The sequence below is a fragment of the Streptomyces coeruleorubidus genome (assembly GCF_008705135.1).
GTDB classification, from domain to species: domain Bacteria; phylum Actinomycetota; class Actinomycetes; order Streptomycetales; family Streptomycetaceae; genus Streptomyces; species Streptomyces coeruleofuscus.
In genome coordinates this window covers 1,431,721-1,649,787 of record NZ_CP023694.1, presented here as the reverse complement: position 1 = coordinate 1,649,787, position 218,067 = coordinate 1,431,721, and the positions used below count along the sequence as shown (strand labels likewise).

Below are 218,067 nucleotides of genomic sequence, written 5' to 3'. Positions count from 1 at the left end.
CGAACGGCACGGCAAGGAACCCACCCTCGCCGACCTCGCCCAGCGGCACGGCCGTTACTTCGGCAGCGCCACCGACAACCCCGAGCTCGTCGACGAGCCGTACAAGGCCCTGCTCGGCAGCGAGTTCGACCAGATCACGCCCGGCAACGGCATGAAGTGGTACGCGACCGAACCCCAGCAGGGCGTGTTCGACTTCTCCCAGGGCGACGAGATCGTGAACCTCGCCCGTGCCAACCGGCAGAAGGTGCGCGGGCATACCCTCGTCTGGCACAGCCAGTTGCCCGCGTGGCTCACCGAGCGGGAGTGGACGGCCCGGGAGCTGCGGGCCGTGCTGAAGAAGCACGTGCAGGCCGAGGTTCGGCACTACCGGGGCAAGGTGTTCGCCTGGGACGTCGTCAACGAGGCGTTCAACGAGGACGGTACGTACCGCGAGTCGGTCTTCTACAAGACGCTCGGGCCCGGTTACATCGCCGACGCGCTGCGCTGGGCGCACCAGGCCGATCCGCGCGTCAAGCTGTACCTCAACGACTACAACATCGAAGCGATCGGCCCGAAGAGCGACGCGTACTACAAGCTGGCCAAGGAACTGAAGGCCAAGGGCGTCCCGCTGCACGGCATCGGCCTCCAGGCCCATCTGGCCCTCCAGTACGGCTATCCGACGACCCTGGAGGACAACCTCCGCCGCTTCTCCCGGCTCGGCCTCGACACATCGCTCACCGAGGTCGACATACGGATGCAGCTCCCCGCGACCGAGGAGAAGCTGGCCCAGCAGGCCGAGTGGTACCGGGATCTGACCGAGGCCTGCCTGGAAGTGCGCCGCTGTGTCGGCATCACCCTGTGGGACTACACGGACAAGTACTCGTGGATCCCGGCGTTCTTCCCTGGCGAGGGCGCGGCCCTGCCGTGGGACGAGCAGCTGGCCCCCAAGCCGGCGTACTTCGCGCTCCGTGAGGCACTCGGGGGGAGGTAGGGGGGTGGATGGCGCTCCGGTGTGTGGGCGGAGCGGGGCGCCATCCTGAGCGTGCCGGGGCGAGTCGACCTGGCTGGGGCCACACCGCGCCGCTTCGGCGGCCGAGCGGCGGCAGGCCGCGTCGCAGCCTCGGGGCACGCCCGGCGGGAAGGCCGCGGCTGCGCTGCGCCAACCGGGGGGAAGGCCGCGCCGTGCCGAGGGAGGCTGGGCGTCGTGGGGAGTGTCGGGTCGGTGGAGCCGGCCGTGGCTCGCTTGAATCACGCCTTGCCGCATTCCGCACGGTCGGGTGAGTCCGTCAGGTCCGCCCCGCCGGAGGCGCCGTGCTGGACCGGATCACCAGGTCCGTGCCCAGTTCCACCCGCGGTGAGTCGGGCTGTTGGTCTCGGGTGAGTCGGAGGACCGTGCGGGCGGCCAGTTTGCCCATGTCGGCCAGGGGCTGTCGGACCGTGGTCAGCGGTGGAGCCGACCAGCGGACTTCCGGAAGGTCGTCGAAACCGACCACGCTCATGTCCTGCGGCACCCGCAGCCCGCGTCGGCGCAGTGCCTCGATCGCGCCGAGCGCCATCTGGTCGCTGGCCGCGAACACGGCGGTCGGCGGCTCGGGCAGGCCGAGCAGCGTCTCGCAGGCGGTGAAGCCGGACTCGGGGCGGAAGTCGCCGGGGACGACGAGGGACTCGTCCATCCCGATGCCGGCGCCCTCCAGCGCCGCGCGGTAGCCGTCCAGCCGGGCCCGGGAGCACAACAGCCGCGGCGGCCCGGCGATCAGGCCGATCCGGCGGTGGCCGAGGGACAGCAGGTGCTCGGTGGCCGCCATGCCGCCCGACCAGTTGGCGGCACCGATGGTGGGTGCCTCCAGGGCGGGCGAGCCCGCCGGGTCGACGACGACGAGCGGGACGCCGAGAATGCGCAGTTCCTCATGGAGCGTCGGCTCCAGGGCCGAGGTGACGAGGATGACGCCGTCGGAGGCTCGGGCCCGGAGGTTGCGCATCCACTCGCGGGCGTCGCCCGAACGCCCGTGGATGGCCGACACCACCGTGCCGACCCCGGCCGCGTGCGCGACCTCCTCGACCCCGCGGATGATCTCGACGGCCCAGGGGCTGTCGAGGTTGTTGAAGACCAGGTCGAGCAGGGCGGCACGGGTTCCGGGGGCCGCGGGGCGCTTGCGGTAGCCGTGGCGGCGCAGCAGGTCCTCGACGCGGGCCCGGGTCTGCGGCGACACGTCGGACCGGCCGTTGACGACACGGGACACGGTCGGTACGGACACGCCGGCCTGCCGGGCGATCTCCGTGATCGTGACCTTGCCCGCGGACTCGGCCTCACCTGCTGCCACTTGCCCCACCTCCGTCGACGGGTGACCCCGAAACTTCCAGGAGTCTTCCGGAAAACGGGCATCCGTGGGAAGGCTGTGCGAGGGCATGAACGGGACGTCGCGGGAGGTGACGGGGAGTGACAGCTCCCGGACACGCGTCGGGGCCGGTTCGCAGAGTGTCCTGCGGCCGGCCCCTCATGTCTACGGGCGGTACGTCACGCCGCCCGGCGGCCTCAGGCGGCCGTCATCACCTGGCTTGAGGCCAGCGGACGGTGCGGGTCGATGACCCGGCCGTCCGGCAGGAGCTCGCCGGTGTCCTCGAAGAGCACCACGCCGTTGCACAGCAGGCTCCAACCCTGCTCCGGGTGGTGCGCCACGAGACGGGCGGATTCCCGGTCGGCGGATTCGGCTGACGGGCACGGAGTCTGGTGCTGGCACATGGGTGGGATCTCTCGCTGTGTCGTGATGGATGGGATGGCTGAGTCGGCTGTCGTGTCTGTTCCGCGGCTAGAAGTGTCGTTCATGGCCGCCCCCCGTTGTGATAAGTCGTCGGAACCCAGTGTTGCCCTACGGGCGTCGATCCGCAGGGATTTCGCGGCACGGCTTCTCACAGGTTCATGACGCATCACCCGCGCGGACGGTTCAGCCCAACTGGGCTGTCACTTCGGATGGTTCGTAGTGGCCGAATGGGGCTAGTCCGATCGAGCAGGTGGTCCATTTCGGCTCGTACGAGCTATTGGGTGCTCGTAAGAGCGGGCTCATGAGTGCGCTCCTACGAGCGAACTCATGGTGTGCTCGCACGAGCGAACTCATAGTGTGCTCGTTCATCGGCAAAAAGGGGCGACCCCGCCGCCGGGAATTCGGCGACGGGGCGCGGAGATCTTCGGTGTGCGGCGCTTCAGGCGGGTGAGCCGAGCAGTCGCGTGGGAGTCACCCGGTGGGTCAGCACCGGAAGCAGTTCGGCGACACGGTGCGGGCGATGGGCCGCGATGCCGGGAGGTGCGGGGGCCAGCGGGACGAGCAGGTCGGTGGCGGCGGGATGGCCGGTGGCGCCGTCGGCGGTGCAGTCCTCGTGCAGCCAGAGCGTCAGCATGTACAGGCTGGGTACGGACAGCAGGCGGGGCTGGTACGGCTGCGGCATCGTCTCGGCCTGGCGCAGGGCGCGCTCGGTGGAGGTGATGTACGGGCCCTCGAAGAAGCGGGAGAAGGCCCAGCCGTCGGGAGTCAGCATGGTCTCCGCCGCGGCCACCGCGCGGTCGCCGATGCGGATCAGGAAGCGCCACCCGGCCAGCCGGGTGGCCGACACGCCCTCTGCCGTGACCCGGTCGAGGACGTGGACGGGCAGGGGGAGCTCGGGAGTGGCGGGTCCCTGGGCGCGGAGCAGGGAGGGAGTTCGGGCCTCGCGAACCGCGGTGGGAGAGGAGAGCGCAGTGAGGACGGAACGGAGTGCGGGCGCGGGAGCCGGCGGGACATGCAGCGGCATGGTGGGTCGCCTCTCATTCAAAGGCACGGCGGCACGAGGGCGGGGGCGGACGGCGCTGTCAGCTCACGGGGGTCAGAGAGGCAGGGGCCAGGGTCTCAAGAACGAGAGGGGGGTGGGGTCCGCCGAACATCGCCTCGACGGCGTGACCCATCGACCGTGGGCGCCAACCTTCTGCCTTGTTCGCGGAGTTTATACGACACGGGTTCAGACTGTGTTTCGTCTAGCCGTTTCCGGTGAGTAGAACAAGGGTACATTCGGTCGGCGATACGCGAGAATTATCCCGATTCCACGCGGGGTGCGCGGCGATGACCTCGGCGAATGCCTCCGCGGCGGTCGGCCCATTCTCGTTGGCGTTTTTCACGAGTGCGCACTACCCGAAACCCCGGCCTCTGTGTCATGCCGAGTGAATGTGCCACCGGTCATACGTGACCAGCGTAGCGGTCGGCGGGTCCCTCCGGGACGTTATCGATCGCTTTCGCTGGGCATCCTCCACCTGACCGGGACCCCGGCGGCCGGATCTTCGGCCCCGCACCATCCGAGGAGGGACGCTTCGATGGGGGAGAAGGTCGTGGCAGGCCGGTTCGACCTGTCCGATCGCCAGCGCTACCGTGACAAGCTCCGTCGGTGTCTGACGGGCTTGGAGCGACTCCTGGCGGAGAAGCGGTTCGATCGCCCCAAGAACCTCATGGGGCTGGAGATCGAGTTGAATCTCGCGGGCACCGACGGCATGCCGAAAATGTTGAACGCGCAAGTCCTCGAACGTATCGCGAGTCGTGATTTCCAAACAGAACTCGCCATGTTCAACCTGGAAGTCAACATTCCCCCACACCGCTTGGGTGACCGGGTATTCGACCGGCTCGCCGAGGAACTCCGTACGTCACTGGCATATGCCGACCGGAAAGCCGGCGAGGTCGACGCGGGAATCGTGATGATCGGTATTCTGCCGACCCTCGACCGGGACGACCTGGTGTCGTCGAACCTCTCCGACGTCGACCGCTACACCCTCCTCAACGACCAGATCGTGGCCGCCCGCGGCGAGGAGTTCACCCTCGACATCGCCGGCGTGGAACACCTGAGCTGCACGTCCAAGTCCATCGCGCCGGAGGCCGCCTGCACCTCCGTGCAACTGCACCTCCAGGTCACGCCTGCCCGCTTCGCCGACGTGTGGAACGCGGCCCAGGCGGTCGCCGCCGCGCAGATCGCCGTCGGCGCCAACTCGCCCTTCCTCTTCGGCCGAGAGCTGTGGCGCGAGTCGCGGCCCCCGCTGTTCCAGCAGTCCACCGACACCCGCCCGCCCGAACTCCAGGCCCAGGGCGTCCGGCCGAGGACCTGGTTCGGTGAGCGCTGGATCAGCTCGGCGTACGACCTGTTCGAGGAGAACCTGCGCTACTACCCGGCGCTGCTGCCGATCTGTGACGACGAGGACCCGCTGGAGGTGCTCGACCAGGGCGGAGTCCCGAGTCTCGCCGAGCTCGTCCTGCACAACGGGACGGTCTACCGCTGGAACCGCCCGGTCTACGGCATCGCCGACGGCGTCCCCCACCTGCGCGTGGAGAACCGCGTCCTGCCCGCCGGACCCACCGTCATCGACGTCGTGGCCAACGCCGCCTTCTACTACGGCCTCGTCCGCGCCCTCGCCGAGGAGGCCCGGCCGGTGTGGTCCCGGCTGCCGTTCGAGGCGGCCGCAGCCAACTTCGACGCCGCCTGCAAGGACGGCATCGACGCCCGCTTCACCTGGCCCCGGCGCGGCCGCTACGGCGGGACCGCGCAGGTCGACGCGGTGAGCCTGGTCCGCGACGAGCTGCTGCCGCTCGCCGAGGCCGGGCTGGACGCGTGGGGCGTGGAGCCGGCCGACCGCGATCTGTACCTGGGTGTGATCGAGGAGCGGTGCCGGCGCAGGGTGAACGGGGCGAGCTGGCAGGCCGCGACCTTCCACAAGGCGCTGGACGCGGGCCACCCGAGGGACGCCGCGCTGGCGGCCACGACCCGGCGCTACCGGGAGCTGATGCACAAGGGGGAGCCGGTGCACACCTGGCCTGTGGGGTCGCCGGAGCCGGTGCCGTTGGGCTGATGCGCCGCCGGGCCGATCTCCTGCTGCCCTCATACTGATCCGACAGGTCGGTGAAGTGGAGGCAGGTGTGCAGGCGGAGGCGGGCCCGGGGGCCGACGATTCCATTCCCCAGCAGCGGCTCTCGCGGCGGATGCTCCGCAACGAGACGCTGCTCGTGCTGGCGCTCTCGCTGGGTGCGAGCGGGGTCTCCGCCCTGATCAGCTTCATCGGCTCGGTCACCAAGCCCGGCGGACTGAAGGACCAGGCGGCCACCCTGAACGCCTCGGCCGCGCCCGGCCGTCCCTGGCTCGACCTGGCCTGGCAGCTCTTCGGGATCACCACCGCGCTCGTGCCCGTCGCACTCGTCGCGCACTTCCTGCTGCGCGAGGGCGCGGGCCTGCGCAGCATCGGCTTCGACCGCACCCGGCCCTGGCCCGACCTCGGCCGCGGGGCGGCGATCGCGGCGGTCATCGGCAGCACCGGAATCGCCTTCTACCTGGCCGCCCGGGGCTTCGGCTTCAACCTCACCGTGGTGCCCGAGGCGCTGCCCGACGTGTGGTGGAAGTACCCCGTGCTGATCCTCTCGGCGATCCAGAACGCGGTGCTGGAGGAAGTCATCGTCGTCGGCTACCTGCTGCGCCGACTGGACCGGCTGGGGTGGACACCGATGGCCGCGCTGGTGGGCAGCTCGGTCCTGCGCGGCTCGTACCACCTCTACCAGGGCATCGGCGGCTTCATCGGCAACATGGTCATGGGCGTGGTGTTCGTCTACCTGTACCGCCGCTGGGGGCGAGTGGGCCCGCTGGTGGTGGCCCACTCGCTGCTCGACATCGGTGCCTTCGTGGGGTACGCCCTGCTGGCGGGCAAGGTCGGCTGGCTGCCGACGGCGTGAGGGACCTGGGAAGGGGGCGTCTCAGGCCAGCAGCTCGCCCTCGATGACGGTGACAGCCCGGCCGGTCAGCAGGGTGCGGTCACCGCGCAGCTCCGTGCGGACGCGGCCGGAGCGGGGTGAGGCCTGGAGGCCGGTGAGGCGGGGGCTGCCGAGGCGCGCGGACCAGAACGGGGCGAGCGCGGTGTGGGCGCTGCCGGTCACCGGGTCCTCGTCGATGCCGACGTTCGGGAAGAAACAGCGCGAGACGAAGTCGTAGCCCCGGTCGGGGTCGTCCGCGCGAGCCGTGGCGATGACACCGCGCTCGGAGTGGGCGGCGAGGGCCCTGAGGTCGGGGCGGAGGCCGTGCACCGTCTTCTCGTCGGCGACCTCGACCAGCAGGTCGCCGACGTTCGGGCCGGTGTCGAGGACGGTGAGCGGCTCGGTGCCCAGGGCCTCGGCGAGGCCGTCCGGCGGGTCGACCCGGGTGAGCGGAGCCGTGGGGAAGTCCAGCGTCACGGAGCCGTCTCCGGCGGGAGTGGCCACGAGGACGCCGCTGCGGGTGGCGAACCGTACCGGGCCCTCGTGGGTGCCGGTGGTGTGCAGGACGTGGGCGGTGGCCAGGGTCGCGTGACCGCACATCGCGACCTCCGTGGCCGGCGTGAACCAGCGCAGCGCCCAGTCGGCCTCGCCGCCCTCGGGGAGGGGACGGGCGAAGGCCGTCTCGGAGTGGTTGACCTCCAAGGCGATGTTCTGGAGTCGGGTGTCGTCCTGGAAGGCGTCCGCGTCGTTCAGGAGAACGACCCCGGCCGGGTTTCCGGAGAAGGGGCGATCGGTGAAGGCGTCGACGATGTGAATCCGCATGCCTGGACGTTAGAGGTCCGCCGAAGCGGCAGGCCAAGGCCAATTCGCGAGTACTGGCCCGGTTTCCCGCCGTTCTCATGGTGAGTGTGGCCCCGGTCCGGGCCTTGCCATCCGAACACTACCGATATATCGTTGAGGCATCGCGACAGATCAACGATGGAATGGAGAGTGTTGGCGATGCATACTCACGGATTTGAGCACGGACATGGCCACGGCGGACCGCGTCACGGCGGCCGGGGCGCCTTCGAGGGGCTGCGTGCGGCCTTCGGGCCGTTCGGGCCGGGCGGCCCCGGCTGGGGCGGGCCCGGTGGCCCGGGCTTCGGTCCCGGGCCCTGGGGCGGACGAGGGCGCGGCGGGCCGAGGGGGCGGGCGCGGCGCGGTGACGTACGGGCCTCGATCCTGGCCCTGCTGAAGGACCGGCCGATGCACGGCTACGAGATGATCCAGGAGATCGCCGAGCGCAGCGGCGGGGCGTGGAAGCCCAGTCCCGGCTCGGTGTACCCCACCCTCCAGTTGCTGGAGGACGAGGGCCTGATCGCGAGTGAGTCCGAGGGCGGCAAGAAGTTGTTCTCGCTCACCGAGGCGGGTCGCACCGCGGCCGAAGAGGGGCCCGAGGCGCCCTGGGAAGAGGCCTCCCGCGGAGTCGACTGGGAGGCTCTCGGCGAGATCCGCCAGGCCGGCTTCGGTCTCATGGAGGCCTTCGGTCAGGTCTGGAAGACCGGCAGCAAGGAGCAGCGGGAGAAGGCGCTCGGCGTCATCAATGAAGCCCGCAAGAAGCTGTATCTGATCCTCGCCGACGAGGACTGACGAGGACTGACGAGGACTGACGAGCGCTGACGCGGACTGACGAGGGCTTACGAAGACTGAGCGATCGAGCGTCGTCCGAGTGCGGTGCCCGCAGGCGCCCCGTGGAGTGATCCACGGGGCGCCTCGGCCTGTGCCGGGTGTGTGCCGCCGGGGATGTCGCCGGTGCCCGGGGTGTCAGGTCACCAGGCCGTCCAGCTTGCGCAGCGACTCGTTGAGGGCGGCCGTGGCCGAGTCCTTGAGTCTGCCCGCCATCAGCGACACCGTCGCGCCCGTGAACGCGCCGTCGATGCGCACCGTCGTCGCGTCGCCGTCGGGTGTGAGGGTGTAGCGCGTCGCGACGGTCACGCCCATCGGGCCCTTGCCGCGGATGGCGAGCACCCGGGCCGGTTCCAGTGTCTCGACGGTCCACTCCACCTCGGCCGGGAAGTTCATGAGCCGCATGTTCTCCTGGAACGCGGCACCCACTTCGAGGGGCTCGGGGCCTCCCGACGGGAAGCTCGTGTGGGTCGCGTTCCACTCGCCGTACCTGGACCAGTCCGTGAGTGTGACCCACACCTTCTCGGCCGGCGCCCCGATGCGTGACTCCGCGCTCACTTCGGCCATGCGACCACCTCTTCGCGTCGGGCTGGGATGTCGCGGAACGTAGCCGCGACGGCCGCAATGTTCAATACTGATGAACCGTCAGCCATTTCGGGGTGTCCGGTGAAACAGCCTGATGTCCTCCGTAAGGAGGAGATTCCGGCCTGCGGTGTCCACTTTCCGTGGGACGCGAAGATGCTCCGCTCCGGGGATGACCCGGGCCGCCGGGACTGATGGGGTAGGGGTGTGCAATCCCGTATCCCCCGCCAGTCGGCGCATGAGCACGGCATCCACCGCGCGGAGAACGATGCCAGGCTCAGTGACGAGCTGGCATCGGTGGTCACCGGTGCCCGCCGGAGAGCGGTCAGGGACGCGGACCGGCAGATCGACACCGCCCATCTGCTCCACTCGCTGCTGGAGTCCGACCCCGAGGCGCGTGCCGTCGTCGGCGAGGGGCCGCAGATCGCGCGGCTGCTCGGCTACCTCGTCCAGCGCAGCATCGGATACGGCCTGCGCTGGCAGAGCGGCGTCGAGGACTCCGGCGCCGTCCCCATGGTGACGGAGACCGCGGGCTTCTCGCCGCTGGCCGCGGCCTCGATGGAGTACGCCTGCGAACGTGCCGAGCGACACGGGGGACCGGCCCGCGGTGTCGATCTGCTCACCGCGATCGTCGTCGACTCGCAGTCGCGCGCGGTCGAGGTGCTCCGGCGTGCCGGGATCGACCCGCACGCGGTGCTCGCCCGGCTCGACGGCTGGTCCGAGCGGCCTCAGGAAGGTCTCGACCGGTCCGAGGAGTGCGCTGACCGGTCTCAGGAGTGCGTGAGTGGTGGCGAAGGCGCTTACTGACCGGTCCCTCGCGGAGCCGCTCCTCGTGTCCGGACAGTAGGACAGGTGCCATAAGGGGTGACGCTCCTGTCATGGCCTGTCATCATGTGCCGGTGCGTACGTCTGACAGCAGCCCCAGCAGTCCCAGCAGCCCCAGGCACGGCAAGGGTGTGGGCCTCGGCCTCGCGCTCCTGTCCGCGGTCGCCTTCGGCGGATCCGGTGTCGCGGCCAAGCCGCTGATCGAGGCGGGCCTGGACCCGCTGCACGTGGTGTGGCTGCGCGTGGCGGGGGCGGCCCTGGTGATGCTGCCGCTCGCCGTGCGCCACCGCGCGCTGCTGCGCCGCCGGCCCGGACTGCTCATCGGGTTCGGGCTGCTGGCCGTCGCCGGTGTCCAGGCCTGCTACTTCGCCGCGCTCTCCCGTATCCCCGTCGGGGTGGCGCTGCTCATCGAGTACCTGGCGCCCGCCCTCGTGCTGGGCTGGGTGCGGTTCGTGCAGCGGCGGCCAGTGACGCGAGCCGCGGCGGTCGGTGTCGTCCTTGCCGTCGGCGGTCTCGCGTGCGTCGTCGAGGTGTGGTCGGGGCTCGGCTTCGATGCCCTGGGACTGCTGCTCGCACTCGGCGCGGCCTGCTGCCAGGTCGGCTACTTCGTCCTCTCCGACCAGGGCAGTGACGCCGGGGACGAGGCGCCCGACCCGCTCGGCGTCATCGCCTACGGCCTGCTCGTCGGCGCGGCCGTGCTGACCGTCGTCGCCCGGCCCTGGAACATGGACTGGTCCGTGCTCACGGGCACCGCGCGCATGGACGGCAGGCCCGTCGCCGCGTTCGCCCTGCTGGCCTGGATCGTCCTCGTCGCCACGGTCGTCGCGTACGTCACCGGCGTGCTCGCCGTGCGGCGGCTCTCCCCGCAGGTCGCCGGTGTCGTGGCCTGTCTCGAAGCGGTCATCGCCACCGTCCTGGCCTGGATCCTGCTGGGCGAGCACCTGTCGGCGCCGCAGCTCGCCGGTGGCGTGATCGTGCTGGTGGGCGCGTTCATCGCACAGTCCTCGACGCCCTCGAAGGGCTCCGGGCAGCCGGTGGCGAGCGGCGGCCCGGAAAGGAAGTTGTCCCGGCCCGGCAGGGCCGCATAAGGTGCCGATCATGCCTTCGAACGCACTCGTTCTTCCGCCTCCGGCCGCCTGAGGCGGGCCCTCCGGAAACCGCGCCCGGCATGTCACCGCCGGGCCGAACGGTGCTGCCCGCAGACGAAGTCCGCGGACCCCGCTGATCGACGTGATCCGGGGCCCTTCCCGAACTTCCGCGCACCAGCCGCCGCCGCTCCCGCGCGGCGCGCCGTGCGCGTCTGCGGAGAGAACACGTGTCGAACACTGCCTCCGGCCTGCCCGTAGGGCGAGGCCTCCTCTATCTGATCGTCGCCGGTGTCGCCTGGGGCACCGCGGGCGCGGCCGCCTCACTGGTCTACCAGGCCAGTGACATGGGCCCCGTCGCCCTCTCCTTCTGGCGCTGCGCCACCGGACTCGTGCTGCTGCTCGCCGTCCGGCTCGTCCGGCCGCGCGCCCGGGCCGCCGTACGGGAGCCGCTGAGCCGCCGGACGCTGCGCGCCGGCGTCACCGGAATCGGGCTCGCGGTGTTCCAGACGGCCTACTTCGCGGCCGTCTCCGCCACCGGCCTCGCCGTCGCCACGGTCGTCACCCTGGGCGCCGGACCGGTGCTCATCGCGCTCGGCGCCCGGCTGACGCTCGCCGAGCGCCTCGGCCGGGGCGGAGCCGCCGCGGTCGCGGGCGCGCTCACCGGGCTCGCGGTCCTCGTCCTCGGCGGCGGGGGCACGACCGTGCGCCCGTGGGGTGTGCTGCTCGCGCTGCTGTCCGCGGCCGGGTACAGCGTGATGACGCTGCTCATCCGCCGGTGGGGCCGCGGCGGCGAGGCCGACGCCTCCCGGACGACCGTCGGGGCCTTCGCCGTCACGAGCCTGTGCCTGTTGCCGTTCGCCCTGTCCGAGGGGCTGCTGCCGCACACCGAGGACCCCGGCCGGGTCCTGGTCGTGCTGGCGTACGTCGCCGCCGTCCCCACGGCCCTCGCCTACGGCCTCTACTTCGCGGGCGCGGCCGTCGTACGGTCGGCCACCGTCTCGGTGATCATGCTGCTGGAGCCGGTGAGCGCGGCGGTGCTCGCCGTCGTACTGCTCGGTGAGCACCTCACGGCGGCGACGCTGGCCGGGACGTTGCTGATGCTGGGCTCGGTGGCGGGGCTCGCGGTGGGCGAGGCGCGCGGCGTAAGGGCCAAGGAGCCGGTGATGCTCGTGTGACTACCGGGCGGGGAGCTGCGGCCGGTTGCGCGGCTCCCCGCGCCCCTTACCGTGCCCTCAAGTAGTCGGGCAGCTCGGTGCCGGCGGCGAGGTCCGGGTCGGCGATCGGAGTGCCGTAGGTCTTCCGCACCGGGACCACACCGGCCCAGTGCGGCAGGCCGAGGTCCTCCGGTTCGTCGTTCACGCCGCCGGTGCGGAGCTTGGCGGAGACCTCGTCCAGGTCGAGGCGGAGCACCGCGGTGGCGGCCAGCTCCTTCTTGCTGGCCGGTCGCGAGTCGGCGGAACGGCCCGGCACGACGTGGTCGACCAGGGCGTCCAGGGCCTGCCGCTTCTCCTCGGGGTCCGTCACGTCGTGCGCGACGCCGTGCACCACCACGGAACGGTAGTTGATCGAGTGGTGGAAGGCCGAGCGGGCGAGGACCAGCCCGTCGACGTGCGTGACGGTCAGGCAGACCGGGAGACCCGGATCGGCCTGGCCGGCCGCCCGCAGCGGACGCGAGCCCGTCGAACCGTGCACATAGAGCCGCTCGCCGACCCGGGCGTACAGCGTGGGCAGCACGACCGGGGCGCCGTCGCGGACGAAGCCCAGATGGCAGACGTAGGCCTCGTCGAGTATCGAGTGCACCAGTTCCCTGTCGTACGAGGCCCGGTCCGGCGCGCGGGTGGGGACGGTGCGGTCGGTGGGGGCGTAGGCGGCGGGTTGCGACGGCGTGGTCCCCTGCATGGCGCTCTCCATTGCACTAGTGCATACTTGGGTTTGTGCTAGGAGAGTATCGGATCAGCGGGCGTCGCGCAGCGGACATTTCCGCGAGCATCGAGCGGGCGGTGGGGAGCGGTGAGCTGCGTCCCGGTCAACTGCTGCCGCCCATGCGGGAATTGGCGGAGCGGCTGGGAGTGAATCCCAACACGGTCGCGGCCGCGTACCGGACTCTGCGCGAGCGTGGGGTCATCGAGACCGCGGGCCGGCGCGGCAGCCGCGTGCGGCCCGCTCCGGCCACGACCGGGCGGGACCACATCAGGGTCGACGTCCCCGAAGGCGTGCGCGACGTGTCCAGCGGCAATCCGGATCCGGCGCTGCTGCCGGCCCTCGCGGCGGCGTTCGCGGCGGCGGCCGCCGAGGGCGACCGTGCTCCGGTCCTGTACGGCGAGGCGCCCGTGGATCCCGAGCTGGCCCGGATCGCCCGGGACGGGTTCGACGCCGACGGGGTGCCGGAAGGGCCGCTCGCCGTGGTCTCCGGAGCGCTCGACGCCGTGGAGCGGGTCCTGGCGGCCCACCTCAAGCCCGGCGACACCGTTGCCGTCGAGGATCCCGGCTGGAGCCGGACCCTGGACCTCGTCCCGGCGCTCGGGTTGCGGACCGTCCCCGTCGGCCTCGACGACGAGGGGCCGTACGCCGATGACGTACGGCGGGCGCTGGAGTCCGGGGCGCGTGCCCTGATCGTCACGGACCGGGCGCAGAACCCGACCGGCGCGGCGGTGAGCGCCGCACGCGCGCGTGCCCTGCGGTCCGTGCTCCGGGAGTACCCGGAGACCCTGCTCATCGAGGACGACCACGGGCACGGCATCGTCGACGTGCCCCTCCACCCGCTGGCCGGGGCCACCCGGCACTGGGCGTTCGTGCGCTCGGCCGCCAAGGCCTACGGACCCGATCTGCGCCTCGCCCTGCTCACCGGGGACGCCGTCACCGTCGACCGGGTGCACGGCCGGCAGCGGCTCGGGCCCGGCTGGGTGAGCCGGCTGATGCAGCGGGCGCTGGTGCGGCTGTGGGCCGACGGGGCGGTGGACACGCGCGCGGTGGCGGCGGCGTACGGGAGGCGCCGGGACGCGCTGATCGGCGCGCTCGGCCGGCGCGGTGTCGTGGCGCAGGGGCGCAGCGGCATGAACGTGTGGCTGCCCGTGCCCGACGAGACCGGCGCCGTCGCCCGGCTGCTGCACGCGGGCTGGGCCGTCGCCCCCGGCGCGCGCTTCCGGCTGAGCGCACCGCCCGGCATCCGGGTCACCGTTTCGACGCTCGCCGGGGACGAGACAGAGGCGCTGGCGGACGCGATCGCCTCGGCCCTGGGGCCGGCGCCGGCGCGGAGTTACGTCTGAGGCTCCGGGTTGGGGCGTCCTTGGACCGGCTGGGTGGGCGCGTTCGTGGACCGGCTGGGTGTGGGGCGTTCGTGCACCGGCCACGCGTACGCCGGACGCCCCGGCCCGCCCCTACGCCCGCCCCCTACGCCCGGACCTTCGGCCGGACCTGCGTAAGTGCCGCGCCGATCAGGACGATCACCGCCCCGACCGGTGTCGACCAGGTGAGCGACTCGCCCAGGAGCGCGACGCCCGCGGCCGTGGCGATGACCGGGATGAAGTACGTGACCATCTGGGCGGTCGTCGGCCCGACCTCGGCGACCAGGCCGTACTGGAGGAGGACGGCGAGGCCCGTGCCGAGTGCGCCCAGGGCGGCGATCGCCAGCAGCGGCCCGACCGACAGGTTGGTGGGCAGGTTGGTGAACAGCGGGGTGACGACGGCCAGTTGGGCCGTGGCGAGCAGCAGCTGCGCGCCGGTCATCGACAGGTGCGAGTGGCTGGTGCCGGCCAGGGTGCGGCGGACGTAGATCCAGCCGATCGGGTAGCTGAGGGAGGCCAGCAGGGCCAGTGCCGTGCCGGTGGCGTCCAGGCCGTGGAAGCCCTGCCAGGCGCCCAGCACCGTGAGCACTCCGAGGAAGCCGAGCCCGAGTCCGGCGACCCGCACCCGGGTCGGGCGGTCCTCCGACAGGGCGACCAGGGACAGTGCCATGCCCCACAACGGCGACGTCGCGTTGCAGATGCCCGCCAGCGTGGACGGGATGGTCAGCTCGGCGTACGCGAACAGCGAGAACGGCAGGGCGTTGAGCAGGAACGCGGCGACCGTCAGATGCCCCCAGGTGCGCGCCCCGCGCGGCAGCCGCTCGCGGCGGACCGCCATCGCCGCGGCCAGTACCGCCGTACCGAACACCAGTCGTCCGAGCGTGACCTGGAACGGCGCGTACCCCTCGGTGCCCACCTTGATGAGGAGGAAGCTGAAGCCCCAGATCAAAGACAGGGCGGCGAAGCGGAGACGCCAGTCGAGGCGGCGACGGGGGTGGTCGCCCGAGGGGGTGGCGACCCGGCCGGGGGTGGTGACGGTGCTCATGGAAACCACGATGGCGGGCAAGAACCTCGTAGCACAATCGAGATTTCGCGACCGGTATTGCGTAGCATTGCTTACATGTTGAACCTGGAGCGCCTGCGCACCCTCGACGCCCTCGCCCGGCACGGCTCGGTCAGCGGCGCGGCCGAGGGGCTGCACATCACGACGTCCGCCGTCTCCCAGCAGATGTCCAAGCTGGAGCGGGAGGTCGGGCAGCAGCTCCTCGCCAAGAACGGCCGGGGCGTGCGGCTCACCGACGCGGGCCGGCTGCTCGCCGAGCACGCCGCGCGCATCCTGTCCCAGGTCGAGCTCGCCCAGTCCGACCTGGAGGCGCAGCGGGGACAGGTCGTCGGCGAGCTGAGACTCTCGGCGTTCCCGACGGCCGCCCGCGGCCTGTTCCCGCTCGCGCTGTCCGCACTGCGCGAGCGGCATCCCGCGCTCCGGCTGCGCTCCTGCGAGCTGGAACCGGAGGCCGCCCTCGCCGGGGTCGTGCGCGGCGACCTCGACCTCGCCGTGGTCCTCGACTGGTACAACAAGCCGATGGCGCTGCCCGACGGCCTGGTCAAGGCGCCGATCATGGACGACCCCGCCGATGTGGCCATGCCCGCGGACCACCGGCTCGCCGGGCGTGACGAGGTGGACCTCGCGGAGTTCGCCGACGACGAGTGGATCACCTGGGGCGAGGGCGAGTTCTGCCACGAGTGGCTGATGTACACGCTCCGCTCGCAGGGCATCGAGCCGCTCGTGGGCCACCGCGCCGCCGAGACCCACACCCAGCTCGCGCTGGTCGCCGCGGGGCTCGGCGTGTGTGTCGCCCCGCTGCTCGGCCGCCGTCCCGTGCCTGCGGGGGTCGTGACCGTCCCCGTCAGACAGCGGGTCCGGCGGCACGTGTACGTGGTCTGGCGCGCGGACGCCGACCGCCGCCCGTCGATCCGGGCCGCGGTGAAGGCCCTCCAGGCGGCGGGGGAGAGCCTCGGCTGAGCCCGGGCCCCGGCGCTACTGCGCCCCCAGCTTGCGGAAGTCCCAGGAGACGATCTTCTGCGGCGTCAGCCGCATCCAGGCGTGCCGGCCGTCGTGCGGCATCTCCTCCAGGCCGAAGTTCTTCCGGGCGAACAGCGTCTCCGGGACGTCGAGTTCGGCGCGCAGCTCGCCCGTGCGCGGTATCTCGCCCACGAACTCGACGGTGCCCGACAGTTCGACGCCGCGCAGCTCGTCGTACTCCTCGCCGGTGTCGACCACGATCGCCACCCGCGGGTCGCGCCGCAGGTCGGTCCACCGCTTGCTGCGCACGACCGAGTACAGCCACATCGAGGTGCCGTCCCAGGCGAACCACAGCGTGCTCACGTGCGGGGCGCCGTCGGCCGACACCGTGGCGACCCGGCAGGTGCGTTGTGTGGTGAGGAAATCGTCCAGCTCGCCCGGCGTCATCATGATCTTCCGGCCCCGGCGCTGCTGAGTGACGGTCATGCTCCCCCTCTTTCTTCTCTCACGTCGTGTCAGAGGAGATCCTCTGACATCACGTCAGAAAAGGATGGGTTCTCTTCCGTCCATGCGCAATGGTGGTTACGCTCACGCGCCCAGCCGCCGGCGCCCAGGGGGAACCGTGCCCGCGCACGCAGAGCTCAGCGAACTCCTCGATCCGCGGACCACCGTGCTGCTCACCGTCGAGTGCCAGGAGGGCGTCGTCGGAGCGGACAGCGCCCTGCCCGAACTCGCCGAGGAGGCCCGCGCCGGCGGGGTGCTCGCCAACGTCGCCCGGCTGGTGGCCGCCGCCCACGAAGGCGGCGTCCAGGTCGTCCACGCCATCGCCGAGCGCCGCCCCGACGGCCGCGGGGCCAGCCGCAACGCCCGCCTGTTCCGGGCCGCCGAACGCCTGCCCGTCCAGCAGCTGTCCGGCACGCCGGCGGTGCGGGTCGCGGCCCCGATCGAGGTCGCCGACGAGGACCTCGTCGTACGGCGCCTGCACGGGCTGTCGCCCCTCCAGGGCACCGACGTCGACCCGCTGCTGCGCAACCTCGGCTGCCGCACGCTGATCGTCACCGGGGTCTCGGCCAACGTGGCCGTTCCCAACGCCGTGTTCGACGCCGTGAACCGCGGCTACACCGCCGTCGTCCCGGCGGACGCCATCGCGGGAGTCCCGTCCGACTACACCCGCTCGGTGATCCGCCACACCCTCGCGTTGGTCGCCACGGTCGCGACCACGGACGAGGTGCTGGCGTGTCTCGCGCCCCCGGGCGGGGTCAGGCGAGCGTGATCGAATCGCCTTCCACGCTGATCTGCTTGGCCGCCAGCGGTTCGACCGCCGGCCCCTTCTTCACACTGCCGTCCAGGACGGAGAACTGGCTGCCGTGGCAGGTGCAGGAGATGATGTCGTCCTTGAGGTCCACCATCGGACAGTCCCGGTGGGTGCAGATCGTCGAGAAAGCCTTGTAGTCGCCCGCGGTCGGCTGCGAGACAACGACCTTCTCGTCCTTGAAGATCTTGCCGCTTCCCTCGGGGATGTCGGCGGTCTTCGCGAGGGCCGCACCACCGGCTCCCGCTCCGGTGGACGAGCCGCCCCCTTCGTTCGTCGCGCCGGCACCCTGTTCGGTGGACGGATCGGACGGCTCGTCCTCCGATCCGCACGCCGTCAGCGCCACGGTGAGCCCTGCCGCGCCCACCGCCGCCACGAGGGTGCGGCGGCTCGGTCCCGACTTCGGCTGAACTGATTCGCTGGTCATGCTGACGTTCCTTCCGGGGATTCGTGATCTGCCGAGAGGTACGGCCCCTGGGGACCGGCTGTTCAGACGATGTCGGAATCCTGACTGGTTCGCGGAAGGACATGGGTAAAGCTGAGCTGTCGGTTCGCTGTCGGGTTCCGGGGCGTCGTCGCGAGCCTGTCGCCGATCGCCCCGTTGTCGAACCAGTGGGCGCGGGTGTCTTCGCCGTGCGCCGATTCGCCGTGCGCCGATTCGGCGTGTGCCGATCAGGAGCTCATGCCGTTCCTAGGTGACTGCGCCTCCAGGGGCGGTGTGCGTCCGCAGGGCGTCGGCGGCACTCCGGCGAGCTTGCGGCGCACACGGAGGGTTACTCGTCGCGCACCGGCACTCATCGGACGCACAGGAAGGGCACAGCCACGATGCCACGTACGCACGTACCCGAATCGTTACCCGCACCTCTGCCTCACGAAGGACGTGACCGCGGATGACCCCTTGGAAATCACTGGCAGTCGCGGCTGCGGGGCTCACCGCCGGAGCCGTCGTCGTCATGCGGCGCTCGGAGGCGCGTCCGGACGACCCGGCCGCCGCCGACCGCTGGCTGACCGTGACGATCAACCGTGCACCGGGTGACATCCAGCCCGACAAGCTGCCGTCGCCGCTGGGGGAGTACGGCGACCGGATCGAGACGCGGATCACCCCCGCACCCGGCGACCGGGGCACCGAACTGGCCGTACGCCTGAAGGAAGCCCAGGACGTCGCGGGTTCCCTGCCCGCACGGCTCCACGCCGTCCTGCCTCAGTCGCGCCGCATGGGTTTCGGCGTCCTTGCGGGTGGCCGTATAGAGGATGCCCGGGGTGCTTGCTCCGGCCGACCAGCGTGAGACGGCGTCCCGTTTGGCGGCGTCGTCGGTGAACGTGCGAACCGCCAGGTGGATGTTGGGCCGGTCGGTTCCGGCTGTCACGACATGGGCGTCGCGCATGCGCAGGTTCTCGACGATGTCGGCCCGCACCGGGGCCGCGGCCGTCGCCGTCAGAGCGAGCACCGGCGGACGGCCCAGGCGTTCGGCGACCTCGCCCAGGCCCAGGTAGTCGGGGCGGAAGTCATGTCCCCACGCGGAGACGCAGTGGGCCTCGTCGACGACGAACAGCGAGGGGCCCAGCTCACGCAGCCGCTTCAGCACACTGTCCTTGGCCAGTTGCTCCGGGGAAAGGAACAGGTACTCGGCATCGCCCTCCCGGACGGCCCGCCAGCCTCTGTCGGTGGCCGACTCGGGCTGCGCGGAGTTCACGGCCACGGCGTCCGGTGCCGCGCTCTCCCGCAGTCCGGTGACCTGGTCGCGCTGCAAGGCGATCAGCGGCGACACCACGACCGCGGGGCCGCCGAGCACGACGGTCGGTACCTGGTAGATCGCCGACTTGCCGGAGCCGGTGGGCATGACGACCAGCACGTCACGGCCATCGAGCAGGGCCCTCATCGCCTCCGTCTGCTCGGGCCCCAGGTCGCTCCACCCGAAGCGCTCCCGCGCGACGCGGCGCAGCTCCGCGATCCGGTCGTGCCCGCCCGCGTCCGCCCCGGCCTTGGGGCTCCCCGTGCGCCGGGTCATGGCACGAAGCCTCCTTCACGGCCCCGAGACCCTCTCGCGAGCGCGGCCCGGGTACCCCGCGGTGGCTGCCGCGATGCGGGAGGCTCCCCGCCGTTCGGCCCCGTGCGGTCGCGGCCGCCCTGCGCCCAGGGACAACCTGGGACAAGGCCCGGCCGAGCCGATGGCCCGGGCCGACGCGCTGCGGCACTGATCTCCAGGAGGATTCCTTGACCGACGCCATGCCGCACATGGACGAAGCAGGCGAGAACGACGACGTCGTGGCACTGCTGACGCAACAGCACAACCACATCCGTGACCTCTTCGCCGAGGTCGAGAATGCCGCTGCCGGCAACCGGGCGGAGCCGTTCCGCAGACTCGTCCGCATGCTGGCCGTCCACGAGACGGCCGAGGAAGAGGTGGTCCACCCCGCGGCCGGCCGTCTCTTCCAGGACGGTGAGCGGGTGGTCGACGACCGTCTCGAGGAGGAGCGGGCCGCGAAGGAGAAGCTGAGCCGGCTCGACGACATGAACCCCGACGACCCCGAGTTCCTGCCCGCCTTTCGGGAGCTGCGCGCGGACGTGCTCCAGCACGCGGCCTCCGAGGAACAGTACGAGTTCCCCCGGCTCCGCGAGAACGCCGGGGCGCAGCAGCTCGCCATGCTGGCCACGGCTGTCCGGGCCGCCGAGGCCATGGCACCCACCCGCCCGCATCCGGGAGCCGAGACCCCGGCGGAGAACATCGCCGTCGGCCCCATGGCAGCCGTGGTCGACCGGACCCGCGACGCCGTCCGCAAGGCGATGGGCAAGGACAGCTGACAGTTCCCGCCGATCCGCCTGCCGGCGGCTCCGGCGCCGAGCCCGGCGACGCGTGGCCCCGGTCCAGGGGCGGGCGGCGCAGATCGGCGTAGGGAAGACCCCGGCGGCCGGTGCCGGCACCTCGGAGCAGCCGTGCCGTACGGAATGGGTGGAGGCGGAGCTACCGGGTACCCGCCAGACCATGCTCAAGCGCGCACTGTGGCAGGGACTGCTCGCCGGTACCGCCGGAGGGGTCGTGATGACCCTCGGCGAGAAGATCGAGCAGGCCGTCACCGGCCGGCCCGACTCCCATGTGCCCGCGCGGGTGTTGCAGCGGCTGACGGGCATGCCCGAACGGCCCGGCACACAGCCACTGCCGGTGAACTGGGCCATGCACTACGGCCAGGCCGCCCTCCTCGGAGTGCTGCGCTCGGTCATGTCCCAGGCCGGACTGCGCGGACCGGTCGCATCCGCCAAGTTCACCGTCGTCCGCCTCACCAACGACCAGATCCTGGAGAACGCGACCGGCGTCGGCGCGCCACCGCCGACCTGGCCCCGCACGGAGCTCGTCGTGGACATCCTGCACAAGGCGGTCTACGCCTTCACCACCGGCGCCGTCGCCGACGCCCTCGCCGCCCGCAGCGGCCCCGGCCCCGGGCAGCGCCACGCGGCCGTCCGCCCCGGCCGCCACGCCCACGTCGGCCCCCTGCCCCGCTGGCACGCCTACGGCGCGTGACCCCGGCAGGGCGCATGGGCACCCTGGTCGAGGAGACTCGCCTGTCCTGCCTGTCCTGCGGTTCGCGCGGGCGTCACACGGCCGTCAGCGTGCGCTCACTCGGCACCCGCACGTCCCGTACGGCGAAGCCGCTGCGCACCCGCGCAGGTATGCGCCGCAGGGAGATGCGCAGGTCCTGCTCGGGAACGGTGTAGTCGAGGCCGGCCAAGCGGAGCGCGAGGGCTTCGAGGAGCCCGATGGTGAGGCCCTCGCCGGGGCAGCGGTGGCCGGTGCGCGGTTCGCCACCGCCCTGCGGGATGAGTTCGTCGCGCTCGACCGCGTGCTCGAGGAACCGCTCCGGGCGGAAGACGTAGGGATCGCCCCACAGCTCCTCGTCGTGGTTCTGTCCGAAGACATCGAGCAGCACCATCGCGCCGGCCGGCACCGACACGCCTCGCCAGGACAGGTCCCGCACGGCGAGGCCGCCGAGGAACGGCGCGAACGGGTAGAAGCGGCGCACCTCGTGCACGAACGCGGCGGTGTAGGCGGTGTCGCCACCGCGCAACCGTTCGCGCTGGTTCGGCTGAAGATGCAGCGCGTGCGCCGTGTAGGCGACGAACCAGCAGACGGCGACGGTGGGCCGGATGACGTTCAGCAGCTCGACGGCCGCCGTGTGCGCAGGGAGCGGTTCACCGGTCGCCTCGCGGTGCCGGCACACCGCGGCGAGCACCGACCCCTCGGGCGCGGCGGCCCTGCCCGAGCGGACATCCTCGACCAGCCGGGTGAAGCGCTCCTCCTGCCGGTTGCGGGCACGCCGGGCCCGCCAGTGCCGTGGCCCGGCGGTCGCGAAGCCGTCGACCATGGAGACCAGGTCGCGGGCGAGACGCTCCGTCTCCCCGGCGCCCTCGTCGAGCGGGACGCCCGCCCAGCGGCACACACCGCGGGTGAGCACCACGCTCGCCGCGTCGAACAGCACGGCCTGTCCGGCCCTGTTCCACTCCCGTACCGCGTCGTCCCAGACGGGATGACGTGCTCGACGAGACCGGCGATCCGGTCGGCTTGCAGCAGCGGCAGGAAGAACTCCTTGCGGGCGCGGTGGGCGTCACCGTCGAGCGTGTGGACGGCGTCGTGGCCGAACAGGGTGCTCAGGACGGGGCCGGGGAGGGCACCGCCGCGCCGCACGTTGTGTTCGTCGTAGAAGAACCGCACCGCCTCCGGTCCCCGCACGGCGAGCGCGGGTTTGCCCATCACACGGGTGCGTGCCACGCCGTCGGGGTGCTCGCCCAGCAGGCCGGGCAGCCAGGAGTAGCCCTGGACGAGAGCAGGCAGAGAACGATCGATCACGGGCGACCTCCGTAAGTCCATGGCCGCCGGGTGCCCGCGCTCCGGGCCGGGACACCTGCGGTCGTCAGACCTCGCCTCGGGGACCTTCAACTGACGCCCGCCGCCGCGCTGGAAGCCGAAGTCGACCGATGCACAGCCGAGTCGGCCGCCGACACCGACGAGGCCGGGCGTCGCCAGGTGGCCGCGAGCCGCCCAAGGCCGGCGACGTGGCTCGGGCACCGCGCCCGCGATCACCCTTGGTTACTATGCTCACTTCATGCCAGAGGCCGGCAGCAGGTCGACGGGCGATTCCCGCTGCTACCCCCCTCACATGGCGGTCGTGGATTGCAAGGTTGAAGAGATGGGTGGCCTGCGAAATGCTGAAAGAGGTCACCGCGACCCGCTACATCACGCCCCTGCGTGAGGGCGGTTCGCTGCCGGGACTCGTCGAGGCCGACGACTTCGGGACGTACGTCCTGAAGTTCACCGGCGCGGGACAGGGGCGCAAGACGCTCGTCGCCGAGGTGGTGTGCGGGGAACTCGCCCGCCGGCTGGGGCTGCGGGTGCCACGCCTGGTCACGGTCGAGCTCGACGCGGAGCTGGGGCTCGGCGAACCCGACCAGGAGGTGCAGGGCCTGCTCAGGTCCAGCGGCGGCACCAACCTCGGCATGGACTTCCTCTCCGGCGCGCTCGGCTTCGACCCGCTCGCCTTCGCGGTGGCTCCCGAGGAGGCCGGGCGGATCGTCTGGTTCGACGCGCTGGTCAACAACGTCGACCGGTCCTGGCGCAATCCCAACCTGCTGATGTGGCGGGGCGAGCTGTGGCTCGTCGACCACGGGGCGACCATGATCTGGCACCACAACTGGCCCGGCGCGGAGGCCTCCGCGGCCCGCCCGTACGACGCCTCCGAGCATGCCCTGGCGCCCTTCGCGCCCGATGTCGCCGCCGCGGCGGCCGAGTTGGCGCCCCGGGTGACCGAAGAACTGCTCGCCGACGTCACCGCGCAGATCCCGGACGCCTGGCTGGCGGGCGAGCCCGGCTTCGACACCCCGGACGACCTGAGGCGGGCCTACACGCGACCGCTGCTCGCACGGGCCGCCGCCATCCACGACCGCATCCTGGGGATCAAGTGAGCGACCGGCACATCATCAAGGGCGGGACGCGCGACCGCCAGATCTACGAGTACGCCGTCCTGCGCGTCGTCCCGCGCGTCGAGCGCGGCGAGTGCATCAACGCCGGGGTGCTCGTCTACTGCCGCGCCGAGTCCTACGTCGGCGCCCGCACCCACCTCGACGAGGCCCGCCTGCTGGCCCTCGACCCCGAGGCGGACGTGGCCGGGGTCCGCGCCGCGCTCCGGGCCGTGGAGGGCATGTGCGCGGGCGGCCCCGCGGCCGGCCAGGCAGCCGACGACACCCCCGGCCGCCGCTTCCGCTGGCTCGTCGCCCCCCGCTCGACGATCGTCCAGCCCGGCCCCGTCCACACCGGCCTGACCACCGACCCGGCGGCGGAGACGGAGCGGTTGCTGGGCCTGCTGGTGAAGTGACACCCGTCGCGCCCGGGCGTCAGCTCCGGCTGCGCTTCACGACGTAGCCGGCAGCGAGCGTGGCGCCGCCGACGAAGGCCAGACCGACACCGACGTCCCAGGCGCTCGGCCCCGAGGCGACCGCGCCCCCGAGTCCGCCCCTCACGCCTCGGGACGGAGCGGTGGTGGGCGTGGGGGTGACCGGGGAAGGTGTGCTCGCCGGACCGGTGGGGGAGATGACACCGGTGCCGCGGCGGGGCAGTACCTCGCATGCGATGCCGTCGTCCGGGCCCTGGTCCTCGTCCAGACGGTTCGGGTCACTCGGGTCCGCGTCGAAGACGGCCTGCGCGTCCTCCTGGAAGGCGAAGTCGCGGCAGTCGCGGTCGGGCTGGGCAAGAGCGGGGTCGGCCAACGGCACGATCGCGGCGATCGCGAACAGCGTGCCTGTGACACCGGTGCAACGGCGCATGGGGGCGCCTCCTTTCCGGCCACGAGTGGCCGCCCTTCGACGCTAGGTGCGCCGGACGGCGGCGGCGCGAAGCCGTAGGCCGATCGGGTGTCCGTGCGAGCCGCGCGGGGCATGGTGGCCCAGGGTGATGGATCACATGCCCCGCCTGGCCGTTGACACCGCGTGCCAGGGCTTCTAGCGTCACCTCCACTGAAGGTACTAAGCGGTCGCTCATCTGAGGAGAAGCAGCCATGTCCACCACTGAGCAGCGGGTCGCCGTCGTCACCGGTGCCGCGCGCGGGATCGGCGCCGCCACCGCCGTACGACTGGCCGCCGAGGGCCGCGCGGTCGCCGTGCTCGACCTCGACGAGGCGGCCTGCAAGGACACCGTCGAGAAGATCACCGCCGCCGGCGGCAAGGCCATCGCGGTCGGCTGTGACGTCTCGGACGAGGCGCAGGTCGAGGCGGCCGTCGCGCGGATCGCCGAGGAGCTCGGCGCGCCGACGATCCTGGTCAACAACGCCGGTGTGCTGCGCGACAACCTGCTGTTCAAGATGAGCGTCTCCGACTGGGACACGGTCATGAACGTGCACCTGCGCGGCGCCTTCCTGATGTCCAAGGCCTGCCAGAAGCACATGGTGGACGCGGGCTTCGGCCGGATCGTCAACCTGTCGTCGTCCTCGGCGCTGGGCAACCGCGGCCAGGTGAACTACTCGGCGGCCAAGGCGGGCCTCCAGGGCTTCACCAAGACCCTCGCCAAGGAGCTCGGCAAGTTCGGCGTCACCGCCAACTCCGTCGCCCCCGGCTTCATCGCCACCGAGATGACCAAGGCCACCGCCGACCGCGTCGGCATGGGCTTCGAGGACTTCAAGGCCGCCGCCGCCACCCAGATCCCGGTGGCGCGCGTCGGTGAGCCCGAGGACATCGCCAACGCCATCGCCTTCTTCACGGGCGAGGCGGCCGGGTTTGTCTCCGGCCAGGTGCTGTACGTGGCCGGCGGACCGCTCGACTAAGGGACGGCAGACATGACTTCCGTGGAACTCTCCGGCAAGGCCGCCCTCGTCACGGGCGCCAGCCGCGGCATCGGCTACGGCGTTGCGGAGGCGTTCGTCGCCCGCGGCGACCGTGTGTGCATCACCGGCCGCAACGAGGACGCCCTCAAGGAGGCCGTCGAGCGGCTCGGCCCCGACCGCGTGATCTACGCGGTGGGCAAGGCGCACGACGAGGCCCACCAGGCCGCCGCCGTCGAGCGCACGATGGAGGCCTTCGGCCGCGTCGACTACCTGGTCAACAACGCCGGCACGAACCCGGTGTTCGGCCCGATCGCCGATCTGGACCTGAACGTCGCCCGCAAGGTCTTCGAGACCAACGTGGTCTCGGCGCTGGGCTTCGCCCAGAGGACCTGGCACGCCTGGCAGAAGGACAACGGCGGCGCGATCGTCAACATCGCCTCCGTCGCCGGCCTCTCGCCCTCGCCGTTCATCGGCGCGTACGGCGTCAGCAAGGCGGCGATGATCAACCTGACCGTGCAGCTCGCGCACGAGTTCGCGCCCAAGGTCCGGGTCAACGCGATCGCCCCGGCCGTCGTGAAGACCAAGTTCGCCACGGCCCTGTACGAGGGCCGGGAGGAGGAGGCCGCGGCTGCCTACCCGCTCGGCCGGCTCGGCGTGCCCTCCGACATCGGCGGCGCGGCCGCGTTCCTCACCTCCGGGCAGTCCGACTGGGTCACCGGCCAGACGCTCGTCGTGGACGGCGGGATCTTCCTCAACGCCGGCACGGGCTGACGCCTCCGCGAACGCGGTTCGGTACGGGCGCCCCTTCGCGCAAGGGGCGCCCGTGCGGGCGTAAAGGCGCGGCAAACGGCGATGACAACGTAGTCAAAGGTTTATCGATCAAGGAGTGATGTCCCGGGGCGGGTCAGCGGGCGCGGCACTGCGGTATGGTCTGCCGACCCTTGGTATGGCAGATCGAGGAGCGTGCGCGTGTTCAACCGGAACCGATGCCTGCGGCGGGTGGCGGCCATCGCGTCCATATCGTCCCTGGTCGCTGGATGCGGCGTGCTGTCGTCCGACACTCCGGAGGACGAAGGGCCGATCGTCGTGGGCACCACCAGTGCCCCCAGCACGCTCGACCCTGCCGCGTCGTGGGACAGCTCCTGGGAGCTGTTCCGGAACGTCTACCAGACGCTCCTGAGCTATCAGACGGGCGCGAGCGAGCCTCAGCCGGACGCAGCCGAGCAGTGCGGCTTCAGCGACTCCTCGAACCAGGTGTACCGCTGCGAACTGCGCGAGGGCCTGAAGTTCTCCAACGGCGACGCGCTCGACGCACGGGCCGTGAAGCACTCGTTCGACCGGATTCGCAAGATCAACGTCAATGGCGGCCCCGCGGGTCTGCTCGGCAGCCTCGAACGGGTCCAGGCGCCGAACGACCGCGAGGTGATCTTCCACCTCAACAAGCCCGACGCGACCTTCCCCTTCGTGCTCGCCACCCCCGCCATGTCGATCGTCTCCCCGGCCGCCTATCCGGAGAACTCCCTGCGCAAGGGCGGCGACGTCGTCGGCTCCGGGCCGTACACCCTCGACTCGTACGACGACGGCAAGGAAGCCGTCCTCGTCCGCAACGACGGCTACAAGGGCTTCGCCGAGCGCCGGAACGACGCGGTGACCATCCGCTACTTCCAGGACTCCGGCGCCATGGTCAAGGCCCTGCGGGACGAGCAGATCGACGTGACCTACCGCGGTCTGGCCGCCGGTGACGTCGTCGATCTCCAGAGCAAGACCTCCAACGAGGAGGAGATCCAGCTCGTCGAGGGCACCGGCACCGACATCAACTACCTGGTGTTCAACCCGAAGGACTCCTGGGCGAACCGCAAGGCCGTACGCCAGGCCATCGCACAGGTCGTCGACCGGGCGGCGATCGCCCACAAGGTCTACAAGGACACTGTCGACCCGCTCTACTCGATGGTCCCCAAGGGCCTCACCGGTCACACGACGGGCTTCTTCGACGACTACGGCGACCCGGACGTCGGCAAGGCCCGCAAGATCCTCACCAAGGCGGGCATCAACCAGCGGGTCCCGCTCACCTTGTGGTACACGAGCGACCGCTACGGCTCCGAGACGGCCGCGGAGTTCAAGGAGCTGGAGCGCCAGCTCGAGGACTCCGGCCTGTTCGCGATCACCCTCAAGAGCCGCCCCTGGAAGACGTACGTCGAGGGCTACCAGAAGGGCGAGTACCCGGTGTTCGGGCGTGGCTGGTTCCCCGACTTCCCGGACGCCGAGAACTTCATCGCGCCGTTCGTCGGCGAGCAGAACGCCCTCGGCACGCCCTACCCGGCGCCCGAGATCACCGGCGATCTGCTGCCCCGGTCGCGCCGCGAGAGCGACCGCGCGAACGTGGAGAAGGAGTTCGAGGAGGCTCAGCGGATCCTCGTGGACGACGCGCGGCTGCTGCCGCTGTGGCAGGGCAGGCAGTACGTGGCGGCGAGCCGGGACATCTCGGGCGCGGAGCGGGCCATGGACCCGTCGACGATCATGATGATGTGGGAGCTGCACCGCAAGACCGCCTGGTAGGCGGGGCGGGCACCGGGCTCTCCCGGCACGTTGTCAGTGGTCGCCTGTAGGTTCTGTGGCCTGGAAGTGACCGCACATCGTGAGGACGTTGACGTGACCGACATCTCCATGCTGCCCGAGTCCTGGCGCGGGGTTCTGGGTGACGAGCTTCAGCAGCCCTACTTCAAGGAGCTGACGGAGTTCGTCGAGGAGGAGCGGGCGAGGGGTCCCGTCCATCCGCCGCGCGAGGAGGTCTTCGCCGCGCTGGACGCCACGCCGTACGAGCGGGTCAAGGTCCTGGTCCTGGGTCAGGACCCGTACCACGGCGAGGGACAGGGGCACGGGCTGTGCTTCTCGGTCCGGCCCGGTGTGCGGATCCCGCCGTCCCTGCGCAACATCTACAAGGAGATGCACGAGGAGCTGGGCGCCCCGATCCCGGACAACGGCTATCTGATGCCGTGGGCCGAGCAGGGCGTCCTGCTGCTCAACGCGGTGCTCACGGTCCGCGGCGGCGAGGCCAACTCGCACAAGGGCCGGGGCTGGGAGAGGTTCACCGACGCGGTCATCCGCGCGGTGGCCGGCCGGCCCGACCCGGCGGTGTTCGTGCTGTGGGGGAACTACGCGCAGAAGAAGCTCCCGCTGATCGACGAGTCACGGCACGTGGTGGTCAAGGGCGCGCACCCGTCGCCCCTGTCGGCGAAGAAGTTCCTCGGCTCCCGTCCGTTCACGCAGATCAACGCGGCGGTGGCGGCACAGGGGCACGAGCCGATCGACTGGACGATTCCGAACCTGGGCTGACGGCGGCCGACGCTCCGGCGACGTACGGAGCGGCCTCAGCTGGATCCTCCCGGCGTGCGGTTAGCGTCGGGGGGAACAGCGGGCGAGTGGTGCGGAGGGCGTGGTCGTGGAGCGACAGGGACAGGCGGCGCCGGATGCCGTGCCGACGCGGATCGGGCAGGTCGTCATGCTGCACCACGCCGGGGACCGGGAGGAGGCCCGGCAGCGCTTCCTGGACCTGTGGGCGGAGATCGGGGAGCACGGCGACCCGCTGCACCGCTGCACCCTCGCCCACTACCTGGCCGACACGCAGGACGATCCCGGCGACGAACTGGCCTGGGACCTGCGCGCGTTGAGGGCGGCGGAGGAGATCACCGACGCCGGGACGCCCTCGGGAGAGGAGGCGCTCGCGGTGCGCGCGTTCTACCCCTCCCTGCACCTGAACCTGGCCGCCGACTACGACAGACTCGGCCACCGCGACGCCGCCCGCGCACATCTGCGGCGGGCCCGGGGAGCGGCCGCCGCCCTCACCGACGATCCCTACGGCGAGGGCGTCCGGGCGGCCATCAGACGGCTGGAGTCCCGGCTGGGCGAGGGCGGCGGGGGGATGTGGACACCGCCGAGGCAGCGGCCGTAGCGCCCGCAGTGGTGCACGGCGGCGCTCGTGGCCGCCCTCGTCGTGCCGGCCCGGGTCGGCGTCCCGCCCGCGCCGGGCCGGACGCGGTTCAACGCCCGTAGGTGTCGCGGCAGATGGTCGCCTCCGGGCTGTCCGCCCGCCACCCCCCGTATCGCCTGCCCAGCGCGCACACGTCCGTGTTGTCCGGGACGTTCTCGCGGACGTTCTGACGTACCGACTCCGAGACGTCGGGCAGGTCGGTGTGGGGACGTCGTGGGCTGCGCGGGGCCGGCTCGCGGCGTTCCGGACGGGCGGGGCGCGGGCGGACGTCGCGGGTGCCGGGCGGCGGCCGCATCCGCTCCGGCGAGGCCGCCGGGGGTGTGGCCGGGCGGGACGCGGCGGCTGTCGGCTCCGGGCGGCGGGACTCCTCGATGAGTTGCAGGGCCTCCCGGGCCGGTGCCTGCACGATCTGTGTCTCCGTCCGTTCCCCCGGCTGCGGCGCCGACGGCCGGGACGGGGCCGCCGGCGGCCCGGGAACGGGGGGATGCCGGACCGTCGTACAGCCGGTGAGGGCCGAGACAGCCACGGTCACCAGGAGCGTCGCTGTGGTCGTCGTTCGATGCACCCGCGTCACTCTGGTGTGTCCGGCCCGCGGCAGGGCGGCGGACAGTGGCAGGATGCCCCGCACGGGTGATCTCGCGCCCCGTACGGAGGCAGTCGGCCCGCCCGGGGTGACGTCAGTCGCCGGTCGAGCCGTCGATGCGCTCGCGGATCAGGTCGGCGTGGCCGTTGTGCCGCGCGTACTCCTCGATCATGTGGGTGTAGATCCACCGCAGGTTGAACCGCTCGCCGGTGCGGCGGTGCTTGCCCTCGGAGATGTCGTCCAGGCCGAAGCGGGCGGCGTTGCTCCGGGCGGTCTCGATCTCGGCCTGCCAGGCGGCGTGCGCCTCCGCGTAGGTGTCCGCCTCGGTCAGGTGGAACTCGCCGTCCAGGTCCTCGTCGCTGAAGTAGAGGGGCGCCGCGTCCTCGTTCGTCAGCACCCGGCGGAACCAGCTCCGCTCCACGTCCGCCATGTGCCGCACCAGTCCCAGCAGGGACAACTCCGAGGGCTCCACGGCGGCGGACCTGAGCTGCTCGTCGCTCAGGCCTTCGCACTTCCACGCGAGGGTCTGCCGGTGGAACTCCAGCCAGCCCTCCAGCATGGTGCGTTCGTCGGCGGTCGTGGCAGGCATACGGCGTTCGGTTGTCATGCCCGCATCCTTTCCCAGCGCGCCCTGCCGCACCACGGCTTTTTCAGGCCCCGAGCATCCCGTCCAGCAGCTCCCGCAGCCCGGCCCGCACCTCCTCCAGGCTCGGCGCTTCGGCACCGAACGACCCCGCCACGCAGCTGAACATCAGCCCGTCCGCCCAGGCGATGAGCGACAGTGTGTGCCTGGCCGGATCCGTCGAGCCCATTCCCGTGACGAGGGCGGCGAGCTGGTCCCGGAAGCGGGCGCCCGTCGCGTCGAAGTACGCCCGCAGTTCGGGGCGGCGCGTGGCCTCCAGGGCCAGTTCGTAGCGGGCGACGGTCAGTTCGCGGTTGCGGGTCAGGGCGCGGTGCGTGGCCAGGGCCAGCGCGTCCGCCAGCAAGGCGGACCCGGCCCGGGGATCCGGCATCTCGTGCAGCGCCAGCACCCGCGCCTCGCGGTCGGCCAGGCGCCGCACCGCCAGTTCCAGCAGGGCCTGGCGGGTCCGCGCGAGGTTCGACGTGGAGCCCTGGGGGAGTCCGGCTGCCTCGTCGACGGCCCGGTGCGTGAGGCCCCGCATCCCCCGCTCGGCGAGCAGGGCGAGGGCGGTGTCGGCGACGAGGTCGGAGCGGGAGGGGCCGGCGGTGCGTACGGACATGGAGTTCACGCTACCCGTCTCACTACGGCTGTAGTAACGTCGAAGGTGACTACAGGTGTAGTTCCAGACCGGACGGCAGGTCCGGTCGCCGGTTCGAGGAGGAGCCATGACACAGGCGAGGCGAGCTGTCGTGATCGGCGGCGGAATCGGGGGCCTGACCGCGGCGGCCGCGCTGCACCGGCGCGGCTGGCAGGTCACCGTGCTGGAGCGCGCCCACTCACTGGAACCGGTCGGCGCCGCCATCTCCCTGGCTCCCAACTCCCTGCGCGCACTGGACGTCATCGGCCTCGGTGACGAGATCCGGGACCTCGCCGCCTGGGCGGGGGACGGCGGGCTGCGCACGCCCTCCGGACGGTGGCTGGCACGCTCCTCCGCCGACGCCGCAGCCGAGCGCTTCGGCGGCCCGCTCGTGCTGCTGCACCGCGCCACCCTCGTCGAGCACCTGGCCGCACAGCTCCCACCGGACGCCGTCCGCACGGCCGCCGCCGCGACGCTCGCCGACAGCGGCGGCCCCGACCGGCCCGCCCGCGTCACCACCGCGGACGGCGAGCTGGAGGCCGACCTGGTGGTGGGCGCCGACGGCATCCGGTCCGCCGTACGCCGCGCGCTCTTCCCCGGCCACCCGGGGCCCGTCTACTCCGGGTTCACCACCTGGCGGGTCGTGATCCCCGTCCCCGGCGTCGGCTTCGCCTCGCACGAGACCTGGGGCCGGGGCCGCATCTGGGGCACGCACCCGCTCAAGGACGGCCGCGTCTACGCCTACGCCGCCGCCGTGACACCCGCCGGAGGCCGCGCGCCCGACGACGAGAAGGCGGAGTTGCTGCGCCGCTTCGGCGACTGGCACGACCCGGTCCCCGCCGTGCTCGCCGCCGCCCGCCCCGAGGACGTACTGCGGCACGACGTCCACCACATCGCCGAACCCCTGCCCGCCTACCACCGCGGCCGGGCCGCCCTGGTCGGCGACGCCGCGCACGCCATGCCCCCGACCCTCGGCCAGGGCGGCAACCAGGCCATCGAGGACGCGATCGTCCTCGCCCACCACTGCGACGACCTCCCCGCCTACACCGCCGCCCGGCTGCCCCGTACGACCGCCGTCGCACGCCAGGCCGTGCGGGTCGCCCGCCTCAACCTCATGACCAGCCGCGCGGGGATCGCCGTACGCGACACCGCCATGGCCGCGCTCTCGAAGGCCGGACCCGCCCTGTTCCTGCGGGGCTTCGACGGCATCGCCGACTGGCGGCCTCCTCGGGGCACCGCCCGCTCGAGCGAAGCCGTCAGTGGGGGACGCCGTATGCTCCGAGCAGACCCCGGCAGGCAACCGCTAGAGGAGAACACCCCGTGAAGGTCGGCTGCATCGGACTCGGCGACATCGCGCAGAAGGCCTACCTTCCGGTGCTCGCCTTCCAGCCCGGGGTGGAGCTGCACCTCCAGACCCGCACGCCCGCCACGCTCGCCCGGGTCGCCGACGGCCTCCACGTCCCGCCGGAACGGCGGCACACCACCCTCGAATCGCTCCTCGCACCAGGCCTCGACGCCGCCTTCGTGCACGCGCCCACGATCGTGCACCCGGAGATCGTGACCCGGCTGCTGGAGGCGGGCGTACCGACGTACGTCGACAAGCCGCTCGCCTACGAACTCGACGCGTCCGCACGGCTCGTGGCGCTCGCCGAGGAGCGGGACGTGAGCCTCGCCGTCGGCTTCAACCGGCGTCAAGCCCCCGGCTACACGCAGTGCGCCGACCATCCGCGCGAGCTGATCCTGATGCAGAAGAACCGCATCGGGCTCCCGGAGGAGCCGCGCACGATGATCCTCGACGACTTCATCCATGTCGTCGACACCCTGCGGTTCCTGGTACCCGGCGAGATCGACGACGTCAGCGTGCGCGCCCGTGTCCGGGACGGCCTGCTGCACCACGTCGTGCTCCAGCTCGCCGGGGACGGCTTCACCGCGCTCGGCGTGATGAACCGGCTCAGCGGTTCGGCCGAGGAGATCCTGGAGGTGTCCGGGCAGGACACCAAGCGTCAGGTGATCAACCTCGCCGAGGTCGTCGACCACAAGGGGCAGCCGACCGTGCGGCGGCGCGGCGACTGGGTGCCGGTGGCCCGGCAGCGCGGGATCGAGCAGGCGGTGCTGGCGTTCCTGGACGCGGTGCGGGCGGGCAAGGTGCTCAGCGCCCGGGACGCGCTGGAGACCCATGAGCTGTGCGAACGGGTGGTACGCGCGGTTCAGGAGCAGAGCGCCTGAGCCGCAGCGTCCGTACGCCCTCGCCGGCGGCCCAGGCGGCGAGGATCAGCATGGCCGCGTGCACGGTCCAGTCGCCGAGGCGCACGTACGGCGTGGTGCCGTGGGCGAGCGGGATCTCGTAGACCTGCGTGGCGGACGCGTCCGTCCCGAGCCACGAGCCGACGCGCTCACCGCTCGGGCCGTAGACGGCGGAGACACCCGTCAGCGTCGCGTGCACCATCGGGCGGCCGGTCTCGGCGGCGCGCAGCGCGGCGAGCGACGCGTGCTGCTCGGGCGCCCAGCTCCGCTGGAACGTGGACGTCGACGACTGGCCGATCAGCACGTCGACGCCCTCCCGGGTGAGGTGGCGGGTCATGTCGGGGAAGGCCGTCTCGAAGCACACCATCGGGCCGACGCGCAGGTCGTCCCCCACGTTCATCACGACCGGCTGGGAGCCGCGCCTGCGGTCCTCGCCCGCCGCCTTGCCGACGGAGGAGGCCCAGCCGAGCAGGGAGCGGGCCGGGACGTACTCGCCGAAGGGGACGAGCCGCATCTTGTCGTAGCGCTCGCCCGTGAGACCGTCGGGCCCGGCCAGGACGGAGCTCTTGTAGATGCCGGGCTTGTCGGAGCGCCGGGCGTCCACGTTGACCAGGATGTCGGCGCCCGTCGCGCGGGACAGGCCGGCGAGCCGCCGGGCGAGGTCGGGCCGGTCCCCGAGGTCGAAGCCGACGCTGCTCTCGCCCCACACGATCAGGTCGAGGTCCTGTCCGGCGAGCCGGCGGGTGAGCTGCTCCTCGCGGGCGAACCGGCGGTCCGCGCTGTCCGGGCCGCCGACGACGCCCGGCTGTACCACGGCGATCCTGACCTGGCCGTCGACGGCGGGGCGGGGCGAGAGGGTCCAGGCGGCGGAGGTGGCGGCGGCCGTGGCGACGAGACCGGCCACGGCGGGCACGCGGGCCTGACGGACCGCGACGAGGACGGCGACCGCGACGTTGACGGCCACGACCAGGAAGCTGAGCAGCCACACCCCGCCGACCGAGGCCAGCCGCAGCGCCGGCTCGGCCTGCCACTGACTGGAGCCGAGCATGCCCCAGGGGCCGCCGAGGCCCTGCCAGGAGCGGACCAGCTCGGCGGCCAGCCAGCCGGACGGCAGGACGAGGAGAGCGGCCGCGATCCGCCGCCGCGAGGGCACGCCTGCCAGCAGCCGGTGGGCGAGCCATCCCCACAGGGCCCACAGGGCGCCGAGCAGCGCGGCGAGGACGAACGTGAACACGTGCAGGAAGGGCAGCAGCCAGTGGTGCATGGCCAGCATGAAGCCGAAGCCGCCGCACCAGCCGTCGTACGCCGCCCGTTTCCCGGTCGGCGCGGTGCGCACCAGCAGGATCCAGGGGACCAGGGCGACGTAGGCGCACCACCACAGGGACGGGGCGGGATAGGCGAGTACGGGAAGGGCGCCCGCGATCACGGCGGCGACCGAGCGCCGCCAAGGGGAGGCGAGCCAGTGGCCGAGCGTCTTCATAGGCGCCTCCTACCCCGTGGTGCCTCCAGTGTGCGCCCTGCGGACGATCTAGGGGGCGTTTTGAGAGTCCAAAGCACTGCCCAGCACAGAGGACGCCGGGTCAGTTGACCACAGGTGCCGTCCGCCGCTCGGGAAGGCGCCGCCACTTCTCCCGTACGACCACCTCGCTCAGCCGCCAGCCGTCGATCGTGCGCCGCAGCGCGAAGGCGTACCGGCCGCCGCACACGAAGTCGGGCGCGGGCCCTTCGGTGGCCATGGGGTTGACGTAGTCGGCCTGGACCCGGGCCGTGTCGCCGGTGTCCTGCTCCCAGACGCCGAAGCGCACCCGCCGGTTGACGATCAGGTGCTGTCGCACCGGGAACAGCCGCATGCTCTCCGCGAGCCACGCGGCGACCGCCGCGGCCTCCCCCTCGATGCCGCCGGCCGAGCGGTAGTCAGCCCGGCCCTGAGGGGCGAACAGTCCCCGGTACGCCTCCCAGTCACCGTCGTCGACCGCCATCGCGTAGTCGGTGATCACTTCGTCGACGGCCAGCCGGTCCCTCACGGTGGCGAGCTCCACACGCTGCGTCATCGGCTCAGTGTTGGGCATCGGAAGAGCGCAGCCAAGGGGTGCGCGTGATATTCGGTGGCCGGGGAGGGGTGCGGGGGATCACCCTGTCCTCCGTGAACGATCAGAACGAACCGAGATTCCGGATACGCGCCCGCCACACCGAGTCCACGATCACCGTCTACCAGGCCTACCGCCCGGAGATCGGCGGCCCCGCCGCCCGCCACGGCCGGTTCCCGTCGTCCTGGAAGCGCGACCGCATGACGTGGATCAAGCCGTCGTTCCTGTGGATGATGTACCGCTGCGGCTGGGGCACCAAGGAGGGCCAGGAAACGGTCCTGGCGGTCGAGATCAGCAGCGAGGGCTTTCTGTGGGCCCTGCACAACGCCTGCCTGTCCCATCATGTCCCCGCCCTGCACGGCGACCGGGCCGACTGGAAGCGGCAGTTGAGGCAGGCGCCGGCGCGGGTGCAGTGGGATCCGGAGCGGGATCTGCGTCTCGATCCGCTGCCGCACCGTTCGCTCCAGCTCGGGCTCGCGGGGGAGGCGGCGGCGCGGTACGCCGACGAGTGGATCGTGGGGATCGAGGACGTCACGCCGCTCGCTACGGAGGTCCATGCGCTGGTACGGGCGGGTCGACTCGATGCGGCCGCCGGGCTGTTGCCCGAGGAGCGGCCGTACCCCGTCGAGGACGAGGTGCTGGCGCGTCTGCGCGCCTAGGGGGTGCGGGCAGGGAGGACTCAGGCCGCCTTGACGACGGCGCCGCGGATCGCGGCCGCCCACTCGACGACCAGCAGCTCGTACTCCGCGCGCTCCTCGGCCGACAGGGTGCCGCCCGTGCGCCGCCAGAGCGCACGGATCTCCTCGTTGACCTCGGCAGCGGACCGCACGGAACCAGGGGTCAGGGAATCGGGGGACATGCGGACAAGCCTAGGGGCAGCCACTGACAGGCTGCCACCGGACGGCTGCCCCGGCCTTATGCGGTTGGTCACGAGACGCGGGTCACAGACCCGCCGGGTCAGCCCGCCGACTCGGCGGCGTGCGGGCTCAGCGCACCCATGCTGACCAGGACGATGATGACGATGCCCAGCGCGATGCGGTAGTAGACGAACGGCATGAAGCTCTTGGTCGAGATGAACTTCATGAACCAGGCGATCACCGCGTAGCCGACCGCGAAGGCGATGACCGTCGCGAAGATCGTCGGCCCCCACGAGACATGGCCGCCCTCCGTCGCGTCCTTGAGCTCGAACAGGCCGGAGGCGAGCACGGCGGGGATCGCGAGCAGGAAGGAGTAGCGGGCCGCGGCCTCGCGCTTGTAGCCCATGAACAGGCCGCCGCTGATGGTGGCGCCGGAGCGGGAGACGCCCGGGACGAGCGCCATGGCCTGGCAGACGCCGTAGATCAGGCCGTCCCGTACGCCCAGGTCCTCCAGGGCCTTGCGCTGCTTGGGAGCGCGGTGCCGGCCGCTTTTCTCGTCCCGTGCCGCGAGCCGGTCGGCGACGCCCAGGACGATGCCCATGCCGATCAGCATCGTCGCGGTGATCCGCAGGTCGCGGAACGGCCCCTCGATCTGGTCCTTCAGCGTCACGCCGAGCACACCGATCGGGATCGATCCGACGATGACCAGCCAGCCCATCCGCGCGTCGGGGTCGCTGCGCAGCTCCTTGTTCGTGAGCGAGCGCGTCCACGCCGAGATGATCCGCCCGATGTCCTTGCGGAAGTAGATCAGCACGGCGGCCTCGGTGCCGATCTGGGTGATCGCCGTGAAGGCCGCGCCGGGGTCCTTCCAGTCCAAGAAGGCCGCCGTCAGCCGCAGGTGCGCGCTGGAGGAGACGGGGAGGAACTCGGTCAGCCCCTGGACGAGTCCGAGGATGAGTGATTCGAACCAAGACATGAGGTAGCGGAGTCCAAGTGCCGATCGTGGAACGGACGACGGGCACGCCGGGCCGCCGGGTGCGATCGACCGGGGGATCAGGTGTGCCGAGGGGGAAGCGTAGCGCCCCCGGATGACCGCTTGGACACAGGGGTTTGACAGGTGCCCCGCGGCAGGGCGGAATCAGGCCGCTGTCGGCCCGGTCACCGTCCAGCCCGGCGCCTGGGGGTGGGCCCTGAGGTCCTCGTGGCGCACCTCGTCGCCGCAGGCCCGGCAGGTGACGACCGGGGCGAGCGCCCGGCCGCAGGAGTGCTCCACGACCATCGGACGGTCGCCGTCCGTCCGCAGATGGCGGTCGCCCCAGGCCATGAGGGTCATCAGCACCGGCTCCAGTTCCAGCCCGGCCCGGGTCGGCCGGTACTCGAAGCGCTGCGGGCGCTCGCTGTAGAGCTGCTTGACCAGGATCCCGGCGTCGACCAGCCGGCGCAGCCGCGCGGCGAGGATGTCGCGCGGAGCGCCGATGTTGCGCACCAGCTGGTCGAACCGGCCGTTGCCGAGACACACCTCCCGCAGCACGAGCAGGGAGTACTTCTCGCCCACCAGGGCCAGGGTGTCGGCGATGGAGCAGGGGCGCGGGTCTTTGCTGGCGGCCATGAAGCTCAGTCTAGGAGAGGGTTGGAATTTCCAACCCGGCGGGCTACGGTGAGTTTGGATTTCCTACTCGCCGGTAGTCGTGGAGGCCACACCATGCGTGACGCAGTCGTCGTCGAAGCCGTACGCACCCCGATCGGCAAGGGCAAGCCGAACGGCGCCCTCGCGCACGTCCACCCCGTGGAGCTCCTCGCCCACACCCTGCGCACCCTCGTCGAACGCTCCGGCGTCGACCCGTCGCTGATCGACGACGTCATCGGCGGCACCGTCGACCAGGTCGGCGAGCAGGCCATGAACACCACCCGCTACGCCGCCCTGTCCGCGGGCTTCCCGGAGTCGGTGCCCGCGACCACCGTGGACCGCCAGTGCGGCTCCTCCCAGCAGGCCGTGCACTTCGCGGCGCAGGGCGTCCTCTCGGGCGCGTACGACCTCGTCGTGGCCTGCGGGGTCGAGTCGATGAGCCGGGTGCCGATGTGGTCGAACGTGCCCGCGGGCAAGGACCCCTTCGGGCCCGGGATCGCCGAGCGCTACCCCGAGGGGCTCGTCCCGCAGGGCATCAGCGCCGAGCTCATCGCCGCCAAGTGGTCGATCGGCCGCGAGCAGATGGACGACTTCGCCGTCTCCTCGCACCGGAAGGCCGCGGCCGCCTGGGACGGCGGGCTCTTCGACGCCGAGGTCGCGCCCCTGGAGGGCGTCGCGCGCGACGAGTGCGTACGGCCCGGCAGCACCACCGAGATCCTCGCCGGCCTCAAGCCCGCCTACCACGACCCCGGCTTCGCCGAACGCTTCCCGCAGATCGAGTGGAACGTCACGGCGGGCAACGCGAGCCCGGTCAACGACGGGGCCTCCGCGGTTCTCATCACCTCCAGCGAGACCGCGGCCCGTCTCGGCCTGCGCCCGCTCGCCCGGCTGCACAGCTTCGCCGTCACCGGCTCCGACCCGCTGCTGATGCTCACGGGCGTCGTCCCGGCGACCGAGAAGGTGCTGCGCAGGGCGTCGCTGACCCTGGACGACATCGACCTGTTCGAAGTCAACGAGGCGTTCGCGGCCGTCGTACTGGCCTGGCAGCAGGAGACCGGCGCCGACCTCGCCCGGGTCAACGTGCACGGCGGCGCCATCGCGCTCGGCCACCCGCTCGGCGCGAGCGGCACCCGGCTGACGACGACGCTGGTGCACGCGATGCGCGAACGGGGCGCCCGGTACGCGCTCCAGACCATGTGCGAGGCGGGCGGGCTCGCCAACGCCATGGTGCTGGAACGAGTGTGAGCCGGGCCGGTGTAACGCTTCGTCAGAGCTGCCGCAGGCGGTGCCGCTTGCGCCAGGCCACCACCACGCCCGCCAGCGCGGGCAGGGCGATGCAGGCCAGGGCGATCAGGAAGGCGGGAGAGGTCGGGGTGGAGGCGCGGGCGCCGGCGACGACGTAGGCGGCGGTGTTCGGGATCGAGCCGAGGCCCGTGGCCAGCAGGAACGGCAGCAGGCCCATGCGGGAGACCGAGGCGCAGTAGTTCGACGCCCAGAACGGCACACCGGGGAACAGCCGCACCACCAGCATCGAGCGGAAGCCGTGCCGGCTGAGCTGGCCGTCCGCGGCCTTCAGCCAGCGCCCGCGCAGCAGCGGCCGCAGGGCGTCCTGGCCCAGCGCCCGCCCCAGGCAGAAGGCGATCCCGGCACCGAGCACCGTGCCCGCCAGCGCCACGCCGGTGCCCACCTGCGAACCGAACAGGGCCCCCGCCGCGAGGTTCAGCAGCGGCCTCGGCACGAACGCCACGGTGCACACGCCGTACGCCACCGCGAACACCACGGCCGCCATGGCTCCGCCGAGCTGTGGCGGCCAGCCCTGTGTGAGCAGCCGCTGCGGCTCGAACAGCAGGACCCCGCAGGCACCGGCGGCGAGCAGTGCGACGAGCAGGGACAGCCGCGACCACGGAGAGAGCAGAACTCTGGTGCAGCGAGCGGCGAAACCGGTGGGCGGGACGGGCGAGGCGGTCGTTGCCGAGGGGACGGCGACGGCGAGCTCCGCGGTGCTGGCCCGGGGAGAGGCCGTGGCGGTGCCCCCAGAGCGGGTGGTGGCATCGAGCATCCGGTGACACTAACCGACAAATGTGTGTGATCGCCGTATGGTTCGTCTCACGAGCGTCACAGGTGCCCGGGCGCAACCCCCGGCGCGGACCCCCGGGGCGGGCCCGCCGGGCGGGCCCGAAAACCATTCGACGTGCGGTAAAGCGTCGGCAATGATCTGTCCCATGTTCCGGCACGCCTTCACCCTCGCAGCATCCGTGGTCACGGATGCCCCGAAGGCTGCCGTCGCCGCTCTCACGGCCGTTGCCGACGGCGCCCGAAGCTGACCCTCTCCGGTTCCTCCGGCGGACCCCGCAAGGGGAGGGTCGGGAAGTCCTCGGGGTCCCACTCCATGACTAGACGCTTCGAGGTACAGCCATGTCCAAGACGGCCTACGTCCGCACGAAACCGCATCTCAACATCGGCACGATGGGTCATGTCGACCACGGCAAGACCACCCTCACGGCCGCCATCACCAAGGTCCTCGCCGAGCGCGGCACCGGCACGTTCGTGCCGTTCGACCGGATCGACCGGGCACCCGAGGAGGCGGCGCGCGGCATCACCATCAACATCGCGCACGTCGAGTACGAGACCGACACGCGGCACTACGCGCACGTCGACATGCCGGGCCACGCCGACTACGTCAAGAACATGGTCACCGGCGCCGCGCAACTGGACGGGGCGATCCTCGTCGTCTCCGCGCTCGACGGGATCATGCCGCAGACCGCCGAACACGTGCTGCTCGCCCGGCAGGTGGGCGTCGACCACATCGTGGTAGCCCTCAACAAGGCCGACGCGGGGGACGAGGAGCTGACCGACCTGGTCGAGCTGGAGGTGCGCGACCTGCTCACCGCGCACGGCTACGGCGGTGACTCCGTACCCGTGGTGCGCGTCTCGGGACTGAAGGCGCTGGAGGGGGACCCGCGCTGGACGGCCTCGATCGAGGCGCTGCTCGACGCGGTGGACACGTATGTGCCGATGCCGGAGCGGTATCTGGACGCGCCGTTCCTGCTGTCCGTGGAGAACGTGCTGACCATCACCGGCCGGGGGACCGTGGTGACCGGTGCCGTGGAGCGGGGCACGGTGCGGGTCGGGGACAAGGTCGAGGTGCTCGGGGCGGACCTGGAGACCGTGGTGACCGGGCTGGAGACCTTCGGCAGGCCGATGGAGGAGGCGCAGGCGGGGGACAACGTGGCGTTGCTGCTGCGGGGGGTTCCCCGGGATGCGGTCCGGCGGGGGCACGTGGTGGCCGCGCCGGGGAGTGTGGTGCCCAGTCGCCGCTTCACGGCCCAGGTGTATGTGCTGTCCGCGCGTGAGGGCGGGCGTACGACGGCCGTCTCCAGCGGGTACCGGCCGCAGTTCTACATCCGCACGGCGGATGTGGTGGGGGACGTCGACCTCGGCGAGGTGGCTGTGGCCCGGCCCGGGGACACGGTGGTCATGACCGTGGAGCTGGGGCGGGAGATGCCGTTGGAGCCGGGGCTCGGGTTCGCCATTCGTGAAGGTGGCAGGACTGTGGGGGCGGGGACCGTGACCGTGGTGGGTTGAGGTGGTGGGGGACTGCGGGCCGCAGAGGGCTGGTCGCGCAGTTCCCCGCGCCCCTGGGGGCGTTGTCCCCACGCACAATGGAGGGGTGAAGGACTCCATTCCCATCGCCCGATCCGTCGAACACGGGTTCGCCAAGCTCATGCCCGACATCGACCGGGAGCGGGCCTGGTTGCTCACCGTCGACGGGGCGCCGCAGTCGTACGTCGATCTGGACGATCCCACGCACCTGGAGTTCGAGTACGCGCGGCGGCTCGGGCGCGTGCTGGACGTCGTGGGTGAGCCGGGGCGTGCGCTGGATGTCGTGCATCTCGGGGGTGGGGCGCTCACGCTGCCCCGGTACGTGGCCGTGACCCGGCCGGGGTCCCGGCAGGACGTCGTCGAGGCCGATCGGGGGCTGCTGGAGCTGGTGGCCGAGCAACTGCCGTTGCCACAAGGGGCCAGGGTCGCGCTGCACGCGGCGGACGCCCGGGAGTGGCTGGAGAACGCCGCCGGGGACTCGGCCGACGTGATCGTCGCCGATGTGTTCGGCGGCTCGCGGGTTCCGGCGCATCTCACGTCCGTCGCCCATGTCCGGCAGGCCGCGCGGGTCCTGCGGGGGAGTGGGGCCTACCTCGCCAACCTCCCCGATGCGGCGCCGTTCGACTTCCTGCGGTCGCAACTCGCCACCCTGGCCACCGCCTTCGAGGAACTCGTGCTGATCGCCGAGCCGGGCGTGCTGCGTGGGCGGCGCTTCGGGAACGCGGTGCTCGTGGCCGGGCACGAGCCTGTCGACGTCGCCGCCCTGGCCCGGCTCATGGCCGCCGACGCGTTCCCGGCCCGGGTCGAACACGGCGCCGTGCTGCGGGAATTCGTCGGGGACGCGCGGGCGGTGCGGGACGAGGACGCCGTGCCGTCACCGGTGCCCCCCGACGGGGCGTTCGGTATCGGCTGACGCTTGTTCCGTGCCGCCCCGGGCCACCGGTGTGGCGGGAGACGACACGGGCCGGCGGGGGCTCCGGGCGGAGGCGGTTCCGGATGGGCGGGGAATGTCACCGGCCGGCCTTCGCCGCCGGGAGCCCGTCCTGCCGAACCGTTTGCGCGGCGTCCCGAGAGTCCGGTGAGCCGGGCCCGCCTCCTGCCGGGGCGGGCCCGTTCGGCTTCCGGGTCAGCCTCCGGTCGGCTCCCCGTGCAGCCGGACCGTGCTGAGGATCTTCATAATGGTCTCCTTGGGCACCTCGCCCTTGACGCCCTTGGCCCCGTAGAAACTCCACGCGACGAAGTCGCCCGCCGAGTTCTTGAAGCCGAACGTGACCGCCTTGCCGTCGCTCGCGCACTTGCCCTTGTCGGGCGTGTTCTCCGACCACGCCCAGGCGACGCTGCCCTTCACGCCAGCGGCGGTGGTGTAGGGCTTGGCCTTGTCCTCGGTCTTGACGCTCTTCTTGTCAGGCTGCGTGTAACCGCCGAACACCCACCAGGCCACCTGGTTGAGCGCGACCTCATCGGTGTTCTTGGCGCCGTCCGCACCCTTGGTGCCCGCTCCGGCCAGGGACTCGGTCTCGGTCCTGCCGTCCTTGTTCTCGTCGCTCGTGCACCACTCGGACTTGTAGAACGCCGGCGCCGACATGACGATGAGCGGCTTGGCGTCGTCGGACTTCTCGTCCTCGAAGCCGACGGACGACGTCGGGGAGGCGATCTCCCAGTCCGCCGGGACGTCGAAGGCCGTGCCCCACTTGGGGTTGATCACGACCTTCCAGCCCTTGACCGTGGCCTTCTCCTCCTCGCCGCCGCGGGGGTTGTCGCCCGTGGCGGGTGCGCTCGGCTCAGCGGACGGGCTCGCGGGCGCTGTGTTCTTCTTGCTTCCGCCCTTGCCGCCGTCCGCCGTGTCGTCCTTGTCGCCGCCCAGCACCAGGAAGCCGGTGACACCGGCCGCCACGACGACCGCCGTGGCGGCGATGATAGCGACCAGCTTGGTCCGGTTGCCGCCGCCACCGCCCTGCGGGGGCTGCGGCGCGCCGGCCTGCCCGGGGGCACCCCACTGCGGCTGCTGTCCGTAGGGGTTGGGCTGCTGCGGATAGCCCGGCTGCTGATACGGATTCGGCTGCTGGTACCCCGGCTGCTGATACGGGTTGTTCGCTTGCGGGTTCTGCTCGCCCCCGGGCGGCTGCTGTCCTGGCCACATGGGCAGCCACCCTAGCCGCGCTCCGGACACGATTCGGTCACCGCCCGTGGACGGAGACGTAGCAACCCGGGAACGGACCGGCGCGGACGGCGGAGGCGGGAACCGGTGCGGCGGTCGTCACACGGGCCTGGTCACCCGTCTCTACTCGTGAGTAACATGCGGCCATGAGCGCAGACCAGATGTCCATCGGCGAGATGCTCGCCGCCACGGTGCCCATGGCCCGGACCCTGAACCTCGAGTTCCTCGAGACGACGCCGGAGCGGGCGGTGGTGTCCCTGCCGGACCAGGGCGAGTACCACAACCACGTGGGCGGGCCGCACGCCGGGGCGATGTTCACACTCGGCGAGTCCGCGAGCGGGGCGATCGTGCTGGCCGCGTTCGGGGACCAGCTCTCGCGTGCCGTGCCGCTGGCCGTCAGTGCCGAGATCTCCTACAAGAAGCTGGCGATGGGGGCGGTCACCGCCACCGCGACCCTCGGTCGTCCGGCCGCCGACGTCGTCGCGGACCTGGACGCCGGTGAGCGTCCCGAGTTCCCGGTCGCCATCGCCATCCAGAGGGCCGATGGTGCGGTGACCGGTGAGATGACCGTCGTGTGGACGCTGCGTCCCAACGGCTGACGGTTTGACCTTGAAGAATGCTGCTCCCTGACGCTCGCGCCAGCCCGTCAGGGAGCATTCAGGGAGATCTTTTAGGAATCGCCCGCGAACCACGCGTCCATGGCCGCCCGGCCGCGGCCGTCCGCCTCGGGCATCATGTGCGCGTAGATCTTCAGCGTGATCGAAGGATCCGAGTGGCCCATCCACTTGGACACCGACACCACCGACTCACGCGCATGCAACTGCACCGAGGCGAAGGTGTGCCGAAGGGCATGGAACCCGTCCTCCGGCGCCGCCGCGTACTTGGTGTTGCCGCGAGCCCTACGCGCCCTCTCCTCGTCTGTGCGCGCAGCCTTCGGCGGCGGAGGGGGGATCACCCCCGCCTCAACGAGGGCCCGCTTCCACGGGCCCTCGTTGAACACGCCCCGGCGCAGAGCGCCTTTCTGGCGTTCGCCCGTCACCAGCAGCCGATGCGTCTGCGGGGCCCGCTCGGCGGTTTGCTTCGCGTTCTCCGGCGTCGCCGGGTCACCCCAGGGCAGTGTCACCGCCACGGGAGGGAACCGTTCGGCGTGCTCCGCGATCCGCTCAGCCAGATGCTTGGGCAGAGGCACCGTTCGCGTCTTCCCGCCCTTCGGCAGGGAGTAGACCAAGCGGCTTCTGACGATGCGAACCTGACGGCGCACATGGATGACATCAGCGTCGGTGTCGACGTCGTCAACGGACAGACCCAACACCTCGCCCTGCCGGAGGCCGGCGCCGACGCCGAGGTCCACCATCACTCTGAAGCGTTCATCCAGCCCCTCGCGCACAGCCATGACGCGCTCCCTGGTCCATGCCCGCGCCTTGCGTTCGGGCTTGGAAGGCGGCCTGACGGTCTTGGCCAGGCAAGGGTTGCGCGGGATGCGCTCGTCATCGACAGCCGCCTCCAGGATGGACGACAGAGTCCCCCAGGATTCGATGATCGTGGCTGGCCCGTACCGTTCATCCAGGTCGGCGAGGTACTTGCGGAGTTGCGGGACCTTGATGGCGTTCAGGTGAAGGGCGCCGAGGTAGGGCACGATCCGGTTGTCGATGCGGCTCTTGACGGTCTGTAGCGTGCCAGGGTCGCCGGTCTTGGTCGGCCAGTACTCCTGAGCGATGTACTCAGCCAGCGGGATGTCGCCGTCACGGTGGTCAACGAACTCACCGCGGAGGAGCTCAGTCTGGACCTTGGCCTTCCACGTCTCGGCGTCGGCCTTCCGGTCGAAGGACCGTTTACGGACGCCGGGGATGCCGCAGACCCGGTACCTCTTGCACTTCTCGTATAGGTCAGTCTTGACCCGCGTGGGCCGCTTCTTCGGGTCCTCCGGGTCGGGTGGCCCCTTCTTGTACCAGCGGTCCTCGATGTACCCGGGCAACGTGGCCCCCGTTCACTTACACGTGGCTCATGGGTGGCGGAGAGTTGTCAATGATCTCACCGCCGAACAGTTGGAACCAGCGACCTCCGTCAAGTTGGTCCTTGGTGACGGGGTTCATGGCGGCAGCGAACTGCTCGACGGTTTGGCCGGCGCCGATGTAGACGCGCACGACGCCCCTGCCTTCTCCTATGCCGACGCCGTCGGGTACGTCGTCCTTCAGGATGTAGCGGATGCGGAGCGGGCAGCCGGGCGTGGCGCGGGAGACGATCTCATCTCCGTACAGTTGGAACCAGTGGCCGGCCGCCATGAACTCATCGATCTCTATGTTGAGTTGCCGAACCACGTCGGCGAGGGGCTCGTTCTTGTCGAGGCGGACGCGTATCCGCCCCCTGTCTTCGTCGATCTTCGCCAGTCTTCCCGGCGGCAGGTCTTCGACGGCTTCGTAGGCCACGTCGAGCATGCGTCCTCCCCAGGTGCAACGGTGCACTCCGAGCCAGAACGGCCAGAAGTGCACTGTTGGTGAAGCCTACGTCTACAGGGAGTCGCCGACAATCGGTCGTGGAAATATCTACTTGTGGACATTGCCGATCGGTTTGCAGGGAGCTTCTGGCTATTCGGCTACTCGCCGGCCTCTCGCCGCGCCCGCTCCTCCGCCTCGATCATGTAGCGCCAGCGGCGCAAGTCCTCTGGGCTCTTGCCGGCCAGGTGCCCGACGATGATGCGAACCTCGGCGTCGTACCCCGCCAACTCTGTCGCCTCGTACTGGAGCCACTGTTCCGCTGCGGCCTCCCGGACGCGGTTGGCCGGCTTGCCGAGTGCGTGGGCGATGGCGGTGAGTTGCTTGGCGGAGGGAGGGTTCGCTGGCGGGTTCTTCACGATCCGTTGCAGGTACGCCTTCGAGACGGATTCGCCCGTGTTGCCCTTGTTGGCCCGGTCGGCGATGCGTTGGTAGGAGTCGCCCTTGTCGAGTGCTTCCTGGATGAGCTGGGAGAGCGCGCCGATAGGCGACGACTGCTCGGCCGCGCCTTGGTCAGGGGCGGGGGCCGCTGCCGTCATGTCCTCTTCCTCTCGCGTCACTTTCGCACCGACTGTCTCTGGTTGGTGTTGGAGGGCGCCGGAAAAATAGCAGGTCACCCTGTACAACCTTCCCGCCTCGGAGACGGAGCGTCTACAGAAGCATGCTATCCAGCCACAACCTTTGCCAATACCGGTCGGTCACCTCGTCCGGATTGGTAGACGATTCGTCTCTGTCGTGCTTAACTCGTCTCATCAAGGCCGCTCCGCATCCGGGGGAACCATTGAGTCGTAGATACACGCTGAAGAGCGCCCAGATATTCAAGTGGGTCATGAAAAACCCAGGTCGGGGCGCCCCCTACGGATACGACAGCCTGGCCGAGGCCAGCGGCTGCGGGTCCGGCCTCATCGAAAAGCTCGCCACCGGGCGACAGAAGACCGCCGACATGGAAGACGCCCACTCCCTCGTGGAGGCCCTCGGTGTCGCCGTGCTGGTCCTCTTCGCGCCCAGCGCGTCTCCAGAACTGGACGACGCGTCTCCCGAAGAGCCCCCCACCAAGAAGGAGTAAAGACGTGTACAGGAAGGGTCCCAAGCCCAAGCCCCCGAAGGGCTGCCTCTGGATCGAGGGCGCCGCCGAATACCTCGGCCTCGAGCCCAACACGCTCCGCAAGTGGCGCCTCACCGGCAAGGACAAGGCCCAGGGCATGCCCAGCTTCAAGGTCGGCGGATACGTCGCCTACAAGGTGTCCGACCTGGACGCCTACCTCGAAGGCCAGTACCAGGCCGCAGTCGCCCCCGACGCCGACCGCGTCCACGAGTCCCGCCCGCCGGAGCCGCGCATGTCGCGCAGGCCGGCCCGCGCCGCCGCCTGAGCGGCAAAGAGGCCGCCCCCCGAACGGCCAAGCACGGGGAACGGCCTTGATCCACACCACCAGAACGCAGAGAACAGGAGCGTGGACCTTGTCCACCATCTTCCCATCCACCCCGCCGCTGGTCATCGAGCCGCTCCCGGCCCGGGTGCGTAGCTTCGCCGCCCGGCACATGCCGAAGCACGTCCTCAAGGCCGAGTGCCTCATGGACGTTGCCCGCCGCGAACTGCGCCGCCCCTGTGACCCGCTGTCCGTCGAGGACATGGGCGACCGCGAGGACGTCATCGCGATGCACCGTGCCGCCGACAAGGTCGTTTCGTCGAACCCGGAGCGCATGGGCTCCTACCTGAGGAGCCTCTCGTGACCGACTACCCCGAGATCGCGGCCCGCTTCGCCCGCGACACCGCCAAGCACGAGATGACCGTCCTCCTCGACGACGGCCTGTACCGGCACCTGCGGTTCATGAACCCGAAGAACAGCGAGTACTGGTTCGAGATCGTCACCTGGCCCGGGTCCCTGGCCGTGCGCGGCGACGTCGGCGACGGCTACGTCTTCACCCGCCTGAACGACATGTTCGAGTTCTTCCGCAGCGACCGCCGGTGGGGAATCAACCCGCACTACTGGGCCGAGAAGCTCGGCGGCGGCCGGCGCTCGGTGAAGGAGTACTCCGAGGCGCGGCTGCGGCAGCTGGTCGTCGAGCGCTTCGTCGAGGACGCCCGCTACAACGGCGTCCCGGCTGGAACCGGCAAAGCGCTCCGCACCTGGGTGCTCAACGAGGACCTGAGCGATGAACATCAGGCGCGCAACGTCATGGAGGACTTCGCCCACCTCGGCTACGAGTTCCGCGACGACGTGTGGGAGTGGGACTTCCACGATTACGACGACAGCTTCCTGTGGTGCTGCTACGCGATCCAGTGGGGCATCGCCCAGTACGACACCGCCCGGAAGGCGGTGGCCGCGTGAACGCCGACGAGTTCAACGCCCTGTACGAGGTCGGCACTCCGGTGGTCGCCTACCCGAGCATCCGCCCGGAGCACCCGGTGGCGGTCGCCTACCAGCAGCGCGTAAGGGACGGCCGTTGCTTCGGGACCACGGATCCGTGCCGACGGCTGGTGACCAGGACCCGCACCCCGGCATGGACGCTGGGGCATGCCGCACCGGTCGTGTCCGTCGACGGCTACGCGGGCGGCATCATCCTGGAGCACGTCGACGTGATCTCGGAGGACGAGTTCGCGAAGGCCCGCGCCGAGGAGACGGCCGCCGCTGTGGCCGCCCAGGGTGCGCTGCCGGTGCCGGTCGGCGACCAGCCCCAGCCGCTCGACGACCAGCGGCTCGCGGAGATCGCGGCCCGCGTCGACGCCGCCAGTCAGGGTCCGTGGAAGGTGTGCGAGGACTACAGCGACGTCCTCGACGGCGACGGCCACCAGATCGTCAGCCACTTCCACGACGCCGACGGCCAGTTCACCGCCCACGCCCGCCAGGACGTCCCCGCCCTGCTGGCCGAAGTCCAGCGGCTCAACGCGGAACTGGCCAAGTACGTCGGCAACGAGCCGACGCTGGCTGAGGAGATGGAGTACCTCTCCCGCTGCCTCAACGCTGTGCGTGACCTCTGCGACGCCACCGAGAAGCAGGCCACCAAGTGGGAGAACCCCCTGCCTGTACCCGAGTGGGTCGAGCAGGTCCGTGCCGCCACCGACGGCGTGCGTCCTGACGACCCGAACGACAACCGGCACCGCATCTTCGTCGACGGCAAGGGCAACGGCTGGATCTCCGTCTGCAGCGACGAGGGCACCGAATGGGTAGTCCCGATCCAGCCCGCAGCGCACGTCGAGCAGGACGTCAAGGACATCGCTGACGAGACCGGCTCCTTGCGCGAGATCGGCAGGTGCTGGTGATGGCCACCGTCGCCGATCCCCGCCCGCTGGCGGACCTGGAGCAGGACGCTCTCGCCCGCGTCGAGGAGGAGTTCGCGCGTCGCGCCCGAGGCGCTCGCCCGTGGACGCCCGCCGAGTACGTCGACCGCATCGAGCAGGTCCACGTCCGCTACAACCACCGCCGCCAGTGGCTGCGCACCCACGAACAGGAGACGGCCTCATGAGCACGTACCTGCACGACGGGATCGTCTTCGACCTGAACGTCCCGCACCTCGACGTCACCGGCGTCGAATGGCGCTGGATCGGCGTCCGCACCGAGACGGGCGAGCCGCTGATGCAGGCCATGCCGGACAGCTCGACCCCGATCCCGCTGCCCGACGTGTACGCCATGCACGGGCCCCTCATCCCCGCCCCCCGACCCACCACCGCCGCCATGTACCGGCGAGTCCTGGAGGCGTCGTGACGATCACCGACCTGATCCCCGCCCTGAAGGGCCACGGCCGGCGCCGCGCCGTCGACGAGGTGGAGCGGCTGCGGGAGCGCGAGCAGCAGCTGGAGACCGCGCTCGGCGCAGCGGGTGACGAGGTGGCGCTGCTGCGCTGGGACCTCACCGTCGCCCACGAGCAGCTCGTCGAAACGCAAGAGCTCGTGGTCACCCAGCTGGCGAACCTCGACGACCTGCGCGCCGAGAACGACCAGCTCGCCGAGGAGAACACCGCGTTGAAGACCCGCTTCGGCGCCCAGCTCGCCGCCGAGGCGAACGCCCACCGGATCACCGTGCCGCGCGGAGTGCGCCCGATCGACGGGCCCGAGGACCAGGCGACGGAGCCGATCGACGTCCGCCCCTTGTGGGACGCCCTCGACATCCGGCCCGTCACCGACCCGGGCCGCATCGCCTGACCCATCTCCCATAGCGGCCGCGTCGAGCGACCCCCAGCGCTCCGCGGCACACAAGGCGGCTCGCCCCGCACCCACCCCCCTGGCCGGGGCGAGCCGCCGCCAATCAGCACACCCGAAAGCAGGAGACATGAGCACCGAAACCACCGCAATCCCGGCCGAGGTGGCCGCGCACGTCCTGTCCCACTTCGGCCGCGGCGGCTACCCGGCCGGCGACTGGTCCGAGTCCCTCATCACCCTCATCGACCGTGCCGACATGATCAACCGGGCCAAGCTCCTCGCCGCGTTCCCCGACTACGGGGCCGCGGTCCTGCTCGCCAAGTACGACGAGGAGGGCATCGACAAGCTCAAGCGGGCCGCCCGGCTGGTCTGCATCCGCTGCGGCGACGAGGACGGCCCGTTCGCTGGGGCGCCCCGCCAGCCGCTGTGTGAGCCGTGCGCCCGCCCGATGCCCCTGGACGGCGTCGCATGACCGCGGCGGTCGAGGTTCAGCCCGGCCTGTACGACATCGACGCCGAGCTCTACCACAGCGACCCGATCCCCGGCGGCAGCCTGTCCTCCACCGGCGCCCGCCGCCTCGCCGACTGCCCCGCCCGCTTCAAGCACTTCCTCGACCACCCCGAGCCCTACAAGCCCGAGTTCGAGTTCGGCACGGCGGCGCACACCGTGATCCTCGGCAACGGCCCCGAGCTCGTGGTCGTCGACGAGAAGCGCTGGGACACCAACGAGACCAAGGCCCGCGTCGCCGCCATACGGGCGGCCGGCAAGGTGCCTCTCAAGCCCGAGGCGCGGCAGCGGATCGACGATATGGCCGAGGCTCTCGCGTCCCACCCCGAGGCGTCCGACCTGCTCACCCCGGGCAGCGGCCTCGCCGAACAGTCGATCTTCTGGGAAGAGGACGACATCTGGCGGCGCAGCCGCATCGACTGGCTCCGCCCCGAAGAGATCGTCGACTACAAGTCCGCCCGGTCCGTGCACCCCGACTACCTGCAAAAGGCCGTGCAGGACTACGGCTACCACCAACAGGACGACTTCTACCGGCGCGGCGCCATCCACCTCGGCCTCATCCCGCCGGACGGCTCGTTCAAGTTCATCTTCCAGGAGAAGCAGCCGCCCTACCTGGTGACCGTCGTCGAACTCGACTTCCCCGCCCGCGTCATCGGCGGCGAACTCAACGACCGCGCCTTCTGGACCTACGCCATGTGCCGACAGGCCGGCCACTGGCCCGCCTACAGCGAAGGCATCACCTACCTCTCGCTCCCCCCGTGGGTGGAGCGCAAGTACGCCCAGGAGAACTCGTGACCCAGCTTCCCCCGCCCGTCCGCACGGGCCGCCCGGCCGCCGAGCAGAACGGCGCCCCCAACCAGTTCGCCTTCCGCCCCGCCTCCAAGGCCGGCCGCAAAGCCCGCCTGTCCATCCAGGGCCTGTCCGGCTCCGGCAAGACCTGGACCGGACTCGGCATCTCCCACGGCCTGTCCGAGGGCCGCAAGTTCGCTGTCATCGACACCGAGAAGGGGGCGGCCAGCCTCTACGCCGGGATCGGCGGCATCCAGTTCGACACGCTGGCCATGGACCGCTACGACCCCCGCGACCTCGCCCGCGCCCTCGACGCCGCCGCCCAGGCCGGCTACCCGACCGTGTTCGTCGACAGCCTCTCCCACTTCTGGAAGGGCACCGACGGCACCCTCGACCAGGTCGAGAAGGCCAGCAGCCGGTACGGCGGCAACAAGTTCGCCGGCTGGAAAGACGGCACTCCCCTCCAGAACGACATGGTCGCCGCGATCCTCGCCTACCCCGGCCACGTCGTCGCCTCGATGCGCTCCTACACCGAGTGGGTCCTGGAGAACGGCAAGCCCAAGCAGGTCGGCACCCGGCCCGAGCAGCGCAAGGGCATCGAGTACGAGTTCGACGTCGCCGTCGCGATGGACATCGACAACCGGCTCGAAGTCCTCAAGTCCCGCTGCCCCGGCCTGAACCGCAAGGTCATCGACCGCCCCAACGGGGCCCGCGACATCGCCGCCCCGCTCCTCGCCTGGCTCGCCGCCGAGCCCGAGACCACCACCGAGCAGTAGCCCGCACACGCCGAAGCCGCCCCGCGGGCAGTGCGGGGCGGTCTCCAACCCGACAAGGAAACCACGCCATGAAGGCACTCACCGTTCGCCAGCCCTGGGCCGGAGCCATCGCCCACCAGACGAAGTGCGTCGAGAACCGCTCCTGGAAGCTACCCACCAAGCATGAGGGCGCCCGCATCCTCATCCACGCCGGAGCCCAGCCCGACCGCCACGCGCAGGTGTATGGCGACCACCTCGACGTGTACTCCGCGGTCGTCGCCGTCGCCACCATCGCAGGCTGCCACTTCGACAACGGCAACCAGGTCTGCTGCAGCTACTGGGCCCAGCCCAACCTCTACCACTGGGAGCTCGCCGACGTCGTCACCCTGCCGGAGCCGGTGCCCGCCAAGGGCGCGCTCGGCTTCTGGACGCCAGCCGAGGACTTGCTGGCTGCCGTCGAGCAGCAGCTCCAGGCGGTGACCCGATGACACAGCAGCTGCAGATCCCGATGGAGCCGCCGCAGGGCACGGTGTCCCCGGCCGCCGCCGAGGCCGCCAAGCAGGACGGCATCGCCCGCGCCACCGCGAACACCCCGCCCGACTGGGCGACCGCCTGCCGCGCCGCGATAGAGCTCATGGCCCGCCGCGGCGCTCCGTTCCAGGCCGCCGACCTCATCGCCGAGGGCCTCGTCGACGAACCCGACCACCCCGCCCGCTGGGGGGCCGCGTTCATGGCCGCCGCGAAGGCTGGGGTCATCGAGCACGCCGGCGTCGTCCAGTCCGCCCGCGCCACCGTCCACCGCAGCCTCTGCCGCCAGTGGACCGGCACCGCCGCCTACCGGACGGCGGTCGCCTCGTGAGCCTCGCCTGGATCGTGCCCGCCGTCCTCGCCCCCGGCGCCGTCATGGCCGCCCGCAGCCTCTGGCGCGAGCGCCGCCACCTCCCCGCCGCGGCCGACAACCTGCCGCCCGCCGACACCACCGACCTGTGGACCTGCCGCCGCATCAACGCACTGCCCACCGCCACCCGGAAGGAGAAGCCGTGACCACCGCCGTCCGCGAAGCCCCCCACCACCGCAACCTCACCTGCGTCAAGGAGTACCGCTGCCGGCGGCCTGCCTGCCTCCGGCGTTCCGCCGACTACGACCGCAACCGCAACCGGCTCGTCGCCTACGGCCGCTGGCAGCCCCTCGTCGACGCCGAACCCGTCCGCCAGCACATTCGAATGCTGTCCAGCTATGGCATCGGCTGGCAGCGCGTGTGCCGCCTCGCCGGTGTCGCCAACGGCTGCATCTCCAAGATCCTGTACGGTGCCCCGCACGAAGGCCGCGGCCCCACCAAGCGGGTCCGCACCACCACGGCTGACAAGATCCTCGCCGTCAAGCCGTCTCTCGACCACGTCGCACCCAGCGCCCGCGTCGACGGCACCGGCACCCGACGCCGCCTCCAGGCCCTCGTCGCCAACGGCTGGCCGCAGATGCGCCTGGGCCGCGAGCTCGGCATCAAGCACCACCGGCTGATCTGGGATCAGGTCCGCAAGGACGTGGTTTCCGGCGACACCGCGCGCAAGGTGCGCGACCTGTATGAGCGGCTGTGGAACGTGGACCCGGCGACCCGCGGCGTCAGCCTGCGATACATCGCGCAGGCCAAGCAGATCGCCGTCACCAACGGCTGGGCGCCGCCCGCCGCCTGGGACGACGACTACATCGACAGCCCCGCCGCCGCGCCCGACCTCGGCGAGCACGTCGACCGGTACACGGCCATCGCCGAAGACGCCCGCTGGCTCATGAGCACCCAGGGTTACACCGTGGCGCAGGCCGCCCACCGGCTCGGCATCACCAAGGACCACCTCTACCGCGCCTTCTCGCAGCGGCCTGAGACGAACGAGGCGGTGGCCGCATGAACGGGACCCGTGTCGGCGCCGGCAACCGCGGGCGCCTCTACGCCTCCACCACCGACACCTTCGACGAGCAGGCCGACCTCGACTACATCGCCATCGAGTACGCCCTCAACGGCGAGCCGGTGAAGCTCACCGTCGCCGAGAAGATCCATGCAGCGCGGATCCTCGACGGCCGCGGTTACAGCGACAAGGCCATCGGCGAACGAGTCCGCTCCGACACTTCCACCATCGCCAGCTGGCGCGACAACGGGTGGAAGCCCGGCGGCACCCACCCCAAAGCCCGGAAGCGGGAACCGCGGCCGGAGCCGAAGTGCGGTGAGCCGCGCATGTACCGGCGTCACCTGAGGAACGGCGAGGCCCCCTGCGACGCCTGCCGCGCGGCCAACGCCGCCGCCGACCGCCGCTACCGCCTCACCGGCAGCCAGAAGGCCGCCGCGTGACCGGCCGCTGCCGGCCGCGCGCCGGACCCTGACCCGCCACACCCCGACCGTCCGTCCGTGACTGCCAGGAAGAAGAAGCCCGATGCCTTCTCGGTTCGAGTTTGAGCGCGCCATCAGGCGCAGCGGTCTGCCGCCTCTGGCGCGACTGCTTGCCCTGACGGTCGCCACCTGGGCCGACACCGAGACCGGTCGCATCGCCATCCGCCACCAGCCGGCCCAGTCGGTGCTGCTTGAGGCCACCGGGCTGTCGAAGTCCGCATTCCTCTCGCACCGAAAGACCCTGCTGGAGGAGGGCTGGCTTCAGTGCAAGTCCCCGGAGCGGATCAAGGCCCAGAAGGAGCATGCCCAGAATGTCTATTCCATTCACATTCCGGACGGTAAGGCTGGGTCGCCTGGCGACCTAGCTAAAACGGACAAGCCCGGTAAGTCCGACAAGGCTAGGTCGCCAGGCGACCTAGCCAAGCCCGACAAGTCGGACACGGCTGGGTCGCCAGGCGACCGTGCCCAAGAGGGCGAAGTCGGATATGCCCCGGTAAGGCTAGGTCGCCAGGCGACCACAAGAGTCTTTCCTTCCTCTAGTACCTCCTCCTCACCTACCGGGGACGGAGAGCAGGCAGGCAACGAGGAACGGATCCCAGACGCCTTCGCCTACTGCCAGCCCCTCATCAAGGCCATGACCGACGCAGGGCTCGTCGTCTCCTGGCAGATGACCGCTGACGACTGGCAGTGCGTCGCCCGAATCCAACAGCGGGCCGGCGTCGACCAGATGGTCAAGTTCGCCCTCGGCGCCAAGTCGCGCAGCCCCATCCGCTTCGCCAAGTTCTACCTCCGCGCCGGCTGGCTGGGACTCCCGCCCAAGAGCACCAAGCCAGCCCCGCAGCCCAAGCACCTCCGAGTCCTGCCCGACTGGTGCAAGGACCCGGACTGCGACGAGATCACCCGCATGCGCCAGGTCGAGGACGCCAACGGCCTCCGCTCCCTGCGCCCCTGCCCCGAATGCCACCCGAACCGTAAGGACTCCGCAGCGTGAATGACTTCGACCAGCCCGACGACTTCGAGCGCACCCCGCCCTGCGACGTCGAAGCCGAACAGGCCGTGCTCGGCAGCATGCTCCTGTCGCAGCACTGCATCGACCGGATCATCGCCGCCGTCGAACCGGGCGCGTTCTACCGGCCCGCACACCAGACCATCTTCACCGCCATCTGCGACCTGTACGGCCGCAGCCGCACCCCCAAGGTCGACCCCATCACCGTCGGCGAGGAACTCGCCCGCACCGGCGACCTCAACAAGGTCGGCGGCAGCACCTACCTTCACCACCTTGTTGCGGCCGTCCCCACCACCGCGCACGCCGAGAAGTACGCCGAGATCGTCCGCGACAAGGCCATGCTCCGCGCCGTCATCGAAGCCGCCACCCGGGCCGCCGCCCGTGCATACACCCAGCAAGACGAGGCCACCGAAATCCTCGACGACGCCATGGCCGAACTCCAAGGCGCCGCCACAGGGGCCTCCCCCCTCGAGGTGAAGCTGTCCGTCGGTGACCGATGGGCCGCGTTTCTCGACGAACTCGAAGCGGGCAAGGACCCCAACGCGCTCGACACCCCTTGGCACGACCTCAACGACGTCGTTGAACTCAAGCCCGGCCAGCTCGTCACTGTCGGCGCTGCAACCGGCGGCGGCAAGTCCCTGTTCGGCATGAACCTCGCCACCCACGTCGCCCTCACCCGCTGCCGGCCCGTCCTCGTCGCCTCCATGGAGATGGGCGGCAGTGAACTGATGGCGCGACTGACCGCAGCCGAAGCCAGCGTCGACCTCGACCGGCTCATCCGCCGCAAGCTCACCGACCACGACTGGGCCAAGGTCATCAAGGTCTCTGACCGGATGCAGAACGCCAGCAACTTCATCCTCGACGACTCGCCGAACCTCACCCTGTCGAAGATCCGGGCCAGGCTCCGGTGGATGGCCAGCCACGGCCAGCCCGCCGCCATGGTCGTCGCCGACTACCTCCAGCTCATGACACCCGAAGGCACAGGCAGTAACGCCAACCGGGCACAGGAAGTCGCCACGATCAGCCGCGGCCTGAAGCTCATGGCGATGGAGTTCGAGATTCCCGTCATCGCGCTCGCCCAGTTCAACCGCAACGCCGCCGGACGGCCCCCGCTCGTCACCGATTTCAAGGACTCCTCGGCGATCGAGCAGGACTCGAACGTGATCGTCCTCATGCACCGGCCGCCGCAGCCCGACCCGGACAACCCGGAGACGAAAGACCTCCCGGACCGCACCGGCGAGATCGACCTGATCGTCGCGAAGAACCGAAACGGCATCTCCGGCCGGATCATCCCGCTCGTCTTCCAAGGCCACTACGGCCGCCTGCAGTCCATGGACCGCGGCTACTGACAAGGAGAACTCGTGATCACCTGGTCCGAACTCACTGACGCCGAACCGCGGCTGCTCGACCTGGAGAAGGAAGTGCGCGCCGAGGCGGCCCGGGCGGACAGCGACCCCACGTGGTCGTTCTCGATCTACTGGTCGTACACCCTGCGCCCTGCCATCAAGCCCCTCGTGGGATGGGAGCGGGACACCGGCGCCCACCCCCGCCTCGAAAGCGAAGAGGCCTGGCACGCGGCGATCAGCTACCTGATCGGCCTGCTGCCCGAGGAGCAGGGGCTGATGGCGTCATGACTGAGCTGAGCATCGAGGAGGTGGCCGAGCTCCGGAAGGACCCCGCCAGCTTCCGTGAGTACCTCCGCCACATCACCGGACGGAAGGTCGAGGCCCCGTCACCTGCCCAGCCGGCCAAGGCCGAGCAGCCCAAGCCGAAGTACCACATCCCGCGCCTCGGGGCCTGGCCGTGCGGCACCGCCGCCTCCGGACCCACACCGCCGCCCTGCAACGACTGCCGCATCCCCGCCAGCCGTGTGGAGCACCAGCCCCAGGAAGGAACCGCCGCATGACCCGCCGCCGCAAGCCCACCGTCCGCGTTTTCCACCGCCCCGGCGGCTGGGTGCTGCCCGACTACACCGACCTCGCGGACTGCACCACCAACTTCCACCGCGAGCAGGACGGCCGCCCGCCGTGCACGGACACCGCCGTGTGGAAGGTCGTCGCAGACCACGGCCTGCACCTCAGCATCGGCTTCTACTGCGACGCCGACCTGCCCGACGAGCACCGACGCCCCGCCGCCTGATGTCCGCCGCCTGCCCCCGCCACGACAGCGCCCACCACACCGACACGAAAGGCACCCGATGACGAGCCCCCTGTCCGCCGCGATCAGCCTGTGCTCAGGCTCCGGCCAGCTCGACGAAGCCGTCCGCGAGGCGACCGGCGCCCGCACCGTCGTGTACGCCGAGAACGACCCGCACGCCTCCGCCGTGATGGCCGCCCGATTCCCGGGCGTCCGGAACCTGGGCAGCATCGACGCGATCAACTACCGGGAGACCGCCGAGCAGTTCCCCGACCTGGACACGCTGATCGCCGGATGGCCGTGCCAGGGCATCAGCCACAACGGCCACCGCCTCGGCCTCGACGACCCCCGCTCCGGACTGTGGCGCAGCGTCGCCCACGCCATCTCCGCCATCCGGCCGGCCCGCGTCTTCCTGGAGAACGTCGCCGCCCTGAAGACTCGCGGCCTGCCCACCGTCGCCGCGAACCTCAACGAGCTCGGCTACGACCTCTACTGGACGATCACCAAGGCGTCGGCGATCGGCGCCCCCCACACCAGGCCCCGGTTCATCGGCTACGCCATCCCCGGCACGGGCGTGACGATCGAGGTGCCGGCGCCGCCCGCCCTGTACCCGCCGCTGCCGATGCTTCCCACCCCGAAGGCCACCGACGGCCCGAACGGCGGCCCCAACCAGCGCGACGGCAAGGGCGTGTACTACCTGCCCGGTGTCGCCGTCCGCCTCGACGAGAACTGGAACTCGGCCGAGCTCGGCGTGGACTACGGGCCGGCGGTCCGCCGCTGGGCCGAGATCACCGGTCGCCCGGCTCCGTCGCCGGTCGCGCCGGACGCGCGCGGCAACCTGCGGGTCAGCCCGGCCGCCTACGAGTGGTTGATGGGCTGGCCCACCGGATGGATTACTGACGTGCCCGGGATTCCGCGCACCGAGCTGCTGCGGATCGCCGGCAACGGGGTCATCCCTCAGCAGACCGCCGCTGGCCACCGCCACCTCATGACCGCCGCGCACGCGCTCGACGCGATCCCGGCGTGACCACGCCGCAGCCCGGCCGCGCTGTTACCGCGGCCGGGCCTGTGCCCAGCGTCCCACACCACCCACCCCCGCCCGCACAGCCACCAGGAGCAGCCAATGACCCAGCCCGACTTCACCAGCCCCATCGCAGGCCGCGTCGAGGTCCGCGACCCCTGCCCGTGGTGCCCCGACCGGCCGATGGTGCCGCGCAGCCTGATGGACGGGCACGTCGCGCGGGTGCACCCCGAGGTGCAGACGGTGGAACCGCCCGCCGACCGGGCCGCGATGGCTGAGGCGCTGCTGCTGCACTTCACTGCCGAAGCCCACCGCCGCAAGTGGGCCTACGGCCGGGGCGTCGACGACGACGGCGTGCCGATCAAGTCGGAGGCGTTCGACGCGCTGCACCGACTCGGCGAGGAGATGCGCGTCGAGCTGGAGAAACTGCGCCGCCTGGCCGACGAGGCGCAGCCCGGCACCGAGGCGGAGGCTCCGTCCTCGAAGGGGGCGCCAGAAAGGTCGGAAGAGGACGACTGCGACGACTGCGGGCGTGCTCTATGCCGCGACTGCGACACGCACTACTGCATTGGGCCCTGCCAGTGCGGAACAGGAGCGCACACCTGCACCTGCGCATGCGCCGAGTACCAAGACGGTCTCGCCGCCGCCGCGGAGGCGCAGCCCGGCACCGAGGCGACCTCCGCCCCGGCGGCCAAGCCGTGCCCACCCGGCTGCGTCGCCTGCGCCACTGACGAATCCCATGACCCGCAGCCCAACGCCGAGCCGCAGCAGGACGGGGCGCAGTCGTGACCCGCCCGCCGATCCGTTGGATCCCCGACGACGGCTCCGCCCAGATCCTCGCCGCCTACGCCCGCCGCCGCGAACCGTTGCGGTCCGTCCTGCGCCGCGCGCTGCGGCTGTTGGCCCACGCCGACGGGGTGCTCGACGGGCGCGGCCGGGTCCGGGGGAGGCGGTGATGGCCGTACCCAGCAGCAACCCGCGCGGCGAGCACACGCCCCGGCCCGGCGTCCTGTGGACGACGACCGTCGGATGGTCCGGCGAGGAGGTCGTCGACGACGACGCGGAGCCGCCCCGACCGAACCGGGCCACACGGCGGGCGGCGAAACGGCAGGGCCGCAGCAAGCCGCAACAGGCCCGAGAAAAGCCCTCAGCGCCCGTCTGCGGGCCTGAAACGCCGTCGGCGACTCCACGGCCGCAACAGCCCCAGACAGACGCTCAGAGCCGCCACACAGTCGATCCCGCCCACCGGAGCCCGGAATGACCTACCGACTCAGCATCAACGAGATCACCAGCGACCAACTCGACGCCCTCTACCAGCAGCTCGAAGCCCGCGAATCCGCCATCGCCACCTACCGGGCCCAACTCCGACTCGAGCAGGCGCGCATCGCCCGCGTCCGCCGCCTCATCGACGAACACCCCGTCGCCGTCGGCACCCACCTCCTCGAGGAAGCCCTCGACGAGCCGCCCGTCCACAACGCCGGCCCCAGCCTCCGCGAAGCCGCCGCCAACGACCGGCTCTGGCCGCTTGAGAAGCACGGCGAGTAGCCGAACACCACCCCGCCCGACCGCACCGCCCGCACAAGGAGCCCGCCATGCTCGACGCGCCGCAGTCCTACCCGTGCGCCGTCTGTGACCGCCCCTCCGTTCCCCGCGTCCACCCCGGCTGCCAGGACCGCATCAAGGAGAACCTCGACGCCCTGCCCAGCCTCTACCGGCAGCTCGCCGAAGCTCTCGTCCCCGGCCGGCGCGGCGGCGACGGACGCACCGCCACCCGATCCGCGCCCCTGCCCTGCTCGATCGAGGCACTCGACCTCCGGGCCCGCGGCGGAATCGAAGGCGTACTCGCCAGCTGGGCAGCCGACTTCTACGAGCGGGAAGGCTGGACCCTCCCGCAGTACGGCAGCGTCGAATCCGCCGTCAGTGGCTACTCCGGGATCCTCGTCATCAACCTGCGGCTCCTGTGCGACGAGCACCCGGCGATACGAGAACTCGCCGACGAAGTGCGCCAGGTGGCAGGCCAGGCCCGCCGCGTCATCACCGGCGAAGCACCGCCCCGGAAGGTCCCCGTCGCCTGCCCGTGCGGCCGGGTCCTGCGCGTCACCCTCGACACCCCCGGCGAACGCTGCGGCTGCGGCCAGCAGTACGGGCACGACGAACTGTTCCGGCTGCCGTTGGCGGAGAGGCGGGCGGCGTGAGCACCCATCTGCTCGACGTCCCCGAGCTCTACCAGCGCCTCGACACGTCACGACGCGATCAGGGCTTCACCTGGAAGCAGTTGGCCGTAGCCGTCGACCTGTCCCCATCCACGTTCTCCCGCATGGCCGACGGCAACCGGCCCGACGCCGACGCTCTCGTCTCCCTCCTCGTCTGGCTCGACCTGGACATCAACTACGTGATCAAACCGAAAGGCAGCGCATGAAACTCCCCGCCCTTGCCTGGCGCACCATCCACCGCACACAGAACCGGTGGTGGGACCTGCGCGCCACCCTCGCCGGCTACTGCAACGACCGGCCCGTCAAGACGGGCGTCCCTGGTGAGACCAACGGCTACGCGCATTGGCGCTGCGCTCTGAAGCGCGGCCATGACGGTCTGCACCGCTACCGCAACGCTGTCTGGCTGTCCGGATGCCGCGTCGACCACGAGCCGGTCGACATGCCGCCCGGGCAGCCGTGGGAGCGAGCCGCCACCCCGACGATCCGGCAGGCCCGCAACGCCCGCCGCTGGCACGAGGAGCAGGCCGTCGCCCGGCGCGCAAGACTCCGGGAACAAGGACTGCTGCCATGACGAAGGGCCCCGGCCGCGAGTGCGGTCGGGGCCCTTCTGTGTGTCCGCCTACGCGGCTTCCTCGACCACCGGCGGCTCGGCCGGCTTCCGCCCGTTCAGCACCTGCCGCACCCACCCCTCCGACAGCCCGAGCCGCGCCGCCATCTCCGCCACCGGCACCCCGCGCCCGGACGCCGCCCGCAACGCCGCATTCCGCCGCTGCTGCCACCGCTCCCGCGCCACCCGCCCCGCCACCGTCCGGTGCAGGAATACCGCCAGCCGTAACAGCGCCCGCCCCGCCACGTCATCCAACCTGCGTCGCACTCCAGCCCCCTGTCAGTGCACGGTCATTCGACCCGTACAACGGTCAACGGCGCACGATGGCGGCACAAGGGCGTGAACGCGGCGCAAACCGGAACTGCAGCTACAGATTCGGCTGCTCTCCCAGAGCCGCCTCAACGGCCGCCACGAACTTCGTGTACGTGTCCCGCTGCTGCCACGTAAACAGGATCGTGCGCGGGTTCCCCGCCGGCTGCTGCTTCGGCGTCATCGAGAGGCTCCGCAACGCGCCGGGATCCTCCGCCGTCATCAGATGCACGTGGCCGTTCACCAGCCGCGTCGGCGCCACTTGGTGCACCTTCAGCACGTCCGCCAGCAGCACCGTGCCGCTCCGGTTCCCGCCCAGCCGCGCAATCGGTGATCGCTTGAACTCCACACGATCCGGATACAGCAGCGCAGTCGCCATGTAGCCCTTGAAGGCGAGCGGCCCCGACTCGGGCGCGGGCTTCGAAAGATCCATGACGGCAGTCTGAACGCAGGGACGACGCGACGAAAGCAGAACAGCCGAAACCCCGCCCGACATGCGGGCGGGGCTCCAGGGACGGTGCGTCAGGCGCGCGACACCTCCAGCGGCGCCGGCACCGGCGGGGCATCCAGGCCGAAGCCCTCCGCCAGGAGCATCCGCGCCGCCGTGTCCCGCTCGAACACCGACCGGCCGGTGGGCATCGACAGGATGCGGAAGCCGTCACGGTCCACTACGAACGCACCGTAGAACCCGGCGTCCGTGATCGAGGAGTCGACCAGCTCGACGTCGAGTTCGGCGAGCAGGTGGGGGAGTGGCGCACTCAACAGGTGATCTGTCGACAAAGCGGGGCGCGCTAATACGGGCGTGCCGCTACTCTGCATGGGTAGCTCCATCCTTCACAGGGGTTGGATTGCTGATCGGCGAGTGACAGCTCGCCGTTAGAACGGGCCGGGTGTTGACGCACCCGGCCGTTCGCTTTTCTAGCGGGTTCTCGCCGCGGCCGCTGAGCGATCTTGGCAAGATCGAAAACGCATCAATAGTTGCGCTAGGGTGGATTTTCGCAGGTAGAACAGGTAGTCACCTGCGGCGCTGCGGGTTTCCGTCCGTGGTTTCGGGACCCCAGTCGGGTTGAAGTGGACCGCCAGGGATGTCCAAAACTCGTCAGTGCGGCAGCACCTCGTCGAGGTACTCCTGCACCGGCCCGAACAGGCCGTAGGGCACCAGACCGGGGATCTCCCCATGCCGCACCCAAGCCACCGTGTCGAGCTCCTCCTCGTCGGCGACGCGAGCTGTGCCCTCGACGACCTCGCAGGCCGTGTACGCCATGAACTTCCCGGACTTCGGATGCACGCGGTCACCGATGTACTTCACGGCCTTCACCGTCAGGCCGGTCTCCTCGAGCGTCTCCCGCACCGCGGCCTGCTCCGCCGTCTCGCCCTCCTCGACGCCGCCAGCCGGGAACTGCCAGCTGAGTTCGCCCTCCTTCACGCGGCGCCGCACCATCAGGACACGCTCGCCGTCCGTGATGATCGCGGCAGACACGTCGGGCTTCGTCGTCTCGGTGGTCATACGGTTGCCTCCAGAGCTTCGAGGATCGGCGGGTAAATGCGGTCGGTGGGGATGAAGCGGCTGAGCTCACTTATCGGAGCCCACACCACGGCGACGTTCTCGGAGGAATCCCCGTTGACTGCCTCGCCGTGCACGTAGTCGCAAATGAAGTAGTCGCACATTGCGCGCGTATAGGGGTGGAGTCGTTCACCCAGGTGTTCGCGGACGGTGCAGTGGACCCCGGTTTCGTCCAGGGTTTCCCGCACGGCGACCTTCGACGCTGAGCCGCCCGGCTTGACGATGCCGGCCGGGAACTGCCAGGCGATGTCGTCGCCGTCCTGCCTGCACACGAGTAGCACGTCACCGCCTCGACGGACCACGGCGATAGCCACTCGCAGTGCTTGCGCCTCCGGCTGCGGCGTTGCTTTCCGCGACAATCGGATGAACTCCCGGCGCACCGCATCACCTGCCATTCCATAAGTCGTGTCCAGGATGCGCTGCGTCTCGGGCTGGGGCACCATCCTCGGGTTTGCGCGCCACGAGGCGACGCTGCGAACCGAGACCCCGAGCTTTCCCGCGAACTCTTCCTGGGTCATTTCGAATGCGTCTTGGAGCCGGGCGGCTTTCTCCCCGGTCCACCGCTGCTGAACGTCCTCCACTATCGGCTCCTCGGCCGCCTTTGTGGGCCCTCTCGTAGCGGGTCTGCATGGGCCTGCATGCCCCGCTTCAGATCACTGCATGGTGCTGCAGTAGGTCTTCATGGTCTGGGCGCGCCCACACGCGAAGACTCGATCCCATGCAGCCACGGTCACTCACCCTTGCCGTACTGGAAGGCGCGCTGGAACGACACGTCTCCCATGGACTTGCCGATCTCCTTCCACGTCTTCCCCTCGTCGCGGAAGCCCATGGCGATCTCCTGGCGTTGCCGACGTCGCCAAAGTTCCAGCTCGCTATCGAGGAACTCGGCCAGCTCGAGGTACTTGGCCCAGCGCTCGTCGAGGTCCGTGATCGCGCGCAGCTGCTCGTCGTAGCGAGTGAAGGGAGCGTCGGGGGAGTCGGCCATGACGCGAGAGTACGGGCGATCCGACGGCCACTCAAGCCTCAGCTAGAAACGTTGGGTTGGGCGCTTGACTCGCCGTCGGGAGGCCTCTACGGTCTTACCAAGTCTTCAAGGTGCCACCTAGAAGACGGCGCAACCGCTGTCCACTCTCACCGGGCCCAGCCCGCGGATAGCGCACAAACGAAGAGCGGGCCGGACAACACGACTCTCACCTCGTGCGCCGGCCCTAACCACCAGGTTCTGTAGAGGAGACCCTGTGGCTACCCAGATCGTACCGGCGCCCGTGAGCGCCGAGCACACCCCGGTCGCCCCGCTGTCGCCGGCCGCCGCCGAGGCGCTGGCCAAGCTGGAGCGCGCGTTCCTGCCGGTGTCGCTGGTTCGTGCGGTGACCCGCTACGAGATTGCGGTCGAGTACAGGGACCGCCTGTCCGAGCGCCGCGCCACCACGTGGACGGCTGCCGAGTTCGGTTCGTTCTTCGATTGCGGCCCGATCTTTGAGGAGTCGCTTCGGGCTCTGGAGGCGGCGGGGCGCCTGGACCTGATCGCCCCGGCGCGAATCGCTTCCCGCTATCGGCGTGCTGCGTCGACCTGCCGCTCGCTGGCCGCTTCCGCCGACTTCGACGGCTGCCTGGCGGCGCAGGACGAGATGGCGATGTGCCGCTGCCAGCTCGCCGACGCCGGCCGCCTGGACCTGATCGAGGCCGCGTCGTGAGCGCCCCCGAGATCCTCGACCACTTCCCGGCCGGTAGCCCGCGCGGCAGCTGGCCGGCGGAGGAGCGGGCCGCCGAGCTCCGCTCCCAGGGTCAGCCCGTCACGGTCGTGATGGATCTGCCGTCGGACCGGTTCCTCGTTGTCCGTGAGAGCGGTGAGCGGTCGTGAGCGCCGACCTTGCTCGCCTGACCGCGGCGCAGGCGAAGGCCGATGCGGTGGTCCGCCAGGTCGGCGAACTCCCTGGGGCTGGTCCGCTGCTGCGGGTGTCCGTCACCGATGTGGAGACCGGGCAGCGCCTCGCGACCTGCTTCGTCAACTACGAGCCCGAGCCGACCCCGCTGCGTCTCGTCCGTGAGGGTGGTGGAGACCGGTGAGCCAGTGCGACCGCTGCGGCGGCTGGTTCGGCTTCTCCTGGACTTGCAGCGCATGCCAGGCGCTCGCCAGCTACCTGGCTGGCCGTCTGCGGAACGCCACCCGCTAACCCCCTGATCCGCCGCGGGTGGCGGTGTCCGCCCCCGTCCCGCCGCCCGCGGCTTCCCACCCCATCTCATCCCGGCATGACCACCCGAGGAGATCAGCCATGCCTTCTTCCGCCCAGACCGTGCAGCCCACGACCACCGCCTACCACTGGGTCATGTCGGTTCAGACGCCGGACGGTCGGTTCAACACGCGCAGCGCCATCGTCGACGTCCCCGGCGGAGTCACCCGCCAGCAGGTCTTCGAGTTCGTCTACAAGCAGTTCGCCGAGGAGTACGGCGCGACGCTCGTGGTCCTGTTCTTCGACCTTCAGCCCAACCAGCTCTGACCCACCCCCTTTCCCACCCCACCTGACCAGTGAGGAACCACCGTCATGTCTACGCCCACCCTGTTCGACGCCGACATCGCCGCCACAGAGCTCGGTAAGAAGCGCCGCGCACTCATGCCGGTCGACGCGCAGATCGTCGACTCCTACCGCGCGGCCCGGTCCGACGGCGACCGTGAGCAGATGCGTCTGCTCCGCCGGAACGCTGCCGCCCTCGACCCGCAGCTGCTGGCCGAGCTGGACGGCTTCGACTACCCGGCCGCCGCCTGATGTCCGCCGACCGCTGCGCCCAGTGCGAGGAGCACGCCGAGCTCCACAAGGGCAACTGGCTGGGGCTCGGGGCGCAGAACGAGCCGTGCCCACCGCGCGAGGACCACGCCCGGAACGGCTGCCCCGACAAGCGCAAGAAGAAGTCCATCTGGTGGTGATCGCTCACCGCCACAGCCCCGGCATCCAGCCGTGAGGGCGCGGGGTCGACTCCCGCCCGGGGCGCCGACCAGACCCCCGCCGTCCATCCCGACCCTGTGTGAGGTCGTCATGTCCCGTTATGTCCGCTGGCTGTTGTTGGCCGGCTTCTTGATCGTCGTCGGTCTGTGGCCGTCGGCTGCCGCCCCGATCGGTCTGGCCGCCACCGGCGCGGCCGTGATCGTCGGCCTGATCCCCGGCCAGGTGCTCGCCCTGGCCGCCGTCGCTGCCTGGTGGAAGCACCGGCCCGTACCCACCCGCACCGCCACCGCCTGAACCCGAAGGGATTGATACCCGTGACCGCCACGTCGATCGAGCACGTCAACGGCCATGACCGCGGCTTCGACCCGGTCGCGCTGGCCCAGGCGGAGGCGATCCGGACCCGCGCCGACGCCGAAGCTGAAGCAGCCCGCATCAAGGCTGAGGGCGAGGCCGAAGCCGAGAAGATCAAGGCCGCCGAGGAGGCCGAGAAGCTCCGCCTGGAGAACGAGCGCAAGCGTCTGCGCCTGGAGAAGGACCAGGTCGACCACAACGCCTACGTCGCCAAGAAGGAGGCCGAGGCCGCCAAGTCGCGCGCCGAGAAGGAGAAGGCGGAGCAGGCCGCCGCCGATGAGGAGGCCGCGGAGGCGCAGCGGGTCGCCGAGCAGGAGCGGTCGGAGCGCTGGTGGAAGTGGGGTGCGCGCGGCATCTACGCCGTCGGCCTGATCATCGCCGCGCCCGTGCAGTTCATGCACTTCTGGGATCCGAAGCGCCCGTTCCTCATCGCTGCGCCGGCGCTGCTGGAGGGCCTGGCCCTGGTGCTGGCGTTCGGTGCAGCGTGGGCTGTGGCTCATCGGCGGGACGTCGCCCCGTACCGCATTGGCATCATGATCTCCGCAGCCATCGCCGCAGCGATCAACCTGCACGGCGGCATGACCAAGCCGGAGATCGGCTTCAACGCCGGCCTCATCGGCGCCATCGCCTCCCTCGGCGGCCCGATCGTCCTGATGGCCTATGAGCACGGCATCGCGCAGAAGGCCGACGGCATTCCGTCGTTCCGTGAGCGCCGGGCGGCCGAGCGTGCCCGGCGCGAGGCGGAGGCCGCGCGGGAGAAGGCGCGCGTCGAGAAGCAGGCCGCCGAGGCTCGGGCCGCCGCGGAGAAGGCTGCCGCGCAGGCCCGCGCCGAGGAGGAGCAGCGTCGCCGCGACGAGGACCGCAAAGCGAGCCACGACGAGGTGTGGAAGGTCGCCGACTCGATGCGTTCCGCGCGCGGCTCGCAGTACGTCACCGAGCAGATCTGGGCCGAGGCCTGGTACCGCGTTACCGGCTGCAAGACGGTCGGCATCACCCCGGAGATCGAGGCCAAGTCGCGTGCCGCGCAGACCCGCATGAAGGTCGCCACCGACGTTCCGATAATCGGTGACTTCGCGCAGGTCGAATCCCAAAAGGGTCCCCGCGCCAAGAAGGGCCCGGACGCCCCCGACGGGCGCCGCAACAACGGCGGTACTCCGCCCGTCCGTCGGGCCGGCGAGACCGCCCCCATCCACCCTGTCGCCCGCGCCCAGGCGCGCCTCGAGCAGAAGAAGGACTGACCCGCCATGGCCACCCCCACCACTGACCGCCGGACCGTGGCGGTGCCCCTCCAGCCGACCACGGTCGGCCCCGTCGAGACGGTCGTCGACAAGCGGCCCGCCACCCCCCAGCGGCAGCTGCCCGCGTGGGTCCACTCGAAGGCGGCGATCGTCCGCCGTACCGCCCGCACGGTGGGCCACCACCCGACGGTCGTGTGGATCGGATGGTCGGCGCGCGGCTGGTGGCACATCGCCCGTATCGAGCACGACAAGATGGTCGGCGACTACCCGCAGATGATCCGCACCGCCCGCGCTCAGGTGAAGGCCGCGCGCGGCGACATGGGCAAGGAAGCCGGGGCTGAGGCGGTCGTGCAGCGGCGCACCCAGCAGCTCAGGGACCGCCGGCGCCGCTACCTGATCACCCGCGGCGCTGTCGCAGCCCCCGTGGCGGGCGCCGCTTCCTACGGTGCGTTCGAGGGTGGCCTGTGGGTGACGGTGCTGTACGCGATGGCCGCGGTGACGGTCGGCGTATGGAAGGGCCGGCCGCGCGGTGTCGACCCGGGCAAGGTCGAGGTTCTGCAGCAGGATGGGGACCCGTTCCCGATCGCTGACGCCCGTAACCGCACCGAAGCCGCCGAGTGCGTGCGCCGCGCGCTCGCCTCCGAGGGCATCCAGGTGAAGGAGGTGGAGGCCAACCGCCGCTACGAGTGGGGGTGGGAGGTCACCGTCCGTCTCGCCAAAGGCAAGCCGGCCGACATCGTCACCAAGGCTGCCGACCTGGAGACGCCGCTCGATCTGCCGGAGAACGGGCTGCTGCCGCAGCCGGTGCGCGAGTCCCGCGGCCGGGTGATCCTGCGCCTCGTGCAGTCGGATCCGTTCGCGAACATGCCGGGCGCGCCCGAGCGGAAGCCCAACAGCCGCCGCATGCGCGACAAGCAGATCCTCGCCCACCGCATGGACGGGAAGACGTTCGAGGCGTCCCTGCTGGGTATCCACGGCATCGTCGTCGCCTCGTCCGGCGGCGGGAAGTCCGTGATCCTGCGGACGATGGCCGACGCGTTGACCGCCTGCTCCGACGTTCTGGTCGGTGACCTCGACCCGGGTGGCAACGGTCTCGATCCGCTCGCCGAAGCTCTCGGGGTCCGGGCGATCGGCGACGACAACATGGGGCAGATCGAGGCGATCCTCGACCAGGCCCTGCGGATCGCAAAGGCCCGCCCGACCCTGTTCGCGAAGCTCGGCATGAAGGCGAACTGGGAGCCCAGCCCGGAGCGGCCGGCGATCGTGCTCTTCATCGACGAGTACCCGCAGCTGTCGGACCGGGCCAAGGAACTCGCCGTGAAGATCCTGCAGACTGGCCGGAAGTCCCGCGTGCAACTCATCCTCGCAGCGCAGGAGGCGACGAAGGACGCCATCGGCAAGGCCATCGCCGACTCGATCGCTCTGAAGGTCGTCGGCCCGTCCCGGCATCAGGACATCGTGCAGGTCTTCGGTACCGGTGCCGGCGGTGAGGGATGGCGGCCGGACCGGCTCGACCCTGCGGAGGGTAACGCCGTGGGTGACGATCTGCGGGACGCCTCCCAGGCGTACATCCGCGGCTGCGGCTCCCGCGAGCCGCTGAAGCACAAGTTCCTGTTCCTGGACGAGCAGGACGGCATGCGGCGGGCGCGTGAGCGGGCCGCGGCCGGCCGACCGACGGTCGACGCCGAGTCGCTGGCCGCCGCGGGCCTGGACCACTTCGGCGCCACCGAGGCGGACCGGCTCCGCTCCGACCTGCCGAAGATCGTGATGATGGTGCGGGGCGCGTTCGCTGCGGCCGACGACCCGGACTTCCTGCCCACCAGCCAGGTCCTCGACTACCTCGCCCAGCACGCCCCGGAAGCCTGGGAGCTCGACGCTCTCGCCGGGGCCAAGCAGCTCTCCGCCGAGCTGAAGAGGGCCGTCGACTGGCTCAGCCTCGACGTGGCCGTGTCCACCGTCCAGGTTACCGGGGGAACGCGGGGCTACCGCCTCGACACGATCAAGCAGATCACCGGCGAGAGCCTCGCTCAGGCAGCCTGAACGACCGCAACGCCACCGTGACGCCGCAGGTCAGGACCGTGACGCCAACCGGTACGGACCGGGATTCCAGCCCCGGGACCGTGATGCCGTACCGGTCCATCACGGAAGCCCTCACAGTCCTGACCTGCACTGTCACGGACCATCACGGACCCTGTACCGGTCAGAAAGCGAAGGAGATCCCGATATGGGCATTGAGGTGAAGATCGTTGAGATGACGGTCGACGGACAGCCCAAGACCTGCCCCGACTGCGCCATTTCGATGTTCAGCCTCGACGGACGCGGGATCTTCGACTTCTTCCCCGCATGGGGCAACTGCGACAGCGGCCACAGCTGGGAAGACCCCCTCATCACCGTCGGCGACCTGAAGAAGATCAAGGCCGCGTCAACCGGCCGCCAACGCGCCGAAGACGACGACGTGTTCGAGATCGAGGTCGGCGGAGCGGTCCTCGCCGGGACCCTGCACCCCGAGGTGATCCTCGACGACCTGAAGCGCGCGGGCGGAATCTACTGGACCCGGATCATCAAGCCCGCCGCCCGGCGCCGCAAGAACAAGGCCGTCCGCGCCATCACCCGCCCGATCAGGCGGACGGCCCGCAACGGCGTCGCGACCGTCAAGGCCGGTGCGCTGGAGGCTGCGTGGACCGTCCAGGCCGGCGGCTACGAGCCCGACCCGGACTACACGCCCGAGCCGATCAACCCCTGCCCCGCGTGCGAGGGCAGAGGCCACCACGCCATCGAGTCCCGCCTGCACGACACCACCCGCATCCGCTGCGCCGTCTGCCACGGCACCGGCGAAATCGACTAGGAGGCCCTATGCCCCGCACCTATCGCTGGAAGGCCGCCGTCAGCGACGGCCGGCACCACGACGGCGAATCCGTCGGCACCGTCCGCGCCGGCAGCGAAGCCGAAGCCCGCCGCCTCGTCGCCGACTGGGTCCGTGAAGACGGCGCCCGCAAGAACCGCAGTTGGACCGCCACCCACATCGAACTCAGCTGAAGGAGACCACCCGCCATGACCGCCCCGACCCCCAACCTGCCGCTGGTGCAGGCCACCCACGACGCAGTCGAGGCGGCCGACAACAGCCAGCAACTCCAGATCATCAACGCGATTCTGCAGGCCCAGGCCATCGCCCAGGCCATTCAGCCGCAGCAGCCGCACACCTGCCAGCACCAGCACAAGCAGCCGGCCAACGTCGGGAAGTGGATCGGCATCAGCTGCGCCGTCTGCGTCGGATCCATCGGGCTCGCCCTCGGCTTCCTCGCCGTAGCTATCGCCGCCGTGTGCGGCACCACCTGCCTGCTCGTGCTCCGGTCCATGTGGCGGCAGTACATGGGGGAGAAGCGATGACCATCCCCGTCTGGTGGCCGAAGGTGCTGGCCGCGACTCGCCTTCGTCGTATGGCGGCCGGGATGCTCCTCGACCACGCCTCGCCGTCCGTCCACGGCGGCACGCTGCGGCTGGCGTTCGTCCGGGCCGACATCGCCGCGGCGTGGCGGGACAGCGGGGCGCAGGCCGCGCTCGAAGGGGCGATGCAGGCCGCCGACATCGAGTTGGCCGTAGAGAGCGTAGAACAGCCCGTTGTCAGCGGCCGTTGAGACGATGATGAAGAGCCTGGGAGGTTGAATGCCGCAGCCCCGCGGTGCGCGTATCGGCGTGCACGATCCGTACCGAATGAAAGGATCCGTCAACGTAGGCCGCAGGATTCCGCACGCCGACAAAGTGCCCGCCGACGAACCGAACCGAACCGACATCCTCATCACCCTCCACCGCTTCGAGCTCGCCGGCGTTGAGATCGACGACCGAGCCGTCGAGATAGCGACCAAGCTGACGCGGTGGCACATCGCGAACGCAGAGAAGCGCGATCGGATCAACGCGGAGGAAGTGGCCGCACGAGTGGCCGCAGCAGCGGAGCGCGAGTGCTGGGTGTACTACATCCGCTGCGGGCGCCTCATAAAGATCGGCATGACGACGAACCTCGCCAGTCGCTTCTCATCGATCCGACCCAACGAGGTACTCGCCATCGAGGAGGGTGGCCTGGAGCGAGAGGTCGCGATGCACCAGCGCTTCGCCGAGCTGCGGGCAGGAGGCGAATACTTCCATCCGGGGCCCGCCCTGCAGCAGCACATCCTGGCCCTACGCGACGAACTGGGAGCGCCGAACTGGACCGCATCCGTCGTCCCTGACGGCGACGACTGGTTCCCCGGCGACTCTTCCGTATCGGCCGCCACTTGACATATCGATCTGACCGAAGCGATCATCTGCTCAGATAGCCTTCGTGCGCTTTGAGGCCCGCCACACTGGTGGGCCTCTCGCCATTTCCGGGGGAGGTGCCCATGCTCCCCGGCTACGTCTCCGCCGCGGACGCCGCCTACTACGCCGGTGTGCCCGTCGGCACGATCTGGCGGTGGGCCTCCGAGGGCCGCATCAGCAAGACGGGCAGGGGTAAGGGCGCGGGCTACCTCGTGTTCGATCTGCCGAAGGCGCGCCGCGACGAGTACACGCGCGAGCTGCTGGAGCCAGGCAAGCCGCCGCCCCTGCCCGCTGGCGTCCGCGCCGCCTGATCGTCCCGTCGTCCGTGCCCGGTCCCCGGACGGCGGGGCCCTCAACGTCCGGGAGGTTCCAATGCCACTGCCTCCCGGACTCTCTACGGTCACGGTCAGCGGCACGTACAAGCGGCCCGACGGGACCGCGTACAAGGGCCGGATCGTCTTCCAGCCCGAGCCGGACGTCCTCACCTCTGCGACGCACGGCACGCTCGTCATCGGCGACGTCGAGGTGGTCCTCGACAACGACGGGGCGTTCAGCGTCAGCCTGCTGGCGACCGATGACCCGGATGTGACGCCGAGCGGGTGGACGTACCGGGTGACGGAACGCTGGTACGACACCCCGGGCCGCTCCTATCCGCTGTCCCTGCCCGCCGCGGCCCCGGTGGTCGACATCGCCGATGTGGCGCCGACCGCGCCGGCGGAGGGTGAGTACGTCGTCGTCACCGGACCTCCCGGCCCGGCCGGGCCGCAGGGGCCCGAGGGTCCGGAAGGGGCGAAGGGCGACCCGGGCGACCCGGCCACGAATCTGGTCCAGAGCGTGAACGGGGAGCAGGGCGTCGTCGTCCTGTCCGCGGCGGACGTTGAGGCGGACCCGGCTGGCAGTGCCACCACCGCCGTCACCGCACACACGACCGCTGCGGATCCGCATGGCGACCGGTCCTGGGCCGACGCGAAGTTCGCGCTCGGCAGCACGGTCACCGCGATCGACGGCTATCTGAACGACGCACTCAACCGGGTCGCAGCGGTCGAGCAGGGCACGGCCTGGTTGTCCGCGCTCAACGTGTCGGGCAACGCGCAGGTGACGGGGCGGCTCACGGCGGCCGGCTGGACGCTGCCGATGCTGGCGCCCACGGGACGTCGGCCGCGATGGCGGGCGGCGTCCTGGCGGCAGATCTTCGCGGCGGGCCACGGCTGGACGGCGTCCGGCTCGGGCGTCGGCAGCTCGAATCCGAACGACACGACGACCTTCTCCAAGGGCAGCCAGTCGTTCGCGATGACCACCACGGGCACGGCAGCGGTCGGGAACATCCGCCGCTACGGTGCCCCGGCGTTCGACCTCACCGGCAAGGCGCTGCGGCTCACCTTCCGCGTGGCCGACGTGTCGAAGCTCAACCAGATCAACTTCCTGATCGGCTCCTCGACCCTCGCCAACTCGTACTCGTGGCGGGTGTTCACCTACGCCTCCACCGCGCAGAACCAAGTCCAATCCGGCGAGTGGGTGACGGTCACGCTCCAGTGGGCCGGGGTGCGTTCGCCGACCGGCACGTACACGATCGGCCCAACCGGCGTCCCCTCCAACACGGGCTCCTTCACGGACATGGCGTTCCAGGTCGTCGACAACGGCACCGGCCCCGCGACCGTGAACCTGCAGTCGGTGGAGATCATCGACGCGACGTCGACGGTGTTCCCGACCGGCGCTGTGAGCATCACGTTCGACGACTGCTACGCGTCGGTGTGGGGGAATGCCCGGCCGAAGATGGACTCGCTCGGCTACCGAGGCACCATCTACACGATCGCGGACGTCGTCGACACCACCGGCGTGTACCTCACCAAGGCTCAGATGCGGGCCATGCAGGACCACTCCGGGTGGGAGATCGCCGGGCACGCCTACACGGCCGCCGCCCACAACGCCAAATACACGACGCTGTCGACGCAGGCCGTGCTGGATGAACTGCGGAACCTGCGCGCCTGGATGGTCACCAACGGCTTCACGTCCGAGCATTTCGCCTACCCGGGCGGGTGGTTCGGTCCCACCGTCGACGGTGATCCGATCGACCTGCTGACGAGCCGCTACTTCACCACCGGCCGCGGCATCAGCTCGGCCGACAACGCGGGCGAGACGTTCCCCGCGGGAATGTCGTACCGGATGCGGTCCATCTCCGGCATCGGCTCCATGGCGGGCGGCGCCTCCCCGGCGCACCCGACGACGATGCTCGCGGCCGGGGGGCCGCTGGACCGCTGTGCGTCGACTGGCCAGTGGCTGATCTTGACCTTCCACGAGATCGTGACCGGCACGGCAGCGAACACGAACCAGTGCAGCCTCACCGACTTCAACACGATCATGGACGGGATCAACACCCGCGGCATCCCCGTCCTGCCGGTCTCCGACGCCATGCGCTACTACAGCTGAAGGGGGCCGCATGGCCGACAACCTGAGCAACACCGCCGAGAACCGGGCCCTCGACTTCATCCTCGGCCTGTCCGTGACCGCCCCCACCACCCCGCTGAAGGTCGCACTGGTGACCGCGAACGGCGACGACACCACGGCGGGCACGGAGGTGACCGGCGGTTCCTACGCGCGGCAGAACCTCAGCGTCGCGGCCGCCGTCGCCGGGGCCACCAGCAACAGTGCCGACCTCGTCTGGACCGGCATGCCGGCCGCCACGGTGGTCGGCGTGGAGATCTGGGACTCGGCCGGGACGCCGGTGCGGCTCTGGTACGGGCCGCTATCCGCCTCCCGCACTGTGGCGGCTGGGGATGAACTCCGGCTGCCCGCGGGGTCTCTGACGCTCGCTCTGCAGTAGGGAGGCGTTCGTGCCCTCCCTCTCGACGCTGGTCGACAATTTCAACGACGGTGTGATCGGGCCCGTCTGGGGCAACAGTTACGGCGGCGTCACCGAGACGGGTGGTCAGGCCCGGGTCCCGTGCACCACGGGGTTCGCCGGCTACCAGACGGCGTACAGCTGGACGATGGCCGGCGCGAGCTTCTTCGTGAAGATCCCGACCGTGCCGACGGCGGGCGCGGCGACGGAGTGCTACTGCGGTGTCCTCGTCAACTCGCCGACCGCCGGAACACGCATCGGGTTCACGATCAACGCCGTCGCCGGGTTGTTGCGCTGCAAGAACGATGTCGGCTACTTCGATGCTGGTGTCGTCGAGATCGCCTATGATCCGGTCGCGATGGCGTTCCTGCGGCTCCGTGAGGATGCTGGGACGGTCTACTGGGACACGAGCCCCGACGGCACGACGTGGACCAACCGGCGCAGCCTCGCCACCCCCGCCTGGGTCGCGGCCGAGATCGATACGTGCGCGCTCGACATGTCCGCTCACCGCAACGCCGGGACCGCCGACGTTGCGGCTTACGACCTGTTCAACACGCTCGCCAACGGCGCTGTTCATACGGGCAGCGCGGCGCTCGCCGCGGACAGTGCCCTCACGTCGGCTGCCCTGGTCGCCGCCCATGCGAGCAGCGACCTGAGCGTCGACAGCGAACTCACCGCCGCACCTATCCTGTCCGCGCACGAGGCGGTCGCCCTGTCCGCCCAGTCGACGCTCACCGCCGACGCGGCCAGTTCCGAGATCCCGGAGGTGGCTGGGTTGGCAGCTGGTGTTTTCGACCTTCGCATCGAGCAGGGTGCCACCTACGTGCAATCGTTCCGGGTGGCTGATGTGCCCGGCTTCGCCTGGACCGGCTGGACCGCCCGGGCCCAGATCCGATCGGCTGCGGCCTCCGACAACGGTGAGCTGCTGCTCGACCTCACCGACTACCTGACGGTCATTGGGGACACGGTGCGGCTCGCCCTCCCCGCCGCCGTGACCGAGACCCTCACCCGCAATGGGCTGTGGGACCTGGAGATGGTCAGCGGCTCCACGGTGGTGCGGCTCCTTCAGGGCAGGGTGGTCATGTCGCTGGAGGTGACCCGGTGAGGATCGAAGTCACGGGCGAAGCCTTCGATGATGCCATCGAGGTCACCACCGGTCAGCAGGCCCGCATCGTCGAGGTGTCGGCAGGGCTCGTGTCCAGCATCAACGGGCGGACCGGTGATGTGGCCGGCCTGGCGGAGACGGCGGAGGTGTCCACGATCGCCGCGGCGGTCGCCGGCCCCGTCGCCGACGAGGCGGCGGATGCCGCGGTCGCCGCGCACGTTGAAGCCGTCGACCCGCACGGCGACCGGGCGTGGGCGTCCGGCCAGTTCCTACCCAAGGCGGGCGGTGCGCTCACCGGCGGCATCACGACGAACCTCACGGCCCGTTCGGCGTTCCTGAAGACGACGTCGCCGACCGAGCACGCGGTCACGATCTACCAGGCGTCCACCACCGGCGTCGACGTGGCCGCCGCCCTGAACCTGATCTCCGACAACCGCGAGACGTCGGCGGTCTACATCTCCGGTCACGAGACGCTGCCCCGCGGCACCGTAAAGATCACGCACACGAACGGCGGCAGCGGCGCCACCGACGACACCAGCGCCTCCGCCCTGTCGATCGACCTGCGCCGCGGCACCGCCGCAGGAACGGCAGCGCAGGGCATCTTCCTCACGGCTACGGACGGCGGCACCACCGGGCGTCTGTTGACCCTCCGCAACGGCGGGGCGAACCTGTTCACCGTCCCGGCCGCCGGCTCCGTCTACACGGCGACCGGCGCCTTCGGCGAGCAGCTCCCGGTCAACCACGGCCTGACCGGCTGGACCTACGACCCGGTCATCGCCACCACGGGCTCGCTGCTGACGAACGGTACCGTCTACCTCAGCAAGATCCACGTGCCGGACGACACAGCCATCACGAAGATCTACTGGTGGGTGACCACAGCGGGCGCCACGCCGACCGCCGGGCAGAACTGGGTCGGCCTCTACAGCCCCGCAGGATCCCGCCTCGCCACCACGGGCGTCGACGCGTCGATCGCCAGCACCGGGCTGAAGACCACCACCATTGCCAGCACCAGCGTCGCCGCAGGCTCGTTCGTCTGGGTGGCGATGGTGTTCAACGCGACCACCGCACCGACCATCGCCCGGGCCAGCGGCAGCGGCGGCCTTGCCACTGCCGTCAACGCTGGGCTCACCTCCGGTGTTTACCGCTTCGCGACCAACGGCACCGCCCAGACCACGCTGCCCGCGTCCATCGCCCCCGGGTCCAACACCGCCGCCGGTTTCGCCGGCCCCTGGGCCGCTATCGGGCCCTGACGCCAGACTCAACCCGCATCTGGAAGGCCCGCGCCATGGCCGACGAGAAGACCGACCCGATCACCGAGGCCCGCCAGCTGGTCGCCGAGGACGAGCAGCGGAAGACCGACGACTGCCTCGCCGAGCTCGAAGCCGTCCTCGCCAAGTACGGGCGGAAACTGCAGATCACCCAACCGCAGATCACCATCGTCCCCGCGTAGGAGACCGCCATGCCCCGCACGAACATCGCCACAACGCAGGCGACCCGCTCTGGCACGGTGCTCCCGGCCGCCACCGCGGGTGACGTCACCAACGGCAACAGCACCGCCAACGACGGGCGCGTCGTGCTCATCGTCCGCAACACCGGCGCCTCGTCGCGGACCATCACGTTCCAGACCAACGTCTCCGTCGACGGCCTCACCGCGCCCGTGCGCAGCGAGACCATCCCCGCAGGAGAGACGCAGGTCTTCGGGCCGTTCAGCCCCAACGACTACGGCACCGTCCTCGCATACAACGTCGACAACGCCGAGCTCACCGTCCAGGCGCTGAGGGTCTAGTCCTGGAACGAGCCGTCCCTACGGCGCTGGTGGCGGCCCATCATGTGCTTGCACTGAGGGCAGCACTTCAGGAACACAGGCTTGATCAGCCAGGCCAGGCAGATGAAGTACAGCGTGTGACGCCCCATGCGAGCGATCCACGACATCGTGCACGTCTTACAGTCACGGCATCCACTGGCCATGCCATCCCCCTATCTCGCGCGCGCCCCATGCGCACGGGGCAACGATCAGACCATTGATCAGTCACGCGCGCGCGGATGTGACACAGACGTGACCATGGGGGGAGCGTGCCAGTAGCACCACCTACTCGATGCGGGGCCATGGGATGCCATGAGCTGGCCACCAAGCGAGGACGATGCGACGAGCATCAGCCCGAGCCATGGCGAGGCCGGCCCTCACCCCAAGAGCGCTACGGCATGAGCAGCGGCACCATGCGGGCACTCAAGCGCCAGGTCATGGCCAGAGATCACGGCTGCTGCTACGTCTGCGGAGGCGAAGGGGCCGACGAACTCGAACACAAGATCCCCGTGAGTCAAGGTGGGGCAGCTCGCGACCTCAACAACCTCGGCATGATCCATTCCGAGCCTTGCCATCGCGAGAAGACCGCGCGCGAAGCCGCAGAAGGATCAAGAAAGGCGCGCGAAAAGAAGCTCGAAAGATCATGATCACGCGGGCGCGCGCACACGGGTAGGGGAGTAAAAATCACGGCGAAAAAATCTTGGGGGACCGCCGCGGCCAGAACGGAAGACGCGCGCTCAGATCGCTGACAGGGGGTCTGACATGGGAAGGACTGCCGCTCCGGCCGGCCTCAAGTTGATCACCGGGCGCTCGCCGGGCCGGGATTCGGGCGGCCGGAAGGTCGAACCCGGCCCGGCGTTCAAGCGGGTGCCGCCGGCGGCACCGGACTGGCTGTCCGATGAGGCTGCGGCCGAGTGGGAGCGGGTCATCCCCGAGCTGTCGCGCCTGGATCTGGTGAAGGAGCAGGACCGGGCGGCGCTGGCAGCGTACTGCGAGGCGTGGGCGACGTTCGTTGAGGCGACTCGCGTCGTGCAGGAGGAGGGCCTCGTCATCGAGGCGAGGCAGGGGAAGCTGGCGCACCCGTGCGTGGCGATCGCCCGGAACGCCGGCCGCGAGATGAGGAGCTGGGCCGCCCACTTCGGGCTGACTCCGTCGACGGAGCAGGCCCTGGCCCGGGGTGGGGGCGACGATGGGGACGAGGCGAACCCGTTCGCAGGTTCTGGCTGACCTGGGGATCAGTCCTGAGGTCGGCTGGTACATGAAGGCGCGGGGTATTCCGCTGCCGGACTGCCCGCCGAAGGTGCAGACGCCGAATCCGGGTGAGGCGCCGGGTGCGGTGTTCGATCCGGGCCGCGTGGACCGCGTCCTGAAGTCGTTTCACCTACTCAGGCACACGCAGGGCAAGTGGGCCGGGAAACCCCTGGATCCGGATCCGTGGCAGGTGGCCTACATCATCGCCCCGGTGTTCGGCTGGGTCCGCTGGGACGACGAGGCTGAGGGCTACGTGCGGATCGTCCGCAAGCTGTACGTCGACGTGCCGCGCCGTAACGGCAAGACCACCCTCTCAGGCGGCATCGCCGTGTACCTGATGGCCGCGGACAGTGAGCCCGGGGCTCAGGTCTATGCAGCGGCGACCAGCGAGAAGCAGGCGCGCTACACCTTCGACCCGATCAAGACGATCGCCGAGCGCGCCCCAGCCCTGAAGGGCAACGTCAAGGCCTACACGAAGAAGATCACGCATCCGGCGAGCGGCAGCTACTTCACGGTGGTGTCCTCGGTCGCCGAGGCCATGCACGGGGCGAACGTTCACGGCGGAATCATCGACGAGCTGCACGTCCACAAGACCGCGGACCTGGTGGAGACGATCGAGACTGGCACTGGCTCTCGCCGTCAGCCGCTCGTTGTGATCATCACGACGGCGGACGACGGCAAGCAAGAGTCGATCTACGACCGGAAGCGGCAGTACGTCGAGCAGCTGGCCCGAGGCGTCCTTCACGACCCGGACACCTACGGCGTGGTCTGGGGAGCGGACGAGGACGACGACCCTTACGCCGAGAGCACCTGGCGCAAGGCCAACCCGGGCTTCGGAGTGAGCCCGAGTGCCGCCTACCTGCGCGGTGCCGCCGCGGAGGCCCAGCAGAGCCCCGCGGACTTGGCGAAGTTCCTGCGGCTGCACTTGGGGATCCGCACGAAGCAGTCCACGCGGTTCCTGACCATGCAGGCGTGGGACAACAACGCCGGGCTCGTCGACGAGGAGGCTCTGGCCGGCCGGGACACGTGGGGCGGGCTCGACCTGGCATCCACTTCGGACCTCTGTGCGTTGTGCTGGCTGTTCCCGGATGACGAGACGGGCACGCTGGATGCTCTGTGGCGGTTCTGGACCCCTGAGGACAACCTGAAGGCGCTGGATAAGCGGACGGCGGGTGCGGCGTCGAGGTGGGTGCGTGAGGGATGGCTAACGGCGACGCCGGGCAACGTCGCTGACTACGACTGGATCCGGGAGCAGATCCGCCGGGACCGGGACACGTTCAAGGTGCGCAGCATCGGCTACGACCCGTGGAACGCGAGCCAGTTGACGAACGATCTGGTGTCCGAGCGGGCGCCGATGGTGAAGGTCAGGCAGGGTTTCGCAACGATGTCGCCGGTCCTGAAGGAGATTCAGCGGCTGGTGCTGCAAGGCACCCCGGAGGCGCCGGCGCTGCGGCACGGCGGGCACCCGGTGGTCCGTTGGTGCGTGGACAACCTCGCGGTGGCGATGGATCCGGCGGGCAACGTCAAGCCCGACAAGGCGAACAGCGGCGACAAGATCGATGGCGTGTCGGCCCTGGCCACGGCCATGTCCGAGATCGTCGCCAGGCCCCCGCGCCGGAAGTCCCGGTACGCGGAAGAGGACGAGATCATGGTCGTGTAGCGGCCGGGGGAGGTCGCGATGTTCGCGTGGCGCCGTACAGCAGTCCGTAAGCGGGTCGTCGTCAACCTGGCGGACAAGGCGTTCAGCGGGATCCTGTGGGCGAAGCGCGGCCCGCTGCTGGTGCTCCGCGATGTCGAGCTCCTCGAGGCCGGCCGCTCTCCGCAGCCGGTCGACGGTGAGGTCGTCATCGAGCGCGCCAAGGTGGAGTTCACCCAGGTGCTCGCGGGCGGGGGTGGCTGATGGCGTTCGTGGTCAGCTCCGGGCAGCTCGCGACCACGGGAGCCGGTGTCACGCCGATGTTCTCCGCGATGCCGATCCCGGCCGCCCCGTGGGAGTACGAGGCGATCTGGCGGACGCAGCCCCAGGTGCGCACGGTCATCTCGTTCCTGGCGAGGAACATCGCCCAGGTCGGCATCCACACCTTCCGGCGCATCAGCGACACCGATCGGGAGCGCCTCACCGAGCATCCGCTTGCCGAGCTGCTCGCCGAGCCGCTGCCCGGTATGACGCAGTACCGGTTCATCGAGCGCATGGTGTCGGACTACGCCCTCTACGACGACTTCTACGCGATCAAGCTGCGGATGAGGGGCAGGCGGGCGTTGCTGCCGGTCCCTCCGACGCTGATCCGGCCGGCCGAGGGCAACTGGATCGCCCCGAAGTACTACGAGACCGCGGGCGGCCGTGAGTTCGGCCCTGATGAGGTCGTGCACATCCACGGCTACACGCCAGAGACGCTCACGCACGGCACATCGCCGATCGAGTCGCTACGGGATGTGCTCCTGGAGTCGACGGAGGCGGCCAAGCAGCGAGTGGCGATGTGGAAGGGCGGGGCACGCCATACGGGCGTCCTGGTGCGTCCTCCGGATGCTCCCGAGTGGGGGCCGGGGGAGAAGGCGCGCTTCCGTGAGATGTGGCGGAGCTTTACTCAGGGCGGTGGCGGCGAGGGTGGAACGCCGATCCTTGAGGACGGCATGGAGTACAAGCCGGTCGGCTTCGACCCGAAGCAGGCGCAGTACATCGAGGCGCGCAAGCTGACCCGCGAGGAGGTCAGTGCGGCGTACTTCATCCCGCCGCCGCTGATCGGAATCCTCGACCACGCCACCTACTCCAACATCAAGGAGCAGCACCGGCATCTGTACCAGGACACCCTGGGCCCCTACCTGACGATGTTCGCACAGGAGATCCAGGCGCAGATCCTGCCGGACCTGCCGGACAGCCGGGACGTGTACTGCGAGTTCAACATCGACGCGAAGATGCGCGGCAGCTTCGAGGAGCAGGCCGTTGCGGCGTCGACGGCGACCGGCCGGCCGTGGATGACGGTCAACGAGACGCGCGCGCGGAACAACCTTCCGGCGATCGAGGGCGGCGACGAGCTGATCGTGCCGATGAACGTCACGGAGGGCGGTCTGGCGTCGCCGCGGGACACGGCGCCGGAGCCTGACGCGGTCCCAAAAGCGTTGGCCCGGCGGGTAGCTACCAAGGCCGGGCCATCAACGGTCGAGTCCTCGCCGGATGAGCTGCGTGAGGAGTTCGCGCAGGCGCTCGCCGAGCTGACGGACGAGGAGTTCACCGCCCTGGTGGGCTCCGGTCCGGGCAGTGCTGAGGCGGTGCGGTCCTGGTGGGAGTCTGGGCGGGCTGGCCGTCTGGCCAGGTTCTCCAAGCTGATCGCGGACTACATCCTCCGGTTCGGGCGCGTGGGCGCACGCGCGGTGCTGGACGAGTTCAACCCGTCCGGGGATGGCTGGGCGGCGGACGTGATGGAGCCGTGGCTGCTGGCTGCTGCGCTGCATCACGCCGAACTGCACGACGCTGCTGGCGAGCAGGCGGCTGTCGAGGCTGCGGAGGTGCCGCCCGAGGAAGGCGGTGTCGCGGCGGCGCTCGTGCTCGCGGGCGGGCTGTGGGCGGCTGCCGCCCTGACGCGCAGCGAGACGGCGGCGACGGAGGCCCTGTCGTTCGGCGGCCACGACGCCGCGGAGGCGTCGGGGCTGGGCTTCAAGGTGTGGCAGACCACCAGCAGCAACCCGCGAGCCCAGCATGCCGCCATGAACGGGGAGAAGGTCCCGCTGGGCGGGGTGTTCTCGAACGGCTTGCGCTGGCCCGGCGACAGCACGGGTGACGCAGACGAGACGGCGAACTGCCGGTGCCTTTTGACGTATTCGAATTCGGAGTGACCATGCGGATCAAGAGCTGCCCGGTGCGGATCAAGGCCGCGGGCACCCACGAGGGCACCGACGAGGGCGTGTTCGAAGCCATCGTCGCCGCCTACAACGTCGACAGCGTTGGCGACAAGATCTCCCCCGGGGCGTTCGCCGAGACTCTTGCCGAATGGAAGGGCCGCGGCGATCCCATCCCCGTCCTGTGGTCGCACATGAGCCATGACCCGGAGTACCACATCGGTGAGGTGCTGGAGGCTGAGGAGAGGCCCGAGGGACTGTGGGTGAGAGCCCGCATCGACACCGAGCCGGGTACCAAGGCCGCCCAGGTGTACCGGCTGCTTAAGGGCCGCAGGGTGACCCAGTTCAGCTTCGCCTACGACATCGACGAGGGCTCGTGGGTGGAGCAGAAGGACGGCCCCGGCTACTACGAGCTGCGCAAGCTGAAGCTCTACGAGGTCGGCCCGACGCTGATCGGCGCCAACCAGGCCACCGAGCTCATCGACGTGAAGAGCGCGGTCGACATGCTTCCTGACCTGAACAAGGTGCAGGAGACGCTCGAGACTCTGAAGGCCGGCAGGACGCTGTCGTCCCAGAACGAGCAGCGGGTGCGCGACATCGCGCGCCTGGCAAAGGAGCTGCTGGACTCCCTCCCTTCCAGCGCTGATGAATCGCAGGACGCCGAGAAGGCCACGCCTGCCCCGCTCGCTGACGCCTCGCCCCAGGAAGCCCCTGAGGCCAAGGCGGACCAGCCCGCCGGGCCGAGCCCCGCCTCGCTCCGTCTGCACGCCGACCTCGCCGCCCTTGAGGCGGAGGTCTCCACGCTTACGGACTGAGGAGAGCCGTGAACAAGATTGAGGAGCTGAAGGACCAGCTCAAGCACCACCTGCTGCAGGCGCAGGCCATCGCGGCGAAGGCCGACGACGAGGGCCGCGACTTCACCGACGACGAGCGCGGCCAGGTCAAGCAGCACATGGACCAGGCGCAGGAGGCCAAGGCCGGCCTGGAGAAGGCCAAGGCGTCGGCCACGATGCGGCAGGCGCTCGCCGATCTCGGTGACGAGATCCAGGTCGAGGAGAAGTCGGCCGGTGAGCGCCTTACCCCGTCGGGCCTGATCGTGCCTGAGGCCAAGGCGTCGCTGGGTGAAACCTTCGTCAAGTCGGCGGAGTTCCAGGGCCTGATGGCGTCCGCCCCGAACGGCGTGTTCGGCAAGGACCACCGGGTGCAGTCCCGCCCGGTCGGCTACAAGGCGCTGGTCACCGGCGGTTCGGACACCTCGGGTGGCGCGTTCGTCACCAACCAGATGATGGGCCTGCAGGTCGGTCAGCTGGCGTTCCAGCGTCCGCTCAGGCTGCGGGACGTGGTCACCAACCTGACCACGACCAGCGACACGATCGAGTACGTGCGGCAGACGTCGCAGACGAACAACGCTGCGCCGGTCCCGGAGTCCACCACCACGGCTGACCCCGGCACCATGAATGCCGCGAACGGCGTCAAGCCGGAGTCGGCGCTGGCGTGGGCGAAGGTCACCACCCCGGTCCGGACGATCGCGCACTGGATCCCGCTGACGAAGCGGGCCCTGTCCGACGCCGCCCAGGTCCGCTCGATCATCGACGCCTTCCTTCGCTACGGGCTGGAGGAGGAGCTCGAGGACCAGATGGTGTCCGGTGACGGCACGGGCGAGAACCTCGAGGGCCTCTCGAACGTCTCGGGCGTGCAGGCGCAGGCCTGGGACACCAACCTGCTCACCACCACCCGCAAGGCCCGCACCAAGGTGCGCCTCGTGGGTCGAAGCACGCCGAACGCGTACCTGCTCAACCCGGCCGACCTGGAGGCCATCGACCTCCTCCAGGACAACGAGGCCCGCTTCTACTTCGGCGGGCCGCAGGGCCTGGGCAGCGCTGGAACCCTGTGGGGTCTGCCGGTCATCGAGACCGAGGCCGTCCCGGCGGGCACCGGCTATGTCGGCGACTTCCGCAAGGCGGTGCTGTGGGACCGCGAGCAGGCGTCCATCACCATCAGCGACAGCCACGCCAACTTCTTCATCCGGAACATGGTGGCGATCCTCGCGGAGATGAGGGCTGCCTTCGGCGTCATCCAGCCCAACGCGTTCGTCGAGATCGACCTGACTGCCTGATCGGAGGGCCTGACATGGCGTACCTGAATCCTGGCGCTGGCGCCACTCGTGAGGGTAAGCAGGCTGCGGCCGTTGCCGACATCCCGACTCCGGGAACGGCGACGGCCACCGACTGCGCCAACAAGATCAACGCCCTGCTGGCGGCTCTGCGAGCGGCCGGGCTGATGAAGTCCTCGTAGTGCTGGTCAACTCACGGACGGTCCGAGGCCGCTGCCCGATGTGCGGCGCCGCTCACGCCGCATGCGGCACGGCCTCGGACTCCACTCCCGTCGATGAACGAATGGAGGTGGCCGCCGTGGGCGGACCGCTGAAGAAGTACGAGGTCACCACACCGTCCGGCGTGAAGACCACGATGAAGCTCAACGAGGACGACGCCAAGCGGCTCGGCGTCCTCGACACACCCGAGCAGGACAGCACCGAGGAGGCTGCCGAGGAGCCGGAGCAGCCTCAGGCGAAGGCGCGCACCACCAGGAACAAGAGCCGTACCGCGGCCGACAAGGGCGGTGCGGGCGGTGGCGACGACTGACTACCTCGCCGACCCGGCCGACCTTGCCGTCTGGCTGGGCGTACCAGCCGACGACGCGAAGCTACTGCAGGCCTTGGGGGCGGCGTCCAGCCGCTTCCGGGGCGCGGTACGTCACCACGTATCGCTCGTGGCCGGCGACACGGTCACGCTGGACGGCAACGGCAAGGAGTCGCTGCTGCTGCCGGCGGCGCCGGTCACCTCGGTCGCGTCGGTCACGCTGGACGGCGAGCTGCTCGTCTACGACACCGACTACCGGTGGTCGACGGACGGGTTCCTGAGGCGGGTCGGCCGCTACTGGCCGGACAAGCTGCGTTGCGTCGAGGTGGTCTACAGCCACGGCTACGCGCAGATCCCGGAGGACATCGCCGAGGTCGTCATCGACCAGGCGCGCGCCCAGTACACGGTGCGGCCGGGCCTCACGTCGATGACCGTGGGAGGCCAGTCCGTCGGCTTCGGCGCTCAGGCGTCGATCGGGGTCACCTCGCAGTGGACGACGATGGTGGAGAAGTACCGGATCAACCACGGTGATGCACCGTGAGTCTGTTCTTCCACCAGCAGTTCGTGCGCGTGCGGGCGCCTCTGGTCGAGGACCGCTACCACAACAAGAAGCGCGACTGGGGCAACGCCGAGCGCATCACCATTACCGGCGTGAACATCCAGCCCGCCGGGGTCCCGGTCCGGTCGGAGGAAGATACCGACGACCGGCAGACCACCGTCACCGCCTGGAACCTGCAGACCCCTGAGGGCAGGGACTTGGATCTGCTGGAGACGGATCGGATCGAGGTTGACGGGATGACGCTGGAGGTCGAGGGCAAGGTGGGCCGCTGGCCGGACCCGTTCGGTCCGGGCGTCCATCACGTCGAGGCTCGACTGAAGGAGGTCGACTGATGGCCCGTGCTCGCGTCGTCTTCGACCGCCGCGTGTTCCGGCAGATCGCCTCCAGCCCCGAGATGGCGTCCTATCTGCTGTCGATCGCCGAGCGTGGCAAGGCTATTGCCGATGCCCTGGCACCCACCTACAGCGGCCCTACCTGGGGTACAGAGGTCCGCTCCCAGGACTACAAGCGGTCGCTGGAGGCGAAGCTCGTCCGCAACAACTTCGGCTGGCGGAGCGAGATCGCCGCGAACGTCGCCTACGCCGTGCAGGTCGAGTTCGGCACCGGCCGCCCGTACACGTCGCAGGAGCGCCCCCAGGAGGGCCATTCACCGAAGTGGCGGGTCCTGGGCCGCGCGCTGGAAGCGATGAGGAGCTGATATGCCCCGAATCAAGCTGGCCAACTGGTACGGCGACCACAAGCCGGGCGACGAGATCGACGTCGACGAGGTGCTGCTGAAGGCACTGCGCCGCGACGGGGTCGTTGCCGAAGTCCTCGAGCCGCCTGTCGAACCGGCACCCACGCCGCAGCAGCAGAGGCCCGCTCAGCCTGAACCGGCCGTCGAACAGAGGGCGGAGCCGGCGGCCGAGACGGGCCGCAAACGGCGATGATGCTGCCCATCGCGCCGATGCCGGACGTCGAGCTGGTCGCCATCGACCTGCTGGCGGAGGTGCTCGACGACTCGGTGACGGTCGGCAGCGAGTGGCCCGAGGATCTGGCGCAGCACCTCCCCGTCGTGGCGGTCAGCCTCGGACCGAGTGGCGGCTCCGCCATCAAGGCCGTGACCGCCAACCGCGGCCTGGACATCGACGTCCTCGCACCCACGAAGGGCGAAGCCCGCGATCTGGCAGCCCTCGTTTCCGCCCACCTGATCGCCGCCCAGGGCACAAAGCGCCCTGGCGCCCAGATCTACGGCGTCGACGAGACCAGTTTCATCTGGCTGCCGGACCCGGTGACGAACATCCCCCGCTACGTGCTCGTGATGAGCATGGTGGTCCGCCCCGCGTAGCAGCACCCAACCCGCACCCCATCACCCATTCACCCGTCGGCGTCTGGCCGTGCGGGTCCTCGCTATGCCTGGAGGCATCCCGTGGCGAACGACGCCGACAACGTGAGGGTCGGTCTCAACGGCTCCATCTACATCGCCCCGAAGGGCACGACAGCCCCGGCCGACCTGACCACCGCGTGGCCTGCGGGCTGGGTGGATCTCGGCTACCTGTCCGAGGACGGCGTGGAGATGTCGTACTCGACGGACACCGAGGACATCAACGCCTGGCAGTCCCTGTCGCCGGTGCGGAAGGTCCTGACAGGCGTCGATATGACGCTGGGCTTCACCGCGATCGAGCTGAAGACGGCGACCATGACGCTGTACTTCCCGAGCGCCACGATGACGGACGTGTCCGGCACCGTGCACAAGCTGTCCATCCCGGCGGCGCCGGAGCCGGACGAGCGGGCGATCGGCCTGGAGTGGGTCGACGGCGACATCACCAACCGTCTGATCATCGCCCGCGGCGAGGTCACCGACCGCGAGTCCATCACCTTCGCCCGCTCGGGCGCGGTCGGCCTCGGCATGACCGTCTCCGCATACGCCGACACCGCACCCGAGATCGCGGTGTGGCTGTCCGACGACCCGGCCTGGTCCGCGGCGTAACCCATCTCCCGGCAGGCGTGCCATGCGGGTCGCGCCTGCCGGGCCCCAACCCGCTACACCCGCGAGGAGAAGCACCATGGCCACCACCAAGAAGCCTGCCGGGCGTGAAGTCGTCTCACTCGACACGCTGGCGAAGCAGAAGAGGGACGCGCTCCCCGAGCCGGTGACGTTCGAGCTGCACGGGGTGGAGTTCACCCTGGAGCCGTTCAACTCCCTGCCGATGGACGTGCAGGAGCGAATGCGCGGCCCGGAAGACTACCTCTCCATCCTGCGCACCGCGCTGAGCGAGGAGAAGGTCAAGGAGATGATCGGCGCCGGGTACACGCTGCTCGACCTCAACCTCGTGGCTGAGGAGTGGATCCGGAGGTCCGGGATCGAGCCGGGGGAATTGGGGGCCTCCTCCGCTTCCTAGCGGAGTACGGGGAGGCCGTCGAGTGGGACATGGCCCGGTACTGGCCAGGCCGGTCCCTGCTGGATCTCTGGCGCGGAACGCTCAGTTGGCGTGAGCTGCGGGTGTTCCTGCGCTACCTGCCGACCGACTCGGCAACAGCGCGGGCCGTGCGGGGTGCTACGGCCGAGGAAGAGGCGTGGACGCTGGACCGGCAGTTGCTGGCGAGCGTCGTGGACGCGGTTCGTGAGAACACGTTCGCCACGGTCAAGTTGGGCGGCGACCCGAAGAAGACAGGCCGCCTGAAGCCGCCGAAGCCCATTCCCCGGCCGGGCGTCGAAGAGCCCAAGAACACGAATGTCATCCGCTTCGGTGGCCGCCACGGCTCCGGGGCGAAACAGCTGGCGAAGGTCTTCGGGAGGCCCGCCGCGAACCAGTAACAGGAGGTCGCGGTGGCTGCTGGCGGTGTGCTCGTCGGGCGGGGCTACGTCTCCATCCGGCCGGAGTTCGAGGGCGACTGGTCCCGGAGCGTGTCGGCCCGCGCATCCAGTGCGGGCAAGTCCGGGGCTGGCGCCTTCAGCAAGGCTTTCGGTGCCGGGCTGAAGGGCCTTGGGGCGCTGGCTGGTGTGGCGATCGGGGCGAACCTGTCGGCCGCCGCCGCAGGCGCGGCACTCCTCGCCCCCGCCCTGACCACTGCCGGAGCAGCGGCCGGCGCGCTGAAGCTCGGCCTGTCGGGCGTGGGGGAGGCGTTCAAGGCCGCGTTCGCCGACTCCAGCGCGGACGCCAAGGCCGCCGCCTCCGCGACGAAGGCCGTCGAATCGGCGCAGCGCGGCCTGGCGAACGCGCAGCGTGCGCTCGCGGACGCGCGCGTGCAGGCGGCCGAGCGCGTGCGCGAGGCACAGAAGGCCGTCGCCGACGCCGAGCAGAACCTGGCCCGGGTCGTCGAGGACTCGGCGCAGCGGCAGCGTGACGCTCAGCAGTCCGTCCGCGACGCCGAGCGTGACCTGAGGGACGCGCAACACGACGCCCGCGAGGCGCAGACGTCACTTACTGATGCCCGGGTTGAGGCCACCCGGGCGCTGCAGGACATGAACCAGCAGCTCGCCGAGTCCCGCCTTGACGAGCGCGAGGCCGTACTGCGGCTGGAGGAGGCGGAGAAGGAGCTCCGCGCCGCCCAGTCCAATCCGGGGGTCACGCCGCAGCAGCTGGAGAAGCTGCAGATCCAGTACGAGCGGGCGAAGCTGAACCTGAAGGAGCAGCGCGAGGAGACCAAGCGGCTGTCGCAGGACACCGCCAAGGCCAACAAGGCGGGCGTCGCCGGCTCCGAGCAGATGCAGCGCGCCCGCGAACGCATGGCCGCCGCCAATGAGACCGTCGCCGACCGCGAACGCGGGCTGGCGAAGGCGCAGGAGGAGGCCCGCCGCACCGGGGTGGACGCGGCGCGGGACGTCGCAGACGCCCAGCAAGCCCTCGCCGATGCGCAAACCGGCGTGGACAAGGCCCGCGTCGATGGGCAGCGGCAAGTCGAGGACGCCCAGCGGGCGGTAGCCGAAGCGGCATCCGCTGTCGCCGACGCTCAGGCCGCAGCCGCCGCGCAGACGTCCAAGTTCGACGAAGCGATGAGCAAGCTCGCGCCGAACGCGCAGAGCTTTGTGCGTGCGGTACAGGGCCTCGGACCCGCCTGGACCGCCATGCGCCTGTCCGTGCAGAACGAACTGTTCCGCGGCCTGGACTCCACCGTCACCACCCTGGGCCGCACCACCATCCCGGTCCTGCAGCGGCAGCTCACCGCGACGGCCGGCGTGTGGAACACCATGGCCAAGAACGCCGCTGGCGCCATCACGGAGATGGCCAAGACGGGGATGCTCGACAAGATCCTCGCCGGGGCTACCGACAACCTGCGCGTCTTCGAGAAGGCGCCGGGCCAGCTCATCACCATGTGGGGCCAGCTCGCTATTGCGGCACAGCCCGCCTTCAACGCGCTGCTCACGCAGATGGCCGGCGCCATCACGTCGTTCACCGACGGGATCGCCGCCTCGTTCGAGTCGGGCGGCCTCGAGCAGGCCATTAGCACAGCGTTCGGCATCCTGAGTCAGTTCGGCACGCTCCTGGGCAACGTCCTCGGGACGGTCCAGGAGATCTTCCGTGCTGCCTCCGACGCGGGCGGCCAGATCATCGGCGCACTCAGCGCCGTCTTCGGTGAGCTGGAGCGGATCCTTGCCACGCCGGAGATGCAGGCGCAGATGCGGAGCCTGTTCGCGTCGGTGGCACAGATCGTCTCCGCGATCGTCCCCGTCATCGGGGCGGTCGTGCAGGCCGCCGTGCCCTTGATGGCCGCCATCGCGGCACCGATCGCCCAGCTGGCAACCGCCCTCGGGCCGGTTCTGCAGCAACTCGCTACGACGCTCGGCGCCGTCCTAATGCCGATCGTGCAGGCGCTGATGCCGGTCCTGGTTCAGGTGGGTGCGGCGATCGTGCAGGTGGTGCAGGCGGTCATGCCGCTGCTGCAGCCGATCGCCGCCCTGATCTCCTCGATCGTCACTGCTCTGGCTCCGGCCCTCCAGCCGGTGATCGCGCTCGTGACGGGCCTGGTGGCTGCGCTGGTTGGGCCGCTGACGTCGGTGGTGCAGGCGCTCTCGCCGATCCTGACGCAGGTCGCAGAGATGATCACGCAGGTCTTCCTGGAGCTGATGTCGGCGATCGAGCCGCTGATCCCGATCGCCTTGCAGTTGGTGCAGCAGGTGTTCGCTGCGCTGCAGCCGATGCTGCCCGCGGTGGCGAGCGCTTTCGGGGCGATCGCGGAGGCAGCGGTCGCCCTGCTGCCGCCGATCGCGCAGATCGCCACCCAGCTGGGACAGGCCCTGGTCCCGATCATCGCCAGCCTGGCGCCGCTGGTGGCCCAGCTCGGCGACCTATTCGCCGGCCTGCTGCTGCAGGCCATGCCGCCGCTTACCACTGCGATCCTCACCCTGTTCACGGCACTGGAACCGCTGTGGCCGCTGATCGGGCAGCTGATCGGCCAGGTGGTGTCGCTGGCGGCCGGACTGCTGGGCCAGTTGATGCCGTCGTTCGTGCAGCTGACCCTGGCCCTGGTGCCGATCATCCCGTCGCTGGCGAAGATCGTGGCGCTGGTGCTGGAGCTCGCGGTGAAGGTGCTGTCGTGGCTGCTGCCGCCGCTGCTGGAGCTTGCCGGGTTCTTGGCCGGGCTCCTCGCTGGCGCTCTGCAGAAGGCGATCGGCTGGCTGACGAGCCTGATCACGGTCATCGCGTCGCTGGTGGGGTGGGTCGCCGACCGGCTCGGCCCGGCGATGATCTGGCTGCGCGACAAGGTGATCTTGCCGGTGTGGCGCGGCATCCAGACCGGCATCTCCACGGCCTGGAACTTCATCCGAGACAAGATCTTCACGCCGATCAAGACGTTCTTCACGCAGACCGTGCCGGGCTGGGCCCGGCTGCTGAGCGTCCGGGTCATCGGCGCCTACCTGTCCATGCGAGACGGCATCAACAACGTCTGGGGATGGATCAAGCGGCACATCCTGTCGCCGATCAAGACGTTCTTCACGCAGACCGTGCCCGGCTGGGGAACGACGCTCAAGGACAAGATGGTCGGCGCCTTCGATCTGGCGCGGAAGGGCATCGCAACAGCCTGGAACAAGATCAAGGAGGCGACGAAGGCACCCATCAAATGGGTGATCGACATCGTCTACAACAAGGGCGTCCGCGGCCTGTGGAACGCCGCCGCCAAGGTACTGCCCATCGACAAGCTGCCCGAGTTCAAGCCCAAGGGCTTCGCCCGCGGCGGCGTGCTGGACGGCTACCAGGCACAGAAGAAGGACGACACGTGGTACCCGATGCGCCGCGGCGAAGGCGTCCTCGTACCCGAGGTCGTCCGCGGTATCGGCCCGGGCACGGTGCACGCCCTGAACGACGCGGGTAACCGCGGCGGCGTGTCCGGGGTGCGCCGCATGCTCGGCGGGTTCGCCGAGGGCGGCATCGTCGGCCACCACGGCGGCGTGGACGACTGGTTCGGCGGCACCCTCGACAAGCTCGGCAACCTGGTCAAGGCGGGCAAAGACTGGGTGCTCGGCGGCGTGTACAAGGCCGCCCAGCTCGCCGCCAAGCCCATCCGGGACCTCATCAGCAGGATCCCCGGCGGCACGAAGGGATTCGGTGCGCTCGCCAAGGCGCTGCCGACGTCGCTGCTGAACAAGGCGCTCGCCTTCATCAGGGGATCCGAGGACTCCCAGATGGGCGGCGGCCAGTGGGTCAAGCCCGTCGACGCCAAGTACGGCACCCGGTTCGGCGTGGCCGGCCGCATGTGGAGCTCTGGCCGTCACACGGGCCTGGACTTCCCGGCTGCGGTCGGCAAGGCGGTGCACGCCGTCGCCAACGGGCAGATCGCCTCCGCCCGATCCGGTGGCCCCTACGGCAACCACATCCTGGTCAATCACGGGCATGGGCTGCAGTCCCTGTACGCCCACCTGTCCGCCATGGTGAGGCGCGACGGGGCCGTCCAGGCCGGTCAGACCATCGGTCGGGTCGGCGCCACCGGCAACGTCACTGGCCCGCACCTCCACCTGGAGGCGCGGATCAACGGCCGGCCGGTGGACCCGATGCCGTACCTGACCGGCGGCGGTTCCGGGTCTGGTGGTAAGGGTGTTCAGCGCTGGCGGGGGGTCGTCAACCAGGCGCTCGGGCTGGTCGGTCAGCCGCGCGCCCACGCCAACGCGACGCTGCGCAGGATGAACCAGGAGTCCGGCGGCGACCCGAACATCGTCAACCGCTGGGACTCCAACTGGAAAGCGGGCACTCCGAGCGTCGGCCTCATGCAGGTCATCGGCCCGACGTTCCGCGCCCACGCAGGACGGTTCCGCAACACGGGCCCGTTCTCCTACGGGGTGAGCACGAATCCGCTGGCCAACGTGTACGCCTCGATGCGCTACGCCTTGTCGAGGTACGGCAGCCTGCCGCGGGCCTACAACCGGCCGGGCGGTTACGACTCGGGCGGCTGGCTCGGGCCCGGACAGATCGGAGTGAACCACCTGCGCCAGCCCGAGGCGGTACTCACCCCGACGCAGTGGCAGACCATGACGCGCCTCGCCGCATCCGGCGGCGCGGACGATCCGGTCGTGGTGGAGATCCACACCCAGGATCGGGCGCTCGCCGACTTCATCGACGTGCGCGTCCACCGCAACAACCAGGAACTGATGGCCGTCATCAACGCGAGCTGAGGAGGACCCCTTGCCGATCCCCGGGAACCTCCTCAGCGCGACGACGGAGACCATCGACCCGAACACCTCGGGCTGGACGTCCCACCTCAATTGCACGATTCTCCCGGGGATCGGCGGCCGGACGGGCGGGGGCGGCTGCCTTTCCGTCCGGTCGGTGGCCGCCGGCGAGATGCAAGCCCGCACCGTCTCCTCCTACCCGATCACCTCCGGTGCGACGTACTACGCGTTCGCCGACACCGCCGGGGTGGTGGGGGAGCGCATCGGTATCCGCTGGATGTTCGGGGGGATCCAGCTCGCGATCACCTGGTCGGTGCCGACGACGGGGTCCTCCTCGGCGTGGCACCGCGTGTCCGTCGCCGGGGTGGCTCCGGGCGGGGCGACGCACGCGCAGGTGCTCCTGTCGTCGACGGAAACTGCGGGGTCCGTCTCCCACTTCTGGGAGAACGTCTACCTCGGGGCACCCATCCGGACCATCGGCAACTTGCTCCCGTTCAACACGGAGAGCACCGAGGTGGACGCGACGGGCTGGGCGCCGGTCGTCAACGCGTCGATCAGCCGCCAGGTACCGGTCATGGGCTGGGCGGTCGACAACTACCTCGCCGGCGGGCAGACGCTCGCGATGACCGCCGTGGCTGCGGGCAACGCGAGCATTCTGGCGGTGGACCGGCCGACGGTCACGCCGGGGCAGGAGTACCTGGCCTACGCCTACCTGCAGCCGCCGACCGTGGCGTCGACGGCGTGGATCGAGCTGCGCTACTACGACTCCAACGGCAACCAGATCCAGGCCACCCGCTCGACGCTGGGGCCGCCCACCCCGGCGACCGGCATGTACCGGCAGCGCGTCTCCGACAAGGCGCCCGCCAACGCCGCCACCTGCTCGCTCGCCGCCGGCCTGGACGGGGCGTCAGCGGGACAGGTGCTGCGGCTGGAGACCATCGTCATCACCGCAGCCCCTGAGCTTCAGTCCGGCACCGTCGTGCCGTATGCGGACGGGAGCTTCGAGCAGGGCGTCGCCGGATGGACCGTGGTCAGCGGCGTGGCCACCCTCGCCCGCACCAGCCCATGGGGCGACAGCTACTTCGAAGGCTCCTACTCGCTGGCCATCACCAGCAGCACCGCCAGCGCCTCCACGGTCCGCTCCGCCCGCTTCCCGGTGACGGAGGGCGTGAACTGGCGGGCCCTGCTGCTCGCCCACCCGGACGCCGGATCGTGGTCGACGGTGGGAGTGCGGATCCGCTGGTACGACGCCGCGGACACTGACCTCGGCGCGAGCACCGGCGTCAACTGGGGGATGCCGGGCTCGTCCTGGTACGCGCTGCCATCAGACGCCGTCGCCCCGGCCGGAGCGACGCAGGCGGCGATCGAGCTGGTGGTCACCGCGACCGCCACGGCCAGCGTGCTCCACGTGGACCAGGTCGTGCTGTGGGAGGTGCTCCCGCAGACCGCCGTCGAGGCGCATTCCGACGACGGCTACATCACGCTCACCCTGCGGGAGATGCCGCTCGACTTCTACCTGTCGCTGTACCGGGTCACACCGGACGGGGCTCGCTCTCTCGTCCGTGGCGCGTCCGGCCTGATCGACATGCAGCCCATCGTCTCTGACCTGCTCGTCGTGGAGGACCATGAGGCGCCGTTGGGTGTGCCGGTCTACTACCTGGCCGCGATCCGCAACGCAGACGGCACAACCGCATCCAGCAGGGCATCGGAGACGGTCACGCTCACGCTGGCCGACGCGAACACGGCCTGGCTGAAGGATCCGGCCAACCCGCAGCGCAGTATGCGGGTGCTGGTGCAGCGGGCGCCGGACTGGCAGCGGCCCATCGAGCAGGCGAGCTTCGTCGTCCGAGGCCGCCGCAACAAGGTGGTGCTCAGCGGCCGGCGGCAGGGCCTCGAAGGGAACCTCGCCATCTGGACCCGGTCAGACGAGGAACGCGAAGCCCTGCACCTGCTGCTCGACTCGGGTAACACCTTGCTCTGGCAGGCCGCCCCCGGGATGGGCGTGACCGACATGTACGTGTCCGTCGCGCAGATCACGGAGTCCCGAGTCGGGGCGCTCGCGCAGGAGCAGTGGCGGGCCTGGACGCTGCCGCTCGTCGAGCAGGACATGCCGACAACCGTCGGCGTCAACGGCGCCGCGGGCCGCACCTGGCAGGACATTCTCACCGAGTTTGCCACCTGGCAGGACGTCCTCACCGAGTTCGCCACCTGGGAGGACGTGTTCCTCAACCGCAGAACGGGGTGATCGATGTACCCCGTCTCGGACCGATTCCTCAAGACGCTCGCCGCGTCCCACAGGGTGGCGACGCAGGTGCAGCTGTTCCTCACCACGGGTGAAGTCGTCGACCTCGAGCACACGGGCGGCAGCGTCATCGTCGACCGGGCCCAAGCAATCCGCCGCACCTGCAGCGTCACGGTCGCTGACCCGTCGCTGATCCCGCGCACACCCGCGGACCAGCTCGCCACCTACGGCGCGCGGCTGCGTATCTCCCGCGGCATCGACTACGGCGACGGCACGAGCGAGCTGGTGCCGCTCGGCGTGTTCAGGCTGGACTCGGTGGACGGTGACGTCTCCGAGGGTCCGGTGACGCTGCAGGGCAAGGACCTGTCGGTGATCGTCGCCGACGACAAGTTCACCGAGCCGTACAAGGCGACCGGCACCGTCGTCGGGGCGGTCACCGCGCTCATCCAGCGCAGCATCCCCACCGCGGACGTCATCAGCCTCGTCACCGACACCCCCATCGGCAGCAGAGTCTTCGACGTCGAAGCCGACCCGTGGGCGGGCGCGCAGGAGATCGCCGCCGCCGCCGGCGCCGAGGTCTACCCCAACGCCGACGGCGTGTTCGTTATCGCCGCCCTCCCGAACCTGCTCACCACGCCGCCGGTGTGGGCGATCGAGGCGACCGAGGGCGGCGTCTACATCTCCGGCGACCGGGCCATGACCTCGGACAGCGTCAGCAACGGCGTCCTCGCCCGCGGGGAGAACACGTCGGAGAATGTGCCGCCCGTCTCCTACCTGGCCGTCGATGACGACCCCACCTCACCGACGTACTGGGACGGGCCTTACGGCCGGCGCCCGAAGTTCATCTCCTCCAGCGCCTACACCACGGTCAATGCCTGCGCGCAGGCCGCCAACGCGGAGCTCGCCAAGAGCCGGGCGCCGAACGCAGGCGGCGACATCAGCTCCCTGCCGAACCCCGCACTCGAAACCGGCGACGTGCTGCGGGTGATGCACGAGGACGCCAGCCGCGAACTCCACCAGGCCGCAGCCTTCACCGTGCCCCTCAGCGAAGGCGGCGACTTCCCCATCAGCACCATCAGCGCCAAGGAGGACGCGTGAGCAAGCCCGCGCCGAGCGTTCACCGCGACTTGAGCGCCGCGATCTCCCGCAAGGCGCAGCGAGTCGGCGAGCGGGCACCCTCAGTGCGCGGATCCGACTGGCGGCTCGCCGTCGTCACCGCCGAGAACGGCGACGGCACCGTCGACGCCGACGGCATCGACGACATCCGCTGCATGGAGACCTACAGCCAACCGGCCGTCGGTGACGTCATCGTCATCACCCAGTCCAGCAGCGGCAACTGGCTCGCCTGGGGCCGCACCACCACCGTCGACCCGGACTGGACGCCGCTCACCCTTGCCGCCGGATACACCAACCCCGGCCACGGCTACACCGCCAGCTACCTGCGGGAAGGCCGCCGCATCTGGATGCGGGGCCGCATCGGACCCACCTCCGGAACCATCGCCGACGGCGACACCCTCGCCACCATCCCGACCGCCATCCGCCCCGGCGTCGCCGTGGCGTGGGCGGTCGCCCGCGACGCCGGGGCGATGCCCGCCGTCTGCCGCCTGGAAATCACTGCGGCCGGGGCGCTGCGCACCTTCCAGTCCACGAACCTGCCGACGTGGGTGTCCCTCGACGGCCTTAGCTACACCATCTAGGAGGGGCGCGTGCCCACACCGGACGACTACGGGCAAGGCATCAACATCGCCTCCCTCACCGACGCCCCCGACGCGAACAAGCTCGCCAAGGACATCGCCAACGCCATCGCCCCGCGCTCGATCATGCGCTTCGCGTCCGCCTCCGCCCGCGGCGCCACCCTCACCGCGCCCGTCGAGGGCATGCTGACGTGGCTGAACGACGTCAACCGGCTCGACCTCTACGACGGCACCACCTGGGTCGCCGTGTCCGTGGGCCAGTCCACATGGAAGACGATCACGCCCGAGAGCCCTTGGACGCAGAACGGCAACAGCAACGGGACCCTGCAGTACAGGATCCTCAACATCAGCGGCGAGGAGAGCCTGCAATTCCGGGGCGCGCTCGGCCGGTCGTCGTACCCGTCGTCACCTCCGAGCAACTACGTCGTCAACAACACCGCCCTGCCGTCCGCGGCACGCCCATCCACACTGCGGACCGTCCTCATCCCCTGCTCCGACGTCAGCAGCGACCGCATCGCCCTCAAGCTCGACGTCCGCACGGACGGCTACCTCGAGGTCTTCGGGTTCAGCAGCAGCGTCAAACCCCCGTGGATCGGCTTCAACGGCGTCACCGTCAGCCTCTAACCCCGCCCCGCGCCCCGGCCTCGGGGCCTTTCACGCCTGGAGGCCTCATGGCCACACCCATGTCTCCCGCCACCTTCCTGGACTGCCTGCGCGACGAGGGCGTCTACGTGGTGGAGGTCGGCAACTGGACTGTCCACAACCGCAACAGCAAGGGGCCGTGGGGCCCGGTCAACGGGGTGATGATCCACCACACCGTCACCCGCGGGGCCGCCACTACCGTCGAGCTCTGCCGCAAGGGGCACAGCTCGCTGCCCGGCCCGCTGTGCCACGGCGTCATCACCAAGGACGGCAAGGTGCACCTCGTCGGCTACGGCCGCGCCAACCACGCCGGACTGGGGGACCCCGACGTCCTCTCCGCGGTCATCGCCGAGCGCCAGCCGCCCGCCGACAACGAGGCCACCACGGACGGCAATCGGCACTTCTACGGCTTCGAGTGCGAGAACATGGGCGACGGCCGCGACCCCTGGCCGCCCGAGCAGGTCGAGGCGATCGTCCGCGTCATCACCGCGATCTGCCGACAGCACGACTGGTCGGCCCGCTCGGCGATCCGGCATCTCGACTGGCAGCCCGGCAAGGTCGACCCGCGCGGGCCCGGGATGGACTGGGACGACATCCTGGAGCGCGTCGCCGCCCGGCTCGCCGGCGCGACCCCCAGCACCCCGAAGCCGCCCACGCCGAAGCCGCTACCGAAGCCGGTCAAGCCGGTCGTCGACCTGTCGAAGCTGGTCGCCGCCGCCAAGTCCAACCCGGCCCGGCGCGGCACGCCCGTCACCTACAGCGGCGTCCGCACCGTCGAGGCCGCCCTCGTCGACGCGGGCCTGCTCAACAAGCGGTACAGCGACGGCCACTTCGGCACGACCACCATCGCCGCATACGCCAAGTGGCAGGAGAAGCTCGGCTACCGCGGCGCCGATGCCGACGGCATCCCCGGCCGCGTATCGCTGGAGCGTCTCGGCGACAAGTACGGCTTCGAGGTCACGGCATGAGTCCCCGCCGCACCGCGATCCTGCACTACTGCATGGCCGCCGTGTGGGCGCTGCTGCTCATCCCCACCCTGATCTGGTGGCCCAACAGCGTTCTCTGGGTGGCCTTCATGAGTCTGTACGCCAACTTCGTCGGGCACCTTTCCGCGGCCAAAGCGAGCCGCGCCGAACAGGAAGCAGAGAAATGAGAATCTTCGGACGCGAACCGGCGCTCGTCATCGCCACGATCAGCGCCGCCCTGTCACTGCTGGTCACCTTCCAGTTCGGCCTGGACGCTGAGCAGGCCGGCGCGATCGTCGCCGTCATCAGCGCGGTGTTCGCCGCAGCCACCGCCGCCGTCACCAGGCCCATCGCGCCCAGCGCGTTCACCGGCCTCGTCGCCGCGGTCGCCGCGCTCCTCGCCGCCTACGGGCTGGAGCTCGGGCCGGAGAAGATCGGCGCGCTGAACGCCATCGTCCTCGCCGGGCTCGGACTCCTTACCCGCGGCCAGGTCGCCCCCGCCAGCCCGAGCGCGCCCGCCACACCGCCGCGCGTCTGACCGAGTGCACCACTTACCGCAGGGGAGGACGCAGTGAGCGAGGTCTTCGGCGTCAACCCGGGCGACGCCGGAGCCGTCACGCTCCTCGTCGTCGTCGTCCTGCTCATCCTGACCGGCCGCCTCATCCCCAGACGCACCCACGAAGACGCCCTCGCCGACAGAGACAACTGGCGGCAGGCGTTCCTCGAATCGGAGTCGGCCCGCAAGGTCGAGCACGAGCAGGTCGAAGAGCTCCTGGAGCTCGCAAAGTTGGGCGGCCACATCCTCACCGCGCTGCCCCGCCCGGGGCAGGCGGACGAGGAGGAGGTGACAGCCGATGCTCGGATGGATCCGGCGCCTCGTACACGGCGGTGAACGAACCCAGCCCACCGACTCCGAAGCCGCCCTGGAACGGACACGCGAAGCACGCGAGGCAGCCGAGGCCCGCCGGCCCACCGTCGTAGCCGTCGCCGCCAAGCTCCGCCGCGCCCGCGAGGAGAACCACTTCCGTGAGCGGATCGAGGCCGCGTTCAGAGGAGCACCGTAGTGAGAGAGATGGGCGTCGACATGTGGGTCAACATGATCGCGTCGGCGCTGGCCACGCTGGTCTGCGCCGCATTCGTCGTCATCTACCACGTGAAGACGACGTGGTGGCGGTCCGGGACCGGCCGCAATCTGATGGGTCTGCCGGCCGCGATCGGGCTGCTGTTCCTGTACACCGTCCTCGTCACCCTGTGGCCGGACGGCTGTTTCGCCGTCGTCATGCGCGGCGTGCGCACCGCGCTGGCTCTGGCGATCAGCGCGCTCATCGCGCAGCGCATCCGCATCCTGCTGCAAGCCCAGCGGGAGAGCCGCAACCGAACTGGAGTGTGAGGCCGATGCCTGATCCGATTCCTCTCCGGCCGCGCCGCGACGACACTGCCGCCGATGTGGGCTCACTGGTCCGCCTCGGCCGGGAGGAACCGCCGCCCGTGCCCGCGCCGGCCACGAACCCGTTCCTCGAACCCGACTGGCCGCCAGTCGACGATGAGCCCGCGTGACAGACGCCCCCACCCTCCCGCTACGGCGGGGGAGTGGGGGCGCTTCGTCGTGTCAGAACGGAGCCTCGCCGCTGCCCAGGATGCGCATAACTCGCGGGCCGGCGGGGTTGGCGGTCCAGTCGGAGGTGTCCGGCCGGATGAACTCCCCCGTCTTCCCGCCGATGAGGAGGTGGCCGTCGCTGATGTTCAGCAGGGCTCGGAACAGTGTCGTGTCGCGGAATGTGAGGGTGCCGCGCCAGCTCCCGGACGAGTCCTTTGTGAGGTCTGCTTCAGCGTCGAACTTGCGGCCGTCCTCGACGAGGAGGGTGGCATCGCCCTTGTACGTGGTCATGATCCGAAGGTAGCGGCGCCGTCAAGTCGCCGGTCGGCGGGCAGGGTTGCCCTACCCGGCTCTCGATAACATGCCATATCGCGGGCATCATTTGGTCGGATTGTCCGACTCTCGCTCCGCCGCTTTCATGAGCAACCGGATCTGCTCGCGCGTCCATCCGGTGATGCGGGCGACTTCGGCCTGATCGCCGCGCTTGGGATCCTGGCGCATGGCGGCAACAGCTTCAGCGCGGAGATCCGCCCGGGCTGCATCAAGTGCCGCCTCGGCCTCCCTGTAGCGCTGGGCAGCGAGTTCGAGTTTCGCGGTATCCATACCCGGCATCATGTCATCGACTTGGCCAAGTCTCTAGGCCCAACGGCTTGACAATGCCAAGTCGCTAGGCCAAGCTAGAGGGCATATGTAGCAGTGGTCAGGGAGGGCGAAATGACTGCGACTCACAAGAGGCCGATCAACAGCATGAACATTCAGGGGACCTTCGAGGTCTTCAACATCAGGACCGGCCGGTGGCACGGAACCCACACGGAGTTCAAGACCGCAGAGGCCGCCGTTGACCTGCTGAACGAACGGACCCCCGGTGAGCCTCGGTACACCTGGTGGTGCGTGCGATGAGGGTCCCCTCCTCCCGTGACCCGATAGGCGCCCCCACGCCCGGGGGCCGCCATCCGGTCCATCGCCTCACGGTCGAGGGGCGAAAGTGTGAGGTCTGGGGTCATGCGCCAGTGCTGGAGCCAACCAGCTGGCACGACCTTTGCTGGACGGTCACAGCATCCACCCTGCCTGGAGAAGTGGCCCTCGCGGGCGGATACTTCACGTTCCCCCACGCCTGCATCGTCCCCATTCAGCCGATGCGCGGTTGGGTCGGCGTCCACGTTGGCCTCGGCCACGAGCCCCCGTTCGACGAAGGGTGGTTCGTCCACCCCGCCGACAGCGAATACCTCGTTTACGGCTTCGCCCGGACGCCGCGCGAGGCATGGCAGATAGCCGCTGAGGCCCTACACCAAGAGGTCGCCTACCGACTGAAGGGACGCAAGTGACCGACCTCGCCCCGCTCCAGCCGGACGCGACCCCTGCCGCCTACGCTGCGACGCTCGCCGTCCTGCACGCCATGGAAGAAGCCGCCGAGAAGCACCTCGACGCCATCCGCCCCCACAGCACGAAGCGCAGCTACGCCAACGACTGGGCACTGTGGGAGGAGTTCCACGACTGGCTGGGGGAGCGCACCGGGCACCGCATCGCCTCGACCAACGTCACCAAGGGCACGCTCGTCGGGTTCGTCGTCTGGCTCGACACCATCAAACTCGCCGCACCCAACAGCATCGACCGCAGGATCACCGGCGTCACCGTCACCGCGCGGAACGAACACGGCATCGAGGTGCCCAAGGCCGCCACCGTCGCTGCACGGCAAGCGCTCAAGCCGCTGAAGAACGACCCCGAACGGCAGGCGCGCGGCAGGGGCAAGGCCGCCGCCGTCACCCCCGAACAGCTCCGGCAGATGAACGCCGCCGTCGCCGACGGACTCACCGGACTCCGCGACCGCGCCCTCTGGCTCGCCGCCTTCGCCATCGCCGGACGCTCCGCTGAAGTCGCCGCCCTCCGCGCCGAGGCGATCGTCTACGTCAGCCAAGGACTCGAAGTCCACGTTCCCGCCGTCAAAGGCCGACCGCCCCGCGACGTCGTCGTCAGCTACGGCAAGAACCCCGACACCTGCCCCGTCCGCGCCTGGCTCACCTGGCGCGCCGCCGCAGGCATCACCACCGGCCCCGCCTTCCTACCCATCACCGTCCACGGCCGGCTCGGCGACCGCGCCCTCTCACCCGAAGCCGTCCGCGAGATCATCGCCCGCAACGCCGAACGCGCCGGGCTCACCGTCCGCCTCACCGGCCACTCCATGCGGGCCGGGTTCATCACCACCAGCCGCCGGGCCGGGAAGCGCGAGGAGAAAATCCGCGAACAGTCCGGGCACGCAGAGAACAGCCCCGCCTTCTGGGGCTACATCCGCGAAGCCGACAAGTGGACCGACGCCGCCAGCGAAGATATCGGGCTGTGACCATCACCGTGGAACACTGACCGCCCGCCCAGGTTCCGATGAGAGGAAGGCCGCCTTGCTCAACGACGAGCCGAACGAGATGACCGCCGACCAGCAGATCCGTGCCGCCGCGGCGACCGCTGCCGCCACCATGTACGGGCACTTCGTCGGCCTCACCGCGACCGACAAGGATGATCTGTATCAGCGCCAGCCCCTGACAATGGGCGAAGACGCTCTCCGTATCGCCCAACTCTTCCAGCAGTACATCCGGACGGGCTCTTACGCTGGCGACCAGCTCGCCTGAGTCCGTCCGTGCCACACTGGCCGCAGCGCCCGCCTCGCATCCCCCGTCGAGGCGGGCGCTTTCACGTCTCCCGCAGGCCCGACTCCGGGTTGCACACCGAGCACATCTCCACCGTGAGGCTGTCGTCCTCCAGCGCCAGCAGGGCCTCCTCGCGGGTCACGAACCCTGTCTCGCCCTTCCAGATGCCGCACCCGCCCCGATGCAGCACCGTCCTGCGATTCCTGGCCGGCTCCAGCTTCCACCGCTGTTCTTGCCACGCCCGCTGGGCAGCCTTCCGCTCCCGCTCCACCTGCGCCTCTAGGGTGCGACGCTTAGCCCGGGTGGCGTTCAGCTGCCAGTCCAGCCACTCCTCCAGGGCGCGCACCTTGGCCAGACGTTCTTCAGGCGGCATATCGTTCACGCGTTCGATTCTATGATCAGGATCAGCAACCGCAACGCAGGGGGCAGGAACAGTCGTGAACCCGGAGCGCTACCACCTCACCCTCACCACCGCCGGCCGCCCGATGATGCAGGGATGGTGGGGGACCGAGGCCGTGGCCCGCGACCGGTTCCGGGACTGGGTCGGCGACTGGGGCAGGCCCGGCGCCCGCATCACCCTCGTCGACGAGGAGACCGGCAGCGTGTTGACGGCCTGGTCGGAGGATGGGTGATCGTCTGGCAGGCTGGCCGCATGAGCGTCCGCCCGTTCCCGTGCCGTGACCGTGCGCTGCGGCAGATCATGCGCCGCCACCGCAACGAACTTCCGCCCGAGCTGCTGCCTGCCGAGCGCACACCCGCCCAGGTGCCTCCGGGGGTCTACGTACTGTCGACGCGACGCCTCAGCGTTGTCAGTGGCGGTCGCTAGGCTGGTCGCATCATCCGATACAAGCCAAGTCGGGTTTGCTGCACCCCGTTCGAGCGTGGAACCCCGGACGGGGTGCGCTGCTGTCAGCTTTCGGCCGGCGTGTGCCGCACGGCCCGCTTGAGCGCCATCTCCACCGTGTACCGGTCCATCCCGGCCGCCTCGGCGTGCGCGGTGATGGCGTCCTGCACAGCGACGGCGGTCGCCACGGTGAGCCGCCCGGCCTGGAGCTCCTCCCAGGCGGCGCGCTCCAGGGCTATCAGGTCGTCGGGGAACTCGATGTCGCTCACGAGCGGATCTTAAGCGGGGCGGTTACGCCACCTTCACGCGGCCTCGATGACGTCCCCACGCTCGACCTGCCGCAGCTCGGCGCACAGCCGCCCGTACTCCTCCCGCTGCTCCGCCGTCAGCGGCACCTGCGGATGCGACCACAGCGCACGGATGAGCTCGTTCAGCTCGGCAGCCGAGCGCAACGGGGTCCGCGGCGGGACGTCGGGGGACATGCCGATCAGGTTAGCCGCCGGGTCTGACAGCGGGCTACGAATCTGGCGACTGCTCCGCGATGAACGTGCCGCGCGCCGGGAGGGTCACGACCAGACCGCGCTCACGCAGATCCTGCACCGCGCGCCGCACCGTGCCGACGGCGACACCGAGCTGCTCGGCCAGCTCGCGCTCACCCTCCAGCCGCGCACCGGGCGCAAGCTCACCGGACGCGATCCGGGCCGCGATGTGGTCGGCGGCCTGCTTCCACACGTACACGGGCCGGGACGGATCCACCGGACGCTGATCATCACCCATAGGTGGAACGTAGGGAGCCATGCTGCGGCACGCGTCCCCAGGTAGCGGCATGCTGCTCCATACAGCGGTATAGAGCAGTGTGTAGCGGTACCGTGAAATTGCACAGGACCCCCGCGGCCGCGCGAACGGCCCGGGGGCATGGCCGACAGCTGCAAGGAGCGTCGACGTGGACGAGGGTAGAGACACACCCGCCGCGACCGGAAGCAGGCCGGCCATAGCCGCGAAAGTCCGGCTCACCCCGGTCCAGGAAGCGTGGGGCGCCTACGTGCAACACACCACCCGCTGCCCGGTCTGCCGCAGCCGAGACGGCCAGTGCGCCGAGTCCGAGCGGTTGCACCGCGCCTGGCGAGTCGAGGACGCCGACGCGCATCGGCAACTAAGCGACACCTAAGCCCTGGCCAGGGGATTAACGCAAGGTCAATGGGTGATGCACCCTCTTCCCTGGGCGATCAACCTGTTGTTGAATCTGCTCCAACCCACAGGTCAGGAAGCGGCCGCCGCGGTCTATCAGCCGTGCAGGAGGTCGGTGACGTGTGTCCGCAGTGCGTGAGCTACCAGCAGCAGGTGGCTGAGCTTCATCTCGTGACCGGCTTCCATGCGCTGGATTGTCGACCGGTCCAGTCCGCTCGCGTGGGCGAGGGACTCCTGGGTCATGTTCTGGTGCAGTCGCCGGTTGCGGATGCGGTCCCCTGTGGCTCGGCGGGCGTCGAGGATCCACTGCGGTTGATCGGCTGGCACCTGCCCAACGCTTTATCGATCATGATCATAAGTCAGCAGCAGATTTGAAGCACTTTCCGATCAAGGAATAGCGCCGTCGGTCCCGCCGACAGCCCTGCGATCTGGCATATGCCGCAGGGCTCGCTGTACTGTGCGTAAACCGAACAGGTGTTCACCGATTCGAGTGAACACCCAGGTACCTGGGTGTTCGCATGCATCCGGCGGGAACCTGCACGAAGCGCCCCCCACGCACCCCACACCAGCCCGACCTAGGAGACGCGATGGAGCGCCAGCAGATCCTCGATCTGTACGAGTGGAGTCCAGGGGTCTGCTTCCGGCACCCGGACCGGGGCGCCGTGAGCACGATCGTCGTCAAGACCCTCCACCCCCGCGGCGACGGCCGGCATGAGATCCGTGCCTGCGAGGACTGCGTCATCGCCATGGAAGACATAAGGCGTGAGGACGCCGCGCGGCGGGGGAGTGAGTACGAGCCGGGGCATGTCGGCGAGTGCGAGGAGTAGCCTTCTCGTGCGGCGGGTTTGCGCAGGTGGGGCCACCTACCGGGTGGCCTCTCCCAGGGGGGATTCAGGGAGCGAGGGAGTGGTGAGGGGGCGGGGGAGGCCTTCATTCGCCTCCATCGATCTCAACTCGTCTCAATGTATCTGTGCAGTTCACGGCGGCATTGAGGGGTGTGGCGAGAGTTTTCGCAGGTCCATCGAGGGCAACGTCCACACGACCGTCGTGTGGACGCTGCGTCCCAACGGCTGATCCGGCTGTCGTGCGAGCGGGGCCCCGGCCGAGTGCCGGGGCTCTCGCATGTCAGGCTCGTCGACGACCGGCGGCACCTCCGGCTGTGGAGTTGGAGATTTCGTGTGCCAACCGCCTTTGGGTGCACACAACTTGAGGTCCATCGAGGCGGTGTTTTCGAAAGCCGGTGCGGATACCGCCGGTAACATTTCTGCATTCTCCTCGTTTTGAACTTGGGTCATCCGAACTCCTTGTTACCTGTGAGTCGCATGTGCGAAAGTGAGCCGCCTCACAGCCAAGTCCGCAGCTGACGCGGCATAGGTATGCACCAATCACGCACCTGCTTTCCGACGGACGCGCGCAATTCGCATGCCGTCCTGCGGCTGGAAGGAAATGGTTCAGTGCAATCCCCCAACCCCCCACGCCCGCCGTACCCGCCACGCCCCGGAACGGGGTCCGCGAATTCCGATCGCGATCTGCTCGCCCGGGCCGGTGATCCCGGTGAAGGCCCGCGTGCCGCCGCCCTGTTGCTGGCCCGGCACTGGCGGGCCGCGTATGAATACGCCGTGATCTGCCTGGCCACCTCGCAGGATTCGGCGTCGATGGCCGCCGCCGCCGCGTTCCGCCGGGAACTCGCCCGGCCGGGCGGCGGCGCCCTGCGCCCGCGGCTGCTCGCCGCCGTGCGGGACACGGTCGGGGAGTGGGCCGCCGACGACGGCATTTCGGGAGTACTGCCGGAACTCCGCAAACCCGTCGGCGCCCGCGGTCTGCGTGCCGCGCGGCCCACGACGCCTGAAAGGCGGCGGCTCGCCGAGCGCGCATTCCGAACACTTCCGGGAGCTTCCCAATGCCTGCTCTGGCACACGGAGGTCGAGGCCGAGCACATATCCGTACCGGCCGGTCTGCTGGGAGTGGACGTACGCACCGCGTCGACCGCGCTGGAGCAGGCGCGCGAGCAATTCCGGGCGGGTTGCGTACGGGCCCACCGGGAACTCGCGCCGACGCAGGAATGCCGGTTCTACAACCGTCTGCTGGACGTTCCGATGCGCCGCGGCGGGGCGCTGCTGCCGGATGTGCAACGGCATCTGATGGCCTGCCGCTACTGCCGGCAAGCCGCCGAGCAACTCAGCCATTTCGAAGGCGGATTGGCGGAGCTGCTCGTCGAGACCGTGCTCGGCTGGGGCGCCCGCCGCTACCTCGAATCACGGCCGGGCCGCGACGGGGACCGCAGCGCCCTGCCCGCGGTCCCGGCCGGTGGCCGTCACCGGCTCCCGGCCCATGCCCTGCCGGCGGGCGGCCGGCCCGGGCCTTCGAGGAGACATACGAAGGCCCTGGTCGCCGCGGTCGGGGTGACCTCCCTCGTGCTGCTCGCGACGCTGCTCGCCGCCAGGGGCTGGACGGAGGAAGGCGGCACCGTGGCTCCCCAGGCCACCTGGGGAGCGGTCAGCGGCCACTCCGTCGCCCCGGATTCCGCGGGAAGCTCCTCGGCCGGCCTCCCGTCGGCCGCATCAGCCGGCCGCACCGTGGAAGTGGCCCGCGGGCGGCTGCGCAACCTCGACGCCGGCTTGTGCCTCGACGCCCGGGGCGGCCGGGCCCGGGCCGACGCCCGCGCCGTCCTGACCTCCTGCTCTGCCGCCGGGCCCCTCCAGTGGTCGTACCAGGACGACGGCATGCTCCGCAGCGCCGCCGATCCCACCCTCTGCCTCGGCTCCGACACCGCCGAGGGCTCGGTCGTCCTGGCCGGCTGCCTCGTGCACGCCGGAGTGGTGCGCTACGACCTCACCGTGCGCGGCGAGCTCCTGCCGCGCGGCGGCAGGGGACTGGCCGTCGCCCACGGCAAGGGCCGGAACGTGATCGTCGCCGGGCGCGACGGATCAGAGGCGCAGCGATGGGTGCTGGAACCGGAGGTTGCTCTCGGGGGCGACGCGGGGGAGCGGCGGGGGCGGGACGCGCCTCGGGAGAGCGGCCAGAAAGACAGCGGCCAGAGGGAGGGCCGTCAGGAGGAGAGCCGTCAGGAGGAGAGCCGCCGGGAGAGCGTGCCGTACGACGGTGCCCCGCCCGGGCGTCTGCCCGAACCCCCGCGGAGCGAGTCCGGGGAACTGCCGCAGGAAGGGTACGAGACGCGGTTCGCCCAGGCGGACTGCTGCGACGCAGCCGAGCCTGGGCGGGCCCCCGACGACACCGGCGCGCCCGGCACCGACGTACTCCGTCCGGCGCCCCATGCCGACGTCCTCGGTTCCGCGCCGGCCACCGCGACCGCGGCCGTCTCGACGACAGCCCACTCCGTCGCGCTCCCGTAGAGCGGGGCTCCGGGCCGTGTCCGCAGCGTCATGCCGCACCTGTCCCGAGCGCGGGTCTCCGAGCCGTGTCCGCACGGTCACACCTCACCTGTCCCGAGGTCGGGTCCGGGCTTTCGCTGGGGCCCACGCCGCCCGGACCCCGCTGGACGGCCGACGGCCTCGACGTCGCCTGCACGGTCCGCAACACCGGGCCGCGCGACGGTGTGGACGTTCCTCAGGCGTACGCGGGACCCTCCCCGGCCTGTCGCTCGACCAGCCGGTCCGCGTGCCGGCCGGGTACCGGCGGCTCACCCGGCGGGCCGGGAGAGCAGCGGCGGGTCACCGTGCGCGTCGAGCCGCGGACCCCGTCCTCCTGGGACCCGAAGGCCCACGACTGGGTGCTGGGCACCGGCCCGCGCGACCTGTGGATCGGGGCGTCGTCACGGGACCTGCGGCTGCGGACGAGCGCACGTGTGGGCGGCTGACGCGGCGCGCACCGGGCGCATGCGACACATGGCCGGGAGGCGCCTGGCATCGAACCGGAACAAACTGGTACTCCTCCTGAGGCCGTCGCAGAACCCAGGGAGTCACTCATGCCCGAGGCCCCGCGCCAGGACAGCAGCACGCAACCGACCGACGAGGAACTGCGCACGCTGGACGCCCACTGGCGGGCCGCCAACTACCTGGCGGCCGGTCAGATCTATCTGCTGGCGAACCCCCTGCTGACCGAGCCGCTGCGGCCCGAACACATCAAGCCGCGGCTGCTCGGCCACTGGGGCACCTCGCCCGGACTCAACCTCGTCCACACGCACCTCAACCGGGTGATCAGGAACCGCGCGCTGGACGCGCTGTGCATCTGGGGCCCGGGCCACGGTGGTCCGTCGGTGCTCGCCAACTCCTGGCTGGAGGGCAGCTACAGCGAGAAGTACCCGGACGTGACGCGGGACGCGCAGGGCATGGAGCTGCTGATGCGGCAGTTCTCGTTCCCCGGCGGCGTGCCCAGCCACGTCGCCCCGGAGGTGCCCGGCTCGATCCACGAGGGCGGCGAACTCGGCTACTCCCTCGCCCACGCCTACGGCGCCGCCCTCGACCACCCCGGCCTGCTGGTCGCCTGCGTGATCGGCGACGGCGAGGCGGAGACCGGCCCGCTGGCCGGGTCCTGGCACGCCAACAAGTTCCTCGACCCCGTCCACGACGGTGCCGTCCTGCCGATCCTGCACCTCAATGGCTACAAGATCGCCAATCCGACCGTGCCGGCCCGCCTCCCGCAGTCCGAGCTCGACGCGCTCCTGCGCGGTTACGGCCACGAGCCGATCCACGTCAGCGGCGACGACCCGGCTACCGTCCACCGCGCGATGGCCCGGGCGATGGACACCGCGCTCGACCGCATCGCCGAGGCCCAGCACGCCGCCCGCGAGGAGGGCGTGACCGAGCGCCCGCACTGGCCGGTGATCGTGCTGCGCACCCCGAAGGGCTGGACCGGCCCGGCCGAGGTGGACGGCGAGCCGGTCGAGGGAACCTGGCGGTCCCACCAGGTGCCGCTGGCCGGTGTCCGCGACAACCCGGACCACCTGCGGCAACTGGAGGCCTGGCTGCGCTCCTACCGGCCCGAGGAGTTGTTCGACGCCGAGGGCCGGCCGGTCGCGGACGTCCTGGCCTGCGTCCCCGAGGGCGGCAGGCGGCTCGGCGCCACCCCGTACGCCAACGGCGGGCTGCTCGTCCGCGACCTGCCGATCCCGTCCCTGGACGACTTCGCCGTCCCCGTCGACAAGCCGGGCACGACCCTGCACGAGCCCACGCGCGTTCTCGGCGACCTCCTGGCCCAGGTCATGCGGGACACCGCCGACCGTCGTGACTTCCGCCTGGTCGGCCCGGACGAGACCGCCTCCAACCGGCTCCAGGCCGTCTTCGACGCCAGCGGCAAGGCCTGGCAGGCCGGGACCCTCGACGTCGACGAGCACCTCGACCGGCACGGCCGGGTGATGGAGGTCCTCTCCGAACACCTCTGCCAGGGCTGGCTGGAGGGCTATCTGCTCACCGGCCGGCACGGGCTGTTCTCCTGCTATGAGGCGTTCGTGCACATCGTCGACTCCATGGTCAACCAGCACATCAAGTGGCTGCGCACCTCCCGGCGACTGCCGTGGCGCGCCCCCATCGCCTCCCTCAACTACCTGCTGACCTCGCATGTGTGGCGGCAGGACCACAACGGCTTCTCCCACCAGGACCCCGGCTTCGTCGACCACGTCCTCAACAAGAGCCCCGAGGTCGTGCGGGTCTACCTGCCGCCGGACGCCAACACCCTGCTGTCGGTCGCGGACCACGCCCTGCGCAGCCGCGACTACGTCAACGTCGTCGTGGCCGGCAAGCAGCCCTGCTTCGACTGGCTGTCCATGGACGAGGCCCGGGCCCACTGCGCCCGCGGCGCCGGTATCTGGGAGTGGGCCGGCACCGAGGACGGCTCCCGCGAACCCGACGTGGTCCTGGCCTGCGCCGGGGACGTCCCCACCCAGGAGACCCTGGCCGCCGCGCACCTGCTGCGCCGGCACCTGCCCGAGCTGTCGGTCCGCGTGGTGAACGTCGTCGACCTCGCCCGACTGCTGCCCCGGGAGGAACACCCGCACGGCATGAACGACTTCGAGTACGACGGCCTCTTCACCGCCGACAAGCCGGTGATCTTCGCCTACCACGGCTACCCGTGGCTGATCCACCGCCTGGCCTACCGCCGCACCGGCCACGAGCACCTGCATGTGCGCGGCTACAAGGAGGCCGGCACCACCACCACGCCCTTCGACATGGTCGTCCGCAACGACCTCGACCGCTACCGCCTGGTCATGGACGTCATCGACCGCGTCCCGGGACTCGCAGTGCGCGCCACGACCGTACGCCAGCACATGGCCGACGCCCGCACCCGCCACCACGCCTGGATCCGTGAGCACGGCACCGACCTGCCCGAGGTCGCCGAGTGGAACTGGAACGCCTGAGCCGCGGGGGACGTCCTGTCACCCGGTAGGCTTCCCGTGCTCGCAGGGAAGCACAGGGAAAGGATCAGGCGTTGCACGTCCAGGAGTGGCTCGAAACCGTACCCGCGGCGGCCGTCTACGCACTGGTGGGAGTGGTCATCGGCCTGGAAAGCCTGGGCATCCCGCTGCCGGGCGAGATCATCCTGGTCTCCTCCGCGCTGCTCGCCTCCCAGCACGGCGACATCGACCCCGTCGTCCTCGGCGCCTGCGCCACGGCCGGCGCGATCATCGGCGACTCGATCGGCTACGCCATCGGCCGCAAGGGCGGCCGACCCCTGCTGGCCTGGCTCGGCAAGAAGTTCCCCAGGCACTTCAGCGAGGGCCACATCGCCACCGCCGAGCGCTCCTTCGAGAAGTGGGGCATGTGGGCCGTCTTCTTCGGCCGCTTCGTCGCCCTCCTCCGCATCTTCGCGGGCCCCCTCGCGGGCGTGCTGCGCATGCCGTACTGGAAGTTCGCGATCGCCAACGTCCTCGGCGGCATCCTCTGGGCCGGCGGCACGACCGCGGTCATCTACTACGTCGGCATCGTCGCCGAGTCCTGGCTGAAGCGCTTCTCGTGGCTGGGCCTGGTGGCGGCGGTCCTCGTCGGCGTCACGTCGATGCTGGTCCTCAAGCGCAAGGCGAAGAAGGCAGCACCCGCTGTCGCGGCTGAGTAGGTCTGTACGAACCTACGCGTGCACCTCACGGTGCGCCTTCGCCAACTCGGCGTACATCGTGCCGTTGAGGGTGACTCCCTGCCGCTCCTCCTCCGACAGCTCCCGCCGGATCTTCGCGGGCACCCCCGCCACCAGCGACCCGGGCGGCACGACCATCCCCTGCGGCACCAGCGCCTGCGCGGCGACGAGCGACCCGGCCCCGATCACCGCCCCGTTCAGAACCGTCGCCCCCATACCGATCAGACAGTCGTCCTCGACGGTCGCCCCGTGCACCACGGCGTTGTGCCCGATGCTGACCCGCTCGCCCACCGTCACAGGAAACCCCGGGTCGGCATGGAGGGTGCAGTTGTCCTGGACGTTGCTGCTCGCACCGACGGAGATCGTCTCGACGTCACCGCGCAGGACGGCCCCGTACCAGACGCTCGCGCCCACCCCCAGCGTCACGCCCCCGATCACCGACGCCGTCGGCGCCACGAACGCCGTCTCGTCGATCTCCGGCTCCCTGCCCCCGATGCCCGTGATCATCGCCCGCTGTCCCATGTCCGCCTCCCGGAAACGTCGTAGACAACCCGCACCGTACGCCACCTGTTAGGGCGAAGATCACAGGCCCTCGACGCCGTGGGGGCTCCGTCCGCTGAGTACGGTGACCTCGTGCCGAAGCGCAAGAACACGTTCTCATCCTGGCGGCGGGGCCTCGCGCAGCGCGCCGTCCACGCGGGCTGGGCCTGGGTGCAGCGCACGGGTTCCGTGACCGCCGAACATCCCGGCCGCTACCGATTCGGCGCGATGGGAACGGGGAGCAGACTCGCCTTCCCGCTCGGCACGGTCTTCGGCGAACCCTGGATCCACCTGGGCGCCCACTGCATCATCGGTGAGCAGGTCACCCTCACCGCGGGCCTGATGCCCGACCTCGACCTCGGTCCCGACCCGATCCTGCGCATCGGCGACGGCGTCGTCCTGGGCCGCGGCAGCCACGTCATCGCGGACACGACGGTCACCATCGGCAGCGACTGCTACTTCGGTCCGTACGTCTACGTCACGTCCACGAACCACTCCTACGACGACCCGCACGAGCCCATCGGCAAGCAGTGGCCGCGGATGGAGCCGGTGGAGATCGGGCCCGGCTGCTGGATCGGCACGGGCGCGGTGATCCTGCCGGGTGCCCGGATCGGGCGGAACGTGGTGGTGGCCGCGGGCGCGGTCGTCCGGGGCGCGGTGCCCGACCACGCCGTGGTGGCGGGCGCGCCGGCGCGCGTCGTACGGCGGTGGACACCGGCCGACGGCTGGCAGCCGCCGCTGCGCACCCCGCCGCCGGTGCCGATACCGGAGGGCGTCACCCCCGAGCAGCTGTGCGCCCTGTCGGGCCTGGACGAGGAGACGGCGGCCCGGCTCGCCGAGCCGGCCGAGGAGGCGGCGGCCGGACTGGCCGAGCTGGAGCCGGGGTCCTGAACCGCCCCGGCCGGCTCAGCCCGACGCCAGCAGAACCGTCCCCACCAGGGCCAGCCCCGCACCCGCGGCCTGCACCGCCCGCAGCCGTTCGCGGAGCACACCGCGCGCGGCCACGGCGGTCACCACCGGGTAGAGCGAGGCGAGCACGGCGGCGACGGTGACCGGGCCGTGCTGCGCGGCGATCGAGTACGTGCCGTTCGCGGCGACGTCCGCGAGGCCGACGAAGGCCAGCGCCGGCAGGGAGCGCCACGCGAAGCCGTCCGCCGGAAGGGCGGGCGCCCCGCGCCGCACCGACACGTACAGCGCCAGTCCACCGGCGGCGACATTCGTCACCCGCTGCACGAACAGTGCCAGGAACAGCCCGGTCAGGGTGGTCGACGCCTCGGCGATCAGGGCCATCACCGCGCCGAAGCCGAAGGCCGCGAGGAGGGTCAGGGCGATGGCCTGGCGCTGCACGGCGGCGCCGCCGAACTGGGGACCGCCGGCCAGGCAGACACCGGCGACGGCGACCAGGATGCCGACGAACTGGAGCACGCCGGGGCGCTCGCCCAGCACGAGGCCCACACCGACCGGCACGGCCACGCCGATCGAGCCCAGCGGTGAGACCACACCCATCGGGCCCAGCGCGAGCGCCTTGTAGAAGGCGAGCATCGCCACCGGCCCGACCAGACCGGCGGCCACGGCGAACCACAGCTGCGGCCCCGCCTCGCTCCAGCCGCCCGTCGCCACCACGACCACGCCCAGCACGACCACCGCGATCGACTGCGAGACCACAACCACCGTCAGCGCGGGCGTGCGCCGGGTCAGCAGTCCGCCGCCGAAGTCGGCCAGTCCCCACAGCAGGCTGGTGGCCAGGGCGAAGAGCGCTGTCATGGGACGGATGCCTCGCAGTACAGTTCGGTGAACGATCAGGTCAACCACACCGTAGTGCAGTCAGTTGCACTATGTCATACAGAATATTGGACGGAATGTGTCGGACCTAGACCTGCTGACCCAGTCCCTGGCGCGCAGCGTCAAGCACTGGCGCGCGGTACGCGGCTTCACGCTGGACGTGCTCGCGGCCCGGGCGGGCGTCAGCCGTGGCATGCTCATCCAGATCGAGCAGGCCCGCACCAACCCCAGCCTCGGCACCGTCGTCAAGATCGGCGACGCGCTCGGTGTCAGCATCACCACCCTCCTCGACTACGAGCAGGGCCCCAAGGTCCGCATCGTCCCCGCCGAACAGACCGTACGGCTGTGGCACACCGAGGCCGGCAGCTACAACCGGCTGCTCGCGGGCACCGAGGCGCCCGGACCGCTGGAGATGTGGGACTGGCGGCTCATGCCCGGCGAGAGCAGCGCGTCCGACCCGCACCCCGCCGGCACGATGGAGCTGCTCCACGTCACGGCCGGGGAGCTGACCCTCACCGTCGACGGCGTGGAGCACCGCGTCCCCGCCGGTGCGAGCGTGTCCTTCGAGGCCAACCTGCCGCACACGTACGGCAACACCGGCGAGGTGCCGATGGAGATGGTGATGGCCGTCTCGGTGCCGCCCGTGACCTGAGACGCCCGCTCCGAGGGCGGTCCGGTGTTGTTAGCGTGCCGCTATGCGCGCACCCATCGGACACTTCGACGACGCCCGTCCGGCCCCCGCCTGCCTCGACGAGCTCACCGGCCCGGTCGCCGACGCCGTACGCCACTGGCAGGGCAGCGTCCCCGCCGACCAGATCCTCTACGTCGACACCGAGCCGAAGTGGGCCGACACGGCCACCTTCGTGGAGCACTACGGCCGCGACCTGCTGGAGCGGTCCGCGAACTGCGTGGTCGTCGCGGGCAAGCGCGGTGGCGAGACCACGCTCGCCGCGAGCGTCGTGCTGTCCACCACCCGGGTCGACGTCAACGGCGTCGTACGCCGCCAACTCGGCGCCCGCAAGGCCTCGTTCGCCGCGATGGACACGGCGACCGGCGAGACCGGCATGGAGTACGGCGGCATCACCCCGCTCGGACTGCCCGGCGGCTGGCCCGTGCTGGTGGACGCGGCCGTCGTCGACCTGCCGTACGTGCTGGTCGGCAGCGGCCGGCGGCGCGGCAAGCTGCTGGTGCCGGGCAAGGCGTTCGCGGAACTGCCGGGCGGGGTGGTGCTGGAGGGGCTCGGGGTCGCCTGAGGGGCAGACCCTAGGCCGCCGCGTGGTGGGCCAGCGGCAGATGAGGGTCGGCCTCGCCCGGGGCCGGTTCCGGATCGGCGTGGACCAGGGCCGCGGTGAGGCGGGGCACGGCGTGCAGCAGCGCGTGCTCGGCGTCGACGGCGATGCGGTGGGCCTGGCGTACGGTCACGTCGCCGTCCACCACGACCGCGACCTCGGCGCGCAGCCGGTGACCGATCCAGCGCAGCCGCAGCTCGCCGACCCCGAGCACCCCGGGGACCTCGGCCAGCGCCCGCTCGGCCCGGTCCACCAGGGCCGGGTCGACCGCGTCCATCACCCGGCGGAACACCTCCCGCGCGGCGTCCCGCAGCACCAGCGCGATCGCCGCCGTGATCGCCAGCCCGACGATCGGGTCGGCCAGTTGCCAGCCCAGGGCCGACCCGCCGGCGCCCAGCAGCACGGCCAGTGAGGTGAAGCCGTCGGTGCGGGCGTGCAGTCCGTCGGCGACCAGCGCGGCGGAGCCGATCGCGCGGCCGACGCGGATGCGGTAGCGGGCCACCCACTCGTTGCCCGCGAACCCGACGAGGGCGGCCAGGGCGACCGCTGGTACGTGCTGGACCGGGCGCGGGTCGAGGAGGCGGTCGATCGCCGTCCATCCGGCGAAGGCCGCCGACGCGGCGATCGTCAGCACGATCACCAGACCCGCCAGGTCCTCGGCCCGCCCGTAGCCGTAGGTGAAGCGCCGGGTGGCCGCGCGCCGCCCCAGCACGAAGGCGATCCCGAGCGGCACGGCGGTCAGCGCGTCCGCGGCGTTGTGCACGGTGTCCCCGAGCAGCGCCACCGAGCCGGAGGCCGCCACCACGAACGCCTGCGCCAGCGCCGTCACCCCGAGCACCGCGAGCGAGACCCACAGCGCCCGCATCCCGCGGGCCGAGGACTCCAGTGCCGGGTCGACCTTGTCGGCCGTCTCGTGGGAGTGCGGGGTGAGGAGGTGGGAGAGGCGGTGGCGGAGGCCGGTGGAGTGGTGGTGGTGCGGATGCTCGTGCCGGTCGCTCACGGGAATCCCCTTCCGGTGCGTGCGAGTGGACGTGCTCACGCCCATGGTGCCATTATGTGCGTATGAGCGCACGCATGCACCTATCATCTGCGCACGATGCGCATCCGCACAGCCCCGGCGAGGAACAGTTCGCGCTCGCGGCCGAGATCCTCGCCCTGCTCGGTGACCGCACCCGGCTCACCCTGCTGCACGCGCTGGCCGAGTCAGAGGCCGACGTCACGACCCTCACGGAGAGGTGCGGGGCGGCCCGGCCCGCCGTCAGCCAGCACCTGGCGCGACTGCGTCTCGCGGGTCTGGTGAACACGCGCAAGGAGGGTCGCCGGGTGATCTACTCGCTCCGCGACGGCCATCTGCGCCGGCTCGTGGACGAGGCGCTGAACGTGGCCGACCACCGGCTCAGCGACCGGCCCGTCCACGACTGAGTCAGTACCGCGCGGCCGTCCCCAGGTACTGCTCGGCGAAGGCGGCGGCCGCCGCGGGCGAGGTGAACAGGCGGCGCAGCCGGGCGAGGGTGGTGCCCGCGCGGAACGGGTCGCCCGCCGCCGTGCCGTGGTACAGCTCGGACAGCCACTGCGAGAACTCCTGGTAGTCCCACACCCGCCGCAGGCACGCCTGCGCATAGCCGCCGAGGTGGCTGTCGTCCCCGCCGGTCAGGTGGGCCACCAGGGCGTCGCCGAGCAGGAAGGCGTCGTGCAGGGCGAGGTTCATGCCCTTGGCGGCGATGGGGGCGACCAGATGGGCCGCGTCACCCGCGAGGAAGAGCCGGCCGGACACCATCGGCTCGACCACGTAGTCGTGCATGTCCAGCACGCGCTTCTCGATCAGCCGCCCCTCGGTCAGCGGCGGCACACCGGACACCCCGAGCCGCTCCTGGAGCTCCGCCCAGACGCGTTCGTGCGGCCAGTTCTCCGGGTCGTCGCCCGGCGGGCACTGGAGGTAGTAGCGGGTCACCTCCGGGCTGCGGGGCATCTGCCCGGCGAACCCCTTGGCGTGGCAGCCGAACAGCACGCAATCGGCGGACGGCGGCGCCTCGGCGAGCAGGGCCAGCCAGCCGATGCCGTAGTCGTGCCGCGCGACACGGACCCGCTCCGGCGGCAGGGAGGCCCGCGTCACCCCGCGCGCCCCGTCGCAGCCGGCCACGAAGTCGCAGTGCACGACCCGGTGTTCACCCGTCTCCGGGCAGGTGTACGACACCGACGGCCGGTCGGTGTCGATGTCGTGCACCCGCACGTCCCGGACCCCGAAGCGGATCTGTCCGCCGCGTACGTCGGCGTACTCGCGCACCAGGTCCGTCACCAGCAACGGCTGCGGGTAGACGAAGTGGTGACTGTCGGTCAGCTCGCCGTAGGGGAACCGGTAGCGCTCGCCGTCGAAGCGGAACTCGCACGCGGTGTGCAACTCCGCGCGGTCCAGCAGGTTCCGGGCGAGGCCCCGCTTCTCCAGGCCCCGCACGGCCCATTCCTCGATGACTCCGGCCCGGGGCCGCTGCTCGATGAACTCCCGGGTCTCGGTCTCCAGCACCAGGCAGTCCACCGACGCGGCCCGCAGGATGTTGCCGACGGTCATCCCCGCGGGACCGGCGCCCACGACGACGACCGGAAAGTGTTGCGGGGCGCCGGAGTTGGGGGGCGGGGAGGCCTGGGTCATGCGCTCATTATGGAGGCGCCGGCCGCGCGTGGCCGGTGTCAGTGGACGGGCGTCTCGGTGACGGCCACCTCCCCGATGCTCCGCTCGATCTCCTCCGGGCGGGACGCCGATGCCCGGGCCCAGTAGTAGATGGCCAGGGAGAACACCGTGATGACCGCGATGTCCCACCACAACGCGATGTGTCCCTGGCCGCCGAAGCCGCCCTGCCAGGAGATGACGCCCATGCCCAGCAGGTAGACGGGCAGCCATCGGGCGGCCCTCCAGTCGAGCCGGGGTGCGTCGGGCAGTTGCTTGCGGGTGGCGTACCAGGCGTATCCGCCGAGCAGCACGTAACCGAGGACGATGGCCACACCGAGCCGCCACAGCGTGTCCCAGGTCGACCAGTAGATGATGAGGTTGGCCACCACGAACGACAGCGGGGAGACGACGTTCCCGCCGGGCAGGCGGTAGGGCCGTTCGCGGTGCGGCAGGCGGTCGGCGAAGACGCCGTACGCCAGCGGGGCGCCCGCGTACATCAGCACGCTCGCCGAGGTGATGAAGCCGACCAGCTGCTGCCAGCTCGGGAAGGGCAGGAAGCAGACCACGCCGGTCACGAAGGAGACGATCAGCCCGAACCAGGGCACGCCGCGCGCGTCGGTGCGCGTGAAGATCTTCGGTGCGTAGCCGTTGCGGGCCAGACCGTAGGAGACGCGGGAGGTGGCGGTGGTGTAGATCAGGCCGGTGCCGCCGGGGGAGACGACCGCGTCCAGATACAGCACCACGCTCAGCCAACCGAGCCCCAGCAGGGTGGCCAGTCCGGCCCAAGGGCCGCTGAGACCGGGGTAGTCGAGCTTGGTCCAGCCGTGGGCGAAGGCGGTCAGCGGCAGGGCGGCGATGAAGACGATCTGGAGCAGGACGTAGATCGCGGCTCCGATGGCGACCGAGCCGAGCGTCGCGCGGGGCAGGTCACGGGCCGGGTCGCGGCTCTCGCCCGCGAGCTGGATCGCCTGCTCGAAGCCCAGCAGGGCGAAGATGATGCCGCTGGAACTGACGGCGCTCAGCACGCCGTGGGCGCCGAACGGCGCGAAGCCGTGCTCGGTGAAGTTGCCCGGGTGGAAGTTGCCGGCCGCGATGATGAAGATCGCGGCCAGCGGCACGGCCACCTTCCACCAGGTGGCGGCGCTGTTGGTGTGCGCCAGGATCCGCACGCCGAGGAAGTTGATGACGACGAACACGGCCATGAGGACGACGGCGACGACGAACCCGCTCGTCGTCAGCGTCCCGTCCCCGGCGTGCTGGAAGCCCTGCGCCCAGTGCCAGTGCCCGGCGTAGCCGATCATGGCCTCGACCTCGATCGGGGCCACGGTCGCCGCCTGGAGCCAGGAGAACCAGCCGAAGGACATGCCGGCGAGACCGCCGAACGCGTAGTGCGGATAGCGTGCCGTGCCGCCCGCGACCGGGAACATGCCGCCGAGTTCCGCGTGCACCAGGGCCAGCAGCACGATCGCGACCGCGCCGATCAGCCAGGACAGGATCGCCGCGGGGCCGGCCGCCACGACCGCCTTCTCGGCGCCGTACAACCAGCCGGAGCCGATGATGGAGCCGACTGACGCCCACAGGAGGCCGATCAGTCCCACATCCCGGCGGAGGCCGTCTCTTACCATGAATTCAGGGGCCTCTCATAAATGAACTCGAGGAGTTCGGCGAGCAAGAGGCCTCAGATTAGGAATCGATTATCCGGCGGTAGAAGACGAGTTGTGCAGCCTTGACCGGGCGCGGGTGTTTCCTGGAAATCGCTTCAGGAATTCTGTACGCGGCGATGAGGAAGTCGTGGGATCTCGATCGCCGGGCAGCGGTCCATCACCATCTCCAGTCCCGCGGCGCGGGTCCGGTCGTACGCCGCCTCGTCGATGACGCCGAGCTGGAACCAGACCGCCTTCGCACCCTTCGCGACCGCCTCGTCCGCGACCGCTCCGGCGAGATCGCTGTTCACGAACACGTCCACGACGTCCACGTCGAAGGGGATGTCCGCCAGACTGGCGTACCCCTGCTCGCCGTGCACCGTCTCCGCCTTCGGATGCACGGGCACGACGCGCTTGCCGTAGCGCTGGAGCACGGCGGCGACGCCGTACGCCGCGCGCTGCTCGTTCGACGACAGGCCCACCACGGCCCAGGTGTCGCCGAGCTCGGTGAGGATCCTGCGGACCGTTGCCTCGTCGCCGTACACCGGCGGCCTCCTCGAAAGTCACGGAAGAACTGTCGTCCGCACAACGACGGACGGTGCGCGGTGATTCCCCGGCGCCCTCCGTGATAGCTTGCCGAGGCCAGTCGAACCCATGTACGTGGGTCAGGGAATCCGGTGCGAATCCGGAACTGACGCGCAGCGGTGAGGGGGACGGGCGGGGCCTCGGCCACTGGACGGCGTGTGTGACGTCCGGGAAGGCGCCCCGTACCGGACGAACCCGAGTCCGAAGACCTGCTGGCGGCCCCCGCGGCGGTCCGCGGCGGGGGAGCACCGTACGACCGGGCTCCGCGATCGAGCCCTCGACGACTGAGGACTGGTTTCCGTGCCCCTCGCCCGCCCCGCCCGTGCCGCCGTCCTGCTCGCGGCCGGCTCCCTGCTCCTGACCGGCTGCGGCGACTCGAAGGCCACCGCCGAGAAGGCCACCGCCGAGAAGGCCGCCGTCACCCTCGACAACTGCGGGCACGAGGTACGCGTCGAGGCCGCGCCGCAGCACGCCGTCTCCCTCAACCAGGGCACCACCGAGATCCTGCTCTCCCTCGGCCTCGCCGACCGCCTCGCGGGCACCGCCACCTGGACCGACCCGGTGATGAAGGGGCTGGCGAAGGCCAACGCGAAGGTGCCGCGCATCTCCGACAACAACCCGTCCTTCGAACGGGTCCTGGACGCCGACCCCGACTTCGTCGCCGCATCCTTCGTCTCCACCCTCGGCAAGGGCGGCGTCGCCACCCGCGAGCAGTTCGAGAAGCTCGGCGTGCCCACGTACGTCTCCCCGTCGGACTGCGCAGGCAAGGACAACTCCGGGGGCGGCGACGGCGCGCGTGCCAAGGCGCTGGGCATCGACACCATCTACGGCGAAGTACGCGACCTGGCGACCGTGTTCGGCGTGCGGGAACGGGGCGACGAGCTCGTGGCCTCCCTCCAGCGGCGCATGGCCAGGGCCACGCGGGGCGTCGACGCCTCCGACGTCACCCTCCTGTACTGGTTCGCCAACTCCGAGTCGCCCTACATGGCGGGCTGTTGCGGAGCGCCCGGCATCATCACCCGGGCCCTGGGCGCGAAGAACGTCTTCGACGACACGCACGAGGAGTGGCCGCAGATCAACTGGGAGACGGTCGCCGAACGCGACCCCGACGTCCTCGTCATCGGCGACCTCACCCGCAAGTCGCAGACCGCCGAGTCGGCCGCGAAGAAGATCGCCTTCCTGGAGTCCAACCCGGTCACCAGGAACATGGACGCGGTCAGGCACAAGCGGTACGTGCTGCTCAGCGGGCAGTCCATGAACCCGACCATCCGCACGGTCGAGGGAGTGGAGAAGGTCGCCGCCGGACTGCGCGAGTTCGGGCTCGTGAAGTGACGGTCCGCGGACCCGCGCTCGGTGTCGCGGGCGCCTTGCTGCTGGTGGTCTCCCTGGCCCTGGCGATCACCGTCGGCCCGGCCGACATCCGGGTCGCCGACGTCTGGTCCGTCGTCGCGGCCCACCTCGGGCTCGGCAGCTCGGACCTGACGCCGATCCGCGACGGGATCGTCTGGCAGCTAAGGCTGCCGCGCACCCTGCTCGCGGCCGTGTGCGGGGCCGGACTGGCGGTGTGCGGGGCGGTGATGCAGTCGCTGCTGCGCAATCCGCTCGCCGACCCGTTCGTGCTCGGGGTGTCCTCCGGCGCCTCCACCGGCGCGGTCCTGGTCGTCGTCCTGGGCGTGGGCGGCGGTGCCGTCTCGGTGTCCGCGGGCGCGTTCCTCGGCGCCCTGGTGTCCTTCGCGCTGGTGCTGCTGCTCAGCCACACCCTCGGCGGCACCACCGACCGGGTCGTCCTCGCGGGCGTCGCCGCCATGCAGCTCTTCTCCGCGCTCACCTCCTTCATCGTGATGACCGCCGCCGACGCCGAGACGACCCGGGGCGTGCTGTTCTGGCTCCTCGGCTCGCTCGGCGGCGCGGGCTGGACCGATGTGTGGCTGTGCCTGGCCGTCCTGGCCGTGACGCTGGTGGTGTGCCTGTCGTACGCCCGTACCCTCGACGCCTTCTCCTTCGGGCAGGACGCGGCGGCCGCCCTCGGGGTGTCGGTGGCCCGCACCCGCCTGGTGCTGCTGTGCGTCACGGCCCTGCTCACGGCCGCGCTGGTCAGCTCGGCCGGGGCGATCGGCTTCGTCGGGCTGGTCCTGCCGCACGCCGCGCGGGCCCTGACCGGTCCCGGGCACGTCCGGCTGCTGCCGGTCACCGCACTCGCCGGTGCCGTGTTCCTGGTGTGGGTGGACACGCTCGCCCGTACGGTCCTGGATCCGCAGGAGGTGCCGGTGGGAGTCGTGACGTCGCTGATCGGGGTGCCGGCGTTCGTGGCGGTGCTGTACCGGACACGGAGGGTGCGGTGAGCGGGGTGGAGACGGCGGTGAGCGGTGCCGGGCTGCGGGCCGAGCGGGTCGGTCGCCGGGCCGGCGGGCGCCTCGTCCTCGACGGCGTCGTCCTCGCGCCGGAGACCGGCTCCACCGTCGGCGTCCTCGGCCCCAACGGCTCCGGCAAGTCCACGCTGCTGCGGCTGCTGGCCGGGTTGCTCACACCGACCGCCGGAGTCGTCACCCTCGACGGCACGCCACTGGGCGACCTGCCCCGGCGTACGGTCGCCCGCCGCCTCGCCGTGGTCGAGCAGCAGGCCGACACACAGGTCGAGTTGACGGTCGCGGACGTCGTACGGCTGGGCCGCGTGCCGCACCGCCGGGCCTGGACGCCGGCGTCGCCGGACGACGAGCGCGCGGTGCGCGGCGCCCTGGAGCGCACCGGCCTCGCCGACCGTGCCGACCAGCCCTGGCACACCCTCTCGGGCGGCGAACGCCAACGGGTACAGATCGCCCGCGCGCTCGCCCAGGAACCCCGCGAACTCCTCCTTGACGAGCCGACCAACCACCTCGACATCCACCACCAGCTCGACCTGCTCGCCCTGGTCACCGGCCTGCCGGTCACCACCGTCGTGGCCCTGCACGACCTCAACCTCGCGGCGATGTACTGCGACCAGGTCGTCGTCCTGAGCGCGGGGCGGGTCGTGGCGGGTGGTGCTCCGGGTGACGTCCTGACGGAGAAACTCATCGCCGAGGTGTACGGGGTGCGGGCCGCCGTCAGCTGTGAAGGCGCCGAGCGGCGGCCCCATGTGCGGTTCCTGGGGACGCTGGACTGAGCGGACCGTGGGCATTCGCGCCACAGGGCCTGACGGACCGGTGTCTCGTTGAGGACGGTCTCCGCCCTGTGACATGGTCCACCCGGCACGCCATTGGTGGGGTGTTCCCGCCACGATGGCCGGAAAAGGCCGCACATGCCTGCGAGTGCCCGCCCATCCGGCCTACGCTCACCTCGTGCTGCGCATCATCGACGCCCGTACCGGCGAGCCGGTCCACGCCGCTCCGGCCCGCCGGGGCCTGACCCGTGTCGAGGTGCACGCGCCCGGCTCCGACGCGACGAATCTGCGGGTGCTGCTCGTGGCGGACCTGCTCGTGCGGGCCCTGGAGATCGGCGGCACACCCGTCTGGGCCCTGCTGACCGGCGGGAGCCGACAGGCGGAGTTGCGCGCGGACGCCGCGGCCCTCGGCATCCGCCCCTTCGAGGACAGCCCCGACGTCAGCGCCGGACTCGGCGAGGCCCAGGTCGTCCATGTCGCCGCCGCGGGCGGGACGGCCCCCGACGGGGTGCGGATCGCTGTCGCGCCTGTGGAGGCGGCGGGGCCGGGAACGTCGGGCGGGGAGCGGCGGGAAGCCGGGACGGCGGACGACGTTTCGGCGGAGCCGGGCCCGCCGGCCGACAAGTCCTCGGAGCCGAGCCCACCGAGCGGCCGGCCGGCGGAGGAGGATCCGCGGGCCGACAAGTCCTCGGCGTCAGACCGGTCGAACGGTCGGCCGATGGGACCCGGCACGCTGGGCGGTGTCGACCCCACCGTCCTGCGCCTCGCTCTGCTCACCCGGCACCACAACGCTCCCGTCCGGCTGGAGGAGGCCGTCCTGGAGGAGGCCGGAGCCACCCTCGCCCGCTGGCGCGGCGCGGTCGCCCGTTGGGCCCGAAGGCCCTCGCGCCCCGTCCCCGACGAGGTGCGCGGGCGGTTGCGCGAGGCCTGGGAGGACGATCTGGACGTGCCCCGGGTGCTCGACGAACTGCGGCGGGTGGAGAACGAGCCGGAGCTGCCGGAGGGGGCCCGTTTCGAGACATACGCCTACGCCGACCGGCTGCTCGGCCTCGAACTCACCCGCGACCTGGGAGCCCCGTCATGATCGAGCGCGCCGGAGCGGGCCCGCTGCGCCGGCTGGTCGTGCTGCGGCACGCCAAGTCCGCCTGGCCCCTGGACGTCGCCGACCACGAGCGCCCGCTCGCCCCGCGCGGCCGCCGGGACGCCCCCGCGGCCGGGCAGGCCTTGGCCGAGGCCGACTGCCTGCCGGACCTCGCGCTGTGCTCCACCGCCGTACGCGCCCGCCGGACCTGGGAGCTGGCCGCCGCCGAGTGGGGCACGCCCCCGCCGGTCCGGTACGACCGGCGCCTGTACGCCGCGAGCCCCGCCGGTCTGCTGACCGTCGTGCACGAGGTGTCGGCCGAGGTGGAGACGCTCCTGCTGATCGGGCACAACCCGGGCCTTGAGGAACTGGTCCTGGCGCTCGCCGGTGACGGCCTCGACGACAGCCTGGAGCGGGTCCGGACGAAGTTCCCGACGTCGGCCATCGCCGTACTGTCCTGGTACGGCACGACCTGGCGGGCCCTCACCCCCGGCACCGCGCTGCTCACCTCCCTGACCGTGCCCCGGGGCGCGAAGAAGTAGCTCCGGGCCCCCCGCATAGGCTGGCCGGATGCAGGACGAATACCGCACGGTCGCCCGCGCAGGCGTGCACGAGACGGAGGTCAACCGCTCCCGCTTCCTGTGCTCCCTCGCCCCGGCGGCCACCGAGCAGGAGGCGCAGGACTTCATCGCCACGGTCCGCAAGGAGCACGCCGACGCCTCCCACAACTGCTGGGCCTACGTCATCGGCGCCGACGCCTCCGTCCAGAAGGCGAGCGACGACGGAGAACCCGGCGGCACCGCCGGCGTCCCCATGCTCCAGATGCTGCTGCGCCGCGACATGCGGTACGTCGTCGCCGTCGTCACCCGCTATTTCGGCGGGGTCAAGCTCGGCGCCGGCGGGCTCATCCGGGCGTACGGCGGTGCGGTCGGCGAGGCCCTGGACACCCTCGGCACCCGCACCCGCCGCCGGTTCCGGCTGGCCACGGTCACCGTCGACCACCAGCGGGCCGGCAAGCTCGAGAACGACCTGCGAACCGGCGGGCGCGAGGTGCGGGACGTGCGCTACGCGGAGGCGGTCACGATCGACATCGCGCTGCCGGACGCCGACGTGGACGCCTTCCGGGCGTGGCTCGCCGACGCGACCGCCGGAACGGCCGGCTTCGAACCGGGCGGGGAGGCGTACGGCGACGCCTGACGCGCGGTCAGCCACCTGCGCGGTGCCCGGGAGCCGGCCCGTCGGGCGTCACCGGCGGTGGAGTGGGACGGCGGCCCGCAGCGCGCAACCGAGGCCGTTGCGCGGCATACGTACGGACATTTCCGCTGAATTGACGCCCCATGGGGTGGGGCATCCCGAGGTTCGTGATGGACCAGGTGCCCGCACGGGTTAGCGTGGTGGGTGCTGACAGCGAGCCGTGCCGGCTCGTGCGGGTCGTGGAGCGGTAGCAGGGGGAGAGATGCAGGTCGGAGCGGTGTCGTGAGACTGCTGCACACGTCCGACTGGCACCTGGGCCGGTCGTTCCACCGGGTGAACATGCTCGGCGCCCAGGCCGAGTTCATCGGTCACCTCGTCACGACCGTCCGGGAGCGGGCCGTGGACGCGGTGCTCGTGTCGGGGGACGTCTACGACCGGGCCGTGCCGCCGCTCGCCGCGGTGGAGCTGTTCGACGACGCCCTGCACCGCCTCGCCGACCTCGGCGTGCCGACGGTGATGATCTCCGGCAACCACGACTCGGCCCGCCGTCTGGGCGTCGGCGCGGGCCTCATCGGGCGGGCCGGCATCCATCTGCGGACCGAGCCGTCGGCGGCCGGCACCCCCGTCGTGCTGGCCGACGCCCACGGGGACGTCGCCTTCTACGGGCTGCCCTACCTCGAACCGGCCCTGGTGAAGGACGAGTTCGGTGTGGAGAAGGCCGGACACGAGGCCGTGCTCGCCGCCGCCATGGACCGGGTCCGCGCCGACCTCGCCGCGCGAGCGCCAGGCACGCGCTCCGTCGTCCTCGCGCACGCCTTCGTCACCGGCGGTGAACCCAGCGACAGCGAACGGGACATCACCGTCGGCGGCGTGGCCGCGGTGCCCGCCGGCGTCTTCGACGGCGTCGACTACGTGGCGCTCGGGCATCTGCACGGCTGCCAGACCCTCACCGACCGCGTCCGCTACTCCGGCTCCCCGCTGCCCTACTCCTTCTCCGAGGCCGCCCACCGCAAAAGCATGTGGCTCGTCGACCTGGCCGCCGACGGCACCGTCGACGCCGAACGCGTCGACTGCCCGGTGCCGCGCGCCCTGGCCCGGATCCGGGGCACGCTGGAGGAACTGCTCGCCGACCCGGAGCTGACGCGGCACGAGGAGGCCTGGGTCGAGGCGACGCTCACCGACCCGGTTCGCCCGGCCGACCCCATGGCCCGGCTCACCGAGCGCTTCCCGCACACCCTCAGCCTTGTGTTCGACCCCGACCGGGCCGAGGACGACCCCGAGGTGTCGTACGCCCGGCGCCTCGCCGGCCGCAGCGACCAGCAGATCGCGGAGGACTTCGTCGCCCACGTGCGCGGCGCCGGACCCGACGCGCACGAACAGGGCGTGCTGCGGGACGCGTTCGACGCGGTGCGGGCCGACGAGACCGTACGGGAGGTCGCCCGGTGAGGCTCCACCGGCTGACGGTCACCGCCTTCGGACCCTTCGGAGGCACCCAGACTGTCGACTTCGACGAGCTGTCGGCGGCCGGGCTGTTCCTGCTGCACGGACCCACCGGCGCGGGCAAGACATCCGTCCTCGACGCCGTGTGCTACGCCCTGTACGGCTCGGTGCCCGGCGCCCGGCAGGGCGGCGGACAGGGCACGGCCCTGCGCAGCGACCACGCCGCGCAGGCGACCCGCACGGAGGTCACCCTCGACCTCACCGTGGCCGGCCGCCGCCTGGAGATCACCCGGCAGCCGCCCTGGGAACGCCCCAAGAAACGCGGCACCGGCACGACCCTCGACAAGGCGCAGACCTGGCTCCGCGAGTACGACAGCACGGCCGGGACCTGGAAGGACCTCAGCCGCTCCCACCAGGAGATCGGCGAGGAGATCACCCAGCTGCTCGGTATGAGCCGGGAGCAGTTCTGCCAGGTCGTGCTGTTGCCGCAGGGCGACTTCGCGCGGTTCCTGCGCGCCGACGCCGAGGCCCGTGGCAAGCTGCTGGGCCGCCTGTTCGACACCCGCCGCTTCGCCGACGTCGAGAAGCGCCTCGCCGAGCGCCGCCGCGCCACCGAGGCCCAGGTCCGGGAGGGGGACGCCGCGCTGCTGGCCGACGCCCACCGCATGCAGCAGGCCGCGGGCGACGCCATGCGCCTGCCGGACCTGGCACCCGGCGAACCGGGACTCGCCGAGGCCGTGCTGGGCGCCGCCGCCGTCGCCCGCAGCACCGCCCGCGAACAGCTCACCGTCGCCGGGTGCGGGCTCGCCGCCGCCGAGTCCGCGCAGGCCGCTACCGCCCGCGCCCTCGACGACGTACGCGAACTCGCCCGGCTCCAGCGGCGGTTCGCGGAAGCACGGGAACGGGCGGCACTCCTGGAGGAGCGGACGGAGGCGTACCGGGAGGCACAGAAGCGCATGGAGCGAGCCCGCAAGGCCGAGGCGGTCGCACCCGCCCTCGACCTGAGGGAGAGCGCCGACGCCGAACACCGCCGGGCGGCCGCCGCCGAGGCACGCGCGCGTGCCCTGCTGCCCGAGACCTTCGCCGACGCGGGCGCGGCCGGGCTCGCGGCCGCCGCCCGCCGGGCCGCCGAGGAACTGGGCGGACTGGACTCGGCCCGCCGCGCCGAGCGGCGGCTGGCCGAACTCCTCGACGAACGCGCCGGCCTGGACCGCCAGGAACGCGCCGACGCCGACGTCCTTCAGGAGGCGGAGGCCTGGCTCGACGGCTGGGAGGAGACACGCACCGCCCTCCAGGCCGGCGTCGACTCCGCGCAGCAGGCCGCCTCCCTCGCCGAACAGCTCGCCGTACGGCGCGAGCCCGCGCGGCAGCGGCTGAAGGCGGCCCGGCTGCGCGACCAGCTCGCCGAGGACACGAACAAGGCGGTCGAGCAGGTCCGCACCGCGCAGGAGGAGGCGCTGCACGCCAAGCAGCACTGGCTCGACCTCAAGGAACAGCGCCTGACCGGCATCGCCGCCGAACTGGCCGCGAACCTCACCGACGGCGAGCCCTGCGCCGTCTGCGGCGCCACCGAACACCCCGCGCCCGCCCGCAAGGTCGCAGGGCACGTCGACCGCGAGGCCGAGGAACACGCCCTGGCCGCCTACCAGCGCGCCGACGAACAGCGCGCCGAGAACGAGCGGAACCTCGGCGTCGTACGCGAGGCGCTGGCCGCCGCCACCGCCGAAGCCGGTGACACACCTACCGAACAACTCGCCCGCGAGGTCGAGGAGTTGGAGGAACAGTACGCGCAGGCCCGCCGGGGCGCCGCCGAGCTGCACGCCGCGCAGGAGCGGCTGCGGCAGGCCGGGCACGAGCAGGAGCGGCGCGTCGCCGCCCGGCAGGAGGCCGCCGTGCGCAGTGCCGCCCGGGTCGGCCACCGGGAGCGGCTGGAGAGCGAACGCGCCGCCCTGGAGGAGGAGCTGGACCGGGCGAGGGGCGCCCTGGACAGCGTCGCCGCCCGGGCCGCCCAACTGGAGCGCCGGACCGCGCTGCTCACGGACGCCGCCGACGCCGCCCGCGCCGCCGAGGACACCGCCCAGCGGCTCAAGGACGCCGACGCCCGGCTCGCGGACGCCGCCTTCCGCGCCGGCTTCGACACCCCCCGGGACGCGGCCGCCGCCCTCCTCGACGACGCCGCCCACCGCGAGCTGCAACGCCGCCTGGACGCCTGGCAGAACGAGGAGGCCGCCGTGCGGGCCGTCCTCGCCGAGGTCGACACCGCGGCCGCCGCCCGGCAGCAGCCCGCCGACCTCGCGTCGGCGCAGCTCGCCGCCGACACCGCCGCCCGCCGGCTGCGCGACGCCGCCTCCGCCCACGACGCCGCCGCCCGGCGCTGCGCCGAGCTCGACCGGCTCTCCGCCCGGGCGACCGCCTCCGTCCGCCGGCTGGCGCCGCTGCGCGAGGAGTACGACCGGGTCGCCCGCATGGCCGGCCTCACCGCCGGCACCTCGGCGGACAACGAACGCCGGATGCGCCTGGAGTCGTACGTGCTCGCGGCCCGCCTCGAACAGGTCGCCGCCGCCGCGACCGTACGGCTGCGGCGCATGTCGTCCGGCCGGTACACCCTCGTCCACTCCGACGACCGCACCGGACGCGGCCGCAGCGGACTCGGACTGCACGTCGTCGACGCCTGGACCGGCCGCGAGCGGGACACGGCGACGCTGTCGGGCGGCGAGACGTTCTTCGCCTCGCTCGCCCTCGCCCTCGGCCTCGCGGACGTCGTCACGGACGAGGCGGGCGGGGTGCGGCTGGACACCCTCTTCATCGACGAGGGCTTCGGCAGCCTCGACGACCAGACCCTCGACGAGGTCCTCGACGTCCTCGACTCCCTGCGCGAACGCGACCGCAGCGTCGGCATCGTCAGCCACGTGCCCGACCTGCGGCGGCGGATCCACGCCCAGCTGGAGGTCGTCAAGGGCAGGTCCGGGTCGGTGCTGCGGCAGCGTGGCGTGGGCTGAGGTCAGCGGCCGAGAGGGCGCCGGGGCAGGGGCGAGGAGTACACGACGCTCGTGGTCACCGAGCCCAGCGCCCCGATCCGCCCGGACACCTCCTCCAGGTGGCGCATCGAGCGGGCCGTGACCTTGATGACGAAGCAGTCGTCGCCGGTGACGTGGTGTGCCTCCAGGATCTCTGGCGTGGCGGCGACGAGGTCGTGGAAGGGCTTGTAGTTCCCGGTGGGGTACCGCAGACGCACGAACGCCAGGATCGGCAGTCCCAGCCTCTCCGGATCGACCACCGCCGCGTAGCCCTGGATGACTCCGGCCTCCTCCATCCGGCGCACCCGTTCGGTGACCGCGCTCGCGGACATGGAGACGGCACGGGCCAGCTCGGTGAAACTCGCCCGGCCCTCCCGCTGGAGGACGTCGAGGATGCGCCAGTCGGTGGCGTCCGGGGAATACGCGGTCATCACCGAGGAATAGCAGCGGAATCCCCGGTGCATCAAGCGAAATGCCGGGGATCGTCGCTTCAGGGCGCGGATCAGCGGCCGTAGCTTTTCGGCATGACCGCCATCACCGTGAACCCCGTCCTGCGCGTGGCCCCCGCCGCCCCGGCCGAGGCCGCCGCCCACTTCCGCGCCGGTCTCGCCTTCCACACCGACGTGTCCGACGTCGCCGCCGCGCTCGCGGCCGGCGGCGACCCCGGCTTCGTCGTCGTCGACTCCCGCTCCACCGAGGCCTGGGACCAGGGCCACATCCCCGGCGCCGTCCACCTGCCGACCGCGCTCGTCCGCGAGCAGGCCGCGCACCTCCTCGACAGGTCGGTGCCGGTCGTGACGTACTGCTGGGGCCCCGGCTGCAACGGCGCCGCCCGTGCCGCCCTGGCCCTCGCCGAACTCGGCTACCCCGTCAAGGAGATGCTCGGCGGCTTCGAGTACTGGGTGCGCGAGGGCCTGGAGTTCGAGACCTGGCAGGGCCGTGAACGCCGGGCCCCGGATCCCCTGACGGCACCCGCGGACGCCGGTGACTGCGGCTGCTGACCCCCGAAGTTTTGAAGGGAGTTGACCATGTAGGTTCTTGCGCCATGGTGCGATACGCGGAGCCGGGCGTCGTGGAATGGGTGGAGTCGGGCGGCGGGCCGCTGATAGCGGTGCCGGAGACGGTTCTGCCGTTCTGGGCGGGTGCCGACGGCGAGGAGGCGGCGTCCGACTATGACCGGGCCTGCGAGGTGGACGGGCACGTCGGGCTCCTGCCGGTCGGCGACTGCACGGCGCTGGTTCTGGGTGACGAGCCTGCCTCGACGGCCTATCTGTCCGACCACGGGATGTTCGTCCGGTGGTGCGCGGGCAACTCCGAGGACGAGTTGCTGGCGAGCGTGCCGTTGGCCGTCGATACGGCGGAGTGGGAGCCGGACGTGCACTGGGACGTGCCGGGGGCCGTGCTGCTTTTCGATGCGGCGTGGCCTGGGGCGGATCCTTCGGGGAGCGAGGGGGTTCGGGTGGTTCTGGAGCGGGGGCGCTACGCGGTTCGGGCGGCTCGGGTTCAGCCCGGGCCTGAAACGTGGTTGGGCTTGGTCCAGTTGCGGTTGCTTGCGCCCAGATGACCGTGGGGCTGTCGACCGGTCGGCGTGTGCGGGTTTCTTGTGGCTGGTCGCGCAGTTCCCCGCGCCCCTGGGGGGCGATATTCGCGTGCGTCGGTTCAAAGGCCCGGCCACGATGATCGTATGCCTCGACTTCCTCAGCCCAGTCCCGAAGAACTGCGCCGTGAGCCCCTGCCCCTGCGGGGGCGTACTGCCCTGGTGACCGGGGCCAGTCGGCGTGGGGGTATCGGGCATGCCGTGGCCCGGCGGCTTGCCGCCTATGGCGCCAGTGTCTATCTGCATCACCATGTGCCGCACGATGCCGGTCAGCCCTGGGGCGCCGACCGTCCCGAGGACGTCGTCGCGTCCGTGCGCGAGGCGCTCGGGGATGCCGAAGCCCGGGTCGTCGACGGACCCGGTGATCTGGGCGATCCGGCCGTGCCCGGTGAACTCGTCGGCAGGGCCGCCGAGGCGCTCGGCGGGCGTCTGGACATCCTCGTCGCCAACCACGCGCAGAGCGGGTTCGACGGCTCCCTGGACGAGATCGACACGGCGATGCTCGACAGGCACTGGGCGGTCGACACCCGCTCCGTAATCCTGCTGATCCAGGCCTATGCGCGGCTGCGTTCGGCACTGCCGCCGCGCAGTCCGGGCGGACGCGTGATGATGATGACCTCCGGCCAGGACATCGCGGGTGGTATGCCCTGGGAGCTGGCCTACGCCCTCCAGAAGGGTGCCCTCGCCTCCGTCACCCGCTCCCTGGCGACGGCGCTCGCCGACCACGCGGTCACCGTGAACACCGTCAACCCGGGACCAGTCGACACGGACTACATGACCGGCGAGGACTACGAGGCCGTCGCGGAGCGCTTCCCCGCCGGGCGGTGGGGCATGCCCGACGACCCGGCCCGCCTCATCGCGTGGCTCGCCACGGACGAGGCGGAGTGGGTCACCGGACAGGTCATCGACTCCGAGGGCGGCTTCCGCCGCTGACGTCCCTGGAGGCCGACTTCCCTTAGAGCCGGGACAGTTCGTCCACCAGGTCGTCCAGGCCCAGCGAGCCCTGCGAGAGGGCCGCCATGTGCCAGGCCTTCGGGTCGAAGGTGTCGCCGCGCCGGGCGCGGGCCTTCTCGCGGCCCAGGAGCCAGGCCCGTTCGCCGAGCTTGTAGCCGATGGCCTGGCCCGGCATGGACAGGTAGCGGGTCAGTTCGCTCTCCACGAAGTCCGCGGGCCGGCTGCTGTGCGAGCCGAAGAACTCCTGCGCCAGCTCGGGCGTCCAGCGCTCGCCCGGGTGGAAGGGGGAGTCGTCCGGGATCGTCAGCTCCAGGTGCATGCCGATGTCGATGATGACCCGTACGGCACGCATCATCTGCGCGTCCAGGTAACCGAGCCGGCGCTCCGGGTCCGTCAGGAAGCCCAGTTCGTCCATCAGGCGCTCGGCGTACAGGGCCCAGCCCTCGGCGTTGGCGCTGACCATGCCGACACTCGCCTGGTAGCGGGAGAGGTTCTCCGCCACGTGCTTCCACTGGGCGAGCTGGAGGTGGTGGCCGGGCACGCCCTCGTGGTACCAGGTCGACACCAGGTCGTAGACGGGGAAGCTCGTCTCGCCCATGGTCGGCAGCCAGGTGCAGCCCGGGCGCGTGAAGTCGTCCGACGGCGGCGTGTAGTAGGGGGCCGCGGCGCTGCCCGGAGGGGCGATGCGCGACTCCACCCGGCGCACCCGCTCGGCCAGGTCGAAGTGGGTGCCGTCGAGCGCGTCGATCGCCTCGTCCATGAGCGACTGCAACCAGTCGCGGACCTCGTCGACGCCCTCGATGTGCGCGCCGTGCTCGTCCAGGTGCGCCAGCGCCACCCACGGCGTGGCGGCACCGGGCAGGATCTTCTCGGCCTCCGCCTTCATCTCGCCGAGGAGGCGGTGGTACTCGGACCAGCCGTACGCGTACGCCTCGTCCAGGTCGAGGTCCGTGCCGTTGTAGTACCGCACCCAGCGCGCGTACCGCTCCCGGCCGACCACGTCCGGCGCGCCCTCGACCGCCGGTGCGTACACGTCCCTCATCCAGTCGCGCAGCCGCACGACCGCGTCGGTGGCCGAGCGGGCCGCCGTGTCCAGCTCGGACCGCAGCGCCTCGGGTCCGGCGGCCGCGTAGGTCTCGAACCAGCCGCGGCCCTCGCCGTCGGCGTCCGCCCACTCGCCGAGCTGCTCCACGAACGTGGCGGTGGCACGCGGCCCGCCGTACAGCTTCCGCTCCAGGCCGAGCGCCAGGGACTCCCGGTACCCCTCCAGCGCGGCCGGGACCGCGCGCAGCCGCTCGGCGATCGCCGCCCAGTCCTCGTCCGACTGCGCCGGCGTCACGGTGAACACCTGCCGCACCGCATGGGCGATGGAGCTCAGGTTGCTGACGGAACGCAGACTCTCCTCGGCCTCGTGCACGCCGAGTTCGGCGTTGAGCCGTTCACGCAGCAGCCGTCCGCACCGGCGCTCGATGTCACTGTCCGCGCCGGGCAGCCGCTCCGCCTCGTCCAGCCGGGCCAGCGTCCGGCGCGCCAGCTCCGCGAACGCCTCCTGGCCCGCGGGCGAGGTGTCGGGCAGCCTGCTCGAACTCTCCTTGACGCCGAGGAACGTGCCGGTGATCGGGTCGAGGGCGACGAGCTCGTCGACGTACGCGTCGGCGACCTCACGGGGCAGCGGGCTCTTGATCTCAGACATGCGGTCCATCCTGGTACGACGTGCGGCCCACGTCATGTGGATTGAGCCGAGGGCGAAGGCGGCAGCAGCGGCCCGCACTCCCACTGCTGGAAGATCAGTCGGGTCTCCACACGCGCCACCTCACGCCGCGAGGTGAACTCGTCCAGCACGAGCCGCTGGAGGTCGGCCATGTCGGCGACCGCGACATGGACGAGGTAGTCGTCCGGCCCGGTCAGGTGGAACACCGTCCGCGACTCCGGCAGGGCGCGGATCCGCTCCACGAACGGCCCCACCAGCTCCCGCCGGTGCGGCCTGACCTGCACCGACAGCAGGGCCTGAAGCCCTCGCCCCAGCTTGGCCGGATCCAGCTCCAGCCGGTGCCCGAGGATCACGCCCGAGCGGCGCAGCCGGGTCACCCGGTCCAGACACGTCGACGGCGCCACCCCGACCTGCGCGGCGAGATCCCGGTACGTCGTCCGGGCGTCGTTCTGCAACAGCCGCAGCAGGTGAAGATCCACCGGGTCCAGTACGACAGATTCGGCCATCGGCCGAACGTAGCACGGTGTTCCCACCTCCGGGCCCGGTCGGTGTTCACCCTTCCGTCATGGACACAGCGAGCATGGGCGCCCACGCCGACGTACGCACCGCACCGAGAGCACTCGCCACCGAGGCCGTCCACGCCGGGCGGGACGACCTCGCCCGGCAGGGGCTGCACGCCCCGCCGATCGACCTGTCCACCACCTACCCGTCGTACGACAGCCGTGGCGAAGCGGCCCGTATCGACGCGTTCGCGGCCACCGGGACGGAGCCGGACGGCCCGCCGGTGTACGGGCGGCTGGGCAACCCGACCGTCGCGCGCTTCGAGACCGCGCTGGCCCGGCTGGAGGGCACCGAGGCGGCGGTCGCGTTCGCCAGCGGCATGGCCGCCCTGAGCGCCGTCCTGCTCGTACGCGCCTCCATGGGGCTGCGGCACGTGGTGGCCGTACGTCCCCTCTACGGGTGCAGCGACCATCTGCTGACCGCCGGGCTGCTGGGCTCGGAGGTGACCTGGACCGACCCGGCCGGAATCGCCGAGGCGCTGCGTCCGGACACCGGCCTGGTGATCGTGGAGTCCCCGGCCAACCCGACGCTCGCCGAGGTCGACCTCCGGGCCGTCGCACACGCCTGCGGCTCGGTGCCGCTGCTCGTGGACAACACCTTCGCCACGCCGGTGCTCCAGCGCCCTGCCGAACAGGGCGCACGGCTGGTGCTGCACAGCGCCACCAAGTACCTCGGCGGCCACGGCGACGTGCTGGCGGGCGTCCTGGCCTGCGACGAGGAGTTCGCCGGCCGGCTGCGGCAGGTCCGCTTCGCGACGGGCGGCGTCCTTCACCCGCTGGCCGGCTATCTGCTGCTGCGCGGCCTGTCCACTCTCCCCGTCCGGGTACGGGCCGCCTCCGCCAACGCCGCCGAACTCGCCCGCCGCCTCGCCGCCGACCCGCGCGTAGCCCACGTGCACTACCCGCGCATCGGCGGCGCGATGGTCTCCTTCGAGATACACGGCGACCCCCACGAGGTCATCGCCGGCGTCCGCCTGATCACCCCGGCGGTGAGCCTCGGCAGCGTGGACACCCTCATCCAGCACCCGGCCTCCATCAGCCACCGCATCGTGGACGCGGACGATCGCAGGGGTGCCGGGGTGAGCGACCGTCTGCTGCGCATGTCGGTGGGCTTGGAGGACGTGGAGGACCTCTGGTCAGATCTCGACCAGGCGCTGAAGCGTCCCGACAGGGGCGCGGGGAACTGCGCGACAAGCCGCAACGAACCCGCACCCGCCGTCTGATCGCGGCCCCTACGGCGCTGAGGTGCTCCCCACCTCACCCGCACCCGTCGAAACAGATTCACCCAGCCGCGCGGTGATGACCAGGGTCCCCTCCTCGACCTGATAGTCGAGGGGGAGGCCCAGCCCCCGCATCGCCGCGACCATCCCCGTGTTGGATGCCTGCGTCACGGCATACACACTCCTGCAACCACCTTCCGCGGCCATCGCGACCAGCCGGCCCAGCAACTCCCCGCCGACGCCCCGCCGCTGCCACGCGTCCTCGACGAGCACCGCGACTTCCGTCTCGTCCCCGTCCCACAGCAGATGCCCGAGCCCGACCAGCCGCCCGGAGGCCGTCTGCACGGCGAGGGTACGGCCGAAGCGCGGACTGAGCAGGTGGTTGAGATAGCGGTCGGCGTCACGGACCGGCCCGTGATAGCGCAGCCTCAGCGTGCGCTCCGAGCACCGCTCGTGCATCGCCCTGGCCGCCTCCAGATCACGGGTGTCGGCCCGGCGCACGGTGATGTCGCTGCCCTCGGCCAGGGTGAGCACGTCCCGGCCGTGCGGGACGCGCGGCCCGAGCCGGGCGTCCAGTTCCACCAGGGCCCTGGCCCGGGCGAACTCGGTCGGTGTGAAGGGCAGGTACGGCCGCTCCACGGTGATGACTCCGCCTTCCGGGGCGCGCAGGCGCATCACCGTGTCGTCGAGGGCTCCCTCCACCGGGACACCGTCGGACGCCCGGCCGCCGCCGGCCGGGGAGGGCTGGGAACGGATCGTGCACCGGCCCAGCAACTGGCGCAGTGCGAGGGGCAGCTCAGCGGCGTCCAGGGCGGTCCGGGCGGCGAGTCCCAGGACCCGGGTCGGCGCGTCCACCAGGTCGTGGGCGTCGGCCCGCTCGATCCAGGTGTCGGTGCCGCCCGCCGTCCGGACCGCCGTGGCGATGCCGGAGGCCGGCAGCTCGCCCGGGGCACGCAGCAGGAACTCGTCCACCGTGCCCTCGGCCAGCGGATGGGTCTGGAGGCTGAGGATGTCGACCCGGTGCTCGGCGAGGGCCGTGCACAGGGCCGCCAGCGATCCCGGCTCGTCCTTGACCGTGGTCCGCATCCGCCACAGCGTGCTCGCCTCAGGCGTGTTCGCCCCCGGCACCGGTTCCGGTGCCGGGGACTCGGTATCACCCGTCGGCGGCGCGTGTTCGTGGCGTCGTGTTCGCCAGGTGTTGAAGGCCGCCGTGACCCGCTGCCAGGAGGTGGCGGAGCGGCAGTCGTTCTTCAGTTCGGTCACTTCGGTCACTTTTCGCGTCATGCACCCACTGTGACGGAACGGTGTTGCGTGATCGCGAACGCTTTGTGACCGGCGGGTAAAGGGGGCAGTTTGCCCCCCTTGTCGACGCTTCAAACGTTGCGCTCCGTACTACTGGCCGACCATGCCCGGCTGGAGCACCTTCGTGAACAGCACGGTGCCGTCCTGCTCGCGCAGACGCACCGTCAGCTCACCGCTGCCGCCGTCGATGTCCACCTCGCCGAAGAACTGGTAGCCCCCGGCGGGGGAGACGTTGGCGGTCGTCGGTGCCTTCAGGAACACACGGTCGGGACCGAAGGTGCCGTCGAGCGTGTTCGCCGGGAAGGCGCCGGCGTTCAGCGGGCCCGACACGAACTCCCAGAACGGCTCGAAGTCGGTGAACGCGGCCCGCGACGGCTGGTAGTGCTGCGCCGAGGTGTAGTGGACGTCGGCCGTGAGCCACACCGTGCCGGTGATCCGGCGGTGCTTGATGAAACGCAGCAGCTCGGCGATCTGGAGCTCACGGCCCAGCGGTGCCCCGGGGTCGCCCTGGGCGACGGCCTCGATGTTCGGTTTGCCGTCGCCGGTGTCCGGGACGACCAGGCCGATCGGCATGTCGGAGGCGATCACCTTCCACACCGCGCGGGAGCGGGCCAGCTCGCGCTTGAGCCACTCCAGCTGCTCGCGGCCGAGGATGCCCTGCGGGTCGGTGGGCTGGTCGTCCGGCGAGTTGGCGTTGCGGTAGGTGCGCATGTCCAGGACGAAGACGTCCAGCAGCGGGCCGTGGTGCTGCACGCGGTAGACGCGGCCGTCGGGGCGGCGCAGCGTGGAGATCGGGAAGTACTCCGAGAAGGCGCGGCGGGCGCGGGCGGCCAGCACGTCGACGCTCTTCTCGGTGTACCGGGTGTCGCCGAGGATCTCGCCCGGGTACCAGTTGTTGGTGACCTCGTGGTCGTCCCACTGGATGATGGAGGGGACCCGGGCGTTGAAGGCGCGCAGGTTCTCGTCCAGCAGGTTGTAGCGGAAGTTGCCGCGGAACTCGGCCAGGGTCTCGGCGACCTTCGCCTTCTCCTCGGTGGTGATGTTCCGCCAGGTGCGCCCGTCGGGCAGGGCCACGGTCTCGGTGAGGGGGCCGTCGGCGTAGATGTTGTCGCCGCTGCAGATGAAGAAGTCCGGGTCCAGGGCGGCCATCGCCTCGTAGATCCGGTAGCCGCCGAGCTCCGGGTTGATGCCCCAGCCCTGACCGGCCAGGTCGCCTGACCAGACGAACCGCACGCCGTCACGCCGTTTGTCGGACGCCGTGCGGAAGGTGCCGGTGACCGGCTCGCCGGTGCGGCGCGGGTCGTCCGGGTCGGCGAGCAGCACCCGGTAGTGGATCTGCTCGCCGGACGGCAGGCCGTGCAGCCGGGTCGTGCCGGTGAAGTCGGTGCCCGGGCCGAGCAGCGGGCCGTGCCATCTGCGCGGGTTGCGGAACGACTCGGTCGCCGACGTCTCGACGATCATCCGGGCGGGCCGGTCGGAGCGCACCCACACCAGCCCGGAGTCGCGGGTCACGTCTCCCGCCTGCACGCCCCACCCCGCCTTCGGACGCCCCGACCGCGCGAAGGCCGGCGTCGCGCCGAGAGCGGTGGGCAGGGTGAGGGCCGCCGACGCGGCGAGGGAGCCACGCAGGACGCTACGGCGCGCGGGGAACGGACGGTGTGACATGGATGCGCCTCCAGGGACGGGATCCGGCCAGTGTGCACAGCCACAACTACTGGCACGCCGCAGCGCACACACGAACCCCAAGTGAACAACTGACCGCGGCAGGAGAGGAACCGGAGGGAACCCGCGAGCTCCGCCGGAGTCACCCCGTGGCCGCCTCCGCCATCAGACGTATGCCTTCGTGGATGCGGGCGGGCGGTACGTGCGCGTAGCCCAGGACGAGCTGGGTCCGCTTCGGTCCGTCCGTCTCCTCCCGCGCGGGACGCGGGTGTGTGTAGGCCGACAGGGGGCGTACCGCCACCCCGGCCGCCGTCACGCGGGTGAGGAAACGCTCCTCGGGGCCGTAGCGCTCCGGCAGGGTGGCGATCATGTGCAGGCCGGCGGCGATGCCCGAGACCCGGGAGCCGGGGAAGTGCTCGTCGAGGGCGGTGGTCAGGGCGTCACGGCGATCGCGGTAGGCGCGCTGGCAGCGGCGCAGCTGGCGGTCGTAGTCGCCGCGCTCCAGGAAGCGGGAGAACAGCGCCTGGTCGAGGGCCGGGTGACCGAGGTCCAAAGTGCGCTTGCGTTCGACGATCTCCTCCGCCCAGGACTCGGGCACCAGCAGCCAGCCCAGCCGCAGGCCCGGCGCGAGGGACTTGCTGACCGAGCCCGTGTAGGCGACGTGGTCCGGGGCGAGGCCCTGGAGCGCGCCGACTGGAGCGCGGTCGTAGCGGAAGTCGCCGTCGTAGTCGTCCTCCAGGATGATGCCGTCCACGGACCGCGCCCAGTCCAGCAGTTCGGCGCGACGGCGGGGCGAGTAGGCGATGCCGGTGGGGAACTGGTGGGCCGGCGTCGTCACCACGGTCCGCACGCCCGACGCCCGCAGCGGCTCCAGGGCGATCCCTTCGCCGTCCACGGGCAGCGGCACGGCGGTGACCCCGGCCGAGGTGTACAGCGCGTCGTGCTGGGGGCTGCCCGGGTCCTCCACACCCACGGTCCGCACCCCTCGCGCGCGCAGCGCGAAACCCAGCAGCGTCGTCGCCTGGGCCACCCCGGAGACCACCACGATCCGCTCCGGGTCGGCCACCACACCCCGCCTCCGGGTGAGCAGTTCGGCCAGCGCGGTACGCAGCCTCGGCAACCCGCGCGGGTCGGGATAGCCCAGCTCCTGGTGCGGCATCTCCGCCAGCACACCGCGCTGCGCGGCGGCCCACGCCGAGCGCGGGAACAGCGACAGGTCCGGCGTCCCGGGCACGAAGTCCGCCCGGGCCCCGGGGGAGCGCGGAGCGAGGTCGTGCGCCCGCTGCCGGGCGGCCGTTACGGCCGAGCCCACCCACGTCCCCGCGCCCCGGCCGCTGCGCAGGTAGCCCTCCGCCGTCAGTTGCTCGTACGCCTCCGTGATCAGCCCGCGCGACACCCCCAGATCCGCCGCGAGGTCCCGGCTCGACGGCAGGCGCGTGCCGGGTGCGAGCCGGCCCGAGCGGACCGCCTCGCGCAGCGCCGCCTGGAGGGAACGGCCACGCGTGCGTGCCGGTGCCGAAGCGGCCGGGAGCAGCAGCTCCCAGGCGGGCGACGCGGGCTCGTTGCGGTCCATGCGGTCAGTCTGCCGGATTCGCGGGCGCGCCTTCCGCCCATCGCCGTGCATGGGGCGGCCGTCGGCCGACGGCGCCCGAGCGCGCGTCGGCGTGCGGCCGGCCACGGGCGCGCCCCCGGCGTGCGCTGCGGTTCCCCGATCGGGTCAGTTGCCGGGCCGGAGGACAGGGCAGCCTCCGCCCGTGATCACTGTGCTGAACGTCCACGAACGTGAGCTGCCCGCGGCACCGGCAGCCGTCGGCGCCCTGATCGATTCCCTCGGCACATGCAACGACCGGCTGTGGCCGCCCGGCTGGCCGCCGGTGCGCTTCGACGGGCCGCTGGCCGTCGGCGCGTCGGGCGGTCACGGTTTCGTGCGGTACGAGGTGAGTCACTACGTCCCGGGGGAGTGGGTGCGGTTCCGCTTCACCGGCCCGCCCGGATTTCGGGGCTTCCACGAGGTCAGCGTCCAGCGCCTCGGCGTGGAGCGCACCCTCCTGCGCAACACCCTGGTGCTGCGCCCCGGGGGCGTGCGCTGGTTCGGCTGGCTGCTGTACTTCCGCCCCCTGTACGACGCGGCGCTCCGGCAGAGCCTGGACTGCGCCGAGCGCGCAGTGACCGGGACGGTCGCGCGCCCGGCCGACTGGGGCTGGTACGTACGGCTGTTGCGCGCCGCGACCGCACGGGTGGCGCCCGAGCCGGCCGAGTGACGACGGCCGGCCGGGCTCCCCGGTCCCTCAGCGGCTGCCGTCGAGGACGACCCGGGCGACCAGGGCCGGGTCGTCGTTCATCGGGACGTGGCCGCAGCCGGGCAGCCGTACCAGCCGGGCGCGGGGGATGACGCTCTTGGCGCGCACGCCCTGGCGGGGGATCAGCAACCGGTCCCGGTTGCCCCACGCCACGGTGACCGGTGTGCCCACGATGTCGTCGGTGAACTGCACGGACCTGCCGGAGCGGAGAGTCTCGGAGAACCCCTGGGCCCGGGCCAGGGCGAGCGTCTCGGCGACCACGGCCTCGGGCGAACGGCGGCCCGGGCGGGCGTAGATGGTGCTCGTCAGCAGTGTGCGGCCGATCGCCGGGCGGGCCAGCCGTTCGACGACGGGCAGCGGCATCCGCTGGGCTATCTGCCGCATCGTCATCAGCACCGTGAACGCGTAGCGGCGCTCGAGGTCGTTCCAGAACCCCGCGGGGGACAGGGCGGTGACGGAGCGGACGAGCTGCGCCCGGGCCAGGTCCAGGGCCAGCAGGCCGCCCAGCGAGTTGCCCGCCACGTGCGGCCGTTCGATCTCCAGCGCCTCGCAGAGCGCGGCGAGCACGGTGTTCATGGTCGGCAGGTCGTGCGCCATGCCGTCCGGCAGCGCCGGCGACTCGCCGCACCCCGGCAGGTCCACGGCGATCACGTCCCGCTCGGCCGCCAGCGCGGGTATCACCGGGTCCCACACCTGCCGGTGGTGACCGATGCCGTGCAGCAGGAGCAGCGGTTCACCGCTGCCCTGACGCGTGTAGGACAGGGTCACGTTCTGTTCGCCCTGTGCGGAGGCGACTTTGAAGGAGACGGTGACGGACATGCGGTGCTCCTCGGCTGTACTCGCTGACGGACGCCGTAGACAGCTTGTCAGCAATTGCTACCGGCGGGTAGCCCCACGGTGGCGCCGGCTTCACGGCCGTGGCTGTCCGGGAGGAGCGATTCCGCCTGGACAGGGCCGGACCGGTGGGCTGGGATGGAACCCGTGACCACCGAGACCGCGACCGACGTCTTCGAAGCGCACCGCCCCGTCCTGCTGGGCGTCGCCTACCGCATGCTGGGCCGCGTCGCCGACGCGGAGGACGTGGTCCAGGATGCCTGGCTGCGCTGGTCGGGCGGCGACCGCGGCGACGTGCGCGAACCGCGCGGCTACCTCGTACGGATCACCACCCGCCTCGCCATCGACCGGCTGCGCCAGATCAAGGCCCGCGGGGAGACGTACGTGGGCCCGTGGCTGCCCGAGCCGTACGTCACCGACTTCGGCGACACCGTGCCGGACACCGCCGAGCGGGCCGTGCTCGCGGACTCCGTCTCGTTCGCCCTCCTCGTCGTGCTGGAGTCCCTGTCACCGCTGGAGCGGGCGGTGTTCGTGCTGCGCGAGGCCTTCGGCTTCCCGTTCGCCGACATCGCCGCCATGCTCGACCGCGGCGAACCGGCCGTGCGCCAGCTGGCCGGGCGGGCGCGCAAGCACGTCGAGGAGCGGCGGCCGCGCTACGAGGTCGACCCCGCCCAGCGGCGCGACCTCACCGAGCGGTTCCTCGCCGCCGCCGCGGACGGCGACCTCGAAGGGCTGATGGAACTGCTCGCCCCGGACGTCCGCCTCGTCGGCGACAGTGGCGGAAAAGCGCGGGCACCGCTGCGGGTCCTGGAGACCGCGGACAAGGTGGGCCGGTTCCTCGTCGGCGCCGCGCGGAAGGGCGGACCCGGCCTCACCCCGCGTTTCCTGGAACTCAACGGCGGCCCGGCCTTGCTGTTCCTGTCCGGCGGCAAGCCCGACTCCGTCTTCCAGCTCGATGTCGCCGACGGCCGCGTCCAGGCGGTCTACATCGTCCGCAACCCCGACAAGCTGCGCTCACTGGCCGCCCTCTAGGCGGCGCCGCACGACCGGACGGCACCGCAGGACCACCGCCGCTTCCTCGCATGAACGTCCCGTGAACGTTCCCGGCCATTGGTATTGACCAAGCATCAGGGCCGCCCTATGGTCGCAGAGAAGTGAAACAACCTTTAAAAAACAAGGGCGCTAAAAAGCCGCCGACCACGGCGATTGCGGAGGACAGGGTGGGGACCACGCAGTTGGAATCGGTGCCGGAACCGAAGTACTGGCATCTCAAGACCGTGCTCAGCCAAGCGCTCGACTCGGAGTTCTCCGTGGGGGAGATCCTGCCCAACGAGCGCGATCTCGCGGCCCGCTTCGGCGTCGCCCGCGCCACGCTCCGCCAGGCCCTGGAGCAGCTCGAACTGGAGGGCAGGCTCCAACGCCGCCGCGGTGTCGGCACAACCGTCGCGCCGCCCCGCATGGGCGTCTCCCTGGGCACCGGCCCGCACACCTGGCCGGGTGGCCCCGACGACGCCTGGCAGCCCGTCGACTGCACGGCGGCGGTGCCGCCCGCGGCGGTCGCCGAGGCGCTGGAGACCGGTCCGGAGGAGTCCGTGCACATCGTGCGGCGCTCCCGGGTCTCGCAGGGCCGGCCCGTCGCCGCCGAGCTGCTCTACGTCCCGCAGTCCTCGGTGCCCGAGCTCTCCGGCATCGACGCGCCGTCGGGAGCGGCACGCGCGCGTGCGGTGCTGCGCGAGCTCCAGCGGCTGGACCTGGAGCGGCAGGAGAACGCGGTGGAGCTCGGCTCCGCCGGGGCCGATGACGCGAAGGAACTGGACCGGCTGCCGGGGGCGCCCGTGCTCGTGGTGACGACCCGGTTCGTCGCCGCCGGACGCACGGGTGCGTTGTCCGTCGCGACGTATCGCGCTGACACGTGTCGGTTGACCTTCGGTGATGCCGGGGGCGTGGAGATTCACGCCGGGCCGCAGCGGCAGGCGTCCTGACCTCGCGTCCAGCCGAGTGCGGTACGTGGGGGACTGCCGGTGCTTTGTGGCTGGTCGCGCAGTTCCCCGCGCCCCTTCAGGGGCGTCACCGGTGGGGCATTGTCGGGGTCTCCACCGTGAACAGCTGCTCCTCCACGTGGTCCAGGGCGAGACGCAAGGCGCCTGTCGCCACTGCCGCGTCTCCCAGGCGGGACAGCGTCACCTGCGGGGGACGCAGGCAGTAGCGGGCCAGTTCCCGGCGGAGGGGAGCCAGGACGCCGTCAAGGCCCGCTGCCCAGCCGCCGATGACGACCAGTTCCGGGTCGAGGGCGAGGACCAGGGCCGCCACGTCGTGGACCAGGCGCTGGAGGAAGCGGTCGACTGCCGCGCGGGCCCGCTGGTCGCCCTCGCGGGCCTGTGCGAAGACTTCGGCGACGGCCTGTTCGTCGAGCGGGTGCAGCGGTTCGTCCGTGGTGGACAGCAGCGTCTCAGGCGTCACCTCCCGGCCGAGCAGATGCAGCGCGCCGATCTCCCCGGCCGCCCCGCCGTAGCCCCGGTGCAGCCGCCCCCCGATCAGCGACCCGGCGCCCGGGCTGAGCCCCGCCAGTACGAACACCACGTCGTCCGACTCGGTGGCCGCACCCTTCCAGTGCTCGGCGACGGCCGCCGCGTTGGCGTCGTTCTCGACCAGGACCGGGCACTTGAACGACCGGCTCAGCCGCTCGCCCAGCCGCAGCCCCGTCCACCCGGGCAGCGCGGTGCTGAGCCGAACCGTGCCGTCCGCCTCGACGATCCCGGGCGTGGCCACGCCCACGGCCCGCAGCGAGCCGCGTGCGACACCGGCCCGGCGCAGCAGCTCCGCGACGGCCCCGCGCAGCCGCTCCAGCCGCTCGTCGGCCCCCGCCGTCTCGGGCACGTCCCTGGCCTGGGAGCCGATCACCCGGCCGTCCAGGTCGGCCAGCAGTGCGGCCACCCGGTGCGCGCCGATCTCCAGCCCCAGCAGATGCCCGGCCTCCGCCCGGAACCGGAACCGCCGCGCCGGCCGCCCCTGCTTGCGGGCGGCACCCTCCTCGGCCGCCTTCTCGACGACGAGACCGGCCTCGATGAGCCCTTCGACGACGCCCTCGACGGTCGGCCGGGACAGCCCCGTCACCCGGGTGATCTCGGTCAGCGTCGCGCAGTCCGTGGCACGCAGCGCGTGCAGCACCACCGCGGAGTTGATCCTTCGCAGCAGCGAGGGGTCCCCGCCGGTCAGCCGCCCCACCGTCCGTCCTCCCAGCTCGTGCGCGTGTTGGCCGGATCGTACTCGGCGCGGCGGACCCCGGCGAGGGGCAGGCACCGGCCCCCGCCGATCAGCCCGGTGCCACGAACCCCGACTCGTACGCCGCGATCACCGCCTGCGTGCGGTCCCTTGCCCCCAGCTTCGCCAGTACGGCGCTCACGTGCGACTTCACCGTCTCGGTGCCCACGACCAGCCGGGCGGCGATCTCCGCGTTGGACAGGCCCCGTGCCATCAGCCGCAGCACCTCGCCCTCCCGCTCGGTCAGCTGGGCCCGCTCCATCGCCGCCCGCGCGGCCCGGTTCCCGCCGTCGTCGCCGTACTCGGCGGCCAGTTGCCGTACCGAGGCCGGGAACAGCAGCGACTCGCCCTCGGCGATCAGCCGCACCGCGTGCACGATCTCGGCCGGCCGGGCCCGCTTCAGCAGGAACCCGTCGGCGCCCGCCCGCAGCGCCTCGTACACGTACTCGTCGTTCTCGAACGTCGTCACCACGAGGATCCTCGGCGGCTCGTCGACCGTCCGCAGCAGCGCCCGGGTGGCCTCGATCCCGTCCAGCAGCGGCATCCGTACGTCCATGGCGACGACGTCGGGCCGCAGCCGCCGCACGAGCGGGATCACCGACGCCCCGTCCGCGGCCTCCCCGACCACCTCGATGTCGGGCTGGGCCTCCAGCACGGCCCGCAGACCCGCGCGCACCAGGGGTTCGTCGTCGACGAGGAGAACGGTGACCGGCATCGGACCAGCGTAGATCAACTCAACGGCAGCTCGACATGGACCTGCCAGTCACCTTCGTCGGGGCCGGTCCGCGCCAGCCCGCCGAGCAGCGCGGCGCGCTCGCGTATGCCGCGCAGACCGCTGCCGCGCCCGGGCCCGGATATCGGCTCGGTGAGCGGGTTGCGTATCGCGAGGACGAGCGTGTCGGCGGCGACACGCACACGGACCCGTACGGGAACGGCCCCGGCGTGCCGCAGCACATTGGTCAGCGCCTCCTGGAGGATCCGGTAACCCTCCCGGGACACCGGCCCGGGCACCGTGTCCACCGGGCCGGTCACCTCGGCGTCGACCTTCGCCCCGGAGGCGCGCGCGGACTCCAGCAGGCGGTCGGCGTCCGCCAGGGTCGGCCGGCTGCTCACGGGTTTCTCCGACTCGCGCAGGACACCGAGCACCCGCTCCAAGTCCTCCAGGGCGGCCCGGCCGGTGTCCTCGATGGCGCTCAGCGCCCGGTCGGTGAAGGCGGGATCACCGGCCGCCCGCGCGGCCCCCGCCTGCACGACGGCGACCGTGAGCGCGTGGCCGATGGAGTCGTGCAACTCGCGGGCGATACGGGTGCGTTCCAGGAGCTGTTCGGTGCGCTCCTCCAGCGCCGCGAGACGCTCCGCGGGTGACGGGCCGAGCAGGCGCAGGGCGATGCGGGTGATGAGGTGCCCCGAACCGACGACGACCGCGGCCCCCAGGATCAGGGGCAGGGGCGCGAACAGGGCGTGCCACGCGTGCCCGCCTTCGACGGGAAGCCAGGCGCCGCCGGCACGTTCGTCACTGACCGCCGTCGACACCAGGTCCACCGCGAGGAAGAGGAGCTGGGCGCAGAGATGCGACACCAGGGCGCCGAGGAACAGCCGCGCCCCCAGCCATACCACCACCCGGCCGCGGTCGCTCCAGGTGGCCGAGGGGGTAACCATGATCTCCGGGGGCTCGCCGCCGTCCCTGTGGCCGGTCAGCAGCAGCCGGGCCTGGAACCCCTCCACGACCCGCGTGGCGGGGACGAGGCCCGCCAGCCCGAGCAGCACGGTCGCCGTACCCACGGTCCACCACGCCTCGTCGATGAACAGCCACAGGGACGGCCACACGATGGCCATGGACAGATGCAGCCACCGCGTGTACGTCACCGCCCGCGTCAACGGGCGCAGCATGCGGACCATTGCGCCATCGTGCCAGCCGCCACTGACAACGAGCCTCCCCCGCACGGGGGAGACGATCTCCACCGCCGGGGGAGGCCCGAACCCCGGACCATCGGCCACGCTGCTGCCATGACCAGCATCGAAGTCCAGGACCTCACCAAGGAGTACGGCGGCAAACGGGCCGTGGACGGCCTCACCTTCCGCGTCCTGCCCGGCCGCGTCACCGGCTTCCTCGGCCCCAACGGCGCCGGGAAGTCCACCACCATGCGGCTGGTGCTCGGCCTCGACCGGCCGACCGCCGGTACCGCCACCCTCGGCGGCCGCGCCTACCCGACGCTGCGCGAACCCCTGCGCCAGGTGGGCGCCCTGCTCGACGCGCAGGCCGCGCACGGCTCCCGCACCGCCCGCGACCACCTCCGCGTCCTGGCGGCCAGCAACCGCATCCCGGACCGGCGGGTCGACGAGGTGCTGGAGGAAACCGGCCTGGCGTCGGTGGCCCGGCGCCGCGTGCGGACGTACTCCCTGGGCATGCGCCAGCGCCTCGGCATCGCCGCCGCCCTGCTGGGCGATCCCGAGGTGGTCATGCTGGACGAGCCGTCCAACGGTCTCGACCCCGAAGGCATCGTGTGGATCCGGCAGTTGCTGCGCCGGCTCGCGGGGGAGGGCCGCACGGTCCTGGTCTCCAGCCATCTGATGAACGAGACCGCGTCCTTCGCGGACCACCTCGTCGTCCTCGGCCGGGGCCGGCTGCTGGCCGACACCCCGATGCGGGACTTCATCGACGCGCGCGTACAGCCCAGCGTACGTATCCGCACATCCGACCCCGCCGCCCTCCGCAGCGCTCTCGCCCGGCACGGTCACGACGCCGTGGAACACGTGGACGGGCACTGGACCGTGCACCACGCGCGCGTGGACGACATCGGCCGCGTCGCCTCCGCCGCGGGTGTGCCGGTCCTCGAACTCGCGGCCGAGGAGGGCACGTTGGAACAGGCCTATTTCGACCTCACGTCGGCCGAAGCCGAGTTCACCACGCAGCCCCAGGAGGCCTGACCATGGAACTCACCCCCGTCCTGCGCTCCGAGTGGCTGAAGATCCGTACACTCCGCTCGCTCCCGGGAGCCCTCCTGGGCCTGTTCGCCGCGACCACGGCGTTCTCCGCGATCGCCGGTGTCTCCGGGACGTCGGACCCCGGATTCGACCCGCTGTTCACGGCCCTGTCCGGTGTCGTGCCGGGGCAGATCGCGGCTGTCTCCTTCGGGGCCATGGCCGTGTCGTCGGAGTTCCGGTCGGGCGCGCTCCGGCTCTCGCTGGCCGCGGTTCCGCGGCGCGGCCGGTGGTTCGCGGCCAAGGCGGCCGTCATCGCCGTACCGGCTCTGCTGGTGGGACTGGTGACCGCCCTCGCCGCCCTCCTCGTGGCACGGGCGGGGCTCGGCCCGGCGGCCGACGGGCTCGGCACCGGCGAGCAGGTGCGCGGCGTCGTGGGCTGCGGCGTCTACCTCATGCTGATGGCCCTGTTCGCCGCCGGACTCGCCGCCCTGCTGCGCAGCGGCGTGGCCACGCTGTCCCTGCTGATCCCGTTCATCCTCGTCGTGTCGTTCGTGATCGGCGACGCGACGGGCACGGTCGCCGACTTCCTGCCCGACAAGGCGGGACAGCTGGTCCTGAGGGAGACGTACGACGGCACCCTCGGGCCGTGGTCGGGGCTCGCGGTGACCGCGCTCTGGGCGGCGGCCGCCCTGCTGGCGGGAGCGTGGAGCCTGCGCCGCCGGGACGCCTGACCGGAGCACGGCCGGAACAGGGGTGACGCCCCGCCAAGTGTCAGTGGCGGCGGGTTTACTGGAGCCATGAACATCGCACAGCACATCGCCCTCATCGACGAGCTGTGCTACCGCCCCTTTCCGGCGGAGCACGGCCCGTCGGACGTCGGCGTTTCCGGCCCCGGTCAGCACACCGCGGTGTTAGACGCCGCGGGCGACGACGACCCGGCGCTCCGCGCGGTGACGATCGACCAGTACGAGAAGGACCGGGACGCCGTCTACGAACTCCTCGCCTCGCGCTGGGGCGACACGCCCCCCTACAACCTGCGGACCGTCCTGCTGCGCACCGAGCGGGAGGAGATACCCCGGCCGTGGGCCGAGTTGAGCGAGCGCGCGAGCGTCGCGTACCTGTGGAAGGTGGAGGGCACCGGCCGCTGGGTCGCCGTGGCGGTCACCGACCGCGACACATCGCAGGTGGTCCAACTGCTGGCCCTGGTCACGGAGACGGACCCGCCGTAGAAGGTCAGCCCCCGGCGGCTTCCCGCAGCCGCGCGAACTCCTCGGCCATCGTCTCGGCCGTCCAGTGGGCGTTCAGCCCGCTCGGATTGGGCAGCACCCACACGCGCGTGTCCCCGATCATCCGCGACTGCGGCCCGACCCGGGCCTTCCGGTCGTCGAACGCGGCACGGTAGGCGGTCACTCCGACCACGGCCAGCCAGCGCGGCCGCAGCCGCCCCACCTTCACCGCGAGCAGCCGCCCGCCCTCCCGGTACTCCTCGGCGCTCAGCTCGTCGGCCCGAGCGGTCGGCCGCGCCACGACATTGGTGATGCCGAGCCCGTACGACAGCAGTTCCTGCTGCTCGGACGGCGTCAGCAGCCGCGGCGTGAACCCGGAGCGGTGCAGCACCGGCCAGAAGCGGTTGCCGGGACGGGCGAAGTGATGGCCCGTCGCGGCCGTCATCAGACCGGGATTTATGCCGCAGAACAGCACCCGCAGACCGTCCGCGACCACGTCCGGCACGACACGGTCGCGGGCGGCCTCGAGCTCCTCGGGGGTGAAACGGGGCATCGTGCGCGGCGCGTCAGAGGATCGCGCCGGGCGTGTAGCCCGCGGCCTGGGGGTGCTGCTTCACGATCTCCTCGACCCGGGCGACGACGGCGGCGACCTGGTCACCCGCGGCACCCGTGAAGGACAGCTTGTCGGCCATCAGCGCGTCCAGCTCGGCACGGTCGAGCGGAATGCGCGCGTCGGCGGCCAACTTGTCGAGCAGCTCGTTGCGCTCGGCGCCCTGCTCGCGCATCGCGAGCGCGGAGGCCACGGCGTTCTCCTTGATCGCCTCGTGCGCGAGCTCGCGGCCCACGCCCGCGCGCACGGCACCCATCAGCACCTTGGTGGTCGCCAGGAACGGCAGGTAGCGGTCCAGCTCCCGCGCCACGACCGCCGGGAACGCGCCGAACTCGTCGAGCACCGTCAGGAACGTCTCCAGCAGACCGTCCAGCGCGAAGAACGCGTCCGGCAGCGCGACCCGCCGCACCACCGAGCAGGACACGTCGCCCTCGTTCCACTGGTCGCCCGCCAGCTCGCCGGTCATCGAGGCGTAGCCGCGCAGGATCACCATCAGGCCGTTGACGCGCTCGCAGGAGCGGGTGTTCATCTTGTGCGGCATCGCTGAGGAGCCGACCTGACCCGGCTTGAAGCCCTCGGTGACCAGCTCGTGCCCGGCCATCAGCCGGACCGTCTTCGCCAGCGACGACGGCGCGGCCGCCACCTGCACCAGCGCCGTCACGACCTCGTAGTCGAGCGAGCGCGGGTAGACCTGGCCGACCGACGTGAACGCCTGCGAGAAGCCCAGGTGCGTGGCGATCCGCTGCTCCAGCTCGGCGAGCTTCGCGGCGTCCCCGCCCAGCAGGTCCAGCATGTCCTGCGCGGTGCCGACCGGGCCCTTGATGCCGCGCAGCGGGTAGCGGCCCAGCAGCTCCTCGACCCGGCCGTAGGCGACGAGCAGCTCGTCGGTGGCGGTCGCGAAGCGCTTGCCGAGGGTGGTGGCCTGCGCGGCGACGTTGTGCGAACGGCCGGCCATGACCAGCTCGCCGTACTCGCCGGCCAGCTTGCCCAGGCGGGCCAGGACCGCCACCGTGCGGTCGCGCATCAGCTCCAGCGAGAGGCGGATCTGAAGCTGCTCGACGTTCTCGGTGAGGTCTCGGGAGGTCATGCCCTTGTGCACGTGCTCGTGCCCGGCGAGGTCGTTGAACTCCTCGATCCGCGCCTTCACGTCGTGGCGCGTGACCTTCTCGCGCTCGGCGATGGAGGCCAGGTCGACGGTGTCGAGCACACGCTCGTAGTCGGCGAGCGCCGCGTCCGGCACCTCGATCCCGAGGTCCTTCTGGGCGCGCAGCACGGCGAGCCAGAGCTGCCGCTCCAGCCTCACCTTCTGCTCGGGCGACCAGAGCGTGGCGAGCTCGGCGGAGGCGTAGCGTCCGGCGAGGACGTTCGGGATGCGGGGCTTGGCGGGAGCGGAAGTCACGTGTACGGAGTTTACTACCCGTCCATGTGAGGTCTGCGCCGTCCATGCGATGTGAGAAACCGCAGGTCACGGCGCCTGTAGGTGTGTCGACGTGCGCCCGTCCGTGAGACGGATGTGAGACGGGCGTGACGTCCACCCGGGGTAGTCACGCTCCGAATTCCCCCCGCACCCGTGTTGCTAAGTAGGAACGGGTGCTGTTAGATGGAGTCATCGGCCCCCGAAATGGGGGCGGCCCTAAGCGGGTGTTACCAGCACCTGCCCAGGGCCTGACGGATCTACCTGAGACACCAGGAGACCGCTGTGCAGCATTCTGCCATCAGCACGCCCGAACGCGCCGTGAGCCTCATCCTTGAGGCCGAGGTCATGACCGACCTCGACACCGGCGAACTGACGCTCATCGCGTCCACCGACCACCACCAGGGCGACCTCGACGAGGTGTCCCCGGCCCGCCTGCGGGAGATGGTCGCCGACGCCCACGCCCGTCTGGCCGCGTTCGAGCGCCTCGCCGACGAGCAGGAGGCCCGTGAGACGCTGCGCGCCCTGCTCGCCGAGCACGAGGTCGAGATGGAGGAGTGGGACGCCTCCACCCTCGACCCGAAGATGCGCGAAGCCTTCAAGGCGTTCGCGATGGTCCGCAAGGACAGTCTGCGTCTCGTCGTCGTCCCCCTCGGCCAGTCCCCCATCGAGCGCCTCGCCGTTGTGCGGGACCTCGTGGCCCACATGGACCGGGAGCAGGCGTGAACGAGCACCTTCCCGTCTTCGGCCCGTTCGAGGTGCAGGGCGGTGTCGACGAGCTGGAGCCGGCCGTGGCTGTGGTGCGGGTGGCGTTCGCGCTGACCCGCACCCAGCTGCTGACCGCTCTGGCGATGAGCTTCGCCGGCCTCGGCGCGGACCGTACCCCGGAGTCCCTCACGGACGACGAGGTGCGCCGGGAGGTCGAGGGTCAGTTGGCCGCCGAAGCCATCATCGAGCTGGACCACCTGATGGAGGCGAACGAGCGGACGGTGTTCCCGCCCGAGCAGCAGCGGGCCATGGACCTGCTCGGGGTGGCCGTCGATCGGGCCTTCGCGGCTACTCCGCCCCTGCCGGTGCAGGAGCCGCGCCGCGGTGAGGGCACGGTGACGCTGCAGACTGTCGACCGGGGCGAGGTGACCGTGCCGGAGCCGGAGTGGTGCGTTGGCCACGAGGGCGACCCGGTGTCGCACTTCGCGGACATCACCCACACCGGCCGCCCGGTGGCGCTGGAGTTCGACGGCTACCAGCTGCTGGCTGCTCGGCTCAGCCGGGGCCCGTTCTCGGAGCTGCGGCCGGAGCCGTTCCCGCTGGTCGACGTCGATGACCTCCCCGCGGGCCTGGACCCGCAGGAGACGCGGGAGCTGGCCGCCCGGGTGGGCCTGTACGCCGGGGAGCTGTACCGGCTGGCGAACGAGGCGGACCGGCTGAGGGGGTACCAGCGGTGAGCGCCATCGACTACGCGGCCCGCTTCGAGGGCCTCGACAGCGACACGCTGTTCGAGCTGGAGTACGGGCCCGACGGCCCGTCCAACCCCGACAACTCCGACCCGGACATCCCGCAGGAGTACGTCGAGCAGCTGCTCGTCGTCCTCGCGACGTGGCGGCAGGAGATCCTGGCCGGCTCCCGGGACGACGAGGGCGACTACCGCCGGTGCCTGGACGCGGTCCGGGAGGCGTGGCTGCAGTACTCCTTCCGCTGGAAGGGCGGCCCCAGCCTGCCGTACCCGTTCGACCTGCCGAGGACGGAGGCCGCGCGGTGAGCAGGCCGGACATCGACCCGGAGCTGCGGGCGTTCTTCCAGTGCCACCTGGCCGCCCGTGACGGGCGCCGCTGCTTCTACTGCCGCCGCAACTTCAAGAAGCGGCCGATGCGGCGCAAGACCCTCGACCACTACGTCCCGCACTGGATCTGGCCCGGGTGGGACGTCGACAACCTCGTGCTCGCCTGCGAGCGCTGCAACCTCGCCAAGGGCGCGGCCCTGCCGTGGCCGCTGGTGTGGCTGCTGCTGGCCACCTTCCGGCCGGAGAACTGGGAGCTGACCGCATGAGCGCGCTCGTCCACCGCCCGACGGAGTACGCGGCCGTGACGGGCATGAAGGCCCGCCCGCTGCCGCCCGCCGGCCGGGTCGCCGATCTCCTCATCGTGGCCCGCGCCACGGACGACAGGTACGGCGCCCGCCTCTTCTCCGCCCTGCTCGACCGGATCCTCGGAACGGAGTCGAAATGAGCATCACCACCGCAGGTCGCATCGCAAGTGCCCCCACCACGGTCGACTGCCCGGCGTGGTGCGTCATCGACCACTCGGAAGACCCGTGGATCGGCACGGAGGACTTCTTCCACCGTGGCGAGGAGGTCAACGTGCCGGCCCCGCCCGGGGCGCGCCCGCAGTACGCCGAGCCGCTGCTGTCCACGCACCTGGTCGACCACTCCAACAACCCGGAGTGGTCGTGCATCGCCATCGGCAACTCGGACCGCGGGTTCGACCTGGAGACCATCGAGCAGGCCGACGCCTACCTCGCCCAGCTGAAGAAGTACACGGCCGCCGTCGAGGAGATGCGCAACCGCCTCGCCGCCATCAAGGAGAACCAGGCATGAGTCAGCGCGTGTGGATTCGCACCGGGTCCTCTCTGACCCCGTACACGACCGTCGACCCGAAGCCGATCCCGGCGGCCGACCTCGACGAGCACGGGCACCTGTGGTCCTACGACGGGGGCGTCTCGGACCTCGACGCGCCGTACACCTGCGTGCTGTGCTGCGAGCCCCAGTGGCGGGCCTACGGGGACCCGTGCAAGGAGGCCGGGACGCTCGACGCGTGGAACGCCCAGCGGTCCGCGTGGATCGAGAAGAACCGGCTCGACAAGGCGCCCCCGGCGAACGCCGGATGGAGCGACAGCTGGGCGCTCCCGGTCCCCGCGTAGCCGCACGTCGAATCCCAAAAGGGTGCGGGCTCAACCCGCACCCTCCGGGGCCCTCGTAGTGGCTGGTCGAATCCCATCGACCCCCTCCCGTGAGGGCCACAAACGCCCAGCGTGTTACCGATCTACCCCCCTCCCGTGAGCGCCTCCTGAGCGTGCGGTGAGCGCGCTCGCTGAGCGCCCCGGTGAGCGTCTGGATGGGCGCTCACTGAGCGCCTGTTGGCCGCTCAAAGTGAGCGCCGGGTGAGCGCGCTCACCGCAGGTCGCGATCCAAATCAACGACCCCCACAACCCTTTACCCCCAAGGGCTCCGAGCCCTTTACGCCCAAGGGGTCTGCGCTCAACGCAGACCCCTGGAGAGGACCCACCGTGAAGCCTCGCACCGCCGCCGGCCGTGCCCGGCGTTCGGGCATCGTCAGCATCGCCCGGAGCATGGTCCGCGACCGCGGGCACGCCTACCCGGCCGAGGTCATCGCCGCCGCAGCGGCGGCCGGCCTCAAGCCGAGTCAGGCGGACGTGAAGGCCGCGCTCACCCGAGCCGGCATGTACCGCCGCTGACCGACCCTTCCGTCCTCCGCCAACCATGGGGCTCTGCACCACGGTTGCGGGGGCGCGGTGGGGCCGGCCAACCGGCAGGCCCGCAACCAGAACCGAGAGGACAAGCCGTGCTCCGTCTCCTCCGCAAGACGCCCAAGCCGCAGCCGACGCCCGTCGACCCCGCCGCGGTCGCCGCCGGGCTGCGCACGTTCGCCGCCGACCTCGAAGCGGGCGACACGTTCGCCCTCGACTGCATCGGCCCCCGCGGCGAGCTGCCGCACACCCCGGAGGGCTGGGCCGCGTATCCGACGTGGTCCATCCGCCGGGTGCGGATCGCCCACTTCGGCAAGACCGGCCCCGGCGAGATCCCCACCCACATCGAAGACGAGCTGTGGGAGCGCCTCGCCGGCTGACCCGCACGACCGTGGCCCCCGGCCCGCCCCGCCTTCCACACGGGACGGTCCGGGGGCCTTTTCGTTGCCGATTTCGTTTCACCGCGGGATGGCTCAACGGCTCGGCTCAAGCCGTCCAGCTGAGCCATCGACGGCCCAACGCGCCCGCTCGCGCTGGCGCGCAGGCACGCGTGATACCAGCCTCCCGGGCGGCCGTCCAGAGCCTGGTGAGTCTCTGGTGGGGTGGTGACTTTCCACCCGGCGGGTCACCAGGCAGGGCCACCGGTCGCGGCCTGCCGGAACGGCGGTTTGGTGAGGTGGTGAGGCACCCGGCAGAGACCCGGCAGGAGGCCGGTACGGACCCAGCGACGACCCGGCAGCCACGCCACCTCACCAGGCCGGCCGCCGGGTGCCCGCCGGGTCTGCGCCGGGGGCAAACCGGGCGCCCGCCGGGTCGTGATGGGGTCGTGACGCCGCAGGTGGAGGCCGTGACGCTACCCGTGATAGGCCGTGATTTCGGGCCTCGAGGTCGTGATGGCATCACGACCCCATCACGACCTCCATCACGACCCTGACCTGCGGCGTCACGACCCCATCACGACCTCCATCACGGCCAGTTCATCCCGGTATGCCCCTATGCAGACCCCTGTGCAGTGGGTGTGCGTTGAACGCAGACCCCTGTGCGAGCTGCACAGGGGTCGGGCCCGTCTGCACAGGGGGTGCACAGGGGTCTGCACAGTCTCTGACCTGGGGGGTCACACCCGTGTCACACCCCGTGTCACGGTCCTGGCTCTGACCTGCGTGACCACCAGGGTCACGCAGGTCAGGACCCTGCCCCGACCCTGCCTTTCCGCAGGAAGCACCCTGCCGAAACCCTGCCTGGACCCTGCCCGGCCGGGGCAGGGTGCTCGCCGACCCTGCCAGTTTCGGGCAGGGTCCGGGGCAGGGTCGACCTGCAGCGATGCAGGGTCGGGGCAGGGTTCCGGCAGGGTGCTTTGACCGGTATGCCCACCGTGATTCGTCCGGTAGGGACCGTGAGAGACCGTGATTCTCGGGCCGTCGACCGGTACGCCGTCCCGGTCAGTACCGGTGGAATCACGGTCGCCGTCACGGTGGATCTGCCCCGGTATGTACCCCTGACAGAGGTTGGACGAGGTCGGACAACCCGCAGGTCGAGGTCGGACAGAGGTCTGACATACCGGCGGTAACGTCTGACAAGGTCTGACAGATGATCAAGGTTCTGTCCGTGACTGTCCGACCTCTGTCAGACCCGATACCGGGGCAATCTGGGGCAGCTGTCAGACCTCTGTCCGACCAGAATGCGCAGAATGCCCCGGACAGTCCCCCGGACAGATGATCTTCCGGCCCGGACACTGTCCGGACAGTGTCCACCCGCTGTCCGGGTACAAACCGGCACATGTCCACCCGGTGTCCGGGTGGCTGTCCACCCACTTTGCCCCTGTATGCGAACCCCTCGCGCGGTCCTCGCCGCCCCTCGACCGCAGGTCAGAAGTCCTCGCCGAACCCCTCGCGCTACCCCTCACCTTGATCGTCGAGGACCAGTCGAGGACTTGCGCGAGGGGCTGTGACCTGCGGTCGAGGAGCAGCCGAGGACCAATCGAGGGGTACGGTTTGCCCCGTATGGGTGGCTGCTCGCGGGGTGCTCACGACTGCTCGACCGCAGGTCGCGGGTGCTCACGGGGGTGCTCACGAACTGCTCAAGGGTGCTTGCTGAGCAGTGCTTGAGCAGTTGGCTGAGCAGCCCTGACCTGCGGTCGAGCCCCCTTGAGCAGCAGCCGAGCACCCTCTTGAGCGCCCGGCTTGCCCTGGTTTCGCCTACCTTCCGTGATGGTTCGTCAGGACGCGTTGAGGACCTGGACGAGCTGCTGGTTGCCGCGCTGGACGCGGCCGTCGGCGCGCACGTCGATGTACGCGGTGAACTCGTGGTCGTCGACGACCAGGCGCAGCGCGTCGCCCGCCTGGAGCCCGCCCGTGGCGCCGGCCGCCGCCGCGGACTGCATCGTCCGCCACTGCGTCGGCGTCAGAACCGCTTCGGGCTGGCGCAGGTTGTTCACGCCGATCTGCCCGGGGCCGAGCCAGCCGCCATCGTCGTACCCACCGGCCCGGTTGTACGCCCGCGGCAGCGACCCGTAGGCCGCCAGCGCGTACCGCATGGACGCGTACACGTTCGCCAACGGGTCGACGGACACCCCATAGGAGAAGGGCCCCTTGTTGCGGAACCTGCCGGCGTGCCGCTGGAACGTGGGCCGGATGACCTGCATCAGGCCCACCGACGGATAGCCGGCCTCCCAGTTGGAGTCCCACTTGTTGACGATGGTGGGGTTGCCTCCGGACTCCTGGTTCATCCGGCGCAGCGTGATGTTGTCGTAGGAGAGCGGCTGCCCGACGAGGCCGAGGGCCTGCCGGACGACCCCGCGCCACCGCTGGACGCCGGAGCCTGCCCCGGGGCCGACCCCGGCCACCGCGTCCCCGCCGCCCGTGACGAGATCCTTCAGGCCCTTGAAGATGGACTTCGGCAGGGCCAGGGCGAGCCGGCCGAAGGCGCTGCCCTTGATGGCGTCGAGGGGCTTCGTGAGGTTGCCGAGCAGCTTCTCCAGCGCCTTGCCCGGGTCCGTCAGGAAGTCCGCGGCCGACGAGATCGCCCCGCCGATCTTGCTGCCGACGTTCTTGATGCCGCCCCACAGGTCCCCGAGGATGCCGCCATCGGCCATGAGCTGGCCGCCCGCAGCCTCCCACAGCGACAGGGCACGCCCCCGGTACCGCGGGTCGGTGGGGATGACGAACTCCGGGTACTGGCTGCGGCCTTCACCCACGATCGCCGTGGGCCGGTTGAAGACGCCGGGCCGGGCCGGGACCGTGCCGCCCTGCGCGAGGAGCGGGAGTTCCTTCAGCTTCGGCAGGCCCGGAACCCAGTCGGAGATCTTCTTCCAGGCTTTGACGACTCCGCCGTTCCACACCGTCCGCAGCACGAAGTTGATGGGCGCCTTCGTCGCATCGCGGATCTTGTCCCACGCCTTCTTGATGGCGTCCTTCGCCGTGCCGAACGCCCCGCCGACCTTGCCGATCGCCTTCTTCAGAGCGTCGAACGCGGGCCGGATGCCCTTCTCCCACACGAAGGAGATCGACCCCTTGATGCCGTTCCAGACGGGCGTGACGACCTTGTCGCGCAGCCACCGGAAGACGGCTCCCACGCCCTGGATGCCCAGCTTGATGCCGCTGAACAGGGGGCGGATTACGTTCTCCCACGCGTAGCGGATCGCGCCCTGGATGGCCCGCCACACCGGTTGGACGACCTTCTCGTTGAGCCAGCGGAAGGCCGGGCCGAGGTTCTTCGTCAGCCACTTGATGAGGGAGGACACCCAGCCGATCACCGCCGAGATCGCCCCGGCCAGGCCGGAGATGAGCCACCCGGCGAAGCTGATCAGCGGGGGCAGGATCACGGCGAGCGCCTTCGTGACCAGGCCCAGCATCATCGCCGCCAGTTCGGCGAACATCGGCACCAGCGGCAGCACTGCATCGAGCAGCTGCAGGCCGGCGCCGATCAGATCCTCCAGCGACGGCATCAGCGCCTGGATCACCTGCATGGCCAGCGTCACCAGCACACTGACCAGCTGCATGATGGCCGGGATCATCGGCACGATCGCGTCCATGACCGTCTGGATCAGCTGGACGTACACGTCGGCGAAGACCTGCGCCAGGTAGCCGACGATGTCGACGAGCGGCGCGATCAGCGGGGTGAGGCCGGCGAACACCTGGCCCATGACCTGCCCCAGCAGGCCGATGTACGGGATCAGCTGGTTGATGATCTGCCCCAGGGGGCCGACGAGGACGTCGACGAGCTGCACGACGATGTCGATGATGGGCTTCAGCACCGGCATCAACGCGTCGATCATCGCCCCGAGCAGCTTCCCGATCGGCTCCAGCAGCGGCGTGATCGCCTGCATGATCTGCACCACCGCCTCACCGACCAGGGACAGCACCGGCAGCAGTGCGTCGATGATGGGCGCCAGGGCTTTACCCAGGGTCGTCGCCAGCTGCTGCAGGACCGGGCCGAGGGCGGTCGCCAGTTGGGCGACCACGGGCGCGATGGCCGCGATGAGCGGCATCACGGCCTGCAGCACGGAGCCGATAACGGGGGCGATCGCCCCGGCGATCTGCGCGATGGACGCGAAGATGGTTCTCAGCGCGGCCTGCACCTCCGGCATCGCGGTGATGCGGCGTAGCTCCTCGAACAGCGAGCCCACGATCGCCAGGGCCTGGCCGCCCGCGTCGGAGGCGGCCTTCAGGATGTTCCCGACCGAGGCGAACGCGTCGCTGAGGATCCCGGCCAGATCCATCAGGACGTCCACGCCGGTCTCGATGAAGTCCTGCATGGCGCCCGACGAGAACGCGCCCGTCATCCGCTCCGACAGCGTGTCCAGGGCCGAGCCGCCGGCCGCGGTGAGCTTCGCAAACGACGGGCCGGCCGCCGCGCCCACCTGGAACAAGCCCTGCAGCAGCACCGACGGGGCCCGCGACAGGTTGTACAGGCCCTCGTTCGCATGCGACAGGGCCGTACCCAGCGCCCCCGACTTGCCCAACCCGATCGCCGTGTTGGCGAGGTTCTGGCCCATCAGGTTCAGGGCCCCGGCGCTGTTCACGAGGGAGTTGCGGAAGATCGGCAGTGTCGTCTTCGCGGCCGTGGCCATCGTCTTGTCGAGGCCGGCGAACAGCCGGTCCTGCACCGCCAGGCGCAGCCCGTCGATCGCGGGCTTCATGCTGCGCAGCTCGGTCACGAACGATCGGGCGTTCGGCGACAGCTTCGCCATCGCCTCGTTGAACTTCTCCGGGCTCGTCGGGTTGAACGCCTCCGACACCGCGTCCGAGACGCCCGACAGGCCGATCTGAAGGGCCGTCTGCGCCGACGCTGCCGCCAGCGTGGCCGTGGCCAGCACGCCCGCCGCGCCCGCGGCCGGTGCCATGGCGGCGGCCAGCTGGACGCCGAAGCCGCGCGTGATGGTCTTCAGTCCGGCGCCGAGCACGCCGCCGAACGCCTTGCTGAACGCCGAACCGCCGGCAGCACCCGCCCGGGAGGTCTGTGAACTGACCTCCCGGGACCAGTCGCCCTCGAACTCGGGGCGAATGCTGACGTATCCGCGTCCGACGAGTGTTCCACCCGTCGCCATGACGGCCCCCGATCAGGCGGTCAGGTCGATCTCGACGATGGAGGACGGGCGGAGGATCTCCAGACCGAACCGGCCCTCGAAGCGGAAGCGCAGCATGTTCCGCTCGAAGTCGGAGGCCCCGGAGCCGGCGCCGAGGGCGTTCGGGTCGTACACATTCTCCGACCAGTCGAGGACGCCGTCCTGACGGACCTGAAGGCGCATCTGCCGGAAGTCCGCGAGGTGGGCCACACCGGTCGTGGCCGCGTCCGTGACGACGACGGGAGCGCCCCACAGGCGGCGGGCGCCCTGGTTGACGATGTTCTGCGGGCCGCCGTAGTAGAAGCGGGCCTCGTTGTCCGCGAGGAGCTCGATCGACTCCCAGTCCTCCGGGGTCATCACGAACGCCGCGCCGGCCAGGTAGCCGTAACGCTCCAGCTTCGTGACCGCCTTGCGGGTCGTGACGAGCAGGTTCGTGTCGAACGCCTGCGCCTGCGAGCCGGACACGTTGCCGATGCCGGTCATGTGCTCGCCCGTGCCGTCGCCGTTGAGGATTTCGTCCTCGAGCGCCAGGTCGAGGCCGAGGCGCATCTCCTGGTCGATGAACTGGCGCAGCATGCCGACGTCGTCGAGGTCCTGCTTCGCGATCGGCTCCGACAGGTGCGCGATCGTGCGGACGCGGTCGTCGATCCGCTGCAGCTGGTACACGGAGGTCGGCTTCTTCGCGCCCTGCGCCACGACGGCCGCGTTGTTGGTGCGGGTGTTCTGCCGCAGGTACGCGAAGCGGCCGCTGGTGTTCTGCACGTTGGGCATCAGCTGCCGCAGGGTGAGCACCGGCACGTCCATGCGGACCGGCTCCGGGTTCAGCGGCACGTTCACCGCCACCGTGCCGTTCGCCAGGATGCCCTTGTAGCCGTCCGGGCCGGCTACGGCCTTCACGACCGTCTCGCCCCAGTCCGTACCGCCCGACGCCTTCACCCGCGGGTGCAGATCCGACTTGGTCTCGCGGCCGGTGCCGGCGATGCCGTCGCCGAGCTCCTGCAGCGCGGTGCGCATCGTCTGAGTCGCCTTGGCCGCCTCCATGTCGGCCTTCAGGCCCTTGGCGGCGTCCATGTGCGACTTGACCTCGGTCATCTCGTCCGGGGTGAAGTCGCGCTTCTCGTCGTCGGCCTTCGTGGCGATCGCCTGGGCGGCCTCGAGGTGGTGCTTCAGCTCCTGACCGAGCTGGGTGATGTCCTTCTGCATGGTGTCCCCTGGGAAGTCGTAGGTGTCTTCCCGGCGTGCTGGAGACGGGCGACTCGACAGCGGCCTGTGGGGAGGCGGCTGGAGTGCGGGAACTCGACAGCGTCATACCGGAGGCGCCGATGTGGCGGGCCTTCAGCTGGCGGGGCTCCCCTCCGGAGACCGTAGGGAGACGGGCGGCCGGCCGGCGCGGACTGAGGAGAGGCGCGGGCCGATCCGATGGCCTCCCACGGCCATCTTCGGAGTGAGCCAACCGCGGACCAAGAGACTGGCCGTCGATCAACCTGTGGTCATTTTACCCGTTCACGCCGACAGTGCGGGAGATCTCCGCACCGTCCTTGTACGTCGTCAACTCGACGTGCTCGCACTCGCAGGGCAGCGACACCAGGCGGCCCACGTCGTCCGTCCCGACGAACCACACAGCCCCTGAGCCGTCCACCACGGCCGCCATGCCCAACTGAGCCGTCCACGGGCCCACAGGGGCCGTCTCAGCGTGCTCCAGGACCGCCAGGACCAGCTGCGTGCCCGCAGCCTCCGTACCGTCCAGCGTGCGGACCCTCATGCATGCCCCCAGATGCGCTCGTCCCACTGCGTCGCCACGTCCAGCGGCGCATCCACGACGGCCGGCCGCAGGCTCGACCCGTCAACCTGAAACGCGGGCACCCGGACGACCGGGTTGTGGCCCTGAGGCTCGTCTTCCTCATCCATGATTCCTCCTAGTCCCCCTATCGGCGTTCTGAGCACGCGTCTTCCGTTCTGGCCGCGGCGGTCCCCCAAAGATCTTGTCTCGCGATTTCAACTCCCCTCCCCGCCCGCTTCGCTCGCTGCGAGCGCCTGCATTCCTGCGATGACTTCGCGCATGGCGTCGTCGGTGAGGATGGCCCGGAAGCCGTTGCAGAGGTTGAGGAGGGCGATGCCGGCCGCGCTGCGGACCTCGTCGTCGTCGAGGTCGCCGAGGAGCACGGCCAGGCCGACCGGGTCGTTGCGCAGGGCGGCCAACGCCAGCGCGGTGACCTTCTGCTGCGGCGTCACGCTGCCTCCTGTGGTGAGCGGGTGGTGGGTGTGCGTGACTGGCGTACAAGACAGTTGGGGCCGTGCTGCTTGGCGCATCCCGTGCCTCGACAGACGCGCGCCCCGCAGCCGAGTGGGCATCGCAGGTATGCGCCGCGCTTGAGCTTGCGTGCGCACGTCGAGCAGTAGAAGCGAACGCGGGTCATTCGCCGTCCTCCTTAGCCCAGCGGCGCATCTTCGCGGTATGCCGGGCATGGAGCCCATACGCGCGGGCTTCGTCGAGCTCGGCGCGCTGCTGGCGCCTCTTGCTGCGCTTGAGCCTGGCCGCCGCGATCCGGGCGGCTATCTGCTCGTCGACGTGACTGGTCATACCGGCTCCACGTGGAACTCGGAGTCGTCTCCGTACACGTCCCGGAACTCGGCCTCGGTCATCGGCCGACCCTTGTAGACGAAGACGGTCTGCGTCTCGGTCTGCTGGTCGCCGGGAAGAACGGTCTGGTAGGCGATGGACGCCCAGGCGACGACTGTGGCGTGCGCGTAGACGCCCTGTGTGTTGATGCGGACGGACCACTGACCCGACACGGGGGCCATGGCGGTGATCCGGTAGCGGGGCTGTCCCATAGGTGGCTCCTGGTCTGTGGTGGCTGCCAGAGAGGGCAGCAACGGGAGGAAGTGGGGGTGGGGCTCGTCGCCTCCCTTCCTCTACACACGCTTTGAGGTGACGAGATTGGTGATATTGGATCTGACCTGCTGTTTTGTGTGACGAGATTGGGTGACGAGATTGGGAGTCGGGGTGACGAGATTGGTGAAATTGGGCCGCTCAATCTCGTCACCAATCTCGTCAATCTCGTCACTGGCCCGATCTTGTGAAACCGCTGGTCAGGGCCAATCTCGTCAATGCCGTCAATCTCGTCAGCGTGTGTCTAGGGACGTCGGCAGGGACCAGATCGCGCGCTTCTCCTTCCCGAACCCGGTGTTGGTGGATGTGAGCTTCAGGCGCCGCTTCGCGCGGTCCATGGCACTGCTGCTGAAGCCGGCCGCCTTGGCGTGCTGCTTGATCTCCTTGGCGTCCGCTTCGCCGCCGAGATCGGTGAGGTAGTCCCGCAGCCACACGGACGCCTCGTTCGTCTCCTCGCGGCCGATGTCCGGCTCCGTCTCGGCGCGCATCACGTCACGGACCGAGGTGGTCACTTCGGGGCCGAGGACGAACCGTGAGACGTAGGACGGCCCTTCGGGGGTGGCGATGGTGACGGGCTGGATCGTGTACTCGTGCGACGGCAGCCCGAGCCGACCGAGGTTGTTCTTCTCCAGCGACATGACCAGGCGGTCGTCACCTTGCTCGTCCTCGTGTCTGGCGAAGGCGATCAGGCAGCGGATGAGCTGGCCGAAGGCGCCCGATCCGGCGACTCTCGCGAGGGGATCGGAGCCACCCGCCTTGGTGAAGTGGGCCAGGCCGAGGATCGTGAACCGGTGCCGGTCCGCTGCGTCGACAAGGGGCTCAAGCGCCTGCCGGACTTCTGCGGCCCGGTAGTCGTTGATGGTCTTATCGATGTACGACAGCAGCGGATCCATGACGAGCAGGGCCACGCTGTGCGCTTCGGCTTCCTTCCCGAGCAGCGAGGTGTCGACGGGGAGGGAGAGCCGGGCGTGTGGCTGCTCGTCGTCTTGCACGGTGACGTGGAAGACGAGATCCATGTCGGCGTCGGCCGCGATGAGCCGCGGCGCGATCGTGTACGCCCATGAGTCCTCGGCTGCCGCGTAGATGACCGGCCGTGGCTTGCCGTACAGCTCGCCGGGCAGCAGGCCGCGGGTGATCTGAGCGGTGAGCCAGACCGCGTACTGCGACTTGCCGAGCCCGGGCCCGCCGGCCGCGAGGACCAGCGAGTGCATCGGGATCCGCCCGTGAGACGTGGGCGTCGCCCCTTCCGGGGTGGTGTCCCACAGCCAGCGAACGGGCCGGATCTTGATTCCCGAAGCGGGCCGCAGCAGCAGGCCGCGCTTCTGCGTGACCGGGGTGTCCCCTTGGACGACCGTGAGGTGAGGTTCACCCCCCTCCCAGCCTGTGGGCCACATGTCAGGCTCGCTCATGCGGCCTCCTGGTGGGTGTCGCGGTACGTGAGGTACCGGCCGGGCTTGCCCGGTACGCGGATGGGCGGCCACCCGGGGGTGGCGCGCAGCTGGTGCGGGCGCTTCGGCTTGGCCAGCGCGTCCAGTTCGGCGCGGCTGCGGCCCTCGGCGAACGGCGGCCGGGGCCGGCTGACGTCGCGGAACCAGGCGAGGAGGTTGTCCTCGTCGCCGTACTTGCGCCACATCTCGGCGGCGTGGAGGGCGGAGGCGAGGCGCCGCGGGTCGTCGGGCGGGAGCGCGATCCAGGCCGGGGAGCCGTACTTGGGGAAGACGCTGGCGAGGTAGTAGACCTTGGCTTCGGCCCACAGCTCGACGAATACGTCGGCGTCGCCCTCGGGCATGTCCTGCGGTAGCGTGGGCTCAGCTTCGCCGCCCGCGAGGTTCATACGGCCCCTAGGTGATTCCAGCACCTGGGGGCCGTTCTCGTTCTGGCTCATGCCGCGGCGCCTCCCGTCTCCCCCGACAGCAGCCGGATGAGGTCGGCCGTGATGACGACGTGGCGGGTCCCGACGCCGATGGTCTTGACGGGGCTGTCACCGCGCTTGACCCGCTCGTAGAGGTGGCTGCGGCTGCAGCCAATGGCGCGTGCGGCGTCGGTGACGCTGACCGTGGCGGGCCACTTCCGGATGTCCGCGAGGGTGGGCTGAGACTTGCTCACGCGGCCCTCCCCGGGGTGACGGTGCACTCGGTCAGGAACTCCTCAATGGCACTCCGACGGTAGAAAACGCGGCCACCGCGCCCCTTGCCGGTCTTGATGTACGCAGGCCCCTCGCCGCGCCACCGCCGTTCTGCCAGTGCAGACGTGGTGCCGAGCACGGGGTACTCGGTCGCGACTTGCTTGGGCGACAGGAACTCTTCCTTCACTGCCCGGCTCTCCTTCCAGGATCAAGCGTTGCCAACCTGCATCACATGTTCCTACAATGCAGCTATGGAGACTCTAGCACCGGAGACCGGATGCGCAACAAGGTCAGAACTGTTGCTTAACCTGCTTCCTATGGCAGACCAGCAGCGCGGACGACGCGCCATCGAGGTAGGACCCACGGGACGGACTGTTGCGGCGAACATTGCCCGCTTGCGCGAGCGCCGGGGACTGACCACGCGACAGCTGTCCGGCGCCCTCGAGCGCGCCGGCCGGAACATCCCCGCCTCGGGCATCACCCGTATGGAAAAGGGTGAACGCGTCGTCACGGCTGACGAACTAGCCGCTCTCGCCGTTGCCTTTGGCGTCAGTCCCACCGCCCTGCTGCTGCCACTCACCGACCGCGCTGACGACCGAGTGGAGGTCACGGGAGGCGGCGAAGTCGACGCCCTAGCCGCGTGGGAGTGGGGTATCGGCCGACTGCCTCTCACCGTCACCCCTGGCAGGGAGAAGACGGAGCTCGTCGAGCACCGGCTGTTCGGGGCGCCGCAGTGGCTCTCGGAGCACGTGGGGTACAGCGTGCGCATGGCCGTTTCCAGGCCGGCCGTGCCGACCGAGGAAGGCCGGAAGGCCATGGACGAGATCCGGAAGCGGTACAAGGAGCAGACCGGGGAGGACATCGACCCTGACGTACTGCTGAGCCGACTCCTAGGCGTCGACGTGAAGGACGGCGAGGATGGCTGAGCCGAAGCGGATCGTCCTATCCAGCGGGAAGGTCCGTTACCGGCTGATGGTCGACGCCGGCCGCGACGAGAACAACAAGCGGATCCAGATCACGGTCACCCGGAACACGGCGAAGGAGTGCCGGGAGGAACGGGACCGGATCCTGCATCAGCGGGCCGCGGGAACTCTGATCGTCCCCAACAAGATCACGCTTGCTGAGTGGCTGGACGAGTGGCTGGAGTACAAGCGGCGGGACGTCGAGGAGACGACCATCCGCAGCTACCGCCTGGCCCTGGTGCACGTCTATGACCAGCTCGGGCACATCCGGCTGCAGGAACTCAGCGAGGATCACGTGCGCGAGTTCGTCGACGAGCTGGTCGCCCGCGGCCGGCGCGCGGGGGGCGAGCGGGGAACCAGGCTGGCCATCTCGACAGTCGAGGGCATCCTCATCCGGTTGCGAGGTGCGCTGCAGCGGGCCGTGGTCCGCAAGCTGGTCAGCGTGAACGTGGCCTCCGAGGTGCGGCCGTCGCTCGCCGACAAGAAGACCGACAAGCGGGAGCGGGACAGGCCGAAGCCGTGGACCGTGGCCGAGGTGCAGACGTTCATCCGGGGGATTCAGGGCGACCGCCTGTTCGCCCCGTTGCTGCTCTCGCTGATGGGGCTGCGGCCGGCTGAGGTGTGCGGGCAGCGCTGGAAGGATCTCGACCTGGTCAACGGCCTGCTGTCCATCACGCTCACGCGGACGATGATCGGCAACGTGCGCGTGCTGGAGAAGGACACCAAGACCGCGGCGGGGGAGCGCTCGCTACCGCTGCCGCGCGGCCCGTGGGATGCCCTCCTGGCCTTTCAGGAGGTGCAGCTTGCCGAGCAGCAGCGCGCGGGGGAGGCGTACACCTTCACGGGGTTCGTGGTGGTCGACGAGCTCGGGCGCCCGCTGAACACGCGGCAGCTGCGGGAGTACGCGTATCGGACAATGCGCCGGCTGGGGCTGAGGCAGGTGCGGCTCTACGACGCCCGGCACGCGGTCCTGAAGGCGCTGGCCCTGTCCGGCGTCCCGGACGTCATCCTCGCCGCGTGGGCGGGCCACACGAACGCCGCGTTCACCAAGCGTAAGTACGTCCAGATCGAGGCCGAGGACATGAGGGGCGCCGCGGCTGCCCTGGACGCCTTCCACGGCGTAGACCAAAAGGCCCTCAGTGAGAAATTGTGAGAAACGATCTCCGCTGAGATGCTCCTCACCGCGACTGACCTGCATGGATCTGTGATCCCGTAGAACAGTGTACGGATTCTACTGGCGATTCGTGCAGGCCAGCGTCGCGGGTGCCTTCGTGGGAACCTACGAGAGGTGCTCGACGAGGTCCGCGGGCACGTCTGTGTGGCACGGCTGAGGCGCGCACCAGCAGGCCGGCGCCGTGCGGCACAGCTTGTTCATCGAGGTCAGCCGGTTTCAACCCAGGACGTCGTTTCAGCTGGTGCACCGGCGGTCGCCGACGAGTGCTGACAGGGGGCCGTGGCGGTCGGCTCAGAAGGCCGGTGCGGACCGCTCCGTGAGCCGGTTCCGGTGCCGTGCGCCGAGCACGGCGTCCCGCAGCCGTTCCTGGGCAATCGTCAGGCACGCGTAGACCGCTCCTTGTGCCGTCGACAGCCCGATCTGATGCGGAACCGTCCTGATCTCCGGCACCGCCGGAAGGCTCTGGTCGAGCCGCTCGCGCACCTGGGGAAGGACGACGTCGACGAGCGGGCGCAGCCGGCCCACGAAGTAGACCGACTCCGGGTCCAGCGTCACCGCGACGACACTGACAGCGGTCACGATCGCGGTCGTGAACGCTCGCAGCACTTCGGCATGCGGCGCCTCGGCGTGCGGTTGCAGCCAGAGATCCTCGACGCGCTCCAGGTCGAGCCCCCGCTGGCGAGCGAACCGGAGGAGACCTCGGGTGCTCAGCAGGTCGTCGAGGTTCTCGTCGCCGACTCCGGAGGAGAGCACACCGATGTCGCCGAAGGTGGGTGTACTTCCCCGGGCGAGCTCGTGATCCGTGCAGCCGGCGAAGTTGAGTATGGTGCTGACGCTGAAGAGCGCGGCGTTCCTGATGGTGGCGTCGTCGGTGAGGATCGCGAGCAGGGACGCGTTGGCATCGCTGTCGAGCAGCACAGGGGCGTCGACCAGGGCTTCGACAGCTCGCTGGAGGCCTGTGCCCGCGAAGATTTTCATCGACTGCGCGGGGCCGAAGATCTCCGTGCCGCCCCGGACCCGGCCGGGCACCGCGGCGACGACCTGACGCAGAGGACCCTGCGCGGATCGGGCGGCCTGCCCGATCAGGTCGACCAGCCATCGCGCGGCGTCCTGAACCTCATGGTGATCGGCGGTGGGGACCGTCACATGCTGGATCTCCCGGCCTCTCAGGTCGGTCACCAGCACACCGGTGGTCCGGGCGCCGAAGCTGACACCGGCGACGTGGCCGGTCGTGCCCGGCAGGTCCAGATAGGTGGACCGGCGGCCGCGGCCGGTGATCTCGTCGACCCCACCGTCGACGACGAAGCCGTCGGCACGCAGCTCTTCCACCGCTCTGGACACCGTGGCCTTGCTCAGGCCCGTCAGCTCGATGAGCTTGTTCCGTGTCAAGGGCGCGTGGGAGAGGACCACGTCGAGGACCGATGCCTTGTTGTAGTCGCGTGAGGTCGGGTTGGTCACGTGATGACCATAGCGAGCCCCGTGCGCCACCCGGCAGTGACCGGTTTGGGCGGTACGGCCAAGGGGTTCGGCGCGAAAAAAGTTTCTAGTTTCAGGTTGGAACTGGAACGAAGGATGGTATGTTTCCGGCCAACGCAGCGAGCAACCCCGGAACAAGACTGAAGGTGTGCCTGCCGATGACTTCAACGCTGAGTCGGGCAATCGCCCACTACCCCAACCGGTTCGACCCCGGGGTACTGAGCGAGCTCCCCGAGCACCTCCAAGAGACCATCCAGCGCCGGAACAAGGTGCTGGGGCCTGGCTACACCCTGATCTACAGGGAGCCGGTCGAGTTCGTCGCCGGTCACGGCGCCCACCTGATCGACCGCCACGGCAACGACTACCTCGACGCCTACAACAACGTCCCCTGCGTCGGTCACGCCCACCCCCACGTGGCCGAGGCCGTCGCCCGCCAGATGGCGGTGGTCAACACCAACACGCGCTATGTCCAGGAAGCCCTGGTCGACTACGCGGAGCGGCTGCTTTCGACCTTCCCCGAGGAACTGTCCAAGCTGAGCATCGCGTGCAGCGGGTCGGAGGCGAACGACCTGGCGGTGCGGGTGGCGCGGTTCCACACGGGCGGCGAGGGCATTATCGTGACCCGCTGGGCCTACCACGGCATCACCCGGGAGGTGGCGAGCTTCTCACCGACCCTCGGCGCGGGCTCGCCGCTGGGCCCGAACGTCCGGCTCATCGACGCTCCAGACCCGCGCCTCGTCGCGCCCGGGTCCACGCTCGCCGAGCACATGCGGCAGCAGGTGCGCGGCGCGATCGACGACCTCGAACGCCACGGCTACCGTCTCGCGGCCCTGATCACCGACTGCGCCCACAGCAGCGACGGCATCTTCACCGACCCTCCCGGCTACATGCAGGCCGTGGTGGAGGAGGTGCACGCGGCCGGCGGTGTCTACATCGCGGACGAGGTCCAGTCGGGGTTCGCCCGGCTCGGGGAGTCGATGTGGGGCTTCAGCCGCCACGGTGTGGTGCCGGACATCGTCACCATGGGCAAGCCGATGGGCAACGGCCTGCCGATCTCGGGTGTGGTCTTCCGCCCCGAGGTCAGCGAGGAGTTCGGACGCAACGTCCGCTACTTCAACACCTTCGGCGGCAGCTCCATCCCGGTGGCCGCCGGTGCGGCGGTGCTGGACGTCTTCGAGAAGGAGAACGTGCAGCAGCGCGTCCTGGAGAACGGCAACGCTCTGCGCGCGGGACTGCGGGAGATCACCGAGAATTCCCCCTACGTCGCCGAAGTCCGCGGCGCCGGTCTCTACGTCGGCGTGGAGATCGTCAAGGACCGGGAAACCCTCGAGCCCGACCGCGCACTGACCGAAGACGTCATCAATGACATGCGCGATCGCCGCATCCTGATCAGCGGCACGGGCACGTCGGCGAACACGCTGAAGATCCGGCCTCCGCTGGCCTTCGACTCCGCCGATGTGACGCGATTCCTGGACACGTTCGCCGAGGTCGCGAAAAACCGTTTGTGACGGGCCGGCCGAAGGGACTGACCGTGAACGCCTCACCAGCTACGAACTATGCTCAGCGGCTCCTCGAGGAGAGCGGCCTGACGTCCTCCCACGAGCCCATCGGCGAGATGCTGGTGAGCATAGTCCTCGAGGAGCACTACCGCCTCGACGGGCGCTTGGAGCGACTGGCGACCGAGAAGGACGACACGTTCAGGCTCAGCACCGACTCGGGCGACTACCTCGTGAAGGTCTCACCACCTGACGAGGCGGAGGCGGTGGTCGCCCTCCAGACCGCCGCGATGCGCTACCTCGAAACCACCGCTCCGCACCTGCCCGTCCAGCGGGTGAAGCTGACCGCCGGCGGAGACGACCATGTCACGATCAGGCTGAACGACGGCAGGCCCCGGGTCCTGCGGGTGTTCGACTTCGTCGAAGGCCAGGTCCTGGCCGATGCGAACCCGGACGCGGGGCGGCTCGCCAAGGCCGGCGAGATGCTGGGGCTGATCGACGTGGCGCTCAGGCCGTTCACGCACCCGGCGGACCGACGAGGTCTTGCATGGGACCTCCGGCATTTCCACCAGCTGACCGAACTCGTCGAGCACACGCCGAGCCCCGAGCACCGCCAATTGGCCCGATCGGTCTTCCGGCTCTTCGGCGACAGTGTCGTCCCGAGGCTGAGTGATCTCGAAACGCAAGTGATCCACGGTGACTTCAGCCCTTACAACATCGTGGTGGATCCAAAGAGCGATCACTTCGTCACCGGTGTCATCGACTTCGGCGACACGGTGCGCAGTGCGGTGATCTTCGACCCCGCCGTTCCCATGGCGAACCTGCTCGGCAGGACGCCGGATCAGCCCTGGCGGGACGCCTGCGCCTTCGCCGCCGGCTACCAACGGCAGCGGCCGGTCCAGGCCCCGGAACTTCCGCTGCTCCCGGTTGCCGCGTTGGCCCGGCTCACACTGCGTGCGCTGATCACGAACTGGCGCGCGGAGCACGCACCCGAACGGCGCGCGTACCTCCTCGGTCACGCCAAGGACGACTGGATCAATGTCGAGCGTTCCCTGGCCGTGAGCCTGGACGACGTCGTCGCACACCTCGGGGAAGCCCGTCACGGGCATTCCTGAAAAGCAAGTCCCGAACATGTGCAGTTTTCCTCAACGGAGACAGGAGCATTCTCATGGCCATTCCCTCGTTGCAGTTCCGGCCGAAATACGTCTCGTTCGACTGCTACGGCACGCTGATCGAATACCCGATCACCCCCATCACGCGTGAGCTGGTGGGCGACCAGATCCCCGCGGAGCAGTGGGACCAGTTCGTGCGGGAGTTCCGCGGCTACCGCTACGACCAGGTCCGTGGCGAGTACTACCCCTACGAGCAGGTGCTGCAGGACTCCTTCGAGCGGGTCTGCCGCAAGTGGGGTGTGAAGGCGGCGCCGGACGCGGGCAAGCGGTTCGCCGACGGCGTCCGCAGCTGGGGGCCCCATCCGGACGTGGTGGAGCCGCTGAAGAAGATGGGCGAGCACTACAAGCTGGTGATCCTGTCCAACGCCGACGACTCCTTCCTCGCGGAGAGCGTGCCGAAGCTCGGGGCGGACTTCCACGCGGTCTTCACCGCGGAGCAGGCCGGCTACTACAAGCCCCGGTACGCGGCGTTCGAGTACATGCTCGACCAGCTCGACGCATCCCCCGAAGACTTCCTGCACGTCGCCTCGCACACCCGTTACGACCACCAGTCGATGCACGACATGGGCTTCCGCAACCTGATCCTGCTGGACCGCGGCTACGACCCGGTGACCCACGGCTACGACTACGTGACGGTGAAGTCCCTGGACGACCTCAACACCATGCAGCATCTGACGCAGGCGCAGACGTTTCACCTAGTGGGCCGGCATGGCACACACGACGCACGGCTCCGAGAGTTCCGCCACCCTGTGGGTGTGCGGTGCCATAGCGGGCGGGCCGTCCGGCCAGAGGTCGTCCCAGGTCCGGTAGCAGCCGATCTCACGGCAGTGCTCGGCGCACACCGGATCACCCCAGTAGGGGACCGGCAACGGCGTAATACCGTCGCCAGAGGAGCGGCCCGTCAGGCGGCGGTAGATCCAGGGCAGCAGGTGCTGCCGGGCGAACCGCAGGTCCGCCGCGCGGCGCATGGCCCAGCCGGGCGGCAGCGTCGTCGGCATCGGGGTGCGCCACTCGGTGTCCTCGGGCTCGTGGCCGAGCGCCTGCCACACCGCCTCCGCGACCCGCCGGTGGCCCTCGCCCGTCAGGTGCAGCCGGTCCACGTCCCACATCCGCGGGTCGGCGAGCGAGGGGGCGCCGTACAGGTCGACGACGATCGCGTCGTGCCGGGCGGCGAGCTCGTCGACGCAGACGAACAGCTCCTCCATGCGCGGCCGGAACCGCTCCAGGACGGGACCCCGGCGGCCCGGGCTGCGCATCAGCACGAGCTGCTTGCAGGACGGGGCCAGCCGCTCCACGGCCTCCTCCAGGAGTCCGCGCACCCGGCCCATGTCGCACTTCGGCCGCAGCGTGTCGTTGAGCCCGCCGACCAGGGTGACGACGTCGGCCTCCATGGCCGCCGCCACGTCCACCTGCTCGTCGACGATCTGCCGGATCAGCTTGCCGCGCACGGCGAGGTTGGCGTAGCGGAAGCCGGGCGTGCGGGCCGCCATCCGCGCGGCGAGGAGATCGGCCCAGCCCCGGTAGGTGCCGTCGGGCAACAGGTCCGACATGCCCTCGGTGAAGGAGTCGCCGACCGCGACGAGGCTGCTGTAGGTGGGGTTCGTGTGCATGGCGACGGAAATAGTATCTCGTGCACATACCCAGCAGTCGGTCACCCCGTCCGGGGGCCTCGGGCAGCCGGGCCCTCACACCCGCTGGCCGAACAGCTCCCGCAGTACGTCCTCCATGGTCACGAGGCCGGCCAGCCTGCCGTCCGCCCCGAGGACGGCCGCGAGGTGCGTACGGCTGCCCCGCATCGCCGTGAGGACGTCGTCCAGCGGCGTGTGCTCCCGGACGCGCGCGATGGGCCGCATGTCCCGCAGCCGGAACGGCACATCGCGCCCGGCGGCCTCCAGCGCGTCCTTCACATGCAGATAGCCGACGATCCGCCGCCCCTCGTCCACCACCGGGAAGCGGGAGAACCCGGACTCCGCCGACAGCCGCTCCAGCCCGTCGGGAGTGACGCCCACGCGCGCGTACACCACGCGTTCCAGCGGCAGCACCACGTCACGCACCGGCCGGCGGCCCAGTTCCAGCGCGTCGTGCAGCCGCTCCTGGGCGCGGTCGTCGATGAGGCCGGCCTCGCTGGAGTCCTTCACGATCTGCGCTATCTCGGCGTCCGAGTAGGACGCGGCGACCTCCTCCCGCGCCTCCACGCGCAGCAGCTTCAGCAGGGTGTTGGCGAACGCGTTCACCGTGAAGATCACCGGACGCAGCGCCCGGGACAGCGTCACCAGGGGCGGGCCGAGTGTCAGCGCGCTGCGCACCGGCTCGGCGAGCGCGATGTTCTTCGGCACCATCTCGCCGAGCAGCATGTGCAGATACGTGGCCAGGGCCAGCGCGATCACGAAGGACACCGCGTGCCCCGCGCCCTCGGGCACGCCCATGGCATGGAACACCGGCTCCAGCAGGTGCGCGATCGCCGGCTCGGCCACCACGCCCAGCACCAGCGTGCACAGCGTGATGCCGAGCTGCGCGGCCGCCATCAGCGCGGACACGTGCTCCAGGCCCCACAGCACGCTCTTGGCGCGCCGGTCACCCCGGTCGGCGTAGGGCTCGATCTGGCTGCGGCGCACCGAGATCAACGCGAACTCGGCGCCGACGAAGAAGGCGTTGACGACGAGCGTCGCCAGACCGATCAGCAGCTGGACGACGGTCACAGCTCCACTCCCTTCTCGTCGGGCTTCTCGTCGTCGAGGGGCGCTTGCAGCCGGACGCGCGCGGCCCGGCGGCCCGTGGCGTCCTGGACCTCCATCCGCCAGCCGGCGACCTCGAGGGTGTCACCCACGGCCGGTATCCGGCCGAGCACCGTCGCCACCAGCCCGGCGAGCGTCTCGTACGGCCCCTCCGGTGCGCGCAGCCCCACGTTTTCGAGCTGGTCCACACGCGCGGAGCCGTCGGCCGAGTACAGGGCGTGCCCGTCCTCGTCCGTGCCGGCCGGCGCGAGGTCGGGCAGCTCGTGCGGGTCGTGCTCGTCGCGCACCTCGCCGACGACCTCCTCGACGATGTCCTCCAGGGTGGCCACGCCCGCCGTGCCGCCGTACTCGTCGATCACCACGGCCATCGTGCGTTTGCCGGAGAGCCGGTCCAGGAGCCGGTCGACGGTGAGCGTCTCCGGGACCAGCAGCGGCTCGCGCATCAGCTCGGAGACGAAGATGCGGGTCCGGCGCTCCGCCGGTACCGCCAGCACGTCCTTGACGTGCGCCGTCCCGACGACCGAGTCGAGGGTGCCGCGGTAGACGGGGAACCGGGACAGGCCCGTCGCCCGGGTCGCGTTCGCCACGTCCTCCAGGGTCGCCTGCACCTCCAGGGCGACGACCTGCACCCGGGGCGTCATCACGTTCTCCGCGGTCAGGTCGGCCAGGTTCAGCGTCCGTACGAACAGCTCGGCGGTGTCGGCCGCCAGCACGCCTTCCCTGGCGGAGTGGCGGGCGAGCGCCGCCAGCTCCTGCGGCCCGCGCGCCGACGCCAGCTCCTCGGCGGGCTCCACACCGATCCGGCGCACGACACGGTTCGCCGTGTTGTTGAGGTGCCTGATGAAGGGCCGGAACGCGGCGCTGAACCAGCGCTGGGCGTTGCCCACGGTCTTGGCGACCGCCAGCGGCGACGAGATCGCCCAGTTCTTGGGCACCAGCTCGCCGACGACCATCAGGAACACCGTGGACAGAGCCGTGCCCAGCACCAGCGCCAGGCTGTGCGACGCCGACCGTGAGACGCCGATGTCCTCCAGCGGCCCGGCGATCAGCGCGGCGATCGACGGCTCGGCGAGCATGCCGACGACCAGGTTCGTGACCGTGATGCCGAGCTGTGCGCCGGAGAGCTGGAACGTCAGGTTCCGTACGGCCTTGAGCGCGCCCTGCGCGCCCCGCTCGCCGCGTGCCGCCGCCTGCTCCAGCTCGGCGCGCTCGACCGTGGTGAGGGAGAACTCGGCCGCCACGAAGGCGCCGCAGGCGATCGAGAGCAGGATCGCCGCCAGGAGGAGGAGCACTTCGGTCATCGGTTCACCCCCGTTCCATGGTTCTCCAGGACGGGGCGGAACGCGCGGTGTCGCGTACTGGGAGGCTCGCCCATGGGCGGACGCTCACAACCTTTCATGCAGACCGAGTGGCCACCCAAGAGTAAAGGATGGGCAAAACCGTCCACTGCCTCCCAGCCCGGCACGCCTAGTCCGTGAGGGGCTTCACCCAGCGCCGCCACTGTTCCTCGGGCCCGTACCCGGCGGCGCCCCACGCCCGGTGGGCGGTCTCGTTGCGTGTGAGCACCATCGCGTCCGCGCGCCGCCCGCCGAGTCGTACGAATCGCTCCTCGGCCGCGGCGAGCAGCGCGGAGGCGATGCCCTGGCGGCGGTGGTCCGGATGCACGGCCAGCCGGTAGAGGTGGCAGCGCCAGCCGTCGAACCCCGCGATCACCGTGCCTGCCAGCTCGCCGCCCCGCTCCGCCAGGATCAGGGCCTCGGGGTCGCGCGCGACCAGCCGCTCCACCCCCGTGCGGTCGTCACTGATGCTCGTGCCCTCGGCGGCCACCTTCCAGAAGGCCAGCACGCTGTCGAGGTCCTCGGGCGTCGCGGCCCGGATACGCAGATCGGTCATGCCATGATCGCATCACGCACGGCGGCCCCCGGGCGCACCATTTCAGAATCCGGACGTCAGGCCCCGCGCACCCGCTCCATGACCGGCGCGAACGCCTCCATGTAGGGCTCCAGGACGGTCAGATACGTGAAGCCGTAGCGCTCGCGCCGCGCCAGGACCTGCTCCGTGAGCTCGTCCAGGGTGCCGACCAGGGAGACGGGGAGCTCCAGGACCTGGTCCACCGTCATGTCCGGGATGTGTTCGAGGAAGGGCCGGACCGCGGCCTCGCGGTCGTCGGTGCCGATCACCATCTGGAGGAGCAGGTTCAGCTCGGGCGGCTCCTCGCGGTGGTCCTCCGCGAACTTCAGGTACCGCGCCACGCGTTCGTCGAGCTCGTCCGCCGTGATCGGCGACAACTGCCCGGTGGTGCTGCCCGGCGCCGTACGCGCCCCGGTGAACGCCGCGATGTCGGCGTGCTCGGCGCTCAGCCGCAGCATCCGGTCGCCGTTCCCGCCGATCAGCAGCGGCACCCGGGGCCGCTGCGCCGCCTGCGGCTGGTGCTCGGCCGAGCCCAGCAGCCGCTTCAACTCCTCGACCGTGCGCCGCAGATGGCCGACCCGCTCTCCGGGCGAGCCGAACGGCAGCCCGGCGCTGTCGTGCTCCGCCCGTACGTAGCCGGTGCCGAGGCCGAGCTCCAGCCGGCCGCCCGTCAGCGCGTCCGTCGTGGCCACCTCGCGGGCCAGCAGCGCCGGGTTCCAGAAGCCCGCGTTGAGCGTGAACGTGCCGAGCCTCGGCCGCTCGGTGGCCTCGGCCGCCGCCACCAGCGCCGGGAAGGGCGCCGGCATGCCCAAATGGTCGGGGACGAGGATCACGTCGTACCCGAGCTCCTCGGCCCGGCGGCACTTGGCGCGCCACTCCCCGGCGGACGCGGGTTCGAGCAGGTTGACCCCGAAGCGGAACGGACGCGACATGAACTCTCCTCACACGAAAGCGACTTGAGTGCCCGCCGCGATTCCATCACTCGTGCGCGATGGCCGCCAGTACGTTCATGCGCGATGCACGCAACGCCGGGAGCAGCGCCGCCACGACTCCCACGACAGCCGAGCCGATCACCACCGCGACGATCGTGAACCACGGGATCGCGAGGGCCGTCATGCCCTGGAGGGCCAGCACCTCGTGTGTGCACACGCCCCACACCAGTCCCAGTGCGAGCCCCAGGACGGCCCCGAACACCGCGATCACCACCGACTCCAGCCGGATCATCCGCCGCAGCTGCCGCCGCGCCAGTCCGATCGCCCGCAGCAGCCCGATCTCCCTGGTGCGCTCGACGACCGACAGCGCGAGGGTGTTGACCACCCCGAGCACCGCGATGATGATCGCCAGTCCCAGCAGCGCGTACACGAGGTACAGCAGGACGGCGATCTGGTCGTGGACCAGCTGCTTGTAGTCGGCCAGGTCCCGCGCCTGCACCTGCGGGTACGGATCCAGGGTCCGCTCCAGGTTCGCGCGCAGGTCGTCGTCGCTCGTGCCGGGGGCGGCGTTGACGTACAGCGCGGAGTCCTGCCCGCCGGGCGCGTACCGCTCCAGGGTGGCGAGGCCGAAGTAGAGCCCGCCCTGCGTGCCGAACCCCTCGGCGGCGTCCTGGTCGGTGAGGGCGCCCACCGTCAGCTCGCCCCTGCGCCCGCCCGGGAACTCCACCGGGACCGTGCCGCCCACCCGTACGCCGTGGTCGCGCGCGAAGTCCCGGTCCATGGCGAGGCGCCCGCTCGCGAGCGCGGCCGCCGAGTCCCCTTGTACGTACGTGATGTTGGCGACCTCGTCGAGCCGCGGATCGTAGCCCGCCGCGGTCGTCTCCACGCGGTCGCCGTCCGGGAGCCGCACCGCGACCGGCGTGAACCGCCCCCGCACGAGCAGGCCCACGCCCTCGGTGCCGCGCACCTCGTCGGTGACCTCCTTCGGGAACGGCAGGAAGTTGGTGTTCTGGATCACGAAGTCGGCGCCCAGCGTCTTGTCGATCTGCTGGTCGAACGAGGCGGTCATCGACTCGCTCGCCACCGACATCCCGCCGACCAGGGCGAGGCCCACCATGAGGGCGGCCGCGGTGGCTCCGGTACGGCGGGGATTGCGCAGGGCGTTGCGCTGGCTCATCCGGCCGATCGACCCGAACAGCGCGGGGAAGGCCGCGCCGAGCACGCGGATCACCGGGCGCACCAGCAGCGGACCGGCGATCACGGTCGCGATCAGGGAGAGCACGACACCGAGCCCCAGCATGGACGCCGCCGACGACGTCTGCTCCGACACCGCGCACCCCACGAGCGCCGCCGCACCGGCCGCCCCGACGACCGCGCCCGCCACCGCCCGCACTCGCAGCGGCCGGCCCACCCCGGCGACCTCGGCGTCCGAGAGGGCGGCCATCGGCGAGACCCCCGAGGCCCGCCGCGCCGGCAGGTACGCGGCGACGAAGGTGACACCGAGACCGACGACGTACGCCGTCACGGGCGTCACCCAGCCGATGACCATCTCGTCGGCGGCGATGTTCATGCCGAGCAGGCCCATCAGCTCGATGAGCCCGGCCGCGAGCCCGATGCCCACGGCGAGTCCCAGCGTGGAGCCGACCAGACCGAGCAGGAGGGCCTCGGCGAGCACCGAGCGGCGGACCTGGCGCCGGTCGGCGCCGAGCGCGCGCAGCAGCCCCAGCTCGCGGGTGCGCTGGGCGATGAGCATGGAGAAGGTGTTGACGATCAGGAACACGCCCACCAGCACGGCAATTCCAGCGAAGCCGACCATGACGTACTTGATGACGTCCAGGAATCCGCCCAGCTGCTCGACGTCCGACTTCGCCTGCTCGTCGGCGGTCCTGAAGTCGTAGGTGTGCGCGCCGAGCGCGGCGGCCACGCGCTGCTTGAGCTGCTCGTCGGTGACGCCGTCGGCGGCGTCGACCGAGATGCCGGTGGCCGCCCGGGGGTTGCCCAGCAGCTTCGTCGGCGCGGTGGAGGGGTCGAGGAAGACCAGTGCGGCGCCGGGGTTGGTGGTGGTGAACGTGGCGATGCCGACGACCCGGACCTCGAACGACCCCGGCGGCGCGATCACGGTGAGCGTATCGCCGATGCGCACGCCTTTGCGGTCGGCGGTCTCCGAGTCGAGCAGTGCCTGCCCGTCGCCGCGCGGGGCGTGACCGGAGGTCAGTTCCACGGGGCTGCGCTCGGTCGGGTTCCAGGCGGTGCCGAGGGTGGGAGCCCCGGTGGTGGGACCGACCGGCTCGTTCTCCTCGTCGACGACGGTGAGGCCGTCCACGTCCACCTCGGCGCGTGCCGCCGCGACGCCGTCGACCTGCCGCACGCGTTCGGCGAGCGCGCCCGGCAGGGTGGCCGTCCGGCCCGAGGGCACCGCCTCGTCGAGGTCCTCCTTCGGGCTCACGGTGACATCGGCCGCGGTGGAGGCGAACAGCCGGTCGAACGTACGGCTGACGGTGTCCGAGAAGATCAGGCTGCCCGTGACGAACGCGACGGACAGCAGGACGGCGAGCGCCGAGAGCAGCAGCCGCCCCTTGTGCGCCAGGAAGCTCCTCAGGGTCGCCTTGAGCACGGGATCAGTTCTCCTCGGACGCCGCCGGGGCGTCGTCGAAACGGGTCCGGATCACGTCGAAACGCTTCATGCGCTCCAGCACGGACTCCGCCGTCGGCCGCCGCATCTCGTCGACGATCCGGCCGTCCCCGAGGAAGAGCACCAGGTCGGAGTGGGCGGCGGCGCCCGGGTCGTGGGTGACCATGACGACGGTCTGCCCGAGCTGGTCCACCGCCTCGCGCAGGAAGCCGAGCACCTCCAGGCCGGCGCGCGAGTCGAGGTTGCCGGTCGGCTCGTCCGCGAAGATCAGCTCGGGCCGGGAGGCCAGCGCCCGCGCACAGGCCACCCGCTGCTGCTGGCCGCCGGAGAGCTGCGACGGCCGGTGCTTGAGGCGGTCCCGGATGCCGAGGGTGTCGATCACCTGGTCCAGCCACTTCTCGTCGGGCCTCTTGCCCGCGATGTCCATGGGCAGGGTGATGTTCTCCAGCGCGTTCAGGGTCGGGATGAGGTTGAACGACTGGAACATGAACCCGATCCGGTCGCGGCGCAGCCGCGTCAGCTCGCGCTCCCTCAGACCCGTGATCTCCGTGTCGCCGAGCCACACCTGCCCGGCCGAGACGGTGTCGAGCCCCGCCAGGCAGTGCATCAGCGTGGACTTCCCGGAGCCCGACGGCCCCATCACCGCGGTGAACCGGCCGCGGACGATGTCGACGTCCACCGCGTCGAGCGCGAGCACGGTCGTCTCGCCCGAGCCGTACGCCTTGGTCAGACCGCGGGCCCGGGCCGCGATCCCGTCGGCCGGCGCGAGGCCGGGGACGTGCTCCGCAGCAGGTGTGGACAAGGCCGCCTCCTCAGGGTGGACGTCGGATTTCGTCACCTTGCCCGAGGGTAATGTGACGCGGCCCACAGTCGGTATCCTCCTCGGGTCGGAGTCCCGCCCTTGCCGGTGCTAGCACCTCCGCGCTAGCTTCGAGGTATGGCGAAGACCCAGCTGAACGTGCGAGTCGACGAAGGCACCGCCCGAGCCGCCCGCGAACGCGCCCTGGCCCGCGGCATGAGCGTCAACCGCTACATCGAGGAGCTGGTCAGGCAGGACACCGGCGAGGTGGGCCACACGTTCGTGGAGGCCGCCGCCGACTTCATGAAGCAGTACGAGTCCGTCTTCGCCGAGGAGTTCGGCCCGGACCGTGAAGGCACGCGCGAAGGTCGCCGCTGAACCCTTGAACAACCTCCGGATCGACCTCGCCTGGCTGCTGATGCTCGCCGAGCAGAAAACCCCGGGAGACCCCCAGGTCACCGACTGGGGAGCCCTCGTCGCCGCCGTCGCACGCCACCAGGCCGCCATATTCGACGTCCCCGTCTACGACAGCCCGCACGCCCGCGCCGCCGCCCTGCTCCAGCTCCTGATCCACGTCCCCGCGCTGGAACGCTCCAACGCCCTGTTCGCCTCCGCCGTCGCCTACGCGTACCTCGTCGCCAGCGGCGCCAAGGTCGTCACCTCACCCGAGCAGGTCCGCGACCTCGCCCGGCTGGTCAAGAGCGGCGAGGCGTCCGTGCGGGACATCGAGCAGGAGCTGCGCCAGTGGAGCCTGTGACCTGGCTGGACTACGAAGCGACCGGGCGCCATGCCGTGCCCAGTACGCAGTACGAGAGGGGCAGCGTCGGCCCCTGCTCCGGCATCAGCACCTGCCGGTAGGGGCCGAGCTCGAAACCGGCGTCCCGCAGCGCCCGCACCGGCTCCCGCGCCAGATGGCAGCCCCCGCTCACCACCGGCCACACCGTCCGGTCCAGCGCGCGCTGGCTGAAGGTCATCACCCGGCCGCCGCCCCGGCCGTGCTCGAAGAACCGCACCTCACCGCCCGGCCGCAACACCCGCCGCAGCTCCCCGAGCGCCCGGGGCACGTCCCGCACACTGCACAGGACCAGGGACACCACGGCCGCGTCGAAGCCCTCGCTCTTGACCGGCAGCGCCTCGGCCGCACCCGGCACCACATCGACCGGCACGTCCGCGCGCAGGGCGGCCTCCACGGCCAGCTTCCGCAGCCGCCGCTCCGGCTCGATGGCCACGACCTCGGAGACGGTGCCCGGGTAGTGGGCGAAGTTCAGCCCGTTGCCCGCGCCGATCTCGATCACCCGTCCCGACAGCCCGCCGAGCAGCCGCTCGCGGACTCCGCCCACGCCCATCCGGGTCTCGACGGTGACACTGATCCGGGCGTAGCAACGGGCGAACACCGGATGGTGCACGGCATCCCGTGGCACCTTGCCGGAGCGGGCGGACCGGAGCGGCATGGAGACCTCCCTGACGAGGCGGGCCTTACCGCGATTGTCCCCCGGACGAGCCCGGCGCACCCCTGCCGTCTAGTGCAGGAGTACACGGCCCAGCACCGGCCGATGGTCACTCCCCGTCGCGTCCAGTGCCGACACCTCCGTCACCTCGACGCCCCGCCCCAGCACCTGGTCGATCCGCGCCACCGGCACGGCGGCAGGCCAGCTGAACGCGAACCCCGAGGCCGGAGCGTCGAGCCGGGAGGTGAGCGGACCGAGCCCGCGGTCCTGCACGGTGCCGTTGAGGTCGCCCACGACCAGGAGCCGGCCGGCCGGGTCGTCGGCGATCCGGGCCCCGAGCAGAGCCGCGCTCTCGTCACGGGCCGCCGAGGCGAACCCCGTCGGACCCAGCCGGACGGACGGCAGGTGGACCACGTACACGGCGACCTCCCCGCCGGGCGCGGCCACCGTGGCCCGCAGAGCGCGCCGCCAGCTCTCCGGGAAGCCCTCGGGCCGGATGTCCACGGGCCGCACGTCCGACAGAGGCCAGGCCGACCAGAGCCCGACCGTGCCGTGGACAGCCCGGTGCGGATGGGAAGTGCCCAGGACGTCCTCGAACACGGGCCGCCGCGCGGGCGTGAGCTCCTGCACGGCCACCAGCCCCGCGCGGGTGGCACGCAGCGCCCGCGCGGTGCCCGCCGGGTCGGCGTTGTCGTCGGCCACGTTGTGCTGGACGACGGTCAGGTCGTACGACTCCGGCGGCGAGGAGAACCACAGCCCGCCGAACATCCACAGCCAGACCGCCACGGGCACGAGGCAGGCGAGGAGTCCCGCCACCGACCGCCTGAGCACGGCGAGGCAGACGAGGAGAGGCACGGTCACGCCCAGCCACGGCAGGAACGTCTCCAGGAGGCTCCCGAGACGCCCGACACCATTGGGCACGGCGGAGTGCAGGGTCAGGAGACCGGCGACACCGACGGCGCCCCCGACGAGCCAGGCGTCCCACGGCCGTCCGCCTCTCACCAGCACCTCCCTAGCCGAGTTCGGCAGCCAGCAACGCGGCCGTCCTGGCCACCAGCGGATTGTCGGCCGCGGCGTCCTCCTCGGGCTGGGTCGTCAGGACCGACAGCACGATCGGGGGGCCGTCCGGCGGCCAGGTGATGCCCACGTCGTTGGCGCCGCCGTGCCGTCCGCCGCCGGTCTTGTCGGCGAGCAGCCAGTCGGCGGGCAGGCCCTTGCGGAACTTCTCGGTGCTGGTGGTGTTCCGCAGCAGCCAGTCCGTGAGCCGTGCGCGGTCCCGGGGCTCCAGCGCGTCGCCGAGCACGAGACGGGCGTAGGACAGGCCGATCGCGCGGGGAGACGTCGTGTCGGTCACGCGCCACGGTTCCGCGCTGTTGAGCTCCGGCTCCCACCGGTCGAGCCGGGTGACACCGTCGCCGATCGAGCGGGCGAAGCGCGTGATGGCGGTCGGTCCGCCCAGCTCCTTCAGCAGCAGGTTGCCCGCGGCGTTGTCGCTGAAGCGGATGGTCGCGTCGCACAGTTCGCCGACGGTCATGCCGGTCGCGAGGTTCTCCTGGGTGACCGGGGAGAATCCCGACTTCGTGACGTAGTCCTGGGTGTACCGGATGCGCCGGGCCAGGAACTCGCCGTCTCGGTCGAGGTCGCGCAGGACGGCCGCGGCGGCGAGCGTCTTGAACACCGAGGCCATCGGGAAGCGTTCGTCGGCCCGGTACGCCACCGCCCGGCCCGTGCGGAGATTGCGGGCGTACACGCCCAGCCGGGCGGTGTGCTCCCGCTCCAGTTCCCTCAGCAGTGCGGTGACGCCGCCCGTGGCGGGTAAGGCGTGGGCCGTGCCGCCGCCCAGCGAGAGAGCGGCGGCGGCGCCCAGCACGAGGGCCGTTCGACGGGACGGGCGTGGGTGTGTGGTGTGCACGGTGTTCCCTTCGGAGGTGATCACGTACGCAGTCCAACACGCGATCACGTCCGCGCCGGTTTCACCGCGCGCCCGCCGGAACTCTCAGGACGCCCTGGGCGCCTCCCGCACCTGGAACGCATCCGCGTCCCACGTGCCGTCCAGGCGCGGCGCCAGCCAGTGCGGCGCGGCCGCCCGGAAAGCGGCGGGGGAGAGGGCCCCCGACCCGGCGGGAACCGAGCCCAGCAACGGCGCACCGGCCACGTCCGGCAGGTCCGCGAGATTGCAGCGCGAAGCGAGGTCCGGCGCGGCGGGCCAGCTCCCGATCACGATCCCCGCCAGATCCAGCCCCCGGGAGCGGAGTTCACGCGCCGTCAGCTCCGTCGTGTTCAGGGTGCCGAGCCCCGCCGACGCCACGACCAGCACCGGCGCCGACAGCAGCCGGGCCGCGTCCGCCAGGGTGCCGCCGGCCGGGTCGAACCGTACGAGCAGTCCGCCCGCGCCCTCGACCAGCACCAGGTCGTGCTCCGTGGCCAGCTTGGCGGCGGCCTCCGCGACCGCGTGCGGGTGCACCGGCGCGCGACCGGCCCGGCGGGCGGCCGTGGCGGGCGCCAACGGCTCGGGATAACGGGCGAGTTCCGCCGCCGTCACGGCACCCGCGAGCCGCGCGACCTCGGCGGCGTCCCCCGGCTCGTCCGGCCGTACGCCTGTCTGCGCGGCCTTCAGCACGGCCACCGAACGCCCGGCCGCCAGCGCCGTCGCGGCCACCGCGGCGGTCACGACCGTCTTGCCGACCTCCGTGCCCGTGCCCGTGATCACCAGTACCGACATGTCATCCCTCCCGCGCCGCCGCGCACACCGCCCGCGCGATGCGCGCCACGTCCGCGTCGCCCGTCACGTACGGCGGCATGGTGTAGATCAGATCGCGGAACGGCCGCAGCCACACGCCCTCGCGTACGGCCGCCTCCGTGGCCGCCTTCATGTCCACGGCGTGATCCAGCTGCACGACGCCGATGGCGCCGAGCACCCGCACGTCCTCGACGCCCGGAAGATCCGAAGCCGCCGCGAGCCCGTCCCGGAGCCCCGCCTCGATCCGCTTGACCTCCGTGAGCCAGTCCTGGCCGAGCAGCAGCTCGATCGAGGCGCAGGCCACCGCAGCCGCCAGCGGATTGCCCATGAAGGTCGGGCCGTGCGCCAGCACCGGCACCTCGCCGCGCGAGATGCCGTCGGCCACCCGCGAGGTGCACAGCGTCGCCGCCATCGTCAGGTAACCACCGGTCAGCGCCTTGCCCACGCACATCACATCCGGCGTCACCGCCGCGTGCTCCGCCGCGAACAACGCGCCCGTACGGCCGAAGCCGGTCGCGATCTCGTCGAACACCAGCAGCACGTCGTGCGCGTCGCACGCCTCGCGCAACACCCGCAGGTAGGCGGGGGAGTGGAACCGCATCCCGCCCGCGCCCTGCACCACCGGCTCCACGATCACCGCGGCCAGCTCGTCGGCGTGCCGCTCGATCGACGCCCGCAGCTCCTCGGCGTACGACTCCTCGTACGCGGCCGGAGGCGGACCGACGAACACCTGACGCGGCAGCACCCCGCTCCACAACTCGTGCATCCCGCCCTCGGGATCGCACACCGACATCGGCTGCCAGGTGTCGCCGTGGTAGCCGCCGCGCCAGGTCAGCAGCCGCTGCTTGCGCGGGCGGCCCAGCGAGCGCCAGTACTGGAGGCACATCTTGACCGCGACCTCGACCGACACGGACCCGGAGTCGGCGAGGAACACATGCTCCAGACCCTCGGGCGACATGTCGACAAGGAGCTTCGCCAGCCGTACGGCGGGCTCGTGGGTGAGCCCGCCGAACATCACATGGCTCATCCGCTCCAGTTGCCCGCGCGCCGCCTCGTTCAGCACCGGGTGGTTGTAGCCGTGGATCGCCGACCACCAGGACGACATGCCGTCGACCAGCTCTCCCGAGCCGTCGGCGAGCCGCAGCCGTACCCCGCTCGCCGACTCCACGACGAGCGGTTCGTGCCGGCCGGGCATCGGGCCGTACGGATGCCACACGTGCCGCCGGTCGAGCTCCAGCAGTTCGGGCACCGTCAGCTCAGGCATTGGGCGCGAGGTCCGTTCCGGCCCCCCGGCGGCGGACGGCGACCAGGTCGGTACGGGGCTCGTCAACTCGCGCATCAGATGCGGAACCGCAGACCCCGCCGCTCTCGTCCGAACCGCACCCGCCACCGTCGTGGCAACCGCCGGCCGCGCGGTGCTCCGGCAGCGTCACCTGGTCGGTGCCCTCCACCTCGAACCCGGCGTCCGCGATCATCTCCAGGTCGGCCTTGCCCGCCTGGCCCTCGGTGGTGAGGTAGTCGCCGAGGAAGATCGAGTTGGCCAGGTGCAGGGCGAGCGGCTGCATCGTGCGCAGATGGACCTCCCGGCCGCCCGCGATGCGCACCTCGACGTCCGGGCACACGAAGCGCACCATGGCCAGGATCCTCAGGCAGCGCTGCGGGGTGAGGTTCCACTCCTTGGCGAGCGGGGTGCCCTCGACCGGGATCAGGAAGTTGACCGGGACCGAGTCCGGGTCCAGCTCGCGCAGCGAGAAGACGACGTCGACCAGGTCCTCGTCCGACTCGCCCATGCCGGCGATCAGCCCGGAGCAGGCGGACAGCCCCGCCGCATGGGCCTTCTCGACGGTGTCCACGCGGTCGGCGTACGTGTGGGTGGTGGTGATCTCCCCGTACGTCGCCTCGGACGTGTTGAGGTTGTGGTTGTAGGCGTCGGCGCCCGCCTCGCGCAGCCGCTCGGCCTGTCCGTCGGAGAGCAGCCCGAGGCAGGCGCACACCTCGACGCCCTCGTTCTTCTCCTTGATGGTCCTGATCGTCTCGGAGACCCGGTCCACGTCCCGGTCCGTCGGACCGCGCCCGCTGGCCACGAGGCACACCCGCTTGGCGCCCCCGGCCACACCGGCCGCCGCCGCGTCGGAGGCCTGGTCCGGTTTGAGCCAGGTGTACTTCAGGATGCCGGCCTGAGAGCCGAGCCGCTGCGAACAGTACGAGCAGTCCTCGGGGCACAGGCCGGACTTCAGGTTGACGAGATAGTTGAGTTTCACCCGCCGGCCGAACCAGTGCCGGCGCACCTTCCCGGCCGCGGCCACCACATCGAGCAGGTCGTCGTCGGACGTCGCGAGGACGGCCAGTGCCTCTTCTCGGGTCGGCACCTCGCGCCGAAGCCCCTTGTCCACCAGCGTGTTCAGCAGGTCCATGGGAGCCGATCCTGTCCTACGGAGGCGCCCGGGGCCAAGGAGACTTCGTACAACAGAGTCGCTTCGAGGTGTGGGTATTGCCACACACTGACCTGCTGGAGGTCCCGCTAGTGTCTGTGCACTGCCTACAAATTCCCCGGAGGACCACCCATGGCGTTCGGCTGGATCGACGAGCAGGCGCGGCTGCGCCGCCACGCCGGACTCGTACGGACTCTGCGCCCCCGTCCGGCCGTTTCCCCGCTCCTCGACCTGGCGAGCAACGACTACCTGGGACTGGCCCACCATCCCGAGGTCACCGAGGGCGCGGCCCGTGCCGCGCGGGTCTGGGGCGGCGGCTCGACCGGCTCCCGGCTCGTCACCGGCAGCACCGAACTGCACGCCGAACTGGAACAGGAACTGGCCGATTTCTGCGGTGCCGAGGCGGCCCTCGTCTTCTCCTCCGGCTACGCGGCCAACCTCGCGGCGGTCACCGCGCTGGCACCGCACGGCTCCCTCATCGTCTCCGACGCGGGCAACCACGCTTCGCTCATCGACGGCTGCCGGCTGGCCCGCGGCACGACTCAGGTCGTGGCGCACGCCGAGCCGGACGCCGTGCGCAAGGCGCTGCACACGCACCAGGGCCCGGCGATCACCGTGTCCGACACGGTCTTCTCGGTCGACGGCGACGCGGCCCCGCTCGCCGCGCTCGCCGAGGCGTGCCGTGAGCACGGCGCCGGACTGGTGGTAGACGACGCCCACGGCCTGGGCGTCCTCGGCGACGGCGGCCGCGGCGCCCCGCACGCGGCGGGACTCGCGGGCGCCGACGACGTGGTGGTGACGGTCACGCTGTCCAAGTCGCTCGGCAGCCAGGGCGGAGCCGTCCTCGGCCCCGCCCGGGTGATCGACCACCTGGTCAACGCGGCACGGACGTTCATCTTCGACACGGGTCTCGCCCCCGCGGCGGCGGGGGCGGCCCTGTCGGCACTGCGGCTGCTGCGCCGCGAGCCGGAGCGCGCGGCGCGGGCCCGTGCGGTGGCGGGCGAGCTGTACGCACGCCTGACCGCCGCGGGCCTGGAAGCGGTACGTCCGGACGCCGCGGTGGTCTCGGTGCGGGCGCCCTCTCCCGAGGACGCCGTGCGCTGGGCGGCCGAGTGCCGCGCGGCGGGCCTGGCTGTGGGCTGCTTCCGTCCTCCTTCCGTACCCGACGGCATCTCACGGCTCAGGCTGACGGCCCGCGCGGACCTGACCGGCGAACAGATCGAACGCGCTGTACGACTGATCGGCGAGACGCGGCCATGAGTCGGCGTGACACGGCCGTGAGTCGCTCGACGACGGACTGATCGGAAGTGGTCGGGATTCGGCTCAGATGCGGTCGACCGCGGCCGTGAACTCCGCCCAGCTCTTCGCTGAGAAGAGCAGCGCGGGCCCGGCCGGGTCCTTGGAGTCGCGCACGGCGAGCAGCCCGGCCCAGGGCGGGGCGTCCGGACACGCGGTCTCGACGCAGTTGTTCGCGCCGGTGCTGTAGCTGCTGCGCAACCACCGCGCACCGTGCAGCTCGATGCTTGAGGGGACGTGACGAGGCAGTGCACGCATGGTGCCTCCTTACGCGCCGGCGGCTGTCCCGGCGATGAAATCCAACGAGTCCTCGGGCGAAAGGGCGTGGATCTGAAGGGCGTTGAAGGCCTCCGTGTAGGCCTGGAGGTCTTCTTTCCGTTCGAGGTAGAGGCTACTCGTCAAGTGGTCGAGAACAACCACATCCAGATCAGATGTGCTCGAAAATGAGAAGATAACGAAAGGGCCGGTGACGCCGATGTGCGCCCCGGCGGCGAAGGGCAGCACTTGGAGCCGCACTTGGGGCAGCCGCGCCGCCTCGACCAGTCGTTCGAGCTGCCGGGCCATGACCCCCGGCCCGCCCACCTCCCTCCGCAGCACCGCCTCGTCCAGGACGGCGCTCAGTTCCAGCGGCGGATCCGCGCGCAGCACGTCCTGGCGGGCCAGCCGCACCTCGACCAGCGTGTCGAGCCGGTCCTCCGACAGTCCCTCCACCGCGGCCTTCGTCACCGCACGGGCGTACTCGGGCGTCTGGAGCAGGCCCGGGACGACGGTGGTCTCCAGCGTGCGCATCGCCCCGGCCTGGGACTCCAGGCTGATGAAGTCCCGGTAGGTCGGCGGCAGCACCCCGCGGTAGGCGTGCCACCAGTGCTGCCGGCCGCCGCTGTCGTCGGACCCCGCCAACATCATGAGCAGCTCGCGCAGTTGCGTGTCCGCCACGGCGTACGCGTCGAGAAGTAACCGCACATCGGTCGGTTTCACCCCGCTCGTGCCCGTCTCGATACGGCTGACCTTCGACTGGTGCCAGCCCACCAGCCGGGCCGCCTCACCACTGGTGAGCCCCGCCGAGGTGCGCAGCGCGCGAAGTTCGGCGCCCAGTTTCCGGCGGCGCACCGCGGGACCGTGCTGCATGGGCTACTCCTTACTCCTTCCGAGCCACCCAAAAACGGTCTCGCGTCGCAGAGTTCACCGCTTTGAGCGACAGATATATGCATATCTTGGTGGATCGCCGCCCTTGAGGGGTGTTCTGGTGGCACTCTGGCGACGAAGCACCAGTCCGGGACCGTACTCGAACCTTCCGCTCCGTGTCGGACTGCGGTCCCGTTGGGAAAGGGACGACGTCGCCATGGCAGACCATCTGGAAGCATCCGTCACTCTGCCGAGCGATCCCGCCTCGGTCTCCGCGGCGCGCGCCTACGTGGTGGGCACGCTGGCGGAGTGGGGCCTGCCGGCGGACACGGAAGTGTCCGACTCCATCCGGCTCATCATCTCCGAACTCGCCACCAACGCCGTCCAGCACACCTTCGGGCAGTCGCCCACCTTCACGGTGGACATCGCACTCGACCGCGACGAACACCTGCGCATCGGCGTCACGGACAGCCACCCACGACTTCCCAGACGCCTGCCTGCCGCCGTCCAGCAGGACAACGGCCGCGGTCTCGTCATCATCCGCTGGCTGACCGCGGAGTGCGGCGGCAGGCTCAGGATCCGCCCCACCCGCGAGGGCGGCAAGACCATCTCGATCGAACTCCCGTGGACCGGCCCGGCCCGTGACGGCGGCGGGACAGCAGGAGCCGTGAGCTCACCGCGTCTCTGACGTGTGCCGCGCGCGGCCGAACGCCCCGCGCAACAAGGCCCGGAAGGCCTCCACGGCAGGCGCCGCCTCCTCGCCCCGGTAGGCGACCGAGATCGTACGGCGCAGCTCGCCCGCCCCGAGCGGGCGCACCCCGACCGGCGTGACCGACGTCCGCGCCACCATCTCCGGTACGACGCCCACCCCGAGTCCCGCGCTGACCAGCGCGCACACCAGCGCATACCCGGGCGTCGACACCAGGACCGACGGGCTGGCCCCGGCCCCGGCCAGCGCCGCCTCCACACCCTGCCGGGACGGATGCTCCGGCGCCATGCTGATCAGCGGCTGACCCGCCAGTTCCGCCAAGGGAAGCCTGGACGTGCCGTCGGCGAGGGCATGCCCCGGGGCGGTCACCAGCACCAGTTCCTCGACCAGGACCGGCTCCATGCGCACGGAGGCGGGCAGCGGCAGGGCGTCGGCGGGCTCGTACGTGTGCGTCAGGGCCAAGTCGATCTCACCGGTGGCCACCGCCGTGACACCGGTCGGCGGTTCGTGGTCGGCGACGGACAGCTCCACGTCCGGGTGAGCCCGCCGGAACGCGCTGAGCACCGGCGGCAGCAGATGGATGCCCGCCGTCTGGAACGTCCCGAGCCTCAGGAGGCCCCCCGACAGACCGGCCAGCCGGGCCAGTTCGTGGCGGGCCAGTTCCAGCTCGTCGAGCACGCGCCGGGCCCGTGCCACCAGCAGCTCGCCCGCGCCCGTCAGCCGCGCCCCGCGGTGATGCCGGACCAGCAGCGCCGAGCCCGCCTCCCGCTCCAGCTTGGCCAGTTGCTGGGAGAGCGCCGGCGGGGTGTAGCCGAGGCGCTCGGCGGCCCGGGTGATCGACCCGGCCTCCGCGACGGCGACCAGCGCCGCGAGCCGGGTCGGGTCGTACATGCCGCTGACCTCCACAGACCAAAGCAGTGCTTAAGGCCTGCCCAGGATATTCGACATACCTGCTGAAGGCTCCGGCCCGGCAGGCTGGCCGTATGGACGCACAACTCATCGCCTTCACCGGGGTGGCGGCGGGCATGGTCGCCATGCCGGGCGCCGACTTCACGGTCGTCGTGCGCAACGCCCTGGTCTCCCGCCGTGCCGGCGTCGCCTGCGCGCTCGGCATCGCGGGCGGGCTGCTTCTGCACACCGCGCTGGCGGTGGCGGGCGTCGCCGCGGTCCTGGCCGCCGTGCCCGCGCTGTTCCGCGCGCTCCAGCTCCTGGGCGGCGGCTATGTGCTGTACCTGGGAGTGCGGACGCTGTGGTCGCTGCGCCGGCCCCGTGCCGTGCCCGTGGCAGCCACCGGTACCGTCTCGTCCACCGCGCGTCCCCTGCGGCAGGGCTTCGTCACGAACGCCCTGAACCCGAAAGCGCCCATCACCTTCCTCAGTCTGCTGCCGCAGTTCGTGCCCGCGGGCAGTCCCGCGCTGCCCCGGACGCTGCTGCTGGCGCTGATCGTGGTGGTCCTCGCCCTGCTGTGGTTCCCGGCCGTGGCGCTGCTGGTGGACCGGCTGGGCCGGTGGCTGCGCGAACCACGGGCCGCGCGGGCCGTCGAGGGGGTCACCGGCGCCGCGCTGACGCTTCTCGGTGTGCTGCTCCTTCTCGAACCGCTGAGGGCTGGCTGATGGTGCCGCGCAGCGGCGCGGGGATCCGGACGGTGCCCTGGGGCGCCGGCTCCTCCACGGTGGCTTCCGGCCGCCCGGGGCCGCCGTGCATCTCCTCCCGCAGCCCGGCCCGCCGCACCAGCCGGGGGAGCAGCCCCCACAGGCCGACACAGACCAGGAACGTCGCCGCGCCCGCGGCGATGCCGCCGACCCGACTGGTCGTCACGTCCACCACCAGCAGCACCGAACCGCTGAAGGCGAACACCAGTACGATCAGGCCGGTGGTGGCCAGTCGTGAGGAGACCTGCACGATGCGGGGCTTGGCGCCCTGCTGGAAGAGCGAGCGGTGCAGCGCGGCCGGCGCGGTGAACAGCGCCGCTGCCAGGACCGCCAGCAGCAGAGTGATGACGTAGGTGACGCGCTGGACCGTGTCGAGGGACGTGAAGCGCGAGGTGAACGCGAGCGACAACAGGAACGCGAACAGGATCTGTACACCCGTCTGGGTGACCCGGAGCTCCTGGAGCAGCTCGACGAAGTTCCGGTCGGCGCGTTGCAGCGGGGTCTCGCCGCGTGCGGTGCAGGGACGGTGCTCGGCCATGGGGTGACGGGTAACCACTTGAGACCGTGTCACGCTCCGGCGTGCGGCGGCGCGTCAGGGGCGCCGCCGCACGCCGGGCGGATCACTTCACGCGCCCGTACCAGACGCTCTTGGTCCAGATCTTCTGGAGCCGCACCACGTCCCCGCTCTTCGGGGCGTGCCAGAGCTTGTTCTTACCCGCGTAGATACCCACGTGGTACACGTTGCTGCCCGAGTGGAAGAACACCAGGTCTCCCGCCTTGCGGTTCTTGGAGGAGATGTGGCGTGTCTTGTTGTACTGCTGGGCGGCCGTGCGGGGGAGCTTCTTGCCGGCCTTTTTGAACGAGTAGAGCGTGAGCCCGGAGCAGTCGAACCTGTGCGGACCGGTGGCCCCGTACTTGTAGGGCGAACCCTTCTTCGAGGCCGCGATCTGGAGTGCCTTCGTCCCATGGGTGGCTGCCGAGGCCTCCGAGGAGAAGCCGGGGGCCACTATGGAGCCGCCCACCGCGGCGATGGTGAGCGCCGAGGCCGTACCGGCCCGGACCATGAGCGACGGGACACGATTGAGCGCAGTCATGCGCAACCCTTCGTCAGCCGCCTGTGAAGGATGACCTGTCGGATTCGGGCTGGCGAAGTTGCCCGGCCGCTGACGCGGCTTCACCCCAAGGGCTGCTCGGACCCGGTCGTGGCGTGACCGTCCCGGCGACCCGTCGTGCTTGGGTCCTCCACTCCTGCCGATCCACTCCTGTCGACCGGTCATCCAGGCGGCGGCAGGACTCGGCGTCCGCCCGGACCGCCCCGCCGCTGTGGCGGGGGCTTGTCGTCAGTCAGGGATCTTGACTCATGCTTGTCCCGAAATCCCAACGGAACCGGGGATTTGTGTTGTTACTCACCACTCACCCGTTCGGGTGGACACGTCTGTGTTCGAGCCACCGTCCACAGGTCCATGGGCGGCCGGACCAGGCATGGAATGTCCCATTCCGCCCTGCGGCTACGCGCGTTGCGCAACTGCGAGGGCCCAAAAAATGGACTCCTGTCTACTCCGAACAGAGGTACGTCGTTCGGCCCGTTTCGACTCAGGCCCGGACGCTCCGCCGGCAGGGCGGGCGTCCGGGCCGACGGATCCGCGTCAACTGACGGATTCCGGGGGCAGGCTGACGCGAGCCGTGCGCCGCTCGCCGTCCAGAACCCGCAGCGCCCGGCCGAGCGTGCCGGCGTGCAGTTCCGTCTCACCCCGCTGGTGCATCAGGGTCAGCGCGTCACGCAGCGCCGTCGCCCTGCCCACCAGGGCCTGGGCGGCGCGCAGTCCGCGGTAGGTGTCGCCGGGCAGCGCCGGGTTGATCCGGCCGAGCAGGTCGACGACCTCCAGATAACGGTCGATCAACTCCGCCTCGGCGCGGGTCAGCGCGGGCAGTGGCGGCAGTTCGGGCGGGAGCACCGGCGCTCACTCTCCGGTCGGCGGGGCCAGGGTGGCCTTGCGGTGGGGGACGATCCGGTCCACCAGGCCGTACTCCACCGCCTCCTGGGCGGTCAGGACCCTGTCCCGCTCGATGTCCTCGCCGACCTGTTCCCGGGTACGGCCCGTGTGCCGCGCGAGCAGCTCCTCCATGCGGGTCCGGATGCGGGTCAACTCGTCGGCCTGGATCGCCAGATCGCTGGCCTGCCCGCGGACCGGCTCGGGCAGTGCGGGCTGATGGAGCACCAGGCGCGCGTCCGGCAGCGCGAATCGCTTGCCGGGTGTGCCCGCCGCCAGCAGCACCGAGGGGGCCGCGCCGGCCTGGCCCAGGCAGATCGTCTCCACGTCGCAGGAGACGTACTGCATCGTGTCGTAGATGGCCGACAAGGCGTGGAAGGTGCCGCCGGGGGAGTTGATGTAGAGCGAGATGTCGCGGTCGGGGGCCTGGTGTTCGAGGTACATGAACTGGGCCATCACGTCGTTCGCCGAGGTCTCGTCCACCGCCGTCCCGAGGAAGACGATCCGCTCCTCCAGGAGCTTCGAGTACGGATCCATGGTCCGTTGCCCGGACGCCGTGCGTTCGGTGAATTCGGGCAGCACGTAACGGGCGGACGGTCGGGTCATGGTGAACCCCTCCTCGCGGCAGAGCCGTCTCCGGCGACAGCTGTCTCTGTAAAAAATGTACAGGACGTACATGACGTTATGATGGCTGTATGGCCTACGAGATTCCGGTGACACAAGCCAGGGCTGAGCTCGCCGACCTGATCAACCGCGTGGTGTACGGCGGTGAACGCGTCGTCGTCACCCGGCACGGCAAGCCCCTCGTCGCCCTCGTCTCAGCCGATGACCTGCGGCGACTGGAGGAGGCCGCGGAGCTCGCGGAACTCGCGGAGCCTGCCGAGGAGCAGGTGATCAGCGCGGTCTCCACGGTCCGCGAGGTCGCGTCCGCTCCTGGCGAACCCCAGCGGTTCGGCATCGCGGCGGAGCACCGGAGGGCCGGCAGGGCCTGACAACGACCGTGCATCCCCGTCCGCCTGCGGCGGGGACGCACGGTCGCTTCTGTGACGCCGCCCGGGCGCGCGGCGGGGCGGTGGTCAGCCGACCGCCGACGGCTCTCGCCGGTCGGGCGTGGGCTCACTGCCCGTCTTCCGTGCCCGGAGCGAGCTGCCGAGCAGTACGGCACCCAGGCCCAGTGCCGCCCACCAGGTCAGGGTCAGCGCGGGGCCGGTCGCCGCCGCGCCGTCGAAGAACGACACCGAGCGCAGCAGTGTCGTACCCGCGCCGGGCGGCAGCCACTGGCCGATCGCGCCGGCCGGCTCCGGCAGCATCTGCGGGGCCGAAGTGGCGCCGGAGAAGGGGTTGCCCAGCAGCATCACCAACGCGGCGCCGATGCCCGTGCCGGCGGGGCCGACCAGGGCGGCGAGGCCCGCGACGGCACCGCTGACGGCCGCCGTGGACAGGCCGAGCACCGCTGCCTCCGCCCACCAGTCGCCGCCGAGCGCCCCGAGCCAGCTGTGCGCTATCCCGGCCGCGACCGCGCCCACCAGGGCGGACGCGCCGAGCAGCGCGAGCACGGCCCGGACGCCGCGCAGTCCCAGCAGGGTGACCACCGCGCCCGCCGCGATGCCGGCCAGGGCGAGCGGCAGTACGGCGGCGTTCAGCACCGCGCCGCGTGGATCACTGGCGGGGGTGGGTACGACGTCGACCGTCTCGACCTGTGCGCCCCCGGCGGCGGCCTGCTGTGCCACGGCCTGCTGGAGGAACTGTGCGACAGTCGGTCCGGCCGCGGACGCGGTGAGCAGTTCGGGCCCCTGCGGCGTGACCACGACGGCGCCGTAGACGCTGCGGTCCTGGATGGCGTCCCGGGCGGCGGCCTCGTCGGCGTAGCGGTGGATCTCGAAGGCGCCCTCGTGCCGCTCCAGCTGCCGCTCCACCTGGGCCGCCGCGGCGGGCGATCCGGCCACGCCCAGCGGCAGGTCGCGGGGTGCTGTACGGGAGGCCGGCCAGGCGAAGGCCCACAACGCGAGGGCTGCTAGGACGGGCACGAGGACGACGACCGCGATCAGTCGGCGGTTGCGGGCAGGCATGAGGGTCTCCTGAAGCGAGCGGAACCGGAGCGGGAGCTGAGCTGGAGCGCTAAAAAGAAGGATCGTTCGTTTTTGCTCTGCTCTCACCGTGCTCCGCTCGCGGTGGCTTGTCAAGAATGAATATTCGTTTTACGTTAGGGATCATGGCCCGCGTGTCCCAGGAACATCTCGACGCCCGCCGCCGCCAGATCCTCGACGGCGCCGCGCTCTGCTTCGCCCGCAACGGCTTTCACGCCACGTCCATGCAGGACGTGCTGAAGGAGGTCGACCTTTCGGCGGGTGCGGTGTACCGCTACTTCAGCGGCAAGGAGGAGCTGATCGGAGCGATCGTCGCCGAGGTGCTCGGGTCGGTCCGCGGAGCCTTCGAGGAAGCGGCCCGGCAGAGTCCGCCCCCGCCGCCCGACGAACTCGTCGCCTCCGTCCTCGGTAAGACGCTCGCCGCTCGTGAGTCCCTGGTCGTCGACGGCCGGCCCGCCTTTCCGCGGCTCGTCATCCAGGTCTGGACGGAGACGCTGCGCAACGAGGAGCTCGCGGCCCTGCTGCGGGAGGGCTACGGCTCGGTCCGCGCGGCCTGGGGGAGGATCGTCGAGGGCTACCAGGAGGCCGGGATGATGCGGGCGGACGTGGCGCCGGACGATGTGGCCCGCACGATGATCGCCGCCGTGCTCGGGTTCATCGCACAGCAGTCCCTCGTCGGGCCGGCCCCGGTCGAGATCCTCCGGGACGGTCTGCGGGCACTGATGAGCATGCGGGGCGAGGACGCCGCAACCGGTGGATCACAGCTCGGTTAACGTGCTCGAAACGCGGTCCAATTAGCCTGCCGCTCCACGCCACCTGGCACTTTGCCCCGTGGCCGCGGCAACCGGGCCCCGCACGGTCCGGAGCGAGGACTGTGAGGTGGGACGTGCAACTGACCCCGCACGAGCAAGAGAGGCTGCTGATCCACGTGGCGGCCGACGTGGCCGAGAAGCGCCGGGCCCGCGGGCTGAAGCTGAACCACCCCGAGGCGGTCGCCCTCATCACGTCGCACATCCTCGAAGGTGCCCGCGACGGCCGTACCGTCGCCGAACTCATGTCCTCCGGACGCAAACTGCTCACCCGGGACGACGTCATGGAAGGCGTCCCGGAGATGATCCACGACGTCCAGGTCGAGGCCACCTTCCCGGACGGCACCAAGCTCGTCACCGTCCACGAGCCCATCGTCTGAGAGAGGTCTCGATGATTCCCGGAGAGATCCTCTTCGCCGACGACCCGATTGCGTACAACGAGGGCCGCGAGGTCACCCGGCTCACCGTCCTCAACGCCGCCGACCGGCCCGTCCAGGTCGGCTCCCACTACCACTTCGCCGAGGCCAACCCCGGTCTGGAGTTCGACCGCGCCGCAGCGCGCGGCAAGCGGCTGAACGTCGCCGCCGGCACGGCCGTGCGCTTCGAACCCGGGATCCCCGTCGACGTCGAACTCGTTCCGCTGACCGGCGCCCGTGTCGTGCCCGGTCTGCGCGGGGAGACCGGAGGTGCCCTCGATGCCTGAGATCTCGCGTGCCGCGTACGCCGACCTGTTCGGCCCGACGACCGGCGACCGGATCCGGCTCGCCGACACCGATCTGCTGGTCGAGATCGAGGAGGATCGCTCCGGCGGGCCCGGGCTCGCCGGTGACGAGGCCGTGTTCGGCGGCGGCAAGGTCATCCGCGAGTCCATGGGCCAGGCGCGTGCCACCCGGGCGGAGGGCACGCCGGACACCGTCATCACCGGCGCGGTGATCATCGACCACTGGGGCATCGTCAAGGCCGACGTCGGCATCCGGGACGGGCGGATCACCGGGATCGGCAAGGCCGGCAACCCCGACACCATGGACGGCGTCCACCCGGACCTGGTCATCGGCCCCGAGACCGAGATCATCGCCGGCAACGGGCGGATCCTCACGGCGGGCGCGATCGACGCCCACGTGCACTTCATCTGCCCGCAGATCGCCGACGAGGCGCTGTCCTCGGGCGTCACCACCCTCGTCGGCGGCGGTACGGGCCCGGCCGAGGGCTCCAAGGCCACCACCGTGACCCCCGGGCCCTGGCATCTCGCGCGGATGCTGGAGGCCATGGAGGCCTACCCGCTCAACATCGGCCTGCTCGGCAAGGGCAACACCGTCTCCCACGAGGCGATGCTGTCGCAGATCCGGGGCGGCGCACTCGGACTGAAGCTGCACGAGGACTGGGGCTCGACCCCGGCCGTCATCGACGCCTCGCTGACCGTCGCCGGACAGACCGGCATCCAGGTCGCCATCCACACGGACACCCTCAACGAGGCCGGGTTCGTCGGCGACACACTCGCCGCGATCGGCGGGCGGGGCATCCACGCGTACCACACCGAGGGCGCCGGCGGCGGGCACGCGCCGGACATCATGACCGTGGTCTCCGAGCCGCACGTGCTGCCGAGCTCCACGAATCCGACCCGGCCGTTCACCGTCAACACCGCCGAGGAACACCTCGACATGCTGATGGTGTGCCACCACCTCAACCCGGCCGTGCCGGAGGACCTGGCCTTCGCCGAGTCCCGGATCCGGCCGTCCACGATCGGCGCCGAGGACGTGCTGCACGACCTGGGCGCGATCTCGATCATCTCCTCCGACTCCCAGGCCATGGGGCGCGTGGGAGAGGTCATCATGCGGACCTGGCAGACCGCCCACGTGATGAAGCGGCGCCGCGGTGCGCTGCCCGGGGACGGCCGTGCCGACAACCGCCGGGCGCGCCGGTACGTCGCCAAGTACACGATCAACCCGGCACTCGCCCAGGGCCTGGCCCGGGAGATCGGCTCCGTCGAGAGCGGCAAGCTGGCCGACCTGGTGCTGTGGGAGCCGGCGTTCTTCGGCGTCAAGCCGCAGCTCGTGCTCAAGGGCGGGCAGATCGCCTACGCGCAGATGGGCGACGCCAATGCCTCGATCCCCACGCCACAGCCGGTCCTGCCGCGCCCGATGTTCGGGGCGATCGGGCGGGCACCCGCAGCCAACTCCCTGAACTTCGTCGCCCCCCTGGCCGTCGAGGACGGGCTGCCGGAGCGGCTCGGCCTCGGGAAGCGGTTCGTGGCGATCGAGTCGACGCGCGGAGTGACCAAGGCCGACATGCGGGAGAACGACGCCCGGCCCGAGGTACGGGTCGATCCCGACAGCTTCGCCGTGCACATCGACGGCGAGCTGGTCGAGGCGGCACCGGCGGCCGAACTGCCCATGGCCCAGCGGTACTTCCTGTTCTGAGGACGTCCTGATGTCACGTGCGGCACTTCTCGTCCTGGCCGACGGCCGCTTTCCCGCCGGCGGCCACGCCCACTCCGGCGGCGCGGAGGCGGCGGTCAAGGCCGGCCGGATCAGCGGGGCGGCGAGCCTGGCGGACTTCTGCCGGGGGCGGCTGCAGACGGCCGGCTCGGTGGCGGCGGCCCTGGCGGCGGCCGCCGCGCTGGGGATCGACCCCGTGGCACTGGACCGTGCCGCGGACGCCCGTACGCCCTCGCCCGCGCTGCGCGTCGCCGCGCGCAAGCTGGGGCGGCAGCTGATGCGGGCCGCCCGGGCGACCTGGCCGTCCGCCGAACTGGACGCGCTGGCCAGGGAGTTTCCCAAGGGGGCGCATCAGCCGGTGGTGCTCGGGCTGGCGGCGCGGGCGGCCGGTCTCGGGCCGGTCGACGCTGCGTACTGCGCGGCGTACGAGAGCGTCAGCGGGCCGGCCACGGCGACGGTGCGGTTGCTGAGTCTGGATCCCTTCGACGCGACGGGGGTGCTGGCCCGGCTGGCGCCGGAGACGGACCGCGTGGTGGACCGGGCGGTGGAGGCGGCGCGGAGGGTGGTCGACGAGGGCGTCGACGCGTTGCCTGCGGGGTCGGCGCCGCTGCTGGAGATCGGGGCGGAGATACACGCGGGCTGGCCCGTGCGGCTGTTCGCTTCCTAGGCAGAACCCCCCCCAGCCCACCACTCGAAATCAGTCGGACAAGAACGTAGGAGCCGCCCCATGCACCTCGACCACGACCACACCCACGACGGTCCCGGCGCCGTGAGCGCCGACGCCCTGCGGCCCGACGGCGGCCGCAGGGCCCTGCGGATCGGACTCGGCGGGCCCGTCGGGTCCGGGAAGACCGCCACCGTCGCCGCGCTGTGCCGCGCGCTGCGGGACGAGCTGTCCCTCGCGGTCGTCACCAACGACATCTACACCCGCGAGGACGCCGAGTTCCTGCTCCGGGAGGCCGTGCTGCCGCCCGAGCGGATCACGGCGGTGGAGACGGGAGCCTGTCCGCACACCGCGATCCGGGACGACATCTCCGCCAACCTGGAAGCGGTGGAGGACCTGGAGGACGCCGTCGGGCCGCTGGACCTGGTCCTCGTGGAGTCCGGTGGGGACAACCTCACCGCGACCTTCTCCAAGGGGCTCGTCGACGCGCAGATCTTCGTGATCGACGTGGCGGGGGGCGACGACATTCCGCGCAAGGGCGGGCCGGGCGTGACCACCGCCGACCTGCTCGTCGTCAACAAGACCGACCTCGCCCCGTACGTCGGTTCCGACCTCGCCCGGATGGCGGCCGACGCCAAGGCGCAGCGTGCCGAACTGCCGGTCGTCTTCCAGTCCTTGCGGAGCGAGCCCGGGGTGGCGGACGTCGCCGCCTGGGTGCGTGCGCAGCTCGCCGCGTGGGCGGCAGGAGCGTGAACAGCTCCGGGGTGCGGTCCGTCGCGACGATCGTCGCCCGGGACGACGGCCGGGGCGGGACGGCCCTGCCCGTGCTGGAGAGCGACGGGCCGCTGGCGCTGCGGCGCACCCGCGGGAGCGGGGCCGAGGCGCGGGTCATGCTGGTCGGGGCGATGAGCGGACCGCTCGGCGGCGACCACTTCACCGTGCGGGCCCGGGTGGAGGAGGGTGCGCGGCTGTCCGTCGGCTCGGCCGCCGCCACCATCGCCCTGCCGGGGCAGACCAAGGGAGAGGCCCGTTACGATGTCCGGCTCGACGTCGCCGACCAGGCCGAACTGCACTGGCTGCCTGAGCAGTTGATCTCCGCCCAGGGCAGCGACCTGTACGTCACGACCCGCATCGAACTCGCCGCCACGGCCCGGCTCGTGCTGCGCGAGGAGCAGGTGCTCGGGAGGGTGGGTGAGGAACCCGGGCGGCTGACGAGCCGGCTGACCGTACGGGTCGCCGGGCAGGCCGTGCTCGACCAGGAACTGGCCTGCGGGCCCGGCGCGCCGGGCGGCTGGGACGGTCCCGCGGTACTCGCGGGGCATCGGGCGGTCGGGCAACTGATCGTCGTACGACCGGAGTTCGCCGCCGAGCCGGTGCCGGCCCGGGCGCTGGGGGAAGGGGCCTCGGTCGTCCCGCTCGCCGGTCCCGCCGCCCTGGTGACCGCCGTGGCGCCGGACGCGCTGCGGCTGCGACGGCTGCTCGACGAGGCGCTGGCCTCACTCGTGCGGATGTAGAGATCCGCTCACTCCCCGAACCAGGCGTCCTCCGCCGTGTAGTCGAACAGGTCCGGGTAGATCCGTGCGAGAGTCGGGAACGCCTCCCGCCAGTCCTGCCCGGACAGCCGGCGGGTGAGCCAGTCGACCGTCTCCGGCAGGCTCTCGGGGTAGGACACGACCGGCCGGTAGCCCAACTCCCGTTCCGCGGCGGACATGTCGAAGACCACCGGCAGCTCCACCGACCAGGGCGAGCTGCCCACGGACGGCGAGGGTGCGGCCCCGTCCACCAGGACGGTCTCCGTCTCCACCCCCATCACCGCGTCCACCGCCGACCCGATCTCGGCCACCGTCGGAGGCTGCGGATCGCAGGCGTTGAGCACCCGCGAGCCGGGCCGGGCGGCCGCCAGCCGGATCAGTTCGGCGATGTTGCGGGCGGCCGACGTGTGGAAGAGGCTCTCACCCCGGTGGGCGAGCACCCTCCTTCGCCGGCCGTCGAGGTTCCGTTTCACGAAGTACAGCTCGCGGGGGAGCGGGCTGTGGGGACCGTGGATCGCGCCCGCGCGCAGCAGGGTCGTGGGCAACCGGTCGCCCGCCGCGAAGAGTTCCCTCTCCAGGGCGGCCTTGCCGGTGCTGTACGTGGCGTCCCCCGGCGGGACCGTCGGCTGGTCCTCCCGTACGGGCACGGGGTACTGCGGGAAGCCGCCCGGCTCGCTCATCGTGTCGAAGCCGCGGCCCGTGCCGTCCCCGTACACCGACACCGTCGACACGACCACGGCCGAGCCGACGCGGTCGGCCAGTCCGGTCAACTGCCGAGCGTGCCCGGCCCCGTAGGCGACGATGTCGACCACGAGGTCGCAGTCGTCACCGATCAGCGCGCCGAGCGCTGCGTCGTCCGCGCGGTCCAGCCGCCGCGTCCGTACCTCGCCGGGCCAGCTCTCGTCCCGGGCCCCGCGGCGCGACGCGGCCGTCACCTCCCAGCCGTCCCGCGCCAGCGCCTCCACCGCGGGCCGTCCTATCTGCCCGCCGGCCCCGATCACCACAGCACGTCTCATGCTGCGACCGTAGAGGGGCGGGACGGCCGGGGAGACGGCTTCTGCCGACAGCAGAGCCTCAAGTGAGCGGCAGGCGCGGGAACTTCCGCTCCTTCGCGGCGGCCGCGGCCTCCTCGGCCTTCACGACGGCCGCGTACTGGTCGACGTACTCCTGCTCGGACAGGGAGAGGATCGCGTACATGATCTCGTCGGTGACGGCGCGCAGGATGGCCTTCTCGCTCTCCATGCCCTCGTAGCGGGAGAAGTCGAGGGGCTTGCCGAAGCGGATCACGACGGGGTGGACGTTGGGGATGACCTTGCCGGGCGGCTGGGCCTCGAAGGTGCCGATCATCGCGCAGGGGATGACCGGGACACCGGCCTTGAGGGCCATGACCGCGACGCCCACCTTGCCCTTGTAGAGCCGGCCGTCGTGCGAGCGCGTGCCCTCCGGGTAGATGCCGAGCAACTCGTCCTTGCTCAGCACGCCGAGGCCCTCGCGGATCGCCGCCTGCCCGGCGTCCTTGCCCGAGCGGTCGACGGGGATCTGCCCGGCGCTGCGGAAGAACGACGCCGTCAGCCGGCCCTTGATGCCCGGGCCCGTGAAGTACTCGGCCTTCGCGAGGAAGGTGATGCGCCGCTTGAGGACGGCGGGCATCAGGAAGTGGTCCGAGAACGACAGGTGATTGCCGGCGACGATGGCGGCGCCCTCCGCCGGAACGTGCTCCAGGCCTTCTATTCGAGGCCGGAAGACCAGCCTCAGCAGCGGCCCGAGCAGCACGTATTTCAGCAGGTAATAGAACAAAGCGGGCGCTCCTCGACTCTTGCGGTGGACTCAACCGCCGCGTTCCAGCAGGTCAACCGGCATGTCGTGGGGTGCCAGTGTAGGTGCAGGCATGGCCACCGGGCACCTCGTGCGACGGGACCGCGCCGATCCTTCACCGATTGACTGACGGTCAGTCAGTGAGGTGCATCCGATGGTGCTCATGCGGCTGGGGAGGACCGCGGGACCAGCGTGCTGCTCCACCCGGGTGACCGGCAAGCCGAACGGGTGGCGTGGCGGGATACGAGGGGTGCCTGGCCAACCACTGGCTCTTGCGGCCTTCCCGAGTAGTCTGCGAAACATGCGGATCTCTGTTTCCTCGGACATGGACGAGCCCGTCGCCCGCTCCCTCGTGGCCGCGCTGAGCGAGCGAGGGCACGAGGTGCGCCCGCACGGCGCGCTGCGTCCCGGGGACGACCCCCAGTGGGCGGTGTGCTCCGAGGCCGCGGCCCGCGAGGTCGCCGACGGGACGGCCGACCAGGCCGTGGTGTGCTGCTGGACCGGCACGGGCGCCTCGATCGCCGCGAACAAGGTGCCGGGCGTCCGGGCCGCCCTGTGCACGGACGCCTACACGGCCGACGGGGCGCGCCGCTGGAACGACGCCAACGTCCTCGCGCTCAGCCTGCGGCTCACGTCCGAGCCGCTGCTGAAGGAGATCCTCGACGCGTGGTTCGCCGGCGAGCCCAGCGCGGACGCCGAGGACCGGCAGAACGTGGACCGCGTCAGGCTGCTCGACCACGGCAACACGCGCCGGTAGGTCACCCTCACAGCCGCACGACGATCAGCGCGGTGTCGTCGGTGGCGCCGCCGGGCGGCAGCAGTTCCAGCAGGACCGTGTCGGCGAGGGTCTCGGGATCCTGGTCCCGGTTCCGGTCCAGCGCGTCCGCGAGACGGGCCAGGCCGGTGTCGATGTCCTCGCCGCGCCGCTCGACCAGGCCGTCGGTGTAGAGCACCAGAGTGGCGCCCGGAGTGAAGGCCGTCTGGGCCTGGGGTCTCGGAATCGGGTCGGGGCGGGCGTCGAGCGGCGTGTCGGTGGCGCCGTCGAGGAACTCGGCGCGGCCGTCGGGGTGGACCAGCACGGGCGGCAGATGGCCGGCGCTGCTGTAGGTGATGGTGTGCCGGATGAAGTCGATGAAGGTCGTCACGGCGGTCGCCGACTCGGCGCCGTCGACCACGTGGGCGTAGCGCCCCAGTACGTCCAGGGCCTGGGCCGGGCCCTCGGCGACCCGGGAGGCCGCGCTGAGCGCGCTGCGCAGCTGGCCCATGACACCGGCGGCCTCCAGCCCGTGCCCGACCACGTCGCCCACGGACACGCCGACGCGGTGGCCGTCGACCAGGTCGACCAGGTCGTACCAGTCCCCGCACACGTTGAGCGCGCCCACGGCGGGCCGGTACCGGACGGCGGCCCGGTGGTGGGGGCTGACCTGACGGCGGGCGGGCAGCATCGCCTCCTGGAGGGCCAGCGCCACCTCGCGCTCCCGGGAGTGCGCCTGACGCAGCCGCTCGTTGAGCTCCTGGAGCTCGCGGGCGCGGGTGTACAGCTCGGCCTCCAGGACCCGGGACCGGCCGCCCCGGCCCCCTCCCGAGCGGCCCCGGGCCCGGATCAGCTCCGTGACCTCCTCGACACGGTGCAGGATCAGCGCCACCTTGCCGTCGGGGCCGAGCAGCGGCGCGTTCACCGGACTCCAGTAGCGCTCGTGCCATTCCCCGGGCCGCTCGGGATCCTCGACGTCGTAACGCTGGAGGGCCATGGCGTCGCGCTCCCCGGTCGCCAGGACCCGGTACAACGAGGCTTCGAGATTGCGCATGCCCGTCGAGGCGGGGTCGTTGGGGTTGTCGGGGAAGACGTCGAACAGGTAGCGCCCGACCAGCTGCTCGCGGGAGCGCCCGGACACCCGGACGAACTCGTCGTTGACGTCCGCGTACACCAGCTCGGGCGTCAGCAGCGCCACCATGCCGGGCAGGGTCTGGAACACCGCCGTGTAGTCGATCGCCGAATCCGTCATGGCCGCCGCCTCACCACTGCCGGGAGACCAGTTTCCCACGGTATGGGAGAACCGGGCCCGGGCGTCACTCCAGGAGCGCCGCCACGGGCAGCTCGGCGAGCTCCGTCAAGGACTGCTCGGCCCAGATGATCTTCCCGTCGGCGACGAACCGCGTGCCCCACCGCTGGGTGAGCTGGGAGACCAGCAGCAGACCGCGCCCGCCCTCGTCCGTCGTACGGGGGTGGCGCAGATGGGGCGCGGTGGCGCCGCTGTCCAGGACCTCGCAGACCAGGGCGCGCTCCCGGATCAGACGGAGCCGGATGGGCCCGGTGGCGTGCCGTATGGCGTTGGTGACCAGCTCGCTCACCACCAGTTCGGTCGTGAACGCCAGCTCGTCCAGCCCCCAGTGGGCGAGCTGCCGGGTGGCCGTGCGGCGGGCGTCGGCGACGAGTGCCGGGTCGGGGTCCAGGTCCCAGGCCGCGACCTGCTCGGTGCCGAGGCGTTTCGTACGGGCCATCAGCAGGGCCACGTCGTCGTACGGGCGCGCCGGAACCAGCGCGTCGACGACGTCCCGGCAGCGCGCGTCCAGCGGGCCCGCCCCTTCCAGCGCCCGGCGCAGGCGTTCCCGGCCGGCGTCGACGGCCCAGGTCTCCGCCCGGGCCAGCAGCCCGTCGGTGTGCAGGGCGAGGGTGCTGCCCTCCACGAGGGACAGCTCGACCGCCTCGAACGGCGGACCGCCCACGCCGAGCGGTGGCCCCTGCGGAAGATCGATGAACGTGACGGAGCGGTCGGGCAGCACCACGGCCGGTGCGGGATGCCCCGCGGCGGCCATCGAGCATCCGCCGTCGACCGGGTCGTAGACGACGTACAGACACCCGGCGCCCACGCACTGCGTGCCCGCGGAGCCCGCCGCGCCCGGTTCGGCGCCTTCTTCCCGGGCCGACCGCGCCACCAGGTCGTCGAGGTGCGCCAGCACCTCCTCGGGCGGCAGATCCTGAGCGGCCAGCGTCCGTACGGCCGTCCGCAACTGCCCCATGGCCGCGGCGGCGTCGATGCCGTGCCCGGGCACCTCGCCCACGACGAGCGCGACGCGCGCCCCGGACAGCGGGATGAGGTCGTACCAGTCGCCGCCCAGGCCGGTCAGCTCGTCGGCCGGCCGGTAGCACGCGGCCGCCTCGACCGCGTCCTGCTCGGGGAGCCGGTGGGGGAGCAGGCTGCGCTGGAGGACGAGCGCGGCGTCGCGCTCGCGCGTGTAGCGCCGGGCGTTGTCCACGCAGACGGCCGCGCGGGAGACGAGGTCCTCGGCCAGCCGCAGGTCCTCCTCGTCGAAGGGTTCCCGGCCGTGGCGCCGGAAGAAGGTGGTGATGCCCAGGGTGGTGCCGCGCGCCCGGACCGGCACGATCATCACGCTGTGCAGGCCCAGCTCCGAGAACGCGGGCCGTCGGCCGCCCGGGACGTCCGTGACCCACACCCGGTCCAGTGGATCGAGCCGCTCCGCGTGCCAGGGCCGTCCGGTGGTCAGGCAGCGGATCGGGGGCGACCCGGCCGGGTACGCCGTCACCTCGCCGATCCCGACGACGGCCTCCGGGCCGCACTCCTCCGTGGCCCTGTTGCCCGCCCGGCGCAGCGCCACCCGATCGGTGTCCACGAGCGGCCCGGGCGTCAGCTCGGCGCCCCGCAGCACCGTCTCCAGCAGGTCCACGGTGACGAGGTCGGCCAGTCCCGGCACGGCCACGTCGGCCAGTTCCTGCGCGGTGCGCGTGAGGTCCAGGCTGCGGCCGATGCTCTCGTTGGCGCGGTCCAGGAGCGCCAGCCGCTGCCGGGCGCGGTGCCGCTCGGTGATGTCGACGACCGTGTAGTACACGCCCATCGGGCGGCCCCGGTCGTCCTCGAGCCGGGTGAACGACAGCATGTGCGCGGTCTCGCGCAGCGGAGCCGACAGCACGCGGCCCACGTGCTCGTACCCGACCACGGGCTCGCCGGTCTCCAGCACGTGCCGCATCTGCGCCTCGACCGCCTGGGCGTCCAGGCCCGGCTGGACGTCCGCGAAGCGCAGACCGAGCCGCCGGGCCGGCGGTCCGCCGCCGAACTGCTCCAGGGCCGCGTTCGACCATACAAAACGCAGGTCCGTGTCCACGATCGCGATACCGACCGGGGCGTCGGACACCATCCGTTCCAGCACCGTGCGGCTCATGTCCCAGCCGGGCGCGTCGGCCAGCTCCGACAGCAGCGCCAGCCAGCGCGCGCCGCCGTGCGCCTCCTCGGCCGAGGTGATCCGGGCCGCGACCCTCACGGGCTGCCCGTCCCGGCGGCGGGCCGTCAGCAGCCCCGTCCAGCCACCGTCCCTGCGGCACCGCTCGACCAGGTCCGGCATGCGCTGCGCGTCCTCGGCCGTCAGCAGATCCGCCAGCTTCCTGCCGACGGCCTCGGCGGCCGGGTACGCCAGCAGCCGCCCGGCCTCACCGGTCCAGCCCGTCACCACGCCCTGCGGATCGAGCAACAGGGGCGCGGCGTCGGCCACATCGAACCGCTGCCGGGCAACGCCGTACTCCTCGTGTTCGCCCACGGCCGACCTCTCTGTCGCTGAGAGTGGTCTACCACCTCTTGCCTCAATCTTCACCCTTCCGGCATGTGGGGGCGGCTTGTGCGGCCGGTCGGGGCGGCTTGGGGCGTTGTCTGGCGACCTCGGACAACCCGCCCCCTGCCTGGCGGCCTCCGACCCCGCCCCCTCCCAGGCACATCCAACTCCCTGCCTTCATGCCGGGCGGCCTCGGGCAACCCGCCCCACCGTCTGGCGCCTCCGGCCTCGCCCCCTGCCTGGCGGCCTCCGTCATCGCCCGCCCGTCAGGCGACCTCCGACCTCGACGCTCCGCCAGGCGGCGCCCCGCCATCAGCCCCCGCCACGGCGGCCTGCGCCGCAGCGCCGCGCCTCTTACCGCAACACCTTCTCCAGCGACCCGAGCGCCCCCTCGAGCTCCTCGGCCGTGATGGTGAGCGGTGGGGCCAGGCGGATCGTGGAGCCGTGGGTGTCCTTGGCCAGGATTCCCTCCCGCATGAGGCGCTCGCTGATCTCGCGGCCCGTGCCGAGCGCGGGGTCGATGTCGACGCCCGCCCACAGGCCCCGCGAGCGGAAGCCGACGACGCCCTTGCCGACCAGCCCGGTCAGGCCGTCCCGCAGGATCGCGCCCAGCTCGGTCGCGCGGCGCTGGAAGTCGCCCGTCTCCAGCAGTTCGACCACCGCCGTGCCGACCGCGGCCGCCAGCGGGTTGCCGCCGAAGGTCGACCCGTGCTCCCCGGGGTGCAGCACCCCGAGCACCTCCCGGCGCCCGACCACCGCGGACACCGGCACGATGCCGCCGCCCAGCGCCTTGCCCAGCAGCACCACGTCCGGCACGACCGACTCGTGCTCGACCGCCAGCGTGCTGCCCGTACGGCCGAGCCCGGACTGGATCTCGTCCGCGACGAACAGACACCCCTTGCGGCGGGTCAGCTCGCGCACGCCGGCCAGGTAGCCGTCGTCCGGAATGATCACCCCCGCCTCGCCCTGGATCGGCTCGATCAGCACGGCCGCCGTCGTCTCGTCGACCGCCGCCTCCAGCGCGGCCAGGTCGTTGTACGGCACGATCCGGAAACCCGGCGTGAAGGGGCCGAACCCCTGCCGCGCCGTCTCGTCCGTGGAGAAGCTGACGATCGTCGTCGTACGGCCGTGGAAGTTGTCCGCCGCGACCACGATCGTCGCCCGGTCGGCCGGGACGCCCTTGACGTCGTACGCCCACTTGCGGGCCACCTTCACCCCGCTCTCCACCGCCTCCGCACCGGTGTTCATGGGCAGCACCATGTCCATCCCGGTCAGCGCCGCCAGCCGCTCCGCGAACTCGGCGAGCCGGTCGTTGTGGAAGGCGCGGGACGTCAGGGTCAGCCGGTCGAGCTGGCGGTGGGCGGCCTCGATCAGCGCCGGGTGCCGGTGGCCGAAGTTCAGCGCCGAGTAGCCGGCCAGCATGTCGAGGTAGCGCCGCCCCTCCACGTCCTCCACCCAGGTGCCCTCGGCGCGGGAGACGACCACGGGCAGCGGATGGTAGTTGTGCGCGAGGACCGGCTCCTCCGCGCGGATGAGCTCCTCGGAGCCGCGGGTCTCCGGCGAGTCCTGGGTACGGACGGGTGCGGTCATGAGCGGATCTCCCGGATCTCCTGGGTGCAGCACTTGATGCCGCCACCGGCCTTCTGGAACTCGGACAGGTCGACGGGGACGGGGACGTAGCCACGGTCGGCGAGCCGGCCGGCCAGGCACGTCGCCCCCGGTGAGATGAACACGTGCCGCCCGTCGGAGACGGAGTTGAGCCCGAACGCCATCGCGTCCTCGCGGGTGGCGAGCACCGCGTCCGGGTACAGCCGGGACAGCACCTCGCGGCTGCCCGGCGAGAACGCCTCGGGGTAGTAGGCGATGGTGTCGTCGTCGAGGACGAACAGCGCCGTGTCCAGGTGGTAGAAGTACGGGTCCACCAGCGTCAGACCGATCACCGGCATCCCGAAGAATTCCTGCACCTCGCTGTGGGCCTCACGGGTGGTACGGAAGCCCGTCCCGGCCAGGATCCAGCGGCCGGCCGGCACCAGGTCGCCCTCGCCCTCGCACACCGACTCGGGGTGATACACCTCGTAGCCCTCCGACTTGAACCACGCCTCGTACGGCACGGACTCGGGACGGCGCTCGGGCGCGTGGAAGAGGGAGCCGAAGACGCGGCCGTCGACGACGACCGCCGCGTTCGCGGCGAAGACCATGTCGGGCAGACCGGGCACGGGTTTCACAGTGTCCACGGTATGGCCGTGGGCACGGTAGGCGTCGACCAGCGCCTGCCACTGGTCCAGCGCGCGGATGACGTCGACGGGTTCGCCGGGACGCATCCACGGGTTGATCGCGTACTGCACGGCGAAGTGTCTGGGCTCGCAGACGAGGTAGCGCCGCCGGCGCGGCACACGGGAGTCGGGCACAGAGGGGTCCCTCCGCTTCCTCACGGTGTGTGACTGGGGGTTGACACCAAGGTAGGAACTGAGGGAGGTGGCCGACAAGGAACATCAGTTGCGCGTCAGCGCAGGAATGCTGCGTCTTGACGCCGGTCAGCGCACGCCTGCTGCGCCGCCCGGGGACTCCTCCGGCGCGGGCTGGCTGGCACCAGCCTCCGGACTCTCCGGGAGCAGATGGGACAGCACCATCACGCTGATGGTCTTCCGGATGAAGGGCTCCTGGCGGATCCGCTCCAGCACCTCCTCGAAGTGCTCCACGTCCCGCGCCCGCACGTGCAGCAGCGCGTCCGCACCGCCCGTCACCGTCATCGCCGCGGTGATCTCCGGGTAGTCGCGCACGACCTCGGCGAGCCGTCGCGGCGGGGCCGCACCCTCGCAGTACACCTCGACGTAGGCCTCGGTCCGCCAGCCCAGCGCCGACGGCTTCACCGTGGCCGTGAACCCGGTGATCACGCCCCCTTCCCGCAACCGGTCGACCCGGCGCTTGACCGCCGTGGCCGACAGCCCGATCGCCGTGCCGATCTCGGCGAAGGACGTCCGGGCGTTCGCCATCAACGCGGTGATGATCTTCCGGTCGAGTTCGTCGAACGGCGTGGACCTGCTGTTCATGCGGGCACTGTATCCACCGGCACCCCGTCCCGCGCCCGGCCCGGCGAGGCCGCCTCCTCCCGCGCGGACGTCCACCCCCGGCACATGTCAAGACGTGCGGATCGCCCCTACACTCCGGGTTCATGCTGCGTGCCCTGGCTGTCGACGACGAACGCCCCTCGCTGGAGGAACTGCTCTACCTGCTGCACGCGGACCCCCGCGTCGGCAGCGCGGAGGGCGCCGGCGACGCGACCGAGGCGCTGCGCCGCATCAACCGCGCCCTGGAATCCGGTCCGGGCGGACCCGAGGCGATCGACGTCGTCTTCCTCGACATCCAGATGCCCGGTCTCGACGGGCTCGACCTGGCCCGGCTGCTCACCGGCTTCGCCAGGCCGCCGCTCGTCGTGTTCGTCACCGCCCACGAGGACTTCGCCGTCCAGGCCTTCGACCTCAAGGCCGTCGACTACGTCCTCAAGCCCGTCCGCAAGGAACGGCTCGCCGAGGCCGTACGGCGGGCCGCGGAGCTGCGCGGCACCGCGCCCCGCATACCCGTGAGCGAGCCGGACCCCGACCACATACCCGTCGAGCTCGGCGGCGTGACCCGCTTCGTGGCCGTCGACGACATCACCCACGTCGAGGCCCAGGGCGACTACGCCCGCCTGCACACCGACAAGGGCAGCCACCTGGTCCGCATCCCGCTGTCGACCCTGGAGGAGCGCTGGCGCTCCCGCGGATTCGTCCGCATCCACCGCCGCCACCTCGTCGCCCTGCGCCACATCGGCGAACTCCGCCTCGACGCGGGCACCGTCAGCGTCCTCGTCGGCTCCGAGGAACTCCAGGTCAGCCGGCGCCACACGCGCGAACTGCGCGACCTGCTCATGAGGAGGCCGTGACGGTGCCCCAGGATCACACCGAGCGCCGCGTCGTCGTCACCGGCCCGCCCCGCCAGGCCGGCCGGGCCACCTCCGGCTACTACCGCCCGCGCACCGAGATCGACGAACAGACCACCCTCGGTCACACCTACGTCCGCTCCCTGATGCGCACCCAGCTGCGCGCCGCCCTCACGGTCTTCGCGATCCTCGGCCTGCTCGTCGGCCCCCTGCCGCTGCTGTTCGCGGCGATGCCCGACGCCCGCCGCCTGGAGTGGGCCGTCCTCGGCTTCGGCCTCTACGCCCCGCTGGTCCTGCTCGCCCGCTGGTACGTCCGCCGCGCCGAGCGCAACGAGCGCGACTTCGTACGCCTCGTCGAAGACCGATGAACTCCCATTACGCCGTCCCCGCCGTCGCCCTGGTCGTCATCGCGACGGTCCTCGTGGGCGCCTTCGGCCTGCGCATCTCCCGCACCACCTCCGACTTCTACGTCGCCTCCCGCACCGTCGGCCCCCGCCTCAACGCCGCCGCCATCAGCGGCGAGTACCTCTCCGCCGCCTCCTTCCTGGGCATAGCGGGCCTCGTGCTGGTGCAGGGCCCCGACATGCTCTGGTACCCGGTCGGCTACACCGCCGGCTACCTGGTCCTGCTCCTCTTCGTCGCCGCCCCGCTGCGCCGCTCCGGCGCCTACACGCTTCCCGACTTCGCCGAGGCCCGCCTCGCCTCCCAGGCCGTACGGCGGCTGGCCGGTGCCTTCGTCGTCGGCGTGGGCTGGCTGTATCTGCTGCCCCAGCTCCAGGGCGCCGGACTGACCCTGACGGTGCTGACCGGGGCGCCCGACTGGCTCGGCGGAGTGATCGTCGCCGTCGTCGTGACCGCCACCGTCGCCGCCGGCGGCATGCGCAGCATCACCTTCGTCCAGGCCTTCCAGTACTGGCTGAAACTCACCGCCCTGCTGGTCCCCGCCCTGTTCCTGGTCCTCGCCTGGCAGAGCGACGGAGCCCCCCGCCACGCCTTCGACGAGCCGGCCACCTTCCGTGAGCAGCGCGTCGTCCGCGTCGGCGACAGCATCGACCTGAAACTGGACCGGCCCCTCACCGTCACGGTGACCGGCACGGTGGACGGCCGCACGCACACCGGCACCCGCCTCGACCTGCCCGCCGGCACGCACCGCGTCGAACGCGGCACCCGGCTCACGTTCGCCGAGGGAGCGGCCGTCCCCGAGGCGCAGCGCAGCGGCGGCGGTGACCTGTCGCCCGCACCGGCCGAGAGCGGCGAGGAACGCCCGCTGTACGCCACGTACGGGCTGATCCTCGCCACGTTCCTCGGCACCATGGGCCTGCCGCACGTCGTGGTCCGCTTCTACACCAGCCCGCACGGCGTCGCCGCCCGCCGCACCACCGTCGCGGTCCTCGGCCTGATCGGCGCCTTCTACCTCCTGCCGCCCGTCTACGGCGCCCTCGGCCGCATCTACGCCCCCGAACTCACCCTCACCGGCGACACGGACGCCGCCGTCCTCCTCCTGCCCGACCGCATCATCGGGGGAGTGGGCGGCGATCTGCTGGGCGCGCTGGTGGCGGGCGGCGCCTTCGCCGCGTTCCTGTCCACCGCTTCGGGGCTCACCATGGCCGTCGCGGGCGTGCTCACCCAGGACGTCCTGCCCGCGCGGGGCGTACGGCACTTCCGGCTCGGGACCGTCCTCGCGATGGCCATGCCCCTCGCGGCGAGCGTCCTGGTCGGCAGCCTCCCGGTCGCCGACGCGGTGGGGCTCGCCTTCGCCGTGTCCGCGTCCTCCTTCTGCCCGCTGCTCGTCCTCGGCATCTGGTGGCGGCGGCTCACCCCGCCCGGCGCGGCCGCCGGCATGCTGGTCGGCGGCGGCTCGGCCCTGCTCGCCGTCGCCGCGACCATGACGGGCTACCCGGGCGAGGGCACGCTGCACGCCCTGCTCGCCTGGCCCGCGCTCTGGTCGGTGCCGCTCGGCTTCCTCACCATGATCCTGGTGTCCCTGGCCACCCCCGGCCGGGTGCCGCCGGGCACGGCGGCGGTCCTGGCCCGGTTCCACCTGCCCGAGGAACTGCGCACGGAGGTGTCGGCATGAGCGGATTCCTGGCCGGCCTGTGCGTCGCCGTACTCCCGGTGCTCGCCCTGGGCGTCTGGCTCGGCCGGCGCACGGCACGCCCCCAGAGCCTCGGTGGCCTGGGCACCCCCGTCGAACACGCCACCTTCGAGACCCTGCACACCGCCACCCTCGCCGCGCCCCCGCTGCGGGCCGGGCTGACGGAGGAGACCGCCCGCAAGTCCGCCCGGAAACTGCGCTCCCTGCTCGGCACCGACGCCCTCTGCCTGACGGACCGCAAACAGGTCCTGGTCTGGGACGGCGACGGCGCCCACCACCGCACCGAGATCATGGAACGCCTCGCCGGCCCTCTGGAGACCGGCCGCGGCGAGGCCTTCCAGCTGACCTGCGACCTCCTCGACTGCCCGGTGCGCTGGGCGGTCGTCGCCCCGCTCACCGTCGACGACCGCGTGCACGGCGCCCTCGTCGCCTGCGCGCCCCGCGAGTCCGCGGTCCTCGTCCGGGCGGCCGGCGAGGTGGCCCGCTGGGTGTCCGTACAACTGGAGCTCGCGGACCTGGACCAGTCCCGCACCCGCCTCATCGAGGCCGAGATCAAGGCGCTGCGGGCCCAGATATCCCCGCACTTCATCTTCAACTCGCTCGCGGTGATCGCCTCGTTCGTCCGCACCGACCCCGAGCGCGCCCGCGAACTGCTCCTGGAATTCGCCGACTTCACCCGCTACTCGTTCCGCCGGCACGGTGACTTCACCACCCTCGCCGACGAACTCCACGCCATCGACCACTACCTGGCGCTCGTGCGGGCACGCTTCGGCGACCGCCTCTCCGTCACCCTCCAGATCGCCCCGGAGGTGCTGCCCGTCGCCCTGCCCTTCCTGTGCCTCCAGCCGCTCGTCGAGAACGCCGTCAAGCACGGCCTGGAGGGCAAGGCCGACAAGTGCCACATCCAGATCACGGCCCAGGACGCGGGCGCCGAGGCCCTGGTCGTCATCGAGGACGACGGCGCCGGCATGGACCCCGGACTGCTCCGCCGTATCCTCGCCCGCGAGGTCAGCCCCTCGGGCGGCATAGGGCTCTCCAACGTCGACGACCGGCTCCGCCAGGTCTACGGCGACGACCACGGCCTCGTCATCGAGACCGCCACGGGTGCGGGAATGAAGATCACCGTCCGGCTCCCGAAGTACCAGCCGGGCGTGCATTCGGCCGGACGGCTGATCCCGGAGTGAGCTCTCAGGTGCTCTTCGTGGTGACCACCATCCCGACGGTGATCAGGCCCAGGACGACCCAGCCGAACCACAGCCAGCCGTTGCTGCCGAGCGCCACCGTGTAGGCCGTCACCAGGACGAGGCCGCCGACGGTGACGACTCCCATGGTCTTCGTCGCGTTCGAACCGTTCGTGGAACCGGGCATCGCAACACCCTCCTCATGGTTCTGTTCCCCCCATGGTGCCCCCGTTCTGCCTCCTGACAGTGCAGACGACGACATGAGTACCGGATTTCCAGGGTCCGTCACTGGTCCAGGAACCGGCTTCGTAGACGGACGGATCGAAGCCGTAGTCGCGCGGCGCCACGTCCCGGGCGCACGCGGCGTCCGACGAGGTCCGGGCCTCGGCGAGCGTCACGTCGCCGCCCAGTCGGGTGAACCCGAGCACCTGCTGGTCGTACCGCCCGCCACACGGCACCAGCCGCGCCTCCCGGCTCGAACGCACGTCCAGGCAGTCGCGCTTCTGCATGGTCGCGGTGTCGGCGAACGCCGTACCGAACCTACGTCGCTCCCCGAGCGGCCCGTACAGCGGCCCGTGCGCGCCGAGGACCAGGCAGGCGGTGCGCCGCCCCGCCGCCGCGAACCCGGCGCCGCTCGGCACCACGGCATGGCCGCGGACATCGGCGAGCCGGTCCCGCAGCTCCCGGGTCCGCTCCTCGCACCGGGCCGGTCCCAGCTTCCGTGCCTCCTCCGCCGAGGCCGCCCCGACGAACGCCACCACCTGCCCGTCGGGCGCCTTGTCCCCGCAAGTCGGGTCCAGGGAGAGCCGGGGCGTGCCGGCGAACCGGACCCCGCCCGGCCAGTCGACGAGGACACAGTCCCCGTCCGCCAGCGGCTTCCCCAGCCCCACGGCCTCGCCGTACGGTGCCGCCGTCCCGCCACCCGCCCGGTCGGCCAGCGCGTACCAGACGCCGCCGAGCGCGAGGACCAGCCCGAGCCCGCAGGCGGCGACGGCCCGGAGGGCGGGGGAGCGCCGCCGTCGCCGAGCCCCGGAGGCGGCGGCCACGGGCCCGAGACGGTCCGGCCCGGTCGGCGGCACGGGCGGGGTCTCCCACGGTGACGGCGATCCGGGATCGGTCCGGGTCCGCTCGTACGCGTCCGACTGGGGCGTGACGAGCGCCGACAGGCCCGCCTCCGCCTCCTGCGCGGTCATCCGCAGCTCCGGATCCTTGGCGAGCAGCCCGCGCAGCACGGGCTCCAGAGCCCCGGCCCGCACCGGAGGCAGCGGGTCCTCCGTGACCACGGCGGTGAGTGCGGCCAGGTGCGATTCCCGCTCGAAGGGGCCACGGCCCTCGACGCCGAAATACAGCGTGCAGCCCAGCGAGAACAGGTCGGCGC

264 protein-coding genes, 1 pseudogene and 1 riboswitch (2 of these 266 cut by a window edge) are annotated in these 218,067 nt (G+C 71.2%); of the genes and pseudogenes, 166 read left to right on the top strand and 99 right to left on the bottom strand.

What is annotated here, in order from left to right; translation table 11 throughout:
• Positions 1–970, top strand: partial view of an endo-1,4-beta-xylanase gene (locus tag CP976_RS07735; RefSeq protein WP_150479671.1) — the 3' portion only. It extends 95 nt beyond the left edge of the window; the window shows 970 of its 1,065 coding nt (coding positions 96–1,065); its start codon lies off the left edge, out of view; it ends in the stop codon at positions 968–970.
• A gap of 295 nt (positions 971–1,265) precedes the next feature.
• Here CP976_RS07735 and CP976_RS07730 read toward each other — a convergent pair whose 3' ends face one another.
• The 3 genes from CP976_RS07730 to CP976_RS07720 all read right to left on the bottom strand — a co-directional run bounded on the left by CP976_RS07730 (position 1,266) and on the right by CP976_RS07720 (position 3,762).
• Positions 1,266–2,300, bottom strand: a complete 1,035-nt coding sequence (locus CP976_RS07730; protein ID WP_167537297.1) for a LacI family DNA-binding transcriptional regulator — start codon at positions 2,298–2,300, stop codon at positions 1,266–1,268.
• 212 nt (positions 2,301–2,512) lie between these two features.
• A complete protein-coding gene (locus tag CP976_RS07725; RefSeq protein ID WP_086847082.1) occupies positions 2,513–2,719 on the bottom strand; it encodes a DUF5999 family protein in 207 nt (68 codons plus the stop codon).
• 458 nt (positions 2,720–3,177) lie between these two features.
• Entirely contained in the window at positions 3,178–3,762 is a 585-nt protein-coding gene (locus CP976_RS07720) for a hypothetical protein (protein ID WP_167537296.1), read from the bottom strand.
• A gap of 553 nt (positions 3,763–4,315) precedes the next feature.
• On the opposite strand from CP976_RS07720, the gene CP976_RS07715 reads away from it, so the two are divergent.
• Positions 4,316–5,833 carry a glutamate-cysteine ligase family protein gene (locus CP976_RS07715; RefSeq protein WP_150479668.1) on the top strand — a complete coding sequence of 506 codons (1,518 nt, stop codon included), beginning with the start codon at positions 4,316–4,318 and terminating at the stop codon, positions 5,831–5,833.
• 67 nt (positions 5,834–5,900) lie between these two features.
• On the top strand, positions 5,901–6,704 hold the full coding sequence (locus tag CP976_RS07710) for a CPBP family intramembrane glutamic endopeptidase (RefSeq protein ID WP_150485267.1): 804 nt from the start codon (positions 5,901–5,903) through the stop codon (positions 6,702–6,704).
• Positions 6,705–6,725: 21 nt separating this feature from the next.
• On the opposite strand, the gene CP976_RS07705 is transcribed toward CP976_RS07710, so the two are convergent.
• The gene (locus CP976_RS07705; RefSeq protein ID WP_150479667.1) at positions 6,726–7,544 is read right to left on the bottom strand and encodes a PhzF family phenazine biosynthesis protein; all 819 of its coding nucleotides are present in this window, start codon (positions 7,542–7,544) and stop codon (positions 6,726–6,728) included.
• 177 nt (positions 7,545–7,721) lie between these two features.
• On the opposite strand from CP976_RS07705, the gene CP976_RS07700 reads away from it, so the two are divergent.
• Entirely contained in the window at positions 7,722–8,351 is a 630-nt protein-coding gene (locus tag CP976_RS07700; protein ID WP_150479666.1) for a PadR family transcriptional regulator, read from the top strand.
• Positions 8,352–8,525: 174 nt separating this feature from the next.
• Here CP976_RS07700 and CP976_RS07695 read toward each other — a convergent pair whose 3' ends face one another.
• Positions 8,526–8,954, bottom strand: a complete 429-nt coding sequence (locus tag CP976_RS07695; protein WP_150479665.1) for a type II toxin-antitoxin system Rv0910 family toxin — start codon at positions 8,952–8,954, stop codon at positions 8,526–8,528.
• 222 nt (positions 8,955–9,176) lie between these two features.
• Between CP976_RS07695 and CP976_RS07690 the strand changes: the two genes are divergently transcribed.
• From CP976_RS07690 to CP976_RS07680, 3 genes are all read left to right on the top strand, one after another.
• Entirely contained in the window at positions 9,177–9,776 is a 600-nt protein-coding gene (locus tag CP976_RS07690; protein WP_150479664.1) for a Clp protease N-terminal domain-containing protein, read from the top strand.
• An 86-nt stretch (positions 9,777–9,862) separates the two neighbouring features.
• On the top strand, positions 9,863–10,882 hold the full coding sequence (locus tag CP976_RS07685; protein WP_150485266.1) for an EamA family transporter: 1,020 nt from the start codon (positions 9,863–9,865) through the stop codon (positions 10,880–10,882).
• Between the two features lie 227 nt (positions 10,883–11,109).
• The gene (locus CP976_RS07680; RefSeq protein WP_150479663.1) at positions 11,110–12,057 is read left to right on the top strand and encodes a DMT family transporter; all 948 of its coding nucleotides are present in this window, start codon (positions 11,110–11,112) and stop codon (positions 12,055–12,057) included.
• Between the two features lie 46 nt (positions 12,058–12,103).
• Here CP976_RS07680 and CP976_RS07675 read toward each other — a convergent pair whose 3' ends face one another.
• Entirely contained in the window at positions 12,104–12,781 is a 678-nt protein-coding gene (locus CP976_RS07675) for a pyridoxamine 5'-phosphate oxidase family protein (protein WP_150479662.1), read from the bottom strand.
• Between the two features lie 35 nt (positions 12,782–12,816).
• On the opposite strand from CP976_RS07675, the gene CP976_RS07670 reads away from it, so the two are divergent.
• Entirely contained in the window at positions 12,817–14,148 is a 1,332-nt protein-coding gene (locus CP976_RS07670; RefSeq protein WP_150479661.1) for an aminotransferase class I/II-fold pyridoxal phosphate-dependent enzyme, read from the top strand.
• Positions 14,149–14,272: 124 nt separating this feature from the next.
• Here the strand turns inward: CP976_RS07670 and CP976_RS07665 are convergent, their stop codons facing one another.
• Complete coding sequence (locus tag CP976_RS07665) at positions 14,273–15,211, bottom strand: DMT family transporter (RefSeq protein WP_150479660.1); 939 nt, start codon at positions 15,209–15,211, stop codon at positions 14,273–14,275.
• Positions 15,212–15,286: 75 nt separating this feature from the next.
• On the opposite strand from CP976_RS07665, the gene CP976_RS07660 reads away from it, so the two are divergent.
• The gene (locus tag CP976_RS07660) at positions 15,287–16,189 is read left to right on the top strand and encodes a LysR family transcriptional regulator (protein WP_150479659.1); all 903 of its coding nucleotides are present in this window, start codon (positions 15,287–15,289) and stop codon (positions 16,187–16,189) included.
• Positions 16,190–16,204: 15 nt separating this feature from the next.
• Here the strand turns inward: CP976_RS07660 and CP976_RS07655 are convergent, their stop codons facing one another.
• Positions 16,205–16,675, bottom strand: a complete 471-nt coding sequence (locus tag CP976_RS07655; protein ID WP_150479658.1) for a pyridoxamine 5'-phosphate oxidase family protein — start codon at positions 16,673–16,675, stop codon at positions 16,205–16,207.
• A gap of 136 nt (positions 16,676–16,811) precedes the next feature.
• On the opposite strand from CP976_RS07655, the gene CP976_RS07650 reads away from it, so the two are divergent.
• Positions 16,812–17,462 carry a cysteine hydrolase family protein gene (locus CP976_RS07650; RefSeq protein WP_150479657.1) on the top strand — a complete coding sequence of 217 codons (651 nt, stop codon included), beginning with the start codon at positions 16,812–16,814 and terminating at the stop codon, positions 17,460–17,462.
• Here the strand turns inward: CP976_RS07650 and CP976_RS07645 are convergent.
• A complete protein-coding gene (locus CP976_RS07645) occupies positions 17,449–17,928 on the bottom strand; it encodes a Rieske (2Fe-2S) protein (protein ID WP_150479656.1) in 480 nt (159 codons plus the stop codon). The genes CP976_RS07650 and CP976_RS07645 overlap by 14 nt on opposite strands.
• A gap of 478 nt (positions 17,929–18,406) precedes the next feature.
• The gene (locus tag CP976_RS07640) at positions 18,407–19,510 is read right to left on the bottom strand and encodes a DEAD/DEAH box helicase (protein ID WP_373304895.1); all 1,104 of its coding nucleotides are present in this window, start codon (positions 19,508–19,510) and stop codon (positions 18,407–18,409) included.
• A 206-nt stretch (positions 19,511–19,716) separates the two neighbouring features.
• Here CP976_RS07640 and CP976_RS07635 point away from each other — a divergent pair, with 206 nt between their 5' ends.
• Both CP976_RS07635 and CP976_RS07630 read left to right on the top strand, forming a co-directional pair.
• Positions 19,717–20,304 (top strand): hemerythrin domain-containing protein, encoded by a 588-nt coding sequence (locus CP976_RS07635; RefSeq protein ID WP_229876039.1) that lies wholly within the window; start codon positions 19,717–19,719, stop codon positions 20,302–20,304.
• A gap of 52 nt (positions 20,305–20,356) precedes the next feature.
• The gene (locus CP976_RS07630) at positions 20,357–21,019 is read left to right on the top strand and encodes a hypothetical protein (RefSeq protein ID WP_229876041.1); all 663 of its coding nucleotides are present in this window, start codon (positions 20,357–20,359) and stop codon (positions 21,017–21,019) included.
• Positions 21,020–21,092: 73 nt separating this feature from the next.
• Here CP976_RS07630 and CP976_RS07625 read toward each other — a convergent pair whose 3' ends face one another.
• Positions 21,093–21,974, bottom strand: coding sequence for a cytochrome P450 (locus CP976_RS07625; RefSeq protein WP_308430050.1), 882 nt, complete (start codon positions 21,972–21,974; stop codon positions 21,093–21,095).
• A 53-nt stretch (positions 21,975–22,027) separates the two neighbouring features.
• Between CP976_RS07625 and CP976_RS44465 the strand changes: the two genes are divergently transcribed.
• The 3 genes from CP976_RS44465 (at position 22,028) to CP976_RS07610 (ending at position 23,864) form a co-directional block, all read left to right on the top strand.
• On the top strand, positions 22,028–22,357 hold the full coding sequence (locus CP976_RS44465; protein ID WP_308430051.1) for a hypothetical protein: 330 nt from the start codon (positions 22,028–22,030) through the stop codon (positions 22,355–22,357).
• A 341-nt stretch (positions 22,358–22,698) separates the two neighbouring features.
• The gene (locus CP976_RS07615; protein WP_150479655.1) at positions 22,699–23,454 is read left to right on the top strand and encodes a HipA family kinase; all 756 of its coding nucleotides are present in this window, start codon (positions 22,699–22,701) and stop codon (positions 23,452–23,454) included.
• Positions 23,451–23,864, top strand: coding sequence for a DUF3037 domain-containing protein (locus CP976_RS07610; protein WP_150479654.1), 414 nt, complete (start codon positions 23,451–23,453; stop codon positions 23,862–23,864). The genes CP976_RS07615 and CP976_RS07610 overlap by 4 nt, the downstream gene beginning before the upstream one ends.
• A 19-nt stretch (positions 23,865–23,883) precedes the next feature.
• On the opposite strand, the gene CP976_RS07605 is transcribed toward CP976_RS07610, so the two are convergent.
• On the bottom strand, positions 23,884–24,312 hold the full coding sequence (locus CP976_RS07605) for an excalibur calcium-binding protein (RefSeq protein ID WP_150479653.1): 429 nt from the start codon (positions 24,310–24,312) through the stop codon (positions 23,884–23,886).
• Positions 24,313–24,542: 230 nt separating this feature from the next.
• Between CP976_RS07605 and fabG the strand changes: the two genes are divergently transcribed.
• From fabG to CP976_RS07580, 5 genes are all read left to right on the top strand, one after another.
• Positions 24,543–25,304: a 3-oxoacyl-ACP reductase FabG gene (gene fabG, locus CP976_RS07600; protein ID WP_020270157.1), complete on the top strand. Its 762-nt coding sequence runs from the start codon at positions 24,543–24,545 to the stop codon at positions 25,302–25,304.
• 12 nt (positions 25,305–25,316) lie between these two features.
• Positions 25,317–26,075 (top strand): SDR family oxidoreductase, encoded by a 759-nt coding sequence (locus tag CP976_RS07595; RefSeq protein ID WP_150479652.1) that lies wholly within the window; start codon positions 25,317–25,319, stop codon positions 26,073–26,075.
• Positions 26,076–26,273: 198 nt separating this feature from the next.
• A complete protein-coding gene (locus CP976_RS07590; protein ID WP_167537295.1) occupies positions 26,274–27,860 on the top strand; it encodes an ABC transporter substrate-binding protein in 1,587 nt (528 codons plus the stop codon).
• 93 nt (positions 27,861–27,953) lie between these two features.
• Complete coding sequence (gene ung / locus CP976_RS07585) at positions 27,954–28,637, top strand: uracil-DNA glycosylase (protein WP_150479650.1); 684 nt, start codon at positions 27,954–27,956, stop codon at positions 28,635–28,637.
• A gap of 100 nt (positions 28,638–28,737) precedes the next feature.
• The gene (locus tag CP976_RS07580) at positions 28,738–29,253 is read left to right on the top strand and encodes a hypothetical protein (RefSeq protein ID WP_150479649.1); all 516 of its coding nucleotides are present in this window, start codon (positions 28,738–28,740) and stop codon (positions 29,251–29,253) included.
• A gap of 88 nt (positions 29,254–29,341) precedes the next feature.
• Here CP976_RS07580 and CP976_RS07575 read toward each other — a convergent pair whose 3' ends face one another.
• From CP976_RS07575 to CP976_RS07565, 3 genes are all read right to left on the bottom strand, one after another.
• A complete protein-coding gene (locus CP976_RS07575) occupies positions 29,342–29,857 on the bottom strand; it encodes a hypothetical protein (RefSeq protein WP_150479648.1) in 516 nt (171 codons plus the stop codon).
• Positions 29,858–29,969: 112 nt separating this feature from the next.
• A complete protein-coding gene (locus CP976_RS07570) occupies positions 29,970–30,482 on the bottom strand; it encodes a DinB family protein (RefSeq protein ID WP_150479647.1) in 513 nt (170 codons plus the stop codon).
• A gap of 43 nt (positions 30,483–30,525) precedes the next feature.
• Entirely contained in the window at positions 30,526–31,116 is a 591-nt protein-coding gene (locus tag CP976_RS07565) for a TetR/AcrR family transcriptional regulator (RefSeq protein ID WP_150479646.1), read from the bottom strand.
• 106 nt (positions 31,117–31,222) lie between these two features.
• Here CP976_RS07565 and CP976_RS07560 point away from each other — a divergent pair, with 106 nt between their 5' ends.
• Both CP976_RS07560 and CP976_RS07555 read left to right on the top strand, forming a co-directional pair.
• Complete coding sequence (locus CP976_RS07560; RefSeq protein WP_150479645.1) at positions 31,223–32,458, top strand: FAD-dependent oxidoreductase; 1,236 nt, start codon at positions 31,223–31,225, stop codon at positions 32,456–32,458.
• Positions 32,455–33,360: a Gfo/Idh/MocA family protein gene (locus CP976_RS07555; protein ID WP_150479644.1), complete on the top strand. Its 906-nt coding sequence runs from the start codon at positions 32,455–32,457 to the stop codon at positions 33,358–33,360. The genes CP976_RS07560 and CP976_RS07555 overlap by 4 nt, the downstream gene beginning before the upstream one ends.
• Here the strand turns inward: CP976_RS07555 and lnt are convergent.
• Entirely contained in the window at positions 33,284–34,858 is a 1,575-nt protein-coding gene (gene lnt, locus CP976_RS07550) for an apolipoprotein N-acyltransferase (protein WP_150479643.1), read from the bottom strand. The genes CP976_RS07555 and lnt overlap by 77 nt on opposite strands.
• 100 nt (positions 34,859–34,958) lie before the next feature.
• Positions 34,959–35,429 (bottom strand): nuclear transport factor 2 family protein, encoded by a 471-nt coding sequence (locus CP976_RS07545; protein WP_150479642.1) that lies wholly within the window; start codon positions 35,427–35,429, stop codon positions 34,959–34,961.
• Positions 35,430–35,521: 92 nt separating this feature from the next.
• On the opposite strand from CP976_RS07545, the gene CP976_RS07540 reads away from it, so the two are divergent.
• Positions 35,522–36,124 carry a DUF4291 domain-containing protein gene (locus CP976_RS07540; RefSeq protein WP_150479641.1) on the top strand — a complete coding sequence of 201 codons (603 nt, stop codon included), beginning with the start codon at positions 35,522–35,524 and terminating at the stop codon, positions 36,122–36,124.
• Positions 36,125–36,144: 20 nt separating this feature from the next.
• Here the strand turns inward: CP976_RS07540 and CP976_RS07535 are convergent, their stop codons facing one another.
• From CP976_RS07535 to CP976_RS07525, 3 genes are all read right to left on the bottom strand, one after another.
• Positions 36,145–36,324: a hypothetical protein gene (locus CP976_RS07535; RefSeq protein WP_150479640.1), complete on the bottom strand. Its 180-nt coding sequence runs from the start codon at positions 36,322–36,324 to the stop codon at positions 36,145–36,147.
• Positions 36,325–36,422: 98 nt separating this feature from the next.
• Entirely contained in the window at positions 36,423–37,298 is an 876-nt protein-coding gene (locus CP976_RS07530; RefSeq protein ID WP_150479639.1) for an undecaprenyl-diphosphate phosphatase, read from the bottom strand.
• A gap of 162 nt (positions 37,299–37,460) precedes the next feature.
• Complete coding sequence (locus CP976_RS07525; RefSeq protein WP_150479638.1) at positions 37,461–37,931, bottom strand: winged helix-turn-helix transcriptional regulator; 471 nt, start codon at positions 37,929–37,931, stop codon at positions 37,461–37,463.
• Between the two features lie 93 nt (positions 37,932–38,024).
• Between CP976_RS07525 and CP976_RS07520 the strand changes: the two genes are divergently transcribed.
• Positions 38,025–39,194: a thiolase family protein gene (locus tag CP976_RS07520; RefSeq protein WP_150479637.1), complete on the top strand. Its 1,170-nt coding sequence runs from the start codon at positions 38,025–38,027 to the stop codon at positions 39,192–39,194.
• A 22-nt stretch (positions 39,195–39,216) separates the two neighbouring features.
• Here the strand turns inward: CP976_RS07520 and CP976_RS07515 are convergent, their stop codons facing one another.
• Complete coding sequence (locus tag CP976_RS07515; protein ID WP_150479636.1) at positions 39,217–40,008, bottom strand: TVP38/TMEM64 family protein; 792 nt, start codon at positions 40,006–40,008, stop codon at positions 39,217–39,219.
• 356 nt (positions 40,009–40,364) lie between these two features.
• On the opposite strand from CP976_RS07515, the gene tuf reads away from it, so the two are divergent.
• Both tuf and CP976_RS07505 read left to right on the top strand, forming a co-directional pair.
• Positions 40,365–41,534: an elongation factor Tu gene (gene tuf, locus CP976_RS07510; protein WP_150479635.1), complete on the top strand. Its 1,170-nt coding sequence runs from the start codon at positions 40,365–40,367 to the stop codon at positions 41,532–41,534.
• Between the two features lie 139 nt (positions 41,535–41,673).
• Positions 41,674–42,465, top strand: coding sequence for a spermidine synthase (locus tag CP976_RS07505; protein ID WP_373304899.1), 792 nt, complete (start codon positions 41,674–41,676; stop codon positions 42,463–42,465).
• A gap of 213 nt (positions 42,466–42,678) precedes the next feature.
• Here CP976_RS07505 and CP976_RS07500 read toward each other — a convergent pair whose 3' ends face one another.
• Complete coding sequence (locus CP976_RS07500) at positions 42,679–43,692, bottom strand: DUF8017 domain-containing protein (RefSeq protein WP_150479633.1); 1,014 nt, start codon at positions 43,690–43,692, stop codon at positions 42,679–42,681.
• A 164-nt stretch (positions 43,693–43,856) separates the two neighbouring features.
• On the opposite strand from CP976_RS07500, the gene CP976_RS07495 reads away from it, so the two are divergent.
• A complete protein-coding gene (locus CP976_RS07495; RefSeq protein ID WP_190146973.1) occupies positions 43,857–44,309 on the top strand; it encodes a DUF4442 domain-containing protein in 453 nt (150 codons plus the stop codon).
• A gap of 71 nt (positions 44,310–44,380) precedes the next feature.
• Here CP976_RS07495 and CP976_RS07490 read toward each other — a convergent pair whose 3' ends face one another.
• The 3 genes from CP976_RS07490 to CP976_RS07480 all read right to left on the bottom strand — a co-directional run bounded on the left by CP976_RS07490 (position 44,381) and on the right by CP976_RS07480 (position 46,741).
• A complete protein-coding gene (locus tag CP976_RS07490; RefSeq protein ID WP_150479632.1) occupies positions 44,381–45,685 on the bottom strand; it encodes a tyrosine-type recombinase/integrase in 1,305 nt (434 codons plus the stop codon).
• A gap of 16 nt (positions 45,686–45,701) precedes the next feature.
• Entirely contained in the window at positions 45,702–46,145 is a 444-nt protein-coding gene (locus CP976_RS07485) for a hypothetical protein (RefSeq protein WP_150479631.1), read from the bottom strand.
• A gap of 158 nt (positions 46,146–46,303) precedes the next feature.
• Positions 46,304–46,741: a hypothetical protein gene (locus CP976_RS07480; RefSeq protein WP_150479630.1), complete on the bottom strand. Its 438-nt coding sequence runs from the start codon at positions 46,739–46,741 to the stop codon at positions 46,304–46,306.
• Between the two features lie 290 nt (positions 46,742–47,031).
• On the opposite strand from CP976_RS07480, the gene CP976_RS07475 reads away from it, so the two are divergent.
• The 28 genes from CP976_RS07475 (at position 47,032) to CP976_RS07345 (ending at position 61,715) form a co-directional block, all read left to right on the top strand.
• A complete protein-coding gene (locus CP976_RS07475; protein WP_150479629.1) occupies positions 47,032–47,268 on the top strand; it encodes a hypothetical protein in 237 nt (78 codons plus the stop codon).
• A 4-nt stretch (positions 47,269–47,272) separates the two neighbouring features.
• Positions 47,273–47,572, top strand: a complete 300-nt coding sequence (locus CP976_RS07470) for a helix-turn-helix domain-containing protein (protein ID WP_150479628.1) — start codon at positions 47,273–47,275, stop codon at positions 47,570–47,572.
• 88 nt (positions 47,573–47,660) lie between these two features.
• Positions 47,661–47,933, top strand: a complete 273-nt coding sequence (locus CP976_RS07465; protein ID WP_150479627.1) for a hypothetical protein — start codon at positions 47,661–47,663, stop codon at positions 47,931–47,933.
• Complete coding sequence (locus CP976_RS07460; protein WP_150479626.1) at positions 47,930–48,532, top strand: hypothetical protein; 603 nt, start codon at positions 47,930–47,932, stop codon at positions 48,530–48,532. The genes CP976_RS07465 and CP976_RS07460 overlap by 4 nt, the downstream gene beginning before the upstream one ends.
• Positions 48,529–49,464 (top strand): hypothetical protein, encoded by a 936-nt coding sequence (locus CP976_RS07455; RefSeq protein ID WP_150479625.1) that lies wholly within the window; start codon positions 48,529–48,531, stop codon positions 49,462–49,464. Before CP976_RS07460 ends, CP976_RS07455 begins: the two co-directional genes overlap by 4 nt.
• A complete protein-coding gene (locus CP976_RS07450; protein WP_150479624.1) occupies positions 49,464–49,667 on the top strand; it encodes a hypothetical protein in 204 nt (67 codons plus the stop codon). The genes CP976_RS07455 and CP976_RS07450 overlap by 1 nt, the downstream gene beginning before the upstream one ends.
• A complete protein-coding gene (locus CP976_RS07445; RefSeq protein WP_150479623.1) occupies positions 49,664–49,906 on the top strand; it encodes a phiSA1p31-related protein in 243 nt (80 codons plus the stop codon). The genes CP976_RS07450 and CP976_RS07445 overlap by 4 nt, the downstream gene beginning before the upstream one ends.
• Entirely contained in the window at positions 49,903–50,343 is a 441-nt protein-coding gene (locus CP976_RS07440; protein WP_150479622.1) for a hypothetical protein, read from the top strand. The genes CP976_RS07445 and CP976_RS07440 overlap by 4 nt, the downstream gene beginning before the upstream one ends.
• Before the next feature lie 127 nt (positions 50,344–50,470).
• Positions 50,471–50,812: a hypothetical protein gene (locus CP976_RS07435; protein ID WP_150479621.1), complete on the top strand. Its 342-nt coding sequence runs from the start codon at positions 50,471–50,473 to the stop codon at positions 50,810–50,812.
• Positions 50,809–51,642 carry a PD-(D/E)XK nuclease-like domain-containing protein gene (locus CP976_RS07430; RefSeq protein WP_150479620.1) on the top strand — a complete coding sequence of 278 codons (834 nt, stop codon included), beginning with the start codon at positions 50,809–50,811 and terminating at the stop codon, positions 51,640–51,642. The genes CP976_RS07435 and CP976_RS07430 overlap by 4 nt, the downstream gene beginning before the upstream one ends.
• Positions 51,639–52,412, top strand: a complete 774-nt coding sequence (locus CP976_RS07425) for an ATP-binding protein (protein ID WP_150479619.1) — start codon at positions 51,639–51,641, stop codon at positions 52,410–52,412. The genes CP976_RS07430 and CP976_RS07425 overlap by 4 nt, the downstream gene beginning before the upstream one ends.
• Positions 52,413–52,480: 68 nt before the next feature.
• On the top strand, positions 52,481–52,879 hold the full coding sequence (locus tag CP976_RS07420; RefSeq protein ID WP_150479618.1) for an ASCH domain-containing protein: 399 nt from the start codon (positions 52,481–52,483) through the stop codon (positions 52,877–52,879).
• Positions 52,876–53,250 (top strand): hypothetical protein, encoded by a 375-nt coding sequence (locus tag CP976_RS07415; RefSeq protein ID WP_150479617.1) that lies wholly within the window; start codon positions 52,876–52,878, stop codon positions 53,248–53,250. Before CP976_RS07420 ends, CP976_RS07415 begins: the two co-directional genes overlap by 4 nt.
• Complete coding sequence (locus CP976_RS07410; RefSeq protein ID WP_150479616.1) at positions 53,247–53,435, top strand: hypothetical protein; 189 nt, start codon at positions 53,247–53,249, stop codon at positions 53,433–53,435. Before CP976_RS07415 ends, CP976_RS07410 begins: the two co-directional genes overlap by 4 nt.
• The gene (locus CP976_RS07405; RefSeq protein ID WP_150479615.1) at positions 53,432–54,292 is read left to right on the top strand and encodes a hypothetical protein; all 861 of its coding nucleotides are present in this window, start codon (positions 53,432–53,434) and stop codon (positions 54,290–54,292) included. The genes CP976_RS07410 and CP976_RS07405 overlap by 4 nt, the downstream gene beginning before the upstream one ends.
• The gene (locus CP976_RS07400; protein WP_150479614.1) at positions 54,289–54,729 is read left to right on the top strand and encodes a hypothetical protein; all 441 of its coding nucleotides are present in this window, start codon (positions 54,289–54,291) and stop codon (positions 54,727–54,729) included. The genes CP976_RS07405 and CP976_RS07400 overlap by 4 nt, the downstream gene beginning before the upstream one ends.
• Before the next feature lie 673 nt (positions 54,730–55,402).
• Positions 55,403–55,759, top strand: a complete 357-nt coding sequence (locus CP976_RS07395) for a hypothetical protein (protein WP_150479613.1) — start codon at positions 55,403–55,405, stop codon at positions 55,757–55,759.
• Complete coding sequence (locus CP976_RS07390) at positions 55,756–57,123, top strand: replicative DNA helicase (RefSeq protein ID WP_229876043.1); 1,368 nt, start codon at positions 55,756–55,758, stop codon at positions 57,121–57,123. Before CP976_RS07395 ends, CP976_RS07390 begins: the two co-directional genes overlap by 4 nt.
• Positions 57,124–57,135: 12 nt before the next feature.
• Positions 57,136–57,408 (top strand): hypothetical protein, encoded by a 273-nt coding sequence (locus CP976_RS07385; RefSeq protein ID WP_150479612.1) that lies wholly within the window; start codon positions 57,136–57,138, stop codon positions 57,406–57,408.
• Positions 57,405–57,680 (top strand): hypothetical protein, encoded by a 276-nt coding sequence (locus CP976_RS07380; protein ID WP_150479611.1) that lies wholly within the window; start codon positions 57,405–57,407, stop codon positions 57,678–57,680. Before CP976_RS07385 ends, CP976_RS07380 begins: the two co-directional genes overlap by 4 nt.
• A complete protein-coding gene (locus tag CP976_RS07375; protein WP_150479610.1) occupies positions 57,677–57,913 on the top strand; it encodes a hypothetical protein in 237 nt (78 codons plus the stop codon). The genes CP976_RS07380 and CP976_RS07375 overlap by 4 nt, the downstream gene beginning before the upstream one ends.
• A gap of 58 nt (positions 57,914–57,971) precedes the next feature.
• Positions 57,972–58,937, top strand: coding sequence for a DNA cytosine methyltransferase (locus CP976_RS07370; RefSeq protein WP_150479609.1), 966 nt, complete (start codon positions 57,972–57,974; stop codon positions 58,935–58,937).
• Positions 58,938–59,033: 96 nt separating this feature from the next.
• Positions 59,034–59,720: a hypothetical protein gene (locus CP976_RS07365; RefSeq protein WP_150479608.1), complete on the top strand. Its 687-nt coding sequence runs from the start codon at positions 59,034–59,036 to the stop codon at positions 59,718–59,720.
• Positions 59,717–59,887 carry a hypothetical protein gene (locus CP976_RS42815; protein WP_167537294.1) on the top strand — a complete coding sequence of 57 codons (171 nt, stop codon included), beginning with the start codon at positions 59,717–59,719 and terminating at the stop codon, positions 59,885–59,887. The genes CP976_RS07365 and CP976_RS42815 overlap by 4 nt, the downstream gene beginning before the upstream one ends.
• Before the next feature lie 301 nt (positions 59,888–60,188).
• Positions 60,189–60,476, top strand: coding sequence for a hypothetical protein (locus tag CP976_RS07360; RefSeq protein ID WP_150479607.1), 288 nt, complete (start codon positions 60,189–60,191; stop codon positions 60,474–60,476).
• 47 nt (positions 60,477–60,523) lie between these two features.
• Positions 60,524–61,126: a hypothetical protein gene (locus CP976_RS07355; protein ID WP_150479606.1), complete on the top strand. Its 603-nt coding sequence runs from the start codon at positions 60,524–60,526 to the stop codon at positions 61,124–61,126.
• Positions 61,123–61,350, top strand: a complete 228-nt coding sequence (locus CP976_RS07350) for a helix-turn-helix domain-containing protein (RefSeq protein WP_150479605.1) — start codon at positions 61,123–61,125, stop codon at positions 61,348–61,350. Before CP976_RS07355 ends, CP976_RS07350 begins: the two co-directional genes overlap by 4 nt.
• Positions 61,347–61,715 carry a hypothetical protein gene (locus CP976_RS07345; RefSeq protein WP_150479604.1) on the top strand — a complete coding sequence of 123 codons (369 nt, stop codon included), beginning with the start codon at positions 61,347–61,349 and terminating at the stop codon, positions 61,713–61,715. The genes CP976_RS07350 and CP976_RS07345 overlap by 4 nt, the downstream gene beginning before the upstream one ends.
• A 48-nt stretch (positions 61,716–61,763) precedes the next feature.
• Here the strand turns inward: CP976_RS07345 and CP976_RS07340 are convergent, their stop codons facing one another.
• From CP976_RS07340 to CP976_RS07315, 6 genes are all read right to left on the bottom strand, one after another.
• Positions 61,764–62,018: a helix-turn-helix domain-containing protein gene (locus CP976_RS07340; protein ID WP_150479603.1), complete on the bottom strand. Its 255-nt coding sequence runs from the start codon at positions 62,016–62,018 to the stop codon at positions 61,764–61,766.
• A gap of 100 nt (positions 62,019–62,118) precedes the next feature.
• Positions 62,119–62,493 (bottom strand): hypothetical protein, encoded by a 375-nt coding sequence (locus CP976_RS07335; protein ID WP_150479602.1) that lies wholly within the window; start codon positions 62,491–62,493, stop codon positions 62,119–62,121.
• Between the two features lie 89 nt (positions 62,494–62,582).
• Positions 62,583–62,822, bottom strand: coding sequence for a hypothetical protein (locus CP976_RS42810; RefSeq protein WP_167537293.1), 240 nt, complete (start codon positions 62,820–62,822; stop codon positions 62,583–62,585).
• Between the two features lie 337 nt (positions 62,823–63,159).
• Complete coding sequence (locus CP976_RS07325) at positions 63,160–63,567, bottom strand: NUDIX hydrolase (protein ID WP_150479600.1); 408 nt, start codon at positions 63,565–63,567, stop codon at positions 63,160–63,162.
• Entirely contained in the window at positions 63,564–64,205 is a 642-nt protein-coding gene (locus tag CP976_RS07320; protein WP_229876046.1) for an NUDIX domain-containing protein, read from the bottom strand. The genes CP976_RS07325 and CP976_RS07320 overlap by 4 nt, the downstream gene beginning before the upstream one ends.
• Before the next feature lie 149 nt (positions 64,206–64,354).
• The gene (locus CP976_RS07315) at positions 64,355–64,609 is read right to left on the bottom strand and encodes a hypothetical protein (RefSeq protein ID WP_150479599.1); all 255 of its coding nucleotides are present in this window, start codon (positions 64,607–64,609) and stop codon (positions 64,355–64,357) included.
• 253 nt (positions 64,610–64,862) lie between these two features.
• Between CP976_RS07315 and CP976_RS07310 the strand changes: the two genes are divergently transcribed.
• From CP976_RS07310 to CP976_RS07225, 21 genes are all read left to right on the top strand, one after another.
• A complete protein-coding gene (locus tag CP976_RS07310) occupies positions 64,863–65,318 on the top strand; it encodes a hypothetical protein (protein WP_150479598.1) in 456 nt (151 codons plus the stop codon).
• A complete protein-coding gene (locus CP976_RS42805) occupies positions 65,315–65,485 on the top strand; it encodes a hypothetical protein (RefSeq protein ID WP_167537292.1) in 171 nt (56 codons plus the stop codon). The genes CP976_RS07310 and CP976_RS42805 overlap by 4 nt, the downstream gene beginning before the upstream one ends.
• On the top strand, positions 65,482–65,691 hold the full coding sequence (locus tag CP976_RS07305; protein ID WP_150479597.1) for a hypothetical protein: 210 nt from the start codon (positions 65,482–65,484) through the stop codon (positions 65,689–65,691). Before CP976_RS42805 ends, CP976_RS07305 begins: the two co-directional genes overlap by 4 nt.
• A gap of 206 nt (positions 65,692–65,897) precedes the next feature.
• Positions 65,898–66,122 (top strand): hypothetical protein, encoded by a 225-nt coding sequence (locus tag CP976_RS07300; protein ID WP_150479596.1) that lies wholly within the window; start codon positions 65,898–65,900, stop codon positions 66,120–66,122.
• A 45-nt stretch (positions 66,123–66,167) separates the two neighbouring features.
• A complete protein-coding gene (locus CP976_RS07295) occupies positions 66,168–66,389 on the top strand; it encodes a hypothetical protein (protein ID WP_150479595.1) in 222 nt (73 codons plus the stop codon).
• Positions 66,389–66,547 (top strand): hypothetical protein, encoded by a 159-nt coding sequence (locus CP976_RS42800; RefSeq protein WP_167537291.1) that lies wholly within the window; start codon positions 66,389–66,391, stop codon positions 66,545–66,547. The genes CP976_RS07295 and CP976_RS42800 overlap by 1 nt, the downstream gene beginning before the upstream one ends.
• 109 nt (positions 66,548–66,656) lie before the next feature.
• Entirely contained in the window at positions 66,657–66,860 is a 204-nt protein-coding gene (locus CP976_RS07290; RefSeq protein ID WP_150479594.1) for a hypothetical protein, read from the top strand.
• A 20-nt stretch (positions 66,861–66,880) separates the two neighbouring features.
• Positions 66,881–68,155, top strand: coding sequence for a hypothetical protein (locus CP976_RS07285; RefSeq protein ID WP_150479593.1), 1,275 nt, complete (start codon positions 66,881–66,883; stop codon positions 68,153–68,155).
• Positions 68,156–68,161: 6 nt separating this feature from the next.
• A complete protein-coding gene (locus tag CP976_RS07280; RefSeq protein WP_150479592.1) occupies positions 68,162–70,195 on the top strand; it encodes a P-loop NTPase family protein in 2,034 nt (677 codons plus the stop codon).
• A gap of 184 nt (positions 70,196–70,379) precedes the next feature.
• Positions 70,380–71,000, top strand: coding sequence for a hypothetical protein (locus tag CP976_RS07275; RefSeq protein WP_150479591.1), 621 nt, complete (start codon positions 70,380–70,382; stop codon positions 70,998–71,000).
• 8 nt (positions 71,001–71,008) lie between these two features.
• Positions 71,009–71,191 carry a hypothetical protein gene (locus tag CP976_RS07270; protein ID WP_150479590.1) on the top strand — a complete coding sequence of 61 codons (183 nt, stop codon included), beginning with the start codon at positions 71,009–71,011 and terminating at the stop codon, positions 71,189–71,191.
• 15 nt (positions 71,192–71,206) lie between these two features.
• Positions 71,207–71,542 (top strand): hypothetical protein, encoded by a 336-nt coding sequence (locus tag CP976_RS07265; protein ID WP_150479589.1) that lies wholly within the window; start codon positions 71,207–71,209, stop codon positions 71,540–71,542.
• Positions 71,539–71,790, top strand: a complete 252-nt coding sequence (locus CP976_RS07260) for a hypothetical protein (protein ID WP_150479588.1) — start codon at positions 71,539–71,541, stop codon at positions 71,788–71,790. Before CP976_RS07265 ends, CP976_RS07260 begins: the two co-directional genes overlap by 4 nt.
• Before the next feature lie 28 nt (positions 71,791–71,818).
• Complete coding sequence (locus CP976_RS07255) at positions 71,819–72,427, top strand: GIY-YIG nuclease family protein (RefSeq protein ID WP_150479587.1); 609 nt, start codon at positions 71,819–71,821, stop codon at positions 72,425–72,427.
• A 101-nt stretch (positions 72,428–72,528) separates the two neighbouring features.
• On the top strand, positions 72,529–72,756 hold the full coding sequence (locus tag CP976_RS07250; protein ID WP_150479586.1) for a MerR family transcriptional regulator: 228 nt from the start codon (positions 72,529–72,531) through the stop codon (positions 72,754–72,756).
• 61 nt (positions 72,757–72,817) lie between these two features.
• A complete protein-coding gene (locus CP976_RS07245; RefSeq protein WP_150479585.1) occupies positions 72,818–74,872 on the top strand; it encodes a polysaccharide deacetylase family protein in 2,055 nt (684 codons plus the stop codon).
• A gap of 10 nt (positions 74,873–74,882) precedes the next feature.
• The gene (locus CP976_RS07240; RefSeq protein ID WP_150479584.1) at positions 74,883–75,266 is read left to right on the top strand and encodes a phage tail fiber protein; all 384 of its coding nucleotides are present in this window, start codon (positions 74,883–74,885) and stop codon (positions 75,264–75,266) included.
• 10 nt (positions 75,267–75,276) lie between these two features.
• Positions 75,277–76,389: a hypothetical protein gene (locus tag CP976_RS07235; RefSeq protein ID WP_150479583.1), complete on the top strand. Its 1,113-nt coding sequence runs from the start codon at positions 75,277–75,279 to the stop codon at positions 76,387–76,389.
• Positions 76,386–77,639: a hypothetical protein gene (locus CP976_RS43250; RefSeq protein ID WP_229876048.1), complete on the top strand. Its 1,254-nt coding sequence runs from the start codon at positions 76,386–76,388 to the stop codon at positions 77,637–77,639. The genes CP976_RS07235 and CP976_RS43250 overlap by 4 nt, the downstream gene beginning before the upstream one ends.
• A gap of 35 nt (positions 77,640–77,674) precedes the next feature.
• The gene (locus CP976_RS42795; RefSeq protein ID WP_167537290.1) at positions 77,675–77,839 is read left to right on the top strand and encodes a hypothetical protein; all 165 of its coding nucleotides are present in this window, start codon (positions 77,675–77,677) and stop codon (positions 77,837–77,839) included.
• 9 nt (positions 77,840–77,848) lie between these two features.
• Positions 77,849–78,175 (top strand): hypothetical protein, encoded by a 327-nt coding sequence (locus CP976_RS07225; protein WP_150479582.1) that lies wholly within the window; start codon positions 77,849–77,851, stop codon positions 78,173–78,175.
• On the opposite strand, the gene CP976_RS44315 is transcribed toward CP976_RS07225, so the two are convergent.
• Positions 78,172–78,303 (bottom strand): hypothetical protein, encoded by a 132-nt coding sequence (locus CP976_RS44315; RefSeq protein WP_268250154.1) that lies wholly within the window; start codon positions 78,301–78,303, stop codon positions 78,172–78,174. The genes CP976_RS07225 and CP976_RS44315 overlap by 4 nt on opposite strands.
• Positions 78,304–78,591: 288 nt before the next feature.
• Between CP976_RS44315 and CP976_RS07215 the strand changes: the two genes are divergently transcribed.
• The 27 genes from CP976_RS07215 to CP976_RS07085 all read left to right on the top strand — a co-directional run bounded on the left by CP976_RS07215 (position 78,592) and on the right by CP976_RS07085 (position 100,994).
• Entirely contained in the window at positions 78,592–78,840 is a 249-nt protein-coding gene (locus CP976_RS07215) for an HNH endonuclease (protein WP_229876049.1), read from the top strand.
• Positions 78,841–78,955: 115 nt separating this feature from the next.
• Positions 78,956–79,420, top strand: coding sequence for a phage terminase small subunit P27 family (locus CP976_RS07210; RefSeq protein ID WP_150479579.1), 465 nt, complete (start codon positions 78,956–78,958; stop codon positions 79,418–79,420).
• A complete protein-coding gene (locus tag CP976_RS07205) occupies positions 79,371–81,104 on the top strand; it encodes a terminase large subunit (protein WP_229876051.1) in 1,734 nt (577 codons plus the stop codon). The genes CP976_RS07210 and CP976_RS07205 overlap by 50 nt, the downstream gene beginning before the upstream one ends.
• An 18-nt stretch (positions 81,105–81,122) precedes the next feature.
• Positions 81,123–81,344 carry a hypothetical protein gene (locus tag CP976_RS07200; protein WP_150479578.1) on the top strand — a complete coding sequence of 74 codons (222 nt, stop codon included), beginning with the start codon at positions 81,123–81,125 and terminating at the stop codon, positions 81,342–81,344.
• Entirely contained in the window at positions 81,344–83,275 is a 1,932-nt protein-coding gene (locus CP976_RS07195) for a phage portal protein (RefSeq protein WP_150479577.1), read from the top strand. The genes CP976_RS07200 and CP976_RS07195 overlap by 1 nt, the downstream gene beginning before the upstream one ends.
• A 2-nt stretch (positions 83,276–83,277) precedes the next feature.
• Positions 83,278–84,093 (top strand): HK97 family phage prohead protease, encoded by an 816-nt coding sequence (locus tag CP976_RS07190; RefSeq protein ID WP_150479576.1) that lies wholly within the window; start codon positions 83,278–83,280, stop codon positions 84,091–84,093.
• 8 nt (positions 84,094–84,101) lie between these two features.
• Entirely contained in the window at positions 84,102–85,394 is a 1,293-nt protein-coding gene (locus tag CP976_RS07185; protein ID WP_150479575.1) for a phage major capsid protein, read from the top strand.
• 295 nt (positions 85,395–85,689) lie between these two features.
• Complete coding sequence (locus tag CP976_RS07180; RefSeq protein WP_208838933.1) at positions 85,690–85,920, top strand: hypothetical protein; 231 nt, start codon at positions 85,690–85,692, stop codon at positions 85,918–85,920.
• Positions 85,907–86,458: a mobile element protein gene (locus tag CP976_RS07175; RefSeq protein ID WP_150479574.1), complete on the top strand. Its 552-nt coding sequence runs from the start codon at positions 85,907–85,909 to the stop codon at positions 86,456–86,458. The genes CP976_RS07180 and CP976_RS07175 overlap by 14 nt, the downstream gene beginning before the upstream one ends.
• A complete protein-coding gene (locus CP976_RS07170) occupies positions 86,455–86,808 on the top strand; it encodes a hypothetical protein (protein ID WP_150479573.1) in 354 nt (117 codons plus the stop codon). Before CP976_RS07175 ends, CP976_RS07170 begins: the two co-directional genes overlap by 4 nt.
• On the top strand, positions 86,808–87,173 hold the full coding sequence (locus CP976_RS07165) for a hypothetical protein (RefSeq protein WP_150479572.1): 366 nt from the start codon (positions 86,808–86,810) through the stop codon (positions 87,171–87,173). The genes CP976_RS07170 and CP976_RS07165 overlap by 1 nt, the downstream gene beginning before the upstream one ends.
• Position 87,174: 1 nt before the next feature.
• Positions 87,175–87,405 carry a hypothetical protein gene (locus CP976_RS07160; protein WP_150479571.1) on the top strand — a complete coding sequence of 77 codons (231 nt, stop codon included), beginning with the start codon at positions 87,175–87,177 and terminating at the stop codon, positions 87,403–87,405.
• 17 nt (positions 87,406–87,422) lie between these two features.
• On the top strand, positions 87,423–87,803 hold the full coding sequence (locus tag CP976_RS07155) for a DUF3168 domain-containing protein (RefSeq protein WP_150479570.1): 381 nt from the start codon (positions 87,423–87,425) through the stop codon (positions 87,801–87,803).
• Positions 87,804–87,884: 81 nt separating this feature from the next.
• A complete protein-coding gene (locus CP976_RS07150; protein WP_150479569.1) occupies positions 87,885–88,445 on the top strand; it encodes a phage tail tube protein in 561 nt (186 codons plus the stop codon).
• Between the two features lie 76 nt (positions 88,446–88,521).
• Complete coding sequence (locus CP976_RS07145) at positions 88,522–88,857, top strand: hypothetical protein (protein ID WP_150479568.1); 336 nt, start codon at positions 88,522–88,524, stop codon at positions 88,855–88,857.
• Between the two features lie 29 nt (positions 88,858–88,886).
• Positions 88,887–89,273, top strand: a complete 387-nt coding sequence (locus CP976_RS07140) for a hypothetical protein (RefSeq protein WP_150479567.1) — start codon at positions 88,887–88,889, stop codon at positions 89,271–89,273.
• Between the two features lie 12 nt (positions 89,274–89,285).
• On the top strand, positions 89,286–94,064 hold the full coding sequence (locus CP976_RS07135; protein WP_150479566.1) for a peptidoglycan DD-metalloendopeptidase family protein: 4,779 nt from the start codon (positions 89,286–89,288) through the stop codon (positions 94,062–94,064).
• A gap of 10 nt (positions 94,065–94,074) precedes the next feature.
• Positions 94,075–96,306 (top strand): hypothetical protein, encoded by a 2,232-nt coding sequence (locus tag CP976_RS07130; RefSeq protein ID WP_150479565.1) that lies wholly within the window; start codon positions 94,075–94,077, stop codon positions 96,304–96,306.
• A 3-nt stretch (positions 96,307–96,309) separates the two neighbouring features.
• On the top strand, positions 96,310–97,401 hold the full coding sequence (locus CP976_RS07125; RefSeq protein ID WP_150479564.1) for a DUF5047 domain-containing protein: 1,092 nt from the start codon (positions 96,310–96,312) through the stop codon (positions 97,399–97,401).
• On the top strand, positions 97,398–98,000 hold the full coding sequence (locus tag CP976_RS07120; RefSeq protein WP_150479563.1) for a hypothetical protein: 603 nt from the start codon (positions 97,398–97,400) through the stop codon (positions 97,998–98,000). The genes CP976_RS07125 and CP976_RS07120 overlap by 4 nt, the downstream gene beginning before the upstream one ends.
• Before the next feature lie 9 nt (positions 98,001–98,009).
• Complete coding sequence (locus tag CP976_RS07115; protein ID WP_150479562.1) at positions 98,010–98,621, top strand: hypothetical protein; 612 nt, start codon at positions 98,010–98,012, stop codon at positions 98,619–98,621.
• Positions 98,622–98,668: 47 nt separating this feature from the next.
• Positions 98,669–99,607: an N-acetylmuramoyl-L-alanine amidase gene (locus CP976_RS07110; protein WP_150479561.1), complete on the top strand. Its 939-nt coding sequence runs from the start codon at positions 98,669–98,671 to the stop codon at positions 99,605–99,607.
• Positions 99,604–99,792 carry a hypothetical protein gene (locus CP976_RS07105; protein WP_150479560.1) on the top strand — a complete coding sequence of 63 codons (189 nt, stop codon included), beginning with the start codon at positions 99,604–99,606 and terminating at the stop codon, positions 99,790–99,792. The genes CP976_RS07110 and CP976_RS07105 overlap by 4 nt, the downstream gene beginning before the upstream one ends.
• On the top strand, positions 99,789–100,142 hold the full coding sequence (locus CP976_RS07100) for a hypothetical protein (protein ID WP_150479559.1): 354 nt from the start codon (positions 99,789–99,791) through the stop codon (positions 100,140–100,142). Before CP976_RS07105 ends, CP976_RS07100 begins: the two co-directional genes overlap by 4 nt.
• A 33-nt stretch (positions 100,143–100,175) precedes the next feature.
• The gene (locus CP976_RS07095; RefSeq protein ID WP_150479558.1) at positions 100,176–100,496 is read left to right on the top strand and encodes a hypothetical protein; all 321 of its coding nucleotides are present in this window, start codon (positions 100,176–100,178) and stop codon (positions 100,494–100,496) included.
• Positions 100,459–100,668: a DUF7620 family protein gene (locus CP976_RS07090; RefSeq protein ID WP_150479557.1), complete on the top strand. Its 210-nt coding sequence runs from the start codon at positions 100,459–100,461 to the stop codon at positions 100,666–100,668. The genes CP976_RS07095 and CP976_RS07090 overlap by 38 nt, the downstream gene beginning before the upstream one ends.
• A gap of 8 nt (positions 100,669–100,676) precedes the next feature.
• Complete coding sequence (locus CP976_RS07085; protein ID WP_425282101.1) at positions 100,677–100,994, top strand: putative phage holin; 318 nt, start codon at positions 100,677–100,679, stop codon at positions 100,992–100,994.
• Positions 100,995–101,213: 219 nt separating this feature from the next.
• On the opposite strand, the gene CP976_RS07080 is transcribed toward CP976_RS07085, so the two are convergent.
• Positions 101,214–101,492, bottom strand: coding sequence for a hypothetical protein (locus CP976_RS07080; protein WP_150479555.1), 279 nt, complete (start codon positions 101,490–101,492; stop codon positions 101,214–101,216).
• An 87-nt stretch (positions 101,493–101,579) separates the two neighbouring features.
• Positions 101,580–101,804 carry a hypothetical protein gene (locus CP976_RS07075; protein ID WP_150479554.1) on the bottom strand — a complete coding sequence of 75 codons (225 nt, stop codon included), beginning with the start codon at positions 101,802–101,804 and terminating at the stop codon, positions 101,580–101,582.
• A gap of 718 nt (positions 101,805–102,522) precedes the next feature.
• On the opposite strand from CP976_RS07075, the gene CP976_RS07070 reads away from it, so the two are divergent.
• On the top strand, positions 102,523–103,539 hold the full coding sequence (locus CP976_RS07070; protein WP_150479553.1) for a tyrosine-type recombinase/integrase: 1,017 nt from the start codon (positions 102,523–102,525) through the stop codon (positions 103,537–103,539).
• Positions 103,540–103,594: 55 nt separating this feature from the next.
• The gene (locus CP976_RS07065) at positions 103,595–103,822 is read left to right on the top strand and encodes a hypothetical protein (RefSeq protein WP_150479552.1); all 228 of its coding nucleotides are present in this window, start codon (positions 103,595–103,597) and stop codon (positions 103,820–103,822) included.
• 61 nt (positions 103,823–103,883) lie between these two features.
• Here CP976_RS07065 and CP976_RS07060 read toward each other — a convergent pair whose 3' ends face one another.
• Positions 103,884–104,213 (bottom strand): DUF6233 domain-containing protein, encoded by a 330-nt coding sequence (locus CP976_RS07060; RefSeq protein ID WP_229876097.1) that lies wholly within the window; start codon positions 104,211–104,213, stop codon positions 103,884–103,886.
• Between the two features lie 64 nt (positions 104,214–104,277).
• Here CP976_RS07060 and CP976_RS07055 point away from each other — a divergent pair, with 64 nt between their 5' ends.
• Positions 104,278–104,472, top strand: a complete 195-nt coding sequence (locus CP976_RS07055; RefSeq protein ID WP_150479550.1) for a hypothetical protein — start codon at positions 104,278–104,280, stop codon at positions 104,470–104,472.
• A 277-nt stretch (positions 104,473–104,749) separates the two neighbouring features.
• On the opposite strand, the gene CP976_RS07050 is transcribed toward CP976_RS07055, so the two are convergent.
• Genes CP976_RS07050 through CP976_RS07040 form a run of 3 tightly spaced genes read right to left on the bottom strand, consistent with a single transcriptional unit; the run spans position 104,750 to position 105,461 of the window.
• Positions 104,750–104,953, bottom strand: coding sequence for a hypothetical protein (locus CP976_RS07050; RefSeq protein ID WP_150479549.1), 204 nt, complete (start codon positions 104,951–104,953; stop codon positions 104,750–104,752).
• Between the two features lie 33 nt (positions 104,954–104,986).
• On the bottom strand, positions 104,987–105,166 hold the full coding sequence (locus CP976_RS07045) for a hypothetical protein (RefSeq protein ID WP_150479548.1): 180 nt from the start codon (positions 105,164–105,166) through the stop codon (positions 104,987–104,989).
• Between the two features lie 34 nt (positions 105,167–105,200).
• Positions 105,201–105,461 carry a GntR family transcriptional regulator gene (locus CP976_RS07040; RefSeq protein WP_150479547.1) on the bottom strand — a complete coding sequence of 87 codons (261 nt, stop codon included), beginning with the start codon at positions 105,459–105,461 and terminating at the stop codon, positions 105,201–105,203.
• A 166-nt stretch (positions 105,462–105,627) separates the two neighbouring features.
• On the opposite strand from CP976_RS07040, the gene CP976_RS07035 reads away from it, so the two are divergent.
• Positions 105,628–105,852, top strand: coding sequence for a hypothetical protein (locus CP976_RS07035; protein ID WP_150479546.1), 225 nt, complete (start codon positions 105,628–105,630; stop codon positions 105,850–105,852).
• Between the two features lie 116 nt (positions 105,853–105,968).
• On the opposite strand, the gene CP976_RS07030 is transcribed toward CP976_RS07035, so the two are convergent.
• Entirely contained in the window at positions 105,969–106,199 is a 231-nt protein-coding gene (locus CP976_RS07030; RefSeq protein ID WP_150479545.1) for a helix-turn-helix domain-containing protein, read from the bottom strand.
• Between the two features lie 260 nt (positions 106,200–106,459).
• Here CP976_RS07030 and CP976_RS07025 point away from each other — a divergent pair, with 260 nt between their 5' ends.
• The 5 genes from CP976_RS07025 to CP976_RS07005 all read left to right on the top strand — a co-directional run bounded on the left by CP976_RS07025 (position 106,460) and on the right by CP976_RS07005 (position 112,880).
• Positions 106,460–106,699: a hypothetical protein gene (locus CP976_RS07025; RefSeq protein ID WP_150479544.1), complete on the top strand. Its 240-nt coding sequence runs from the start codon at positions 106,460–106,462 to the stop codon at positions 106,697–106,699.
• Between the two features lie 627 nt (positions 106,700–107,326).
• The gene (locus CP976_RS07020; RefSeq protein ID WP_229876054.1) at positions 107,327–109,225 is read left to right on the top strand and encodes an RICIN domain-containing protein; all 1,899 of its coding nucleotides are present in this window, start codon (positions 107,327–107,329) and stop codon (positions 109,223–109,225) included.
• A 65-nt stretch (positions 109,226–109,290) separates the two neighbouring features.
• Entirely contained in the window at positions 109,291–109,689 is a 399-nt protein-coding gene (locus CP976_RS07015; protein WP_229876056.1) for a fibronectin type III-like domain-contianing protein, read from the top strand.
• A gap of 108 nt (positions 109,690–109,797) precedes the next feature.
• Positions 109,798–112,185 (top strand): phosphoketolase family protein, encoded by a 2,388-nt coding sequence (locus CP976_RS07010; RefSeq protein ID WP_150479543.1) that lies wholly within the window; start codon positions 109,798–109,800, stop codon positions 112,183–112,185.
• A gap of 71 nt (positions 112,186–112,256) precedes the next feature.
• Positions 112,257–112,880 carry a DedA family protein gene (locus CP976_RS07005; RefSeq protein ID WP_150479542.1) on the top strand — a complete coding sequence of 208 codons (624 nt, stop codon included), beginning with the start codon at positions 112,257–112,259 and terminating at the stop codon, positions 112,878–112,880.
• A 12-nt stretch (positions 112,881–112,892) separates the two neighbouring features.
• Here the strand turns inward: CP976_RS07005 and CP976_RS07000 are convergent, their stop codons facing one another.
• Positions 112,893–113,420, bottom strand: coding sequence for a gamma carbonic anhydrase family protein (locus CP976_RS07000; protein ID WP_150479541.1), 528 nt, complete (start codon positions 113,418–113,420; stop codon positions 112,893–112,895).
• A 111-nt stretch (positions 113,421–113,531) separates the two neighbouring features.
• Here CP976_RS07000 and CP976_RS06995 point away from each other — a divergent pair, with 111 nt between their 5' ends.
• Complete coding sequence (locus CP976_RS06995) at positions 113,532–114,329, top strand: acyltransferase (protein WP_150479540.1); 798 nt, start codon at positions 113,532–113,534, stop codon at positions 114,327–114,329.
• A gap of 15 nt (positions 114,330–114,344) precedes the next feature.
• On the opposite strand, the gene CP976_RS06990 is transcribed toward CP976_RS06995, so the two are convergent.
• Positions 114,345–115,202: a DMT family transporter gene (locus tag CP976_RS06990; protein ID WP_150479539.1), complete on the bottom strand. Its 858-nt coding sequence runs from the start codon at positions 115,200–115,202 to the stop codon at positions 114,345–114,347.
• 97 nt (positions 115,203–115,299) lie between these two features.
• Between CP976_RS06990 and CP976_RS06985 the strand changes: the two genes are divergently transcribed.
• Positions 115,300–115,872 (top strand): XRE family transcriptional regulator, encoded by a 573-nt coding sequence (locus tag CP976_RS06985; RefSeq protein WP_150479538.1) that lies wholly within the window; start codon positions 115,300–115,302, stop codon positions 115,870–115,872.
• A 43-nt stretch (positions 115,873–115,915) separates the two neighbouring features.
• Positions 115,916–116,473, top strand: a complete 558-nt coding sequence (locus CP976_RS06980) for a YbaK/EbsC family protein (RefSeq protein ID WP_150479537.1) — start codon at positions 115,916–115,918, stop codon at positions 116,471–116,473.
• A 10-nt stretch (positions 116,474–116,483) separates the two neighbouring features.
• Here CP976_RS06980 and CP976_RS06975 read toward each other — a convergent pair whose 3' ends face one another.
• Positions 116,484–117,554 (bottom strand): cation diffusion facilitator family transporter, encoded by a 1,071-nt coding sequence (locus tag CP976_RS06975; protein WP_373304896.1) that lies wholly within the window; start codon positions 117,552–117,554, stop codon positions 116,484–116,486.
• Positions 117,555–117,571: 17 nt separating this feature from the next.
• Between CP976_RS06975 and CP976_RS06970 the strand changes: the two genes are divergently transcribed.
• Positions 117,572–117,931: an ArsR/SmtB family transcription factor gene (locus tag CP976_RS06970; protein ID WP_167537289.1), complete on the top strand. Its 360-nt coding sequence runs from the start codon at positions 117,572–117,574 to the stop codon at positions 117,929–117,931.
• Position 117,932: 1 nt separating this feature from the next.
• On the opposite strand, the gene CP976_RS06965 is transcribed toward CP976_RS06970, so the two are convergent.
• The 3 genes from CP976_RS06965 to CP976_RS06955 form a co-directional block, all read right to left on the bottom strand.
• A complete protein-coding gene (locus tag CP976_RS06965; RefSeq protein WP_150479535.1) occupies positions 117,933–119,156 on the bottom strand; it encodes a 4-hydroxybenzoate 3-monooxygenase in 1,224 nt (407 codons plus the stop codon).
• A 38-nt stretch (positions 119,157–119,194) separates the two neighbouring features.
• Positions 119,195–120,799, bottom strand: a complete 1,605-nt coding sequence (locus CP976_RS06960) for an APC family permease (RefSeq protein ID WP_150479534.1) — start codon at positions 120,797–120,799, stop codon at positions 119,195–119,197.
• Positions 120,800–120,933: 134 nt separating this feature from the next.
• Positions 120,934–121,362 carry a CoA-binding protein gene (locus tag CP976_RS06955; protein ID WP_086846177.1) on the bottom strand — a complete coding sequence of 143 codons (429 nt, stop codon included), beginning with the start codon at positions 121,360–121,362 and terminating at the stop codon, positions 120,934–120,936.
• 96 nt (positions 121,363–121,458) lie between these two features.
• Positions 121,459–121,619: riboswitch (cobalamin riboswitch) on the top strand.
• 83 nt (positions 121,620–121,702) lie between these two features.
• Here CP976_RS06955 and CP976_RS06950 point away from each other — a divergent pair.
• The 8 genes from CP976_RS06950 (at position 121,703) to CP976_RS06910 (ending at position 131,252) form a co-directional block, all read left to right on the top strand.
• On the top strand, positions 121,703–122,734 hold the full coding sequence (locus tag CP976_RS06950) for an ABC transporter substrate-binding protein (RefSeq protein WP_150479533.1): 1,032 nt from the start codon (positions 121,703–121,705) through the stop codon (positions 122,732–122,734).
• Complete coding sequence (locus tag CP976_RS06945) at positions 122,731–123,744, top strand: FecCD family ABC transporter permease (protein ID WP_150479532.1); 1,014 nt, start codon at positions 122,731–122,733, stop codon at positions 123,742–123,744. The genes CP976_RS06950 and CP976_RS06945 overlap by 4 nt, the downstream gene beginning before the upstream one ends.
• The gene (locus CP976_RS06940; protein WP_229876057.1) at positions 123,741–124,541 is read left to right on the top strand and encodes an ABC transporter ATP-binding protein; all 801 of its coding nucleotides are present in this window, start codon (positions 123,741–123,743) and stop codon (positions 124,539–124,541) included. Before CP976_RS06945 ends, CP976_RS06940 begins: the two co-directional genes overlap by 4 nt.
• Before the next feature lie 175 nt (positions 124,542–124,716).
• On the top strand, positions 124,717–125,622 hold the full coding sequence (locus CP976_RS43615; RefSeq protein ID WP_229876059.1) for a hypothetical protein: 906 nt from the start codon (positions 124,717–124,719) through the stop codon (positions 125,620–125,622).
• Positions 125,619–126,161 (top strand): SixA phosphatase family protein, encoded by a 543-nt coding sequence (locus CP976_RS06925; protein WP_150479531.1) that lies wholly within the window; start codon positions 125,619–125,621, stop codon positions 126,159–126,161. Before CP976_RS43615 ends, CP976_RS06925 begins: the two co-directional genes overlap by 4 nt.
• 28 nt (positions 126,162–126,189) lie before the next feature.
• Complete coding sequence (locus tag CP976_RS06920; protein WP_150479530.1) at positions 126,190–126,816, top strand: YigZ family protein; 627 nt, start codon at positions 126,190–126,192, stop codon at positions 126,814–126,816.
• A 279-nt stretch (positions 126,817–127,095) separates the two neighbouring features.
• Positions 127,096–128,259, top strand: a complete 1,164-nt coding sequence (locus tag CP976_RS06915) for an exonuclease SbcCD subunit D (RefSeq protein WP_150479529.1) — start codon at positions 127,096–127,098, stop codon at positions 128,257–128,259.
• Complete coding sequence (locus CP976_RS06910) at positions 128,256–131,252, top strand: AAA family ATPase (RefSeq protein WP_150479528.1); 2,997 nt, start codon at positions 128,256–128,258, stop codon at positions 131,250–131,252. Before CP976_RS06915 ends, CP976_RS06910 begins: the two co-directional genes overlap by 4 nt.
• A gap of 2 nt (positions 131,253–131,254) precedes the next feature.
• On the opposite strand, the gene CP976_RS06905 is transcribed toward CP976_RS06910, so the two are convergent.
• On the bottom strand, positions 131,255–131,701 hold the full coding sequence (locus CP976_RS06905; RefSeq protein WP_150479527.1) for an Lrp/AsnC family transcriptional regulator: 447 nt from the start codon (positions 131,699–131,701) through the stop codon (positions 131,255–131,257).
• Positions 131,702–131,794: 93 nt separating this feature from the next.
• Between CP976_RS06905 and CP976_RS06900 the strand changes: the two genes are divergently transcribed.
• The 3 genes from CP976_RS06900 to CP976_RS06890 all read left to right on the top strand — a co-directional run bounded on the left by CP976_RS06900 (position 131,795) and on the right by CP976_RS06890 (position 133,800).
• Positions 131,795–132,271 (top strand): rhodanese-like domain-containing protein, encoded by a 477-nt coding sequence (locus tag CP976_RS06900; RefSeq protein WP_150479526.1) that lies wholly within the window; start codon positions 131,795–131,797, stop codon positions 132,269–132,271.
• Positions 132,272–132,315: 44 nt separating this feature from the next.
• On the top strand, positions 132,316–132,834 hold the full coding sequence (locus tag CP976_RS06895) for an immunity 21 family protein (RefSeq protein WP_150479525.1): 519 nt from the start codon (positions 132,316–132,318) through the stop codon (positions 132,832–132,834).
• Positions 132,835–132,954: 120 nt separating this feature from the next.
• Positions 132,955–133,800 (top strand): SDR family oxidoreductase, encoded by an 846-nt coding sequence (locus tag CP976_RS06890; RefSeq protein WP_150479524.1) that lies wholly within the window; start codon positions 132,955–132,957, stop codon positions 133,798–133,800.
• Positions 133,801–133,822: 22 nt separating this feature from the next.
• On the opposite strand, the gene CP976_RS06885 is transcribed toward CP976_RS06890, so the two are convergent.
• A complete protein-coding gene (locus CP976_RS06885) occupies positions 133,823–135,514 on the bottom strand; it encodes a DUF885 domain-containing protein (RefSeq protein ID WP_150479523.1) in 1,692 nt (563 codons plus the stop codon).
• Positions 135,515–135,546: 32 nt separating this feature from the next.
• Positions 135,547–136,038, bottom strand: a complete 492-nt coding sequence (locus CP976_RS06880; RefSeq protein ID WP_150479522.1) for an Lrp/AsnC family transcriptional regulator — start codon at positions 136,036–136,038, stop codon at positions 135,547–135,549.
• A gap of 59 nt (positions 136,039–136,097) precedes the next feature.
• On the opposite strand from CP976_RS06880, the gene CP976_RS06875 reads away from it, so the two are divergent.
• Positions 136,098–137,315, top strand: coding sequence for a trans-sulfuration enzyme family protein (locus CP976_RS06875; protein ID WP_150479521.1), 1,218 nt, complete (start codon positions 136,098–136,100; stop codon positions 137,313–137,315).
• A gap of 9 nt (positions 137,316–137,324) precedes the next feature.
• Here the strand turns inward: CP976_RS06875 and CP976_RS06870 are convergent, their stop codons facing one another.
• The 3 genes from CP976_RS06870 to pdxR all read right to left on the bottom strand — a co-directional run bounded on the left by CP976_RS06870 (position 137,325) and on the right by pdxR (position 141,849).
• Positions 137,325–138,596 (bottom strand): GNAT family N-acetyltransferase, encoded by a 1,272-nt coding sequence (locus CP976_RS06870; RefSeq protein ID WP_150479520.1) that lies wholly within the window; start codon positions 138,594–138,596, stop codon positions 137,325–137,327.
• 108 nt (positions 138,597–138,704) lie between these two features.
• Positions 138,705–140,279 (bottom strand): alkaline phosphatase D family protein, encoded by a 1,575-nt coding sequence (locus CP976_RS06865; RefSeq protein ID WP_150479519.1) that lies wholly within the window; start codon positions 140,277–140,279, stop codon positions 138,705–138,707.
• A gap of 139 nt (positions 140,280–140,418) precedes the next feature.
• The gene (pdxR, locus tag CP976_RS06860) at positions 140,419–141,849 is read right to left on the bottom strand and encodes a MocR-like pyridoxine biosynthesis transcription factor PdxR (RefSeq protein ID WP_150479518.1); all 1,431 of its coding nucleotides are present in this window, start codon (positions 141,847–141,849) and stop codon (positions 140,419–140,421) included.
• 181 nt (positions 141,850–142,030) lie between these two features.
• Between pdxR and CP976_RS06855 the strand changes: the two genes are divergently transcribed.
• Complete coding sequence (locus CP976_RS06855) at positions 142,031–142,537, top strand: SRPBCC family protein (protein WP_308430053.1); 507 nt, start codon at positions 142,031–142,033, stop codon at positions 142,535–142,537.
• A 27-nt stretch (positions 142,538–142,564) separates the two neighbouring features.
• Here CP976_RS06855 and CP976_RS06850 read toward each other — a convergent pair whose 3' ends face one another.
• Positions 142,565–143,395, bottom strand: a complete 831-nt coding sequence (locus CP976_RS06850) for an alpha/beta fold hydrolase (protein ID WP_150479517.1) — start codon at positions 143,393–143,395, stop codon at positions 142,565–142,567.
• Between the two features lie 162 nt (positions 143,396–143,557).
• On the opposite strand from CP976_RS06850, the gene sigJ reads away from it, so the two are divergent.
• Together sigJ and CP976_RS06840 are read left to right on the top strand one after the other, a co-directional pair.
• The gene (sigJ, locus tag CP976_RS06845) at positions 143,558–144,442 is read left to right on the top strand and encodes an RNA polymerase sigma factor SigJ (protein WP_150479516.1); all 885 of its coding nucleotides are present in this window, start codon (positions 143,558–143,560) and stop codon (positions 144,440–144,442) included.
• Between the two features lie 188 nt (positions 144,443–144,630).
• Entirely contained in the window at positions 144,631–145,392 is a 762-nt protein-coding gene (locus CP976_RS06840) for a GntR family transcriptional regulator (RefSeq protein WP_150479515.1), read from the top strand.
• 85 nt (positions 145,393–145,477) lie between these two features.
• On the opposite strand, the gene CP976_RS06835 is transcribed toward CP976_RS06840, so the two are convergent.
• The 3 genes from CP976_RS06835 to CP976_RS06825 all read right to left on the bottom strand — a co-directional run bounded on the left by CP976_RS06835 (position 145,478) and on the right by CP976_RS06825 (position 148,570).
• Entirely contained in the window at positions 145,478–146,635 is a 1,158-nt protein-coding gene (locus CP976_RS06835) for an ROK family transcriptional regulator (RefSeq protein WP_150479514.1), read from the bottom strand.
• Positions 146,636–146,723: 88 nt separating this feature from the next.
• Complete coding sequence (locus CP976_RS06830) at positions 146,724–147,386, bottom strand: response regulator transcription factor (RefSeq protein ID WP_086848043.1); 663 nt, start codon at positions 147,384–147,386, stop codon at positions 146,724–146,726.
• 14 nt (positions 147,387–147,400) lie between these two features.
• Positions 147,401–148,570: a sensor histidine kinase gene (locus CP976_RS06825; RefSeq protein ID WP_150479513.1), complete on the bottom strand. Its 1,170-nt coding sequence runs from the start codon at positions 148,568–148,570 to the stop codon at positions 147,401–147,403.
• Positions 148,571–148,678: 108 nt separating this feature from the next.
• On the opposite strand from CP976_RS06825, the gene CP976_RS06820 reads away from it, so the two are divergent.
• From CP976_RS06820 to CP976_RS06810, 3 genes are all read left to right on the top strand, one after another.
• Positions 148,679–149,599, top strand: a complete 921-nt coding sequence (locus tag CP976_RS06820; protein ID WP_150479512.1) for an ABC transporter ATP-binding protein — start codon at positions 148,679–148,681, stop codon at positions 149,597–149,599.
• Positions 149,600–149,601: 2 nt separating this feature from the next.
• Positions 149,602–150,327, top strand: a complete 726-nt coding sequence (locus CP976_RS06815) for an ABC transporter permease (RefSeq protein WP_150479511.1) — start codon at positions 149,602–149,604, stop codon at positions 150,325–150,327.
• 66 nt (positions 150,328–150,393) lie between these two features.
• Entirely contained in the window at positions 150,394–150,825 is a 432-nt protein-coding gene (locus tag CP976_RS06810) for a hypothetical protein (RefSeq protein WP_150479510.1), read from the top strand.
• Between the two features lie 4 nt (positions 150,826–150,829).
• Here CP976_RS06810 and mug read toward each other — a convergent pair whose 3' ends face one another.
• Both mug and purB read right to left on the bottom strand, forming a co-directional pair.
• Positions 150,830–151,375, bottom strand: coding sequence for a G/U mismatch-specific DNA glycosylase (gene mug, locus CP976_RS06805; RefSeq protein WP_150479509.1), 546 nt, complete (start codon positions 151,373–151,375; stop codon positions 150,830–150,832).
• A 13-nt stretch (positions 151,376–151,388) separates the two neighbouring features.
• Positions 151,389–152,831, bottom strand: coding sequence for an adenylosuccinate lyase (gene purB, locus CP976_RS06800; protein WP_150479508.1), 1,443 nt, complete (start codon positions 152,829–152,831; stop codon positions 151,389–151,391).
• Positions 152,832–153,131: 300 nt separating this feature from the next.
• On the opposite strand from purB, the gene CP976_RS06795 reads away from it, so the two are divergent.
• The 9 genes from CP976_RS06795 to CP976_RS06755 all read left to right on the top strand — a co-directional run bounded on the left by CP976_RS06795 (position 153,132) and on the right by CP976_RS06755 (position 156,709).
• Positions 153,132–153,572, top strand: coding sequence for a hypothetical protein (locus tag CP976_RS06795; protein ID WP_150479507.1), 441 nt, complete (start codon positions 153,132–153,134; stop codon positions 153,570–153,572).
• Positions 153,569–154,291, top strand: coding sequence for a DUF6907 domain-containing protein (locus tag CP976_RS06790; protein ID WP_150479506.1), 723 nt, complete (start codon positions 153,569–153,571; stop codon positions 154,289–154,291). Before CP976_RS06795 ends, CP976_RS06790 begins: the two co-directional genes overlap by 4 nt.
• A complete protein-coding gene (locus tag CP976_RS06785; protein WP_150479505.1) occupies positions 154,288–154,605 on the top strand; it encodes a hypothetical protein in 318 nt (105 codons plus the stop codon). Before CP976_RS06790 ends, CP976_RS06785 begins: the two co-directional genes overlap by 4 nt.
• Complete coding sequence (locus tag CP976_RS06780) at positions 154,602–154,892, top strand: HNH endonuclease (protein ID WP_150479504.1); 291 nt, start codon at positions 154,602–154,604, stop codon at positions 154,890–154,892. The genes CP976_RS06785 and CP976_RS06780 overlap by 4 nt, the downstream gene beginning before the upstream one ends.
• Positions 154,889–155,071, top strand: coding sequence for a hypothetical protein (locus CP976_RS06775; RefSeq protein WP_150479503.1), 183 nt, complete (start codon positions 154,889–154,891; stop codon positions 155,069–155,071). Before CP976_RS06780 ends, CP976_RS06775 begins: the two co-directional genes overlap by 4 nt.
• Complete coding sequence (locus tag CP976_RS06770; RefSeq protein WP_150479502.1) at positions 155,068–155,439, top strand: DUF6907 domain-containing protein; 372 nt, start codon at positions 155,068–155,070, stop codon at positions 155,437–155,439. Before CP976_RS06775 ends, CP976_RS06770 begins: the two co-directional genes overlap by 4 nt.
• Positions 155,436–155,762: a hypothetical protein gene (locus tag CP976_RS06765; protein ID WP_150479501.1), complete on the top strand. Its 327-nt coding sequence runs from the start codon at positions 155,436–155,438 to the stop codon at positions 155,760–155,762. Before CP976_RS06770 ends, CP976_RS06765 begins: the two co-directional genes overlap by 4 nt.
• A 366-nt stretch (positions 155,763–156,128) precedes the next feature.
• Positions 156,129–156,317, top strand: coding sequence for a hypothetical protein (locus tag CP976_RS06760; RefSeq protein ID WP_150479500.1), 189 nt, complete (start codon positions 156,129–156,131; stop codon positions 156,315–156,317).
• Between the two features lie 107 nt (positions 156,318–156,424).
• Positions 156,425–156,709 (top strand): hypothetical protein, encoded by a 285-nt coding sequence (locus CP976_RS06755; protein ID WP_150479499.1) that lies wholly within the window; start codon positions 156,425–156,427, stop codon positions 156,707–156,709.
• A 1,835-nt stretch (positions 156,710–158,544) separates the two neighbouring features.
• Here the strand turns inward: CP976_RS06755 and CP976_RS06750 are convergent.
• From CP976_RS06750 to CP976_RS06710, 11 genes are all read right to left on the bottom strand, one after another.
• Positions 158,545–161,874: a transglycosylase SLT domain-containing protein gene (locus tag CP976_RS06750; protein WP_150479498.1), complete on the bottom strand. Its 3,330-nt coding sequence runs from the start codon at positions 161,872–161,874 to the stop codon at positions 158,545–158,547.
• Positions 161,875–161,886: 12 nt separating this feature from the next.
• Positions 161,887–163,095: a phage major capsid protein gene (locus CP976_RS06745; protein WP_150479497.1), complete on the bottom strand. Its 1,209-nt coding sequence runs from the start codon at positions 163,093–163,095 to the stop codon at positions 161,887–161,889.
• A gap of 292 nt (positions 163,096–163,387) precedes the next feature.
• Entirely contained in the window at positions 163,388–163,654 is a 267-nt protein-coding gene (locus CP976_RS06740; RefSeq protein WP_150479496.1) for a hypothetical protein, read from the bottom strand.
• Positions 163,651–163,800, bottom strand: coding sequence for a hypothetical protein (locus CP976_RS42790; protein WP_167537288.1), 150 nt, complete (start codon positions 163,798–163,800; stop codon positions 163,651–163,653). The genes CP976_RS06740 and CP976_RS42790 overlap by 4 nt, the downstream gene beginning before the upstream one ends.
• Before the next feature lie 87 nt (positions 163,801–163,887).
• Positions 163,888–164,124, bottom strand: coding sequence for a hypothetical protein (locus CP976_RS06735; protein WP_150479495.1), 237 nt, complete (start codon positions 164,122–164,124; stop codon positions 163,888–163,890).
• 181 nt (positions 164,125–164,305) lie between these two features.
• Positions 164,306–164,473 (bottom strand): hypothetical protein, encoded by a 168-nt coding sequence (locus CP976_RS42785; RefSeq protein ID WP_167537287.1) that lies wholly within the window; start codon positions 164,471–164,473, stop codon positions 164,306–164,308.
• On the bottom strand, positions 164,470–164,724 hold the full coding sequence (locus CP976_RS06730) for a hypothetical protein (RefSeq protein WP_150479494.1): 255 nt from the start codon (positions 164,722–164,724) through the stop codon (positions 164,470–164,472). Before CP976_RS06730 ends, CP976_RS42785 begins: the two co-directional genes overlap by 4 nt.
• Before the next feature lie 291 nt (positions 164,725–165,015).
• On the bottom strand, positions 165,016–166,191 hold the full coding sequence (locus tag CP976_RS06725; RefSeq protein ID WP_150479493.1) for an AAA family ATPase: 1,176 nt from the start codon (positions 166,189–166,191) through the stop codon (positions 165,016–165,018).
• Entirely contained in the window at positions 166,188–166,667 is a 480-nt protein-coding gene (locus CP976_RS06720) for a hypothetical protein (protein ID WP_229876061.1), read from the bottom strand. The genes CP976_RS06725 and CP976_RS06720 overlap by 4 nt, the downstream gene beginning before the upstream one ends.
• Complete coding sequence (locus tag CP976_RS06715) at positions 166,664–166,888, bottom strand: DNA-binding protein (protein ID WP_150479492.1); 225 nt, start codon at positions 166,886–166,888, stop codon at positions 166,664–166,666. The genes CP976_RS06720 and CP976_RS06715 overlap by 4 nt, the downstream gene beginning before the upstream one ends.
• Positions 166,885–167,094 carry a helix-turn-helix transcriptional regulator gene (locus CP976_RS06710; protein ID WP_150479491.1) on the bottom strand — a complete coding sequence of 70 codons (210 nt, stop codon included), beginning with the start codon at positions 167,092–167,094 and terminating at the stop codon, positions 166,885–166,887. Before CP976_RS06710 ends, CP976_RS06715 begins: the two co-directional genes overlap by 4 nt.
• Positions 167,095–167,224: 130 nt before the next feature.
• Here CP976_RS06710 and CP976_RS06705 point away from each other — a divergent pair, with 130 nt between their 5' ends.
• Positions 167,225–167,833, top strand: a complete 609-nt coding sequence (locus tag CP976_RS06705) for a helix-turn-helix domain-containing protein (protein ID WP_167537286.1) — start codon at positions 167,225–167,227, stop codon at positions 167,831–167,833.
• Positions 167,826–169,022 carry a site-specific integrase gene (locus CP976_RS06700; protein WP_150479489.1) on the top strand — a complete coding sequence of 399 codons (1,197 nt, stop codon included), beginning with the start codon at positions 167,826–167,828 and terminating at the stop codon, positions 169,020–169,022. The genes CP976_RS06705 and CP976_RS06700 overlap by 8 nt, the downstream gene beginning before the upstream one ends.
• A 312-nt stretch (positions 169,023–169,334) precedes the next feature.
• On the opposite strand, the gene CP976_RS06695 is transcribed toward CP976_RS06700, so the two are convergent.
• Positions 169,335–170,501: an ROK family transcriptional regulator gene (locus tag CP976_RS06695; RefSeq protein ID WP_150479488.1), complete on the bottom strand. Its 1,167-nt coding sequence runs from the start codon at positions 170,499–170,501 to the stop codon at positions 169,335–169,337.
• Positions 170,502–170,677: 176 nt separating this feature from the next.
• On the opposite strand from CP976_RS06695, the gene CP976_RS06690 reads away from it, so the two are divergent.
• The 3 genes and pseudogenes from CP976_RS06690 to CP976_RS06680 all read left to right on the top strand — a co-directional run.
• The gene (locus CP976_RS06690) at positions 170,678–172,027 is read left to right on the top strand and encodes an aspartate aminotransferase family protein (RefSeq protein ID WP_150479487.1); all 1,350 of its coding nucleotides are present in this window, start codon (positions 170,678–170,680) and stop codon (positions 172,025–172,027) included.
• A gap of 23 nt (positions 172,028–172,050) precedes the next feature.
• Positions 172,051–173,130, top strand: a complete 1,080-nt coding sequence (locus CP976_RS06685; RefSeq protein WP_229876063.1) for a phosphotransferase — start codon at positions 172,051–172,053, stop codon at positions 173,128–173,130.
• 53 nt (positions 173,131–173,183) lie between these two features.
• Positions 173,184–173,708, top strand: a pseudogene (locus CP976_RS06680) (HAD-IA family hydrolase); the annotation flags it as partial.
• 174 nt (positions 173,709–173,882) lie between these two features.
• Here the strand turns inward: CP976_RS06680 and CP976_RS06675 are convergent.
• The 7 genes from CP976_RS06675 to CP976_RS06645 all read right to left on the bottom strand — a co-directional run bounded on the left by CP976_RS06675 (position 173,883) and on the right by CP976_RS06645 (position 182,199).
• A complete protein-coding gene (locus CP976_RS06675) occupies positions 173,883–174,797 on the bottom strand; it encodes an SGNH/GDSL hydrolase family protein (RefSeq protein ID WP_229876065.1) in 915 nt (304 codons plus the stop codon).
• 75 nt (positions 174,798–174,872) lie between these two features.
• Positions 174,873–175,886, bottom strand: a complete 1,014-nt coding sequence (locus tag CP976_RS06670) for a hemolysin family protein (protein WP_150479486.1) — start codon at positions 175,884–175,886, stop codon at positions 174,873–174,875.
• Positions 175,883–177,223: a hemolysin family protein gene (locus tag CP976_RS06665; protein ID WP_150479485.1), complete on the bottom strand. Its 1,341-nt coding sequence runs from the start codon at positions 177,221–177,223 to the stop codon at positions 175,883–175,885. Before CP976_RS06665 ends, CP976_RS06670 begins: the two co-directional genes overlap by 4 nt.
• 166 nt (positions 177,224–177,389) lie before the next feature.
• Positions 177,390–177,815, bottom strand: coding sequence for a GNAT family N-acetyltransferase (locus tag CP976_RS06660; protein ID WP_150479484.1), 426 nt, complete (start codon positions 177,813–177,815; stop codon positions 177,390–177,392).
• A 56-nt stretch (positions 177,816–177,871) separates the two neighbouring features.
• Positions 177,872–178,765, bottom strand: a complete 894-nt coding sequence (locus CP976_RS06655; protein WP_150479483.1) for an LLM class F420-dependent oxidoreductase — start codon at positions 178,763–178,765, stop codon at positions 177,872–177,874.
• A gap of 46 nt (positions 178,766–178,811) precedes the next feature.
• Positions 178,812–181,379, bottom strand: a complete 2,568-nt coding sequence (locus CP976_RS06650; RefSeq protein ID WP_150479482.1) for an ABC transporter permease — start codon at positions 181,377–181,379, stop codon at positions 178,812–178,814.
• Between the two features lie 4 nt (positions 181,380–181,383).
• Positions 181,384–182,199, bottom strand: a complete 816-nt coding sequence (locus CP976_RS06645; RefSeq protein WP_150479481.1) for an ABC transporter ATP-binding protein — start codon at positions 182,197–182,199, stop codon at positions 181,384–181,386.
• A gap of 135 nt (positions 182,200–182,334) precedes the next feature.
• Between CP976_RS06645 and CP976_RS06640 the strand changes: the two genes are divergently transcribed.
• Together CP976_RS06640 and CP976_RS06635 are read left to right on the top strand one after the other, a co-directional pair.
• Positions 182,335–182,574 (top strand): toxin-antitoxin system HicB family antitoxin, encoded by a 240-nt coding sequence (locus CP976_RS06640; RefSeq protein WP_086853303.1) that lies wholly within the window; start codon positions 182,335–182,337, stop codon positions 182,572–182,574.
• A 4-nt stretch (positions 182,575–182,578) separates the two neighbouring features.
• A complete protein-coding gene (locus tag CP976_RS06635) occupies positions 182,579–182,953 on the top strand; it encodes a fic family toxin-antitoxin system, toxin component (protein WP_086853323.1) in 375 nt (124 codons plus the stop codon).
• Positions 182,954–182,963: 10 nt separating this feature from the next.
• Here the strand turns inward: CP976_RS06635 and CP976_RS06630 are convergent, their stop codons facing one another.
• From CP976_RS06630 to bioB, 6 genes are all read right to left on the bottom strand, one after another.
• Complete coding sequence (locus CP976_RS06630; protein ID WP_150479480.1) at positions 182,964–183,647, bottom strand: class I SAM-dependent methyltransferase; 684 nt, start codon at positions 183,645–183,647, stop codon at positions 182,964–182,966.
• 69 nt (positions 183,648–183,716) lie between these two features.
• The gene (locus CP976_RS06625; protein ID WP_150479479.1) at positions 183,717–184,646 is read right to left on the bottom strand and encodes an endonuclease/exonuclease/phosphatase family protein; all 930 of its coding nucleotides are present in this window, start codon (positions 184,644–184,646) and stop codon (positions 183,717–183,719) included.
• A 10-nt stretch (positions 184,647–184,656) separates the two neighbouring features.
• The gene (gene bla / locus CP976_RS06620) at positions 184,657–185,580 is read right to left on the bottom strand and encodes a class A beta-lactamase (protein WP_229876067.1); all 924 of its coding nucleotides are present in this window, start codon (positions 185,578–185,580) and stop codon (positions 184,657–184,659) included.
• Positions 185,581–185,640: 60 nt separating this feature from the next.
• A complete protein-coding gene (bioD, locus tag CP976_RS06615; protein ID WP_150479478.1) occupies positions 185,641–186,366 on the bottom strand; it encodes a dethiobiotin synthase in 726 nt (241 codons plus the stop codon).
• A 1-nt stretch (position 186,367) separates the two neighbouring features.
• Positions 186,368–187,648: an adenosylmethionine--8-amino-7-oxononanoate transaminase gene (locus tag CP976_RS06610; RefSeq protein ID WP_150479477.1), complete on the bottom strand. Its 1,281-nt coding sequence runs from the start codon at positions 187,646–187,648 to the stop codon at positions 186,368–186,370.
• Entirely contained in the window at positions 187,641–188,798 is a 1,158-nt protein-coding gene (gene bioB / locus CP976_RS06605; protein WP_150479476.1) for a biotin synthase BioB, read from the bottom strand. Before bioB ends, CP976_RS06610 begins: the two co-directional genes overlap by 8 nt.
• 150 nt (positions 188,799–188,948) lie before the next feature.
• Here bioB and CP976_RS06600 point away from each other — a divergent pair, with 150 nt between their 5' ends.
• Positions 188,949–190,076, top strand: coding sequence for an 8-amino-7-oxononanoate synthase (locus tag CP976_RS06600; RefSeq protein WP_150479475.1), 1,128 nt, complete (start codon positions 188,949–188,951; stop codon positions 190,074–190,076).
• A gap of 63 nt (positions 190,077–190,139) precedes the next feature.
• Here CP976_RS06600 and CP976_RS06595 read toward each other — a convergent pair whose 3' ends face one another.
• Positions 190,140–190,370, bottom strand: a complete 231-nt coding sequence (locus CP976_RS06595) for a DUF397 domain-containing protein (RefSeq protein WP_150479474.1) — start codon at positions 190,368–190,370, stop codon at positions 190,140–190,142.
• A 9-nt stretch (positions 190,371–190,379) separates the two neighbouring features.
• Positions 190,380–191,240 carry a helix-turn-helix domain-containing protein gene (locus tag CP976_RS06590; protein ID WP_150479473.1) on the bottom strand — a complete coding sequence of 287 codons (861 nt, stop codon included), beginning with the start codon at positions 191,238–191,240 and terminating at the stop codon, positions 190,380–190,382.
• Positions 191,241–191,454: 214 nt separating this feature from the next.
• Here CP976_RS06590 and CP976_RS06585 point away from each other — a divergent pair, with 214 nt between their 5' ends.
• Entirely contained in the window at positions 191,455–191,925 is a 471-nt protein-coding gene (locus CP976_RS06585) for an ATP-binding protein (protein WP_150479472.1), read from the top strand.
• Here CP976_RS06585 and CP976_RS06580 read toward each other — a convergent pair.
• Positions 191,911–192,837, bottom strand: a complete 927-nt coding sequence (locus tag CP976_RS06580; RefSeq protein WP_150479471.1) for a LysR family transcriptional regulator — start codon at positions 192,835–192,837, stop codon at positions 191,911–191,913. The genes CP976_RS06585 and CP976_RS06580 overlap by 15 nt on opposite strands.
• Positions 192,838–192,929: 92 nt before the next feature.
• Between CP976_RS06580 and CP976_RS06575 the strand changes: the two genes are divergently transcribed.
• Positions 192,930–193,559: a LysE family translocator gene (locus tag CP976_RS06575; protein ID WP_150479470.1), complete on the top strand. Its 630-nt coding sequence runs from the start codon at positions 192,930–192,932 to the stop codon at positions 193,557–193,559.
• Here CP976_RS06575 and CP976_RS06570 read toward each other — a convergent pair.
• The 4 genes from CP976_RS06570 to CP976_RS06555 all read right to left on the bottom strand — a co-directional run bounded on the left by CP976_RS06570 (position 193,495) and on the right by CP976_RS06555 (position 196,195).
• Complete coding sequence (locus tag CP976_RS06570; protein ID WP_150479469.1) at positions 193,495–194,136, bottom strand: DUF6328 family protein; 642 nt, start codon at positions 194,134–194,136, stop codon at positions 193,495–193,497. The genes CP976_RS06575 and CP976_RS06570 overlap by 65 nt on opposite strands.
• A gap of 82 nt (positions 194,137–194,218) precedes the next feature.
• On the bottom strand, positions 194,219–194,692 hold the full coding sequence (locus CP976_RS06565) for a C40 family peptidase (RefSeq protein ID WP_150479468.1): 474 nt from the start codon (positions 194,690–194,692) through the stop codon (positions 194,219–194,221).
• A gap of 552 nt (positions 194,693–195,244) precedes the next feature.
• Positions 195,245–195,553 carry a hypothetical protein gene (locus tag CP976_RS06560; RefSeq protein ID WP_150479467.1) on the bottom strand — a complete coding sequence of 103 codons (309 nt, stop codon included), beginning with the start codon at positions 195,551–195,553 and terminating at the stop codon, positions 195,245–195,247.
• A 6-nt stretch (positions 195,554–195,559) separates the two neighbouring features.
• The gene (locus CP976_RS06555) at positions 195,560–196,195 is read right to left on the bottom strand and encodes an ATP-dependent Clp protease proteolytic subunit (protein ID WP_150479466.1); all 636 of its coding nucleotides are present in this window, start codon (positions 196,193–196,195) and stop codon (positions 195,560–195,562) included.
• An 89-nt stretch (positions 196,196–196,284) separates the two neighbouring features.
• Here CP976_RS06555 and CP976_RS06550 point away from each other — a divergent pair, with 89 nt between their 5' ends.
• Positions 196,285–196,581: a type II toxin-antitoxin system Phd/YefM family antitoxin gene (locus CP976_RS06550; protein ID WP_150479465.1), complete on the top strand. Its 297-nt coding sequence runs from the start codon at positions 196,285–196,287 to the stop codon at positions 196,579–196,581.
• An 84-nt stretch (positions 196,582–196,665) separates the two neighbouring features.
• Here CP976_RS06550 and CP976_RS06545 read toward each other — a convergent pair whose 3' ends face one another.
• Complete coding sequence (locus CP976_RS06545; RefSeq protein ID WP_150479464.1) at positions 196,666–197,658, bottom strand: ABC transporter permease; 993 nt, start codon at positions 197,656–197,658, stop codon at positions 196,666–196,668.
• A 143-nt stretch (positions 197,659–197,801) separates the two neighbouring features.
• Between CP976_RS06545 and CP976_RS06540 the strand changes: the two genes are divergently transcribed.
• From CP976_RS06540 to CP976_RS06510, 7 genes are all read left to right on the top strand, one after another.
• The gene (locus tag CP976_RS06540; protein WP_150479463.1) at positions 197,802–198,449 is read left to right on the top strand and encodes a TetR/AcrR family transcriptional regulator; all 648 of its coding nucleotides are present in this window, start codon (positions 197,802–197,804) and stop codon (positions 198,447–198,449) included.
• A 113-nt stretch (positions 198,450–198,562) separates the two neighbouring features.
• Positions 198,563–198,865, top strand: a complete 303-nt coding sequence (locus CP976_RS06535; protein WP_086852524.1) for an urease subunit gamma — start codon at positions 198,563–198,565, stop codon at positions 198,863–198,865.
• An 11-nt stretch (positions 198,866–198,876) separates the two neighbouring features.
• Complete coding sequence (locus CP976_RS06530) at positions 198,877–199,188, top strand: urease subunit beta (RefSeq protein ID WP_086852527.1); 312 nt, start codon at positions 198,877–198,879, stop codon at positions 199,186–199,188.
• Positions 199,181–200,902 carry an urease subunit alpha gene (locus CP976_RS06525; RefSeq protein ID WP_150479462.1) on the top strand — a complete coding sequence of 574 codons (1,722 nt, stop codon included), beginning with the start codon at positions 199,181–199,183 and terminating at the stop codon, positions 200,900–200,902. Before CP976_RS06530 ends, CP976_RS06525 begins: the two co-directional genes overlap by 8 nt.
• A gap of 10 nt (positions 200,903–200,912) precedes the next feature.
• Entirely contained in the window at positions 200,913–201,587 is a 675-nt protein-coding gene (locus CP976_RS06520) for an urease accessory protein UreF (protein ID WP_150479461.1), read from the top strand.
• A gap of 60 nt (positions 201,588–201,647) precedes the next feature.
• The gene (ureG, locus tag CP976_RS06515) at positions 201,648–202,337 is read left to right on the top strand and encodes an urease accessory protein UreG (protein WP_150479460.1); all 690 of its coding nucleotides are present in this window, start codon (positions 201,648–201,650) and stop codon (positions 202,335–202,337) included.
• Entirely contained in the window at positions 202,334–203,098 is a 765-nt protein-coding gene (locus tag CP976_RS06510) for an urease accessory protein UreD (protein WP_229876070.1), read from the top strand. Before ureG ends, CP976_RS06510 begins: the two co-directional genes overlap by 4 nt.
• A gap of 8 nt (positions 203,099–203,106) precedes the next feature.
• Here the strand turns inward: CP976_RS06510 and CP976_RS06505 are convergent, their stop codons facing one another.
• Both CP976_RS06505 and CP976_RS06500 read right to left on the bottom strand, forming a co-directional pair.
• Positions 203,107–204,132: an NAD-dependent epimerase/dehydratase family protein gene (locus tag CP976_RS06505; RefSeq protein WP_229876073.1), complete on the bottom strand. Its 1,026-nt coding sequence runs from the start codon at positions 204,130–204,132 to the stop codon at positions 203,107–203,109.
• 58 nt (positions 204,133–204,190) lie between these two features.
• Positions 204,191–204,913 carry a lysophospholipid acyltransferase family protein gene (locus CP976_RS06500; protein ID WP_150479458.1) on the bottom strand — a complete coding sequence of 241 codons (723 nt, stop codon included), beginning with the start codon at positions 204,911–204,913 and terminating at the stop codon, positions 204,191–204,193.
• 319 nt (positions 204,914–205,232) lie between these two features.
• Here CP976_RS06500 and CP976_RS06495 point away from each other — a divergent pair, with 319 nt between their 5' ends.
• On the top strand, positions 205,233–205,688 hold the full coding sequence (locus CP976_RS06495; protein ID WP_150479457.1) for an RpiB/LacA/LacB family sugar-phosphate isomerase: 456 nt from the start codon (positions 205,233–205,235) through the stop codon (positions 205,686–205,688).
• 7 nt (positions 205,689–205,695) lie between these two features.
• Here the strand turns inward: CP976_RS06495 and CP976_RS06490 are convergent, their stop codons facing one another.
• The 5 genes from CP976_RS06490 to CP976_RS06470 all read right to left on the bottom strand — a co-directional run bounded on the left by CP976_RS06490 (position 205,696) and on the right by CP976_RS06470 (position 212,544).
• Entirely contained in the window at positions 205,696–206,937 is a 1,242-nt protein-coding gene (locus tag CP976_RS06490) for a PP2C family protein-serine/threonine phosphatase (protein ID WP_150479456.1), read from the bottom strand.
• Between the two features lie 64 nt (positions 206,938–207,001).
• Entirely contained in the window at positions 207,002–209,482 is a 2,481-nt protein-coding gene (locus CP976_RS06485) for a SpoIIE family protein phosphatase (RefSeq protein WP_150479455.1), read from the bottom strand.
• A 366-nt stretch (positions 209,483–209,848) separates the two neighbouring features.
• Complete coding sequence (rocD, locus tag CP976_RS06480; RefSeq protein ID WP_150479454.1) at positions 209,849–211,084, bottom strand: ornithine--oxo-acid transaminase; 1,236 nt, start codon at positions 211,082–211,084, stop codon at positions 209,849–209,851.
• Entirely contained in the window at positions 211,081–211,902 is an 822-nt protein-coding gene (gene ddaH, locus CP976_RS06475) for a dimethylargininase (RefSeq protein WP_150479453.1), read from the bottom strand. The genes rocD and ddaH overlap by 4 nt, the downstream gene beginning before the upstream one ends.
• A gap of 126 nt (positions 211,903–212,028) precedes the next feature.
• Positions 212,029–212,544, bottom strand: a complete 516-nt coding sequence (locus tag CP976_RS06470; protein ID WP_150479452.1) for an Lrp/AsnC family transcriptional regulator — start codon at positions 212,542–212,544, stop codon at positions 212,029–212,031.
• A gap of 122 nt (positions 212,545–212,666) precedes the next feature.
• Between CP976_RS06470 and CP976_RS06465 the strand changes: the two genes are divergently transcribed.
• Genes CP976_RS06465 through CP976_RS06450 form a run of 4 tightly spaced genes read left to right on the top strand, consistent with a single transcriptional unit; the run spans position 212,667 to position 216,692 of the window.
• Positions 212,667–213,416 (top strand): LytR/AlgR family response regulator transcription factor, encoded by a 750-nt coding sequence (locus tag CP976_RS06465; RefSeq protein ID WP_086599212.1) that lies wholly within the window; start codon positions 212,667–212,669, stop codon positions 213,414–213,416.
• 2 nt (positions 213,417–213,418) lie between these two features.
• The gene (locus CP976_RS06460) at positions 213,419–213,781 is read left to right on the top strand and encodes a hypothetical protein (RefSeq protein ID WP_086853243.1); all 363 of its coding nucleotides are present in this window, start codon (positions 213,419–213,421) and stop codon (positions 213,779–213,781) included.
• Positions 213,778–215,490 carry a sodium/solute symporter gene (locus tag CP976_RS06455; protein ID WP_150479451.1) on the top strand — a complete coding sequence of 571 codons (1,713 nt, stop codon included), beginning with the start codon at positions 213,778–213,780 and terminating at the stop codon, positions 215,488–215,490. The genes CP976_RS06460 and CP976_RS06455 overlap by 4 nt, the downstream gene beginning before the upstream one ends.
• Positions 215,487–216,692, top strand: coding sequence for a sensor histidine kinase (locus CP976_RS06450; protein WP_150479450.1), 1,206 nt, complete (start codon positions 215,487–215,489; stop codon positions 216,690–216,692). Before CP976_RS06455 ends, CP976_RS06450 begins: the two co-directional genes overlap by 4 nt.
• A gap of 4 nt (positions 216,693–216,696) precedes the next feature.
• Here CP976_RS06450 and CP976_RS06445 read toward each other — a convergent pair whose 3' ends face one another.
• Positions 216,697–216,876: a hypothetical protein gene (locus tag CP976_RS06445; RefSeq protein ID WP_150479449.1), complete on the bottom strand. Its 180-nt coding sequence runs from the start codon at positions 216,874–216,876 to the stop codon at positions 216,697–216,699.
• A 13-nt stretch (positions 216,877–216,889) separates the two neighbouring features.
• On the bottom strand, positions 216,890–218,067 hold the 3' portion of the coding sequence (locus CP976_RS06440; protein WP_150479448.1) for a serine/threonine-protein kinase. 634 nt of this gene lie beyond the right edge of the window; only the last 1,178 of its 1,812 coding nucleotides appear in the window; the start codon falls outside the window, past its right edge; its stop codon occupies positions 216,890–216,892.

What these genes read in the sequence shown, in the direction of transcription:
- CP976_RS07725 (WP_086847082.1), bottom strand. Translation starts at nt 2,719, where the DNA reads ATGTGCCAGCACCAGACTCCGTGCCCGTCAGCCGAATCCGCCGACCGG.
- CP976_RS07720 (WP_167537296.1), bottom strand. Translation starts at nt 3,762, where the DNA reads ATGCCGCTGCATGTCCCGCCGGCTCCCGCGCCCGCACTCCGTTCCGTC.
- CP976_RS07715 (WP_150479668.1), top strand. Translation starts at nt 4,316, where the DNA reads ATGGGGGAGAAGGTCGTGGCAGGCCGGTTCGACCTGTCCGATCGCCAG.
- CP976_RS07705 (WP_150479667.1), bottom strand. Translation starts at nt 7,544, where the DNA reads ATGCGGATTCACATCGTCGACGCCTTCACCGATCGCCCCTTCTCCGGA.
- CP976_RS07700 (WP_150479666.1), top strand. Translation starts at nt 7,722, where the DNA reads ATGCATACTCACGGATTTGAGCACGGACATGGCCACGGCGGACCGCGT.
- CP976_RS07695 (WP_150479665.1), bottom strand. Translation starts at nt 8,954, where the DNA reads ATGGCCGAAGTGAGCGCGGAGTCACGCATCGGGGCGCCGGCCGAGAAG.
- CP976_RS07675 (WP_150479662.1), bottom strand. Translation starts at nt 12,781, where the DNA reads ATGCAGGGGACCACGCCGTCGCAACCCGCCGCCTACGCCCCCACCGAC.
- CP976_RS07665 (WP_150479660.1), bottom strand. Translation starts at nt 15,211, where the DNA reads ATGAGCACCGTCACCACCCCCGGCCGGGTCGCCACCCCCTCGGGCGAC.
- CP976_RS07660 (WP_150479659.1), top strand. Translation starts at nt 15,287, where the DNA reads ATGTTGAACCTGGAGCGCCTGCGCACCCTCGACGCCCTCGCCCGGCAC.
- CP976_RS07655 (WP_150479658.1), bottom strand. Translation starts at nt 16,675, where the DNA reads ATGACCGTCACTCAGCAGCGCCGGGGCCGGAAGATCATGATGACGCCG.
- CP976_RS07645 (WP_150479656.1), bottom strand. Translation starts at nt 17,928, where the DNA reads ATGACCAGCGAATCAGTTCAGCCGAAGTCGGGACCGAGCCGCCGCACC.
- CP976_RS07640 (WP_373304895.1), bottom strand. Translation starts at nt 19,510, where the DNA reads ATGACCCGGCGCACGGGGAGCCCCAAGGCCGGGGCGGACGCGGGCGGG.
- CP976_RS07615 (WP_150479655.1), top strand. Translation starts at nt 22,699, where the DNA reads ATGCTGAAAGAGGTCACCGCGACCCGCTACATCACGCCCCTGCGTGAG.
- CP976_RS07605 (WP_150479653.1), bottom strand. Translation starts at nt 24,312, where the DNA reads ATGCGCCGTTGCACCGGTGTCACAGGCACGCTGTTCGCGATCGCCGCG.
- fabG (WP_020270157.1), top strand. Translation starts at nt 24,543, where the DNA reads ATGTCCACCACTGAGCAGCGGGTCGCCGTCGTCACCGGTGCCGCGCGC.
- CP976_RS07595 (WP_150479652.1), top strand. Translation starts at nt 25,317, where the DNA reads ATGACTTCCGTGGAACTCTCCGGCAAGGCCGCCCTCGTCACGGGCGCC.
- CP976_RS07570 (WP_150479647.1), bottom strand. Translation starts at nt 30,482, where the DNA reads ATGACAACCGAACGCCGTATGCCTGCCACGACCGCCGACGAACGCACC.
- CP976_RS07565 (WP_150479646.1), bottom strand. Translation starts at nt 31,116, where the DNA reads ATGTCCGTACGCACCGCCGGCCCCTCCCGCTCCGACCTCGTCGCCGAC.
- CP976_RS07560 (WP_150479645.1), top strand. Translation starts at nt 31,223, where the DNA reads ATGACACAGGCGAGGCGAGCTGTCGTGATCGGCGGCGGAATCGGGGGC.
- lnt (WP_150479643.1), bottom strand. Translation starts at nt 34,858, where the DNA reads ATGAAGACGCTCGGCCACTGGCTCGCCTCCCCTTGGCGGCGCTCGGTC.
- CP976_RS07545 (WP_150479642.1), bottom strand. Translation starts at nt 35,429, where the DNA reads ATGACGCAGCGTGTGGAGCTCGCCACCGTGAGGGACCGGCTGGCCGTC.
- CP976_RS07535 (WP_150479640.1), bottom strand. Translation starts at nt 36,324, where the DNA reads ATGTCCCCCGATTCCCTGACCCCTGGTTCCGTGCGGTCCGCTGCCGAG.
- CP976_RS07530 (WP_150479639.1), bottom strand. Translation starts at nt 37,298, where the DNA reads ATGTCTTGGTTCGAATCACTCATCCTCGGACTCGTCCAGGGGCTGACC.
- CP976_RS07525 (WP_150479638.1), bottom strand. Translation starts at nt 37,931, where the DNA reads ATGGCCGCCAGCAAAGACCCGCGCCCCTGCTCCATCGCCGACACCCTG.
- CP976_RS07520 (WP_150479637.1), top strand. Translation starts at nt 38,025, where the DNA reads ATGCGTGACGCAGTCGTCGTCGAAGCCGTACGCACCCCGATCGGCAAG.
- CP976_RS07515 (WP_150479636.1), bottom strand. Translation starts at nt 40,008, where the DNA reads ATGCTCGATGCCACCACCCGCTCTGGGGGCACCGCCACGGCCTCTCCC.
- tuf (WP_150479635.1), top strand. Translation starts at nt 40,365, where the DNA reads ATGTCCAAGACGGCCTACGTCCGCACGAAACCGCATCTCAACATCGGC.
- CP976_RS07505 (WP_373304899.1), top strand. Translation starts at nt 41,674, where the DNA reads ATGCCCGACATCGACCGGGAGCGGGCCTGGTTGCTCACCGTCGACGGG.
- CP976_RS07500 (WP_150479633.1), bottom strand. Translation starts at nt 43,692, where the DNA reads ATGTGGCCAGGACAGCAGCCGCCCGGGGGCGAGCAGAACCCGCAAGCG.
- CP976_RS07495 (WP_190146973.1), top strand. Translation starts at nt 43,857, where the DNA reads ATGAGCGCAGACCAGATGTCCATCGGCGAGATGCTCGCCGCCACGGTG.
- CP976_RS07485 (WP_150479631.1), bottom strand. Translation starts at nt 46,145, where the DNA reads ATGCTCGACGTGGCCTACGAAGCCGTCGAAGACCTGCCGCCGGGAAGA.
- CP976_RS07480 (WP_150479630.1), bottom strand. Translation starts at nt 46,741, where the DNA reads ATGACGGCAGCGGCCCCCGCCCCTGACCAAGGCGCGGCCGAGCAGTCG.
- CP976_RS07475 (WP_150479629.1), top strand. Translation starts at nt 47,032, where the DNA reads ATGAAAAACCCAGGTCGGGGCGCCCCCTACGGATACGACAGCCTGGCC.
- CP976_RS07450 (WP_150479624.1), top strand. Translation starts at nt 49,464, where the DNA reads ATGGCCACCGTCGCCGATCCCCGCCCGCTGGCGGACCTGGAGCAGGAC.
- CP976_RS07445 (WP_150479623.1), top strand. Translation starts at nt 49,664, where the DNA reads ATGAGCACGTACCTGCACGACGGGATCGTCTTCGACCTGAACGTCCCG.
- CP976_RS07435 (WP_150479621.1), top strand. Translation starts at nt 50,471, where the DNA reads ATGAGCACCGAAACCACCGCAATCCCGGCCGAGGTGGCCGCGCACGTC.
- CP976_RS07430 (WP_150479620.1), top strand. Translation starts at nt 50,809, where the DNA reads ATGACCGCGGCGGTCGAGGTTCAGCCCGGCCTGTACGACATCGACGCC.
- CP976_RS07420 (WP_150479618.1), top strand. Translation starts at nt 52,481, where the DNA reads ATGAAGGCACTCACCGTTCGCCAGCCCTGGGCCGGAGCCATCGCCCAC.
- CP976_RS07415 (WP_150479617.1), top strand. Translation starts at nt 52,876, where the DNA reads ATGACACAGCAGCTGCAGATCCCGATGGAGCCGCCGCAGGGCACGGTG.
- CP976_RS07400 (WP_150479614.1), top strand. Translation starts at nt 54,289, where the DNA reads ATGAACGGGACCCGTGTCGGCGCCGGCAACCGCGGGCGCCTCTACGCC.
- CP976_RS07395 (WP_150479613.1), top strand. Translation starts at nt 55,403, where the DNA reads ATGACCGACGCAGGGCTCGTCGTCTCCTGGCAGATGACCGCTGACGAC.
- CP976_RS07380 (WP_150479611.1), top strand. Translation starts at nt 57,405, where the DNA reads ATGACTGAGCTGAGCATCGAGGAGGTGGCCGAGCTCCGGAAGGACCCC.
- CP976_RS07375 (WP_150479610.1), top strand. Translation starts at nt 57,677, where the DNA reads ATGACCCGCCGCCGCAAGCCCACCGTCCGCGTTTTCCACCGCCCCGGC.
- CP976_RS07370 (WP_150479609.1), top strand. Translation starts at nt 57,972, where the DNA reads ATGACGAGCCCCCTGTCCGCCGCGATCAGCCTGTGCTCAGGCTCCGGC.
- CP976_RS07365 (WP_150479608.1), top strand. Translation starts at nt 59,034, where the DNA reads ATGACCCAGCCCGACTTCACCAGCCCCATCGCAGGCCGCGTCGAGGTC.
- CP976_RS07360 (WP_150479607.1), top strand. Translation starts at nt 60,189, where the DNA reads ATGACCTACCGACTCAGCATCAACGAGATCACCAGCGACCAACTCGAC.
- CP976_RS07355 (WP_150479606.1), top strand. Translation starts at nt 60,524, where the DNA reads ATGCTCGACGCGCCGCAGTCCTACCCGTGCGCCGTCTGTGACCGCCCC.
- CP976_RS07345 (WP_150479604.1), top strand. Translation starts at nt 61,347, where the DNA reads ATGAAACTCCCCGCCCTTGCCTGGCGCACCATCCACCGCACACAGAAC.
- CP976_RS07335 (WP_150479602.1), bottom strand. Translation starts at nt 62,493, where the DNA reads ATGGATCTTTCGAAGCCCGCGCCCGAGTCGGGGCCGCTCGCCTTCAAG.
- CP976_RS07325 (WP_150479600.1), bottom strand. Translation starts at nt 63,567, where the DNA reads ATGACCACCGAGACGACGAAGCCCGACGTGTCTGCCGCGATCATCACG.
- CP976_RS07315 (WP_150479599.1), bottom strand. Translation starts at nt 64,609, where the DNA reads ATGGCCGACTCCCCCGACGCTCCCTTCACTCGCTACGACGAGCAGCTG.
- CP976_RS07300 (WP_150479596.1), top strand. Translation starts at nt 65,898, where the DNA reads ATGCCTTCTTCCGCCCAGACCGTGCAGCCCACGACCACCGCCTACCAC.
- CP976_RS07295 (WP_150479595.1), top strand. Translation starts at nt 66,168, where the DNA reads ATGTCTACGCCCACCCTGTTCGACGCCGACATCGCCGCCACAGAGCTC.
- CP976_RS42800 (WP_167537291.1), top strand. Translation starts at nt 66,389, where the DNA reads ATGTCCGCCGACCGCTGCGCCCAGTGCGAGGAGCACGCCGAGCTCCAC.
- CP976_RS07290 (WP_150479594.1), top strand. Translation starts at nt 66,657, where the DNA reads ATGTCCCGTTATGTCCGCTGGCTGTTGTTGGCCGGCTTCTTGATCGTC.
- CP976_RS07280 (WP_150479592.1), top strand. Translation starts at nt 68,162, where the DNA reads ATGGCCACCCCCACCACTGACCGCCGGACCGTGGCGGTGCCCCTCCAG.
- CP976_RS07275 (WP_150479591.1), top strand. Translation starts at nt 70,380, where the DNA reads ATGGGCATTGAGGTGAAGATCGTTGAGATGACGGTCGACGGACAGCCC.
- CP976_RS07270 (WP_150479590.1), top strand. Translation starts at nt 71,009, where the DNA reads ATGCCCCGCACCTATCGCTGGAAGGCCGCCGTCAGCGACGGCCGGCAC.
- CP976_RS07265 (WP_150479589.1), top strand. Translation starts at nt 71,207, where the DNA reads ATGACCGCCCCGACCCCCAACCTGCCGCTGGTGCAGGCCACCCACGAC.
- CP976_RS07260 (WP_150479588.1), top strand. Translation starts at nt 71,539, where the DNA reads ATGACCATCCCCGTCTGGTGGCCGAAGGTGCTGGCCGCGACTCGCCTT.
- CP976_RS07255 (WP_150479587.1), top strand. Translation starts at nt 71,819, where the DNA reads ATGCCGCAGCCCCGCGGTGCGCGTATCGGCGTGCACGATCCGTACCGA.
- CP976_RS07250 (WP_150479586.1), top strand. Translation starts at nt 72,529, where the DNA reads ATGCTCCCCGGCTACGTCTCCGCCGCGGACGCCGCCTACTACGCCGGT.
- CP976_RS07245 (WP_150479585.1), top strand. Translation starts at nt 72,818, where the DNA reads ATGCCACTGCCTCCCGGACTCTCTACGGTCACGGTCAGCGGCACGTAC.
- CP976_RS07240 (WP_150479584.1), top strand. Translation starts at nt 74,883, where the DNA reads ATGGCCGACAACCTGAGCAACACCGCCGAGAACCGGGCCCTCGACTTC.
- CP976_RS42795 (WP_167537290.1), top strand. Translation starts at nt 77,675, where the DNA reads ATGGCCGACGAGAAGACCGACCCGATCACCGAGGCCCGCCAGCTGGTC.
- CP976_RS07225 (WP_150479582.1), top strand. Translation starts at nt 77,849, where the DNA reads ATGCCCCGCACGAACATCGCCACAACGCAGGCGACCCGCTCTGGCACG.
- CP976_RS44315 (WP_268250154.1), bottom strand. Translation starts at nt 78,303, where the DNA reads ATGGGGCGTCACACGCTGTACTTCATCTGCCTGGCCTGGCTGATCAAG.
- CP976_RS07215 (WP_229876049.1), top strand. Translation starts at nt 78,592, where the DNA reads ATGAGCAGCGGCACCATGCGGGCACTCAAGCGCCAGGTCATGGCCAGA.
- CP976_RS07210 (WP_150479579.1), top strand. Translation starts at nt 78,956, where the DNA reads ATGGGAAGGACTGCCGCTCCGGCCGGCCTCAAGTTGATCACCGGGCGC.
- CP976_RS07200 (WP_150479578.1), top strand. Translation starts at nt 81,123, where the DNA reads ATGTTCGCGTGGCGCCGTACAGCAGTCCGTAAGCGGGTCGTCGTCAAC.
- CP976_RS07195 (WP_150479577.1), top strand. Translation starts at nt 81,344, where the DNA reads ATGGCGTTCGTGGTCAGCTCCGGGCAGCTCGCGACCACGGGAGCCGGT.
- CP976_RS07190 (WP_150479576.1), top strand. Translation starts at nt 83,278, where the DNA reads ATGCGGATCAAGAGCTGCCCGGTGCGGATCAAGGCCGCGGGCACCCAC.
- CP976_RS07165 (WP_150479572.1), top strand. Translation starts at nt 86,808, where the DNA reads ATGGCCCGTGCTCGCGTCGTCTTCGACCGCCGCGTGTTCCGGCAGATC.
- CP976_RS07160 (WP_150479571.1), top strand. Translation starts at nt 87,175, where the DNA reads ATGCCCCGAATCAAGCTGGCCAACTGGTACGGCGACCACAAGCCGGGC.
- CP976_RS07155 (WP_150479570.1), top strand. Translation starts at nt 87,423, where the DNA reads ATGCCGGACGTCGAGCTGGTCGCCATCGACCTGCTGGCGGAGGTGCTC.
- CP976_RS07145 (WP_150479568.1), top strand. Translation starts at nt 88,522, where the DNA reads ATGGCCACCACCAAGAAGCCTGCCGGGCGTGAAGTCGTCTCACTCGAC.
- CP976_RS07140 (WP_150479567.1), top strand. Translation starts at nt 88,887, where the DNA reads ATGGCCCGGTACTGGCCAGGCCGGTCCCTGCTGGATCTCTGGCGCGGA.
- CP976_RS07125 (WP_150479564.1), top strand. Translation starts at nt 96,310, where the DNA reads ATGTACCCCGTCTCGGACCGATTCCTCAAGACGCTCGCCGCGTCCCAC.
- CP976_RS07110 (WP_150479561.1), top strand. Translation starts at nt 98,669, where the DNA reads ATGGCCACACCCATGTCTCCCGCCACCTTCCTGGACTGCCTGCGCGAC.
- CP976_RS07105 (WP_150479560.1), top strand. Translation starts at nt 99,604, where the DNA reads ATGAGTCCCCGCCGCACCGCGATCCTGCACTACTGCATGGCCGCCGTG.
- CP976_RS07100 (WP_150479559.1), top strand. Translation starts at nt 99,789, where the DNA reads ATGAGAATCTTCGGACGCGAACCGGCGCTCGTCATCGCCACGATCAGC.
- CP976_RS07090 (WP_150479557.1), top strand. Translation starts at nt 100,459, where the DNA reads ATGCTCGGATGGATCCGGCGCCTCGTACACGGCGGTGAACGAACCCAG.
- CP976_RS07085 (WP_425282101.1), top strand. Translation starts at nt 100,677, where the DNA reads ATGGGCGTCGACATGTGGGTCAACATGATCGCGTCGGCGCTGGCCACG.
- CP976_RS07080 (WP_150479555.1), bottom strand. Translation starts at nt 101,492, where the DNA reads ATGACCACGTACAAGGGCGATGCCACCCTCCTCGTCGAGGACGGCCGC.
- CP976_RS07075 (WP_150479554.1), bottom strand. Translation starts at nt 101,804, where the DNA reads ATGGATACCGCGAAACTCGAACTCGCTGCCCAGCGCTACAGGGAGGCC.
- CP976_RS07060 (WP_229876097.1), bottom strand. Translation starts at nt 104,213, where the DNA reads ATGCCGCCTGAAGAACGTCTGGCCAAGGTGCGCGCCCTGGAGGAGTGG.
- CP976_RS07045 (WP_150479548.1), bottom strand. Translation starts at nt 105,166, where the DNA reads ATGTCCCCCGACGTCCCGCCGCGGACCCCGTTGCGCTCGGCTGCCGAG.
- CP976_RS07040 (WP_150479547.1), bottom strand. Translation starts at nt 105,461, where the DNA reads ATGGGTGATGATCAGCGTCCGGTGGATCCGTCCCGGCCCGTGTACGTG.
- CP976_RS07025 (WP_150479544.1), top strand. Translation starts at nt 106,460, where the DNA reads ATGGAGCGCCAGCAGATCCTCGATCTGTACGAGTGGAGTCCAGGGGTC.
- CP976_RS07010 (WP_150479543.1), top strand. Translation starts at nt 109,798, where the DNA reads ATGCCCGAGGCCCCGCGCCAGGACAGCAGCACGCAACCGACCGACGAG.
- CP976_RS07000 (WP_150479541.1), bottom strand. Translation starts at nt 113,420, where the DNA reads ATGGGACAGCGGGCGATGATCACGGGCATCGGGGGCAGGGAGCCGGAG.
- CP976_RS06990 (WP_150479539.1), bottom strand. Translation starts at nt 115,202, where the DNA reads ATGACAGCGCTCTTCGCCCTGGCCACCAGCCTGCTGTGGGGACTGGCC.
- CP976_RS06980 (WP_150479537.1), top strand. Translation starts at nt 115,916, where the DNA reads ATGCGCGCACCCATCGGACACTTCGACGACGCCCGTCCGGCCCCCGCC.
- CP976_RS06975 (WP_373304896.1), bottom strand. Translation starts at nt 117,554, where the DNA reads ATGGGCGTGAGCACGTCCACTCGCACGCACCGGAAGGGGATTCCCGTG.
- CP976_RS06970 (WP_167537289.1), top strand. Translation starts at nt 117,572, where the DNA reads ATGAGCGCACGCATGCACCTATCATCTGCGCACGATGCGCATCCGCAC.
- CP976_RS06965 (WP_150479535.1), bottom strand. Translation starts at nt 119,156, where the DNA reads ATGACCCAGGCCTCCCCGCCCCCCAACTCCGGCGCCCCGCAACACTTT.
- CP976_RS06960 (WP_150479534.1), bottom strand. Translation starts at nt 120,799, where the DNA reads ATGGTAAGAGACGGCCTCCGCCGGGATGTGGGACTGATCGGCCTCCTG.
- CP976_RS06925 (WP_150479531.1), top strand. Translation starts at nt 125,619, where the DNA reads ATGATCGAGCGCGCCGGAGCGGGCCCGCTGCGCCGGCTGGTCGTGCTG.
- CP976_RS06920 (WP_150479530.1), top strand. Translation starts at nt 126,190, where the DNA reads ATGCAGGACGAATACCGCACGGTCGCCCGCGCAGGCGTGCACGAGACG.
- CP976_RS06905 (WP_150479527.1), bottom strand. Translation starts at nt 131,701, where the DNA reads ATGACCGCGTATTCCCCGGACGCCACCGACTGGCGCATCCTCGACGTC.
- CP976_RS06900 (WP_150479526.1), top strand. Translation starts at nt 131,795, where the DNA reads ATGACCGCCATCACCGTGAACCCCGTCCTGCGCGTGGCCCCCGCCGCC.
- CP976_RS06895 (WP_150479525.1), top strand. Translation starts at nt 132,316, where the DNA reads ATGGTGCGATACGCGGAGCCGGGCGTCGTGGAATGGGTGGAGTCGGGC.
- CP976_RS06890 (WP_150479524.1), top strand. Translation starts at nt 132,955, where the DNA reads ATGCCTCGACTTCCTCAGCCCAGTCCCGAAGAACTGCGCCGTGAGCCC.
- CP976_RS06885 (WP_150479523.1), bottom strand. Translation starts at nt 135,514, where the DNA reads ATGTCTGAGATCAAGAGCCCGCTGCCCCGTGAGGTCGCCGACGCGTAC.
- CP976_RS06880 (WP_150479522.1), bottom strand. Translation starts at nt 136,038, where the DNA reads ATGGCCGAATCTGTCGTACTGGACCCGGTGGATCTTCACCTGCTGCGG.
- CP976_RS06875 (WP_150479521.1), top strand. Translation starts at nt 136,098, where the DNA reads ATGGACACAGCGAGCATGGGCGCCCACGCCGACGTACGCACCGCACCG.
- CP976_RS06870 (WP_150479520.1), bottom strand. Translation starts at nt 138,596, where the DNA reads ATGACGCGAAAAGTGACCGAAGTGACCGAACTGAAGAACGACTGCCGC.
- CP976_RS06865 (WP_150479519.1), bottom strand. Translation starts at nt 140,279, where the DNA reads ATGTCACACCGTCCGTTCCCCGCGCGCCGTAGCGTCCTGCGTGGCTCC.
- pdxR (WP_150479518.1), bottom strand. Translation starts at nt 141,849, where the DNA reads ATGGACCGCAACGAGCCCGCGTCGCCCGCCTGGGAGCTGCTGCTCCCG.
- CP976_RS06850 (WP_150479517.1), bottom strand. Translation starts at nt 143,395, where the DNA reads ATGTCCGTCACCGTCTCCTTCAAAGTCGCCTCCGCACAGGGCGAACAG.
- CP976_RS06830 (WP_086848043.1), bottom strand. Translation starts at nt 147,386, where the DNA reads ATGCCGGTCACCGTTCTCCTCGTCGACGACGAACCCCTGGTGCGCGCG.
- CP976_RS06825 (WP_150479513.1), bottom strand. Translation starts at nt 148,570, where the DNA reads ATGGTCCGCATGCTGCGCCCGTTGACGCGGGCGGTGACGTACACGCGG.
- CP976_RS06820 (WP_150479512.1), top strand. Translation starts at nt 148,679, where the DNA reads ATGACCAGCATCGAAGTCCAGGACCTCACCAAGGAGTACGGCGGCAAA.
- CP976_RS06815 (WP_150479511.1), top strand. Translation starts at nt 149,602, where the DNA reads ATGGAACTCACCCCCGTCCTGCGCTCCGAGTGGCTGAAGATCCGTACA.
- CP976_RS06810 (WP_150479510.1), top strand. Translation starts at nt 150,394, where the DNA reads ATGAACATCGCACAGCACATCGCCCTCATCGACGAGCTGTGCTACCGC.
- mug (WP_150479509.1), bottom strand. Translation starts at nt 151,375, where the DNA reads ATGCCCCGTTTCACCCCCGAGGAGCTCGAGGCCGCCCGCGACCGTGTC.
- CP976_RS06775 (WP_150479503.1), top strand. Translation starts at nt 154,889, where the DNA reads ATGAGCGCGCTCGTCCACCGCCCGACGGAGTACGCGGCCGTGACGGGC.
- CP976_RS06770 (WP_150479502.1), top strand. Translation starts at nt 155,068, where the DNA reads ATGAGCATCACCACCGCAGGTCGCATCGCAAGTGCCCCCACCACGGTC.
- CP976_RS06765 (WP_150479501.1), top strand. Translation starts at nt 155,436, where the DNA reads ATGAGTCAGCGCGTGTGGATTCGCACCGGGTCCTCTCTGACCCCGTAC.
- CP976_RS06750 (WP_150479498.1), bottom strand. Translation starts at nt 161,874, where the DNA reads ATGGCGACGGGTGGAACACTCGTCGGACGCGGATACGTCAGCATTCGC.
- CP976_RS06745 (WP_150479497.1), bottom strand. Translation starts at nt 163,095, where the DNA reads ATGCAGAAGGACATCACCCAGCTCGGTCAGGAGCTGAAGCACCACCTC.
- CP976_RS06740 (WP_150479496.1), bottom strand. Translation starts at nt 163,654, where the DNA reads ATGAGGGTCCGCACGCTGGACGGTACGGAGGCTGCGGGCACGCAGCTG.
- CP976_RS42790 (WP_167537288.1), bottom strand. Translation starts at nt 163,800, where the DNA reads ATGGATGAGGAAGACGAGCCTCAGGGCCACAACCCGGTCGTCCGGGTG.
- CP976_RS42785 (WP_167537287.1), bottom strand. Translation starts at nt 164,473, where the DNA reads ATGACCAGTCACGTCGACGAGCAGATAGCCGCCCGGATCGCGGCGGCC.
- CP976_RS06730 (WP_150479494.1), bottom strand. Translation starts at nt 164,724, where the DNA reads ATGGGACAGCCCCGCTACCGGATCACCGCCATGGCCCCCGTGTCGGGT.
- CP976_RS06725 (WP_150479493.1), bottom strand. Translation starts at nt 166,191, where the DNA reads ATGAGCGAGCCTGACATGTGGCCCACAGGCTGGGAGGGGGGTGAACCT.
- CP976_RS06720 (WP_229876061.1), bottom strand. Translation starts at nt 166,667, where the DNA reads ATGAGCCAGAACGAGAACGGCCCCCAGGTGCTGGAATCACCTAGGGGC.
- CP976_RS06705 (WP_167537286.1), top strand. Translation starts at nt 167,225, where the DNA reads ATGGCAGACCAGCAGCGCGGACGACGCGCCATCGAGGTAGGACCCACG.
- CP976_RS06700 (WP_150479489.1), top strand. Translation starts at nt 167,826, where the DNA reads ATGGCTGAGCCGAAGCGGATCGTCCTATCCAGCGGGAAGGTCCGTTAC.
- CP976_RS06690 (WP_150479487.1), top strand. Translation starts at nt 170,678, where the DNA reads ATGACTTCAACGCTGAGTCGGGCAATCGCCCACTACCCCAACCGGTTC.
- CP976_RS06675 (WP_229876065.1), bottom strand. Translation starts at nt 174,797, where the DNA reads ATGCACACGAACCCCACCTACAGCAGCCTCGTCGCGGTCGGCGACTCC.
- CP976_RS06665 (WP_150479485.1), bottom strand. Translation starts at nt 177,223, where the DNA reads ATGACCGAAGTGCTCCTCCTCCTGGCGGCGATCCTGCTCTCGATCGCC.
- CP976_RS06660 (WP_150479484.1), bottom strand. Translation starts at nt 177,815, where the DNA reads ATGACCGATCTGCGTATCCGGGCCGCGACGCCCGAGGACCTCGACAGC.
- CP976_RS06655 (WP_150479483.1), bottom strand. Translation starts at nt 178,765, where the DNA reads ATGTCGCGTCCGTTCCGCTTCGGGGTCAACCTGCTCGAACCCGCGTCC.
- CP976_RS06640 (WP_086853303.1), top strand. Translation starts at nt 182,335, where the DNA reads ATGGCGAAGACCCAGCTGAACGTGCGAGTCGACGAAGGCACCGCCCGA.
- CP976_RS06630 (WP_150479480.1), bottom strand. Translation starts at nt 183,647, where the DNA reads ATGCCGCTCCGGTCCGCCCGCTCCGGCAAGGTGCCACGGGATGCCGTG.
- bioD (WP_150479478.1), bottom strand. Translation starts at nt 186,366, where the DNA reads ATGTCGGTACTGGTGATCACGGGCACGGGCACGGAGGTCGGCAAGACG.
- CP976_RS06610 (WP_150479477.1), bottom strand. Translation starts at nt 187,648, where the DNA reads ATGCCTGAGCTGACGGTGCCCGAACTGCTGGAGCTCGACCGGCGGCAC.
- bioB (WP_150479476.1), bottom strand. Translation starts at nt 188,798, where the DNA reads ATGGACCTGCTGAACACGCTGGTGGACAAGGGGCTTCGGCGCGAGGTG.
- CP976_RS06600 (WP_150479475.1), top strand. Translation starts at nt 188,949, where the DNA reads ATGGCGTTCGGCTGGATCGACGAGCAGGCGCGGCTGCGCCGCCACGCC.
- CP976_RS06595 (WP_150479474.1), bottom strand. Translation starts at nt 190,370, where the DNA reads ATGCGTGCACTGCCTCGTCACGTCCCCTCAAGCATCGAGCTGCACGGT.
- CP976_RS06590 (WP_150479473.1), bottom strand. Translation starts at nt 191,240, where the DNA reads ATGCAGCACGGTCCCGCGGTGCGCCGCCGGAAACTGGGCGCCGAACTT.
- CP976_RS06585 (WP_150479472.1), top strand. Translation starts at nt 191,455, where the DNA reads ATGGCAGACCATCTGGAAGCATCCGTCACTCTGCCGAGCGATCCCGCC.
- CP976_RS06580 (WP_150479471.1), bottom strand. Translation starts at nt 192,837, where the DNA reads ATGTACGACCCGACCCGGCTCGCGGCGCTGGTCGCCGTCGCGGAGGCC.
- CP976_RS06575 (WP_150479470.1), top strand. Translation starts at nt 192,930, where the DNA reads ATGGACGCACAACTCATCGCCTTCACCGGGGTGGCGGCGGGCATGGTC.
- CP976_RS06570 (WP_150479469.1), bottom strand. Translation starts at nt 194,136, where the DNA reads ATGGCCGAGCACCGTCCCTGCACCGCACGCGGCGAGACCCCGCTGCAA.
- CP976_RS06565 (WP_150479468.1), bottom strand. Translation starts at nt 194,692, where the DNA reads ATGACTGCGCTCAATCGTGTCCCGTCGCTCATGGTCCGGGCCGGTACG.
- CP976_RS06555 (WP_150479466.1), bottom strand. Translation starts at nt 196,195, where the DNA reads ATGACCCGACCGTCCGCCCGTTACGTGCTGCCCGAATTCACCGAACGC.
- CP976_RS06550 (WP_150479465.1), top strand. Translation starts at nt 196,285, where the DNA reads ATGGCCTACGAGATTCCGGTGACACAAGCCAGGGCTGAGCTCGCCGAC.
- CP976_RS06545 (WP_150479464.1), bottom strand. Translation starts at nt 197,658, where the DNA reads ATGCCTGCCCGCAACCGCCGACTGATCGCGGTCGTCGTCCTCGTGCCC.
- CP976_RS06540 (WP_150479463.1), top strand. Translation starts at nt 197,802, where the DNA reads ATGGCCCGCGTGTCCCAGGAACATCTCGACGCCCGCCGCCGCCAGATC.
- CP976_RS06530 (WP_086852527.1), top strand. Translation starts at nt 198,877, where the DNA reads ATGATTCCCGGAGAGATCCTCTTCGCCGACGACCCGATTGCGTACAAC.
- CP976_RS06525 (WP_150479462.1), top strand. Translation starts at nt 199,181, where the DNA reads ATGCCTGAGATCTCGCGTGCCGCGTACGCCGACCTGTTCGGCCCGACG.
- CP976_RS06520 (WP_150479461.1), top strand. Translation starts at nt 200,913, where the DNA reads ATGTCACGTGCGGCACTTCTCGTCCTGGCCGACGGCCGCTTTCCCGCC.
- ureG (WP_150479460.1), top strand. Translation starts at nt 201,648, where the DNA reads ATGCACCTCGACCACGACCACACCCACGACGGTCCCGGCGCCGTGAGC.
- CP976_RS06505 (WP_229876073.1), bottom strand. Translation starts at nt 204,132, where the DNA reads ATGAGACGTGCTGTGGTGATCGGGGCCGGCGGGCAGATAGGACGGCCC.
- CP976_RS06495 (WP_150479457.1), top strand. Translation starts at nt 205,233, where the DNA reads ATGCGGATCTCTGTTTCCTCGGACATGGACGAGCCCGTCGCCCGCTCC.
- CP976_RS06490 (WP_150479456.1), bottom strand. Translation starts at nt 206,937, where the DNA reads ATGACGGATTCGGCGATCGACTACACGGCGGTGTTCCAGACCCTGCCC.
- rocD (WP_150479454.1), bottom strand. Translation starts at nt 211,084, where the DNA reads ATGACCGCACCCGTCCGTACCCAGGACTCGCCGGAGACCCGCGGCTCC.
- CP976_RS06470 (WP_150479452.1), bottom strand. Translation starts at nt 212,544, where the DNA reads ATGAACAGCAGGTCCACGCCGTTCGACGAACTCGACCGGAAGATCATC.
- CP976_RS06465 (WP_086599212.1), top strand. Translation starts at nt 212,667, where the DNA reads ATGCTGCGTGCCCTGGCTGTCGACGACGAACGCCCCTCGCTGGAGGAA.
- CP976_RS06455 (WP_150479451.1), top strand. Translation starts at nt 213,778, where the DNA reads ATGAACTCCCATTACGCCGTCCCCGCCGTCGCCCTGGTCGTCATCGCG.
- CP976_RS06450 (WP_150479450.1), top strand. Translation starts at nt 215,487, where the DNA reads ATGAGCGGATTCCTGGCCGGCCTGTGCGTCGCCGTACTCCCGGTGCTC.
- CP976_RS06445 (WP_150479449.1), bottom strand. Translation starts at nt 216,876, where the DNA reads ATGCCCGGTTCCACGAACGGTTCGAACGCGACGAAGACCATGGGAGTC.